The sequence below is a fragment of the Candidatus Uabimicrobium amorphum genome (assembly GCF_009002475.1).
Taxonomy (GTDB): domain Bacteria; phylum Planctomycetota; class Uabimicrobiia; order Uabimicrobiales; family Uabimicrobiaceae; genus Uabimicrobium; species Uabimicrobium amorphum.
The window spans coordinates 1,787,819-2,018,504 of the sequence record NZ_AP019860.1 but is presented as its reverse complement, the minus strand read 5'-3'; the positions used below and the strand labels follow the sequence as shown (position 1 = coordinate 2,018,504).

169 protein-coding genes, 8 tRNA genes, 1 other RNA gene and 2 pseudogenes (2 of these 180 cut by a window edge) are annotated in these 230,686 nt (G+C 39.9%); 93 read left to right on the top strand and 87 right to left on the bottom strand.

Annotation, left to right across the window (positions count from 1 at the left end):
- Positions 1 to 151, bottom strand: partial view of a hypothetical protein gene (locus UABAM_RS07180; protein WP_151967317.1) — the beginning only. It extends 1,661 nt beyond the left edge of the window; 151 of the gene's 1,812 nt are visible here — the first part of the coding sequence; its start codon is at positions 149 to 151; the stop codon falls past the left edge of the window.
- Between the two features lie 121 nt (positions 152 to 272).
- Complete coding sequence (locus UABAM_RS33345) at positions 273 to 443, bottom strand: hypothetical protein (RefSeq protein ID WP_173013173.1); 171 nt, start codon at positions 441 to 443, stop codon at positions 273 to 275.
- Positions 444 to 641: 198 nt separating this feature from the next.
- Here UABAM_RS33345 and UABAM_RS07175 point away from each other — a divergent pair, with 198 nt between their 5' ends.
- Positions 642 to 1,772, top strand: a complete 1,131-nt coding sequence (locus tag UABAM_RS07175; protein ID WP_151967316.1) for an STAS domain-containing protein — start codon at positions 642 to 644, stop codon at positions 1,770 to 1,772.
- A 53-nt stretch (positions 1,773 to 1,825) separates the two neighbouring features.
- Positions 1,826 to 2,674: an STAS domain-containing protein gene (locus UABAM_RS07170; protein ID WP_151967315.1), complete on the top strand. Its 849-nt coding sequence runs from the start codon at positions 1,826 to 1,828 to the stop codon at positions 2,672 to 2,674.
- Positions 2,675 to 2,739: 65 nt separating this feature from the next.
- On the opposite strand, the gene UABAM_RS07165 is transcribed toward UABAM_RS07170, so the two are convergent.
- Both UABAM_RS07165 and UABAM_RS07160 read right to left on the bottom strand, forming a co-directional pair.
- Entirely contained in the window at positions 2,740 to 4,953 is a 2,214-nt protein-coding gene (locus UABAM_RS07165) for a cytochrome c biogenesis protein (protein WP_151967314.1), read from the bottom strand.
- Positions 4,954 to 5,001: 48 nt separating this feature from the next.
- Entirely contained in the window at positions 5,002 to 6,162 is a 1,161-nt protein-coding gene (locus UABAM_RS07160) for a cytochrome c biogenesis protein ResB (RefSeq protein WP_151967313.1), read from the bottom strand.
- Between the two features lie 671 nt (positions 6,163 to 6,833).
- Here UABAM_RS07160 and UABAM_RS07155 point away from each other — a divergent pair.
- The 20 genes and pseudogenes from UABAM_RS07155 (at position 6,834) to UABAM_RS07060 (ending at position 28,627) form a co-directional block, all read left to right on the top strand.
- On the top strand, positions 6,834 to 8,618 hold the full coding sequence (locus UABAM_RS07155) for a multiheme c-type cytochrome (RefSeq protein WP_173013172.1): 1,785 nt from the start codon (positions 6,834 to 6,836) through the stop codon (positions 8,616 to 8,618).
- 112 nt (positions 8,619 to 8,730) lie between these two features.
- Positions 8,731 to 10,317 (top strand): hypothetical protein, encoded by a 1,587-nt coding sequence (locus UABAM_RS07150; protein WP_151967311.1) that lies wholly within the window; start codon positions 8,731 to 8,733, stop codon positions 10,315 to 10,317.
- Between the two features lie 229 nt (positions 10,318 to 10,546).
- A complete protein-coding gene (tadA, locus tag UABAM_RS07145; RefSeq protein WP_261343976.1) occupies positions 10,547 to 11,122 on the top strand; it encodes a tRNA adenosine(34) deaminase TadA in 576 nt (191 codons plus the stop codon).
- 4 nt (positions 11,123 to 11,126) lie between these two features.
- Positions 11,127 to 11,213: transfer RNA gene (locus tag UABAM_RS07140), tRNA-Ser, on the top strand.
- Between the two features lie 14 nt (positions 11,214 to 11,227).
- An RNA gene (gene ffs / locus UABAM_RS07135) (signal recognition particle sRNA large type) lies at positions 11,228 to 11,494 on the top strand.
- 31 nt (positions 11,495 to 11,525) lie between these two features.
- Positions 11,526 to 13,247: a DNA polymerase III subunit gamma/tau gene (gene dnaX / locus UABAM_RS07130; RefSeq protein WP_151967310.1), complete on the top strand. Its 1,722-nt coding sequence runs from the start codon at positions 11,526 to 11,528 to the stop codon at positions 13,245 to 13,247.
- 9 nt (positions 13,248 to 13,256) lie between these two features.
- Positions 13,257 to 13,574: a YbaB/EbfC family nucleoid-associated protein gene (locus UABAM_RS07125; protein WP_151967309.1), complete on the top strand. Its 318-nt coding sequence runs from the start codon at positions 13,257 to 13,259 to the stop codon at positions 13,572 to 13,574.
- A gap of 12 nt (positions 13,575 to 13,586) precedes the next feature.
- Entirely contained in the window at positions 13,587 to 15,050 is a 1,464-nt protein-coding gene (locus tag UABAM_RS07120) for an NfeD family protein (RefSeq protein WP_151967308.1), read from the top strand.
- A gap of 6 nt (positions 15,051 to 15,056) precedes the next feature.
- Positions 15,057 to 15,515, top strand: coding sequence for an NfeD family protein (locus UABAM_RS07115; RefSeq protein WP_151967307.1), 459 nt, complete (start codon positions 15,057 to 15,059; stop codon positions 15,513 to 15,515).
- Positions 15,516 to 15,551: 36 nt separating this feature from the next.
- The gene (floA, locus tag UABAM_RS07110) at positions 15,552 to 16,556 is read left to right on the top strand and encodes a flotillin-like protein FloA (protein WP_151967306.1); all 1,005 of its coding nucleotides are present in this window, start codon (positions 15,552 to 15,554) and stop codon (positions 16,554 to 16,556) included.
- A gap of 32 nt (positions 16,557 to 16,588) precedes the next feature.
- On the top strand, positions 16,589 to 17,098 hold the full coding sequence (locus UABAM_RS07105; protein ID WP_151967305.1) for a hypothetical protein: 510 nt from the start codon (positions 16,589 to 16,591) through the stop codon (positions 17,096 to 17,098).
- Between the two features lie 13 nt (positions 17,099 to 17,111).
- Positions 17,112 to 18,044 (top strand): annotated as a pseudogene (floA, locus tag UABAM_RS07100) (flotillin-like protein FloA); the annotation flags it as partial.
- A gap of 552 nt (positions 18,045 to 18,596) precedes the next feature.
- Complete coding sequence (gene pheS, locus UABAM_RS07095; protein WP_151967303.1) at positions 18,597 to 20,123, top strand: phenylalanine--tRNA ligase subunit alpha; 1,527 nt, start codon at positions 18,597 to 18,599, stop codon at positions 20,121 to 20,123.
- A complete protein-coding gene (gene pheT / locus UABAM_RS07090) occupies positions 20,114 to 21,907 on the top strand; it encodes a phenylalanine--tRNA ligase subunit beta (RefSeq protein WP_151967302.1) in 1,794 nt (597 codons plus the stop codon). Before pheS ends, pheT begins: the two co-directional genes overlap by 10 nt.
- Positions 21,908 to 22,017: 110 nt before the next feature.
- Complete coding sequence (locus UABAM_RS07085; RefSeq protein WP_151967301.1) at positions 22,018 to 23,229, top strand: MlaD family protein; 1,212 nt, start codon at positions 22,018 to 22,020, stop codon at positions 23,227 to 23,229.
- A 7-nt stretch (positions 23,230 to 23,236) separates the two neighbouring features.
- Positions 23,237 to 24,421 carry a cytochrome c family protein gene (locus UABAM_RS07080; protein ID WP_173013171.1) on the top strand — a complete coding sequence of 395 codons (1,185 nt, stop codon included), beginning with the start codon at positions 23,237 to 23,239 and terminating at the stop codon, positions 24,419 to 24,421.
- A gap of 9 nt (positions 24,422 to 24,430) precedes the next feature.
- On the top strand, positions 24,431 to 25,444 hold the full coding sequence (locus UABAM_RS07075; RefSeq protein WP_151967299.1) for a DUF1573 domain-containing protein: 1,014 nt from the start codon (positions 24,431 to 24,433) through the stop codon (positions 25,442 to 25,444).
- Positions 25,445 to 25,568: 124 nt separating this feature from the next.
- On the top strand, positions 25,569 to 26,462 hold the full coding sequence (locus UABAM_RS07070) for an alpha/beta hydrolase (RefSeq protein WP_151967298.1): 894 nt from the start codon (positions 25,569 to 25,571) through the stop codon (positions 26,460 to 26,462).
- Positions 26,463 to 26,730: 268 nt separating this feature from the next.
- Entirely contained in the window at positions 26,731 to 27,963 is a 1,233-nt protein-coding gene (locus UABAM_RS07065) for a hypothetical protein (RefSeq protein WP_151967297.1), read from the top strand.
- A gap of 1 nt (position 27,964) precedes the next feature.
- A complete protein-coding gene (locus UABAM_RS07060) occupies positions 27,965 to 28,627 on the top strand; it encodes a hypothetical protein (protein ID WP_151967296.1) in 663 nt (220 codons plus the stop codon).
- Between the two features lie 6 nt (positions 28,628 to 28,633).
- Here UABAM_RS07060 and UABAM_RS07055 read toward each other — a convergent pair whose 3' ends face one another.
- From UABAM_RS07055 to UABAM_RS07045, 3 genes are read right to left on the bottom strand one after another with little or no spacing between them, the layout of a single operon-like run.
- On the bottom strand, positions 28,634 to 29,266 hold the full coding sequence (locus UABAM_RS07055) for a lysophospholipid acyltransferase family protein (RefSeq protein ID WP_151967295.1): 633 nt from the start codon (positions 29,264 to 29,266) through the stop codon (positions 28,634 to 28,636).
- Positions 29,267 to 29,275: 9 nt separating this feature from the next.
- Complete coding sequence (locus UABAM_RS07050) at positions 29,276 to 30,223, bottom strand: phosphatidate cytidylyltransferase (RefSeq protein ID WP_151967294.1); 948 nt, start codon at positions 30,221 to 30,223, stop codon at positions 29,276 to 29,278.
- Complete coding sequence (locus UABAM_RS07045) at positions 30,223 to 30,819, bottom strand: CDP-alcohol phosphatidyltransferase family protein (RefSeq protein ID WP_151967293.1); 597 nt, start codon at positions 30,817 to 30,819, stop codon at positions 30,223 to 30,225. Before UABAM_RS07045 ends, UABAM_RS07050 begins: the two co-directional genes overlap by 1 nt.
- Before the next feature lie 119 nt (positions 30,820 to 30,938).
- Between UABAM_RS07045 and UABAM_RS07040 the strand changes: the two genes are divergently transcribed.
- A complete protein-coding gene (locus UABAM_RS07040; RefSeq protein ID WP_151967292.1) occupies positions 30,939 to 31,508 on the top strand; it encodes a TetR/AcrR family transcriptional regulator in 570 nt (189 codons plus the stop codon).
- A gap of 4 nt (positions 31,509 to 31,512) precedes the next feature.
- Here UABAM_RS07040 and UABAM_RS07035 read toward each other — a convergent pair whose 3' ends face one another.
- Together UABAM_RS07035 and UABAM_RS07030 are read right to left on the bottom strand one after the other, a co-directional pair.
- On the bottom strand, positions 31,513 to 32,757 hold the full coding sequence (locus UABAM_RS07035; RefSeq protein WP_151967291.1) for a DEAD/DEAH box helicase: 1,245 nt from the start codon (positions 32,755 to 32,757) through the stop codon (positions 31,513 to 31,515).
- Positions 32,758 to 33,154: 397 nt separating this feature from the next.
- The gene (locus UABAM_RS07030) at positions 33,155 to 33,589 is read right to left on the bottom strand and encodes an RrF2 family transcriptional regulator (RefSeq protein WP_151967290.1); all 435 of its coding nucleotides are present in this window, start codon (positions 33,587 to 33,589) and stop codon (positions 33,155 to 33,157) included.
- 242 nt (positions 33,590 to 33,831) lie between these two features.
- Between UABAM_RS07030 and sufB the strand changes: the two genes are divergently transcribed.
- Genes sufB through grxD form a run of 4 tightly spaced genes read left to right on the top strand, consistent with a single transcriptional unit; the run spans position 33,832 to position 37,640 of the window.
- Entirely contained in the window at positions 33,832 to 35,268 is a 1,437-nt protein-coding gene (gene sufB / locus UABAM_RS07025) for a Fe-S cluster assembly protein SufB (protein ID WP_151967289.1), read from the top strand.
- 4 nt (positions 35,269 to 35,272) lie between these two features.
- A complete protein-coding gene (gene sufC, locus UABAM_RS07020; protein ID WP_151967288.1) occupies positions 35,273 to 36,031 on the top strand; it encodes a Fe-S cluster assembly ATPase SufC in 759 nt (252 codons plus the stop codon).
- A gap of 10 nt (positions 36,032 to 36,041) precedes the next feature.
- The gene (gene sufD, locus UABAM_RS07015; RefSeq protein WP_151967287.1) at positions 36,042 to 37,310 is read left to right on the top strand and encodes a Fe-S cluster assembly protein SufD; all 1,269 of its coding nucleotides are present in this window, start codon (positions 36,042 to 36,044) and stop codon (positions 37,308 to 37,310) included.
- Between the two features lie 12 nt (positions 37,311 to 37,322).
- A complete protein-coding gene (gene grxD, locus UABAM_RS07010) occupies positions 37,323 to 37,640 on the top strand; it encodes a Grx4 family monothiol glutaredoxin (RefSeq protein ID WP_152021970.1) in 318 nt (105 codons plus the stop codon).
- Positions 37,641 to 37,844: 204 nt separating this feature from the next.
- On the opposite strand, the gene UABAM_RS07005 is transcribed toward grxD, so the two are convergent.
- The 6 genes from UABAM_RS07005 to UABAM_RS06980 are packed head-to-tail and all read right to left on the bottom strand — an operon-like array spanning position 37,845 to position 45,393.
- The gene (locus UABAM_RS07005) at positions 37,845 to 38,306 is read right to left on the bottom strand and encodes a YaiI/YqxD family protein (protein ID WP_151967286.1); all 462 of its coding nucleotides are present in this window, start codon (positions 38,304 to 38,306) and stop codon (positions 37,845 to 37,847) included.
- Between the two features lie 47 nt (positions 38,307 to 38,353).
- Positions 38,354 to 39,070 carry a metallophosphoesterase family protein gene (locus tag UABAM_RS07000; protein ID WP_151967285.1) on the bottom strand — a complete coding sequence of 239 codons (717 nt, stop codon included), beginning with the start codon at positions 39,068 to 39,070 and terminating at the stop codon, positions 38,354 to 38,356.
- A gap of 52 nt (positions 39,071 to 39,122) precedes the next feature.
- The gene (locus UABAM_RS06995; protein ID WP_151967284.1) at positions 39,123 to 40,556 is read right to left on the bottom strand and encodes an efflux transporter outer membrane subunit; all 1,434 of its coding nucleotides are present in this window, start codon (positions 40,554 to 40,556) and stop codon (positions 39,123 to 39,125) included.
- Between the two features lie 11 nt (positions 40,557 to 40,567).
- Entirely contained in the window at positions 40,568 to 43,627 is a 3,060-nt protein-coding gene (locus UABAM_RS06990) for an efflux RND transporter permease subunit (protein ID WP_151967283.1), read from the bottom strand.
- Positions 43,628 to 43,640: 13 nt separating this feature from the next.
- A complete protein-coding gene (locus UABAM_RS06985; protein WP_151967282.1) occupies positions 43,641 to 44,777 on the bottom strand; it encodes an efflux RND transporter periplasmic adaptor subunit in 1,137 nt (378 codons plus the stop codon).
- 19 nt (positions 44,778 to 44,796) lie between these two features.
- Entirely contained in the window at positions 44,797 to 45,393 is a 597-nt protein-coding gene (locus tag UABAM_RS06980) for a TetR/AcrR family transcriptional regulator (protein ID WP_151967281.1), read from the bottom strand.
- A 267-nt stretch (positions 45,394 to 45,660) separates the two neighbouring features.
- Between UABAM_RS06980 and UABAM_RS06975 the strand changes: the two genes are divergently transcribed.
- The 3 genes from UABAM_RS06975 to UABAM_RS06965 all read left to right on the top strand — a co-directional run bounded on the left by UABAM_RS06975 (position 45,661) and on the right by UABAM_RS06965 (position 49,989).
- Entirely contained in the window at positions 45,661 to 46,503 is an 843-nt protein-coding gene (locus tag UABAM_RS06975) for a hypothetical protein (RefSeq protein ID WP_151967280.1), read from the top strand.
- A gap of 82 nt (positions 46,504 to 46,585) precedes the next feature.
- Complete coding sequence (locus tag UABAM_RS06970) at positions 46,586 to 47,227, top strand: hypothetical protein (protein ID WP_151967279.1); 642 nt, start codon at positions 46,586 to 46,588, stop codon at positions 47,225 to 47,227.
- Positions 47,228 to 47,229: 2 nt separating this feature from the next.
- On the top strand, positions 47,230 to 49,989 hold the full coding sequence (locus tag UABAM_RS06965) for a HEAT repeat domain-containing protein (RefSeq protein ID WP_151967278.1): 2,760 nt from the start codon (positions 47,230 to 47,232) through the stop codon (positions 49,987 to 49,989).
- Positions 49,990 to 50,295: 306 nt separating this feature from the next.
- Here UABAM_RS06965 and UABAM_RS06960 read toward each other — a convergent pair whose 3' ends face one another.
- From UABAM_RS06960 to UABAM_RS06945, 4 genes are all read right to left on the bottom strand, one after another.
- Positions 50,296 to 50,901 carry a DUF6935 domain-containing protein gene (locus tag UABAM_RS06960; RefSeq protein WP_151967277.1) on the bottom strand — a complete coding sequence of 202 codons (606 nt, stop codon included), beginning with the start codon at positions 50,899 to 50,901 and terminating at the stop codon, positions 50,296 to 50,298.
- A gap of 68 nt (positions 50,902 to 50,969) precedes the next feature.
- Entirely contained in the window at positions 50,970 to 51,401 is a 432-nt protein-coding gene (locus tag UABAM_RS06955; RefSeq protein WP_151967276.1) for a hypothetical protein, read from the bottom strand.
- Positions 51,402 to 51,453: 52 nt separating this feature from the next.
- On the bottom strand, positions 51,454 to 52,740 hold the full coding sequence (locus UABAM_RS06950) for an IS4 family transposase (RefSeq protein WP_261344000.1): 1,287 nt from the start codon (positions 52,738 to 52,740) through the stop codon (positions 51,454 to 51,456).
- Between the two features lie 69 nt (positions 52,741 to 52,809).
- Entirely contained in the window at positions 52,810 to 55,560 is a 2,751-nt protein-coding gene (locus tag UABAM_RS06945) for a hypothetical protein (RefSeq protein ID WP_151967275.1), read from the bottom strand.
- Positions 55,561 to 55,676: 116 nt separating this feature from the next.
- On the opposite strand from UABAM_RS06945, the gene UABAM_RS06940 reads away from it, so the two are divergent.
- A complete protein-coding gene (locus tag UABAM_RS06940; protein ID WP_151967274.1) occupies positions 55,677 to 55,949 on the top strand; it encodes a hypothetical protein in 273 nt (90 codons plus the stop codon).
- Positions 55,950 to 55,967: 18 nt separating this feature from the next.
- Here the strand turns inward: UABAM_RS06940 and UABAM_RS06935 are convergent, their stop codons facing one another.
- The 3 genes from UABAM_RS06935 to ileS all read right to left on the bottom strand — a co-directional run bounded on the left by UABAM_RS06935 (position 55,968) and on the right by ileS (position 61,418).
- On the bottom strand, positions 55,968 to 57,737 hold the full coding sequence (locus tag UABAM_RS06935) for a serine/threonine protein kinase (protein ID WP_151967273.1): 1,770 nt from the start codon (positions 57,735 to 57,737) through the stop codon (positions 55,968 to 55,970).
- A 428-nt stretch (positions 57,738 to 58,165) separates the two neighbouring features.
- Positions 58,166 to 58,546, bottom strand: a complete 381-nt coding sequence (locus UABAM_RS06930; RefSeq protein WP_151967272.1) for an STAS domain-containing protein — start codon at positions 58,544 to 58,546, stop codon at positions 58,166 to 58,168.
- Between the two features lie 163 nt (positions 58,547 to 58,709).
- Entirely contained in the window at positions 58,710 to 61,418 is a 2,709-nt protein-coding gene (gene ileS / locus UABAM_RS06925) for an isoleucine--tRNA ligase (protein WP_151967271.1), read from the bottom strand.
- A 413-nt stretch (positions 61,419 to 61,831) separates the two neighbouring features.
- On the opposite strand from ileS, the gene UABAM_RS06920 reads away from it, so the two are divergent.
- The 4 genes and pseudogenes from UABAM_RS06920 to UABAM_RS06905 all read left to right on the top strand — a co-directional run.
- A complete protein-coding gene (locus UABAM_RS06920) occupies positions 61,832 to 63,595 on the top strand; it encodes an alkyl sulfatase dimerization domain-containing protein (protein WP_173013170.1) in 1,764 nt (587 codons plus the stop codon).
- Positions 63,596 to 63,601: 6 nt separating this feature from the next.
- Positions 63,602 to 64,372, top strand: coding sequence for an alpha/beta fold hydrolase (locus UABAM_RS06915; protein WP_151967269.1), 771 nt, complete (start codon positions 63,602 to 63,604; stop codon positions 64,370 to 64,372).
- Positions 64,373 to 64,381: 9 nt separating this feature from the next.
- Positions 64,382 to 65,419 (top strand): potassium channel family protein, encoded by a 1,038-nt coding sequence (locus UABAM_RS06910; RefSeq protein WP_151967268.1) that lies wholly within the window; start codon positions 64,382 to 64,384, stop codon positions 65,417 to 65,419.
- 283 nt (positions 65,420 to 65,702) lie between these two features.
- A pseudogene (locus UABAM_RS06905) lies at positions 65,703 to 66,911 on the top strand (IS4 family transposase); the annotation flags it as partial.
- A gap of 240 nt (positions 66,912 to 67,151) precedes the next feature.
- Here the strand turns inward: UABAM_RS06905 and hutF are convergent.
- The 5 genes from hutF to UABAM_RS06880 form a co-directional block, all read right to left on the bottom strand.
- Entirely contained in the window at positions 67,152 to 68,525 is a 1,374-nt protein-coding gene (gene hutF / locus UABAM_RS06900) for a formimidoylglutamate deiminase (protein WP_151967267.1), read from the bottom strand.
- On the bottom strand, positions 68,522 to 69,316 hold the full coding sequence (locus UABAM_RS06895) for an N-formylglutamate amidohydrolase (RefSeq protein WP_151967266.1): 795 nt from the start codon (positions 69,314 to 69,316) through the stop codon (positions 68,522 to 68,524). The genes hutF and UABAM_RS06895 overlap by 4 nt, the downstream gene beginning before the upstream one ends.
- Positions 69,317 to 69,327: 11 nt before the next feature.
- Positions 69,328 to 70,458 carry an MFS transporter gene (locus tag UABAM_RS06890; RefSeq protein WP_151967265.1) on the bottom strand — a complete coding sequence of 377 codons (1,131 nt, stop codon included), beginning with the start codon at positions 70,456 to 70,458 and terminating at the stop codon, positions 69,328 to 69,330.
- Between the two features lie 3 nt (positions 70,459 to 70,461).
- Entirely contained in the window at positions 70,462 to 71,037 is a 576-nt protein-coding gene (locus UABAM_RS06885) for a DedA family protein (RefSeq protein ID WP_151967264.1), read from the bottom strand.
- Between the two features lie 71 nt (positions 71,038 to 71,108).
- Positions 71,109 to 72,989, bottom strand: a complete 1,881-nt coding sequence (locus UABAM_RS06880) for an ABC-2 family transporter permease (RefSeq protein WP_151967263.1) — start codon at positions 72,987 to 72,989, stop codon at positions 71,109 to 71,111.
- 396 nt (positions 72,990 to 73,385) lie between these two features.
- On the opposite strand from UABAM_RS06880, the gene UABAM_RS06875 reads away from it, so the two are divergent.
- From UABAM_RS06875 to UABAM_RS06840, 8 genes are all read left to right on the top strand, one after another.
- Positions 73,386 to 73,459: transfer RNA gene (locus UABAM_RS06875), tRNA-Leu, on the top strand.
- A gap of 13 nt (positions 73,460 to 73,472) precedes the next feature.
- A tRNA-Leu gene (locus tag UABAM_RS06870) sits at positions 73,473 to 73,546 on the top strand.
- A gap of 9 nt (positions 73,547 to 73,555) precedes the next feature.
- Positions 73,556 to 73,641 (top strand) — tRNA-Tyr (locus UABAM_RS06865).
- A gap of 4 nt (positions 73,642 to 73,645) precedes the next feature.
- Positions 73,646 to 73,719 (top strand) — tRNA-Leu (locus UABAM_RS06860).
- A 13-nt stretch (positions 73,720 to 73,732) separates the two neighbouring features.
- Positions 73,733 to 73,806 (top strand) — tRNA-Leu (locus UABAM_RS06855).
- Positions 73,807 to 73,815: 9 nt separating this feature from the next.
- Positions 73,816 to 73,904, top strand: a tRNA-Tyr gene (locus UABAM_RS06850).
- Positions 73,905 to 73,907: 3 nt separating this feature from the next.
- Positions 73,908 to 73,981, top strand: a tRNA-Leu gene (locus UABAM_RS06845).
- Positions 73,982 to 73,993: 12 nt separating this feature from the next.
- The gene (locus tag UABAM_RS06840) at positions 73,994 to 74,548 is read left to right on the top strand and encodes an RNA polymerase sigma factor (RefSeq protein ID WP_151967262.1); all 555 of its coding nucleotides are present in this window, start codon (positions 73,994 to 73,996) and stop codon (positions 74,546 to 74,548) included.
- A gap of 42 nt (positions 74,549 to 74,590) precedes the next feature.
- Here the strand turns inward: UABAM_RS06840 and UABAM_RS06835 are convergent, their stop codons facing one another.
- Complete coding sequence (locus UABAM_RS06835) at positions 74,591 to 75,280, bottom strand: uroporphyrinogen-III synthase (RefSeq protein ID WP_151967261.1); 690 nt, start codon at positions 75,278 to 75,280, stop codon at positions 74,591 to 74,593.
- A gap of 105 nt (positions 75,281 to 75,385) precedes the next feature.
- Here UABAM_RS06835 and UABAM_RS06830 point away from each other — a divergent pair, with 105 nt between their 5' ends.
- Positions 75,386 to 75,706, top strand: a complete 321-nt coding sequence (locus UABAM_RS06830) for a hypothetical protein (RefSeq protein ID WP_151967260.1) — start codon at positions 75,386 to 75,388, stop codon at positions 75,704 to 75,706.
- A 167-nt stretch (positions 75,707 to 75,873) separates the two neighbouring features.
- Here UABAM_RS06830 and UABAM_RS06825 read toward each other — a convergent pair whose 3' ends face one another.
- From UABAM_RS06825 to UABAM_RS06785, 9 genes are all read right to left on the bottom strand, one after another.
- Positions 75,874 to 77,037, bottom strand: coding sequence for a 3-hydroxyacyl-CoA dehydrogenase NAD-binding domain-containing protein (locus tag UABAM_RS06825; protein WP_261343973.1), 1,164 nt, complete (start codon positions 77,035 to 77,037; stop codon positions 75,874 to 75,876).
- Between the two features lies 1 nt (position 77,038).
- Entirely contained in the window at positions 77,039 to 77,827 is a 789-nt protein-coding gene (locus tag UABAM_RS06820; RefSeq protein ID WP_151967259.1) for an enoyl-CoA hydratase-related protein, read from the bottom strand.
- A gap of 165 nt (positions 77,828 to 77,992) precedes the next feature.
- Positions 77,993 to 78,478, bottom strand: a complete 486-nt coding sequence (gene paaD / locus UABAM_RS06815) for a 1,2-phenylacetyl-CoA epoxidase subunit PaaD (RefSeq protein ID WP_151967258.1) — start codon at positions 78,476 to 78,478, stop codon at positions 77,993 to 77,995.
- A gap of 5 nt (positions 78,479 to 78,483) precedes the next feature.
- Complete coding sequence (gene paaC, locus UABAM_RS06810) at positions 78,484 to 79,266, bottom strand: 1,2-phenylacetyl-CoA epoxidase subunit PaaC (protein WP_151967257.1); 783 nt, start codon at positions 79,264 to 79,266, stop codon at positions 78,484 to 78,486.
- 9 nt (positions 79,267 to 79,275) lie between these two features.
- Complete coding sequence (gene paaB / locus UABAM_RS06805; protein WP_151967256.1) at positions 79,276 to 79,566, bottom strand: 1,2-phenylacetyl-CoA epoxidase subunit PaaB; 291 nt, start codon at positions 79,564 to 79,566, stop codon at positions 79,276 to 79,278.
- Positions 79,556 to 80,512 (bottom strand): 1,2-phenylacetyl-CoA epoxidase subunit PaaA, encoded by a 957-nt coding sequence (gene paaA, locus UABAM_RS06800; RefSeq protein WP_151967255.1) that lies wholly within the window; start codon positions 80,510 to 80,512, stop codon positions 79,556 to 79,558. The genes paaB and paaA overlap by 11 nt, the downstream gene beginning before the upstream one ends.
- Before the next feature lie 108 nt (positions 80,513 to 80,620).
- On the bottom strand, positions 80,621 to 82,966 hold the full coding sequence (locus tag UABAM_RS06795; RefSeq protein ID WP_151967254.1) for an outer membrane protein assembly factor BamB family protein: 2,346 nt from the start codon (positions 82,964 to 82,966) through the stop codon (positions 80,621 to 80,623).
- A 4-nt stretch (positions 82,967 to 82,970) separates the two neighbouring features.
- On the bottom strand, positions 82,971 to 83,432 hold the full coding sequence (locus UABAM_RS06790) for a hypothetical protein (protein WP_151967253.1): 462 nt from the start codon (positions 83,430 to 83,432) through the stop codon (positions 82,971 to 82,973).
- Positions 83,433 to 84,308: a hypothetical protein gene (locus UABAM_RS06785; protein WP_151967252.1), complete on the bottom strand. Its 876-nt coding sequence runs from the start codon at positions 84,306 to 84,308 to the stop codon at positions 83,433 to 83,435.
- Between the two features lie 308 nt (positions 84,309 to 84,616).
- Here UABAM_RS06785 and UABAM_RS06780 point away from each other — a divergent pair, with 308 nt between their 5' ends.
- The gene (locus UABAM_RS06780; protein ID WP_151967251.1) at positions 84,617 to 84,865 is read left to right on the top strand and encodes a zinc ribbon domain-containing protein; all 249 of its coding nucleotides are present in this window, start codon (positions 84,617 to 84,619) and stop codon (positions 84,863 to 84,865) included.
- 52 nt (positions 84,866 to 84,917) lie between these two features.
- Here UABAM_RS06780 and UABAM_RS06775 read toward each other — a convergent pair whose 3' ends face one another.
- A complete protein-coding gene (locus UABAM_RS06775) occupies positions 84,918 to 85,208 on the bottom strand; it encodes a hypothetical protein (RefSeq protein WP_151967250.1) in 291 nt (96 codons plus the stop codon).
- Positions 85,209 to 85,337: 129 nt separating this feature from the next.
- Between UABAM_RS06775 and UABAM_RS06770 the strand changes: the two genes are divergently transcribed.
- A complete protein-coding gene (locus UABAM_RS06770; RefSeq protein ID WP_151967249.1) occupies positions 85,338 to 86,444 on the top strand; it encodes a coiled-coil domain-containing protein in 1,107 nt (368 codons plus the stop codon).
- An 81-nt stretch (positions 86,445 to 86,525) separates the two neighbouring features.
- Positions 86,526 to 88,325, top strand: coding sequence for a purple acid phosphatase family protein (locus tag UABAM_RS06765; RefSeq protein WP_151967248.1), 1,800 nt, complete (start codon positions 86,526 to 86,528; stop codon positions 88,323 to 88,325).
- A gap of 422 nt (positions 88,326 to 88,747) precedes the next feature.
- On the opposite strand, the gene dprA is transcribed toward UABAM_RS06765, so the two are convergent.
- Positions 88,748 to 89,812, bottom strand: a complete 1,065-nt coding sequence (gene dprA, locus UABAM_RS06760; protein WP_151967247.1) for a DNA-processing protein DprA — start codon at positions 89,810 to 89,812, stop codon at positions 88,748 to 88,750.
- A gap of 179 nt (positions 89,813 to 89,991) precedes the next feature.
- Between dprA and UABAM_RS06755 the strand changes: the two genes are divergently transcribed.
- Positions 89,992 to 92,232, top strand: a complete 2,241-nt coding sequence (locus tag UABAM_RS06755; RefSeq protein ID WP_151967246.1) for a neutral/alkaline ceramidase — start codon at positions 89,992 to 89,994, stop codon at positions 92,230 to 92,232.
- 6 nt (positions 92,233 to 92,238) lie between these two features.
- Positions 92,239 to 93,420, top strand: a complete 1,182-nt coding sequence (locus tag UABAM_RS06750) for a M20 metallopeptidase family protein (protein ID WP_151967245.1) — start codon at positions 92,239 to 92,241, stop codon at positions 93,418 to 93,420.
- 174 nt (positions 93,421 to 93,594) lie between these two features.
- Here UABAM_RS06750 and UABAM_RS06745 read toward each other — a convergent pair whose 3' ends face one another.
- The 7 genes from UABAM_RS06745 to UABAM_RS06715 form a co-directional block, all read right to left on the bottom strand.
- Complete coding sequence (locus tag UABAM_RS06745; protein WP_151967244.1) at positions 93,595 to 95,502, bottom strand: HEAT repeat domain-containing protein; 1,908 nt, start codon at positions 95,500 to 95,502, stop codon at positions 93,595 to 93,597.
- On the bottom strand, positions 95,492 to 96,262 hold the full coding sequence (locus tag UABAM_RS06740; protein WP_151967243.1) for an anti-sigma factor family protein: 771 nt from the start codon (positions 96,260 to 96,262) through the stop codon (positions 95,492 to 95,494). The genes UABAM_RS06745 and UABAM_RS06740 overlap by 11 nt, the downstream gene beginning before the upstream one ends.
- Positions 96,263 to 96,273: 11 nt before the next feature.
- The gene (locus tag UABAM_RS06735) at positions 96,274 to 96,804 is read right to left on the bottom strand and encodes an RNA polymerase sigma factor (protein ID WP_151967242.1); all 531 of its coding nucleotides are present in this window, start codon (positions 96,802 to 96,804) and stop codon (positions 96,274 to 96,276) included.
- Positions 96,805 to 97,046: 242 nt separating this feature from the next.
- Positions 97,047 to 97,619, bottom strand: a complete 573-nt coding sequence (locus UABAM_RS06730; protein ID WP_151967241.1) for a WD40 domain-containing protein — start codon at positions 97,617 to 97,619, stop codon at positions 97,047 to 97,049.
- Positions 97,616 to 100,402, bottom strand: a complete 2,787-nt coding sequence (locus tag UABAM_RS06725; RefSeq protein ID WP_151967240.1) for a WD40 repeat domain-containing serine/threonine protein kinase — start codon at positions 100,400 to 100,402, stop codon at positions 97,616 to 97,618. Before UABAM_RS06725 ends, UABAM_RS06730 begins: the two co-directional genes overlap by 4 nt.
- A gap of 225 nt (positions 100,403 to 100,627) precedes the next feature.
- Positions 100,628 to 101,344, bottom strand: coding sequence for a PEP-CTERM sorting domain-containing protein (locus UABAM_RS06720; protein WP_151967239.1), 717 nt, complete (start codon positions 101,342 to 101,344; stop codon positions 100,628 to 100,630).
- A gap of 337 nt (positions 101,345 to 101,681) precedes the next feature.
- Positions 101,682 to 105,167, bottom strand: coding sequence for a WD40 domain-containing protein (locus UABAM_RS06715; RefSeq protein WP_151967238.1), 3,486 nt, complete (start codon positions 105,165 to 105,167; stop codon positions 101,682 to 101,684).
- 140 nt (positions 105,168 to 105,307) lie between these two features.
- Between UABAM_RS06715 and UABAM_RS06710 the strand changes: the two genes are divergently transcribed.
- Both UABAM_RS06710 and UABAM_RS06705 read left to right on the top strand, forming a co-directional pair.
- A complete protein-coding gene (locus UABAM_RS06710; RefSeq protein WP_151967237.1) occupies positions 105,308 to 107,512 on the top strand; it encodes a serine/threonine-protein kinase in 2,205 nt (734 codons plus the stop codon).
- A gap of 497 nt (positions 107,513 to 108,009) precedes the next feature.
- Positions 108,010 to 108,954, top strand: coding sequence for a bifunctional helix-turn-helix transcriptional regulator/GNAT family N-acetyltransferase (locus UABAM_RS06705; RefSeq protein WP_151967236.1), 945 nt, complete (start codon positions 108,010 to 108,012; stop codon positions 108,952 to 108,954).
- Positions 108,955 to 109,165: 211 nt separating this feature from the next.
- On the opposite strand, the gene UABAM_RS06700 is transcribed toward UABAM_RS06705, so the two are convergent.
- From UABAM_RS06700 to UABAM_RS06665, 8 genes are all read right to left on the bottom strand, one after another.
- Positions 109,166 to 111,430, bottom strand: coding sequence for a serine/threonine-protein kinase (locus UABAM_RS06700; protein WP_151967235.1), 2,265 nt, complete (start codon positions 111,428 to 111,430; stop codon positions 109,166 to 109,168).
- 187 nt (positions 111,431 to 111,617) lie between these two features.
- Positions 111,618 to 112,607 carry a hypothetical protein gene (locus tag UABAM_RS06695; protein WP_151967234.1) on the bottom strand — a complete coding sequence of 330 codons (990 nt, stop codon included), beginning with the start codon at positions 112,605 to 112,607 and terminating at the stop codon, positions 111,618 to 111,620.
- A gap of 103 nt (positions 112,608 to 112,710) precedes the next feature.
- Complete coding sequence (locus tag UABAM_RS06690) at positions 112,711 to 113,175, bottom strand: NUDIX domain-containing protein (protein ID WP_151967233.1); 465 nt, start codon at positions 113,173 to 113,175, stop codon at positions 112,711 to 112,713.
- Between the two features lie 14 nt (positions 113,176 to 113,189).
- Positions 113,190 to 114,143 carry a PH domain-containing protein gene (locus UABAM_RS06685; protein ID WP_151967232.1) on the bottom strand — a complete coding sequence of 318 codons (954 nt, stop codon included), beginning with the start codon at positions 114,141 to 114,143 and terminating at the stop codon, positions 113,190 to 113,192.
- A gap of 80 nt (positions 114,144 to 114,223) precedes the next feature.
- Entirely contained in the window at positions 114,224 to 114,688 is a 465-nt protein-coding gene (locus tag UABAM_RS06680; protein WP_151967231.1) for a hypothetical protein, read from the bottom strand.
- Positions 114,689 to 114,698: 10 nt separating this feature from the next.
- Positions 114,699 to 115,211, bottom strand: a complete 513-nt coding sequence (locus UABAM_RS06675) for a hypothetical protein (RefSeq protein ID WP_151967230.1) — start codon at positions 115,209 to 115,211, stop codon at positions 114,699 to 114,701.
- Positions 115,212 to 115,244: 33 nt separating this feature from the next.
- Positions 115,245 to 116,546: a phosphoglycerate kinase gene (gene pgk / locus UABAM_RS06670; RefSeq protein ID WP_151967229.1), complete on the bottom strand. Its 1,302-nt coding sequence runs from the start codon at positions 116,544 to 116,546 to the stop codon at positions 115,245 to 115,247.
- Positions 116,547 to 116,555: 9 nt separating this feature from the next.
- Entirely contained in the window at positions 116,556 to 118,247 is a 1,692-nt protein-coding gene (locus tag UABAM_RS06665; RefSeq protein ID WP_151967228.1) for a SpoIIE family protein phosphatase, read from the bottom strand.
- Positions 118,248 to 118,658: 411 nt separating this feature from the next.
- Between UABAM_RS06665 and UABAM_RS06660 the strand changes: the two genes are divergently transcribed.
- The gene (locus tag UABAM_RS06660) at positions 118,659 to 121,898 is read left to right on the top strand and encodes a protein kinase domain-containing protein (RefSeq protein WP_151967227.1); all 3,240 of its coding nucleotides are present in this window, start codon (positions 118,659 to 118,661) and stop codon (positions 121,896 to 121,898) included.
- The gene (gene rlmN, locus UABAM_RS06655; RefSeq protein WP_151967226.1) at positions 121,885 to 122,901 is read left to right on the top strand and encodes a 23S rRNA (adenine(2503)-C(2))-methyltransferase RlmN; all 1,017 of its coding nucleotides are present in this window, start codon (positions 121,885 to 121,887) and stop codon (positions 122,899 to 122,901) included. Before UABAM_RS06660 ends, rlmN begins: the two co-directional genes overlap by 14 nt.
- A 113-nt stretch (positions 122,902 to 123,014) precedes the next feature.
- Here the strand turns inward: rlmN and UABAM_RS06650 are convergent, their stop codons facing one another.
- From UABAM_RS06650 to UABAM_RS06620, 7 genes are all read right to left on the bottom strand, one after another.
- On the bottom strand, positions 123,015 to 123,944 hold the full coding sequence (locus UABAM_RS06650) for a hemopexin repeat-containing protein (RefSeq protein ID WP_173013169.1): 930 nt from the start codon (positions 123,942 to 123,944) through the stop codon (positions 123,015 to 123,017).
- A 13-nt stretch (positions 123,945 to 123,957) separates the two neighbouring features.
- Entirely contained in the window at positions 123,958 to 124,728 is a 771-nt protein-coding gene (locus UABAM_RS06645) for a TatD family hydrolase (protein WP_151967224.1), read from the bottom strand.
- A 5-nt stretch (positions 124,729 to 124,733) separates the two neighbouring features.
- A complete protein-coding gene (locus UABAM_RS06640) occupies positions 124,734 to 125,849 on the bottom strand; it encodes a hypothetical protein (protein ID WP_151967223.1) in 1,116 nt (371 codons plus the stop codon).
- Positions 125,850 to 125,854: 5 nt separating this feature from the next.
- A complete protein-coding gene (locus UABAM_RS06635) occupies positions 125,855 to 127,306 on the bottom strand; it encodes a serine/threonine protein kinase (protein ID WP_151967222.1) in 1,452 nt (483 codons plus the stop codon).
- A gap of 33 nt (positions 127,307 to 127,339) precedes the next feature.
- Complete coding sequence (locus UABAM_RS06630; protein ID WP_151967221.1) at positions 127,340 to 128,719, bottom strand: sigma-54-dependent transcriptional regulator; 1,380 nt, start codon at positions 128,717 to 128,719, stop codon at positions 127,340 to 127,342.
- A 274-nt stretch (positions 128,720 to 128,993) separates the two neighbouring features.
- Positions 128,994 to 130,205 carry a two-component system sensor histidine kinase NtrB gene (locus UABAM_RS06625; RefSeq protein WP_151967220.1) on the bottom strand — a complete coding sequence of 404 codons (1,212 nt, stop codon included), beginning with the start codon at positions 130,203 to 130,205 and terminating at the stop codon, positions 128,994 to 128,996.
- A 102-nt stretch (positions 130,206 to 130,307) separates the two neighbouring features.
- A complete protein-coding gene (locus UABAM_RS06620; RefSeq protein ID WP_151967219.1) occupies positions 130,308 to 130,763 on the bottom strand; it encodes a hypothetical protein in 456 nt (151 codons plus the stop codon).
- A 286-nt stretch (positions 130,764 to 131,049) separates the two neighbouring features.
- On the opposite strand from UABAM_RS06620, the gene UABAM_RS06615 reads away from it, so the two are divergent.
- From UABAM_RS06615 to UABAM_RS06605, 3 genes are all read left to right on the top strand, one after another.
- A complete protein-coding gene (locus UABAM_RS06615) occupies positions 131,050 to 135,543 on the top strand; it encodes a protein kinase domain-containing protein (RefSeq protein ID WP_151967218.1) in 4,494 nt (1,497 codons plus the stop codon).
- A gap of 25 nt (positions 135,544 to 135,568) precedes the next feature.
- Positions 135,569 to 136,420: a glutathione-dependent disulfide-bond oxidoreductase gene (gene yghU, locus UABAM_RS06610; protein ID WP_151967217.1), complete on the top strand. Its 852-nt coding sequence runs from the start codon at positions 135,569 to 135,571 to the stop codon at positions 136,418 to 136,420.
- A 249-nt stretch (positions 136,421 to 136,669) separates the two neighbouring features.
- Positions 136,670 to 136,954 carry a YciI family protein gene (locus UABAM_RS06605; RefSeq protein ID WP_151967216.1) on the top strand — a complete coding sequence of 95 codons (285 nt, stop codon included), beginning with the start codon at positions 136,670 to 136,672 and terminating at the stop codon, positions 136,952 to 136,954.
- A 239-nt stretch (positions 136,955 to 137,193) separates the two neighbouring features.
- On the opposite strand, the gene UABAM_RS06600 is transcribed toward UABAM_RS06605, so the two are convergent.
- The 4 genes from UABAM_RS06600 to UABAM_RS06585 form a co-directional block, all read right to left on the bottom strand.
- Positions 137,194 to 138,234, bottom strand: coding sequence for a glutamine synthetase beta-grasp domain-containing protein (locus UABAM_RS06600; RefSeq protein ID WP_151967215.1), 1,041 nt, complete (start codon positions 138,232 to 138,234; stop codon positions 137,194 to 137,196).
- Positions 138,235 to 138,484: 250 nt separating this feature from the next.
- Positions 138,485 to 139,183: a tetratricopeptide repeat protein gene (locus tag UABAM_RS06595; protein WP_151967214.1), complete on the bottom strand. Its 699-nt coding sequence runs from the start codon at positions 139,181 to 139,183 to the stop codon at positions 138,485 to 138,487.
- A 15-nt stretch (positions 139,184 to 139,198) separates the two neighbouring features.
- Complete coding sequence (locus UABAM_RS06590) at positions 139,199 to 139,312, bottom strand: 30S ribosomal protein THX (protein WP_151967213.1); 114 nt, start codon at positions 139,310 to 139,312, stop codon at positions 139,199 to 139,201.
- 235 nt (positions 139,313 to 139,547) lie between these two features.
- A complete protein-coding gene (locus tag UABAM_RS06585; protein ID WP_151967212.1) occupies positions 139,548 to 142,901 on the bottom strand; it encodes a protein kinase domain-containing protein in 3,354 nt (1,117 codons plus the stop codon).
- A gap of 177 nt (positions 142,902 to 143,078) precedes the next feature.
- Here UABAM_RS06585 and UABAM_RS06580 point away from each other — a divergent pair, with 177 nt between their 5' ends.
- The 5 genes from UABAM_RS06580 (at position 143,079) to UABAM_RS06560 (ending at position 146,907) form a co-directional block, all read left to right on the top strand.
- The gene (locus UABAM_RS06580; protein WP_151967211.1) at positions 143,079 to 143,600 is read left to right on the top strand and encodes an RNA polymerase sigma factor; all 522 of its coding nucleotides are present in this window, start codon (positions 143,079 to 143,081) and stop codon (positions 143,598 to 143,600) included.
- Complete coding sequence (locus tag UABAM_RS06575; protein ID WP_151967210.1) at positions 143,597 to 144,055, top strand: anti-sigma factor family protein; 459 nt, start codon at positions 143,597 to 143,599, stop codon at positions 144,053 to 144,055. Before UABAM_RS06580 ends, UABAM_RS06575 begins: the two co-directional genes overlap by 4 nt.
- Positions 144,056 to 144,066: 11 nt before the next feature.
- On the top strand, positions 144,067 to 144,858 hold the full coding sequence (locus UABAM_RS06570; protein WP_151967209.1) for a coiled-coil domain-containing protein: 792 nt from the start codon (positions 144,067 to 144,069) through the stop codon (positions 144,856 to 144,858).
- 79 nt (positions 144,859 to 144,937) lie between these two features.
- Positions 144,938 to 146,155 carry a cytochrome P450 gene (locus UABAM_RS06565; protein WP_151967208.1) on the top strand — a complete coding sequence of 406 codons (1,218 nt, stop codon included), beginning with the start codon at positions 144,938 to 144,940 and terminating at the stop codon, positions 146,153 to 146,155.
- Between the two features lie 68 nt (positions 146,156 to 146,223).
- On the top strand, positions 146,224 to 146,907 hold the full coding sequence (locus UABAM_RS06560; protein ID WP_151967207.1) for a hypothetical protein: 684 nt from the start codon (positions 146,224 to 146,226) through the stop codon (positions 146,905 to 146,907).
- 28 nt (positions 146,908 to 146,935) lie between these two features.
- On the opposite strand, the gene UABAM_RS06555 is transcribed toward UABAM_RS06560, so the two are convergent.
- Positions 146,936 to 147,796, bottom strand: coding sequence for a metallophosphoesterase family protein (locus UABAM_RS06555; protein ID WP_151967206.1), 861 nt, complete (start codon positions 147,794 to 147,796; stop codon positions 146,936 to 146,938).
- A gap of 96 nt (positions 147,797 to 147,892) precedes the next feature.
- Entirely contained in the window at positions 147,893 to 150,766 is a 2,874-nt protein-coding gene (locus UABAM_RS06550) for a tetratricopeptide repeat protein (RefSeq protein WP_151967205.1), read from the bottom strand.
- Between the two features lie 295 nt (positions 150,767 to 151,061).
- Between UABAM_RS06550 and UABAM_RS06545 the strand changes: the two genes are divergently transcribed.
- The 4 genes from UABAM_RS06545 to UABAM_RS06530 all read left to right on the top strand — a co-directional run bounded on the left by UABAM_RS06545 (position 151,062) and on the right by UABAM_RS06530 (position 157,184).
- Positions 151,062 to 154,277 (top strand): protein kinase domain-containing protein, encoded by a 3,216-nt coding sequence (locus UABAM_RS06545; RefSeq protein ID WP_151967204.1) that lies wholly within the window; start codon positions 151,062 to 151,064, stop codon positions 154,275 to 154,277.
- A gap of 122 nt (positions 154,278 to 154,399) precedes the next feature.
- Positions 154,400 to 154,987 (top strand): GspE/PulE/PilB domain-containing protein, encoded by a 588-nt coding sequence (locus UABAM_RS06540; RefSeq protein ID WP_151967203.1) that lies wholly within the window; start codon positions 154,400 to 154,402, stop codon positions 154,985 to 154,987.
- A 42-nt stretch (positions 154,988 to 155,029) separates the two neighbouring features.
- Positions 155,030 to 156,373, top strand: coding sequence for an HU family DNA-binding protein (locus UABAM_RS06535; protein WP_151967202.1), 1,344 nt, complete (start codon positions 155,030 to 155,032; stop codon positions 156,371 to 156,373).
- 139 nt (positions 156,374 to 156,512) lie between these two features.
- Positions 156,513 to 157,184 (top strand): metal-dependent transcriptional regulator, encoded by a 672-nt coding sequence (locus UABAM_RS06530; RefSeq protein ID WP_151967201.1) that lies wholly within the window; start codon positions 156,513 to 156,515, stop codon positions 157,182 to 157,184.
- A 109-nt stretch (positions 157,185 to 157,293) separates the two neighbouring features.
- Here the strand turns inward: UABAM_RS06530 and UABAM_RS06525 are convergent, their stop codons facing one another.
- On the bottom strand, positions 157,294 to 158,355 hold the full coding sequence (locus UABAM_RS06525) for a lysophospholipid acyltransferase family protein (RefSeq protein ID WP_151967200.1): 1,062 nt from the start codon (positions 158,353 to 158,355) through the stop codon (positions 157,294 to 157,296).
- A gap of 271 nt (positions 158,356 to 158,626) precedes the next feature.
- Here UABAM_RS06525 and UABAM_RS06520 point away from each other — a divergent pair, with 271 nt between their 5' ends.
- From UABAM_RS06520 to UABAM_RS06460, 13 genes are all read left to right on the top strand, one after another.
- Positions 158,627 to 159,022, top strand: coding sequence for a hypothetical protein (locus UABAM_RS06520; RefSeq protein WP_151967199.1), 396 nt, complete (start codon positions 158,627 to 158,629; stop codon positions 159,020 to 159,022).
- The gene (locus UABAM_RS06515) at positions 159,019 to 160,164 is read left to right on the top strand and encodes an NAD(P)/FAD-dependent oxidoreductase (protein ID WP_151967198.1); all 1,146 of its coding nucleotides are present in this window, start codon (positions 159,019 to 159,021) and stop codon (positions 160,162 to 160,164) included. Before UABAM_RS06520 ends, UABAM_RS06515 begins: the two co-directional genes overlap by 4 nt.
- Positions 160,165 to 160,216: 52 nt before the next feature.
- Entirely contained in the window at positions 160,217 to 162,469 is a 2,253-nt protein-coding gene (locus UABAM_RS06510) for an FHA domain-containing protein (protein WP_151967197.1), read from the top strand.
- A 3-nt stretch (positions 162,470 to 162,472) separates the two neighbouring features.
- Entirely contained in the window at positions 162,473 to 164,059 is a 1,587-nt protein-coding gene (locus UABAM_RS06505) for a hypothetical protein (protein ID WP_151967196.1), read from the top strand.
- A 3-nt stretch (positions 164,060 to 164,062) separates the two neighbouring features.
- Complete coding sequence (locus tag UABAM_RS06500; RefSeq protein WP_151967195.1) at positions 164,063 to 164,728, top strand: BUD32 family EKC/KEOPS complex subunit; 666 nt, start codon at positions 164,063 to 164,065, stop codon at positions 164,726 to 164,728.
- Between the two features lie 13 nt (positions 164,729 to 164,741).
- On the top strand, positions 164,742 to 165,980 hold the full coding sequence (locus tag UABAM_RS06495) for a BUD32 family EKC/KEOPS complex subunit (RefSeq protein ID WP_151967194.1): 1,239 nt from the start codon (positions 164,742 to 164,744) through the stop codon (positions 165,978 to 165,980).
- Between the two features lie 29 nt (positions 165,981 to 166,009).
- Complete coding sequence (locus tag UABAM_RS06490; RefSeq protein WP_151967193.1) at positions 166,010 to 166,573, top strand: cob(I)yrinic acid a,c-diamide adenosyltransferase; 564 nt, start codon at positions 166,010 to 166,012, stop codon at positions 166,571 to 166,573.
- The gene (locus UABAM_RS06485; RefSeq protein WP_151967192.1) at positions 166,570 to 166,953 is read left to right on the top strand and encodes an NFACT RNA binding domain-containing protein; all 384 of its coding nucleotides are present in this window, start codon (positions 166,570 to 166,572) and stop codon (positions 166,951 to 166,953) included. The genes UABAM_RS06490 and UABAM_RS06485 overlap by 4 nt, the downstream gene beginning before the upstream one ends.
- A 10-nt stretch (positions 166,954 to 166,963) precedes the next feature.
- Positions 166,964 to 170,779 (top strand): beta-propeller domain-containing protein, encoded by a 3,816-nt coding sequence (locus UABAM_RS06480; protein WP_151967191.1) that lies wholly within the window; start codon positions 166,964 to 166,966, stop codon positions 170,777 to 170,779.
- Between the two features lie 142 nt (positions 170,780 to 170,921).
- On the top strand, positions 170,922 to 171,578 hold the full coding sequence (locus tag UABAM_RS33900) for a type II secretion system protein (protein WP_151967190.1): 657 nt from the start codon (positions 170,922 to 170,924) through the stop codon (positions 171,576 to 171,578).
- A gap of 68 nt (positions 171,579 to 171,646) precedes the next feature.
- Positions 171,647 to 172,282, top strand: a complete 636-nt coding sequence (locus UABAM_RS06470; RefSeq protein WP_151967189.1) for a hypothetical protein — start codon at positions 171,647 to 171,649, stop codon at positions 172,280 to 172,282.
- 34 nt (positions 172,283 to 172,316) lie between these two features.
- On the top strand, positions 172,317 to 173,669 hold the full coding sequence (locus tag UABAM_RS06465; protein ID WP_151967188.1) for a sigma-54-dependent transcriptional regulator: 1,353 nt from the start codon (positions 172,317 to 172,319) through the stop codon (positions 173,667 to 173,669).
- 61 nt (positions 173,670 to 173,730) lie between these two features.
- Positions 173,731 to 174,033: an FHA domain-containing protein gene (locus UABAM_RS06460; protein WP_151967187.1), complete on the top strand. Its 303-nt coding sequence runs from the start codon at positions 173,731 to 173,733 to the stop codon at positions 174,031 to 174,033.
- Between the two features lie 195 nt (positions 174,034 to 174,228).
- Here the strand turns inward: UABAM_RS06460 and UABAM_RS06455 are convergent, their stop codons facing one another.
- Entirely contained in the window at positions 174,229 to 174,708 is a 480-nt protein-coding gene (locus tag UABAM_RS06455) for a hypothetical protein (RefSeq protein ID WP_151967186.1), read from the bottom strand.
- Between the two features lie 273 nt (positions 174,709 to 174,981).
- On the opposite strand from UABAM_RS06455, the gene UABAM_RS06450 reads away from it, so the two are divergent.
- The 4 genes from UABAM_RS06450 (at position 174,982) to UABAM_RS06435 (ending at position 181,451) form a co-directional block, all read left to right on the top strand.
- A complete protein-coding gene (locus tag UABAM_RS06450; protein WP_151967185.1) occupies positions 174,982 to 176,949 on the top strand; it encodes an ATP-dependent helicase in 1,968 nt (655 codons plus the stop codon).
- On the top strand, positions 176,942 to 177,763 hold the full coding sequence (locus tag UABAM_RS06445; protein ID WP_151967184.1) for an FHA domain-containing protein: 822 nt from the start codon (positions 176,942 to 176,944) through the stop codon (positions 177,761 to 177,763). Before UABAM_RS06450 ends, UABAM_RS06445 begins: the two co-directional genes overlap by 8 nt.
- 4 nt (positions 177,764 to 177,767) lie before the next feature.
- Positions 177,768 to 178,571 (top strand): rhomboid family intramembrane serine protease, encoded by an 804-nt coding sequence (locus UABAM_RS06440; RefSeq protein ID WP_151967183.1) that lies wholly within the window; start codon positions 177,768 to 177,770, stop codon positions 178,569 to 178,571.
- Positions 178,572 to 178,730: 159 nt separating this feature from the next.
- The gene (locus UABAM_RS06435; protein ID WP_151967182.1) at positions 178,731 to 181,451 is read left to right on the top strand and encodes a 2-oxoglutarate dehydrogenase E1 component; all 2,721 of its coding nucleotides are present in this window, start codon (positions 178,731 to 178,733) and stop codon (positions 181,449 to 181,451) included.
- A gap of 84 nt (positions 181,452 to 181,535) precedes the next feature.
- On the opposite strand, the gene UABAM_RS06430 is transcribed toward UABAM_RS06435, so the two are convergent.
- From UABAM_RS06430 to UABAM_RS06415, 4 genes are read right to left on the bottom strand one after another with little or no spacing between them, the layout of a single operon-like run.
- Positions 181,536 to 182,186, bottom strand: coding sequence for an NUDIX hydrolase (locus tag UABAM_RS06430; protein ID WP_151967181.1), 651 nt, complete (start codon positions 182,184 to 182,186; stop codon positions 181,536 to 181,538).
- Positions 182,187 to 182,188: 2 nt separating this feature from the next.
- Positions 182,189 to 185,104, bottom strand: coding sequence for a HEAT repeat domain-containing protein (locus UABAM_RS06425; RefSeq protein WP_151967180.1), 2,916 nt, complete (start codon positions 185,102 to 185,104; stop codon positions 182,189 to 182,191).
- Positions 185,097 to 186,116, bottom strand: coding sequence for an SO2930 family diheme c-type cytochrome (locus UABAM_RS06420; RefSeq protein WP_151967179.1), 1,020 nt, complete (start codon positions 186,114 to 186,116; stop codon positions 185,097 to 185,099). The genes UABAM_RS06425 and UABAM_RS06420 overlap by 8 nt, the downstream gene beginning before the upstream one ends.
- Positions 186,117 to 186,119: 3 nt before the next feature.
- On the bottom strand, positions 186,120 to 187,328 hold the full coding sequence (locus UABAM_RS06415) for a parallel beta-helix domain-containing protein (protein WP_173013167.1): 1,209 nt from the start codon (positions 187,326 to 187,328) through the stop codon (positions 186,120 to 186,122).
- Positions 187,329 to 187,735: 407 nt separating this feature from the next.
- Here UABAM_RS06415 and UABAM_RS06410 point away from each other — a divergent pair, with 407 nt between their 5' ends.
- From UABAM_RS06410 to UABAM_RS06380, 7 genes are read left to right on the top strand one after another with little or no spacing between them, the layout of a single operon-like run.
- Complete coding sequence (locus UABAM_RS06410) at positions 187,736 to 191,041, top strand: beta-alanine-activating enzyme beta-propeller domain-containing protein (RefSeq protein WP_151967177.1); 3,306 nt, start codon at positions 187,736 to 187,738, stop codon at positions 191,039 to 191,041.
- Between the two features lie 9 nt (positions 191,042 to 191,050).
- Positions 191,051 to 194,131 (top strand): serine/threonine protein kinase, encoded by a 3,081-nt coding sequence (locus tag UABAM_RS06405; RefSeq protein ID WP_151967176.1) that lies wholly within the window; start codon positions 191,051 to 191,053, stop codon positions 194,129 to 194,131.
- A 15-nt stretch (positions 194,132 to 194,146) separates the two neighbouring features.
- Complete coding sequence (locus UABAM_RS06400) at positions 194,147 to 197,092, top strand: serine/threonine protein kinase (protein ID WP_151967175.1); 2,946 nt, start codon at positions 194,147 to 194,149, stop codon at positions 197,090 to 197,092.
- Entirely contained in the window at positions 197,092 to 197,829 is a 738-nt protein-coding gene (locus tag UABAM_RS06395) for a metallophosphoesterase family protein (RefSeq protein WP_229759411.1), read from the top strand. Before UABAM_RS06400 ends, UABAM_RS06395 begins: the two co-directional genes overlap by 1 nt.
- Positions 197,829 to 198,737, top strand: coding sequence for an AAA family ATPase (locus tag UABAM_RS06390; protein WP_151967173.1), 909 nt, complete (start codon positions 197,829 to 197,831; stop codon positions 198,735 to 198,737). Before UABAM_RS06395 ends, UABAM_RS06390 begins: the two co-directional genes overlap by 1 nt.
- On the top strand, positions 198,730 to 199,809 hold the full coding sequence (locus UABAM_RS06385) for a vWA domain-containing protein (protein WP_151967172.1): 1,080 nt from the start codon (positions 198,730 to 198,732) through the stop codon (positions 199,807 to 199,809). Before UABAM_RS06390 ends, UABAM_RS06385 begins: the two co-directional genes overlap by 8 nt.
- Before the next feature lie 5 nt (positions 199,810 to 199,814).
- Positions 199,815 to 200,882 carry an XdhC family protein gene (locus tag UABAM_RS06380; protein ID WP_151967171.1) on the top strand — a complete coding sequence of 356 codons (1,068 nt, stop codon included), beginning with the start codon at positions 199,815 to 199,817 and terminating at the stop codon, positions 200,880 to 200,882.
- Between the two features lie 494 nt (positions 200,883 to 201,376).
- Here UABAM_RS06380 and UABAM_RS06375 read toward each other — a convergent pair whose 3' ends face one another.
- Together UABAM_RS06375 and uvrA are read right to left on the bottom strand one after the other, a co-directional pair.
- Positions 201,377 to 202,525, bottom strand: a complete 1,149-nt coding sequence (locus UABAM_RS06375) for a serine/threonine protein kinase (protein ID WP_151967170.1) — start codon at positions 202,523 to 202,525, stop codon at positions 201,377 to 201,379.
- Between the two features lie 12 nt (positions 202,526 to 202,537).
- Positions 202,538 to 207,850 (bottom strand): excinuclease ABC subunit UvrA, encoded by a 5,313-nt coding sequence (gene uvrA, locus UABAM_RS06370; protein WP_151967169.1) that lies wholly within the window; start codon positions 207,848 to 207,850, stop codon positions 202,538 to 202,540.
- 467 nt (positions 207,851 to 208,317) lie between these two features.
- Here uvrA and UABAM_RS06365 point away from each other — a divergent pair, with 467 nt between their 5' ends.
- Positions 208,318 to 209,001 carry a hypothetical protein gene (locus tag UABAM_RS06365; RefSeq protein WP_151967168.1) on the top strand — a complete coding sequence of 228 codons (684 nt, stop codon included), beginning with the start codon at positions 208,318 to 208,320 and terminating at the stop codon, positions 208,999 to 209,001.
- 188 nt (positions 209,002 to 209,189) lie between these two features.
- Entirely contained in the window at positions 209,190 to 210,134 is a 945-nt protein-coding gene (locus UABAM_RS06360) for a S8 family peptidase (protein ID WP_151967167.1), read from the top strand.
- A 154-nt stretch (positions 210,135 to 210,288) separates the two neighbouring features.
- Here UABAM_RS06360 and UABAM_RS06355 read toward each other — a convergent pair whose 3' ends face one another.
- The 8 genes from UABAM_RS06355 to UABAM_RS06320 form a co-directional block, all read right to left on the bottom strand.
- Positions 210,289 to 210,783 carry an arsenate reductase/protein-tyrosine-phosphatase family protein gene (locus UABAM_RS06355; RefSeq protein ID WP_173013166.1) on the bottom strand — a complete coding sequence of 165 codons (495 nt, stop codon included), beginning with the start codon at positions 210,781 to 210,783 and terminating at the stop codon, positions 210,289 to 210,291.
- Positions 210,776 to 211,324 carry a bifunctional pyr operon transcriptional regulator/uracil phosphoribosyltransferase PyrR gene (gene pyrR / locus UABAM_RS06350; protein WP_151967165.1) on the bottom strand — a complete coding sequence of 183 codons (549 nt, stop codon included), beginning with the start codon at positions 211,322 to 211,324 and terminating at the stop codon, positions 210,776 to 210,778. The genes UABAM_RS06355 and pyrR overlap by 8 nt, the downstream gene beginning before the upstream one ends.
- 25 nt (positions 211,325 to 211,349) lie before the next feature.
- Entirely contained in the window at positions 211,350 to 212,375 is a 1,026-nt protein-coding gene (locus UABAM_RS06345; RefSeq protein WP_173013165.1) for a Gfo/Idh/MocA family protein, read from the bottom strand.
- A gap of 19 nt (positions 212,376 to 212,394) precedes the next feature.
- A complete protein-coding gene (locus tag UABAM_RS06340; RefSeq protein WP_151967163.1) occupies positions 212,395 to 213,699 on the bottom strand; it encodes a hypothetical protein in 1,305 nt (434 codons plus the stop codon).
- A gap of 49 nt (positions 213,700 to 213,748) precedes the next feature.
- On the bottom strand, positions 213,749 to 217,135 hold the full coding sequence (locus tag UABAM_RS06335; protein ID WP_151967162.1) for a hypothetical protein: 3,387 nt from the start codon (positions 217,133 to 217,135) through the stop codon (positions 213,749 to 213,751).
- 71 nt (positions 217,136 to 217,206) lie between these two features.
- Positions 217,207 to 219,897: a dynamin family protein gene (locus tag UABAM_RS06330; RefSeq protein WP_151967161.1), complete on the bottom strand. Its 2,691-nt coding sequence runs from the start codon at positions 219,895 to 219,897 to the stop codon at positions 217,207 to 217,209.
- Between the two features lie 220 nt (positions 219,898 to 220,117).
- The gene (locus UABAM_RS06325) at positions 220,118 to 221,863 is read right to left on the bottom strand and encodes a DUF11 domain-containing protein (RefSeq protein WP_151967160.1); all 1,746 of its coding nucleotides are present in this window, start codon (positions 221,861 to 221,863) and stop codon (positions 220,118 to 220,120) included.
- Positions 221,864 to 221,986: 123 nt separating this feature from the next.
- A complete protein-coding gene (locus UABAM_RS06320; RefSeq protein ID WP_151967159.1) occupies positions 221,987 to 222,901 on the bottom strand; it encodes a hypothetical protein in 915 nt (304 codons plus the stop codon).
- Positions 222,902 to 223,206: 305 nt separating this feature from the next.
- On the opposite strand from UABAM_RS06320, the gene murJ reads away from it, so the two are divergent.
- Both murJ and UABAM_RS06310 read left to right on the top strand, forming a co-directional pair.
- Positions 223,207 to 224,754, top strand: a complete 1,548-nt coding sequence (gene murJ / locus UABAM_RS06315) for a murein biosynthesis integral membrane protein MurJ (protein WP_151967158.1) — start codon at positions 223,207 to 223,209, stop codon at positions 224,752 to 224,754.
- A 42-nt stretch (positions 224,755 to 224,796) separates the two neighbouring features.
- The gene (locus tag UABAM_RS06310) at positions 224,797 to 226,722 is read left to right on the top strand and encodes a TM2 domain-containing protein (protein WP_151967157.1); all 1,926 of its coding nucleotides are present in this window, start codon (positions 224,797 to 224,799) and stop codon (positions 226,720 to 226,722) included.
- 175 nt (positions 226,723 to 226,897) lie between these two features.
- On the opposite strand, the gene UABAM_RS06305 is transcribed toward UABAM_RS06310, so the two are convergent.
- The 4 genes in view from UABAM_RS06305 to UABAM_RS06290 are tightly spaced (at most 24 nt apart) and all read right to left on the bottom strand, a layout consistent with a single transcriptional unit that may run on beyond the window.
- The gene (locus tag UABAM_RS06305) at positions 226,898 to 227,356 is read right to left on the bottom strand and encodes a CBS domain-containing protein (protein ID WP_151967156.1); all 459 of its coding nucleotides are present in this window, start codon (positions 227,354 to 227,356) and stop codon (positions 226,898 to 226,900) included.
- Between the two features lie 24 nt (positions 227,357 to 227,380).
- Positions 227,381 to 229,441 (bottom strand): methyl-accepting chemotaxis protein, encoded by a 2,061-nt coding sequence (locus UABAM_RS06300; protein WP_151967155.1) that lies wholly within the window; start codon positions 229,439 to 229,441, stop codon positions 227,381 to 227,383.
- Between the two features lie 11 nt (positions 229,442 to 229,452).
- On the bottom strand, positions 229,453 to 230,439 hold the full coding sequence (locus tag UABAM_RS06295; RefSeq protein WP_151967154.1) for a calcium/sodium antiporter: 987 nt from the start codon (positions 230,437 to 230,439) through the stop codon (positions 229,453 to 229,455).
- A gap of 15 nt (positions 230,440 to 230,454) precedes the next feature.
- Positions 230,455 to 230,686 carry the final stretch of a hypothetical protein gene (locus tag UABAM_RS06290; RefSeq protein WP_151967153.1) on the bottom strand. It continues 398 nt past the right edge of the window, so the window shows 232 of its 630 coding nt (coding positions 399-630); its start codon lies beyond the right edge, outside the window; the stop codon is at positions 230,455 to 230,457.

The window sequence follows — 230,686 nt, the reverse complement described above, 5'->3', positions numbered from 1 at the left end:
TACAGCCGAGTAAATGACCAAGGCCACCACTTATAATAGATAGTAGTATTGCAACTGCAAAACTATATTCCTGTAATTGTAAAGCGAACCACAGAGCAAATACAGCTAAACACCCCATAAAAAAGCCAATGATGTGATTTTTCCCTTGCATTTCTTTCTCCGTAAGTTTTAGTTAATTAGCTCTTAAATTGCAAAGCCACAGAAACGCAAATAGTCCCACAAATATTTGCGTTTCCGTGGCCATTGATGTAAAAGTGTATGAAAGTGATTATTTAAGGTTTAAGAAAAAATTCAACAGGATGATATTTTTGTGCTGGAACGGTCTGTTGCAATGTTGCTTTTCTCGATAAGAGAATAAATTGATGTTCGCAAGTTTGTATCTGCTTTACAAAGTCCCACTCTTCTTGCGAAACAGGTTGAGGAATAGAAGGAGCATTCGACATTTCTTACCTTTCAAAATTTTTTCTTGACTTTTATTTTTTGTGCAATATACTTAGCTCTTAAAGTTTGAATATATTTTATATTTTTTATTAGAATAAATTCAAGTTAAATCTATAAAATTCGCATTCACTTCAATCACCCCAGTGTAATATAGTTTTTTAGTTGCATACAAATATCTTTGAAAGAGTTTAGGAGAACCAATGCCCGAACTACTCTTCCAATCAAAACAAGAAAAATTGCATGATGGTTCGCCTATCATCATCACGAAGATCCTCGGAGCCATTGATGGAACAACTGTTCGTCAATTTGAAGATAAGCTCATTGGTTTCTTTAATCAAGGCGTTAAGAATTTAATTTTGGTCTTCTCTGAAGTAAAATATATAAATAGTACTGGAATGGGACTCCTTGTAAAACTAGCTGATAAATTTCAGGAAGGTGGCGGGGATATAAAACTGGTAGGAGTTCCTGAAAAAGTAATAGCTCTTTTCGACATGCTAGGGTTACTGTCTCTATTTAAAATTTACGAGACAGATAAAGATGCCATACAATCTATTACAGCAGAATCTATGAGCTCTCCTGCGGGAAACAATGCCGCTGTAGCAGCAGCACCACCGCCACCACCGCCACCACCAGTTGCGCAACCTAGACCTGCGGCACCGGCACCACCACCACCGCCACCAGCACCAGCTCCGCCTGCAATGGCTCCACCTCCAAGTAACCAAATGGGAGGAATGGGCATGGGAATGGGCATGGGCGGAGGTATCGATTTGTCCTTTGGCGCTGAATCAGCAGTTGCTCCTCCACCAAAACAACAAGTACGTTTTCCACATGTTGCTCCTTGTGCTGTATGCCAAAGAAGTTTGGAATTTGCTGCAAAAGGTAATTACAAATGTCCATGTAACAGTAGTTATATAACAATTGATGAATTCGGTAATCAATCCGTTCATGCGAAAATGAATTCGTACGTTATAGACATGACATATCCATGTAACGCAGTTTATCGAAACCCTGTTATATTGGCGATTAGTTGTTTAGCACAACAAGTAGGCTTTTCGAATGTTTTTTGTGAAGAAGTAAAAGAAGCGCTAGAAAATGCAATCAATATTACCGCAGAGAAAAGCAATCCCCAAGCGAAAGAAAATTTCCACGTACTGGCAGTTGCCGATGCAAATGAAATGGTGATTGGTTTAAAATCGTTAAATCCATTCCTTGTACAAAACGGTCCAAAAGATCCAAGGCTTCCAGCTATTGCGAGAAAAGTTGATCGTCTAGAAGTATTCCCTCTGCCAACAAGAGGACAACTTCTTAAAATGACAAAAAAGAAAAAGTAATATTGTAGGAACTTCCTAAAATACAAGTGTTTTTATTTTAGGAAGTTTTTCACATGAAAAAAACAAACCTTCAATTTCATAGATTTTCTCTTTCGTCAGAGAAAAATATTGTATTTGTATTTGTGCTAGGGGCCATCAATAAGCACACTGTACAACCCATCCAACAATTCAGCTCCTCGCTTGAAGAAGAAGACTCCATTATTATTCTCGATTTGCAAGAAGTGCATTATATTGATAGCACAGGATTGGGAATACTTGCCACTTTTCAACAGCAATGTGAAGAAACAGATGTACAATTGAAAATGTGCCGCGTTTCGCAAAAAATACACCATTTATTTAAAATGTTGGGAATGACCTCGTGCTTCGCTATTTTTGATACCGAGGAAGATGTCTTTGCTGAATTAGAAAATAATGGTGTTTTGCGTGAGCCAGTAAAATACTACTTACAAAAAACGCAACAATTAAAAATACCAAAAAACAACGAGGCTCCTGAACCACAACCACAACCAAAATTAACCAAATCAGTCAAAGCAACTCCCAAAAAAACAGCGGCAAAATCTGAAGATGTGAAGACCGCCTTTTTGAAAGTAGTCTATGACAGCTCTTTGACGATAAAAAAAGAGTATGGAATAGAAATAAGTATGACAGATTGTCTCGAACGCAAATGGCAAATTGTACCACATATAAAAGGCTGTATTGTACAACCACCATTTTTTTATCTACATGATCGCTGTAAAAAAGTGTATTTTTCCATTGTTCCCATGGTGAAAAATACGAGCACTTTTTTAAATGTGGATGTATTTGGTGAGAAGCACCAACGGATTTCACGTCCCATTCGCATAATGACGTATGCACGTGAGAAGAACACGCTTGAATATACCACAGGACTGCAGGAAAAGTAGTTGTTGGATGGTCATCTCCGTTTCTGCAGAAACGGAGATGACATATTCGTGGATATGAATGAATATTAAGCTGTTGCCGCTTTCGGCGTTTTAGTTGACTTGCCACCTTGTTTTTTGTACCACAGTACCATTCCAAAGGCGATAAACAATAATTCAGCAACAGTGAATATTGCAAGTTTGTTAAATAGACCTTGTGTGAATCCATAGTTGTGTAGACCAACGCTGAGAAGGTTTACTCCCCACCATGCGGCAGCAACAACAATATTACCGAATACAGCACCAAGAGCTAGTCCCCAATCGCGAATGTAACCACCTAAACGCGCATGTAGTAGAATGACACTCCATAAGACGATGAGCATAGCACCGTTTTCTTTTGGATCCCAACCCCAGAATCGTCCCCATGACTGGTCGGCCCACAGTCCACCAAGAATCGTTCCAAGAAAAGCGATGATGGTTCCAAAACACAGAGTACCATATACGAGTTTGCCTACTTCTTTGGCCTGTTTTTGGTTGGTGTTTGGCATCAAGTGCATAAGAACATATATATGTCCAATGGCACCAGCGACCAAACACGCCGAATAGCCGATCACCATGCTTGTTACGTGGGTAGAAAGCCAGAAGTTGGAGTCAAGAACTGCCACAAGAACGGCCATGTTGTCACCATCCATGGCGTATTTTCCAGCAATGGCCATTAAAATATAGCCACTAATGGCCCCCGTGAATAAACTAATGGATTTACTTGCTCGGGAAAAATATTCCATAATCATTGCAATACCGACTCCGACCCACGATGCAAAAACAATAGATTCATACAGTGTGGATACAGGAGGACGTTCTTTTATGATCATCCGCAAAGTAATCCCCCACGAATGGCAAATGAATGCCACGATGAGAAAAAACAAAGAGACAAAAAACAGAGGTCTTTTTGCCCACCCTAACCAAGAAATTAGGCAGAAAATAGCACTGGCTAAATACAGCACTACACACCAGAAGAATAAGTCATAGCGATTATAAGACACTTCTAGTGATACTTTTTTTGTGGTTTTATCACTTAGCATCTTATTATTGAAATCTTTTACACCTTTTATTCCGTTGTTTATGTCTGAGATACTATTGTTGGAAAATCCATAGTGTATCATATTGAGACTACTCAAGCTATCTCGTCGTGTATCGTCTGGGTTACTTAATGTCGAGAGGAATACATACCATGGCGCTTTCCATTCCTGATCGACATCTTCTAGCACTTTCTCACCTTGTTGTGTGAGTTTGTATTTATGTTTTGCAACTTTTTTAATCACTTTTCCATTGAGATAATTGGAGATATATATTTTGAATTCTTTTTCCATATCTCGTGGTAACTCATCCTCACCCCCAGATTTTTTTACGGTTTCTAGAAAGTTTATGAGTCGTTGTGGTGGTGGAACCATGGTGAAACTTTCGCTGTACATTTTTTGGATATTTTTATTTTCTAAACTTTTGGTAATATCCATAATTTTTTGGCTGAGTTTCATTTTGTTAAATTTTGCGAAAATTTCCCCTGCAAAATAAAGATGATGCATAAATCGTGCAACAGACACACCGACTTGTTTTTCGTAAGGATAAGTAATAATCGATTGAATAATCTGTCGGTATTTAGGGGACATGTTCGGGTTTTCGACACGTACGGCATTCAGCTCGGATACGATGGTTGTGTAAAATGTATCTATACCTGCAAGATCCCTACGCTTTTTCCAAAAAGAAAGTGAGTTAATGAGCGATTGGTATTGAAATACATTGTTGCTCAAATGAATGATTTGATTTTGAAATATACTTCGTTTCTCTTGCTCTACACGCGCTGCTTGTGCCGCGTACTGATTGATTAAATCTATCTGAGTTTTCAGTACTTTGTAAGAGTAGCGATCGCGATCGGCTTTGTATTCGACTTTGATCGCTTCCATTACCCGAGGGTTCTCGATGAGAAAAATTTTATAATCCTCGGTTGTTCCTGCGAATATGGTTTCCGCTAGCCACTGAGCGGCCGATATCTTTTTCCCATTTACTTTAACGGAAGATTTTCCGGAAATTTGTGTTAAAAGTACACGGGCAAAAGAGTCGAAAGGCATAACGCGACCTTCTTTTTGGACTGGTATGGCTTTTAAATTGTCCCAATCAATACCCTTTTTGGCTAAAGCCGGGGTGCGATCTGTATCGTCCCATTGCTGTGTTGGCAAAATGACTGCAATGATCATGCACATACACAGCAAAAAATAAATATATGTAAGGCTTTTTGTTTCTTTCATGATGCAGCTCCAAAAATATCACTATATATCAAGATGTTAATTTGAATATTATTTTTTACCCTGCCTTTTGGCGAAGCGAAACATTTTCGGGGTAAAGTGAATAATCATACCCAATACTACAAGAAGACATGAAAAATAAGGCCACTCTTCGGCAGGGTTTTTCATTACCGCCAACGTAGAGTAATATTTTATAGTGTTACCCGCCTGGTCTTTTTCCTGGTTAAAAGAACTTTGATAGAACGTATAACCTTTGTGGCGTAGCGGACGGTTCATACTGATGAGTATTTCACGTTCACTGTTTTGTCCTGACCTGTCTTTTTCAGAAAGCGTTACTTTACTTTCATAGTGTTTTGGTGTTTGTGTTCCAGGGTACAATTCACGAGTAAACTTTAGCAGTTTTAAGGAAAATGGTACTGGAAATTTGCGTCTTTGGATGTAAATACTGTAATGAACTCCCTGATAATTGAAGTCAACGGGAACCCCTTGATACATATAGTATCTTCCAATGAGGTTTTTGCCGTTAAAAACAGAGGCGTAAACTCCAACACTATTCATTTCTGTTTCCAAAGACGGAGCAATTTTTCGTAAGACATATTCTTGGTTAGAAAATAAATTGTCTTTGTTGCGAATCGCATCGCAATTTTCGAAAAAATAGGCAATTTCGACATGAATCTTTTTGGAAGGCGCAAGTAAAGTAGCACCTTTAAATAAATACTCATTGGCGAAAGATTTCGTTTCTTCCCCTTCTGCAGAAGTTTCGGTTAAGACAATTTCATTGTCTGTGTAACTGACAAAATACGCTCTTTTTTCCTGTTCAGCAAACGTCATATGCCCATTAACGGAGTAAGCATATGTTAGGTAAGATCCTATGAGTAGGAGAAGTAATCCGATGTGACAAACAACCACGCCGAATGTACGCAAGCGCCAGCGAAACTTGAAGACAAAAGCGAGAATCAAGTTCACGAATAAAACTGCTAGTACGGTATATCCTCCGGGTAAAGGTAGGAAAAATACATACCCACCAGCTTTGAATAAAGTTATATTGAAATAGATAGATTCAAAATATATTTTTTGAGATTGATACAATCCAATGTATTTTTGATCAATTGTTCCGATGATAGTTATTACCATTAGAAAAAGTAAAGAAATAACCGTTAATCCGTGTGACGAAAGAAAATCAATACTCTTTGGAAGCTTTTTATTTTTCACTTTAGTTATCCTTTAGCTTCAAATGTTTTGTAATCATTTTGTATTATTTTAGACATTGAAAATGTGTCACGAACAAAAGTTCGTATATGGTTTTGTATAGTAATGATATAGAGTAGCGATACTGCAAAATAAAAGGGTAGAATTCAGTTCTATCTTAATTCTACATTGCAAATCATTATGATTTCTAACTATATGTTTTGTGTGTAAGAGAGAATATAATGGAGAGTGTTTTGTTTTGCAAGACTTTTTGCCTTAATTATACGGGTATTTGCAAATTTACACACTATTATTTGGAAAAATAATGCGAAATTACTAAATTAAGTTGGGGGAGAACGTAAAAAAATGCTTGACATCCTTTTCACTATAGCGTATCTTCTTCTATTGAATTCGATCTGTGTTTAATGATTGTAAATTTTAAGAACTATTTGCGTTATGTTTGTCGATATTGTAAGCTTAGAAATATCGATATGTTGTGATCATGTTATAATCATTTTGCATCTCTATAACATTACACATAAATCGAATATATTAAAACACATCAAACAGATTTCTGCATCACTACAGACGTAGTTTATATAATTGACTATGCCTTTCTTGAGTTATGCTTAGGAAGGAGGAAGGAACTATACTTTGATATAGTTCTCCCTAAATCTATGAGAGAAAATAAAATATTGAAAAAAATCTGGATGCTCGGGATTTGCCTTCTTGTCAGTTCAGTTCTTGTGGGATGTTATTCTGAGACCGCTTTAACAGATGACTCAGTGCCAACACCAACACCCACATCTCCACTACAAGAAAAGCTAACTGGTGATCCTCACGTTGAGGTATTCGAAGTTACACAATATCCTAGTGCAGCCAAATGTGCTCCTTGTCACGAACAAATTTATGATGAGTGGCGATCTTCTAACCACGCATACGCTGCGATTTCTCCTATGTTCCATAAGTTTGAGCAAAAACTTCACAGTTTAGCTCCGACAAAAGGTGCTTTCTGCGTTCGTTGTCACATGAGCGTTGGAACAACATTGGGTGAACCTCGCGATATGCCTTTGTGGAAACGTGCACAAGTTTCACGTGAAGGTGTAACATGTATAACATGCCACCGCATCACAGAATCATACGCACGTGGTTTCAATGGTATGCGTCGTATTACTCCTGGTGACATCCACCAACCTATCTACGGTACACGTACCGGTGAAGGTGTTAAGCACGTGGTTGAAAACAAGGAAAAATACAAAGTCGCAACCAACAAAAATGAAACAGGTGTTGCAATACACTTAAAAGGTATCAAGTTCGAACAATTAGATAAGTCCGAGTACTGTGCTTCTTGTCACCAAGTGGCAATTTACGCTGGTATTAAGCTAGAGGTTGTATACGAACAATACCTAAACTCACCTGCTCTTAAAAAGGGTATCACTTGCCAAGAGTGTCACATGGGTCTTGTTCCTGGAGAGCCAAAAGGCTATGCTAAAGGGCCTGTGGCTGTAGTTAACGGTATTCCTATCGAACCAGATGGAATTCATGCTAACCACGCATTCTATGGTCCAGGTTATCCAATTACTCACCCAGGTGTTTTCCCTCACCACAAAGAAGGTGAAAGATTCGATATGCAAACTTGGTTAAAGTTTGATTATCGTGCTGGTTGGGGAACAGAAGAGTTCGAAGAAAAATTGGAAAATGGTGACATCAAAGTTGATTTCCCACCTGAATGGCAAGAAATTGACGATCGTTTTGACGCTCGTGACATCGTAACCAGCAACATTGCTGAACTCGAAAAGAAGAGAGATCTTCGCCGTCGCGTTATGGAAAATGGTAGCCGTATTGACGGACCATTCTTCGAGTCAAGACCAACAACTGGAAAAACTTTCAATTTCAGTTACAAGATCACCAACATTGACTTAGGTCACAACCTACCTTCAGGTTCTCTAGGTGCGCAACCAGAACTTTGGTTCAACGTTGCTCTAATCGATCCTGATGGTGTCAACATTTGGGAATCTGGTTATTTGGATAGTTTAGGGGACATGTGCGATCTCCATTCTTACGATGTACGTGCTGGAAAGATCAAGCATGATGATCAACTATTCAACCTACAAACCAAGTTCTTGACAACAAATGTTAAAGGTACTGATCGCGAAATGTATCTGCCAGTAAACCTTGATGCAGATCAAAGACCGATCATTAGACCTAACAACTTCATGAACTCGTTGATGAACCACCCACCATTCGTAAGAATGGAAGGTCGTAGTTTACCACCTTTGGGCTACCGCTATGCTGAATACTCAGTTCCTTCTGAACTAATGAAGAAAAAAGGAACCTACCGTTTAGCGTCTCGTATGCGTAGTCGCGCGGAACCTATATATTTCATGAGATTCTGCGATGCAACTCCAGAGATGGAGCAAGCAATGAACGAATGGATGCTCGACATTCATCCTTACTCAGTCGAATTTGAAGTTGAGTAAGTAAAATAGAAACATCTGCGGCTCGTCCGCAGATGTTTTTTCAACGTTATTTTCTAACATAACAATCGCGTTCAATTTTATACAAGCTGCTAATAACTGAATAGGAATAGTAATGTTGGGTAACAAAAAAATAATCTATCTCTTGATTGGAGTTATACTCATTGCAGTATCTGCTCCACTGTTCGCTGACGGCGAAGAGATAACTCCCTATCGTCCTAAAGACGCTACAAAAGTAAAACACAGTAATAAAGCTTTCCGACCAGATCCAACTTATGAAGACAAACCTTATAGCGCGGAAAAACAACTTGTTATCTATGGTGGAAAAACGCCCTTCAGAGAGCCTCGTCCTCTACTAGAACTCAACCGTCCACTATACCCTTACGGTGAATTTCCAAAAACTGGTGTGTGGGATGGCGAAGATTGGCCGACAGTTGACCAAGCTTTATCGTTATTTTGGGGTGAAAAAAACCCAAGTATGTTTCATATCATGGTATTTGGTGACCTATTTACCGCGATCGCTTACAATGACAATGGTGTTAACGACCAGGCAGTGCTTGCATGGAATCTAAACCTAAACATTGATATCCAGCTAACATCTACAGAGCGTATACACATTTTCATGCAACCTTTGCAACAAGGTGGAGATTTTACTCGTTTTGATTTTGGTGGTGAAAACCACGCTTTTGAAGAGCGAATCGATCTCAACGTCGAAAACTTATTTTTCGAAGGTGACCTTGGAGTTATGATTCAAGGTTGGACTGGTAACGAGACCGGATTTAGTATGCCAATCGGTTTTGGTCTTATCAACCTTCTATTTCACAACGGTGTATGGCTTAATGAAGCATTCACCGGAGCTGCGTTAACAATACCAGCGCTTAACGTCCCTGCATTAGACATTTCTAATATGGACATCACTTTTTTCGCAGGTTTCGACCGTATCGATACAAATGCAATTGCTGCTGATGAAGATGCCGATATTTTCGGTTTCAACCTCTTCATGGAAACATGGAAGGGTTACTGGGAAATTGGGTACGCCTACACCCGCGACAGTAGTGAAAATGGTGATGGTAACAATAACTTTGCAGACTATCACAACATAATTGTTTCATTTTCCAAGCGTTATGGTGGTATTCTATCAAACAGTATCCGTGTAATTTGGAACTTCGGTCAAGATAGTGATCTTAATATCGGTGGTAATGGTCAAACTGCTGATGGTGTTCTTCTTCTAATAGAAAACTCTATCATTTCACCTTTACCTTCGACTCTTGTACCTTATTTCAACTTTTTTGCTGGATTTGATAGACCTCAATCTTTGGCAAATAACAACGGAAACCTATTCCAAACAGGTATCAACTTTGAAACAGATGGTTTGACAGGTTTTCCAAGACTAGACGATACAGGTCAAGATACATATGGTTTCGCACTAGGTATCGAATACCTATTTGCTCTTGATAAGCAAATTGTATTTGAATTTGCAACTGTCCAAGAGCTTGAAGGTGCAGAGCGCGCAGCTAACGCAAACAATGGTGGAGCACCATTCGAAGGTGCACAATATGCTTTCCAAATGCGTTTTCAACTTCCAGTTAACTGGGGAACAACATGGAACGCAACCATTTTCCGTGTAGATGCTATGTATGCTATACTACCTGAAGACGATGATCTAAGTGGTATCCGTCTAGAAGTAAGACAAAAATTCTAAGCGAATACATACTAACTTATTAGTAAGGGGGGTATAAATTTATTTTATGCCCCCCTTACTTTTGTTTAGGGGTGTTCTTTTGAACTAAAAACTAAATCGTTCTCTAAAACCTCTAAACTAAAATTCTAATTTATTCTAACTTAGGGTGTCATCCCTAACTTGATTAGGGATCCAGGCGCTTACTAGTTAAATTTGTTTTGTGGATTCCTGCTTTCGCAGGAATGACACTTTGGAGACGGCTTCAGAGTTATTTTGTTGTGAAATAATCTTTACATTTATTTTAAGTTTAACAAAATTTTCTATTGACTTTTTGCGTATGCATATCTACAATGCTACATCTAATGACGATTTAACACATAAAAAATATATGTCATTAGCTCTTGAAGAAGCAAAAACGGCTTTTGCAAAAGACGAGGTTCCGGTAGGGGCTGTGGTTGTCAAAAATCATGAAGTTGTTGGTCGTGGATACAACCAACGCGAAACCCTACAATGTCCAACTGCCCATGCTGAAATTCTTGCAGTAAATGATGCTGCACGAAATTTAAAGACATGGCGATTACATGACTGCACTGTTTATGTAACAATGGAGCCTTGCGCAATGTGTGCAGGAGCACTGGTTTTAAGTCGCATTGCCACAGTTGTTTTCTCTATAAGAGATCCAAAAGGTGGTGCTTGTGGAACAGTGTTTAATGTAACAAATGAGCCTAAATTAAATCACTCTATCGAAGTGATTGATGGAGTTTGTGCTGAAGAATCATTACATTTAGTACAGAGCTTCTTTCGAGAAAAGCGTAAGAAAAAATAATGTGGGAGGTGTCGCCTAGCGGCCTATGGCGCACGCTTGGAAAGCGTGTTAACGGGAAACTGTTTCGAGGGTTCGAATCCCTCCTCCTCCGTAATTAAAATTTTGTCGTGCTAAACGGGAAAGTAGCGGCGTCCTGTACCCTAAATCCGCTATATAGGGGTTGATGCCTTTATGAGGTTTCCAAGTGTTTGCGGGACCTTTAGCGGCAAGTGGTGTTTGAAGTATCTGGCGCCTGGAAATCTTAAACTTCCGAACCTGGTCAGGGGGTGAAACCAGCAGCCATAAGGATGTCCCTGAGGTGTTCTAGGAATTCCAGATATTAGCTAACTGCCAATAAAACTCACAAACCGGAAATCAAATAAAGGTGCACGACTCTCACTCAACCTTCCTCGGAATCTCCACAATGGATTATCTTGCATTTTCAAGAAAATATCGCCCGCAAAATTTTGATGAAGTGATCGGGCAACAGCATATAGCAACAACGCTAAAAAATGCTATTATCAACAACCGTGTTCATCATGCCTACTTATTCTGTGGTTCGCGCGGTGTAGGTAAGACGTCTACAGCTCGTATTTTTGCGAAAGCCTTGAATTGCCCAGAAGCAAAAGAGGGAATTTCTTGCAATAAATGCGTTGTTTGCCAAAGAATTGCCATCGGCGAAGATATGGATGTTTTAGAGGTGGATGGCGCTTCCAATCGCGGTATCGAAGAAATTCGCAATATCAAAAATGATGTCAAATACCTTCCTTCCCAAGGAAAATATAAGATATTTATTATTGATGAAGTTCACATGCTAACGCAAGCTGCTTTTAATGCCTTGTTGAAAACTTTGGAAGAACCTCCTACGCATGTAAAATTTATTTTTGCGACAACGCAAGTTTACTCTATTCCAGACACAATTCTCTCACGTTGTCAACGATTCGATTTTCGCAAAATTAAAATAGAAGACGTCGTTACGCGTTTGAAGCAAGTTGCCAAAAAAGAAAAAATCAAAATTAGTGAAGACGCTTTGTTACAAATTGCACAAATTGCCAAAGGTGCACTTCGTGACTCGCTTGTTTTGCTAGATCAGGTATACTCCTACAGTGGTGACAGTATTGACATCAAGGACCTAGAGAAAATACTGGGAAATGATAGTGAATACATCTTTACAACACTCCAAGCTCTTGCAGATAAAAATGTCGAGGACCTTCTTGAAGTTGTCGAAAAATTTAGCGAAGAGGGAGGAGATTTTTCGAACTTTATCGATCAACTTGCTCAGCAGCTAAGAGATTTGTTAGTTTTTTCGATGTCGGGAGACAAATTTATCAGTGGCACTGATTTTTACATTGAGCAATTGAAGAAGTTACAAAATAAATTTAGCCACGACTATATTTTCCAAGCAATGCAGCATATTATTACTAGCAAAGTGCACTTCCAGCGAGGTCTATTGGGACGTATTTTGCTGGAGACGTTGCTTCTTAAAATCATGAATATCGAATCGCTTCTTCCTCTTGAAGAGATGATTGAACACCTAACAGCACTAGAAAAAAAAAATAGCTCTTTTCCACAGTCGCCAGCGTTAAGCCAACAACCTCAGCCTCAACTGCCACCAAAGGCCAAACCTAAGGAAAAAAGCGCTTTAGACTTTTTTCAGCAGCCACGAAATCAAAAAAAAAATGATATAACGAATTCGTTGCAAACATTTTCCCCTGCAAAAACGTCCAATGTAGCGAGACAAACTAACAAAACACCTGAAGTTGCCGTTACAGAAGCAAAAACCCCCAAACAGCTGTTTTTATCACTGTTAGAAGAAAAAAAGCTTGGACGTAACATGATTAGTGTGTTGCGAGATGATGCGCAGATAACAATAAACAACAAAGTTTTGCTAATAAAAATAGACCATAAAATTACAATGGATATGTTGAAAAACAAAAAAAATTATCCTATTGTTATTGAGGCGGTAAAACAGGCCTATGGTAGTGAAGTTCAGGCAAGACTTGTCTACGAAGGGGAAAATCAACCACGCAAAAACCAAGAAAAACACAAAGCAATTGTCGAAAATGACCCAATTGTTTCCCTGTGTATGGAACTTTTTTCCGCAAGAGTGATAAAAATAGACGCTATTCACAAAAAACAACAGTAAGGAAAGCAAATGTTTGGTAATATGTTTGAGCAGATGCAAAAAGCACAGCAAGAGATGATGAAAATCCAAAGCGAATTGAAAAACAAAACTGTAGAAGCGAGCGTTGGCGGAGGTAAGGTTATAGCGACTGCCAACGGAAATCAGCAAATTGTCAAAGTGCACATTGATCCAGAGCTTATGGCCGAAGATCCCGAGTTTCTAGAAGATATGATCGTTGCTGCAGTGAACCAAGCTTTAGAAAAATCAAAAAATCTTTTCCAAAAGGAAATGAGTCAGCTGACAAACGGGCTGGATGTAAACAATATTATGAAAATGTTCCAAAAGTAATGGAAAAATAACATGAAAAACCTTTTTTTATTTTTGCTACTCACAGTGTTCGCTTTCTCACAAAACGATGCGCACACTGTTTACAATCTGAAGGTGCAAGAACCACTATCCAACAACTTAACAAAAGTTATCATTAATAAACTCAAAGCGGTAGATAAAGATAGTGCGAAAGTCATCATCCTGGAAATTAATTCTTCCGGAGGCAAAATTGAAGCTGCAAATATGATTTGCCGTGAGTTAGACGCTCTTGCAGAGAGCGGAGTACCTACCTACGCATACGTGACTCAGGCCCAAGGTGCTTCAGCGCTATTGGCCATTGCGTGTGAAAAAATTTATATGCAACCTGGAGCTACACTAGGTAATGTTGTACTTAAGACCACCTTTGGCGGTATCGACAAAGAAGGCATAAAAGTTGCTAAAGATTACTTTACCACTTACGCAAAGCGCCACCTATATCCCACGGCGTTAATGCAAAGTATGGTAGATCCAGATATGGAAGTACGTCAAATTAGCTATCGCGCACAGCCGTTGTTTAAAACTACGGAAGAATTGAATGAGATGCGTAGCGACCCCACAAAACCAAACAAGGAAATCCACGATAAAGGTATTGTTGTTAAGAGAGGGGCTGTTGCCATTTTTAGCGCCAAAGAATGTAAAGATTTTGGAATATGTCGTGAGATGTACACCACAAAAGCAAAACTACTTGATGCACTTAACTTAACTGAGTACAATGTAGAAAAAGTTTCAAACGTCAGTTCCGATACCTTAACACAATTGTTAACAAACAAATGGATACGCATCTTGTGTTTAACTCTCGGCTTTTTGGGAATACTCATTGAATTTTTATCTCCCGGTGTTGGAGTTCCTATCCTTGGTGGAATGTCGTTCTTGTTTTTATTTTTCATTGGTGGATCATATGCAGGGTTAGTTGAATCCTGGGAAATAGTGATTTTCATCTTTGGACTAGGATGTATTGCACTTGAAATTTTCGTGATGCCAGGTATGATTGTCATCGGTGTTGCTGGGGCCGCGATGTGCTTTGCAGGTGTTCTTTTATCGATGCAAACTTTTGTATATCCATCAACACAACAACAAGTTAGCATATTTATGGGTAACATGATGGCCATTACCATGAGCATTGGGGCAAACATTGCAATATTCTTTTCTATATCAAATCTGTTTCCCAACAAAAAACCTCTAGGCCCACTTTCCTTAGAAAAAGCAGATATAAGCAGTGAATACAACGAAGCTCTTGCTAAAAACCAAGAACTTGTTGGAAAAACAGGTAAAGTAATTGCAACTTTACGGCCTTCGGGAAGAATGGAAATGGACGGCGAATATTACGATGTGGTTACCCAGGGCGGTATGATTAACGCTGGAGAAACTGTATCTGTTTTGTTTGTTGAAGGAACTCGTATTATTGTTGAGAAAGCCGAAGCAGAGCAAGCACAAGATACAGAAAAAACAGAGGAATAGTAAAAAATGCAATTTGAAATTATATGCCTTATCTACATCGCCGGACTTGTGATCCTCTTTACAGAGGTGTTTGTTCCTGGTGGAATCGTAGGTGTGATAGGTAGCATTATTATTGTAAGTAGTATTTATTTCGCTTTTACAGATCTCGATAGTCCCATCTATGGATTTTCGCTTATTATTATATCGATTATTGTTATACCAATGATTATATCTTGGGGACTAAAGCGGGCAGTGCTCGATGATCAACAATCGGTAGAAGCTGGTTATGTTTCGTCGCAAGATGGCATTGAGGAGCTTCTTCACAAAGAGGGAGTCACTAGTAGTATGCTGCGCCCCGCAGGTATCGCAATCATAGAGAAGAAACGCTATGATGTAGTATCTGAGGGCAACGTTGTCGAAAAAGATACTCCAGTGAAAGTAGTGAAAGTAGAAGCAAACCAGATCTTTGTGCGCCCGATTAACTAAGGCGGAAAAATAAAAATATTTTTAAGGAATATTTAAATGACATCGGAAATACAATTTATTGTGTGGCCAGTCGTTGGTATATTTGGTCTTATTCTTTTCATCATCCTATTCAAATTCGGTTTTCTATGGATCCAAGCTTTTGCATCAGGTGCAAGAGTTTCTTGGATGTCTTTGATCGGGATGTGGTTTAGAAAGATAAATCCCAACGTGATTGTTGAAAGCCGTATCATGGTAGTAAAAGCCGGTCTAAACGTAGAAGCAAAACACTTAGAATCGCACTACCTGGCAGGCGGAAATGTACCAAATGTAATTAGAGCCTTGATTGCGGCTAACAAAGCAAACATTCCTCTACTATTTTCTAAAGCCGCGGCAATAGACCTCGCAGGTCGTGACGTACTCGATGCGGTACAAACTTCCGTAAACCCAAAAGTAATCGATTGCCCTGGTCGAAAGTCAAAAAAGAAAACAGTTGACGCTGTTGCAAAAGATGGTATCCAACTAAAAGCAAGAGCAAGAGTTACGGTAAGAGCAAACCTTGACCGTCTTGTGGGTGGGGCGACAGAGGAAACGATCATCGCACGTGTTGGTGAAGGTATCGTAACCACAATTGGTTCGGTGGAAAATTATACCAAAGTACTCGAAAATCCAGATATGATCTCTAAAAAAGTATTGGAAAAAGGTTTGGACTCTGGTACTGCTTTCGATATTCTTTCTATCGATATTGCTGACGTTGATGTTGGAGACAACATTGGTGCGAAACTACAAGCCGATCAAGCGGAAGCTGATAAGCGCGTAGCGCAAGCAAAAGCAGAGAAAAGACGTGCGATGGCTGTTGCGCACGAACAAGAAAAAATTGCAGAGATTCAAGAAAATCAGGCGAAAGTTATTATGGCAGAAGCCGAAATTCCTCAAGCAATTGCCGACTCCTTCAAACAAGGGAAGGTTGGACTCATGGATTACTACAAACTGCGTAATGTCATGGCCGACTCTAGTATGCGTAATGCTTTAGCTGGTGAAACTAACAGTGGTTTTAAAATATAACCTTGTAATCCTTTCATAAAAGGACCAATTTCATGGAAGATTTTTTAACTTTTCTGATAGTGTTGATCTTTTTTATTGGGCCAGCTCTACGAAAGCTATTTGAAGGACAGCAAGGAAATGTACCACGCAAAAACCGTTCTCGTGAAGAAGTCAAAAAATATTTAGAGAGAATGCGCGCTTTACAAGAACAATCGGCAGCTCTATATGAAGAGCCGGTTGTTGCTGAAGTAGAAGAAGAAAAAGCTTCTTGGCAAACAGAAAATCGCTTTTCCTCTTATGAGGAAAAAGAAAGTAATTTTGACAGAATTTCACAAGCGGTAGAGCAAGATGTTGTTCAACATGTGGCGGAACACATTGACAATATACATCCTTCAATGGAACAAGCCGTAGTAGAAGGAACTACAACCACTACTACGAGTACCAATAAAAAAGCAAGACTAGAAGAACTTATTCTAGAAAATAAGCGGTTCAATGATATTCAACGAGCCTTTGTGTTGTCGGAAATTTTCAATAAACCGAAATCGTTGACCCAGGATATTTGAGTGAGGAATTATAATGATACACTTTTTACTAAAGGCTAATAACGAAATATTAGTTACTATTGGTTTTGTTGTAGCCGCAGTTGTTATCTTAGTATTGGCTTTAATCCTACTGAACTTCGGAATGTTGTGGATACAAGCAGCCTCCTCCGGCGCTCCAGTATCCATACGTAGTTTAGTGGGAATGTGGTTGAGAAAAGTAAATCCGAAAACCATTGTGGATGCGCTAATTATGTCCGTGCAGTCTGAAATAAAAGATGTGAACATCAAAGATTTGGAAACACACTACCTTGCACGGGGAAATGTGCCAAACGTAATACGCGCACTTATTGCAGCGAATAGAGCGAATATTCCACTTTCGTTCCCAAAAGCAGCTGCTATTGATCTTGCTGGACGTGACGTACTCGAAGCGGTACAAACATCCGTAAATCCAAAGGTAATTGATTGCCCAAGTGAAGATGGACGTACCACTATTGCCGCGGTAGCAAAAGATGGAATTCAATTGAAAGCAAAAGCTCGCGTAACAGTGAGAGCAAACATCGATCGTTTGGTTGGTGGAGCCAAAGAAGAAACGATCATCGCTCGTGTTGGTGAAGGTATTGTTTCGGCGATTGGTTCTGCGGAAACCCATAAAAAAGTACTCGAAAATCCCGACTTGATTTCTCAGTATGTACTTGGTAAAGGTCTTGACTCTGGTACCGCATTTGAAATCCTGTCTATTGATATTGCAGACGTAGATGTTGGAGAAAACATTGGTGCGCAACTTCAAGCAGATCAAGCGGAAGCAGATCGTCGTGTAGCTCAAGCGAAAGCAGAAGAGAGAAGAGCAATGGCGATTGCACAAGAGCAAGAGATGAAAGCAAAAGTCAAAGAAAATCGTGCAAAGGTTGTTTTGGCACAAGCAGAAGTACCAAAGGCAATTGCCGAAGCATTCCGCAAAGGAAATATTTACTCTGCAAAGGGTTAATAGTTATCTTTTAGTGTTGGAAGTTTATCTTCCAACACTGCCTCTCCATTTCAGACCTCCACAAACATTGCGATTTGCCCACCGCATCATCATACATAACCACATTTCTAACGACGGTTATGCAAAAAACAGTAAAATATAATGACGGTTCTTGACAGTAAAATACAATTCTCTTATCATACACAACAAAAGACCTCCCCACGTCATAAATGACCGCTATCAACAGGTCGCTGTTGTTTTATTAAGATGAAACTACTTTTAATTTGCAGTTGCAAGTGTACAATTTGGTCGTGTAATATGTTGAAGTGTTATCACGTACGGTCAAAATTGCAAAATTACTTTGTTATGTAGTTCGAGAGAACCATCAACAGGTCGCTGTTGTTTTATTAAGATGAAACTACTTTTAACTTGCAGTTGCAAGTGTACAATTTGGTCGTGTAATATGTTGAAGTGTTATTACGTACGGTCAAAATTGCAAAACCAATTTGTTATGTAGTTCCAGAGAACAAAATTTTCAATATTGGAACAAGAAAAATGTCTACACAAATTACAAATGAGCAGTATAAATTGTTTTCACTTGTTGCTAATACAGACAAGATTACGATAAAGCAACTTTGTGAGGAAACACAGATCGAACAACCCATGGTTATGGGTACGATGACTTTTGCCGAAGGTGAAGGTTGGGTTCACATTGAAGAATACAAAAGATTAGAATTAGTACCTACTTCCGATGCACAGGAACTTCTCGCGAATGGCTTAGCCGAAAGAAAGTTTTTGACTATTTTGCAAGAAAGCAATAACAGTTTGGCCATGCAAGACGTTGCAAAACGCGCAAAAGAAAATGATCTCTCAATGGGAGACATTATGAAATGGGGAATGGCGCGCGGATGGTTTAAAAAGAATGGCCAGAATTTAGAGTTAACTGACTCGGGAATAGAAGCAATTTCTCAAGAAGCACATGATGAACGAGCATTAAAGCTCGCGATAGAAAAACAAAGTATATTCCTAGATGAACTAGGCAATGATTTTGACGCACAGTATGTCGAAAAACTTTTGCGCCGTCGTGGAGAACTTGCCAAACTAAAAGAGCGTACCGTTCGTTATATTAATATGACAGACAAAGGCAAGGAAGTATTTCCCACACTACAAGTAAAAGAAGAAGGGGCTACTCTTTTAACACCAGAAGATCTTGCAAGCGGTCGTTGGAAAGATATCACACTTCGCCCTTATGATATAACGGAAAAAGCTGACATAAAAGTACCTGTAAAATGCCATCCTCTACAAAAAATTATACAAGAAACACGTCGGACATTTTTGGAAATGGGCTTTATTGAGACAGTTTCTCCGCACTTAGACACGGGGTTGTGGGATTTTGATGCTCTCTTTCAGCCACAAGATCACCCTTCACGAGACATGCAAGATACATTTTATATGAAAAAACCGCAATATGGTTCACTACCAAATCAAGAATTGGTAGAACGTATCAGCAGCACTCATGAAAACGGAGGAAATACCGGATCTAGTGGTTGGGGTTACAAATGGGATAGCGAGGAAGCACGACGTATGGTATTGCGTACGCATACAACGGCCTCGTCGATTCGCTACCTTTCCGAAAATCCGAATCCACCGAGCAAAGTTTTTTGTGTTGGTAGAGTATTTCGTAATGAAACAATAAGCTTTAAACATTTACCAGAGTTTCACCAAGTAGACGGAATTGTTGTGGATAAAAATGCATCCTTGTGCTCTTTACTAGGAACTTTACAAGCGTTTTATCGTAAGATGGGTTTTGACAAAGTAAAATTTAAACCATCCTTTTTTCCGTACACCGAACCATCAGCGGAGGTGTTTGTTTGGATGGAACAAAAAAGTTGTTGGATCGAGCTGGGTGGCTCAGGAATTTTTCGTCCAGAAGTGACAATGCCTTTGGGGTGCAATGTTCCCGTAATGGCTTGGGGTTTGGGTTTAGAGAGATTAGCGATGTTGCGCTATGGTATATCTGATATTCGCACTCTTTATGGATCGGATTTAGATTGGTTACAGGAGGCTAAGTTGTGCCAGTAATAGGAATATCGGTAAAACAATTATCAGACTTATTAGGACAGTCTATTACTTCAGAAAAGCTGTCAGATACACTGGAGTACCTTGGGTGCGACGTTGACGGTATGGGAAAAACAATCGTTTATCGCTGCCCAAATTGCGGCTTTTTCATGGAAAAACAAGAACACGAAGAGGGTCCTAAACGCTGTACGCAGTGTGGTCATGAACAAGAGGAAATTTTTGCTTCTGTAGACGAAGAAGAAACCATTCGTCTCGATCTCTTACCTGCGCGACCAGACCTTTTTGATGCCGGAGGTCTTTCGCGTACTCTCAAAGGTTATTTAGGCATTGAGAAAGGGCTTGCTGAATTCGATTTAGCTCCTGCACAAGTCGATGTTTTTGTATCGGACGAGCTACAAAGAGAAGAAAGTTATCGACCATATATCGCATGCGCCATTGTTCGTATAGCTGCTGTTGACGCTAAATTGTTGCGTACCATAATGAAGTTGCAAGAAAATTTACATTGGGGAATTGGACGTGATCGCAAATTGGCATCAATAGGTATTTACGATTTAGATACCATCAAAGGACCAATCTATTACAAGGCCGTTGCTCCGGAGGAGTTAGAATTTTATCCCTTGGGTAATGCCGAAGAAAAAATGACGCCCAAACAAGTATTGGACAAACATCCCAAAGGCAAAGCGTATGCTCATTTGTTGGAAAATAGCAAAAAATATCCTTTACTGATTGATAGTAGTGGGCAAGTATTGTCCATGCCGCCTATTATCAATAGCGAAGAAACAAGAGTGAGAGAGGGTAGTACCAATTTGTTTATCGACGTGACAGGTCTTACACAAACAGATGTACACAAAAGTTTGAATACCCTAGTTAGTTCTCTTGTCGAATTAGGTGGAAGTGTTGAGTTGGTAAATTTAGTACATGGCGAGACAAAAACGACGACACCTGATTTAGCTTTGCGCAAAATTAGAATAAATGCAGAAAGAGCACGAAGATGGCTAGGCATTAATTTCACTATTCCAGAATTCAAAGAATTACTGGAAAAAATGCGTTTCCGTGTAGATGGACGCTTTCCTAATTATGAAATATACTATCCCGGATTTCGTACAGATATCAAACACGAAGTGGATATCTTCGAAGATCTGGGGATCGCATACGGCTATCACAACATTCAGCCGAAAATGGTGGAAACCTTAACCGTAGCACAAGCACGACCAGAAGAACTGATTAGTGAAAAAGCACGCCAAATTATGCTAGGTTTAGGTTATAACGAAATTATGTCGCTCATGCTGACAACCGAAGCGAATCACTTCACTAAATTTCAGCTAACTCCTGGTGAAGATCATGCTATTATTGAAAACCCAAAGTTAGTGGAACACAACATCGTTCGTTGCCACTTAATGACAGGACTTTTTGAAAGTTTTGTAAAGAACAAACGTAAGCCAATGCCTCAAAAGTACTTTGAGTTGGGGAACGTGGTACACGTGGGCAATGAAAAACACGATACCAATACTTGGGAAGAAAGACGTTTGTGTCTTGCCATCATCGGGCCTAGGGCCAGTTATGCGGAGATACGTTCTTATGTAGATGGAATTTTGTCTGAATTAGGTTGGACAGGTACTTACAGTCGAAGTTCACATCCTAGTTTTATTGAAGGACGTTGTGCTGAAGTGGAAATTGCGACAGGTAAAATCGTTTTAGGTGAAATCCATCCGCAGGTAATTGTAAATTTTGGTTTGGGGAACCCTATTGCTGTTGCTGAAATTCCATTGGCGGTTCTGTTTAAGTAATCATGTTAACTTGTAATTCCCATTGAAATAAATATAAGTAGTACAAGGCGGTCTTTGGCCGCCTTTACTTTTAAATATAACTCCAAGTTTTAGAAAAACGGGAGAGTAAAATGAGTACAACCAAACGCGATTTTATTGTAGGAATTGTATTTTTCGTTGGTTTTATTGTTGTGGGGCTTTTTACAATTATCATTAAAGATTTTACTATTCTACAGGGGCGTAGTGCAAAAATGGCGATCATTTTTGACCGTGTAGATGGTTTGGAAGTGGGGCATAAAGTTCTTGCTTCGGGTATGGAAGTGGGGACTGTTTCTGAACTAAAACTACAAGATGATGGACGTGTAAAGGTCGATATCAATTTAGTAGAACCACTCAATCTTTATGATGGTTACCACATTAAAGTGAAAGACGCGAGTGCTCTCGGAGGGAAGTTAATCGACATTGATGTGGGGGAATCCAGCGAAGAAGAGGAACTCAAACCTCTCGTTCAATTTCCGGCAATTGCAGCAAAGTCAGAAAAAGTACAAGAATTAGAAGGTAAAGCCAAGCACTCAATACTCGATAATCCAGAAATGGACGAGCTTATTTCCGAATTAAAAGAGGTGGCAAAAAGTTTAAAAAGCGATGGGACAATTGGTTTGCTAATAAGAGAAAGAAAAATCTACGATGATATTTCCGTCGCGGTAAAAAATTTACGCGATATTACCGAAAGTCTCAAAAAGGCCGAGGGAACTCTTGGGCGCTTGCTATACGACGATAAACTTTATCAACGGCTTGACCAAATTTCCCAGGATGTCGCAGCAATCACTAGCCGTGTACGTAAAGGTAAGGGAACAATTGGACGACTAATACGCGATGATGAATTATATTCAAGTATTAAAAATACTATGAAAAATGCCGATAAAATATCGCAAAATATGTATGAGCTTACGGAACGTATTCAACGCGGAGAAGGTACAATTGGCAAGTTGTTTATGGATGACAAATTATATTCCGAGTTAGAAAAGACATTGAGTGATGCGCGCACCATGATCAATAACGTAAATAATACGGTTGACGGCATTAACAACGGTAAAGGAACTCTGGGGGTTCTTATTAACGACGAACAAATGGCCGCAGATTTAAAGAATACAATTGCCAGTTTGCAAAAAGTAGCGACGCGTTTAGAGAAAGGCGAAGGGACCATTGGTAAGTTAATGGCAGATGATGCACTATATACCGAAATTCGCCAGTTAATCAAAAGTTTTTCTGATTCCATTGAGGATGCACGTGAACAAGTTCCCATTACAACATTTACCAATATTTTATTCCGTGCTTTTTGAGGGTACTATGCAAAAGTTTTTATTTATGAGCTGCGTTGCGCTGCTATTTTTGTGTGGATGCGTGCAAGAACAACAAGTAGATACCTTAAACATACTGTTTACGGGTGAGGCATCGGGTGAGCTTGAGCCTTGTGGTTGTACAGGAATGAAAACAGGCGGCATTGCACAGCGCAGTGGTTGGATTCGCCATTTTCGCGACAGCGGTGGCAAATGGGTGCTCATTGATGGTGGTTTTGCTACGAAAAAGAGTGGGCGGCAACAGAAAATGAAATTTACCACCTATCGCAAGATGTTAAAAGTAATGGAGTATGAATTTTCTTGTGTCACACAGCAAGAGCAGAACTTAGTGACAGTGCCCAAACCATATTTTGGTGACTTTAGGGGCAAAAAATTTGTCATTTTGCGTTTAGAAACCGAACAAGATAAACAACAAGCACAAACGATCTTGCAACAGAAATCCATTGATTTAGTGATCGTGATGGCAAGGGGAAAAACCTCTTCGCAGGTTTCTGAGGGGTTTCCTCAAGGAGATTTTTGGCGAATATTTTTAATTAATGATGCGCAAAATCCCATAACTCCTTTTACACCACAAGAAAAAACGATCGTTTTGAGTGCGGGGGATCGTGGACGTTACGCTGGTGTTTTGCGGTTTTCTTGGGAAAAAAACGTATTTAGTTGGAAACACGAGCACATCGCAATTACCAACGAACATGGTGCCGATGAGAAAGTTCTTAGTATCCTGACAAACTATAAAAATACCGTAAAAGAAGCGCGATTGTTGGATTTTGAAATAAAAAGAAGTACACCTATTGGCTATGTGGGAACAGATATGTGCAAATCTTGTCATAAAAAAGAGTTTCAATCGTGGTTGACAAAACAAGATCATTCGCATGCTTTTGCCACTTTGCAAAAGCAAAATTACCATCACGACCCTGAATGTGTGAAATGTCATGTGGTTGGTTATGAATTTGCGGAAGGCTTTCGCAACTGGGAAGAAAGTGACTATCTAATTAATGTTGGTTGCGAAAATTGTCATGGTCCTGGCGCAAGACATGCTTTCGACCCTAAACCAGGTTATGGAAAAACGACAGGGGAGATGACATGTACCGTATGTCACGATAAAGACCATAGTCCAAAATTTGACTACAACAAATACCGAGAAAAAATTCGCCATTGGCCTAAAAATGAATAGGAGATTTTTATGTTTAGATTTATCTTGGCATTATTTTTCGTTGCGTTAGTAACAGCTCAAGATGATTTGGTAATTTCTCCTGAGACGATTTCTTTAGGAAAAATACCAGATAATAAAAAAATCGATATGGTTTTTACCATAACAAACAATAGTAATTCTACAGTGGTGATTGAAAAAGTCGAGACTTCTTGTGGGTGCTCTTCTGCCTACCCTACACCATCAGAAGTTTCCCCTGCGGGAACTTCAAAAATAAAAGCAAATTTAGATCCACGAGGGAAAAAAGGTTATTCTTCTTGGCAAATTAAGGTATTTACAAACTCGGTGAACACACCTATTGTTTATGCCTCTTTCGATGCCGATGTTTTACAGACAGGAACCGTATCACATAAATTTCTGAGCTTCGGCGAATTCCGTCGCGAAACAACGCAAAAAAAACAATTGTGGATTTCTCCCGAAAACAATCCAGATTTTAAAATTATCGCAATCAAACAAAATATTTTTGATCAACAGGGCGAATATTTTGACATTGAAGTAAAAGATGATGTCTATGCGGGATTTTACCCCGGGAAACGCCCGGCAAAATGTATTGTGTTGACCACAAAAAAAGATATTCCCTATGGACGAATTGACGGCGAACTGAGCATCGAAACAAATATTCCCGGATATGAAAAGATCAAAGTGGCGATTTTGGCAAGAGTTGCAGGTGACATTGGGGTACGTCCAGATACAATTTCGTTTGGACTACTACGTGACGGCAAGCCCAAGACGCGACATGCTTTTATTTATCATCGCAACGGCGAATCTTTCACCATCAAAGCAATGCATTCTCCCTGGCCAGAGCTATCTATTACCAAAGAAGAAATGATCAAAAATCAATATTATAAAATCATTGTCGTGTGCAAACCTTCGAAAAATATGAAGGCAGGCGAAATGCGTGATCACATTGTGATTGAAACCTCAGATGAAAAACAAACAAAGATAAAAATACCCTTGCAAGGTTACGTGATGAGCGGAAAAAAATAAATGGGAATCGAGGTGGAAATGTAGGGGCGGACCTTGTGTCCGCCCGTTCCCTAAAATAAAGGTGGACCTACGTTTTCAAATATCGACCCCACGAATCACGAGTTTATTTCTAGGAGAAGTTCAAATGCGTTACAGAGTACTAATATTTGCACTTATTTTTTTAAGTTATGCTACTGCAGAAAAATATCCAGCAACTTTTACAAATGTATCTTATGGACCAGACGAACGCAATGTGATGGATGTATGGGTTATTGATTCTCCTACACCTACGCCAGTTCTAATTTACATGCATGGGGGGGGATTTGTGACAGGGGATAAAAAGTATGCGCAAACAGACCCTATTTTACGGCAATGTATGGAAAAAAAAATTGCGGTTGTTTCGATTAACTATCGTTTTGTCACTACCCATCCGTACCCGGCTCCAATGCTCGACGGAAAAAGAGCTTTGCAATTTGTGCGTCATAATGCAAAAAAATGGAATATAAACAAAGAGAAAGTGGCACTACTAGGTTACTCAGCAGGTGCTTTAATGGGGTTGTGGCTGGGATTAAAAAACGACATGGCGGATCCGATGAATGAAGATCCCGTATTACGTGAATCAACACGCGTTCAGATTGTCGTACCTAAACAAGCTCCGACTTCGACAGATCCTATTTGGATTTTACAAAATATTGGCGGAGACGAACGAGTATATCCTTCATTACTCGACTTTTACGGTATTGAGTCTTTTGATGAGATATACAAACCAGAAATACGCAAAATAGCCTACGACTCTTCACCAATTAACTTTGTGAGTAATGATGATCCGCCGGTAGTTATGTATTATCATGGAGACTTAACGACAACGCCTTTGGCAAAAGATACACCGATGAATACTTCTATCCACCATCCACAATTTGGGGTACTACTAAAGAAAAAAATGGATGCTTTGGGTTTGCTTAGCTATGTTCACTATCGTAGCGCAGGCAGTAAGAAGACGATTATTTCTTTTTTGAATGAAGTTTTTTATAAAAATTAGGTTTTATTTTACATAGCTACAAAAAAAAATTATACCATTTTACGTGGAATATATCGCTGTATTTAAACAATATAATCTGTATATAGTCTACATCTGGATTCGCCTAGAGCTTTTTTGCCGTTGCTATGTTAGAGGATTACAAGTGGCTCATTACCCTTCGTAAAGGGAAGGTTATTCACCACTCTAGTGAATTTTCGGTAGCGTTTCTTTACGTACAATTGTATAATATAATCTAAATAGAGTGCTTTATTACTTTTTGGGAGCCGCTATGAATAAAACGACAACATTAATAATAATTTTTTTAATTAGTAGCTGTTATGCCGACATTGTCCATTTGAAAAATGGACGATCCTTAGAGGGCAACGTCGTAAATAAAAGCGACAGTATTGTCCTGGAGACGGTACATGGCTATCTAGAAATTCCCAAAGATCAAATTCGAGAGATTGAAAACAGTAAAACAGTTTGGGAGATTTTTAACGAACGCAAAGCCAACCTCACCGAAGATGATGCTGAAGGATGGTTTGCGCTTTATTTGTGGGCAAAAAAACAACGTTTGTCACGAGAAGATCTTCTCATTGTTCTCGATCAAACAGTTCAAGCTGATCCGGCACACGAAGATGCCAAAAACGAAATACTACACTTACTTACTATTGATGAAGAGCGCGAAAAGAAGAGAGAACAAAAACGTCAGCTCAAAATAGAAAGAGAAAAAAAGCTACGCGAAGAACAGAAAATCAAAGAAGAGGAACAAAGAAAGCAACTAGAGGAACAGAGAAAAGTAAGCCTAGAAAGAAATCGCGTTCAATTTGGACTTTTGCCAATAGAGTACCAATACAACACCAAGACGTTGACCGACTTTGAAGACTTTATCGATGAATTGTACCTACAGCAGCATTCCTTTCCCGTGGAAAGATTTGCAAATCGCGGAGGACTCAATCTACTTTTTAGCTTCATATTCCGTAAAGCACAACAAGCAGGGTTTTCCGTAAATGATGCGCGTGCTTTGGCCAATAAGTATAAAAATATTGCGTCTGTGGGTGGAGATCGTGCGTTCCAAGTTTTTGACCGTACATTTTTTACCATTATTCGTTTGGAGACGCAGCGAAATCCGAATCGTCGAAGACCAGCGACAAATCGCTTTCAAATTATTAGAAATCGTGGGCTGTTCTTATTTGCTTTGCGGTTTGCCGCTAAAGTGGCAAGCGGTGGAAGTAGTGCTGATGGTGACTTCAATAGTGCCTATAGTTTTTTATTCTTCAAATTTAATAGGCGCACAGGACTTGGTTTACCAGAATATTTATCGTATCGTTTGGCAACAAAATGTGCGGCAATCATTGCTGCAGGTGGCGGGGTAATTCGTTTTCGTGATGCTTTTGGCTTTCATGTGCGGCAGTTTCGTACGAAGCGTCAGACGATTCGCAATGCTGTTATACCAGCCGTACGAGAAGCACTGAGCGAAGTGCAGCATCCACGTCGATTTTTTAGAAGAAGACGCAACTAGAATGTTTTCGCGTTCGAAAAACACCCACTATGTGGTGCGGCCAACAATTTTGGCCATATTCTTAGCCTTTAATTTACTACAATTGGGAATTTTTCTTGTCGCGCAAAATAGTTTCAATCTTGCGAGCATCAAACTCCATGAAATATCCGACGAGGAAATGGATGAAATCGAACAAGTCGAAAAAACCATTACCCACCTTCAAAGTGATTTTACGGTAGAAAAACTAACAAAGGATTTTCACAGCGCACATTTGATGCGCGACCGTAAAATACACTTTTTAGCTGCGTTGGTCTGCGGTTTACTTTTGATGATACTTGGTAGTATTTCGATCTTTTTTTTCGTAAAAAACTGGCGTATTTCTTTTCATGAATTACGCCGGTTGGACCCCCAGGTGAAAATTGTTTTCAAAGTAAGCTTTACCAGTAAGGTTGTTGGTTGGTGCACAACGATCGTTGGTAGTGTTATTGTGATCACATCGGCGTTGGCCTTACGTGAATTGATTTACTACCGCGATGAAGCATGGTTCACGGCCTTTATGAACTATGAATGTATGACTCACTTGGCAAGCCATTATCATTCTACCTTATTTTTAGGTATCATATGCCTATTTTGGGGAGTTGTCGCAACAATATTCCATTGGTGGAAACCGCATAAACAACTATAGTACCACTCATTCCCACTCCGGAAAATGCCCCTGTTTTTGCAAATCTTCAATGGATTTGCGCAGCGAATCCACAAATGACTGCTTTTCTCCATTCCACTTTAGCGCCTCTCCTATAAATACATCACAAAAAAACGGTACGGGAATAAAAGAACCTTTGGGTAATGTCTTGCCCAATCCGTGCATATAAACCGGGCAAATGGGCATTTGTGGATATTTTTGCGCAAGACGTGCAATACCTGACTTGAATTCCGCCATTTGTTCAGGTTTTCCTCGTGTGCCTTCGGGATATAGTATGAGAATTTGCTGTTTTTCAATAGCATCATAACATGGCTGTAAAAGGTCTTCGTCCTTCGTTGATCGAGTTCTTTTAATGGGGATTATTCCCAAAAAGTTTTTGCTCAACCAACTGAAAACGGGATTTGAACAAAAGTAATCGTACGCGGCAACAGGACGAACCTTGCGTAATAATTTTTGCGGAGCAAGCGTCATAAGTACCAAAGTATCCAAATGACTATTGTGATTTGCGACGATAATGGCTGGACCTTTTTTGGGAAAGCGCTCGTAATTGCGTACATTTAAACCTAGACCGATCAGAATAATTGGTTTTACGCATAAATAAAAAAATATGTGCTTTAACATTTTTGATTCCTAGAAATTGGGAAGCACAAAAGAGGTAAAATGAAAAAATAATGGCGCTGTGTAAGTTAGGCTGTCAAGGCGATCGAGGATACCACCATGTCCAGGAACAAGCTGGCTCGTGTCCTTGATTCCCAAATCTCTTTTTATCGCGGACATTGTTAAATCACCTAGAAAACCCGCAAGTGCGATAATTGCTCCAGCAATAATAGACTCTCTTACACTAAAAAAAGTCAAAAAAGGTGCGAGAAGCCATGCGAGGGCTATTGTGGTCGCGACACCTCCCAAAAAACCTTCCCATGTTTTATTTGGGCTTACCTTGGGAATGACCTTGTTACGGCCAAATGATTTTCCCCAGATAAACTGTGATACGTCGTTTAGCTGTGTTAATATGACCAAATAAAGTACTAACCCACCTCCTCCGGCATTGGGATTAAAGTCGTTGGGAAAAACGAGCATATATGCCATATGACCAATAGTAAAAGCGGTAATCATAAGTCCCCACTGTAACGTTCCAACGGCTTTCAAAAAACCACTGGTGTCACCAATAAGTACCATTTGCGCTGCGAGCCATAAAAACATATACACGGGAATAAATATAATAAACATATCGTACCAGCCCATCATAATCCAGCATGTTTGTATTGGTATGGCCATATACGCCCAAAATATTACGCGACGATCCACACGCCTTGTAGGAATGATCGATAGAAATTCTTTAAAGGCGAGAAAACTGACAAAAGCCATAAACCACAACGATATACTTTTGTCGAGCGTCATCGCCAAGGCAAAAACACTTGCCATAACCCACCACGATCGAATGCGCATTTGAAGTTCATTATAATCTTTTTGTGGACGCAATTTTTTTAGTAGAAACGTAATCAAATTGGCCACAATTAAGAGAGCAAAAATTCCCCCCATCATCCATAATATGTTTTGTGGTATTTTGGATAAATTCATTACTTACACTCCTTCAAGGCATAATATGCTCGATTAAAGATTGTCCATACTAAAAGTAGCACAATGACAATGAGAATACCGAAAATCCAATTTTGTGGGAGAAGCTCGAAAAATACAAGTATGGCAAGAAGACCGAACACAAATGCACGGTCACTTTTTCCCATTGGGCCATCGTAACGACGGCTGGCACCGATCTGCACAGCAACAACTCCCATCATTTCCGACATAACGGCTAAAATAACAATGGTGATGATGGTAAAAGACGAAAATCCACTGACCCAAATAAAAGGTAAGTACAAAGCCGTATCAGAGACAACATCGCCCATTTCGTTTAGTATGGCACCAAGTTTACTCTGCATATTGTGCTCACGAGCTAACATTCCGTCAATGGCATTGAGTGCCATGCGCACAAAAAGGAATATCGGTAGAATCATTAGACCCAAAGAAGGCCTCATGTACATAACAAAACCCACAGCACAAGAGAGTAGCATTGCAAGAACAGTAACTTGGTTTGCGGTAACACCTATACGCGCTAGACCCCGTGTAATAGGACGCAGTAGGTTTTGGAATTGTGACTTCAATTTATAAATGCTCATAATTTTCTCCCCAATATAAATAATGAATGAATATTTATTCATTTATACGTGATTATAGCATCTTTGTTTGTTAAAATGAATAAAAATATTTAGCAAAGGTGTTTTTGAGGAGGACAACAATGGCAAGGCCGATTATTAAAAAAGATATTATTATACGTGCGGCATTGGAAGTTTTTACAGAAAAAGGGGTGGACGGAACGACTATTCAAGATATCGCCAGCCGTGCAAATGCCGCTGGCGGTACATTGTATCGTTATTTCCGCAGTAAGGAAGAATTGGCGCAGAATATCTTTTTTGAAAATTTAGATATTTTTGTGTCGCAATTAGACAGTATTCTTACCGACGAAAAATGTATCCAAAAGCGTCTTCGGATTATGGTGGATACATTTTACGAGTTTTTTGAGAACGATCAGGTTCTGTTTTCTTATTTGCTATTATCAGAACATAATTTCGCAAAAAGAATGAAATGCGACCAGCGGACTCCTATTGATGTTATTATAAAAGTCATTGACGACGGCAAAGCTAACAAAGAGATTCCCGAACAAGAAAGTAGCGTTTCTGCCGCCTTTATCTACGGAGCTGTTGTCCGTGTAACATTTTTTAAAATTTATGGTCGCATTCAAAATGATATCCGCATTTATAAAGAGCGGATTGTTGCAGGTTGTTGGAATTTTCTGCAAATGAAATAGTTAATTATTTTTTGTTTTCACGCCTTCTTGGATTATACTGCGATTTTCCCTTTGCGTGGTTTTTGTTTTTTTGATTGTAATGTTTGTTTTTATTCTGATTTTTGCGATTTTTGTTTGCGTACGGTTTTGAATTTTCTGATCCCACATGGATCAGCTTCAATTTTGAAGAAATCATTTTTTCTAAATGTTTCAGACAAGATAAATCACTACGAGTAACAAAACTCGTTGCTAGGCCACTAGATGTCGCACGTGCTGTACGGCCAATGCGATGGATGTAATCTTCGGCACTACTTGGAAAATCGTAGTTGATTACATGCTCTATATTGGCAACATCAATACCGCGAGCAGCGATGTCTGTGGCAACCAAAATATTGTATTTGCCGTTGCGAAAACCTTCCATGGCCATCTCACGCTGTGATTGTTCGTAGTCACCATGTAAACGAGCTACATTTTTGTTCAGTGCCGAAATACGGCGAGCGAGCTGGTCTACTTTTCTTTTGGTTCGTGCGAAAATTAAAATTCGTTGAGATTTCTGACTCAAAAGGTCCATGAGAAGTAGTAACTTTTCGTCTTCATTAACGCGAAATAGTTTTTGTTCAGCGCGTGTCGCAGGAGTTACTCTTCCTATTTCTATGCGTTTAGGGCGATGCATGCTGCGCCTAACAAAATGTTCAATTTTTTTGGACATAGTTGCTGTGAACATCATCGTTTGGCGTTTTTTGGGTAATACATCTATGATTTGTTGGATTTGTGGTAAAAAACCCATGTCGTGCATGTGATCTGCTTCATCAATGGTTAGGATTTCAATTTTTGAAAGATCAACTGTGCGCGAAAAAATGTGGTCGATGAGTCGACCAGGTGTGGCAACAAGTATATTTGGCCATGAGCCTAAAGCTTTAGAGTCTTCTTTAATAGATGTGCCACCAACTAAAAGAGCGACGCGTGCACCGCTTGATTTTCCCAAATTTGTGATAGTCTGCGCAATCTGTTGCGCAAGTTCACGTGTTGGTGCAAGTACCAAAGCTGCCATGTCCATGTTATGAGCAACTTTTTGTATGATCGGCAATGCAAAGGCGGCCGTTTTGCCTGTACCCGTTTGTGCTAAACCGATAATATCTTTTCCGTCTAAAGCGGGCGGAATGCACTTTGCCTGTATTGAGGTAGGAGTCTTGAACCCCATTGCCGCAATATCTTTTAGAATGTTTTTCGTTAAATTGTAATTATTAAACGTTGTGTTTGTTTGTTTCAAAAGGACCTCTCTTATACAAAATATTTAGGATATAGTCACATCTTTCAATGAGGGTAGTCTCCTGCATAAATCTAAATCGGTTGTTTTCGAGTGGATGTACCCTGGATTTAAAATCAGGTTTATGGAAATTCTTGAACAATTTGGAGTTTTGCGTGAAAAAACTGACTTTAAATTTGCTTTGAGGTAATTTGCAAGATGTTTTGAGAAATGAAAGAACAAATTGAATTTAACGAGTGATCAAATTTTGAACAGAGGAAATGTGTTGTTTTCTAGATAAAAAATTTTTAATGATTATTTGAACCACAATTAAATTACAATTAAATTTTTTATATCTTAATTAATATTTGAAATATTTGCAAACAAAAAATCTTTTCAGTGGCACGGAGCTAAGGCTATCCTATATCTTTTCTGAGGTTTCACGTAGATAGTTCTTGTTCTGTAGATCTTGAAGAGTAATCGAACTAAAGAAACTACTGAGTTCGTCTTGCAACGATAACATACTACCCTTTATATTGCACTCAATGTTTTGTGGGCATTCGCAGTCACTACTATCTACACAGTCAACGATTTTCACTGGTTTGTGTGTGGCATTGATAATCTCAATAACACTTATATCATGTAGACATCTCGTCATTTTGAAACCACCTCTAACTCCCTGTATTGATTCTATGACGTTTTTTTGGGCAAGGGCATGTAGAACCTTGCGTAAAAGTTCTTTGGGGATCGAAAATTTCTCGGCAATTTCTCTTACAGAGCATACCTGTTTATTATTTTCCGACATATGCAAAAGTGCCATAATTGCATATTCCGTCTTCTTATTAAACTTTAACATGACAACATACTCTTAAATCTGGTGAAGTGCGGATAAATTTATTTATAATAAACTTGACTAATTTAGTCTCATTTAGATATAATATAACATATTAATATTTGCTTTTAAATAAAATTCTCTTGATTTTAAAAGCAAAATTCAGTAATAACTACTTTCACCAAAAAAATTTTACCATAAACGAGACCTTTTTAGTCCAGTTTAAAATTACAAAATAATACTAAAATTACAAAAAGAGATTTGATATGTCTAAACAGCAAATAGAAGAACTTGCTACAAGAGAATATAAGTACGGTTTTCATAGCGACATTGATACCGAAATAGCTCCTAAGGGGTTATCGGAAGATATCGTACGACTTATTTCGGAAAAAAAGCAAGAACCTGAGTGGATGTTAGAGTGGAGATTGAAAGCTTTCCGTCATTGGCAGACAATGACCGAGCCTACGTGGCCAAATGTAAAATATCCACCGATTGACTATCAAGAGGCGTACTACTATGCGGCTCCTAAACAACAAAAAGCATTAGAAAGCCTGGACGAACTTGATCCAAAAATTAAAGAGACGTTTGATAAACTGGGCATTCCGTTGTTAGAGCAAAAAAGACTTGCTGGAGTAGCTGTAGATGCGGTGATTGACAGCGTATCCGTTACCACAACTTTTAAGGAGCAGTTGGCGGAAAAAGGCATTATTTTTTGTTCTTTCTCTGAGGCATTGCAAGAGCATCCTGATTTGATCAAGAAATATATTGGTAGTGTCGTGCCTCATACAGACAACTATTTTGCGGCACTAAATTCTGCGGTATTTAGCGATGGATCTTTTTGTTACATTCCGAAGGGTGTAAGATGCCCCATGGATCTATCGACATATTTTCGCATCAACACTCCAAATACCGGACAGTTTGAACGCACCTTAATCATTGCGGAAGAAGGTAGTTATGTGAGCTATCTAGAAGGTTGTACCGCGCCACGTTTCGCAGACAATCAGTTACATGCTGCGGTAGTGGAAATTATTGCTCATGAAAGTGCTGAGGTAAAATACTCTACAGTACAAAACTGGTATCCTGGAGATGAAAATGGTGTTGGTGGAATATACAACTTTGTGACCAAGAGAGGAATTTGTCACCGAAGTGCAAAAATTTCATGGACACAAGTGGAAACTGGTTCGGCAATTACCTGGAAATACCCAAGTGTTATTCTCAAAGGAGATAACTCTGTCGGTGAATTTTACTCCGTGGCAGTTACCAATAATTACCAACAAGCGGATACCGGAACAAAGATGATTCATCTAGGAAAAAATACCAAGAGTACGATTGTTTCTAAAGGTATTTCGGCAGGGAAAAGTCATAATTCTTACCGTGGTTTAGTAAAAGTGGCTAAGTCGGCCGACAAGGCACGTAACTTTTCGCAGTGTGATTCTCTTCTCATCGGAGACCGTTGCGGTGCACATACGTTTCCATATTTAGAGATACACAACAAAGGTGCTAAGATCGAGCACGAAGCCACAACCTCAAAAGTTGGTGAAGATCAGTTATTTTATTGTGCCCAACGTGGAATTGAGATGGAGGACGCCATTGCCCTCATCGTAAATGGTTATTGTAAAGAAGTATTAGAAGAACTTCCTGTGGAATTTGCTTTGGAAGCGCAACAGCTTCTGAAAATTAGTTTAGAAGGTAGTGTAGGATAGAATTATGTTAAAAATTAAAAACTTGCATGTATCTGTAGAAGGTAACGAAATACTACGCGGATTAAATTTAGAAATTAACAAAGGCGAAGTACACGCGATTATGGGGCCAAATGGTTCGGGAAAAAGTACTTTAGCGAATGTACTTGCGGGAAAAGAAGATTACGAAGTAACCGCAGGCGAGATCATATATAAAGGAGAAGATTTACTAGAGATGTCAATAGAAGACCGTTCACGTGAAGGTATATTCATGGCGTTTCAATACCCTGTGGAAATTCCTGGGGTAAGTATGATCAATTTTCTAAAAACCGCTTTAAATGCAAATCGCGAGTACCACGAGCAAAAAAAGATGAGTGCCCGTGAAATTCTAAAACTAGTGCGTGAAAAAGCAAAACTCGTTGAGGTCGACGACGAATTTTTACGTCGCGCAGTAAACGAAGGTTTCTCTGGTGGTGAGAAAAAACGCAATGAAATTTTGCAAATGGCTGTCTTGGGATTCCAATTGGCGGTTCTGGATGAAACGGACTCTGGATTAGATATTGATGCCCTACGCATCGTTTCTGAGGGGATCAATCAATTGCGCGGCGAAGACAACGCTTTTGTAGTTGTTACTCACTACCAAAGATTGCTTGATCACATAGTTCCTGACTTTGTACACGTTTTGTACAATGGTGCTATTGTGAAATCAGGAGATAAAAACTTGGCATTGGAATTGGAAAAAGAAGGTTACGCTTGGATAAAAGAAGAGGCCGCCGCCGCTTCATAAGAGGGATACCATGAAAACAAAACAACATTTTATTTCCATTTTCGATGAGATGGCGAACGAAGATGCATTAAAAGATATTCGCAAACAAGCAATTGATACATTTTCGCAGTTGGAGTTCCCGACAAGACGCCATGAAGAATGGAAATACACAAATATAAACCCGATCATTCAAAAAAGTTACACCGTAGAAGAAAATTGTAGCGTTTCTCAAGAAACTATTGATGGATATATACTGGGAGAAACTCCTGGAAACATATTGGTATTTGTCAACGGGATATTTAATGAAGAACTCTCCCATATCGAAAATAGTGAAGAGATTATTGTATCTAATGTGAAAGGTGCGCTACAAAAGCACGGTGAAAAAGTCACTCAGTTTGTAGAAAACACGACAGACAAAGAACAAATATTCTCTGTACTAAATACCGCTCTCTTGCAAGATGGTGTTTTTATTCAAGTACCAAAAAACAAGGTAGTGGAAAAACCCATTTTTGTGGTCAATGTTTCTGATAGCGAGCAACAATTCATTCATAATGCCAAAAACATTATTGATGTCGGAGAAAATAGCCAAGTCAATATTGTGGAGACTTACCGCCATGGCAAAGACAGTGCGTATTTCAACAATATCACTACTGACGTATTTGTCGCCGCAAATGCTCATGTACAGCACGTACGTCTGCAAATGGAAAGCAAAAAAGCGTATCAAATCACTACTCTGAATATTCGTCAACAAAAAGACAGCACTTACACTTCGGTGAGCGTTGATCTGGGGGGAGCGATCGTACGAAATAATATCAATGTAGACTTACAAGACTCGAATATCGAATCGAATCTCTACGGCCTATATCTTGGAAAAGATGAACAGCTGATTGACAATCATACCTTTATCGATCATGCAAAACCTCATTGTAATAGTAATGAACTTTACAAAGGTATTTTAGATGATAAAGCACGCGGTGTGTTTAATGGCAAGGTACTGGTAAGGCAAGATGCGCAAAAGACCAACGCTTTTCAGTCAAATCAAAACATACTGTTAAGTGACAACGCTGGGGTTGATACCAAGCCGCAATTAGAAATATTCGCCGACGACGTAAAATGTAGCCACGGTGCGACTGTGGGAGAGCTAGACGAAGGTGCAATGTTCTACCTACGTGCCAGAGGCATTGGCGAAAAAGAAGCGCACTCTTTATTACGCCAAGCGTTTGTGGGGGAAGTATTGGAGTTTGTAAAACAAGATTCGCTACGCGAAAAACTAGAAGAAATAGTAATGAGTCACTTTTAGAAAGGGTGAATGATGAGTCGCGACGTACAACAAGAAATAAAAGAAACTGTGGAAAGCAATGAAGTTGTACTGTACATGAAAGGTACAGCTATGCAACCAATGTGCGGCTTTAGTGCACAAGCCGTAGCGATTTTAAAAGCTTGTGGAGTAACGAATTTTAAAGATATCAATGTACTAGATGACGATTTGGTTCGCCAAGGAATTAAAGATTTCAGTGATTGGAAAACTATTCCGCAATTGTACATCAAAGGCGAATTTGTCGGTGGATGTGATATCATGGGCGAAATGTACAAAAGCAACGAATTACAAGATATGCTGGGTAGCGCGTAAGTAAGAGTTTGTTTGCAACAAAAAAATGAAATAGATTTGAATGCGATGAATGCCATCTTTGTTTTCACAAAGATGGCATTTTTTTGTTCTTAGGTATAGAAATTCTCTGGTGTAGGGATATGCTAGTATTTGGTGCCCCCACAATCGGCTTCGCCGATTACTCCCCCACTGGGCCCCTGTGGGGCATCGCATACCAACGAATTCCTATTTATTTCGTTTCATTTTTTTATAAATTTTTTGAATGACTAGATCTAAACTTTGCAAAAAGCGCGAACGGTCTTTTTTTTGAAAAGGAGCGGGACCACGTGTCATCATACCCGCTTCACGTAGTTGAGCTTGTAAATCTCTTGTGGCAACGGCGTCTTTGATATTGTCGTCGTCAAAAATGCGTCCGCGATGACTAAGAGCATAGGCTCCTTTATCTAACGACCGCGAGGCAAGAGGAATATCGGCGGTGACAACAATATCGTTTTCTGCTACGTTATCAACAATCCAATCATCGGCCGCATCTAAGTCGTCGTTCACCATCACAAATTCTGCCCATGTGGTTTGTGGCGTTTTCATCCAAGTATTTGCGACAAGTACAACGTTTAATTTATAACGTTGGGCAACGCGATACACTTCCTGTTTTACGGGGCAACCATCTGCATCTATAAATATTCTCATGCTATTCTTCTCTAACTAGTAACGGTAATGGCAACTGTGTAAATGAATCAAACACCGCGTGATAAACGTTCCGCAAGTAATTCGTGAAAACCAACGCTGTGAATTTTTTGTTGTGTGGTATTGATATTATAGTGAACGCGAAGAATAGATACAATACCACGGATTTTGTCATAAATAACACCACAAGCACGCGGGTCTCGGTCTCTTGGATTTCCTACGCTTCCAACATCAATAAGATAGTGATGATCTGCGTCGATGTATAGTTGTTGTTTTCTGACGCAGTTTACCGGAAAACCAGCAAATACCAACGGGACATGGTTACAGCCCGTAAAAATAAGTGGCTTTTTTGTCATTGCTGTACGCGCATCGACGACTGTTTGTACGTAATCGAAATACTCGGGGTGTTGTGGGTGACCATGTGAAAATAGTATGTTGTCGACTGTGTGTTGTAAAGGCAAATCGTGTAAAAATTTCATATTCTCAGGTGTCAATTGCCTCTGGGTCCATAACATAGCTTCTTTTAAGATAACACTTCCCCAGTACGTCATCTCCAGGAGGCCGGCGGCGGTATAGTCGAGCATACCTGCTACGGTTATAAAATTTTGTTGCTGCAATAAATCTATGCATTCGTTGGGATTCGCCGCTTGTCCTACGATATTTCCCAAACAAATATATTCCGTCACATGGTGTTGCTGGAATGTTTCTATGACCGCGTGAAAAGCTTCTAAGTTGCCACAAATATTACTACAAATTCCGTAGCGCATTTTTTTCCTTTTTCATCATGGGTTACCATTTCATACCTAAATTTCCAAGTACCTATCGTGTACTCTTTGGCAAATACCATCCTCCCCCCAATGCTTTGTACAATATGACCAACTGTAAACAAAGGTTTGTTTCACTTCTGACAAGCTGACTTTCTATATTGAGTTGACTTCTTTGAACATCTAAAACTCTAAGGATGGGATCAATTCCTTTTTCAAACCTTTGTTGGGCAATGTCAACGGCAGAGTTCACGTCTTGTGCCGCCTGTACGAGATGATTGCGACGTACCTCCTCTTTGCTAAAATTATCTATCGCATTTTCCGTTTCTTCCAGTGCATTGAGAACAGTTTTTTGATAAGAGTATATTCTATTTTTTGTCGTGGCGTCGTTTTGGTCAATGCGCGCAAGCACTCGTTGAAGATTGAGTATTTTCCAGCTAATGGAAGGTCCAAAGTTGGTTTCTAATGCCCCGGCAGTGAGCCAACGACCGAAAGCTGTTGCGATAAAGCCAATAGAACCTTTTAAAGTTACCCTGGGAAAAAGATCCGAGTACGCTAAATTATATTCGGCAAAAGCCTGCATTAACTGTTGTTCTGCTTTTTGGATATCCGCTCGTCTGCGTAAAAGATCGGTGGGATTTCCCATGGCGATGCTCTGCGGTATGTCGGGCAGTCGCTTCTCTTCACGTAATCTTGTAAATAAAGAGGTGGGAATGTCACCGGTTAAAACACTGAGCCTGCGAATGGATCTCGCAATATTTGCTTCGATGGTTGGTATATTTGCTTCAATGAGTCGTAATTCTGATTTTGCTTGTTTGACATCTAAATCTATTCCTAGGCCACTTTCAAATAAATCTAAAGCTGTGGTGTAAATTTTGCTTTGGTTCTCCAGGTTGCGCTTGGCAATTTGCAAAAGATACTGCTCACCTCTCAATATAATGTAATTTCGTACTATTTCTGCGGTGATTGTCATGGAAATAAGTTCCAGGTCGGCAAGCGCTTGTTTGTTGATGGCCAACGCTCTTTTATTGTTTTGCGCTAGCCTTCCAAAAAGATCCACTTCCCAAAACGCATCTAAACCCACATCATAGAGATTTATGTCGAGTTCTTGCAAATCACCGAAAAACCCTTCTTCGCTGAGTTGTTGGCGTGTATAAGAGGAGCGTATATCCATAGTTGGTAACCCGGCTGTTCCCGCTTCTTCGACTATGGCGCGCGACTTGAGAAAGTTTGCCATGGCAATCTTGATGTCAAAATTGTTTTTGAAGCCCTTGTTCACTAGATATGTTAGATCATCGTCTTTGAATTGCGTCCACCATTTGGCCACTGGTTCACTTGTTCGAAATTTTTGCGATTTTGACGTCTCCATGGCAAATTGTTTTCCTAGTTTTTGCACCTGTGGCATGTGTGTCGTGGCACTTTGCTTTTCAATCGAACAACTTAATAATAAAGTCGCAACGACAAAAAGAGATATATTTTTGATTTTCATGTTGTGAACTCCTAGGTACGCACGCGAAAAAATAAACTAAACAAAACAGGCACTAAGCCAAGGGTAATCACTGTTCCCACCGTGAGTCCGAAAGCAATGACCACTGACATACTGTAAAACAACGGCGTCTTATTTAATATTAATGGCAACACTCCAAAAACCGTGGTTGTGGTAGAGATGACAATCGGACGAAAACGGCGTGTACAAGCTTGAAAAATCACTTCGTTGCTCAGTCCTTGTTGTGCGGCATCGATGTCGATACGGTCAATTAAGACAATGGCGTTGTTTACTATAATACCCGCTAATGCGTACAGTCCCAAGATGACCATAAATCCTATATTGGCCTTCATCACGATCAAACCTACTGCCGAACCAATAACAATAAAAGGTATGGTCAGAAAAATAATCGTCGCGCGACGGTAGGAATTAAATTGCGCAATGAGCAAAATGACAATCAGGCCTACACATAAAGGAACATTGGCATTGAGTGCTTGTTGCGATTCTAGAGAGTCTTGGACAACACCGTCAAATTCGATGGTATACGCTGGGGGAAGATCACGGACCAATCTCTGTAGTTTCGTTCGCAGCATTGGCACCATATCCTCAGCGGTCATTAACGTATTTTTCGCTTCGATAGTTACAGTACGAAATAGATCTTCACGAGCAATACGCGCATACCTATTTTCCAGTTTGATTTGCGCAATTTGCATTAGTGGAAAGCTTTTTTTGTACATTTCCGAGTAAACATACACATGCTTGATTTGCGAGGGCCGAAAGCGCTCTGTACTTTGTGCTCTCAGAACCACAGGGAAAATTTCATCTCCAGCGTAAAATTCACTGATATTTCGTCCTGACAAATAGGTCCTTAAAGTATTTGCGACATTCTGTGAGGTAATTCCTACGCGACGCGCTTTGCTTTGGTTTATCTCAATTTTAAATTGCACGATGCGATTTTCCCAATTGTGTTGTATATCTATTGACCCAGGTATATCGCGCAATATATCTTCTATTTCACTTGCTTTTTTGTATATGTAGTCTTTATCTGGCCCTTTAATTTGTACTTCTATCTTAGAGGAGTCAGAAGGGCCGAGAAACATTTTTGTTACCCGGGCGCTCAAGTTGGGAAATTCATCAAAAAACATTTTACGCAGTACATCAATCGTCACGTTTAGGTTTTTTAATTTATCGACGTTGATCATGACGAAGCCTTTGGAGTCTTCTGGATCTATGGGGTTTAAGGACAAAACAAAGCGTGGACCACCAAAACCAGCGTAGCTGGCGAAGGACTGAATGTGGGGAAATCGATTTTTTTCTTGGAGTTTTTGGTGGAGCAATTGTAAGGCACGTTCTGTTTCTCGAATAGAAGATCCCGCCGGAAGATCAAGGTAGATAAGAATTTGTGGCCTATTTGAATCGGGGAAAAAACGTACGGGTACTTTGCTCATCAAAAAAACGGAGGCAACCAGAGTTAGGAGCATACTAACTAAGAACGTAACGCGAAATCGCATAACGCCGCGCAGAATTTTTCCATATACATCGCCCAATTTTTCAAATACACTGTTCATCCATGACTCTAAGCCGCGATTTTTGGGTGTTGTGCGGATAAAATGATAGCATAGAAATGGGGTAATGACTAGCGATAAAAACCACGAGATGGTTAGAGAAAATAGGATGACCAACGAAATAGATCGTGTGTACTCATTCGACGCACTTTCCCCTAGCATAAGAGGCATAAAAACGAGAACTGTTGTTGCCGACGAAGTCAAAAGTGGTATGGCAAGGGTGCGTCCGATATTATATAGAATGTCGTCTTTACTTTCACCTTCTTCCAATCTTTTTTTGAAGTCCTCTGCAACCACAATCGCATTGTCGACAAGCAAACCAAGGGAAATAATGATGGTGGCAAGTGACATGCGCTCTAATGCCATTCCAGAGAACTTTAAACTAGCCAACGTAATCAAAATAGCTGCGGGGATGATGGAGCCGACAATGAGTCCCATGCGTAGTCCAAGAAACATAACCACCACTACGATAACCGTTACCAGTGTTTGTAGGACACTTTCGGTGACACCGTAAACCGCCTTTTCCACTTGATCTGCCTGGCGCGTAATAATTTCCAATTGATAACCGGCGGGAATGTCCCTGTTGAGATTTGCGAGCATTTTTTCCATTTTGGGGGAGAATTTCAGTAAATTAGAACGATCTCCTTGGTAAATGGCAAACACAATGGCTTGTTGTCCATTAAAATACGCTTTTTGTGTCGCCGGGTCGACAGTTCCTCTCTTGACTGTCGCAACGTCGCGAAGAGCAATGGACGCACCTTGTGGAGGGACAGATATCGGTGTCTGTTCGATGCTGGCAATATTTTGAAAATTACCTGTAGGGCGAATAGAAAAAGATCTTCCCAAAGTATCGATGACACCACCCAACTGAATGATGTTCTGCTCTTGCAGTTCTCTTATCAATGCGTTGGGGGCAATGCCTAACTGTGACAATTTGCTATTGGTAAATTCGATAAATATTCTCTCTTGTTGTACACCAAACAAATCGACTTTTTTGGTTCCCGGAACGGTGAGCATCATATCGCGTACGTGTTGAGCGATGCGAAATTTTTCTCCCATTTGCGTTTTAGAATCGGAAAGCAAAGCCACCGTTAGAATGGCCACATCATCAAAGTCGTCGTTGATAAAGGGTTTTGTTGTTCCCTGTGGCAAATATACGGTTGCTTGTTCAATTTCATGATGTAAGTCATCCCATATTTGCGAAAGATTAAAATACCGATCTTTGATGGTGACGTGAATAATGGATTTGCCTATAGTAGAAACAGACTCTATTTTTTTGACTTGTGAGAGTTTTTTTATGGCTTCTTCTAGTTTCTTGGTAATAAGTAGTTCTACTCTTTCCGCTGACATTCCCGGATATTCAGTGGTGACCACTGCTTCGCGCACCAATATTTTGGGATCTTCTTGGGCAGGCAAGGTAAAGTAACTCGTAAATCCAATCAACATTAAAATCAACGTAATCGCCACAGACACACGGCTATATTTATAACCTAAAGTAGATAAATTCATGGTGATGCCCCGTCTATTCGTTGTAAAGAATTTGCTGCTGCCCTAGTAGTCGTACTTTTTGACCGTGACGTAAGTAACTCAGGCCCGTACGGACAATACGCTGTCCTGTTTTTAGATTTCCTGTTACGAGGACTTCTTGGTCAAAAACCTCTTTGACCTCTACAGGGATTCTTTGTAGTTGTCCACCATACTTTTGTTTGCGAATGACAAGCAGGTAGTGCGATTGTTTTTCTCCTGCGGCAAAAGCAGTGATCGGAACGCGAAATAAATTGTTGGTGACTTTCGTTTGTGGAAAACGCAATGCAACTTGCGCCGACATCCCTGGTTTAATTTGATTTTCTTTTTGTGTTGCCAAGAGAGAAATTTGTACAGGAAACGCATTGGCATTTTCGGCTCGGGAGCCTATTTTACTGACGCGTCCCAAAAATAGCGTTTTACGGGTGATGGCTGGTATTATTACCCGAGCTTTTTGTCCTACTCTGATGTTATTGATGATGGTTTCAGGGGCTAATATCGCAACTTCTAAGCCACGGTCTTTTTGAATTTGCAGTACAGGTTCTCCCGCATTGAGATATTTAGGAGGGTCCATGTAACGTTTGGAAATAGACCCGTTGTAAGGGGCGCGAATGTGTGTATCATTCCAGTTTTCACGAGCTATTTCTAATCGTGCTTTGGCAATATCTATTCTTCGAATAGCGGTTTTGTACTTGGCAACGGCAATGTCATATTCTGATTTTGAAACGGAACCTCTATTTACTAAATCTTTTTTTCTTTTGTAGTCATCTTTAAATTCAATCAAGCTGGCTTTTGCTTCTAAATATTCATTCTGCCGCTGTTTGGCAGTGAGTCTGATGATCCTGTCATCTAGCTTGGCCAACAGGTCTCCTTTGCGGAATTTTTTTCCCAAATCAAAATATATTCCCGCCACCTTGCCGCTCATCTCAAAACTGACATCTGTTGTGTCAGCGGGTTGAACAACGCCTGACATTTTGCGCATGGAAGTGTTTTTTTGTTTTTGTAACTTTATCCAGGTAACGGTTTTTAAAAATTCATTTTTATAATCTACCTTTTGTTCGCAGGAACAACAAAACGTCACAACGAGGATGCATAAGCTGCTAAGTTCTAATAGTTTTCTAGTGTGTGTACGCATCACTATGTCCTTTTATTTTTCATGATTTTTTGAGATGAGATGTCATCTCTTCGACTACCTTAAAATACCCTGTTTTAAATTCGCTACTTGCAGGATCTTTGTCCGTAATAAATTTTACAAGAGAGGGTAAAACAATTGGGAAACTAATGAGCGCCATCAGGCCAATCAAATACAAATCTGGGGAAATTTCTTTCGAAAATAGACCATCTTTTTGCATTTCGTCAAAAAATGCCACCGCCCTTTTGAAATGATTGGTTTTATCTGTCTTTTCGTGAATGAGCTTGTCTAAATCGCTGAACTCTATCCATGAACTTAGCTTCAAGAATCCCTTTATTTCGTCACTATGCTCCATCCAGTGCTTTGCTTCTTCTCGTATGGAGTTATTCGGAGCTTTGTCTAGTATTTGGTCTAAGAGTAGAATTTGGTTTTGGAAAACAGCTTCAAAAAGTCCTTCCTTGCTTCCAAAGTAATGGTATATCATTCTCTTGTTAACACCAGCCTCGTCCTTAATTTTGTCAACACGAGCACCATCAAAACCATTCTCGCAAAATTCTTCTAAAGCCGCGCGGAGAATTTTGCGTTTGGTTTGTTGAGGATTTCTTTCGTTATTTGTCATCTATAGCACTCCATTATTTTTTAGATGAACCAAATGGTAACTAAAAGGTTACTTTAGTAACTATACGGTTACTTGTGGTGTTTTTCAACCTAATTTTGATTATTTTGCATAATATATGTCACATTTTTAGGCATGTTTTGGCGAAGACAAATAAAACTAGATCTTTGTTTTGATTTTTTGTTACGATGAATATTTATAGATAAATGTTGTAAAAGCGCTTAAAACGAAAGGAATTTCTCAACTCAGTTGAGAATACTTAAGTAAAGTATGAGAACTTACATTCGTCGTTTAAAGAATTGTGGTTTGCAAGGTGGTACTGTATCAGTGAGTGCCTTTAGAGGTGTTGTACCAACAAAACTTTTTTTATGCATTTGGCCAACAGATCCCAATATCAAAAATCGCGCTCGTTTTAGTGTACGTAGAGTAGATAACAATACACTGTTGGTATTGCATACCGTAAAATCACCGGCACAAAGTTGCGTTGTGAAATTTGATAAAACCGCCAATGTTTTTGACAACGATGGTTTTTTTTGGACAGCGGCCAAGGGACATAATTTTCAACTGCAAACCGCGGAAATTAATCACCGTGAAGTTTTATTTTGCGCGGATCATGTGAATAAAAACCGCTTTTTTTCAGATATGCTGCAAGTGATCAGCGCTAGTTACAGGAACGAGATAACACTCGTGGAGTATTTGCAAAAGACATTTGCCGTGCACGAAAAAAACACCTATGCCTTTGCTATTTATCTACAAGTGGAATTTAAGCGAGAAAAAATAGAATTTGGTAACAGTTGTGAGGAAGTATATCGCTTTCATTCGCCGCGTTCTATACTTGGGGACGTTAATATTAGTGCTTTGTTATATGAATATAGCAAAGATTATCGCCCACAAATGGTTTCTACGGCAGTAGATCCAAAAGTAATCGAAGAAACGCATAGTCGTGATGCGTTAGAGAGTTGCGAAACACGCCATAGTGTACGCGATGTCTTAAAGACTTGTATTGCCAATTTCTTACATGAAAAACAGTCAACAAAACTCAATGACGATGATTACACTTGCTTGGTAGAAGATATACTCGAAAATTTATCTAAAGTTTATGATGAAAATTAAAAAAATTTTACAGCCTGGTTGTGACCACTTTTATACAAAACTGCAATTTTTTTCGCTATGCGAGAATTGGCAGGACTACTCTATGTCCGTTGTAGAGCGCCAGTTACTGAGCGAAGCTTTTGCTGTGGTGAAACGCCAACACCCTTTTTTATATTACCACACGTTGTACCACATGTTAAGTTGCCCTTTTTGTGTCGACAAACAGCACAAACTTTTGGCAGATAAAAGTCATGAGTGTTTGTGGTACCTTGCCGAGAAGCACCCCGGGGAGTATTTGCATGTTGTTAGAGAAGTACAAAACCAAGAAGACATGCGCGCAAATTATTTTCGCGTTTTCTACAACAAACTCATTGTCGGAAAACAAGGGCGAATTCTGTTTTTATGGAAACAGGGGCAAGAACAACAACAGCAAATTTGCGAACGGCGTGCGGCGGGCACTAGGGACAATTTACCGCCAAACATGTCTGTGCCTCACCAATTTATCAACGGCAAAGATATGTCGTTGCATTTCGAATGGGACCCGGTGACACAGGATTTAAACATGAGTTTACGTGGTGGTTCCGTGAAACTACGCCTTGGTATCGAAATACATGTATTTTTCTTCGATGGCGAAAAACAAGTTTTTTACGGTAGAGATATCGCCATGGGGGGCATGTGGGAAATCGTGGCCGATAAAGCAAAGAATATTTGCCGCCTTGACTTTGTCTACAACAAAGAGGAATAGTTATGGATTTTCGCATCGGTTTTCCCATTGATGCTGGGGAGAAAGATTTGTCTTTTGTCACGATAACACGCGTCGTTGTGGCAAATTCACACTTTTGTACAGGAGGACAAGGTTCTGGACTACGTGAAAACTCTGGAGCGGCCTACGTATTTCGCCGCGCATTACCAGAGATCCAACAGAAGTGTCGCTACGAATTTACGCCAATTCCTATGCCAAATAGCAAAACAAGACCTGATAATCTTTGCGATGTTGGCTACTCTGATTCTGCGGCATGTGCCCTAGCAATTACACAGTACCACCGACAAGGCAGATCTTACGAAGTACCGCTGTTGTTGATTTCCTGCGCTTTTGTTGCACAACCACAACAGTATGGTTTAAAAAAGATCATGTTGGAAAAAGTAACGGGAAACGATCGAGAAGAAGCACGTGAATCTTTACTCAATAAGTGGCACGCGGCATGTAAAAACAACGCACGGGCATTGGTTCTTCATTGTGACGACGCACAAATCTTGAGTGAAGCGTTGTCAACAAAGAGCATTTCCGTCGCAGAAGTAAATTTTAATGAGGCGTCTGCTGTACCACATCTCGTTTCTTGTGAAACACATCAGTGGTCATTGCTATTGACAAAATTAACAAAACCCCGTTCTCCTTTTGTAAAATGGCGGACCATTTTGGTGCTTATATTTGTTTTGACGACATTGCTGTTCTACGGGAGCACATTTTCAGCGAATTCTTTGCAAAAATCTATCGTGGAAATAGCACAAACCGTTACTATGGCAGATGTATATAAAGAAGGAAAAGGCAAAAGCCGGCAGCGTATACGTCGTTATGTATCGGATTCGAATATACCGCTTGCCAACTATCGGCCGACATTGTTGGAAAATTTAAATCATGAAGATTGGCGTGTGCGCATTGTTAGCGTGTACTTAATCGGTGAAATGCAAGAGAAAAGGTTTGCCGAGGAGCGACTACTACAGTTTTTAGTGGAGGATACTTTTGTTGGTTTTGTGGCAAGTAGTATTCTCAACGAATTACAACCACATCTACGCAATGTCTTGCCTCTTCTCGACAAACTCGACAATAGCAATCAACGCTTCATTCTTGAAGTGATGAAAAATACAACTTTTGAAACGGATATCGCGACGTATTTGGCGTTAGAAAAATATCTCCGTCATGACAATCGCAGTGTTGTTGCCACAGTATTGCATTTGTTGAAACACTTTCCCACCCTTCCTGATGCAGCGATTCCCTTACTATTCGCAAAATTACAATCGTCAAGCATCAATGTCTCTAATCTGGGCATGCTGTGCCTGATGCTCTCTCCTAACAGCACCACCCATGTTATTGCGGAGTTAAAAAATAACCGCAAAAACAGAAGGGCGTTACTAAAAATTCTACACAACAAACCACGACAAGAAATCGATATCAAAACGATGGAGTATTTGCTGCATTCTTTTGCGATAGATAAGCTTCAATTCAAAAATATGAAAAGAGATATTTTTCTCAAAGTACCACCTAGGCAATTTTTGCCATTGTTGTTACGAAATTTACAAACAACAAACAATCGTTATGTCAAACAGGGAATTATGCACATACTTTCCTATGTAAATGATGTACCACGTTTGCCAAAACTAGTGCCTACTATTGCAAAATTATTAACACACCACGATATAAACGTGACAACTTACCAAATACTTATTCGATGTATCGAAAAGGTCGGTGTTGAAGCCACAACAAAAGTACGACCAATACTTTTGCAGCTATTAACGCGAAAAGGGGATGTCCTGTACGATCGAGTGCGTCGTGAAATTTTGGGATGTCTGGCAAAAATGGGGCGTGTACCACAATCTACTTTAGATTACACGTTGTTGCTACTAAAAGACGCGCATTTTTATCATCAGCAGATTATAGATTTGTGGCGTGTAAATGCATCACCGCAGTTGGTGCGTTCCCTGGAGCAAATTTTACCTCACTTACTTACGAACGAACAAGCCGTTGTTATCTTAGCTTTAGGAGAAATGAAAGAGGGAAGTAAGACATTACAATCTTTGGTACAAGGGAGTGTATCGTCTTATATAAAAATTTTAGCCATGGAGGCCTTGGCAAAGATAGATGGTGGGTTAAACAAAGAATATAAAGAATTACTTATCAAGATGGTGGAAGATAAAAATCCTAAGACACAATATGTATGCTTAAGGATATTGCAGCGCCTACATATGAAACAAGCGTTACCCCTCGTACAAAGTTTGCAACAACATCGCAATGCGCATGTTCGCGCACAGGCTTACATTACATTGGCGAAGATTACGAATGATACACAACCTCTACTTACTGCGTTTGATGACGCTTCTGATGTGGTGAGATATGCTGTGCTCGAAGAGTTGGCGATGAATGGCAATGCCCTAGCGTTTTTACGCGATATTTTGCAGAAATTCGACAAACCACAAGACATTTTACCGATGATTTTACAGAGCGGTAATTATTCACTTTCTCATATCGAACTTTTAGTACGTAGTGATGAAGAATTAAAAGAGATCGCCATCAATGCCTTGCCTAAATTTGTGGAAAAATCCTTGCCGTTTATTGAAAATCTTCTTAAAGAAGAACAATCTATGGATATTCTTCGTGCCATAGTGAAAGTTCTAAAAAATGTAAGTTCGCCCCGGTCTTGTAAGTTGCTACAAATCATTTTAGAGAAAGAGCCTAGTTTAGAGTTAGAAGCCGAAGTAAGAAGAGCACTACGTGAAATGAAATGTGAATAGTTGCGGTTGTGGAAGGTTGTTTTGGAATAGGTATTCTTTTTGCGATTGATGCCCTCACCATCGCCTTGTAGATTTCAGCTGCGCTGAAAGCAACAAGTCTCATGCCTCTCCCACGGGAGAGGCGTAACGCGTCTGAATTTGTTTCCATTTGTTTTCTTTGATGCATATCACCGGTACAATATAAGGTAAAAAGTTTCTTACATCACTACTTTTGACCCGCAACTCAAGTGAATTTAGTTTTTAACAAAAGAGACTACTGAAACCTGATTTTCGATGGTGAGGGCACCCATCTGAAAACGACTTTGCTTACTTTTTCACTCCAAGAGTTAAACTACTCCACTCTTTTACCTTCCAAGTTCCATTGTGTGGTTTTACGGTGACCGGGCGAGGATTGTCCGCGCCATTACAGTATACATATACCTTCAAAGCACCTTTTTCAAGTCTGCTATATGGGTTTTTAAAGGTTTCTACAACAAAAGGAGGCGTTGCGGTGTATTGGGGTTTGGTGGTTCCTTTAAAATAACTTTGCAGCATGTAACGTTTACCTTTAAGACGATCTCTTAATCGCTGTAGATCCATATTACCCAATTGCATACCATCGACGCCTTTGTCTCCCGCTTGCAGTAAATCGGGATGAGAAATGACTGACATGGCCTTTTGCCCAAAATCTTGATCTTCTGCATAAATCCACATTGCGAGAATTGTCATGGCAACAGCACCTTCGGGGGTGTTGTTTTGCTGACATAGGGCGGAATATTCAACGATATTTTGTGGAACACTTGCGATAGAAACTTCAGGTAAATCCGTTTTGGATGGTTTTTGCTGCAACCGTGGTTTTTCATTGAAGCGTGGCCTGTTCATCAGATCACAACCACAAAAGAATATGAGTAGAACACAAACAGTAATTTTCATAACGCTCTCCTAAAAAAAGCTACGTAGAATAGCTTTGCACAAAGCTATTCTACGTATTGTTTTGCGAATTAGTTTAGGGGAATTCGCAGTGGTTTTTTGCCACCTTCGATGCCATCAACTGTTACTGTTACGTACACAACTGGATCTGGCGAAACCGAACTTATTCTCAAACGCGCTGTATAATTATTTCCTTGCCCTTTTTTGACAAATTGACCATTACTTCTCTTTTCGTACCAGGTAATTTTTCCTTTAGGTACTGTGGCCTTTATTTTTACTTGCATACTGCGCGAACTAAATCCACTAGGTCTTTTGAGCGGTTTTATCGGGGCAATTTGCAAGCCGCTGTTTGGGTCAAAGTTTTTGTTGGCGTTCCAGTGCGCTACGTAATTTGACTCAATCGGAGCTGCAACTAAGTCATTGGCATTAATTCCCGCATGATCAAAAAGACCGGCGAAGTAAATGTCATCACCTGCGACAAAGTGACGAATGTCGGAAGACACAACCTGCGATCTCCCCCTACGTAGTAGCCCAAGCCCATTGACTTAAGAAAATCTAGTAAGTAGGTTTTCGTTTTCTTTTATAGTAATTAACTTGTTTTCGAGGAGATTTAACTCGGGGTCGAGGGCGATCTTTTCGAATGCAAGTAGGAGAAGAAAGAAAAAGTTGAGTAAGTTTTTCAAAAAGTAAATCAGAGTCATTTTCAAAAAGTAAATCAAGAGCGTAGTTTTTAATGGTATTAAAAGAAACGGATTTATTGACCTGCTGAGGATACTTATTGCTAGAAGTTTTCTGATCAAGAATATCTTGAGCATCTTCAATAAGAATAGATTCAAGACCACTAATGTAAATAGTAGCATAGAAATCTTGTTGAACAGATAGAGTAGTTTTGCCAGTGAAATTCTCAAGGTCAAGACGGTTTTTAATGCGATCAAAGAAAGTTTCTATACCCCATCTAAACCAATAAAGCTCTTTAAAATCATCAGTGGGGTACAATTGTTCATCCACTAAGGAAGAAACAAGGACTTCAACATCACCTGTATCAAGCATAACACGAACAAAACGTACAGAAATTTTCGATGGTAGAGACTGGTCATTAACTAATTTCTTTTTATCGTCAGGAGGTTCAATAGTTGTAATACAGCTCTCAATTTTCTGCTTAAACATTTTGTTTGCTTGATAGAAAGAATTAACAGGACATCTAACTACAAAATTGATACCTTTTTTACATAAATGTGCTAACAGGGTATATGAACAATAACCTCTGTCGAAGAGAATGAGATCATTTTCATTTGCATGTTGAAAGTGTTTGTAAGCAAATAGCTCTTCATCTTTTTTACAGTGTCCTATTTCGCTATCAATTGCGATTTCGTTTAGTAGATCATAAAGTACTGACACTGTTGCAAATGCGTGTGATCCTTCTACACTTATGTTTTTATTTTTATATCTTATTGTGCCAAAATGTTCTTCTATCTCTTTTTCATTTGGAAGTCTTACTTTTGATCCGTCTATTGCACATAGACGAAAACCTTTGTATTTTCTGTAGTCTTCATCTTCATACAATGTTTCAACTACTGCTTGCTTATTTAACTCTATAAAGGCTGTATAATTCAGCTTTTTCCTTGCTTTTGTATATGCTCCTGAGGTTACCGTTGTAAAATTTGTAAGCAAGTCTTTTACGAATTCGTTTAGCCTATTTTGTATTGATTTTATGCTTTTACGTATCATGAATACCATTAATCTTGAAAAAGGTAGTTTTCTTTCTCTTGTAAAGTCTTTTTCGTTTTTACGATGCATTTTTTTGAAACGCTCTGACTCTAATAGTTCTTTACTTTTATCTATTACTCTTTTTTTTCATAATCTCTTCTTTTACTGTTTTAAATTATTTTATACTATATACTTACGCTTAAGTCAATGGGCTTGACGTAGTAGCCCTCCACCAAATGGCTTGAGTTCCCCTGTTTGTATATCGAGAACTGCAGCTCCATGAAGTGGCTGCCAGGCATTGTCAAAATGAAATCCCCCGGATAACAATAGCTGATGATCGTCGATGAAGGTCATCTGGAAAATGTCTCGTGAAACGCCACCTACTTTTGTGCAGGAAACCCAGGTGTTGCTCTTGGCGTCTAGCTTGGCGATTCCAAAAGTCTCATGACGTTTGTTGACTGGTAAACGGTTATCTACAACGGCAAGTGTTCCTCCGACATAGAGATTGCCCGACTTATCCATGGTCATACAACGAATTCTTGGAAAACCCGACATTAAAAAACCGCGATATAACTCTGGTTTTGCGACTAGACCAGGCAAGCCGTTGGGATAGTGTTTCTTATCCAAAGGACTCAAACCGATAAAAGTACCTTGACCAACAGGTCCCCAATCTTTGGCTTTGTAATTCCACTTGGCGATGTTATACAACATGCGTTTATTTGTCGAAATACGACCATAGTAGTTAAAGGTTCCACCAATATATATGTCTGACGGAGAAACGCTTTCATCTATATAGATGGAATCGATAATTAGAGTCGGTTTCGCTGGCATCTCTGCCATCAGCATGCGTCCCATGGGATGATACACACCGTTTTTGTCGATACGAATGACTTGACCAACAGCTTTCGGTGAAGAATAGTTTGTGTTTTCCAAACCACCGCGCGAGCCAACTAAGTATAAGTCTCCGGTTTTGCTATCCCAGGCGATATCGTTTACGGGACTACCGCGATTAGGGTCGGAGTTGCCAAAAACTTCTGTGCCGTTTTGGGTCTTTCCGGTTAACGGACTCCATTTGCCTTTTACTATATCATATATTGCAATACCTGCATAGTTGTTAATCGAACCGTATACCCATAACTTATCGTTTTTGAGTTTCATCCCCTTTGGTGGGCTACCCACACCTTGGATATCTTTTCCTTTTTGCGAAGCGATCGCTTTCCAACCTTGGGTCGAATGCTGCCATACATACCAATATACACCGCGTACCGCTTCCCACCTTCCACAGAAATACAGCGTATCTTTGTGCTTAACTACCCCGGTGATGTTCGGAGCTCCTGTGCCATCGTCCATGCCTGTTTTCGCAGACATTTGTGAATTCTTGCCGCGTGCACGTGGCGGCTTGGGAAAAGCTCGTGACCAATGTTCGTTTCCACTAGACCATGTTGTCGTTGGCATTTTAAACGCTTGGGACTTTTTGGCTTTTGTCGAAAGTTTTACCGGGTTTTTATCAAAATCGATCGTTTCGTTCCACCGTGCAATGTACCACGATTCGAATTTTTTGTCGTTGCGATTGCGTCCGGTTCTTTTTGCTCCAATGTAATTAAAGTCTCCCACAAAATAAACGTCATTTCCATTTACTGTCAAACGGCACTCTGGCATAGATCTACCCGCCAAGCCGCTGCCGAGTTGTTGCCAACTATTGTTTGCAGGATCATAACTAATGGCCATGTGTGCAGGATCGCCATTTTGAAAACCTTTGATTTTTGGACCACCAAATGCTCCGGCGAAGTATATTTTTCCATTACTTGCTTTGGCAATGCTATAAACTTCACGACCCATACCACCTTTGGCGGTGGGGTCTATCCACATCTGCTTATCATTGTCCCACTTGGCAATTCCTTTAAACTTCTTTTTTCCTGCTTTGCCTTGCGAGAAAGCACCACTAATCCAGATGTCCTTACCATCGACTAAAAAATCAAGTACACGAACCGAATCAAAGTATTTAAAATCAGCAGCGCGTTGCAAAATCATTTCCTTGGCTCGTGGCCCAAATTTTCGGGCGATTTTGCGTGGGTATGTTGTCCATCCTTTACCTTCTTGGTAATGGGCAAAACCAGTAGAGTACTTCGCAGTACTATCTTTTAAAACCGGGTTTAGTCCATTGCCCGCAGTGTAGTGAAACTTTCCCCCTACGTATATCGTTGAAGGCGAAGTGCTGGTATCGACAAAGATTTTGTAAATGGCAGGCTTACTACCTCCGACACCAGGAAGTACAGGCTCTAGTGAATTTGTGTCAAAATTGTAGCGGTGGATTTGTGATGAAATCGGCATTTTGCGCGAGGCCTTTCCCTTAATACCTGCAAAAGTTCCACCGATGTAAAGATCGTTACCTTGTGAATCATACGCCAAGCAGTACACTGCTCCAGCACCAGCATTTCCGTTGTATTGAAAGTTACCAAGAGGTTGCCATTTGTTGGCAGAAGGCTCGTTAGGATCATAGATCGCCACAGCTCCTACGCGATGATACATCACACCACCAGGGTTGTCGATACGTGTAAATTCACCACCGACCACTAAGCGCCCATCGGGTAACCACAAGAAGTCATTTATTTTTCCATCAGGCCCAACGCCACCTTGTGCTGTGTGAAAATGGCAAATGGCTTCATATCCGTAATCAGGAGACCACGACCATAGGTACCAGTAATGGTTGAGTTGACGCTTACTGATGTCCCAGCCACTTACACCATTTTCCCAAGCGCCGGACATGTACAGTTTGCCATCATGCCATTTCGTTTTGCGAAAAATGGGTTTGTTGGTCGCATCTGACATTCCTGTAGACGGCAACATTTTATTCGAAGATTTTGGTTTGGTAAATTGTTTTGACCAGTGTTTGTCATCACTATAGGCAACAGCGCATAGAGCAATGATGAACGAGAGTAGTATATGTTTTTTCATAATAAAGTCCTTTCTATTTACTAGAGGTTTCTCAACTGAGTTGAGAAAAAAAATTTTCGTGGTAGTATGTGAAGGTCTTTATTTTGTTTTAGCGGTTTTTCAGCGGAGAGCTAGCGATGGGAATGTTGCTTTTGGAAATGATGATTATGGAAATGGAAGATGAACTAGGTATTTCTTTGATTGAGTATGTTGATGACGAGGTGTCCGTGAGGGAACTTTGCCAGCAAATTAAAACATGCACGGCTCTATCTGAAGAGGATGCATGGACTTTTGTGTGCGAAATCGTGGAAAAGTTTAGCGGGATAAATGGGGATAGTGTATCGCAGGAGCAAGTGACAGAGGATATGATCATTGATCGGCATTGTGTTGTTCAATGTTATAAAAAGTAGCGCCGCGGCGCTACCTTTTTATTTTAATGTCTTTTTGATTTGGTCATAGTCTTCTTTTGATAATAACTGACTGACCTGTAGTTTGGCCATTTCTTGCCAACTGCTTTCATTGGCTAATTTGGCAGCGGTATAAAGTTTAGCCCAGGCTTGTGCTTCGAGTTGTTTATAGCGATATAAGGGCGTATTTTCATATGCCGTACGATATTTGTGTGTGCAGTCGAGAACAACCTCTTTAACACGTAAAAATTTTTGCTTGTTGTCTAACACATTTTGTTCTTTGTTTTTTTGCGGCATTTGACTTTTTTGTGGCTTCGCGGCTGGTGTAGGTTGCTCTTCATCATCATTTGCTTTGTCTTCGTTACTTTCTATATAGGCACCTGCGCTTGCATCACTCTCGATAAAATTATCTTGCTTTTCTTGTGGTAAATCAGACGCGACGTTTTTACCAGAGGAAGATTCGATCTTTTTGGCCGACGTTTCTTTGATGATCTTCTTGTTCAGTTTACGCTTCAGGTCTTTCGACTGCAAAAAGGAATATTGTTGCTCTAACGCGGCCAACTGCTCCAAGGCCATGGAAGCACTATTTTCGCTGCGTTTTTTGTGCTGATAGTGGCTCCAAAAAGCGAAAAAAGCAATAAACAGTATACTGGTAAAGACGACAAGGGAAATTTCTTTTCGGTAGCGCAAAGCAGTATTTTTTGCTTTATCCCACAGTGTATATTTGCAGGCACTGACTTGGCGGTGGTCTAAGAAACGTTGAATGTCTTGTGACAATTCTTTAACGTTTTGATAGCGATTTTCCGCGGCAAACGCCATCGTTTTTTTTAGTATGGCGCGTAACTCGCGTGGAATAGTTCCAAAGAGACCTTTTTTGGGAATTTCACTTTGTTTTCCCTGCGAAACCGTAGCTAAAATTTGCGCTGGGCTGTTTCCTTTAACACATCTTTCACCAGTGAGCATTTCGTATAGTATGGTTCCCAAAGCGTAAATATCGGAACGATGGTCAATGTTGTCTATTTCACCACGCGCTTGTTCAGGGGACATATAAAGAGGAGTTCCGGCAATTTGCCCAGTAATTGTTTGAAATCCACCTTCGCGGCGTAGAGTCGTAACCGGATCGTCGCTAAAGACTTCTGTTCCCTGGCCAACAACTTTGGCCAATCCCCAGTCCATTACCATTACTTCACCAAAATTACCGATCATAATGTTCGCCGGTTTTAAGTCGCGATGTATCACACTTTTCGAATGTGCATAGTCAATCGCATCACATATTCCTTGGAAAATGCGAAACATTTTGCCTTGTGTCCACTCATGGTCCGAATTTTTTGTGATGTGTTGTATAAGTTGATGGAGGGATTTACCTTTGACGTATTTCATGGTGAAATACAAATTGTTGCCATCTAAACCCATTTCGTGAATAGGAACAATGTTTGGATGTTCAAGTTGTCCGGTAATTTGACCTTCTTCAAAAAATCGCTGTAGGGTTTCTGGTGATTTTTGGTTTTCGCTAAGTAACATCTTACTCGCAACTACTCGTTGGATATCACGGTCTTTCCACAATAAAATTCGTCCCATTCCTCCGCGGTTGATCTCGTGAATGACATCGTATTTTCCACCCATGACAGGCCGTGGCTCTTTCCCGGGTGGTCCTATGGTACTATCGTCCATTGGCAAGGTAATTTTTGTGTCAAGGTTTAGTGTTTTCGCTATACTACAAACTTGGGTATCCGCCGAGGACACAACTTCGGTGTTGTTCATATCTATTTGTGTTTGGTCGTTATCTGACATCGCAATCTCCTTTTGACATTTTGGCTACTGAGTAGTTAGTGTTATATGATAAGAAAAAGTTCCTTATTTTTACAAATTTATTTGAGGAGAATATGGAAAAACGTTGTTTGTACAGTAGAGATACTGCGAAGCGGCGTGTGGTATACCTTAGTTCTTTCAGTTTACCAGGATTGTTTGTTGAGAGAATATAAAAGCTCTTGTCGCTTTTATAAATAAACATTATGACATAAATCATGTGAAGACAAATATGGAGGATAAGTTATCATATGTTCTTGAGCGGGAGAAGGATAGAAAACAAATATCATATTTATGTGAATATAGGAGTAAGAATCTATGCGGAATATAAGGGCTTTGCGTTGTTAAGGACAGACGCGGGTCTGCCCTCAATTGTGACAAAACTTAATTGGGATGATATCGATGACTTCTGACTACCCCGCGGTATCACTAATAGCTTCATCTACAGTTTTGTACAGTTTAAAAAGGTCTAAAACACCAACCATTTCAATCAATTTTACGCGTCTTTCATCCAAGTTGACAAATTTTACGCGACCTCCTTTTTTTTGTAAATAGCTGCCAAGGGTTGTCAACATTGCCATATAAGAACTATTCATAAATGCTAAATCGCGAAAATTGAATATGATTTCTCGTGTACCTTCATCAATGCGTCGTATGAGTTCTTGCTCGTATAGAGAAACTGAAATTTCTTCTCTGTCAGAAAAAACCAACGTTCCCCCTGGAGTAGCACTAGGAGCTTCTAAAACAAGAGAAGTATCATCTCCTTCTCTAACTTGTGTAATTGTGTTTTGCATTTCATTTACCTTCGCAATATTTCTATTAATTTTGATTAGGGCATGTCCTCAATGAAAATTCATTGGTGACAGGACCTAGCAATACGACTGAATTATAGCAGTAAATAGTAGTTTTTATCAACACAATACTTATGTTGATTTCGATAAGTATTGTGCTGTAAATTTATTCGGTATGTAAATGGAGTACATCAATGCAACGTTGACATAAATCACCGCTGTCTTTTTCTATAGAAAAGTATTGCCAACAACGTTGACATTTTTTTCCTGCAAACACCATGACACTCATATCTCCGTCACTACAGCTGACGCGAGCTACCGGAAGCAGCTGTGTAAGTATTTTGCAATACTCTGTAGACACTTGGCCTCCGGCATTCACATGAGCTTCTGCGAAAGTCTTTATAAGACCTCTATTTTTACTATCTTCTAGTTTCTTTAGTATATCTGTTCGCAGTTGTAGAAGATTTTTCCACTGTTGTTGCAAAGCGGCATCACAATAATCTGCGTTGACATTGCAAAACTTACTCAGGTGTATGCTGTGTTCATCGCAATCTTTGCGCACATGTTGCCATATTTCTTCTGCGGTAAAACTCAACACCGGTGCGATCCACGGTAGTGTAGTTCGTAAAAGTTCACGCAGTACAAACTGTGCTTGTCTTCGTTGTGATGAGTTGGCAGATTCACTGTATAAGGTATCTTTGCGCACATCGAAATACAAAGAACTCAATTCGTTACTGAAAAAATTTTGTACTAGTTGAAATACCGTGTGGTATTCGTATCGTGCATACGCTTCGCGCACTTCACCATTCAGGGTGTGAAGGCGCGTGAGTATATATTTTTCCAACTGCGGAAGGTCGCAAAATTTGTGTATTTGTTGGTCGTCATCATACAAGTTTCCCAGCAAGTAACGATACGTATTACGTATTTTTCTATAATATGTCTGCACTTGTTGCAACTTGTCTGGTGAAAATTCTACATCGTCGCGAAAGTTTTCCGAGGCTACCCATAAGCGCAGTAAATCAGCACCATACTTTTCTATTAAGTCTTTGGGAAAAAGTGCTCCACGCGACTTTGATACCTTTTGCTTTTCGCGATTTTTTGTGCGCGGTTCAACGACATACCCATGTGTTGCTACGGCTTTGTATGGTGCAGATTTATTTCCGGCTACGGCCAATACCAAAGAGCTTTGGAACCAACCGCGGAATTGGTCGCTTCCTTCCAAGTATAAATCTGCTGGATATTTTAAATCTTGGCGTTTAAGGACGATATCTTGCGTCGTTCCCGCATCAAACCACACATCTAGTACATCGTTCTCTTTGGTAAAATTTTGTGCGCCACAGCAACGGTAATCTTTGGGCATTAGGTCTTCTACCGGTTTTGTAAACCACACATCGCACGTTTCCTGGGAAAAAAGTTTGACCACATGTTGCATCACCACATCATCTCGTACCTGGGTGTCGCATTCATTGCAATAAAATACGGCGATCGGTACTCCCCACGCTCTCTGACGCGATACACACCAATCCGGTCTTTTTTGCAACATGTTGACGATACGCTTCTTCCCCCACTGCGGTATCCATTGTGTTTTCGTGGCTTCTTCTATGCAACGTTCGCGAAGTTTGTCGTAGTCCATAGACACAAACCATTGTGGGGTGGCACGTACGATTACCGGGGAATGGCACCGCCAGCAATATGGATATTCGTGTTGTTGGTCATGTTGTTGTACCAATGTGTTGCTTTGTTGCAAGGTTTCTACAACTAAATCGTTTACCTCCCATACTTTTTTCCCGTGAAATTGTGGCACTTCGTCCGTAAAGTATCCATAGTCGTCTACGGGGCATAGTACCGGAAGTTGGTATTCCTTGCCTACGGCAAAGTCTTCTTCTCCATGCCCCGGAGCGGTGTGTATGCAACCTGTTCCTTGCGAAAGGTTCACATGCTCGCCTAAAACTACCGGAACATTTCGCGATAAAAAAGGATGTTGGCACAGAGCGTTTTGCAAATCCTTTCCCGAGAATGTGGCAACTACCTCTGCGTTTTCGATGTTACTTTTATCGCAAAAATCATTGCGCAAATCACTTGCGGTGACAAGGTACTCGTCGTGTTGTGCCAATACACAATATTGATAATCTGCATGTAGACATACGGCAGTATTTGCCGGAAGAGTCCATGGAGTTGTTGTCCACACTACAAGCGATACTTCTTTTATCGGCACATTGTGTTTGGTACAAAAAACTTCACTATCGACTAGCGAAAAACGCACATACACCGCGCGTGAGGTGTGGTTTTTGTACTCTAGTTCTGCTTGCGCAAGAGCAGTGTGACATTCCACACACCAATGAACAGGCTTTTTCCCTTTGGTGAGTGCGCCACTTTTTACCAAGGAAAACATTTTTTGTGCGGTCAGTGCTTCGAAATCAGGATTCATCGTTAGGTACGGTGCGTCCCAATCGGCAACGACGCCCAATCTTTTGAATTCTTGCATTTGCAAGTTGACGTACTGTTGGGCGTGTTCACGACAAGCTTTGCGCAGTTGTGCAGTGTTTCCCTTGACTTTTTTGAGCACTTGCAATTCGATGGGAAGACCATGGCAATCCCATCCGGGTACGAAAGGCGCGTCGTAGCCTTCCATGTTTTTTGCTTTTACCGTGATATCTTTTAGCACCTTGTTGAGAGTTGTTCCTATGTGTACATGACCGTTGGCATATGGTGGTCCATCATGCAGAACAAATTTAGGCTGCCCTGCACGTTTGGCGCGTAAGGATGGATACAACTGTTTCCACAGTTGTAATATTTCCAACTCACGTTTTGCCAAATTTGCCTTCATTGGAAAGCTTGTTTTTGGTAAATTAAGAGTGTGAGAGTAGTTAGTCATAATTATCTCCGAACAAAACCATTGCAGTGGTTTTTTTGAATAAATAAAAAAAGCCCTCGAATTTTCGAGGGCTTATTTTGTAAATGTAGATAAAAAAAGCCCATCGCTATCGATGGGCCATTTGGAAATAGTTTATGGAGTTAAATAGAATTTGACCATCGAATAGGCATAACGATACCAATAATGGTAATAATTATGTCTACGCGAAGGTTAGAAAGTCTCATTTTTTTCTCCATAAATCAAAAAGATCTTGTAGTGTAAATATGTTGTTTTATGTATTCTCGGTTTAAGTGTAATATGCGATTGGGAAAATTGCAAATTTATTTTGTGTCGGGCGTATCATCCATTAAAATTTATGAAGCGTTACATTTGTATTGACGGGTTGTGATATTTTGTTGTTGATGGGATCAAGTATGAAACCAAAAAAAATCTACTATGTATTGATAACTATTTTCACTGTGCTAGTAATTTGTTGGGGAATTTTCAAGTATATTACGTATGTTCCCTCTACAAAGTTGGATAGCGAACGCGTTATTGTTTTGCCGAAGCAATTGGAGCATCAAACCAATAAAATTATTGCACAACCACGTGTGGAAAAAATAACCGAGAATGTTTTTGTGGCGCTGAGTTATGATTTGGCGAATGTGATCTTGATTCGCACAGATGCAGGCAATGTAATTGTCGACACGGCATCATGTCCCAAACGTGCGCATGAAATTAAAAAAGCTTTGCAATCACATATGCACGAAAAAACAGCGGCGGTGATTTACACCCATAGCCATGTCGACCACATGGGGGGAGCTAGCGCCTGGGTACAAAAAGACACACAAGTTTGGGCAACGGAAGCATTCGCTGAACATGTATTTAAGCAGTATGGTTTATTTACTCCTACAGAAAGGCAGCGTGGATGGCGGCAGTTTGGCCGTCACGTAACAAAAAAAGATTTGCCGACATCGTCTATTGGTAAACGCCTTGACCTGGAGGCGGTATTACAAAATGGAACGCGTATTCCTTCGCATACGTTTAGCGACAAGCATATTTTGCACATTGGCTCAGAAGAAATTCATCTTGTCGAAGCGCATGGGGAAACGCATGATCAGTTGTTTGTATGGTTACCACGGCAAAAAGTACTGATGGCGGGGGACAACTATTATCACGCTTTTCCCAATTTGTATACCATTCGCGGTACAAACCCACGCCCCATCGCTGAATGGATTAAAAGCTTAGATAAGATGCGAAGTTATGATCCTGATTATCTCATCCCTTCTCATACACAGCCGGTTATTGGTAAAGATAAAATACGTAAGTGTTTGCGTGATTATCGCGATGCCATTCAGTGGATTCGCGACGAAGTGGTGCGTCGTGCCAATCGCGGAGAGAGCTTGGCAAAAATGACAGATGAAATTGCCTTGCCAGGACATTTAGCACAAGCAGAAAATTTACGTGAATTGTATGGACAAATTGACTGGTCGGTTCGTGCAATTTATACAAATGAACTTGGCTGGTTCGATGGCAATAGTGATGCTCTGTATCCGTTGCCGCAAAAAGAGCTTGTGCGACGCGAAATCAAATTAATGGGAGGTGAAGAAAAGGTTCTCTCGGAAGCTAAAAAAGCGTATACTTCAGGTGAAATAAAGTGGGCAATTCATTTGTTAGCAAAGCTACGAGACTACGGGTGGCAGTTACCAAAAGTAAAAAAAGAACTGGCGGCATGTTATGCAAAACTAGGACGGCAAATATTCAACACCAATGGGCGCGCTTATCTACTAGAGAGAGCCTATGAGCTTCATAATGGTGAGGTAGCTCCGCCTTTGTCACAGCTGGACGATACACTCATTGCCCAGGTACCCTTAACGGTAATTTTTCGCATTATGTGCTCGCGAATAATACCGGAAAAATCCATAAATACTCATGAAACGGTCTTGTTTCATATGAGTGACACGCAAGAGAAATTTTTTATCACTATCCGCCGTGGTATTGCGGAGCTGGTAATGAACCATGCGCTTCCTAATACGCCTTCTCCAGTAGCAACAGTTTACACCGACTCGATGACATGGAAAAAGCTGGCATTGAATAAACAGCAAGCAGCAACCGCGATCCGTGAGGGAAAGTTAAAAATCGAAGGTAAGATTGCATTTTTAAAATTTCTCAAAAAATTTGATCGTAGACAAGGATAATGCAAAGTGGAGCTTTCAATAAAATACTGGGGAAATCCAGATAAACCTCTTTTGGTTTTACTTCATGGTTTTTTAGGATGTGCCGAGGATTGGGATATTTTTATTCCGCAGCTACCGAATTTTTATTGTGCGGCGGTAGATTTACCTGGGCATGGCGCGTCTACATTTAATGAAAGTTCGCGTTTGACGAACTTTGCTAGTGTCGCTGACACAATTGTCAAGCAATTGGGAAGGCGTTCGTTCTTTTTATTGGGGTATTCTATGGGAGGGCGCATTGCTTTAGATATTATGCGACGCTACCCAAAACAAGTTCCCAAACTTATTTGTATTAGTGGTTCGCCTGGTTTTGAAGACCCAATGTTAGCGCATGCGCGCTATGAAAAAGATAAAAAGTTACTTGCGAATTGTGAGAAACAAGCTTTTTTACATAAGTGGTATCGACAAAATTTATTTTATGGAATTCCCGAAGATGATAAGTACGCACAACTTTTTGCACGACGTCTTTGTGGAAATTTTGTTGAAATGCAAAAAGGACTCGATATCATGAGCGTAGGGAAACAACCGAATATGTGGCCATGGTTAAAATGTACTCAGCAATCTATTCTTTATATCTGTGGGAGAATGGACACCAAGTATTTCGCTGTTGCCCAGCGTTTGCAAAAAGAAACATCTGTAAAAATATCTATTTTTGAAGAGTGTAGTCACATGCCGCACTTTCAAAAACCGCTAATCTTTGCACAACTAGTAAACAACTATTACGCGCATTCCAAAACATAGGGAAACCTTATGTCTAATATAAAGAAAAAGATTTTGACGATTATATTTTTGTTAACAACGACGATTATATTTGGCTCTATTGGTTACTATTTAATTTGTGGTGGACAAGAGGAATTTATCGATTGTGTCTACATGACCGTTGTTACTTTGACAACTGTAGGTTATGGGGAAATTATCGATGTAAGTAATAACGTGTGGGCAAAAGTGTACACAATGTTTTTGATGCTGTTTGGCATAGGAGTTTTAGGATATTGCATCAGTTTGACAACAGCTTTTCTAGTGGAAGGAGAGCTTATTCAATTATTAAAGGAACGGCGTATGAAAAAAATTATGTCAGATATGCGTGATCATTACATTGTGTGTGGAAGTGGTCCTATTGCCTTGCATGTAGTTCAAGAGTTGATAAAAACTGGCGTGCCTACCGTTGTCATCGCAGACGATGCCGAAGACTTTGTGGCAGAATTTTCGGAAAATCGCGTTTTTTGGTTAAACGGAGACCCTTCAGATGATGAACTGTTGTTGGAGGCCAATATTGAGAACGCCAAGGGCATTGTGGTGACTTCGTCGTCCGACAAAGATAATTTGTACATCACGGTTTCGGTGAGGCAGATTAACCCTGATATTCGCGTCGTGGTGCAAACATCTTGTCTCAAGATGAAGGAAAAACTACAGCGCGTAGGGGCCAATGCCATTATTTGTACAAATGCCATCGGTGGACTCCGTATGGCTTCGGAAATGATTCGTCCTTCGGTGGTGAGTTTTCTCGACAAAATGCTGCGTCATTCCAAGGGAACAATGCGTATAGAAGAGGTACCCGTAGATTCTAGCTCCGCTTTGATCGGCAAAACAATCGCCAATTCAAATTTTAAAGAGAAGTTCAATTTGCTCATTTTGGCTATCATGCATCGCGATGGCGAAATTTACTACAATCCCGCATCAAGTACGGTAATTGAAGAAGGCGATACACTCATTGTGATGGGCGTAAGAGAAAAAGTGAATCAAACGCGAAGGTTAACCAAGGAAGAATTGCAGCGTTATTCGCAGTAGATAGATGCTATTATGCGATGCCCCCACAGGGCAACGTCATTTAGTTAAGGTAAATGTAGTATTTTCAGTAGCTAGAGAAGTGAAGTGATGATATATCCCTTGCAAATGCTACATTTATAGTTTGTAATAAATAAATGAACGAACGAAAGATAGGATGAAAATATGAGGTTAACATGAAAAACTTACTAGTAGTATCAACAATGAAAAGTGTAAGATCAGAACTAAGCAAAAAAGAAATAGTGGAACGATACAAAACTAAAAAAAACACTTTACACGTTGCCGGAAAATAACATTTGCAGGATTAGCAACAATGATACTGCTAGGAGCTAAAATGAGCCTCAGCAACAAAATAAGAACATTTTTCAAGAAAATCAAAGCGCTTGATAAAATAATTAGTCCAGGAGGACTACACCAAGCAAGGAACAAGCTAGATCCGAAGCTATATAAGCATCTCCAAAATACAATATTAAAAACTTTTTATGAAGAAGCGAAAGATGAAAATAAAAAATGGAAAAATAATCAGATCTATGCTGTAGATGTAAGTACAATCAATTTACCAAAATCAGAGGAAACTTTGGCATTTTTTAGTGTCCAAAGTAATCAAAGCCCAACTGAGAGAGTCCAAGGCTATGGAAGTTTTTTATACGATGTTTTAAACGAACTTCCTATTAACCAAGAACTTGAAGCAAAACAATCTGAGATAAAGTTTGTCTTTGATTCTCACTGTGACTACTACGATAAAAATACAATCGTTCTCTATGATAGAGCATATGCCAGTAATGCGTTAGTAGCTTTACATAAATCTTTAAGTGTTCCTTGCGTTATAAGATGTTCAACTTCCAGTTCTTTCTCAATTGTTAGCGAATTTCTAAAAAGTGACTCTTTCGACTCTGTTTACAAACTAGTCATTCCTAAAGAAAAACGAATTGAGTGGAAAAAATATAATTTACCATCATCTGTAAATGTTAGGTTAATAAAAGTTATTCTTTCGACAGGAGAGGTTGAAGTTCTTCTTACTACTTTACTTGATCAAGAACTTTATCCTCTTGATGACTTTGCTTGGCTATACCACCAACGTTGGAAAATAGAAACCTATTTTGATCGTCTCAAAAATCAGTTAGATGTTGAGCGTTTTTCTTCTGGTTTTTTATTACATATTGAGCAAGACTTTTATGCTCGTGTTTTTATGAGTGCTCTTGAATCCATCGTTATTAAAAGTGAACAACAAATTCTTGACCAAGAATGCGATAAAAAAAATACTAAATATCGATATCGTATCAATAAGTCTATTTCGTATGCCGAACTTCACGATGAAGTTATTGCTCTTCTTTATGATGAAAGTATTCCTATTGAAGAAGCATATGCTGAAATAAGAGTTCTCTTTCGTTTGTCTCCTTCTCCAATAAGGCCTGATAACAATGCGCCTCGTGTTAAGAAGTCTGCTAGCTATCAGCTTTGGCATCAGAAATATAGGAAAAAAACAGGACACTGAAAGTTCCTGTTTATCAAGGCTACATCTCTATATCTTAGATCTAGCCTTGATAAATACTTGTTTTTTACTAACTAAATGACGTTGCCCCACAGGGGAGCCAAATACATCTTACGCGTACAGAAGAGACGACATTTTGTATGCGGTCCGAACCAAAGTTGCGTCCTTTCAATACTTTTTGAACTACGTAAACTCCCCCTGTGGGGGCATCGCATACCAGTATATTTCTATACTTGAACCTACCTATCTATTTTTCAACTTAGTAATTGTATCGCAAAAGTCACTGACAATTTGCTCATGTTTTGCGTGACGTTGATTTTGTATAACCCAAGATCCATTCACCATTGTGCCGCGAATGGCCGAAACGTCACATGAGTATACCACGGTAGCCAAAAAACGTTGCAGAGAGGTTGTGGCGAGTAGAGGATGGCTATGATCCATAACCACAGCATTGAGCGGTTGTCCCACGGCAAAAAACTCTTGTTGCAAATTTCCCATGGCCTTGCGTCCACTGAGAACACTTTCCATAAAAGCTTGTTCCCCACTATCTTCACCGTCTTTACGGCATAGAATATTGCGTTTTTCAAAATGCAAACGCTGCCCATAGTCCAGTATACGCAACTCCTCCATGGGATTTAGACCGACATGGCTATCGGTACCAATACTCCAATGTCCTCCTTGTTGCCAAAAATCACGTAGGGAAAATAATCCATCGCCTAAGTTACCTTCTGTCGAAGGGCAAAGAACAACGTGCGCTTTGGTTTCACATAAACGCGAAACTTCGTTTGCATCCAAATGCGTGGCATGGACAAGATGATACGTTTCGTCGAGATTTACATTATTGAGGAGCCATTCTACCGGACGTTGTTTTGTGTAAGCAATGCATGAGTCGACCTCTTTTTGCTGCTCTGCTATGTGTATGTGTCGTGGAATATTGGTCGCTGTTTGTGCAAATAGAGCGATGATGTCTTCTGCATGTACGGCACGTAGCGAGTGGACTCCAACGCCAATACTTGCGCCATCATAGTTGGTGCACGCTTCGCGACTTTTTTCGTAAAGTTTCAAATAATCATCCACTGTTGACGAGATAAAACGGCGTTGACCATCTTTTGCCGCAACGCCAAAGTCCCCCATTTGATAAAAAATAGGCACTAAAGTAATGTCAATTCCCACTTCTTTGGCCGCAGCAATTAACTGTGTACCCATTTCGGCTAGATTGTCATACGCCGTTCCATCTGTATTGTGGTGCACATAGTGAAATTCGGTAACCGCCGTGTAACCATGGCGTAACATTTCACTGTAGAGCATGGTGGCAATTGCGCGGATATCTTGCGGACTCACATTGAGTGCTAAGCGGTACATCGCTTCGCGCCAGCTCCAAAAATCGTCGGATTGTGCGCCTACAGGTAAGTGCTCTGCCGTACCGGCCATTGCGTATTGGAATGCATGTGAATGAGCATTTTGGTAACCAGGAAGAGCAACGCCTTTTACCTCTTCGTATGAATTTTCGCTATTTTCGGCTATTTCTTGTATCACTCCGCTATTGTCAACGGTTATATAGGCGGGTTGTAGCCAACGATCGTTTTGTAGTAAAGCATCAAATTTCCAGGTTTTCATTTTTGTATTTCTTCCAACAAATTGCTAAACATTTTTTGTAAAAGTTGACGCATTTTCGCGGCGCGTTTCTCGTCATAACATAGTTCGTCGTCATCCATGTAGTTTATTTTTGTCATTTCTAGTTGCAAGGCATGTGTACCAGCATCGGGGTTACCAAAACTGCGTGTCAGAGTACCTCCTTTGAAAGGATCGTTGTGTTGTACCGTGTAACCAGAATCTTTCAATACACGGAGAACTGTATTTATCAAACTAGATTTTGCGGTTTTGCCATCTTGGTTTCCGAGAATTAAGTCGGGGAATGGATCTTTGCGAATTGTCGTGACGACACGACGAATAGAGTGCGCGTCAAAAAAGAGCACTTGGGAAAATTCATTGTGCAAATCCTCTAATAGTTCGCGAATTTTGTTGTGGTACGGCCAGTAATATTCCTGTAAACGCCGCGCAATTTCATTTTCATCGGGTATTTGATCGCGGTACAAGCTTTCGCCCAAGAAGTTTTTTGTTGGTGTCAGTTCGGTAATAATACGTCCGTCGTTGTATAAGGCTGCTCCCTTGGGATCGCGATTTAGGTCAATCACCCAGCGACTATATTTGGCGCATATCATGGTGATGCCCATTTGCGGAGCAAAGTCATATAGTTTGTCCACAAACCAATCGGTATCATCAATGCATTGCAGTTGCTTGGGGCAGTACGTGTCGCGTATATCATCAGGTATTTGCGTGCCACAGTGTGGTACGCTGACAACAACGGGAACTCTATTTCCTTGTGGATTTATGATCGTAAAAGGCATGTCATTTCTTTCTATGAAACACTACTTTCTTTTAAAAATAGACTTTGTATCAATGACAACAGTGAAATTACCGCGGAACACAAAAATACATAAAAACCTTTTCCACTACTGTCCAGCATTATTCCGCATAAAAATGTACCGATAAAACCACCCAGGGAAAATGTTGTTATGTAAAATATGTTTTGTCCGCTCGTTAACATATCGCGCGGCACAATGGTTTGTAAGTACATAATACTGATGGTGAAAAATGTACCAAAGGTAAATCCTTGTAATACTTGTAGGCCAGCAAACCACCAGGTGTTGAGAGAATAACCCATACATGCCCATCTAAGGGCAGAGGTTGTGGCGATAACCATAAACCATATTTTATACGAGGGGATTTTTTTGAACCATTCGCTAACACGTGCCATGCAAAATATCTCACAAGATATTCCGGTGCAAATCGCAACTCCTGTTAAGTAATATGGAAGTCCGAGAAGATCGCGATGCACGTCCAGGCATAGATTGTACGATATATGTGCACACCAGTGGAGAAGCGAAAAGAGTAAAAATGGCAAAATACCCGGTATTTTTAATAGCTCAACAACAAGAAGTTTTTTTGCCGTGTGATGAGATTTTTCGCGATTTTCTTCGTGGATAAATATAAGTCCCACACTGTACAGCATTGCTAGGGCACTGATATACAGAAGTGGCGAATAACCACTGGGAATGACAAACGGTGTAATGAATACAATTCCTCCATAGCCCACAGAACCCCATAGGCGTATACCACCATAGCGCTCGATCGGATAATTGGTGATGGCAATTGTATCGAGAAGAGCTGGCATTGCGGTCATGAAAAAACCCAAGGACCAAAATAGTATGGCAACGACCCACACCTCGCGAATCATTGCCAGCGAAAAATAAAGTAGTACAATGCACAGTGAGCACACACGCAGCAACAAAGCACTTCGCCGTGTGTAGTCGGCAAGTTGTCCCCAAATGACATGGGAAAAAACGCCTAAAAGCATGTTTCCTGCGAACATTACCGAAATATTCTTACCGGTAAAACCGTGATATTTTATGTAATAGTTAGGTAAATAAGTTGTTTGAACGCCTATAATCGCAAAAAAGATAAAATAAGAAAAAGCGGTTGTCTTCAAGTTTTATAATTCCTTTTCTTTCCTTATTCTACGGATGTTGTAAAAGTGGATGAGCCAAATAATGGATGCTACGAAAATGACAGACAAGAACACCCATTTTTGGTATTCATATACACTATGTACAACCAACTCAATTGTTTTTCCAAAATAAAACGAAGCGATTCCCATAGAGACCGCCCAAAAAGAGGCACCGATAAAATTCATCGTGACAACATATGCGGTCGACAAGTGACTCGCTCCGATCACAAAGGGGGTTACGGTACGAAAACCATAAAAAAAGCGAAAACTAATTAGCACTAAGTGTTTATGCTTTTCCAGTAGTTCGTTTACTTTGTCGGCGGGAACTTTCCAATTCGGGCGTTTTTCAATAAAGGGTTTGCCGTATATTCTTCCTAGAATAAAAAAGGTTTGGTCTCCTGCGATTCCTCCCAGAAAAGACACGGCAATAACCAACGACAAGTCTAAATACCCTTGGTATGCGGCTATTCCCGCAAGAATAATCGTCGTTTCCCCTTCGACAAAAGTTCCAATAAACAAAATGATATAACCGTATTGTAAAATCAATTGTTCTAGAGTCATGTTTCACCTTAGGTTTTGAGTTAAGGTTATCGTCGTTATCACTGTTGTGATTGTGAAGTTTCGCTATATCATTACATCGGCCATTTTAGTATGTCGGAAATAAAAAATTGCTGTGGATAGTAAAACGCTAAATTACATGTAATAATCACCGCAATGATCAATAAAAGAACAAGGACATTTGCAAAAGAAAATTTTGCATATATGGGACCAAAATCTTTATCGAAATAATATTGCATAATGGGCCGCAATAGTCGCATCGCCATCCACAGACTGAGTAAAATCCATGGTATGTATAATAAGTAAGTGTTACGATCTGTTGTTGTGAACATGAAAAAGCCAAATATCATGACCAAAACGATGTTCAACATAATCGATAAAAAGCGACCGCGGCGATTGAATAAGGAAAAAGCAACGGTTGTATTCCAAATAGCAATGACACCTAAAAAAGCGCTGATATAGCGAGTGGAATATTCATTTAGTTCAGGTATTTGTTGCGCCCAGAAAACGCCTGTGTATGGTAAAAAAGCCAACACCATCGCACATAGAGCACTAAAGAGGTGAAGAAAAGATGTTTGTTTAATTTTCTTGTCATAATCAGGTAATTTTTTTACCTTTTTGATTTCCTGTGAGGGAATGAGTAAATCTTCGAGTTCTTTACGTTGTCCACCACTGTGTTTATTTAATTGTGCTTCTTCATACATCACTTTTCCAGTGAGGACTTTGTGCAACTTTTTTGAGAATTCATTGTCTGTTAAACACGGGCGTATTTTTTTGTGTTTAAAGTGATGGATTTTGTCCTCATCAATTTTTACAATACCAAAAGAAGCCGGACGATGATAAAAAGATGTCGATTGTGAGGACAAAAGTTCTCCGGTTACCAAAACGTTGTAGTAAGGTGTTTTCATTTTGCCAAGTATTTTTTGTAAAATGGGCAAGATAGCCTCTACTTTTAGATTCTTACGCATGTCAATAAACACTTTGTCTTTTTCGCGATCGGTTAAAAAACGCTCTACCTTGGCAACATCGCGAAAATGAAAATCGGCATCGGGATTTTTTTCGTAGTATTCGATGACTTCGCTAACCACTTGCCGCGATTTTTCTTTTTTGATACGACTCTTGCGTTGTTGAAGTATATCTAAGAGCGCCTCTTTCTTGCCTTTATCTAAGCGATACGGAAAACGAAAAATTCCTTTCCATTTCGACTGTCTTTTTTCCATAATCGAACATATTTCGGAAAATATAACAGGGTCTACCTCGCCGAGAAAAAAGTATGGCCTATCTTCGTAATGTTCGATAAATCGTGTAATAATCTTGCGCCCTTGCATTTCGAGTACTTGCTTGTTGATTTGAATATTACAACGGATTCCATTTTTCTTTTGCGCTTCTTTTTCTGAGCCAAATACCATTTCGCAATTGTCGTTGGGAACCAAAAACTTTGTGGGCAGTTTGTGCGAGGCCGATTCCTTGGATAGATTTATTTTTTTATGATCGAGAATAACGCGCAGTGCTGTATGAAAATACAACAGAATTTTTTTGCTGACACTACGATTTGTGATTTTATCCGCTTTGTTAAGGATTTTGTTTTTGGGAATCTTTGGGGGCTTCGGTTTTTTTGGTGACTTTTTCTTTATTTGGTCACTGCGGTAGCGCGAAGTTAAACGTCCGATGAAAGATTTACTATGTTTATCTACTTCAGGAGATTTGACTTCCCCCATAAATGTTGCAAAGTCATCATCATCAAGTTCCGGAGTTTCAATAACGAGAGATTCACTAAAGCTTTTGGCTCCGCTGATAAATGTTTCCTCGGAACTATCGTCTGTGTCGGGAGCTTTTATATTAATGGGACGCACAATAACTTCCACCTCGTCTCCCGGAGAGAAAGGAAGATTTTTTAGAGTAATGTTATTATTTTTGTCGATTTTTACAGTGACAGTGTGACGTTTATCAGCCATCCACATTCTCCGAATATATGGTTTGGTAAAAGTATCTACTTCTTTGTAGAAAGAATAGTGTAACACGAATTTTTAGGAATAAAAAATTTTTTTCAAAGATATTGAACAATGCGACAGTCTAATACTGTAAACAAACAAAAATACAAATGTTTATTGTAAAATGAAACTGTGTTGGTTTAATGTAAACTTCAAGTGATTATTATTGATATAAAATTATCTGCCAAGGAAAGAAACATGAAAAATTATTTACTGCTCAACTACTTATACCTGTACTTATATATCCTTCGGAAGGGAAGGCGTGGAGATGGTTTGTCATGAAAAATAAACTTACCTAAAGCCCTGAACTTCTAATATCAAGGAGTTCAGGGCTTTTTTTTTGCAAAATTTTTAACGTGAACTGGTGTGCCCAAATTGGTAAAGGGACTTGACTTAAAATCAAGGATTTGTGGGTTCGAATCCCACCACCAGTATTTGTAACCGTAAACTGGTGTGCCCAAATTGGTAAAGGGACTTGGCTAAGAACCAAGGATTTGTGGGTTCGACTCCCACCATCAGTATGACAAATCGGAGGGATGCCCGAGTGGCCAAAGGGAGTAGACTGTAAATCTACCGATCGTGATGATCTACGAAGGTTCGAATCCTTCTCTCTCCATTGAACTGGTGTGCCCAAATTGGTATAGGGACTTGACTTAAAATCAAGTATTTGTGGGTTCGAATCCCACCACCAGTATTTGTAACCGTAAACTGGTGTGCCCAAACTGGTAAAGGGACTTGATTCAAAATCAAGGGTTTGTGGGTTCGACTCCCACCATCAGTATGACAAATCGGAGGGATGCCCGAGTGGCCAAAGGGAGTAGACTGTAAATCTACCGATCGTGATGATCTACGAAGGTTCGAATCCTTCTCTCTCCACCATGAGCTGGTGTGCCCAAACTGGTAAAGGGACTTGGCTTAGGACCAAGGGTTTGTGGGTTCGACTCCCACCACCAGTATTAAGTGACTATATGTATAGTTTTAGTATTCACTTTTTTGGAATGGTAAGAAAAATGACGGCAAAAGAAGAGAAAGGCTTTTTTGATGAAGACGAGATGCAAACCTGTATGGTCAAAATAAAAGCAACGATTCGACGAATGGTTGCCAATGAAATAGACGCTGAAGATCTAACACAAGAAGTGTTTATGAAGGCGTGGAAAAATGCAGCTTGTTTTCAGGAAAAATCCAATATATACACGTGGTTGTACAAAATTGCAATAAATACAACATACACGTTTTTGTCGAAGAACAAAAACAGAAAAGTTCATGCGTGTTCGCAACTACCTGAGCGCGTAGATCTTTCTCCTTCGGCACTCGAAAAAATGATTCATGAGGAAGAAATGCACAGTGGTATTGACAAATACCTAGAAACACTGTCTCCTAAACTCAAATCAGCCATTGTTCTTACTATTTTATATGAAATGGATACGGGGGATGTTGCCAAGATAGAAGGTTGCTCGGAAGCGACTGTTTACTGGCGCGTCCACCAGGCAAAAAAGCAAATTAAACTAAAGCTAGCACAATAATTGTCTCCTGCACGGTACTTTGTTATACTGTGCAGGATTTTTTTATGGTATGTGGCGAATCAAGTCTTGTATGTCAGGGCATAGGCATTGGTAATGTACTTTACCTCCGTGCTCGCGTATTGCATTGCTTGTCGTGGGGCCGATGGACATCAAGCGAGACGCAACATTTTGCAAGTCTTGTGCGGCGATCGAGTATAGAAATCCCTTCACTGTCGACGGGGAAGTGAAAAGCACATATTCATTTTCGTTGTTTTGCCAATGTTTTTGCAGCACGTCGTTTTTTCGTAATGTATTTTGATACACACAACTCGTGAGAAAAGGCCAGTTGTTTTCCGTTAGCCAATCGCTAAATTCCTTGCGACCTTTGTTTCCCTGGATTACCACTGTAGTAAATGGCTTTTCTTGGCGTTCAAATAGTTTGATCATTCCCAACGCATTCTGCTCTTCAGGCGTAAACACCGATACCGTATCCCAAATATCGCGAATACAATTACACGTTGTTTTTCCCACGGCATAAACGATTGCATGCGGTGGAAGCGCAAAGTGTTTACGAAAACCAATCACTCCGTGTCTACTGAAAAATACATATCTACATTCTTGCGCCATCATTTGCTGGAGCTTTTCCTGGTTTGTCGGCGGAGAGTATTCGATGGCTATTGTAGGTGTCCACAGTAAATGGAGATCGCTTTGCGGTGGTTTTTTGCTTCCCGTATAGAAAATTCTGCGTTGCATGTGCTTTCCTCAGCAAAATATTGCTTTTTTTGGGCAAAGTCGTTATAATAGATTCTCGTGTCGTTACAATGTTTATAAATTTTCATTTATAGAGAGGGGGCAAGTATGCGAGTTGTCAGAAAAAAAACGAGAAAAAGCTCTTCGCAAAGCAAAGGAAATGTTTGGGGTAGTCCTTCTTCCCGCTATATAGGTAACAACACTAAACCCACGGCAAAACCCCTACGTCCAGGACGTCGCGTAAAGTCTCTTACCGGACCTGTTCATCCTGGATTTGAAAAATCCGCGAGTACGTACAATAAGTATAGGTCTGCGACAAAAACCGTTTCTCGACCGCGTTTGACGCTACAAAAAGTAGATCACAGTAGCGATTTGTATAGCAATCGCAAATCGTCTTCGCGCCCTATTCGCAAACGTCGTTCGCGTTAAAGGATATTCTCAGTATCTTTAATCCGAGCCAGTGTCATTCCCGCGTAAGCGGGAAACCAGCAATATGAAGTTGACTTGTCAACGCTGGATCCCTGATCAAGTCAGGGATGACAACCTAAGTTGGTGTTTTGACAGGCTCGGAAACGGGCTCGGAAAAGAATGACACCTTAATCAAAATTCTGATTATTTTTTACCATTCTACGCAGTAGAGGACTTGGGCGATAACGATCTTCGCCATACTCTTCATAGAGATTTTGTAGATAATCGAGAACTTTTTCTAGTCCCATCTCTTGCGCCCATGCAATAGGACCCTTGGGATAGTTGACACCCTTGGTCATCGCTAAATCAATATCCGCTGCAGAGGCTATTTGCAAAAAGACCGCATCCACTGCCTCATTGATAATCATACATACCACGCGCATCATTATCTGTTCCGCAAGTTCTTTGTCTTGCTTCGCTTCAGGTTTTTGCGCATTTTCTGCATAGCTGTAATAGCCATGTCCACTTTTGCGTCCGTAACGTCTAGCTTCTACAAGGCGTTGTTGTGTAAAAGAAGGTTTATAGCGCTGGTCGTAGAAAAAAGCGGCAAACACCGAACACGTCACTTTATAGTTGACATCATTGCCAATAAGATCCATGAGTTCAAAAGGCCCCATGCGAAAACCATACTCTTTGAGCGCCCAATCGATGGTGGCTACGTCAGCAACTCCTTCTTCGAGAATGCGTATCGATTCTCCATAAAATGGACGTGCAATACGGTTGACGATAAATCCCGGAGTATCTTTGGCGATTACAACAGTTTTTCCCCACGAGTCGATGATTTGCTTGGCGTTTTGCAATGTTTGTTCATCTGTGGCAAGACCAGGAACAATTTCTACTAGCGGCATGAGAGGTGCTGGGTTGAAGAAGTGAATTCCCAGCACGCGGCTATCTTTCTTGCATCCTGAAGCAACAGCGGTTACAGATAACGAGGAGGTATTCGTTGCTAGAATACAGTCTTCACTGACGATGTTTTCTAATTTTTCAAAGACTTGTTGTTTGACGTTGAGATCTTCGACGATGGCTTCAATAATCAGTTTACTATTGCTTAAAGATTCGAAGTCTGTGGTGTAAGTCGTTCGTGAAATACTCGCCTGCATTTCCTCGGTGGTCATGCGCTTTTTTTCCACAAGACGCGTAAAGATTTTTTGTAATTTTTTACTCGCATTCACCAGCGCTTCTTCGTTGTTATCAACAATGATGACGTCATGTCCTTGTGTCGCAGCTATTTGTGCAATACCATTTCCCATCGTTCCGCTGCCAAGAACCCCTATTTGAATTTTCTCTGCCACACTAATTCCCCATAAATTTTGGTTTACGTTTTTCTAAGAACGCCTGAACACCTTCTTTGTAATCTTGTGTTTGTCCGGCAAGAGTTTGTAACTCTTTTTCTGCATTTAATTGTGCTTCTAGATCATTGACTAAGCTTCTATTCATAGCTTGTTTAATATAACCGAGACCCTTGGTAGGTTGCGTCGCTAAATATCTAGCTGTTTCCGTGGCCTCTTCGAGTAGACAATCATTTTCTACCACGCGGTAAATCATACCCATATCCAGGGCTTGTTGCGCACTGATCTTGTCACCGAGAAGCATCAAGGCACTTGCACGTCCAAACCCGATTAAACGTGGAAGAAAAAACGATCCGGCGGTGTCAGGTACTAGACCTATTTTGCAAAAGGATTGAATGAATGAGGCACGATCGGAAGCAAAAACAATATCACAGGCAAGTGCTAAATTGGCTCCCGCACCTGCCGCAACGCCGTTTACGGCACACACAACGGGCTTTGGGGTGTTGCGAATTCCGCGAACAATGGGGTTGTACATTTGTTCGACAAAATCTCCGAGTATTTTTTCCTCTTCCGGGTTTTTGGTGGCTTCTGCCAAGTCTTGGCCTGCACAAAAGGCCCGTCCGCCTCCTGTAAGAAGGGCACAGCGTACTTCACTGTTATCGTTAACGTCGCGAAGGATTTCTTGTAATTCGCGTGCCATTTCCATGTGAAAACTATTGAGAACGTCTGGTCGATTGAGAGTAATAATTGCAACGTTATCTTCTACTACATAGGTTATGTGTTGATATTGCATTGAATTATCTTTCTATTAGGGCGTTTTATCAATTAAAGTTTGTTTAATATGAAGATTAATGATGATATGCCCTAGGTATGAGACCCCGTTCATGACCCAAATTATTTTGGTTTTGTGATAATTTCAGGATCGGGAACGGGGTCGGGATCGGAACGTTTTTTGTCTCTATATACATTTAAAATATTCGAAGGGTTGTTGACATCCATTACAGAAATGTAGGGCTTTACACAATGTCGAGCCGAATTCACTTGTTTTTTTGGTGTCTTCGCTACCACAATACGGGCATGTAACGACCCTTTTGTCGCTAAGTAGACTCAACAACTCATTTGTTTGTACTTTGTGGGGAGGAGCAATACCGCTTTCCTTTAGTTTCTCGCGAGTTTCTTCTGTCATCCAATCGGTTGTCCATGGTGGTGACAAAACAGACTTGATGGTGAAATCTTCAATGTTATTTTCGCGTAGTTTTTGTGCGATACTATCGTTGATTTCCTTCATTGCCGGACAACCTGAATACGTTGGAGTGATCACCACTTCTACGTGGTGATCGTTTACCAAAACATCGCGAACAATACCCATTCCGGTGATGGTTACCAGAGGTATTTCCGGATCTTTTACTTCGGCAAGCATTTGCCATATTTCCTCAGAGGTCATTTTTACTACCATACGGCACCAGGATGAGATCTAGGTAAAATTTGCATTTCCGCCAACATATGTCCAAGGTACTCCGTGTGTTTTCCCTCGCGACCATTGTGGTACAAATATGTTTTCTCCTCAGGTATGGTCAATGTCGCTTCTTTGATCACCTGGGAGACAATTTCTAGCCATTCACTATGATACTTACTCATATCACTAATAATATTTTGCTCTATGAGTGTTTTATCTGTCGCAGTATGAGTGAACAACTCGTCCGTGTAGCGCCAAAGTTCATTGAGGGATTTTTGAATACGTTCGTGGCTTTCTTCTGTGCCATCTCCGAGACGCAGTACCCATTCGCTGCTATGGCGGACATGATACTTAATTTCTTTGATACTTTTTTGCGCAATGCTTTTTAAATCGTCAAAACTACTTTCGCGCAAATTTTTAAAAACGATATACAGATATGTTGAAACCAAAAATTGGCGCATAATTGTATATCCAAAATCTCCACGCGGTAACTCTGCGATTGTGGCATTGCGAAAGTCGACGGCATCGCGAAGATAAGCTAGGTCATCTTCATTGCGATTTTTGCCTTCGACTTCACCGGCTAGTTTTAGAAAATTAGCCGATTGCCCCACACAATCCAAAGCCAAATTGGCTAAAGCAATGTCTTCTTCAAGCATGGGCCCATGACCACACCACTCGGAGAGACGATGCCCTAAAACTAAATTGCTATCGCCTAAAAATAGCAGGTATCCAAAGAGAGCTTCGCGTGTAGAGTCTTTAAGTTCTTCCAGTTTCATAAGAATGCCTTATAAGTTTTTAACAGCTTTGGGAACCCTGTAAAAATTTGGGTGACGATACGCTTTGTCATCAGAAGGGTCGAAAAACGGAGCTTCGTCATCCGAACCAGAAGCATAAATGGTTTCTAGTGGAACAACCCATATACTCCCGTTTCCACCACGTCTTGCATATACATCACGTGCATTTTGCAAGGCAATTTCGGCATCCGCAGCGTGCACATTGCCGACATGTTGGTGAGGACCACCGTTTTTTTGTTGCATAAATACTTCCCATACGGGAAGTTGTTCGTTATCCGACATTTAAGAATTTCTCCACTTTCTTTCCTTGTTTCTTTTTCGCGTAGGCAACAGAAGCTTCGCGGACCCAAGAACCATTTTCATGAGCATCGTTGCGCGCCTTCATTCTATCTTTGTTACATGGCCCATGGCCTTTGATTACCGCGTAGAATTCTTCCCAGTTGATTTCGCCAAATTCCCAATTTTTTGTCTCTTCATTGTACTTCAAATTAGGATCAGGTATTTCTAAGCCGATTGTGCGTGCTTGTGGTACTGTGATATTGACAAAGTGTTGGCGTAGTTCGTCATTGGTTTTCTTTTTCACTTTCCACTTAAGCAATGTGGCACTGTTTGGGGAATCGCTGTCATGAGGTCCAAACATCATGAGGGTTGGCCACCAGAATCGATTTAGGGCATCTTGCGCCATTTTTTTCTGTTCTTCGGTGCCTTTCATGAGAGTGCATACAATTTCATAGCCTTGCTTTTTATGGAAATTTTCCTCCGCACATATACGTAGCATCGCTCGCGAATATGGTCCGTAAGAACATTTGGCCAACATAGTCTGGTTGACAATGGCAGCACCATCCACCAACCAACCGATGATTCCAATGTCTGCCCAAGTGAGTGTGGGGTAATTAAAAATACTGGAGTACTTTGCTTTACCGATGAGAAGTTGATGGACAAGATCTTCGCGTGAAGCTCCTAGCGTTTCCGCTGCACTGTAGATATATAGACCGTGTCCGGCTTCATCTTGGACTTTAGCAAGAAGAGCCATTTTTCTGCGTAAGTTAGGTGCACGGGTAATCCAATTTCCTTCAGGTAGCATTCCCACTACTTCCGAATGTGCATGTTGTGACATCATGCGAATGAGTTGATTGCGATACTTTTCTGGCATCCAATCTTTCGGCTCGATTTTGGTACCTTCTTCTATACGCTTGTCAAATTCAGCATTACGAGTTGATTCATCCATGCTTGACTCCTTACAATAATAGTTTAAGGTGTGCAATTGTCAAATAAGCTGCACACCTTAATTTTACTGGAAATAGCGTTTTTTTGCAATAGAATTTACACTAGTAAACTACTGTTTATCGCCTTTTCCCAAGAAATGTTTGAGTATTTTTCCATTTTCATTGCGCCAATTTTCCCAGCTAAATCCACCGGGAAAAACATGTGAAATACTATGGTTATTGGTTTTGGCGATGGCTGCGGCCACATTTTTTCCACTATCAATAAGGCTCCAGCCGTCGTTAGGGCTACGTAGGTCGTATTTTCCCCAACTGATATAGAATTTGAGCGGTTCTTTGATTTCTGCAATAAGAGAACTTAGTTCTTGTTCTTCCTTTGTCAAATAGAATGCCGAGACACTTGCGGCTCCCGAAAAAACTTGTGGATTTTGCATGGTGGCATACAGCGATACAGTTGCTCCGTTGACAAAACCAATATTGAAACGCGGTGAGCCTTTTATACTATAGGTTTTTTCTAAGAAAGGAATCCACTCCTCAACAAGCATTTTTATGTATTGATTGCGTGGAGCTTCCAAAGAGTATTCTCTTCCGTGTTTTTGCGGGATAAAGACAGCAATTGCGGCAGGCAGGCCTTTAGAGATAAGGTAATCAAGCGTATCTTGCCATTTGCCACTTTCCAATACCGATTTTCCATCGTGAATAAACAATACCGGATAAGATTTTTTTGCATCGTATTCATGAGGGACATACACGGTTATTTCGCGTTTGTCTTTATTTTCTTTACTTTCGTAGGTGTGTTTTTCTAGTTTACCTTTTTTGTCAGAGCCTTCTAAGTCGGAAGCTGGTTTCCATTTTGGCATCTTTGCTGCGGAAAACTTTCCGAAATAATTTTGTCCGATATTTTTATTTAGCGGATCGACAACAATTTCATCGTAATTTTTTAGGAAGCGATAGTTGACACAAGCGTCTTCCTCAATGTAAGACGAGTAGTAGAAAAAGTTTGTATCAGGAATTCGTTGCATGGGATGGTCAATGCGAAATCCAATAACATCACCTTCTAAGCCTATATCATGCGCTTCGCCTCGGTACACAAAATGAATGGAGTTTTTTTCCATAATAGGAAATTGTTTTTGTTCCTTCATAAAGGCATCGATCAGCTCTTTTTTGTTAGGAGAATTGCGCACTTTTTCGACGAAGTCGTTGAACTGAGATTCTACCTTTGGGTAGACAATTTGTGACTTATTCTGCTCTGTAGACGCTTTGTCGCTAATAGAAATACATGCCATTTCGCCTAAACTACGCACGTAAATTTTGTTATGGGCAAAACTTGGTGGGGACCATACTAAGTCTTTGAATAACTTAAGACTATGTAGATCTGTGTATTTTCCAGAGGCATCATTTGCTAAGTGTAGATGCCCATTTTTGGTCACAACCACGAAATGATTGTTCACCACCAGTAAAAAACCATCACCTGGCTGACGTGATCGCCATACTTTTTTACCGTTTTTCGCATTGATGCAACCAAAAAAACGACCACTGTAGCCGTAAATTCTCTCGCCGACGACAACAGGTGGACAAAAAGATTTTTTTAGGCTTCTGGTTTTCCAAACTTCCTTTACTGGTTTGTCTTTCTCTCCGGTAAGCTCTAGTAAGATTCCTTGGTTTCCACTATATTGAATGTAGATTTGCCATGGATTTTTGCTCACAACGGTTGGCATGGTAGACCAGTTGCCACCGTTGTGTTCATAACGCCATACTTCCTCACCACTTTCCGGAAGAATACAATACAAATGTTTGTCCCCTCCGCACAGTAAGTAGTTTTTGTTGTCCATGGTAATCATCGTCGGACATTGGTAGTTTACAGAATCACTTCCCATTGTCCAAACAAGCTCACCATTTTGCTTGTGGAAAGCGGATATGGTTCCTTTTTCTGCCCCCGCTTGTACAATGACTAAATTTTCAGATACAATGGGAGAAGTTCCAAAACCATAGAAGGGTACGTTTGCTTTGTGCTCTGTAGGTAGATTTTTTTTCCACAATAGAGAGCCATCGGTGAGATTAAGGCATAGCAGTTCTCCTTTTGCTCCCAAGGCAAAGACTTTTTCTTGATCTACAACAGGTGTAGAAATAGGACCATCGTGAGAACCATCATGCCCAACGTAGGTATCACCAATGGTATATTGCCATACATTTTCGCCACTATGAGCATTGCAAGCAATGACATAATCTTTTTTGGAATCAGAATACATGGTGACGGCATAGTTACCCCAAACAGAGATACTGGAATAACCAGAGCCGAGATTGCGTTTCCACAATGTTTTTAATGTATATGATTTATCGTTTTGTAGTAGCGTATTTTCCATAACTGCGGCGTTAAATTGTTGTCCGCGCCATTGTGGCCAATCGCTTTGTGCAAAAGTGAAAACAATACAAATGCTAAATAAAAAAAATCGCTTCATAAAGTTAATTTCCTAAAGAGGGAAAAATGATATTTCCTCCGCGAACGGGAACATGCCGAATAGCACCTCCCGTGTTTGCTGTCCAACACAGTAAGTAAATTAGTGCAACAATCATAAACAAAATTACATAGCGATGTAAAGAAGATGGTTTTTCTTGTTGCACATATTGTGCAATGGCACTGAGGGAAATCATACCCAATACGATCATTGCCATAAAGGAAATCTTGCCTAGCATAGCATGTGGGTCAACGTATTTTTTTTCAAGGTCGACTTGTGCCTCGTAGGCAAGAGGTCCAGAAATATAGGCAAAAACAGCAAATATCGCACAGCAGATAGCAAAGCTGTAGCTTATTTTATATAGGATTTCTTGTTTGGTAATATGTGCACAAACGAGTAGGGCAAAAGTGAAGAATAGCCCTACTACAGGAACGTGTACCACAATGAGATGCCAATGTACAGCGTTCATCTATTTACCTGTTTTAATGGCTTTTGCCGGGTCCATACCCGCATCCACTTTGCTGTAGTCTAATTCACTACCATGAATGCTGTGAGGAATTACATAAACGGCTGTCATTACGATGGCGGCCAAAATAACGGCAATGCGCGACATAAGTTCTTTGGATTTCGCTTTGAGACCGACAACGGAGATCGCTGCTAGCCACGCCACCCACATGATAAGCATCTTGTTGTCTGTCCAGTCACCTCCCCAAGGAAAGCCTGTCCAGTACTCACCAAATGCATATTTCTGTACAATAGGACCAAGGATCATCCCACCTATTGTCATCGATACAAATGAAAACCATACGAAAGCACGCATGCTGTCTGGCGCAAACAACGCACCTAGTGCTGCGCGCATACCGACTAACATAGCAAAAAACATCAAAAGAATGTGCGGAATCAGTATGTATTCAGGAACCGGGTCCTTAAAACGTATGATGATGTTTTCCTCTTTATTTTGCGGAATGCGTATTTTTGTATCACCGGCTTTCATCATAAGGTAGTATTCTAACTTTCCTGCGGCCGGTTGTTTCGGTAAAAATGCCACAAAATTTTCTTGCTTTTTTTCCATCAAAACTTGAGTGAATTCATCTTGCGTTTTAAATCTTTTGTAGAAAAGAGATGGCGCGTATTCTCCTGCCTTGAGTTCAACAACCGCATCTTCTTGACTATCTCCACTGCGAATTAATTTGTGATAATACTCTGTGTCACCTATCTTATAGCTTCCGCGATAAGGGTATGTTGGCCCAGTTCTTTTTTGGTAAGAAAAGGCAGAAAGCATAATGACGATGGAGAAAACCCACAACACAATTTTCTTTCCTTTACCAGAAGCATTTTCCGACATGACGACTCCTTATGTTAAAAAAATTCGTTTTTTATATTTTACAAATCATTGAAATGTGTGTCATATATTGTACAATATTCGTAGTGCTTTTTGGCAAATTATAAATTTTTATTTCACTTTTTTCTACTATTTTCTTTACGCGCAGCTTAGGTTGTAGAGGAAAATCTACATTTTTCGCCAAAATTAGCCTTTGCTGTTTATCGTGGCATCTTCTATAATTATATAAATATCGTAGCTTTGTTAAGGTATAGTCATCAATTCGCAATATTTTATAGCACGAATGATTGTTTATATTTAGGAAGAAATTTATGCCTTTATACGAATATTACTGTGAAGAAAATGAAAAAACAATTGAGGTCAGACATGGAATGTCTGAAACTGTAGACACTTGGAAAAAACTGTGTGATTTGGCTAGTATGGAACTAGGCGAGACTCCTGGAGAAGCGGTAGTAAAACGCGTAATTAGCGGTGGTATGTCGTTGCCAAGGAGAAAAGTTGGTGAAGCAAAGGCTCCTGCTGTGTCAGGTGGGCATACAGGCGGATGTAGTTGTTGTTAATTCTAGGCGCGCAGTACGTCTAGAATTAACATGTGGATGAGTATGATTGTAATTATTCAGCTTTATGGAACATTCTCTTTAAAAAAGAAAAGAAACTTTTGAATTTTTCCACAAATTCGCCATCGTGTTTTTTGTTGACAACCACATTGGATACGTCAATACCTGTTTTCGGCGGATTGTCACTTTTTTCGTTTTTGTATTCTGGATAACGATCATCCATCTTAAAGCGCCCAGTAGATTTTACTTTGTGATTTGGAGCAATTTTCTTTTTGAAACGCAACAAAAAATTTTCCAGTTTTTGGTAATATGCTACCGATTTTGTGTCATTTACTCCCCCTGTCATAGCACCTTCCTCCCTTGTTGGTAGAGTTTGAGAAAGCTAGTTTGTAATATTCTCCATAGTAGCAAAATGAAGGTGAGTTGTCAATTAGGTTTTGCCAAGGTTTTAGAGAATAACTCGAAAGGATTGGGCATGAAAAAACTATTACTTACCCTTTGTCTAATAAATATAATATTCGCCGAACAAAATTTAGTCGAAATCATCAATAAATACTATGAACAGTTAAATCAACACGCGAAACGTTCTGCTAAAATTTCATCATTAACCGAAGCATATGAAAAATTTTCACGCCTTCCGGCTTTGCAAGATTTTTTGACATATGAAGGTGTGAACTCCACTAGTTTAGAAATTGCAAACTCACGTAAGATTACCAATAAGCAAATGGGGTTCTTCTATCCTGCAAAAATGTACGACAATCACCGCGAACTCATTTATGCAATCAATCCTTTGCGCCGTTCGCAGGTGAAAGCGAAATTGACCAATGTTCGTTCAGGGTTATCTCGCGAAATAGCCAGTAAAAATATTCAACAAAAAGCATTGAATACTTTAGATAAAACAATTGCGAAGTTATCAAAAACAAAACGCAAGGCTGAATCAAGGCTACAGCAGGTGGAAGAAGCGATTGAGGCGCTAGAAGATAGAGTAAGTGATGCACGCTCTGATATCGATTCGCGCAGATCTTCTGTGGGAGGTAGTGCCGATGAAGAATTACGTCTTATTGCCATTATACGCCGTTTGGACGGACAAATTGTTCGCGAAGTTAATGACGCAACACGTATATCGTTAATCAATAGAAGAAATTCCTTTGAACGCCAACGCCGGGGTATTATTGCGGAAAGAGATCAGTTTGTTCGCGATGTAAGAAGACTAGAACGCCAAATCGCATCTGATTTGCGACAGTTAGACTCACTAAAACGCGAAAGGCCGCGGCTGGAAAGAAAAGCACAGGAAGCCTCTCCTGAGTTGGGAAGTTTAGAAGACAAACGCGAAGAAATCAAAAATAATATAAATGAAATCGAGGAAAAACTAGCGCCACTCAAGAAATTAGAAAATGAAGAACAACAAATTTCTCAAGTAATCAAAGAATACCAAGAATGGTGGAGACGCGCAAAACATCGTCCTAAGTATCACTTCTTATTGGCACTTTATGCCATTGACAAGCTCCCAAAAGAAAATATTCAAATACGAATAAAGAAAAATTTTGCACTTGGGGGCATTGTTGAGGTGTATTTCCGGTAGTGAGTGGTGTATTAAAATAAGTTATGATGATAGAAGCCCTGTATAGAAAATGCAGGGCTTTTTTCTTTAGGAAGCTATTGTATGCAAAATTACTTTTTTGTTTTAATTCTCTTTTTATTTGTTGTGCAAAATACCCATTGCCACAATGGAGAATCTGTGCACGATGCTCTTACCAATATCAAAGAGCGCATGTTAAAAGAGTTGTCTGTAGAGGAAATATTAAATTTAAATGCCAGAAAAGTGCGTAAATTTTTGAGTGACAAAGAAGCACATGTCTTAGGCCATAAGTTAGTACAATTCCACGTGAATGTACCTGTCGATGTTTACATTTTACGAGATCAACGTCTAAAGACGGTGAATGTGTCGCATACGAAACCCTATTGGCTTGGCGAAAGGAATTTTACACTGACACCACTTGACGCAAAAGTCGATGGCCGCGATTTTGATGTATGGGTAAAGTCTTTTCCGGCAGGGAAAATTGAATTAGGGGTCAACTCCGTCGAAAGGAAAGTGGACCAATATCTTATCGCTTTAAAACCACAAAACGCAGGTGACAAAATTCAGGTAAAAGATTTGTACCCTGGGCAATGCCGTGTGACTACTCTGCAAAAAAGTGCACTGGCTTATGTTGACGACAATGATGACTTTGTCGAAGAAATTCCTCAGGCTCTAAATGGACTGACTCTTATTCAGGCATCGAAATCTTGGAGAAAAGTGGGGCGCTTGGTAAATGTCTTTAGTAAGACACACTTCCCTTCCACAGAAAAACCAGATCAAATTGTACTCACTTGGAGTGACGATCCCAAAACGACACAGACAATTCAGTGGCGCACAAATACCAAAGTAAGTAAAGGTGTTGTCGCTTACTGGAAAAAAGACACCGAGAAAATTATTCATACTCCCGCAAAAACAAACACCCTAACCACGAAATATATTGTCAATGATCCTGTTTGTTTGCGGCATACGGCGACGTTAAAGAATTTGCAGCCAGATACAACGTATATGTACAAAGTGGGAAATGGTAACGAGAGCAATTGGAGTGGTGTCGCACAATTTACAACAGCCCCGAGCAAAGTGAAGCCGTTCTCGTTCGTATACATGGGCGATGCGCAAAATGGGTTAGATTTTTGGGGGAAATTGTTAAAAAAAGCTTTTGAAGAACGGCCAGACGCCGACTTTTATATTATGGCCGGTGACCTGATCAATCGCGGTGATGAACGTTGGGACTGGGACCATTTTTTCTTCAACTGCAAAAATATCTATGATCGCAAAACGTTGGTTCCGGCGATTGGTAATCACGAAGACTATGGAAATAGTGGACCGTGGCTGTATTTACAATTATTTACCCTATTTGAAAACGGCCCGCAAACCATAGAAAAAGAACGCGCTTATTCATTTACGTATAGCAATACGCTATTTATTGTGCTAGATACCAACGTAGATCCTGAAACGCAAGTGGCGTGGTTGGAGGAGCAACTAAAGACAAGCAACGCCACCTGGAAAATCGTTGTATACCACCACCCCGCGTATTCCTCTGCGATAGGGCGCGATAACAAAAAAATACGCAATCTGTGGACGCCTCTATTTGATAAATATCACGTAGATATGGCCCTGCAAGGTCATGACCATTCTTATTTACGGACGTACCCCATGTTTGCTGAAAAGAGAGTCAAAACCGCGAAAGACGGCACGTACTATGTGGTCTCTGTTTCGGGGGTAAAGATGTATCGACAGTCTCCTGAGTTGTACTACAGGGAAGTGGGCTTTATGGACACATCTACATACCAAGTCTTAGATATCGAGGTAGATGAACATCGTTTATTGTACCGCGCACGAGATATCAACGGTAAGTTATTGGACGAAATTGAAATTAGGAAGTAGTTTTCGGGATTGGTGTGGGATTCGTTTTCCGATTGGTGCCCTCACCATCAAACAGCAGATTTCCGCTGCGCGGAAATATAATGTTTTCATACCTCTCCTACAGGGAGAGGTGTAATGCTTCTCTTTTGTTAAAAACAAAATTCGCTTGAGTTGCGAGACAAAAGTAGTGATGTAATACACTCTTTGATTGATGTTGTACCTGTGATAGCACTAAAGAAAACGAATGGAAACAACTCAGACGTGTTACGCCTCTCCCGTGGGAGAGGCATGCGGCTTGTTGCTTTCAGCGAAGCTGAAATCTACAAAGCCGATGGTGAGGGCACCAATCGGAAAACGAATCCCTCATCCGAAGAACACCAATATGAAAATGAACCTTACCCGAAGGGCACCAATATAAAAGCGAATCCCCATCCCACCAAGCCCTAATTATCACAACAAACAATACCGCGACTGCGGTAGTAGTGAAAGTGGCTACACACCACAATTCCCTCGATGCGCATTTCCATCAACTCTGACATCACTTTGTCTATAGGTAACTGCGTGGTGTTGCTAATGTCGTCGATACTTTGTGGCGTATCACTGAGCACGTTCCATATTTTATATTGAATCTTGCTCAAATGTATTTGTTGTACATCATTTGTCATTTGCCACTGTGGATATTCCTCTAAGACATCTTCCACACTTGTCACTAGTTTTGCGCCACTTTGTATCAGTTTGTGTCCACCCAAGTATTGATCATCGCCTATCATCCCAGGAACAACAAAAATGTCGCGACCATTTTCCACTCCGATGTTGGCGGTGATAAGTGCCCCACTTTTCTGTGGGGCTTCAATAACAATAATACCTGCTACTAGGCCCGCGACAATGCGATTGCGTTCGGGAAAGTGGTGCGCTAGAGCCGGTGCTTGCGGAGCGTACTCGGAGATGCAAGCACCGTTTTCACTAATTGTATTTGCCAAATATCGATGGTGCGAAGGGTAAATACGTTCGATTCCACTACCTAACACAGCGACTGTTCGCCCTCTAGTAACGGCACCGTTATGTGCTGCGGCATCTATACCCGTGGCTAGGCCGGATATAATTACAATACCGCGACTTGATAACTCTTCGGCAAATATTCGCGCTTGTTTTTTGCCGTATGCCGACGCTTTGCGTGTTCCGACGATGGCGATCGCATTGCCCATAGGAATTTCACCGTGCACGTATAACAACAATGGGGGATCCATCGTATTTCGCAATTGTGACGGATAGTTTTTGTCTTCTAATGTGATAATGGCATAAGGTGACTTTTCGTACTGCTCCGCAAATCGATCCCACGATAAAGAACGGACTTTTTGCCATAGTTCTCGACTAAGAATTTTTTGTACAGCATCGTAATCTAAAGAAATGAGCTTTTTATGGTGGTTTACCAGCGACAACAAGCGCATTATTTTCCTGCGCCCAATGCCATTTATCGTAGATAATCCCATAATCATAACAGCGTCCATGGTCACTCCTACAAGTGAAAATATTCTTGCGAAAAACTGGTTATTGGTTATGATATCTTACTAGAGCACACGACAAAACAACTGAGGTCGAATGAAAAATGTGCAAAAAACATAATGGCCGTCTCCAAAACCATTTTGTTTTGTAGTTCCAGAGACTCTTTGTCATTGGGGAGGTAAAGATGACAAAATTTTTAAGCATTATCTGTGCCATCGTTATGATGGCACAAATGGTGAGTGCCGACCACTTTGAAGTAGGTATGGGTATTCATGATGTTACAGGTCCCGCTGCGGAAGTGGGAATGATGGGATATGCAAATGTTGATCAGCAAACAAGCGGTATTCATCATCGTTTGTGGGCGCGAGCTTTCGTGATCCAAGACGTGAACGGCAAGCGCGTTGTGTTTGTCAATGTCGACGTCGCTATGATCATGCAAGCGGTGAAGATGAAGGTTGTCGAAAAGCTGCAAAAAACTTATGGCAACATGTACACCAACGACAATGTGATGCTTGTCGCCACACACACTCATAGTGGTCCGGGTGGCTTTTCACACTATGCACTTTACAACATTACCATTCTTGGTTTTTCGAAAAAGAATTTTGATACCGTTGTATATGGTATTTGTAAAGCAATCGAAAAAGCCCATGACAATGTTGCACCAGCAAAAATAAAAATAGCACGTGGTAATTTGGAAAATACGGTGATCAACCGTTCGATCGAAGCTTACAATGCCAACATCGATGCCAATTTACACGAGCCATATGATAAGTCCATGACATTACTGCGTTTTGAACGCCCCGATGGTCGTGAAATGGGTTTACTGAGTTGGTTTGCTGTTCATGCCACTTCCATGGGAAACCAAAACAAACTCATCAATGGCGACAACAAAGGTTGGGCGCAAAGAAAATTTGATGTGAAAAAAGACAGCGACTATCGTACAAAAGACACATTTATTTCCATATTTGCCAACTCTACATTGGGGGACGTGAGTCCAAATATACATGGTGGAGAAAATGGTGGTGGAATTAACGACTTCGCCAGTACGCACATTTCAGGAGAAAAACAATTCGAAGCCGCTTGGGATTTGTATCACAATGCCACAGAAGAGTTGGCGACAAATTCTCTTGACTACAGCCATAACTTTGCGGACTATTCCAAAATGACAGTGGCCCCTGAATTTACCGATGGCAAAGAACGCAAAACAGGTTATGCCGCTCTAGGTATTGCTTTTGCTGCGGGTGCTGAAGATGGTCCAAGTAAGATTCCTTATATTAAAGAGGGGGATTTGAAAGGTCATTATGATGAAGTTCATGGTCTAAAACCCATTTTTCTTGAAACGGGAAAAATGAAGCCTTATCCATGGACACCTGAGGTTTTACCTGTACAGATGTTTGTTCTGGGCAAAGTAGCCATTCTTGCTGTTCCTGGTGAATTCACCACTCATGCTGGACGTCGTGTACAAGACACTGTTCGACCTCTTTTACAACAACGCGGTGTAGAGCACATCATTATTACAGGACCTGCCAATACATATGCCGGATATGTCACCACACGTGAAGAATACAATGAGCAACACTACGAAGGTGCTTCCACACACTTCGGGCAATGGACCCTAGCGGCGTTTCGCCAACAATTTAAGGTACTCGCCGAAGCCATTACTTCTGGCAAAGGTGCACCTAAAGGTCCTTCTCCGAGAGATCTTACAGGCAAGCAAATTGAAATTCAACCAGGGGTTATTTTCGATACACCACCTCTTCTTGGCGAGTTTGGCGATGTGAAAAAAGATGCACCACAGCAAGTAGAGCGTCTATCTGTTCTAAAAGTCAAATTTTGGGGTGCGCATCCGAAAAATGCACCACGCGATTTTCCGACATTCCTTACCATACAACGTAAAAGCGATGAGGGTTGGGAAGATGTTCGTTACGATTATGATTTAGATACCGCTTTTATGTGGAAGCGTTCGGGAATTTCGGCTTCGGAAATTACCGTTATGTGGGATATTCCTGGAGATATGCCGCAAGGAACGTATCGCATTTTACACAGCGGCTATTATAAAAATGGTCTCAGTGGTGAAATTAAATCATACTCTGGAGAAAGTCGCGAGTTTACATTGCAGCCGAGCACAAAATTACGCATCAGTAATTGTAATGTTTCCGCAACAGGTGTCACATTTCGCATGAAGTACCCGAAAGCGACTAAAGATGATTTACATCATCGTCAAGAGTATGTCGATAACGGACAAATTCAATTTACCATAAATGGTACCAAGAAATTATTTGTCGCCAAAGCGGTAAAAGGCCAAAAAGGTGTGTTCCGCACTACATTACCGATTAAAGACAAAATTGATTTCCTAACCGTTGATGAAGGAATGGCTACCGATTCTTTTGGTAACCACAACGAACGATTTGAATGGAGCAGATAACCAGTCATGAAACAAAAAATATGGGAATTATGTGAAAAAAACTACCAAGATATTGTTAAAATTCGCCGCGATATTCACATGTACCCCGAGGTAGAGTTTGATTTACCTCGCACTGCAAGTGTTATTGTTAAAGAACTGGAAAAACTTCCTCTACAAATACGTACAGGCATAGCACAACACGGAATCGTCGCAGATTTAGAAATTAAAAATGCGCAGCGCCGTGTTGCGCTACGTGCGGATATGGATGCCCTTCCTATTCAAGAAATGAACGATGTTCCCTACAAATCCACCATAGATGGTAAGGCGCATATGTGTGGTCACGACGCTCACTGCGCGATGTTGATTGGGGCTGCACGAATTTTGTGCGAGATGCGTGAAAATTTACCATGCAACGTGCGCTTTATCTTTCAACCCTGTGAGGAAAAATACCCCGGAGGTGCTTCGCGCATGATCGCCGAAGGCGCTTTGGAGGGGGTTGATGAAATATACGGTTTGCACGTATGGCCCATTGCCGAAGTGGGGACGATGGCAATCACTCCTGGAGCTTTTATGGGACAACCCGATGATTTCACAATTGAAATTATGGGAACAGGCAGCCATGCTGCAACACCACATTATTCGGTAGATCCTATCGTGATTGCGTGTCAGTATGTGACGATGCTGCAATCCATCGTCGCGCGCAATATCAATCCTTTCGATGCCGCTGTGATTAGCGTCACGCAAATTAATAGCGGTTCTGCTTTTAACATTATTCCCACAAGTGCGGTAATTAAAGGTACGGCGCGTACTCTAGATCCAAATGTACAAAGCATTATTCGCACTCAAATGGAAAAAATGCTACGCGGTATCACCGAATCACACGGTGCCACATACCGATTTGACTACCAAGAAGGTTACCCGGTTACCTATAACCACGAGGAGTGTGTCGTAAAGGCATTGCGTGCCGCGGAAAGTGCTGTGACGAAAGAAAACATCCACTATCCATATACATCGTTTCTTGGTGGGGAAGATTTTACGTACTATACGCGAGAAATACCTGGGTGTTTTATCGCTCTAGGATCGGGAAATACGGCAGATAACGTCGGAACAAAGGCGTGGCATCACCCGGAGTTTGACATCGATGAGAGCTGCATGAAATACGGTATGGCTCTTCACGCGAACTTGGTGGCTCAATTTGGTGAAGTGTAGGTATATACTGGTGTGCGATGCCCCCACAATCGGCTTCGCCGATTACTCCCCACAGGGGGAGTTTACGTATAGCACTTTGTGAGAGAAAAAACGCAACTTTGGTTCGGGTTAATACGTACAGGTATATGCTGGTGTGCGATGCGCACCGATGTAGGGGCATCGCACACCTAGCATCTATTTCTCAATCATTATTTTTTTGAAAAAATGAAACACCTCTTTGTTGTTTTTCTCCAAGAATACCTTAAACGCCGCTTCTCCCTCCTCCAGCATTTCGCAATCCACGTACACATTTTTGGTGCTATTTGGAGCAAGACTGATGTCGGGCCATAAAAAAATGCGTGGTCCAGCACCGCGATTATTCGGATTTATATTTTTAGGAAACGTTACATTAAGATCAAAATTCTCGATCGTTTTGTCGGTTTTGTTGTGTAGTGAAACACTGCAACGAAAATTTTCGTTTACGACATACTTTGTTTTATTGATCGCGAACTTTATATCTATCCCCATTGGATTTTGCGCGGCAAGTACCTCTTTGTATAACGTTTGCCCGATGACTTCGACTGCTTTTGTCTGTTGCTGAACGTACTTTTCATCAATTAGGACTACCTTAAGGGCACCTTCACCGGGAAAATTTCCGGTTAAGTGTATTGTTTTTTGGTAAATCTGCTCCGCTTGTAACTCGAGAATTTCATATTCTGTATAACTACCGTTGCGTTTTTTGCCTTCGCGACAATGAAACGGTAATATAATGTGCAATTGTAGATTTTTTTTCGTTTCGCTACGCAAGTTCTTTACTGCGATACGGTAGGTTGCCGTATCGTGCATTTGCATACTTCGCTCACCAATGATTTCCATCGCAAAATCTTTTCGATTTTGTTGCGGAGCTTTTGAAACAACAATGGGGTGCGTGTAGTGTTTTTTGTTATTTGTCGCACTGTTTGTTGAGATGCTTATTTTTTGCTTTCCTGGTAATACTGGAACCACCGTAAATGAGTAGGTCCGCGGTGTCTTGGCGGCCAAACTACCAATTTCCCAACGTGTCTCTGTACTTGTTCTGCCGCGAAAATAGAGGTTGTTTGGCAGGTTAATACGCACCAATACATCATGAGCCACATCAGGGCCTTGATTTTCTATCACGAGCTTGTATTTATAGGCATTACCTGTTTTAAGTTGCTTTTCCCCCACGAAAGTGGTGGTCAGTTTGTAATTTCCCAACTGTGATTTGATGTAATCTTGTAAACGTTGTTGTTCTTCCCATATTATTTTTTGTTGCTTTTGTTGTACTTGAGCAATGATGTCGATGGCTTTTTGTCGCACTTGTTTATTTTGATGAGATGCCAGTTCTAAGATTACCGGAATTGCTCCGCTTCCCAAAAGAAAAAGCTTCTCAAATGCCGCTTCTCGCTCTTTTCTTTGTACACTTTGTGCTTTTTCTATCGTTGTTTTTATTTTGTCGCAAATATTTGTGTACTGGGAAATATTATTGAGCGCCCACATCGCTTCGCGCTGCACATGAACATTTTCATCGCGACTCAATTTCGCGATATGGGTTAAGAACTTTTGTGCTTTTCTTCCCATGTAGACAAAGCTACGTGCTGCGACTTCGCGATCTGTGGGGTCGTGACTTTTCATTAGGCCAAGAATAACTTCCTGTTCTTGGAGTTCCGCCAATGCCATCGCTGCGGCATGACGCACATGATGACTGGGGTCTTTGGCCAATTTTTTTAGATGTTCTGTTGTACGCGGGGTTTTGATTCCCAGGTTACCAAACGCCAACGCTGTCCACTTTTTGACGCCTTCACTGGGATTATTTTCCAAGCGAATGATGAGAGCGTTGATGACTTTATCATTTACAATGCCGAGTTCAGAAATGGCTTTGGTGGCCGCAATACGATTCTTTACAAATATGTCTGTAGTCTGTTCTAGTAAAGTTGCTAGTTTTTGTGGCGCATTCTGTGGTGTTTTGTGTAAAACGCGTTCCATTTCGCGGCGAACATTCCATGGTACAATGGTGTTGTCATAGAAGTACTCTGCGCATAAAAATGTACTGAAAAATATAAATATGAGCCATTTAATTTTCATATGGGTCTCCAATCATAATCACCGGTTGTTCTTTATTGTTTTCAGCAGACAAGTACTTATATTTTTGAATGACTTGTCTAGCGACGGGTCTAAGAATATCTTTTAAAGGTAAAGACAAGTAAATTTCTTTGGCTAAATGGAGCCCCATTGCTACGTAAGGTGAATGGAGATTTGCATTTGTTTCAATACTTTGCGCCAATTCACATAATTGCGATAAAGCATGTAGAGCTTTGTTTTCTTTGTAGTATGATATCACCGCCAATTGATAGGAGGCCGCATCAAAAACCTGGCTATCTTCGGTACGATTTCGCGCCTCGACAAAAAGATATTTTGCTTTTGTCGGACTTTGCATCTTGCAAGAGATTCCTTCTCGTAGCAGTTTCCAAGGGTTTTCTTTTAGGGAATATTGTGTCAGTGTTGCTAGAGGTTGTTCATGAGACACATGTTTTGGCGACACGAAAAAATAGGTAATGGTAGCGCCTACGATTCCTGCAGTAATGATCAGTATGGCCGCCGCGACTTTCCTGTATATACCACTGCGATTTGGACGGACTTTGCGCATTACATTACCCACAAAGTGAGAAGAGTCGAATGGATAGTTAGGTTTACGATACAGATCTTCTAGTTGCGAGAAAGTAGTTTGTACTTCCGTACAGTGATCGCACTGTTGTAAGTGCTGTTGTAGTTTCTCTGCGTCATCAGGAGAAATTTCACCATCAATTAGAAGAGAAAGCGACTTTTGGTATTCTTCGCAATTCATAGTTGTATTCCTTACTTTAATATACTGCGTAGTTTGCTCGATAAAGCTTTACGGGCGCGAAAAATGAGTGCTCCCACAGATGTTTCCGAACATCCAAGTATTTCACCCATTTCTTCATAGGAGTAGTCTCCGTACGTTTTTAATAAAAATGCCTGCTTTTGTTTCTCTGGAAGTTGCTGCGCTGCCGATGACAAAATTTCCTGTAATTCTTTGCCTTCACAAATTTCGTCGGGAAATTTTTCCGTACTAGCGACATCAGCCTCAAGAGAAGTGCTCTTGCGTACATTTTTTTTGCGCGAAAAACTGATACACTCATTGATTACCAAGCGGTAGAGGAATTTTTGAAATTTTCCTTGCTTTTTGTAACGCGGTAAAAAATTGTATAGCTTTACAAAAGTATCTTGCGCAACGTCTTCTGCGTCCTGCGGGTTTTTTAGAAATTGATATGCGACACCAAGCACAAAACGATGATGCTTTTCCACAAGTTTGGCAAAGGCATCTTCATCGCCCAAGACCGCCAATTCAATCAACCAATCATCCATAAAAGAACCTTCAAATAGTCATAAGAAATTTACAGGCAAAATTGATTGCCTTGTAAAACAGAACGCACGACTCGAAAAAAAATTACGCTGTTTTTATTTTTTTTGTAAAAGTATTTTCAGATAGCCCGTCCCGCTTGCGAGCCCGAGCCCGAATTTTTTGGTTTGAGTTTTGATTTACTTTGTGGATATCGTTTACGTATTGAGGTATGCCAGTGTGCGATGCCCAGACGATGGTAAATACATCACTTTTGGTGCATTTTCAAAATATTCTCTACAAGCTTTATAAATTGTAGTGGCCATAATTGTTGCGATTCGTTGCGGAATAATGCTTGGTTTTCCGTCACCTTTTTTTCAAATTGCGTCGCGGAGAAAAAATGGGATTGGTCAAATATTTGGACACCGTCTTTGTTGGGTACGTATATCTTTTCCCAGTTTGGGCTGAAGGAGGTGGCTTCGGAGCTATCATAACTAAGATGTAATGGAATTCCCTCATTGTGTCGATAGTATTCACTGCGATTTATATTGTAGAGTAGGATTTGGTTTTTCATAAAAACCGCTAGATAGTTTCCATTAGGAGAGAATGTAAGTTGGGAAACTTTACGGTGGCATTTTTTACGCAATATGCTTTGGAAGTTGCCATCAAATCTTCTCACAAGAAGTTGCCCCTGGTCATCAACAGTGGCGATGATGGGGGTGTCACCTTTATTGTGTATAGCCATTTTTACTATGATGCCTTGTAATTTGACTTCCGACTCTACCGCACTTACGGTACGGCCATTTTGCCTTTTTATTAATCCAAGGCAACCATTTTTCATACCCACCACTGTATATGAACCCTTGTTACGCAATTCGCGAATATCATGCGAAAAGCTATGTATTTTTTTGATACGCCTTTTTGTATGTTATAGGTGTATATGTCTTTACCAAAGTTATAAAGCAACGTTTTGTCGTGATCGGCAAAAGCAACGCTCTCGACCTGATTTTCTTTCGATTTATGGGGAATATGTATTCTTTTTGATTTTGATATATCCGTAGTGTCGAATAATGTGAGAAGGCTATTTTTACGTAACTCAATGAGTTGTTTTCCATCAGAGCTGACAACGATTTCGAAAACTCTCGGTTGTATTAATTTGATGTTTTCAGAAAAAGTATAGGTATCATTGTTTTTTTTCCACACAAAAAATCCAACATGATGTGGTAGCACTACGACGTCTCCGCGTGAGTTACCGACGATGGGATAACGAAGCCATGATTCTTTGGATTTGAAAAAAGCCGCTGCGGATTTTTCGATAAAATTTTGTGTTTTCGCGTTGATACTTAGATTATGTCGCGGAGGAAACACATATTCATCGTAACTTGTCGTGGTCAGGACGGCCAGTGTATCTTGATTTTTTGTGGATAATTGTAAATCGAGTAACGGCTTATCGTAAAGCAGTGAAAGTTTTGCCGCAAAGTTTGTGGGGCTGTGCAAGCTGACATGATTATCAATACTACTTACAGCAATAAAATGTGGATGATCACTATTGATATGCGTAATGTGGCTTTTGTGGGCATTGTAAAAACGAATATTGGTGTCTATCTTTCCATCTTTACTTTCCTCAGAGCGAAATAACAGGATTTCCCCCTTTTCACTATTGCGACTACCAATAATAAACTGTTGATCATAATCCATTTGTAGGTGATGTAGTGATTGATAAAATCCCGAGTTTACTTTTGTAAACTTTTTGTTATCGATATTAAATTTGAGAATACCAACACGGCTAAAAACAAAAATGTTCTTTTCGTTGGCGGAAAAAATCGCATAGGTTTTATCAATAGAATAGTTCGAATTTTCTCTGTGTATGACTTTTCGGGTGGCAATATTGTAAAGGATGGTCTCTCCTCCAAAAAGTAAAAATAAAAAGTTACCTTTGGGAGAAAAACATATGCGCGACTTTTGTCTTCCTGGTTTTTTGAATGTATGAATAAGTTTAGATGTGCGATAATTGTATAAATAAATTTCACCACGACTATCATCTTGAAATGCGACAAAACGATTATTTTTGCAAAAGATGATTTGTTGCGAACTTGTGGTCTTGTCGTGAAAAAAGTACTTTTTTCGATTCTTTACTGAGTAAAGATTGACGTTGTTGTCTTCGTGAATGAATGTTTGCCCGTCGTGAGAAAAAAGATCAAAGTCATATTTACTTTTTGAGATGGGCAAAGATAAAAGACTGTTTTGTATATGGAAAAACGGGATATTGTTGTCGTTTTTCCAGCAATATAGTTTGTCAGGCGTCATAGAGATAATGTGTTGTAGGTCGCTAGCTATGTATCCCTTATAGAGTTCGGGAACGTCTACACGTAATGTCTTTTTTCGTGGCAAGTGCAACATTACGCTAAATTTAAAAAAGTCCAGTTGTGCTTGTAAATTCCAGATGTCGTTTTGTTGAAGTTGCGCAATCGCTTCCATAAGCGCTTGTTTTTTGGCTGAGTCGTTGCTTGCATGGAAGAACTCTTTTTGCATTACTTGGTATTCTTGTTTTACCTTACCAAGGTAGTGGAAAAGCGCTATATTGTTTTCGCACTCTTTGCGATGGTAACGCAAGTTACGTACGAAGCTATTTAACTTGACAGTACTACTTTCGACAAGTGCTTGGTGTCGTTTCTGTGAAATAAACATCAGGCTTGCGGTTAGAAATACCGAGATGACAGACAAAGCAGATAATATGACAAATAATGCTTTGTTCTTGTATCCCCAGGCTTTTAGCTTTTGCAATGTTGATGGTGGTCGTGTACGGATGGGCTTGTTGTCGATAATCGCTTGTATTTCACGTTTTAAAAAATCAACGCTGGCGATTCGCTCGGCGGGTGACTTCTTTAAGCACTTGAGACATACAATTTCAATATCTTTATCTTTGATCGCAAAATTGAGACGCGAGGGTGGAATGATGTCATTGGTGGTGATTTGAAACAAAATTTCAAATAGATTTTCCCCATCAAAGGGAACATGATTGGTCAGCATTTGATAGAGAATGACGCCCAGAGAATAGATGTCACCCTTTTCTCCAACCTCTTTTCCCTTTGCGATCTCGGGAGCCATGTATTTGGGAGTTCCTAACATTTGCCCCGTTTCGGTAATACCGGTATCGTGAACGGTGTGCTTTGCTAAACCAAAATCGAGAATAATCGGCTCACCGTGTTTGTCAATCACAATGTTACCAGGCTTTAAATCGCGATGGACAATGTTGTTCTGGTGTGCATATGCCACCCCATCGCAAATTTTGTAAAACAGTAACAACGATTCACGGTAGGACATATTGCCAATCTTCTCTGTAAGCGGCACACCTTCAATGTACTCCATGGTAAAAAAGATTCGCGGCGCGTTGCCAATTTCATATATTTTGATGATGTTGTTGTGATTGAGGCGCGCAACAGCACGTGCTTCGCGGATGAAACGTTCTATTGCACGTTTGTCGTTTTGCAACAATACTTTGAGCGCACATCGCCGCTTTAACTCTCTATCTTCGGCAAGATATACAACCCCCATTCCTCCGCGACCGAGTTCTTTAAGGAGGCTGTACTTACCAAATACGGTACCATTTTTTGTATGATTCATGAGACAACCTGTTTGTTTATTGACGAAATTTTTTTGTTACTTCGCAGTTGGGTAAATATTTCTTAGTTTTTTGAATACTATTGGAGCCAACGTTTGCATGATAGAAGAACATTGATTGTAGATGATGTGAATTTTGGCGGGAACAATCGTGTATTTGGTAGACGAAACTAATAGGAGATACCAAATTTTTTGATGTCTCCTATTAGATGGGCATTATGAGGTCTTTTAATTCGTACTTTCTTTCGCATACACTGCTTTCTTATTTTTGTAAAACCAAGCACCTACTGCCAATACAAATAGCAGTATGTATGTCGATGGTTCTGGCACAGCGGTACCCACGACGACGTCGTCAATGACAAAGTTGTCTGCCGCATTTCCTGGGGCATCTATGTGTGTTAATGTGACAGAGTTAAACGGATTACTATCGGTAACGCCAAAAAAAACGTGTAGCCCATTACCCCCGGTAAAGGTTGATCCTGTGATGGTATCCGTAACCTGACCAGTTCCTCCATTAGGAAAAAAGGCTGTTGCGTCGAGAAAAGTAATGCCTGTGTTCGTAGTTAATCGAAAGGTTCCTGGAGCATCAAACATGTCTCCGATGGAGAGTCCAAAAGAATTTACTTCTTCTGAAAATGTAAAGGTAATAATTCTTGTTGAATTGTCATTACGATTTACTCCTCCCTGCAAAGCTCCACTTGCGGGGGCTGTTCCGAAACCGTTTCCTCTAATATTGTTTAGCGCATTGATATTCACTGATTGAGAAGAGTTTGGGTCATTGAATGTAGGTAAATTACCAGATTCAAAATCGATGGTGAAGGTTTGTTGATCGGATATTTCATTTGAAAATCCAACAAAGTCGTCAATAAAGATAATCTCAGCAAAAACTGCTTGGGGTAAGACAAACAGAAGCATCGAAATACATAGTATTTTTGGTATTTTCATATGTTATCTTTCAAAATCTAGATTTGATGTTGAGATTATATCAGGCGTGTGATGAATTAGAAAATTTGTTTCGTTCTCGTGTCATCCTTGCGAAAGCAGGGATCCAAGTTAACAAATAAAAATACCAAAAATAAGAAGAAATATTTTTAGAAATAAGAATTCTTTATTTTTTACAGCTTTCTAATTTTATTCGTGGATCCCGCATCAAGTGCGGGATGACACCTAGCGTGTGTTTTAAAATCTGTATATTTCATTAATTGATGACAGCCCCTAATTATATTTTCATTGTACAAAGAGTTAAGTGAATAAGCAATCGAAATGTCAGTTCTTACAAATTCTATTCGCTAGCGAAACTTTCCTTCATAATCTCAAAAAGGTACAAATACGCCTGCGAATGGCCACTCAAGTAACCAGATTCTAGGCATACTGCGTGACTAAGTGGAGCCGGAAAGTAGCTCATTTTTCCCTCGTCGCACATCACAAGAGTGCTTTGTGGTTCTTCTTGTACCGCGTGAGTACCACTGACTACCGTACACGATTTCCATTTTTGAAATAGTTGTTTGTTGCTTTGGAATTCGAGTTGCTCTTCGCGTCGTTGTTTTTCCCAGAGCCAAACAGTAATGTCCGTATCTAGTGTAGCGAGTTGTTCGTCATCAATCCAAACCGCGTCGAAGGTTTGGGGGGCTGTGCGCAGAGTACAAAATATTTTGGCCTTCTCTACGTCCCAAATTTGCACGTGACCGTTTTCTAGCACAGAAGCGACATGCGTTCCCTTGGGATGCCAGGCGATGGTTCTAATTTTGGTGTGTTGTTCTTCAAAGGGAATGGTGAATTGCGCCACTTTGGGATTCCACAAACGAATTAAGTGGTCGTCGCCGCCGGAAATTAAATCATTGTTCGCTGTCCAGGCAACGCAGCCGATTTTCCCATCCGCGCCTTCTAAACAAGAGAGTTGCTCTCCGCTTTCGATATCCCAAATACGTATGGTCTTGTCCTGGGAAGCAGAAGCCAAAACGTTTTTTTGCGGATGCCATTGTACGTCGTTCACGACATTGGTGTGGTTGCGAAAAGTGGCGGTGCATTTTTCTTTGGTAAAATCCCAAATACGTACCTCATTGTCATGTGCTCCAGAAGCCAAGTACAAGCCATCATGACTCCAAGACACGGAAAAAATTCGTTCGCTGTGACCACGAAGAACCGCAACACATTGTTGTTCTTGCCACTTCCATATATTGATATTGCGGTCTTTTGACGCAGAGGCGATCAAATCATCATCCGGATGCCAATCGACACAGAAAACGCCACCTTTGTGTCCCTCTAAAGTCGCAATGATTTCTTTTTTGTCCAAGCTCCATACGCGTACCTGACCGTCGCGAGAACCACTGGCAATATAGGAACCATCGTGACTCCATTTTACGGAACTCACACTACCGGTGTGGTCCCAATTATGGATCTCTTCTCCTGTTTGTGCATTCCATATTTTGACACAACCATCTTCGGCTGCCGAAGCGAGGTAATTTCCTTGTGGATGCCAGTTCACACTATTTACTTGGTGGCGATGTTTTAAGGTAAATAGGCATATTTCTGTTTTGAGATCCCAAATTTTTACGCTGTGATCTTGTCCGGCAGAGGCGGCTTTGTGTTTGTGTATGTGAATTTGTTGAATGGGTTTACTGTGACCGCGCAAAGTACTCATGATCGCCGAGTCCATCCTCTGGGGCAACGGGCGCAAACTGCGCAACCATAACTTTCGCGGTGTTATTTCGCGACGCCATTTCTCGGCGAGTTTGTACATTTTTTCTACAGAGGAAATTTCTAGTTGATAGCGTTGCGCCAATTCGGGACAGTCATGCCAATAACAGCGATTCCACAAACAATGAAAAATACTCTGTGGTTGTTGTTGTAGGAGGTGAAAGTCTATTTCTAAAGCCTTGTACATTAGACGTATGGTGTTTCTATCTACGCAAATATCAGGAGAAATTTCTACACGACAATTTTCGGGAACGGCAACAACTTGATTGTCCAGTGCTAAACGGAAATCTTCGCGTAAGCCCTGTATGAGGTTACGTTGACCTTTACCCTCTAGGAACACGATGGAGGTGAGTAGTTTTAGCAATTCGGAGTATTGCTCGCTCCACTGAAGTTGATAAGGAAGTTCATCTAATGAGCGTACATAATCAAGTCCTTTGTGAGAAAAATAGGTTGCCAATTCTTCATGCATACCACGCATTTTTTGTTTGCCAATGCGTGCTTTTATCGTACGCTCAAACTCAGGGTGGAAAAAGTTTAGAAAGCCACTGCGGGTAATAATAAAGTTACTCAATGATTTACTAATAGGCAAAAGCAAGTCATCACCTATTTTTAGAATGTCTTGTAGTTCTTTTTCCAAAACACCGGTTCTACCTGCGGCAATAAACCCCAGGTACTTTTCAAAAAACTCTTTTGCCGAAACACCGACACCCGTCTTGTCAAATTTTTGCTGATATTTCTCTTCTAGGCGATTCAATATTTGATGAAATAAAGCATCGACAGTCATGGCCAACTGCGCTACCGAAGTTCCCGAAGCGCGCAATTCATCAAGTCCCACTTTTAGATAAAGAGGGTTACCCGCACAATTTTTTTGTAGTATTTCGCGATCTTGTTCATTGTATTGTAATTGGTGTTCCTTCATGTAGTTGTCAATGATTTGAGCAATATCGCGCTCATGTAAAACTTCCAAGTGTTTTGTTTGTACAAATGGGTAGGTGTTAAGAACCTCTAGAGTGTCCACTGGTCTTGTGGTGACTACGACGCGGATATTCTGTGGTAAATTGCGTGGTAGCCAGAAAAGAGAGCGACCGTCTTCTTCTACCTCGTCAATACCATCGATAATGAGGAGTAGTTGCTTGTCATAGTTTTCCAGCGCTTCTTGCAGTTGGTTGCGCAGAGATTTTATTTCACTTTCCGGTTCTTCAGTAATGATTTGGTTGCTGTGTAGTTGGTCAACTAGAGACAATAGAATTTCTTTCACTTCGCGTGCCCCACCATCTATACTTAAAAAATGCGCGATACGCACCATGTTTTTTTGCTCATCGATGTGGCGCATAAACTTACCCATTAGAGCCGACTTCCCCGTTCCAGCGACCGCGTTTACCACGAGATAGTTGGCACGTTCTTCGCCGACCGCAAAGTTGCACAAATCTTCAATATCTTTTTGGCGACCCACGAAGCCTTTGAGTTTTTCCTCTATAAATTCATCTAGTGCTTCTAAACGACTGAGTTGTTCTGCGGTAACAATAACGTCAGGTGGAAACTGAGCGTCGACAGTTTCGGTGAATTTTTGTTCGATGCACTGCATGAGTTGTTCTAAACTATCACACTCAAAGATCGTCTCTTTTTTGCTGCGCAAGAATTCCTTGAGTTTTTCCATGGCCTTGATGTCTTCCTCGTTTTCGTCTTCGATATCTTGAAATGAAGTGAAACAAAAAAAACGGTTTTCGCGGGGGATCGTCGCCAGAGCTTCTTTGATCTCCATTTCGGTCATCGAAATATTGATGGTATTTTCTTTTCCATCGGCGCGGTAGGGAGGACGCCATCCATAGCGATTTCCCAAAATCCCGATAAAATAGTCGCACTGGCGTACCATGCGTATACACCACTCGACAATCGGTTCATCCGAATGGCGATCGCGCCAGCGCAAATCATAAGGGCGTATGGTCAATGATCTTTTGAGGATCGTACGTTCGATGGTTTCAAAAATATTCGCCAAGCGATCACGGGTGAGTTCTAGATCTTTAAAGGTAGAAGACAGAAACACCTTGAGTATTTTCCAGTTCGTTTTCATAAATTTTCCCCAACATAACCACGGAAATAGATAGTTACAAAGATACTAGCACGCAATTTGTGTCTTGTAAAAGAGATTTTTTACCGTAAAATAAAAAGTCAATATTTACTATCGCTGCTACCTATTTTAGAAAGAACCCTGTGAAATCTCCACAACAAGATTCAGATAAAACAACGCGTTTTGATGTGAAAAAAGGCTTCTATGCCCGTGAGCAGGATGCCTATTCTTCTTTAAACAAAGGAAGTTATTTTGGTCGCTATTTGATCAATCGCGAACTCGGGCGTGGTGGTATGGGAATTGTGTACGAAGCCTACGATCCGCAAATGCAAAGAGTCATTGCATTGAAAGTCATTATGAACAAAGATTTGGGAGACAGAGAACGCTTTCTAAAAGAATCGCAAGCCGTTGCGCAATTAAACCACGCGAATATCGTCAGATTTTATGAATTTGGCGATTTTCCACAACTGCATTTCACGATGGAATACATTCATGGTTTACCTCTGTCAAATTTGATTAAAGACCGACGCATGAAGCCAAATTTTTTAGTGACGATTTTGCGGCAAATCTGCCAGGCATGTGAACACGCACATCGTAGTGGAATCTTACACCGCGACATAAAACCTGCCAATGTTATTGTCACAAAAGAAGGGCAGGCAAAGTTACTCGACTTCGGACTGGCAAAAAATATTCATGCCCAAGACGATTTGACAAATACAGGAGAGGCGCTGGGAACTGCTTATTATATGGCACCTGAACAGTTGCAAGGTAACCCCAACAAGCGCAGTGATATTTATTCATTTGGGGCAACGCTTTATGAAGCGTTGACGTGGCGCACGGTGTACCAAGGAACTACTAACATAAATATTATTGTACAGATCTTAGAAAAACCTCCTATTCCTCCCCATCAGTTGAATCCCGAAGTTTGTCCTTATCTCGAAGCCATTTGTCTTAAGGCTCTTTCGCGTAATCCAGCGCGGCGCTACGAAAGCTTCCGGCAATTAGACCAGGAATTAAAGAATTACCAACACAAACGTCCGATACTCGCGCGAAAATACACCAAATGGGACACATTATCCACCATGATCAAACAACATATGTTGTTATTTAGTTTTCTTGCCATTTTCATCACAACGGTCTTTGGATTTAGTGTATTTTTAGTGATTGCATATGAAAAATTGGAAAGTAAAGAAGCGCAACTACAAACGACGAATCAAGAGTTGAAGCACTTGAATCGCGCGATGATCGAAGCGCTGGATTATGCGCGTCATAGTGAAGATCACCACGAGTTGTTTTTCGATATGCATTTCTTGAAACCACTCAAGAGAATTTTCCAACAATCTTCACAGTTAAAAACCGCAAAAGAATATGAATTTCTCCGCGGACTAGTGCTTGGACAGACCGGAGACAAAGAAGATATTCGCCAAGCGATTATTGACTACAATAATGTGATTGCGAAAGACCCTGGGTCACCGCTTAGTTACTATAATCGCGCTCTACTATACGAAAAGACAAAAGAGTACCCCAAGGCTCTGGATGACTACAACACCTCTATCCGTCTTAATTCTGGATATGCACGCGCATTCTACAATCGCGGTAGAATACACGAAGAGCTAGAAGACCATAACGCAGCGATTGCTGATTATACAAAGGCTCTGGCTTTGAATCCGCGTTTTTATCAGGCGCATCACAATCGCGGTAGATTGTATATGGTTGCTAAAGACTATGCACAAGCAGCGAGTGATTTAAAAAAGGCGATCGCTCTCAATGGCGAGTATCATCGTGCGTATGCAACACAAGGTGAGTTACTCGAAAGGCAAGGTAAATTAGACGCGTCCATAAAAAGCTATTCTACGGCAATTAGTATCAAACCGAGTATTTATTATTATTACATCAATCGTGGTTATGTATACCGACTACAAAAACAACTGTCTTTCGCACTTCGCGATTACCAACACGCTATGCGCATTGAGCCAGACAATTACCTGGCTTATACCGCGACGGGTGTCATATATCAAATGAAAAACAATAGTGCAAAAGCGGTGCATTACTACACAAAAGCTTTAAAATTGAATTCACGCGATGCCAACACGCGTTTATCACGAGGTATTCTTTTTCAATTGGCGGGAAAAATGGATAAGGCGCTGAGTGATTACAGCAGAGCTTTGCGCGACGATCCCCAAAATGCCGAAGGCTATTATTTACGTGGGGGATTGTACATACAAAAAACTAAATTCAGGCAAGCATTGAGCGATTGGAAAAGCGCTGTAAAATTGGGGCATGTGGAATCGGCGAGATTGCGCAAAGAAATACCCCAGTTGGAAGAGGCGATCCGTCAGCAAAAGTAGGTTAGGATTCGTTTAAGATTAGGGGTTCTTTCTTCGGATTGGTGCCCTCACCATCGACTTGTAGATTTCAGCTTCGTTGAAAGCAACAAGTCTCATGCCTCTCCCACGGGAGAGGCGTAACACGTCTAAATTTGCTTCCATTTGTGTTATGTTGTGCTGCCGCATACACCGCCGTATTGTATAAAGATAGTAACGCTGCACCTAGCATCCCGCAACTCAAGTGAATTTTGTTTTTTACAAAAGAGACGCATTACGCCTCTCCCTGTGGGAGAGGCATGAGAATTAAGGCTTTTAGCGAAGCTAAAACCTTAAATTCGATGGTGAGGGCACCAATATGAAAACGAATTCCATCCCTTAATTCACCAGCAAATATCAACCTTCCAAAAATTATTCAATTTTTTCTTGACTAACTCTGTAGTATATTATGTAATTAGTTACGTAATATACTAATTTAATTTGCAGAAGCACTGATACCACGCACATAAAGGTGAATAAAAATGGACATAATGAATGAACTACATGTACTTGCTTTAGGGAGTCGTTTAAAGAGATTAAGTGACTGCATTATGCAAGATGTTACCACTATCTATAAAAAACAGAATGTAGATTTTGAACCGCGGTGGTTCACTTGCTTTTATACTTTGTATCATTATTCACCGATTGCCGTTACGGAGATCTCAAAGAAATTGGGGGTGAGTCATGTTGCGGTCAATCATATGTTGAAAGGTTTGCAGAAAAAAGATCTTATCTGCTCACAAACGGGCAAAAAAGACAAGCGCAAACGCATGATATCCCTGACGGAAAAAGGAAAACAGCTATACCCTAAATTACAACCCATATGGCGAAATTTAGAGAGCAGTGTTCATAAGTATATTATGGAAATTGAATACGATGTCATTGATGTTTTAAAAAGAATGGAGGAAAGCATGGCCCAGAAAGGTTTAGTGGAAAGATTTTGCGAAGAGGAAAAGCAAAGTCAGCTTGATTCAGTAAATATAATCGATTACAAAGCGCAGCACAAAGATTATTTCCGTGATATAAATCTGCGTTGGATTGAAAAGTACTTCCATGTGGAAGATCTCGATTATCAGGTTCTTACCAATCCTGAAACAGAAATACTTAAATGTGGAGGCCACATCTTCATGGCAGAATACAACGGTGAAATCGTCGGAACATGTGCGCTGTTAAAAGAAAGTGAAGATTGTTTTGAATTGGCCAAAATGGGAGTTGATGAAAAGGCTCAGGGAAAGCAAATCGGAAAAAAACTTGCGCTTGCGGCAATAGATCGCGCAAGAGAGTTAGGAGCAAAAGCGGTGGTGCTCGAAACAAACTCCAAGTTAATTCCCGCAACAAATCTCTATCGTCGTTTGGGTTTTGTGATGGATATGAACAAGCAAGGACACTACCAACGCGGTGATGTTATGATGCGTTTAGAGTTATAGATGACCGTACCCAACAGCTCGCTGTTGTTTTATTAAAATGAAACTACTTCAACTTGCTGTTGGGATTGTACAACTTGGTCGTAGAAAGTGTTGTACAGTTATCACTTACGGTCAGAATTGCAAAGCCATTTTGTTTTGTAGTTGCAGAGAACAAAGTGGAATCAATTCCACTTTACCGCATCATAAACAGTAGTGTCATTGTACAAAGTCTTTATTTTTTTGCGCGTAAAAGTACAGAAACAATAGACACTAGGACCATTTGCGAAATGAAAGTGCTAAATATTTTGTTGGGTGGTAAGTTTGGGGAGAAATATAAAATTGTTACTCCTAGGGAAGCCAACACAAGCACCTGCGCTGCGAAAGCTTCTTTCCATGTGTATGGTATTAATATGTTAATGAGAGCTATCCATAACACAGGTGGAAAAATACCAACAGCGGGAAAATCATCAGGGAAATTTGCTAAAAATATGCCAATAAAAAGTAAAAAGCACCCTGTAATCTGAAAAATAATACTAATGCGTATGTTGGCAGTAAAACTCAATTTACTGCGGTAAAAACAATAGCAAAATGTCCCAAAAAAAAGGGCGATGGATATGCGTAATTCGGTGGGCACCTGATTTAAAATGATATCGCTCATTGCTTCATCTTCAAAGGGCATCAGCACGAATTTTATGACGAGAACGCACAGGAAAAACAAACTTAACTTGAAAAGTTTTTGCGCGATATCAAGTCCTTTTTTAAGACTCTTGGCATTTTGTATTTCATCGTATAGTTTGGTTTTTTTGGTATTTGTATCATGTAATTTTTGCAAAAGAGTTTCGGCTAAGTTAAATTCTTCTCTGTTCATCGCCGCACGGGCATGCTGCAAACACGCCTGTTCTCTTCCTTTTTGTGCTACGGTATTTTCACTCCATAGCTTTAACGCCTGTTGAAAATCAAAGTATGCTTCTGTAAACACATCATAGGCATTTGCATCTGTTATTTTACACTGCGAAATGTTTTTCTGTGCCTGCTCTGTGAGCAAAATACTTTTACTGTGCTGTAAGTAGTCTTCAATATCCTTTTGCAAAGAAAGCACATTTGGGTAACGTTTTTTTGGAGACGGATCTAATGCCTTTCGACATATCTCCACGAGTTTTCGTGGAGCTGTTTCCGGAAATTCGGGAATCTTGCCCTCTCCTGCGGAACAGAAAGTCAAAAAAATAGTCTTTGCGCGATGTGGAGCGTGCCCAGTCAAAATTTCGTATAAGATAGACCCTAGTAGGTACACATCTGTCCACGGTCCAATTTCGCTTCCTTTGCCGTTTGCCAACTCAGGAGAGAAGTAAATAGGTGTTCCCATCGGAGTGGTTACTTCGTCTTTGTGTGGAGCAACAGATGATTTTATCATACTTACGGAAACTCCCCAGTCCATCACTGTTATTTCCCCAAATTGCCCTATCATGATGTTTTCAGGTTTCAAATCACAATGGATAATTTCTTTGCTATGTGCAAAAGCAATGGCATTGCATACCTGGAGTAAAATTTGTAAATTCTTTTCGACGTTATACTCCTGTATGATTTTTGCCCAAGAGGTTCCTTTGATGAGTTTCATTGCAAGGTGTATTTCGTCGTTTTGTTGTTCAAGGTCATACACGGGAACAATATTTGGGTGGTCAAGGTAAGCGGTGGTCATGGATTCCGATAGAAACATATTTTTTTTATCTTGTTTGTTTTTGAGAGTTGCAATGAGTTTTTTAATGGCAATTTCACGTTGAAGGTTGTTTTGATAGCCCTTGAATATAACGCCCATACCTCCACGCGCGATTTCTGTATCGCAAGAAAATCGCGGTTTGTTTAGATGACCAGGTACCACTGTTTGGTCATTGTGAAAGGTTGTTCTATCTTCATTGTTATCTGAAAAGAAATTTACATCAATAGAGCGCTTGCCTTTGTGAGTTAATGACGGGTTTTTCACATCATCTGCATAAGATTTCCATAACTGTTGTAAATCATCTGCTTGTGCACAGATCGTTTCATTGTTACTCATTGCTTGGTCTTCGACAGAATGTTCTACAATAACTGTCGGTGAATATTGATCCAATTGTGAAGAATCCGTGATTGTGATGGAACTTGACAGCGTGTTTTTTATCGTCTCGGCGTTGAGGTCCACTTGCTTGTTGCGTAAAACGTTGCGGGCTTGTGATATGTCATTAAAAAAAATTTTGTGTGTATAACAACCATGGATTTTAAATATATTGATGAGATGTTCGTCAACGCTTACGATCGAGAGGTTGTCACAACAGCTATTTGTCATTGTTGCAAAAACTTTTAGCGCACCTGGGCTAATGTGTACGACATTTTGCATGTCAAGTACTACGGCAAAATAGTTTTCTATGGTTAGTAATTTATGTAGATACGTGTTGATAATGAGTTCGTTGAGACTACTTTCGGTAAAAGTAACGATGAGAATACCATGTTCTGTTGTAACTTGCATTTTCTGTCCTACACTAACTTTGTTTTGCTGTGAATAACGTTATAAACAAACCGCATAAGTTTTGTTGGGATAAGAATAGTATTGGTGTGGCTAAATAGGCAATGTTGACGCCCATTGAGGATAATTTTCGTATCCTTATGGGCGATTTTATTCAGTAAAATAGTTTTTCTATGTTGTTTTTAAAAAACTATTTTCCATCTGGAGTGAATAGGCGGTAGTAAATTTGTGCTTTTACCCACCAAGGTTTGGGAGCATTTTTGCGTACTTTACACCGCAGTGCAAATTGTACTAATCCCGCCGCTTTGTTGATGGCTGTTGGATTTTGTGAGTTGCAGTATACCTCACCGGAAATGACAGATTCACTATAGCCATCGCCTTTTCCACCTACGGTGTAACGCGTCATATGGCATCCTGTGGCGCTTTGATCCGAGATATAAATGGTGACAATTCTCTCTGCTAAAGTACCATAACTAGTTCCACTAAATTGAATTGGTTGCTCAAATTGCGTTTCGCCTCCCCAGCCACTGATATGTACAGGGAAATCCTCTGTGGAATCTGTAACGAGTTGCAAGAAAATGCGTCCTTGCAGTATGTTACTTTTTTGTAGGGCATCTGCAATAGAGCTTGCTTCTACCTTGGCACTTTGAAGTACCATAGCATCATCACCAATACGTGATACGTGCCAGGTGCGTTGCAGACTTTCCGATTTGACTTGTGCGTAGCGAATATCAAAGTTGTCATACGCAAACTTTTGTTCTTTTTGTGCCCCGTTTCTTACGGTAAACTGCTGTTGTTGACGGTCATAGCCAACGATGGTATATTCTGCTGCAGAGTCCGCGTGGTGTACATAAACTTGTAGGTGATAACCTTTTGCGAGAAGTGCTTCGAGTAAACGAACGTTGTTTGTACTCGAAAAAGAAGAAAAATTTCCATTGAAGTTGCTACGGTCATCATTAAAAATAGCTGGCAACATAGCTTTGTTCATGTTGGCACTGTAATTGTAAGCTTTTGTTTCTGTACTGCTATCATGTTCATATGTGATGTAAGACGTATCTCCCAGGTATTCTTGCCACACATCCATTTGTGGGAAATTCTTTACACTAAAATGAACTTTAGGAAGTTGATCAGCAAAAAGCGAAGACAATAATACCAACAACACTAAATAAACTCTGGTCATATAAGTACCCCTTAAAATTGGACTTATCATTTTGATTTTGGCATATTATAGCAAGTTAATAATTATCATGGTATGATTTTTTGTTACTTGTAACAATTTGAATTTAATGTTGTTGTAAAAACTCGTCGATAACAACATCTAAAGAGGCAAAAAATTTGCTGGTGTCTTTACTCCACTTGCAAAGTTGTTCTCGCGTTACAATTTCGCCAAGCCCCTCTAAAACAACCTGTGGTCTAACAATTTGCTTTGCTAACTCTTCGAAGACCTCGTCAGTTAAAAAGCACGTGAACACAGTGATTTCGTAGGTATTAGCAAACTGGTTGCCATGTAGACGAAAATTACGCCATAATTTGGGTGTTATTTTGATGTTGTCTAAAACGAGTTCTTCGGCGAGCTCTCGGGCAATGGTTGTCTCGCTATCTTCGTCATCATCGCAAGCACCGCCAAAAAGAGAAATACAACCACGGCACTCTTTTAACGGATATGTATCGTCTTTGCGTTGTATAAAAAATTTTGAACAACTGTTGTTGGTGATAATGATCGCAGCACCGTTGTGTATTTTTTGCATTGCAAGTTCCCGAATTATTGGTTGTATTCTTCCTTCATAGACTCAAGCTGTTTTTCCATTTCGGCGATCTTGCGCCGTCTGGTGTGTCCGTATTCGCGTTGTTCCATTTCTTTTAACATAATTTTTTTTGTTTCTTCGGGGTCGGCGACTCCGTAAAGAGAGTAAAAACTGGGAGCTCGCGGAATGGTAACACTGCGTCCACCGCCAACGGAAACGGTCATCGTGGGTCCCATCGGAAGTTTTCCTTCGATTCCCATCGCCGCAAAAGCATGGTCACTTCCTGTCCCCATGCCCGAAGCAGATATGGGAATAATGGTACCGAAGTCGAAGATGCGCCCCAAGACACCTTGTTGGATAATCATATCGTCTACTTTGCTGTACATCGTGTCACGTTGTTTGACGCTGATAAACCCAAAGTGTACGAGAATACGTCGGTTTGTTAGATAGTATTTGTGGCTTTTACGATAGCTATTACTTGTGCACAAACCAATAAACCCTACGATCATCAACATGTGATTGGCGAGTTCCTTTTCAGCGAACAGTTGTTCCGAGGCAATGGGAAGTGGAAAGTAACTGTAGATAAAAGCGGCTACGGAGTGTATGTAGTAGGAGCTGTAGATAAATCCTTTTATACTTGCGGCAATTTGATGATGATGATAGGTAAAAACACCGCCTAGGATAGAAAGCAATAGGCCTAAACCTAACCATGACCAATTGATGCGATAAAAGGACAAGATTAACGATGGAAGCAATAAGCAGCCAGCCCATACACAGAAAAAAAGCTGCGTAGAAAATTTTTCTCCCAAAGGAAGATAGTAAATCCATTCTTCGACATGTCCGCGCATTGCAATAAAAGCAATCCCTACGCATGCAATATACAACCAATTGAGATAGATATGTAGCATGGACAGAGGATGTGGGCATGTCATTTTGAGTATTTTTTCGTTTTCGAGTAGTGAAATAGACATAACATTTCCCAGAAAATTTACGCAAACAGCCCTTGTAATTCGTCTACAAGGGCTGTTTGTGAGTATGATTTAGTATTTGTTTATGAATTGCGCTCTTTGATCCGCGATATGTTCTTTACATTTTCGAGTGCCACATTACGGATATCTTTGAGGTAACCTTCGTTGAATTCATCGTCATCGGGATCAATCTGTTTCGCGAGCGCTTGGGCGTCTTTGAAATCTTTTTGGATATCTAGTGCTGCTTGTAAACTGTATTTTTCAATAGACCGAGCTAAATCTGTCAACAAGCGCGTTTCTAAATCCATCAAACTTTTGGTAGAATGTAGTCTCAAACGTTCTATTTCGCGATCCGCTTTTACATCGATTAATCGTAGTACGTAGTCTTGCGCTTTTTTACTAACTTCTACTTTGTACTTTTTTTTGTTTTTCCACGGTATTTCTTTTTCTCCTTTGGTAATTTGTCTACCCAAACTCTCAAAGAAGTCTCTTTCAGAAAGAGAAAGGTCTTTTCCCGTGCATTGGATTGATAAACTATTACTACTCATAGCAACTCCTTTACAGTCCATATTTTCTGCGAATTTTTTGATACAAACCGTCTAACAATTGTTCTCGAAACTTTATTTGTTCTAGACTCATTTTTGCTTCGCTTAGTATCGTTTGTTGCTCTTGAGCTAACTCGCGCATCTGCATTTCTTCTTCTAGTTTACTGCGAATGGCTTCCTTTTTCTTACCCTCATCAAAATCCTTCATCTTTTGTAGGTTGGCTTGGATAAGTTTTTCTAGCTCCTCTTCTTTGATTCCTTTTTCAATCAGTTCGCGAAAGAAACCCAAAGTCGCGGAGTTGTTTCCGAGAAGCGCAACATATTGTCCTAAAATTTCGTAGTTGCGCCTACGACGTTCAATTTCTTTTTTTCGTAACCACCATCGAATCAAATAAAATGGAAAGAATATCGTTCGAAACAAAAATTTAGCAACAATGTTGTCTCCGCGCTTGGCGATGGTAATAGGCACCATTATAAAGAAAAATATTGCCAACAATATAAGCAACTGTGTTGTTTCACTAAACATGGCGAAAGCCTTTGCTTTTCTGTGAAAAAATGTCTAACTAGCCTTATAACTTTTTTCTAGTGCCGCAATACCGGGCAAATCATTTCCCGCAAGTATCTGGATGAGAGCTCCTCCAGAAAGGCTGACATAGCTTAATTCACTGGGTAGTGTATCAAACTTACTGAGCATTTGTCCTGTATCTCCACCACCCATAACCGAAAAGATTTGTTTATTCTCTTTCAGTAACTGCAAAACTTCTTGTGAACCTTTTGCGAAAAGTGGATTGATATCAAATGCGCCAATGGGTCCTTTCCAGTAAGCCATGTTGCTTTCCTGCAATACTTGTTTGTACTTAAGGATGGTTTTTTCTCCTATGTCAAGTACTGCACCTTTTTCTCGTGCTTCTTGTGGAATTTCATCAATAGCGTATTCCACGCGTTTTCCATCAATTAAGTATGCCACATCTTCGGGCATTACAAAAACATCGGGATGTTTTTCCATGAGTTTTTGTAAAGTTTCTTGATAGTCTAAGGTCGATTTTCCTTTGGAATCTTTTTTCTCTAAGGGAACGCGACTTGGTTGCCCTAAGTCGTAGCCATTTATTATTAAGCAAATAGAGGAAAACAATCCGCCAGGAAGAATTTTACTCACACTTTTGTTTTCTAAAGCACTTTCCATGAGCTGAAAATAGTCTTGTATTTTCGCTCCACCAAATATAAACGTAACACGTCCATCACCTGTTTGATTTTGTGCCAATAATTCTTTGATTTTCGCAGCGCCTTTTAACTCTTTTTCGACGGCAAGACCTGCCATATTGGGAACTTTCGAAAAACCAACAATGGACATATGTGCGCGGTGTGCCACGGAAAACCCATCGAGTACATAGTGACTAACACCACTATCGAGTAAGTCCAGTACGAATTTTTGCTGTGCGAAATCGTCTATACTCATTTTTGCTGTTTCATTTTTCAGAAAACGCAAGTTTTCTAAAACAAGTATTTCACCTGATTGTAGATTTTTAATTGTGTCTCTGGCTGCGTTGTTTAAACCTTCGTATTCGCTATCGTAAGTATTACCCGGGCATATCATTTTCGGCACACTGGGATTTTGTTTTTGCAGCATAGAAAACAATGGGCCAAGAGATACAAAACTAGTTTCGCCACTGCGGCCGTTGTGAGCACCGACCACCACTGCCGCACCATAGCCTGTCAGTTTATTAATTGTCTGCAAAGCTTGCTCTATTCGTGATGTTAACGGCATCTCTCCGTTTTCGAGAGTGGTGTTGGTGTCCACGCGTACAAATACTTTTTGGTTTTGTAACTTATCTTTGAAATCTTCTATCGTATGAAACTGCATTTTATTGTTCTACTTTCTCTTAATAGCAACCATCGTAATGTCATCACTTTGTTCGCCATCTTCGATAAACTCGAAGATATCGTTGTATATGTTGTTGAGAATTTTATCTACGGAAAGTTTGGCATAGTCTACGGTGAGCTCTACCATTCGTTCTAGACCGAACATTTTACTGGAATCGTTATTCTTCATCGATTCCGTAGTTCCATCTGTGAACAGAATAATGACATCCCCCTTGTCAATGGTGAGTTTTTGTTCTTTTAAGTGGGTGCTCACTAGGGAGTGCTTCAAACCGAGAACAACACCTCCGGCTTTAGACACTGTGCATTTACCTTCTTTGGCAACGTAATGGATAATGTGTTCGTGCCCTGCAGATGTAAATTTAAAATATTTGTTTTTGGAATCCCAAAGCATCAGAAGAAGACTCATGAATCGTCCTGTCCCTTTGATATCCTTCTCCAGTAAACGGGATAATTGATCCATAATTTCTTTTGTAGAGCTGTAAAATGGGTTAAGAGCACGGATAAAGGAACGCACTTCACTCATGATAAGACCCGCAGCAACCCCTTTTCCTGCAACGTCTCCTACGCTTACAAAAATATCATCGGTTACTTTGTCCGGTGGAATTTCGCGGTAGAAATAGTCAAAGTAGTCCCCGCCGATTTCTTTTGCACTCTGCATGAGACCATATAGTTCAATGTCGTCGCTTTGTGGACGTTCTTTGGGAAGTAGACTGCGTTGTATTTTTGTCCCAATGATGAGTTCTTGCTCGTGGGCCTTTTGTTTTTCTTTTTCTTGTTGTCTCTGTATATTTTCGAAGGCAGAAGCCACTTGTGTGACAAATAACTCCAGCATTTCCGTTCCTTCGCTTTGTGAAGATAGGTCGTCTATAAATAAGATTCCCAGCGGATTTTCTGCCAAAGAAATGGTCAATAAACAACCTTTATCCCACATGGAGGGGGTTGTCAAAACTTTAATGACTTGTGCTTTTTCTTCTTCGGTCTTTACATTGAATTTACCGCTACCTTCTTTGAAACTCATCTGTCCTTCTTGACGCATGGCAAGAAACGCATGGTTACTGCCCGCAATTTCGCATGCTTCCCTAACAGTGGTGGCACACAACTCTTCATATGTTTGTGTATGGAACAACGAAGGGGTAATAAACAAAACACGCTGTACGTTATTTTGTTGTTTTTTGATCTTTTCCATCGTACGTAGCTGTTCGCGGCGTAGGTTCCATGCCACAACTAAGTTACATGCAGTTTGCATCAATTCTTCTTCGCTAAAAGGCTTCTTGATGTACAACCACTCATCTTGAGATTCGAAAGAATTTCTAACTGCTGCTGAAACATCTATGCTAGTCTCATCTGTAACAATCGCGCACAACAATGAAGGGAAAATTCGTTTAATTTCTTCGATGGTATTGATTCCATCCATTTCGCCTTTCATACCTACGTCGAAAAATCCCACAGCAAGATCTTGTGCATTTGTTTTGGCTTCTAAGGCAGTTCTTATTGCCGCTTTACCTGACATTGCAGGGTATACCGCATAGTTTTGATCTTGTGATGCAGAGCTCCACTTTGTTGTTATAGATGGTCCGAGTTGATTGGCAGAATTAGAAAGTACCTTTTTGTATAATTTTAAAGTTTCCTCTTCGGCATCAACGCAAATTACATTCATGTTCCAGGTATATTCACTGTTCACACCACATTCTCCTGATAAGGTTTCTATATTATGATTTTATGATAGCACAACACGTAGGTAATTGCTAGTACAAATATGATGTGTTCTACGAGTAAACAATCCCGATCCTGATCCCGATCCCGATCCCGAAATACAAAGATTTTTCCATCTTTGCGCTCAAGTAAAAAAAATTCGGGCTCGGGCTCGGGCTCGGGTTCGGGCTCGGATTCAAATGACAATATTTCATATGTGTGGCTTACATAGTGTATGTTAACTACCAAATTCGTTGCGGCAACCGTACCAAACTTTACGCAATGATATTTTATTAATTACTTTAAATACTTTAAGATACAGGATATAATGATGATACGGGTTGGATTTCTAGCTCTGTGAAAAATTAGGAGTGTTTATAGGCTTAAATTAGGATGTTGTATGGAAAAAACTTTTAATCGACTGGCAGCTCTAAGAAAAAAACGCGATAAACTCGTCAGCACGCGTTCCTGGGAAAAAGCCCTAAAGGTTGTTGATGAGATGATTAAACTATACCCATCACCTTCCTCTTTCACAAGAAAAGGAATGTTACTCGTTAAGTTAAATAGATACCGAGACGCGATTGCCAGTTTTAAACAAGCACTAAAAATAGACTCTGATTATCAGCGAGCACGAGAAATTCTAGTGAAACTATCCGCAAAAATGGATGAGACATGTATTGAAGCATATCACAACTTGTTAGAATCTCAGGTCGATGATAAAAAATTTCAAACGTCTGATGTTAGCGTCACGATGCTTGACCTAAAACCAAGTGCTGAAAGTTCGATCATTCCGTTAGTGGACATTTATGATACGGAAATTATTGAAATAACTCCTCTTTCACGACCCCACATACGTAAAACCAATGCTTTAGAGCAAAAGACCCATAAAAAATTTGGCCCATACGAAATCATTGAAGTGATTGGCGTCGGTGGAATGGGGAAGGTCTACAAAGCATTTCATCCTGAATTAGAGAGAGAAGTCGCTATTAAAGTGATGCATGCTGATGTGGAATCTCCCAAACAGCGAAAACGATTTTTTATCGAAGCGAAATTAATGGCCAAACTCCACCATCCAAGTATTGCTTCCGTATACGATGTGGGAACCATCGAAAAACAAAATTATATTGTGATGGACTACATCAAAGGACACTCCTTAAGAACCTTAAACATCGAAAAAGCGCTTTCATTTCGCAAGTCAATTGAAATTATTCGCCAAGTAGCACTTGCGATAGACTATGCCCATAATAACGGTATCATTCATCGCGACTTAAAACCAGCGAATATCATGTTAGACGAGGATACGAAACTTCCGGTTATCATGGATTTTGGACTTGCAAAAGACTTGCACCCCTCTGGAGAAGTGACAAAAAGTGGGGAAATTCTCGGAACACCTCGCTACATGGCTCCCGAACAAGCAGAAGGAAAGCAAAGCCTTATTGGACCGCCCACAGATATCTATGCTTTGGGGACGGTGATGTATGAGCTTCTTGCCGGTGAGCCTGCTGTACCTGGAAATGATCCTGCAGGAATCATTTACAATATTTTGTATCTTGAAGTCGTACCGCCACGGAAAAAAAATCCCAAATTGTCAATGGGGATCGAGGCGATATGCTTAAAATGCTTGGAGAAAAATCCTAAACATCGTTATCAAACGGGTAAAGCGCTTGCGGAAGATATCGAGCGACTTCTCAACGGCGAAATGGTCGAAGCACGCCTTGGTTTTCGGCAGCGCCTAAATCGCAAAATAAAAGCGCATAAAAACGCCGTGGTACTCACGAGCGTATTTCTGTTGTCCTTGGTTATTTTATCCGTTTCTATTTTTAGCGTGCGCATAATTCAAAATCAAAACTATGTAGATAGTTTGCGGCAACGTTCCCAAGAAAATATCCGTAAAGTTGTCAATGCAAAAAATTTAAAAGACAAATTTGCCAACTCTGAGTATGATGCTGCGGCACGTAAACAGTTAGAACATGAAGTAGAAGAGTCGATCAAACACTATATGAAGTCACGTTTGCTGCTGGAGAAGGCGTTGATTATCTCCCCTGACAACAGCGATTTAAAGACGGAATTATATGAAATTGAGAGAGAAATAGGTCTCCTTGCTTTACTTGGCAAAAATTACATCCTTAGCGAACTGTCTTTTCGTCGTTGTGAAATTCTATCAGACAAAGAAGAAGCGAAAGTGTTGGTTTCTATTGTCAACAACTACAAAGACCAACAACGTAAACGTGATATTCGACGTCTACGCGAAATTATGCAAGAGATTAGCAGCAGTCCTCCCGCCGCGGGAATGTTATACGAATACATAATTGAGATCACACGCATGAGTAAAAGTTATATCGTGCGTATATTGATTCCGTATTTGAAATATGGCAACAAATGGCAAAAAGCCATTGCCATCGAGTCTTTGGGGAAAATAGGGGACAAGTATACTAAATACAAAGGTTTGGATGTTGTTGAGTCCTTAATGCTACAACTAAAAGAAGATAACCTCAATGATGAAGAGGCTGAAAAAGTGATCTGGGCACTAGGACGTTTACGCGATGCGCGTTCTAACAAAGTTGTGGGCGAATTTCGCGCTAAGATGGGGCAGCATAGCGTTTTTTGGAATAAAACAGTGATTCCCTATGCGTGGATTCCTATGGGAGAGGTAAATTCGCAAACAGCGCAGGGTTACTTCGAGCGCGGTAAGGGGTGGTATCTTAAAGGAAATCTCCGCAATGCGATTGCCGATTTTTCAAAGGCCATAGATTTGGACTCTAAGTTCGTGCAAGCCTACAATGGTCGAGGGATATGCTATAACAACAATGGGGATGTTGACAAAGCGATTGTCGATTACACAAAGGCGATCTCTATCGATGCGAACTATGTGAAGGCGTATAGTAATCGTGGTGTTTGTTTTCAAACAAAAAAAGAATTTGCGAAGGCCATCGCCGACTACACACAAGCCATCACCATTGAACCTAAGTTTCATTTTGCATATGCGAATCGCGCAGAATGTTATAAGATACAAGTGAAAATTGATAAGGCCATCGCTGACTTTTCAAAAGCGATTAAAATGAGTCCCCCGAATGAATATTATTACACAAGTCGTGGAGATTGTTACGCCGATATCAAAAATTGGAGCAAGGCTCTCGCAGACCACGCTACGGCGGTGCAAATCAATGACAAGTATGCGCCGGCTTATAGTAACCGCGCACGTTGTTATGTAGAACTTAAAGAGTTTAGCAAAGCGATACAAGACTACTCTCTGGCAATACAACTTACACCGCAAAATGAACAATTATATTTGCAAAGGGCTCTTTGCTATCAAAAGATAAGTGATCATGTAAATGCGATAAACGATTGCTCTATCGCGATGCAGATCAATAATCAAAATTACATAAGTTATCTGTATCGTGGCGACAGTTATAAACACATAAGTAATTTTGACAAGGCCATGGAAGACTATAATACGGCCATTGGAATACAATCGTCTTTTTCTGGTTATTTGAAACGAGCCATCCTCTATGGTGAGCTTCAACAATACGACATGGCCGTAGATGATTTGCGAAAATGCTTGACATTCGAAGATGCCAACGAAAAACAAAAACAACAACTAAAAAAATACTTTGCAAAATTTAGCCATGACTCAAAATAAAAAAAGCCTATATGATTTTACATTTGCAGCGCTTGCAGAACATTTGGATAGTACATACTACGCGCGGATTGTTTTTGAACAAATTTATGAAAAAAGGATATCTTGTATTTCGCAAATATCCATGAAAAACAAAAAAGAGCGTCTAAATAACTTTGATCTTGATTTACCCGAAGTGCACTCTATTATCCACAGTGAAGACGGGCGTACGCGAAAATATATTTTGCGACTCCATGATGGAAAACTCATTGAGAGTGTGTGGATGAATTACCACGGACGCTACACTGTTTGTGTAAGCACCCAAGTAGGATGTGCAATGGGATGTGTATTTTGCGCAACAGGGCACATGGGATTTAAGCGTCATCTTTCTGTGGGAGAAATTGTTTCCCAGATAATGCTATTGGAAAAAATAGAAAAACACAAAATCCGTAATATAGTTTTCATGGGTATGGGAGAACCACTGCATAATTTCGATGCCACCATGGATGCGATCGATATATTTACTGATTTTCGCGCATTGGCCATTGCACGTCGTCACATCACTTTGAGCACCGTTGGCGTTGTACCACAAATACGCAAGCTCATAGAACACCCTTTATGCGTAAACTTAGCCGTTAGCTTGCATGGCGCAAGTGATACAAAGCGCAATCGCTTGGTTCCCATTGGCAAAAGATGGGATTTGGATGAATTGATGAATGTTTGTCGTGAATACACCGAACGCAAGAAAAAACGCATTTTCTTTGAATGGACAGTGATCCGCGAAGAAAACGATCGCAGCGAAGATGCGCATGATTTAGGAAAGCTTTTACAAGGGATTCGCGCTCACGTAAATCTGATTCCACTAAACCCCATCAAAGATTATGCGGGAACTCCAGGCGAAGATTCGCGAATACAAAGTTTCCGTCGCATATTAGATTCTTACCAAATTCCCAACACCATCCGCCAAAAAAGAGGTATCGATGTGGCGGCAGGATGTGGACAACTTCAGACAGAGAAGAATGTTTAGTGTCTAAGACATAAAAAAATCGTCCACACTTCATGTAAAGTGCGAGCGATTTTTCGAAAATTATTTCGAGGGTATTTCGTTTTGAATACCCCATTTCTCAACCCGCATGTATTCTAGAAGTCAAGACCCTTCCAGCTACTTATTGGCCAAGGACCTTCTGTCTTGTAAGTTTTTTGATTGTAACGCATAAACTCAGATCCTTTGAAGAAATAAATATAGCCATTGTTCCAAGTGACACCGGCATCGATACCATTTGCCCAAAGTCCGCTCCAATTACCAGCAATGGGTTTTGGGGCACTCGATTTGTAGGTTTTCATGCTGTAGGAAAGATACTGACTGCCTTTGAAAAAGTATATGTTATCTCCCCAACGCACAGCGGCATCAATACCACTACTCCACAAACCACTCCAATTACTAGCGATGTTATTCTTTTTACCTAGTTTGTACGTCTTCATATCGTAAGTGCGATAATGACGACCTTTGAAAAAGTAAATTTTGTTATTGTTGAATTCGATCGCTGCGTCGACATCGCTCCATAAACCGTTCCAATTTGCGGCAATAGCCTTTGCTGCGGATGCCTGATTTCCTTGCTTGACGTACTTGTTGCCTTTAAAGAAATAATAAGAGCCGCGTGATTGCCATGAACAAATAGCATTGATTCCCTGCTGTGGTGGAGTTACGGGGGGGACAGGTTGTATTTCTACAGGTTGCTCTACAGCATGTTTGTCATTAAGGCGTTTTTCTAATTCTAAAACGCGCAACTCTAAATATTCAAGTCGTTCTAACTGCTTTTCTAATATTTTAACTTTGTCTTCTAGCGTTTTTATTTTGTAGATCATTTCAAAAGTAGTGTCTTGTGAGAACAACACCGTAGTACAAAAAAGAACGATGAGCATAGTTCTAAACATGCGAAGGACTCCTAAGAGGTTTGTGGATTCCAAAACTACGAACGTTTTGGATAAATCGTAGTCGTAACCGTAGCGGTAAACGTAGTCGTAACCATAGCCGTAGTCGTCACGGTGACGATTACGGACTACTGTCACGATAGTTCTTACACTAGGATAGTGAAAACAGTTTCTTGCTATTGCTCCAGACTTGCTCACATAATTGCTCCGTTGACACTCCGTACATCTCTGCCAAATACTCATAAATTTTGACGATGTATGCGGATTGGTTGGTTTTGCCGCGATATGGTGGTGGCGCTAAGTATGGCGAATCGGTTTCTACTAGTAGTTGTTCGAGGGGAACTTGTTTGAATATATCACGAAGAGGTTGAGATTTTTTGAAGGTAACAATGCCTGAAGCGGAAATATAAAAACCTTGTTCTATGGCCCATTTGGCCAGTTGTTCTCCGGAAGTATAACAGTGCAACATCACACCAGGAACTTTTCCGACATAGTTTTGTAGAATTTCCTTTGCTTCTTCGTCGGCATCGCGTAAATGAAGAACAACGCTTTTTTGTAATTCGCAGGCAATTTCCATATGGCGTATAAAAGAATTCCGCTGTTGTTCCTTTCCCGATAAATTGTAGTGAAAATCGAGTCCAGTTTCTCCAATGGCGACCAATTGATCTTTATGATCGTATAAAAACTTCTCGTGCTCTGCGCAGAATTTATCTGCTCCGTGCGGTGTAACTCCGGCAATAAACGACAGATTTTGTTGTCTCGCAGGATCTTGCATGACTTGACGTGCAATGTCAAGGTCTGTTTCCAAACAAAACACATTGAGTATTCTGTCAACATTATGCTGATGCCAACCAGCGACTTGCTCTTCATAACCGAGAGCATTCTCCGCAAAAACATGAGCGTGGCAATCTATGTACTTCATTCGTATTACCTCTTAATAGCTTTGTTAAATTTAGTTTGTAATGGTTTTAAAGTAGAATCCAGCTGTTCTTTATCGATGAGTTGGTAACGTAACATTGTTTGTAAACTTATTTTGTATTCGTTTATGATGGCATTCGCCAAATACAACTGTCGTTTTTTTAGGGCTTTTTCTAAAAATGTGTTCAATAGTTGTAGTTGTTCTTTTCTTAATTTTTCATCGCGGGGAAATTGGAGGGTGGTTTTTTGATACCATTTTAGAATCTCCCAGTGTGTTTTCGTAGTATTGCCATTTTCACGTTGCACTTCAGCGACAAGCATCTTTATTTGTTGTGGCATGACAGGCTTTTGGTCACTAGGCCATAAGAAATATATAAGCGGTATTGCTAGGACAATGGTGATCATCACTGCCAATGAGAAACGCTGTGGTCGACTGACGGCTTCAAATTCCGCAGTACTAGCGGCTAAATCTTTGCAAACCTCTTGGGTATAATTGATTTCGTTTTTGTACATGGCAATTGTATCTTCTTGGGGAGATACATTCTCTTGCATATCTTGTGTGGGCTCGTAGTGAATTTTTTGTGTATCATCTTTACTTGAGTTGTCGGCAATAATCGTCGCATCTTTTTTTACTGACGGCTCTATTGGTGCCACCTCTTCTATTTTTTCGTTATCTTCGATGGTGAAATCCAACCCAAATAGATTGGTATCGTCTGTGAGAAAACCGTCCTTGAGAAAAGCGGCGTATATTTCGGACGGTAGTTGTATTTTTTTTGACAATATGTTGTGGTATGCGCGATCTACTATTTTTTGACAAAGGAGATTTTTTTGCACGGCGATCATCGCTCCGCTAATGGCTTTTTTTTGCTTGCCTTGCTGAATTAAATCATCGATGATGACCAAGAATAGTTTTTTGTCAAGAAGACCGTGACGTACAAATAAGCTCGTGATAGAGTTTTCAATGTAAATGCGCCACATGTTTTTCCATTCGTTTTTTTTGACATTTCCTTGGAGCCGCGAATATTCAAATCCTTTACTTTGATCTAAAAGATCATCCACTTCACTCTTTTTTACATATTTAAGCGTGATTCCTAGTTTTACTAAATGAAGATAATGAGCTTTCATAAGAGTTAGCCTTGAAAAAAATGTAGAAACTTTTGCGATAGACTTTGCCATAAATTTAGTTGTTGTTTTTCAACGACAATGTCGTGTAGCCAGTTATGTAGGTCATTAGCAAGTAGAGCACCGCTTTGATAGCGCTTGTTTTTGTTTTTGGCAATCGCTTTCATTACGATGGTATCTAAACTTTGTGGTACTCTTGGGTTCTCTTTACTGGGCGGCGTTGGTGTCGATGTAGGAATGGCGCGCAAAATAGTCGCGCTATTTCCGGTAAATGCGCGCTTAAATACCAACATTTCGTAAAGAGTAATTCCCAACGAATAGATATCGGTACGATAGTCTATGTCGTGGTGCGCTGATATTTGCTCTGGTGACATATAAGGCAATGTTCCTACATGATGAGATATTTCCGGTTGGTGGCGAAAAACGCGTTTGTAAATTTTTTTATAGCGAATAGAAATATCGCGTGCGATACCAAAATCAATCAACACACAACTACCTTCGTTGCGTATCAAAATGTTTTCCGGTTTTATGTCGCGATGCACAACTTTGTGCGAATGAATGTAGTCCAAAGCAAGGGAAAGTTGTATGGCGTAGCGAACCGATTGTTCTATCGTGATTGCCTTTTCCTTAATGAAAAAAGAGAGTGGTTTACCGTGAATACACTCCATTGCGTAAAAATAAATGTCGGTCTTTTTACCCTTTTCGCGGCCAACATCATATATTTGAATGATATTTGGGTGGCGTAATTTTTGTAAAATACGCGTTTCTCTGGCAAAGTTGTTGGCGTGGTCGTATTTTAAAGCGAGATTCGCGGGAAGCACCTTGATGGCCACCGCTTTTTGCATGAAATCATCTCTTGCCAAAAAAACCTTGCCCATTCCCCCTCGTGATATTTCTTTTTCGATGGTGTAGCGTCCAAGGCGTACTTCTTTGCTGAGTTTTCGTCCTACCTTGTGTAACTTGTCAACATGCACATCAAAAACATTACGCAACTCATTGATAAACAAGTTTAACTGTTGGTCGTCGTCAAATTCTCCCAGAAATAAAAAACTTTGCTTACGTAGCTTTAAGTATACACGATGGTACATGTTACCTTTTAACTTAGTGAGCGCTTTGGACATATCCGTAGCAATGCGTATGCACTCTACTTCGGCAAAGTAGTATTTGCGTGATGCGAGAAAGTAAAAATAGCGAAAAGTGCCTGAATCAAAATTAATGATTACTTTGCGCGGCTTTTTGAAATAATTTATCGTTATGTAGATGCCTAGGATAAAAAAAATGTAGTACAAATTTAAAACCACATCGGCGACTTCATTGGGAATAATAGGCCAAAAATAATGCTGGATGCGCAAAATAAAATCGCAACACGTAACCATGGCAATCGTTTTTATCCAAAAGTGCAGCTCTCTTGGTGTACGAATGCGTATTGTAAATTGACGATCAGTTATTTGCCATTCCATCGCTAGGTGACAACTTTGCTGTGATGATAGCAATTATTCTGTTTCATCGCTTTTCTTTTCGTTTTTGTAAGGTAAATCGTATTCATCAATTTTTCTGTACAAGGTGCGAATACCAATGCCAAGAATTTTCGCCGTTTTTGTTTTGTTTCCGCCTGTTTTTATGAGTGTGCAACGTATCAATTCTTTTTCCACTTCTTTTAGGGACGAACTTCCCACTTGTATTGTGACAACATCACCTTTTATTTTCGTATTTTGAATTTCTTTGGAAAAATGTTCTGGTTCAAGAGTATTTCCTTCACACATGACAATCGCACTCTCTACAGCGCGTTCCAGCTCACGTATATTTCCTGGCCAGTCATAACTGTTTAAGAGATTGAGTGCTTCTTCGGAAATGTGGTCCACTTTTTTGTTGTTTTCTTCGCTGTGATAACGAATGAAATGTTGAACAAGAGGGGGAATGTCTTCGCGATGTTCTCGTAAAGGTGGCAGCTCTATTTGTAGAACTTTTAGACGATAATACAAATCTTCACGAAATTGACCGTCGCGAACTTTTTGTTCGAGATTGACATGGGTAGCCGCAATAAAACGAATGTCGACTTTATGAGTTTTATTAGCTCCTAACCGCTGGAATTCACGTTGCTCTATAACGCGTAGTAACTTTACTTGTATGTTAAGGGGGATTTCTCCTAATTCATCGAGAAAAAAAGTTCCTGCGTCGGCCTCGGCAAGTCGCCCGTCACGATCTTCAAATGCCGTAGAGTGCGCTCCTTTATCGTGGCCAAATAGCTCGTCTTCAATAAGGGTATCGGGAAATGCGGTAAGGTTTACGGTCACCAAGTTACCGTTGCGATTACTCAAACGATGTAAGGCACGTGCCACAAGTTCTTTTCCTGTCCCTGTTTCTCCGGTGATAAGAACTGTTGCCCTGGAAGGAGCGACCTTGATGATTGTTTCAAAAACTTCCTGCATTTTTTCCCCGCTACCAATCATTCCTTCGAAAGAATTGGTCCGTTTCACTTCACTTAATAGTTTTTTCCGGTCTTCTTGAATGTTTTTGGTTTGCAGCGAAGCCGGAATAATTTTTTTGAGTATAGAAAGATCAAGTGGTTTTTCTAGAAAGTCAATGGCTCCCAATTTTACAGCTTTTACCGCTTTTTCCACACTTCCAAAAGCTGTCATCATCACTACGGAAACCTGGGGATGTTCTTTTTGTATGCGTTCAAGAACTTCGATACCATTGATCCCTGGTAATTGGATATCTGATAATACAAGGTCTACATCTTTACTTTTTAGTTTTTTTAGTCCTTCTTGGCCATTACCTGCCTGTAAGACTTTATATCCCCATTTTTCAATTGCTCGCGACAAGGCCATACGGGCACCCTTGTCATCTTCTATAATTAGAATACTACTCATGGAAACCTCTAAAAATTCTATGTAATTTCATATTTATTTGTAAATGATTCGAGTGGTGCGGACGAAAATCGTTCGTTTTATTAGGTATGCTTAATCGTTGTGTAGACTAGGGCGTGTCATCAATTAACCTTCATTCACTATTGAGACCTTGTAAATACTAGCGTCGTTGCTCCTTATTTAAATAACCTAGCTATGATGCATGCGGAGCGCCTAGCTAGAATTTACAATGACTTTGATATTAAATAAACTTTAATTGATGACACGCCCTAAATTGTTATTTTTTGACAACAGGAATATATATACTAAAACACGCACCTTGGTCTAGATTATTTTCAGCGACAATTCTTCCCTCGTGACGTTCTATAATGCGGTTGGCAATTGGCAAACCTAAACCGGTTCCCTCTTCTTTGGTGGTAAAAAATAAATCGAACAATTGTGATTTATTTTCCATTTGCAAACTAGGTCCATTGTCTTTTATTTCTATTAAAATATACTCATCAACACTCAATGTCGAAACCTCAAGAATACCACCTTCTTCTTTTTGCATTTCTTGTATGGCATTGAGAGCAATGTTATACACCGCCTGAGAAATTTGGTCAGGGTCTACAAAGCTCTTGGAAACCCGTCCTAGGTTAGAGATAATTTCAACACCTGACTGGCGGGCCTCCTCTCTCAAGAGAGAAAGAACACGGCGAATCACGTCATTAATGTCCGCTTCGACAAATGTGGGTTCTGGTGGCCGCGAAAAACTCAAGAAATTCTTGATGATTTTATTTAATCTATTGATTTCATACAATACATTGTCGATGATTTCGAGAGTTTCTGTTTGCGAGTTTGATGACTCCATATCTTCTTTTATGAGTTGAATATTGAGAGATATTGAGTTAAGAGGATTGCGTATTTCATGAGCAATACTTGCTCCAAGATTCGCCAGAGAAGTTGTGCGTGCATTACGCACGAGTTGATTTTCCATGTATATTTTATCTGTTGCATCGATCATTGTCATGATGCAACCTATGATTTCACCGTTGTTATTTTTAAACGGAGAAAATTGTAAATCAAAATAGCGTATTTTCTGCGATTTGGTTTCAAGTGGATAGCGGGAAAATTCGTGAGTTTTTCCTTTTTTGATGACATCCGTGGATATCATATCTGCGAGAATTTGACCGCGAAATTCTTCCTGGAATCTTGGAAATAACTCCTTGAGTGGTTGTCCCATTGCCTGTTCTTTCTGAGCAAACTGGGATTCTATTCGCGAATTCCAAATGATAATTTTTTCTTGGGTATCGGTTACGGCGATGTTGTGGTTTATACTCTCGGCGAATAGTTTGATGACATCATATTCTTCGTGTTTTTTCGAGTTAGTTGTGCTCTTTGGCTTCGTTGTACTTTTCGACTTAGTACTTTTCGGTTTGGTTGTACTTTTCGATTTCGTACTTTTCGACTTCGTTGCGCTTTTCGACTTCGTTGTTTTTTTGGCCGCCATAGTATTGCCTGTAAAATATCACAAATAGAGTGATCTTAATTGTAATAGCTTTTCATTGGAGCTAAGACTACAATTAAGATCGTTTGTTTTTATAAAGATACTCTAGTCCAACCATAAATACCAAGCATCTAATGCATCATCGCGAAAAGTTAATGTATATTTCATATTGCGATAGTTGTTAAACTCAACATAAGTCCATCGAACCTCTTTGATACCTTCGTACATATTTGTTTCTTTATCATTTGGAAAACCAAGGGCTTGTGCGACTTCATTTGTCGACATGCTTGTTGATAGAGTATCATTGAGTTCTTTTTTGCGGATAATGCCTTCCGCTTGCAAAAAACGTTGTTTTTGTAGATCTGTATTTAGTTTAAAAAATCGCGCTCTTTGACTATCTTCCATGAGCAGCAAATATTCGTCGTATTCACTATTTGGAGCGTCGGTACCCGGGTATACGATTTTTTCATCTACATTGGGTTTTACTTCAGGTGTTTTTTGCGAACAGCCAGCTGCAAGCATTACAGTTGCTGATATAAGTAAGATAATTGCTTTTTTCACACTAAATTCCTTATGCTAAGGTTCACAAAACTTGTGAGAATTTAAACTTACCTTAATAGTTAGCTAGACGCTAGACAGAATTACACATTTATCGCTTCTGTGTTTTTGCAAAAGCAATACGTGAAAACCTAACCAACAATTAGGGTAAACTTACCTTGTTTTATTATAGCGATTATTCTGGGTAAATAAAGCGTCTTTTTATATTTTTCAATAAGCGCAAACGATTTTGTGTTAAAATTTTGCGCTATTTTATTTCTTTGGTACAATATAGCTGGAGGACTTTTGAATGAAACTCAAAAAAATCAAACAGCTAAAATCTCAATTCAACGAAAAAATCGCCAAAAAAAATTGGGAAGAAGCACTGTCCATTCTGGATAAGATGATTGCAACGACCTCATCATTTCACTACAAAAGAGGTGCTTTGCTACTAAAGTTGAAAAAATACGAAGAGGCAAAACAGTGTGCCGAAGAAGTTCTTGCCGCCCATCCTCAAAATCAAGATGCGTTACGACTTTTCGAAAAATGCAATGAAAAGCTGCAAGAACAAGCTGATACCGAAAAAATAGATGATCAACAAAATTCTGTCGCGAGTAATGACGCCGATGTTTTTATGACAAACGAAACGTTCATTCTCGACGGGAGCGAACAAGATAGCGAAGACAAAGAAGAGTTTGCTTCTAATGTCACTATGCAAATGCCTGGAACAAGCGAAAACCAGAAAAAAATGCACCAGGAAAAAACGCAAGTTATCCAACAAATGAAAAGAGAAAAGTCTTTTGATCGCTATCGAATTATAGAAGAGCTAGGGCGTGGAGGTATGGGGCTTGTCTACAAGGTGTATGACCCGCAAACGGATCGTGTTGTCGCCCTAAAGGTTTTGCTCTCCGGTAGCTTTTCTCATGAGAAACACGTACAACGTTTTATGCGTGAAATTAAGACCACTGCAAATTTACGGCATGCCAACATTGTTACTTTGTACGAAACGGGTTTTTTTGACAATCACCATTATTTTACGATGGAGTATATCGAAGGAGCCTCCTTGCGTTCTTTCCTGAAGAGCGAGGATTATTCGCAGTCGGCCATACTTGAAATTATCATAAAAGTGGCGCGTGCTATTGATTTTGCGCACAGCAAAGGAGTCATTCACCGCGATTTAAAACCTGAGAATATCATGATTTGTCCCAACAACGAACCAAAGGTGATGGACTTTGGCCTCGCAAAAAGTTTGGAGAGTCAAGATAATGTTTCGATGACCAACGAAATATTGGGTACACCTGCTTACATGTCTCCTGAGCAAGGTGAAAGTAGCCACGTCACTGCGGCAACGGATGTTTATTCTCTGGGAATTATTCTCTATGAGGCACTTTGTGGGCGCGTACCATTTCGTGGCAAAACACTCGCAAGTATTTTACAACAAATATTCAATGATGACCCCATTGCGCCGCGCGCTCTCAATGCAGAAATATCAAAAGAACTCGAAGCAATATGCTTTAAAGCCATAGACAAAAAAGCACATAGGCGTTATCATTCGGCACAACTATTGGCAAAAGATTTAGAAAACTATCTGACGCATCGCCCAATTATTGCTCGTCCTCCAGGTCATGTAGCACTTCTGAAAAAGTTTTGCCGACGTCATCCACTTTTGATCACCGCTTTGTTGAGTACTATTTTTGTTTTGAGTTTCTGGGGTTACTACGTTTTGCTGCAATGGCGACAAAGCGAAATTGAGCGCCGCGAAGCCATTTTGCAAAATGCCAACATTATGATGTCCAAAGCCAGGGAAGCATCGATCTCCGAGTCATGGCGTAAATGTGGTGTTTTGTCAGGAAAAGCTTTGAGTATTGTACAGGACCTAGGCAGTAAGAAGGCGAAAATTATTCAAGAACAAGCTTACAGTCATGTGCGCACCGCTTTGTTTCGTTACGGACTTTTATGGGAATCGCGAGATTTTGCGATTGCCGCCAATAAGTTAGCGTTCAATAGTGATGAATCGGTACTTGCCACAGCCTTGGAAAGCGGGGACATTGATCTTTGGGGAACGAACGGTCATAAATTACTCTCCATTAGCGGTCACTTTGGAGGAGTAACAAGCATTGTTTTTGCGAAAAAAGATATTCTGATCTCTGCCTCTCAAGACAACACAATTCGTCTGTGGGATAGTGGCAATGGTAAATTAATTCGCGTTTTGCGTGGCCACAAGCGCACCATTACCGATATTGAGTTGTCCGCCAATAATGAATGGTTGGTTTCGAGTTCTGAGGATGGTTCTATTTGCTTTTGGGAAATGGCAACAGGCAAGTTACTCAAGAAAATAACCGCGCACAAATCGGCGGTAACGGACATTGATTTTTGGGGAGATAAAACACTTGCTTCCTGCGGAAAAGATCGTTGTATTTATTTTTGGGATGTGAATTCTTTTCAGCGCAAGGAAAAGTTTATTTATCACGAAGACATTGTGACAGACATTGCGTTTTTCGGGGAAACTCTCATTTCGGCCTCTCGCGACAAAAAGATAAAGTTTTACGATGTGAATCGCCAAAAAGAGCTCAAAACGATAACGAACGATTACATTGTGAATGATATATCTGTTAGTGGCGCAAAAAAAATTGCCGCACTTGCGGGAAATGATGGCAAAGTTTATGTCCTTGATTTAGTGAACTATGAAATACGTCATACTTTTGCGCGGCACCTCGGTGCAATTACGGACGTGCACTTCAATCGCGACGGCAAAACATTGGTTTCCGCTTCGGAAGATAAAACTGTTCGTCTATGGGATCTCGAAAAACGTCAACAAATAAGTGAAGTTAAAGGTCACGTACATTATGTTTACTCGGTAGCTTTTCATCCGCAACAAAAATTTGTCGCTTCCGCTTCGCATGACAAGACGATACGTTTGTGGGACACCACCACAGGAGAACATCAAGGTGTATTTGTTGGCCACGACGCGGAAGTGAATTGCATCACCTTTAGCCCAGATGGCAAGACGTTGGCCTCTGCTTCTTTTGATAAAACCATAAAATTATGGGACTTGGAGAAACACAATGTTTTGCATACCTTTTTAGGGCACGAAGAGGCGGTTCTATCTGTGCAATATAGTAAAAGTGGTCGTTATTTGCTCTCTGCATCCGAAGACATGACAGCGAAACTTTGGGATGTAAAAACGCGCAAGCTACTTCGTACTTTTTCAGGTCATGAGCACATCGTTACCAAAGCCATCTTTAGCGATGATGAACGCTTTATCGTTTCGGGATCGTATGACAAAACCGTTAAATTGTGGGAACTGAAGACGGGTAAAGTACTCAAAACGTTTCGTGGACACAGCAATATTGTGTTTGGAGTTGCTCTTAGCCTTGACAACAAGAGAATTGCATCGAGTTCAGAAGATACGGTAATAAAAATATGGGACATTGCTTCCGGAAAGCAAATGGAAGAGCTAAAAGGGCACGAAGATATTGTGTACGATGTATGTTTTCATCCACAAAAAAATGTCTTAATTTCCGCCTCGGAAGACAAAACGATTCGGATATGGGATCTCGATGCGTATCGTGAGATGAAAGAGTTACGCGGCCACCGCGATATCGTGGTTGATATCGAAGTTTCGAGAGATGGAGAGCTTTTGGTGTCGTGTTCCGAAGACCGCACGTTGCGTTTGTGGAGCATGGATCTTCCACAACTACAACGCAAGTTACGCTTGCACAAAGAAGAAGTCTACTCGGCTATTTTTAGCAAAGACGGCAAAAATTTGATATCCGCCGGCGGGGATAGTCGTGTATGTATATACAACACCGAAAAAAATACGCGTAGATATCTTTCCGGGCATAGCGACCGTGTAAAAACAGCTATTTTTAACGATAAAAATGACAAAATAATTTCGTGCTCCTCGGACAAAACGATACGTGTGTGGGACATCGCTTCGGGGAAGGTGGAATTCGTGATGGAAGGGCACGAAGAGGAAGTATATAACATTGCGATGAGTCCTGATAACCGTACTTTAGCAAGCGTATCTGCCGATCACACTTTGCGCTTGTGGGATATCACGACAGGAAAATGCCTAAAGGTTTTATACGGACATACTGATTTTGTCTATGCGGTAGCGATTGCCGCGGACGGTAAAACAATCGCAACGTTTGCTCACGACAAAGTCATTGGTATATGGGATGCGGAACAACAAACACCGGTAAAAAAATTGCGCGGTCACCTAGCTCCAGGATACTGGTTAGAATTCAATCCTTCGGGTACTCTACTCGCCTCGGCATCCATTGACCAAACCATTCGCTTGTGGGATGTCAAAAAAGGCGTACAGGTGAATCAATTTAACACAAATTCTAGCGCCGGTTCTGCGACTTTCAGTCCCGATGAACAATTCTTAGTGACGTCGTCCTATAGCGGGCATATTTTTTTGTGGGAAATAAAAACTTCTACTCTCAAACGTAAAATTAAAGCGCACAATGGTCCGATTTATTGGTTAGACTTTTCGCCAGATGGAAAAACTCTTGCTTCGGCTTCCGAAGATGGTTCTATTCGTATGTGGCCGATTAACTTTTCCTCTCATCACAATTTGCAAAAATTACAGTTGCCCATTTGGGTCAAAACCAATATGCAGAATATTCCGTTAAAAAGCCAATCGCCCTTTAATTTTCGTTTAGATGTGGCGGGAAGTTTAATTGAGTATTTTTTAAGAGAAGATCCACAAAAAATTACTGAAATCCTATTTGGTCTACGCATCACAAAAGATTCAACGATAACAGAGGTGGAAGCCACTCGTTATATGTTTCGTTAACACTTAATCAAAGAAAGGCAACAACATGTCAGAAACCAATGAATATCAACCGCCAAAAGTTTGGGAATGGAAAAAAGGTAGTGGGGGAAAATTTGCCAACATCAACCGTCCTATTGCCGGAGCCACACATGAAAAAGATTTGCCCGTAGGCAAACATCCCTTTCAATTATATTCATTAGCAACGCCAAATGGACAGAAAGTCACCATTATGCTCGAAGAACTATTAGAGCTTGGCGAATCCAACGCGGAGTACGACGCATATCTGATTCATATCGGTGAAGGTGATCAATTTTCTAGTGGTTTTGTCGCCGCAAATCCCAATTCTAAAATTCCGGCATTAATGGACCACTCCACTTCCCCCGTAACACGTGTATTTGAGTCAGGTTCTATACTTATGTATCTAGCGGAAAAATTTGGACACTTTATACCCAAAACTCCTGCAGGGCGCACCGAGTGTCTGAATTGGTTATTTTGGCAAATGGGATCTGCTCCCTATTTAGGAGGTGGCTTCGGGCATTTTTATAACTACGCTCCGATGAAAATAGAGTATTGCATTGATCGATTTGCGATGGAGGTAAAACGCCAATTGGATGTACTAGATCGTCATTTAGCCGATAATGCTTACATGGCGGGGGAGGAATATTCTATTGCCGATATGGCAATCTGGCCGTGGTATGGGGGCCTTGTGCTCGGAAAATTATACGATGCTGCCGAATTTCTTGATGTGAAGTCATATAAAAATGTCGTGCGCTGGACAGAGGAAATTGAAAAACGTCCCGCGGTGCAACGTGGAAGAAGAGTGAATCGCGTGTGGGGGCCTGAGGAAGAACAAATGGCGGAACGCCACGATGCCAGCGATTTTGAGTCAAAAGGTTAGAAAAATCGTTCACGCCTAGGATTTAATGCATAAAAATCCATGTCATTCAAACTTATGTCATTCCCGCGTAAGCGGGAAACCAGCAATGTAAAGTGGACTTGTAAACGCTGGATCCCTGCTTTTGCAGGGATGACACGATAGCAATGTCATTCCCGCGTAAGCGGGAAACCAGCAATGTAAAGTGGACTTGTAAACGCTGGATCCCTGCTTTTGCAGGGATGACACCATAAAGGAAATAGAAAAAACAAAATGGCATATTTAATCATGTACAAACCAACAAGAGATAATTTTATCAACACAATGAGTGAACAAGAGCAGCAAATTTTAGGGCAGCACTTTTCTTACTTACAAAACTTACTTGCCGAAAAAAAACTGTTACTGGCAGGGCCTTGTGAAGATGGCTCTCTAGGAATTGCAATAGTGGAAGTTGAATCCGAAGTACAGGCAATGGAAATCATGCAAAACGACCCTTGTGTTCAAAACAAAGTGTTTTGTGGTGAAGTAAAACCGTTTCGCGTTTCTTTGCGTTCTTAATTTATGCACTTTTGTCTTTTAGTCTGGCACCAAAAGAAAACTGAGGAAGAACAAATGGTTGAATACCAAGATGCTAGTGATTTTGATGTTAAGAGTTAAATGAAAGATTCATCATGAGTGATTTCTCCTGTTTGGCTTATGAAGCCAAACAGGGAGTACCGATAGGTACTATTATCGATAATGAATCTCAAATAAAGCAAAGGTGCCATGTCGGATACACGACACCTTTGCATAAAGAATTACAAGTTACATACTGTTTGAACTAAACGTTGCGACACCTGATAAGGGTCTGCGTTGGCACTGGGGCGACGATCTTCAAAGTAACCATGGCCTTTGGCTTTTACATGAAGAGGAATGCGAATCGAGGCTCCACGGTCAGACACACCGGATTTAAATTCTGTGATATGACAAGTTTCGTGTAATCCTGTCAAACGTTCCTCTAAACCATATCCATAAACTTCGATGTGTTCCATGTGTTTTTCTTCTAGAGATTTAATTGCCTGGTGAATAAATTCTAAACCACCTTGTTCACGGGTTTCTTTTACCGAAAAATTGGTGTGCATCCCCGCTCCATTCCAGTCGCCTTTTACTGGCTTGGCGTCAAAGGAAACACTTACATTTTCGTCTTCGGCAATGCGATGAATTAGCCACCTTGCCAACCATACATGGTCAGAAATAGTTAAGGGGTCAACAGACTCTCCTTCTATTCCGCGATAGCCTATTTGGAATTCCCATTGCCCAGGCATTACCTCCGCATTGATACCGTAAATACAAATTCCAGCCGCAATACAAGCGTCTGCATGGCGCTCCACTATTTTTCTGCCAAAAGCAGTTTCCGAACCGACACTACAATAAAAAGGTCCCTGTGGCTTTGGATATCCTTTTTGTGGCCATCCAAGGGGAGTACCATGGCCACTAAAAAATGTGTATTCTTGTTCAAAACCAACCCACGGTTCGTGGTTTTGGCCACCTGCATCCAATACTTTTCTTAGCTTAGCACGCGTGTTGCTTTCGTGTGGATTTCCTTGTTCATCAAAGACTTCGCATAACACGAGGTAATGGCCTTGCCCACGAAGCGGATCATTGATAAAGTGTACGGGTTTTAAAACGAGATCTGAAGCGTGGCCTTGTGCTTGGTATGTTGATGAACCATCATATCCCCATTCGGGAAATGAATCAAGTTTCGCTTCTTCCATGTAGGGAAGAATGCGTGTTTTACAACGTAAAGCCGCAGGTGTCGCACCATCAAGCCAAATGTACTCAGATTTTGTAAATTTCACTTTTTTTCTCCATTTTGAATTGTATTCATAACCTAAATTTTATTGATAAATAAGTATTGGTTTGGCACTAACGATTTGTTTGATGAATTCTGCAAGTACTGTATCTGAATATTAAAATATAAATACATAAACGACGTGGTTGTTTATGTAAAATTAGTGAGAGTGATAGCTATGAGGTGTTCACAGAAGTGAATGAGATACATATTTGCTATATGAATTTTTATTTTGAGAAACTACAACGATCGCGATTTTATATATCAAAGGAAAATAGACTTTGCGCAAATTTTTCTATCTTTTCGCGCTCGGTGTCGTTTTTATCGAAAGATAAAGACACATTGTTGTCTATGGCAATAGGAATCAATTGGAAATAAACTACTTTTCCCAAAGGATACCCCGCGTTTTCCTTTGCATATTTAGGATCTGTACAACAAAAAATTAAATTGTCAAAAATAACAGGCTGGTTGTTATTTAGGTGGGTATATACGATTGCCGGTACTTTAAAGTGATCGGCAATTTCAACTAATTTTTCATATTTTTGCGTTTGGTAACAAAAATTTTTGTAGTCTTCGACGCCGTAGTTGAGCAATTCTTTATCTTCTTGCTTTTGCAACAGGCGCCATAGGTATTCGAAATGTTCCTGGGCTTTCTCTTGATTTTTTAAAGCCCAGTAACTCATCCCAATGTTATTGTAAAGCTGTGCACGCAAAACATTATCTTCTACGTTTTCAAAAACTAAAATGTTCAGCGCCTTTTTGGCTGATTCGATACAACTTTTGTAATCCCCCACATCAAATTGGCGCCCGCTAATGTGTGTAAGTACTTCGCATACTCCCATATCAAAGGGACCAGATTGCGCTTCAACCAATCGCAACAATTTTTGGAATTTCTGTAACGATTCGTGAGGATTTTGCGTATTTTGTGCTTCTGCATATAATTGTTGTATCAACATATATTACTCTTTACTTTACTTTGCTTCAGCTTTTTTGTTTTTTGCTTTGTTCTTGTTCTTTAGACGGAATTTTCCAAAACTTCCTGCGGCAACTTTGCCACGACGTGTTCTACGATCACCACGACCCATAATTGACTTCCTAAAAATAAAAATTGAAATACGGGCTTTTGCCCTTTTTCGGAACTACATAACAAAATGGTTTGTAATTTTGACGTAACACGGCTGTTTTTATCAGTAGTTTCATCAAAATAAAATAACTGTTTGCTGTTGTACAGTTATCGATAAGCATAAGAAGCTAATAAGATATGGTAATCACAATGCTTTGTCAATTATTTTTTTGCGCTAAAGTATATTTTGTGAGAGTTTATTTTTTATAAAGATTTTTTATTTCTTCGGCGGTGAGAACGCGATTGTAAATACGCAACTCGTCCATTTTCCCGCGGAATACAAATGGTTTTGGTTGGCTATCAGTGAAGCCAATGTGTAAATCATTGAGCGACGTAGCGATTTTTCCATAGAAGTTTACAGAACTTTTCCATTTCCCGTCCAGGTAAAATTTTGCTTTACTCCCATTGTATGTCACGGTAAGCATGTACCATTTTTTATTGGGTACGCGAAATTGCAGAGGGGATAAGTGATGGGGAGAAAAACACCATAGCTGTAGTTTCGGTGTTTGTGAAGACACCATAAAGCGATAAGAGGAGCGTTCTTTGGGGGCAAATTTACTTAAAATGGGACGCAATGGTTCTAATCCTGCATGGTATAACCAAACACAGAATGTAAATTTTTGTGTGAGCGGCATTTTTTCTTTTAGTGTTAAAAAACTTTTGCCGTCAAAATTGGCACATTTACCTTTGACACCTCCCGGGGAAATAGATACATTTCCTTTGTTGTGCACCAAATTTTTAAAAGGAGAGTGATCTTTACAGTCATTGTCAAAAGGTAAATAGGCGACCAAATGCGATGTAGGCAATTTTGGTGAGGGTTTTCGTTGTAACACAATGTTGTCCAAGCCAAAACGGTAATCCCTTGATCGTGGATTTTTTCCAACACAGTGAATGATAAACAAGTTTTTTCCTTTGCGCAGTTTATGTAAGCCTAAGTCTTGTGCCTGTGATCTATGATAACCGTTTTCTTTCGCATATAAATCAATAGTTGAAGTATCCTCTAAGAATTGATAGTCATTAATCGTAACTTTGTACTTACCGTAGTGTTTATTTAAGGTAAAGTAAGCCTGTATGTTGTACTCTCCCTCTTGCGGTGCAATAAAGGAGAACGCGATGCGTTGGCCTTTGTTATCGTTGTGCCATCTCAGATGTTGACCGTTACTCCAACTTCCCCAGTAATTCATATCCTCTATGTATTTTGATGCGACTAAAAAATGTTCGCCTTCAATAGATTGCTCATTTATTTCTGTAATGCGGTATTTATCTAAAAATTTAGGAAGGCTCCTCTTTTCTATTTTGTAGCGCGAGGGTATATAGAGCGTTTGGCGGTTTAGTATAGGTAAAAAATTAATATGGTTTAATTTTTTTGGCGATAGCATCTGGTAGTGCACCATTTGTTTTCCCGATTTGTAATCCAATACGAACATGGAGGCGGTTTTATTGACGACAAAGATGCCGCTGTTTTTTGCATGCTCTATTAGTATAGGAGCGTGTTGTACTCTACGTTGTTCTAAAGGAGAGTTTTTATGAGGTATAACCGTTTGCCATTTGATTTTCCCGTCCGTAATTTGCATCGCATGTATTTCGCTGAAGTAATTTTTATTCCGCTGTATACGACACTGTGCTAGCCAGTACACCATATCGTTGTACAGAACAGGTCCCTTTGCGAATAACCTTTGTATTTTAAAATTAGATTGTGAAGGAATAGACCATAATTTTTTACCTTTTAAATCAGTACAGTAGGCCTCTGTTGTAGAGTGATAAAAAATTTTGTCATTGTGAATGGCAGGGGTACATGCCACTTTTGTTTTTGTCTCCCATAAATTACGACCACTCTTTGGCGACAATGCATAAAGTGAGTTTGTGTCGCCAATGTACAATACCTCTTGATAAATCGCTGGTGAAGTCATGGAGTTTCCGCTAAATTGCCACATTGTTTTTCCACTGTGCATGTCTAAAGCATAACAATTTGTTTGATCGCTTACGTAGACAATGCCTTGGTAAAATATTGGCGAATCAAATCGCGCAGCCTTATTTAGTTGTATACTCCAATGGGGTTTGGGAAATTGGTTTTGTATGTCTATACAGTGAAATTCGCCGTTTTTTGTTCCTACATAGATAAAGTTCTCCACAATCAGCGGAAAAGATGCTACAGGTGAAGAAAGAGCGTCTTGCCATGCAATTTTTAGGTTTTTGTTGCGCGCAACAAGGCTATATTGTTTTTGATAGCTGCTACCATAATATAGGGTATCTTTTGTTAAGTTTAATGAGGAAATAGTTCCGGCTTTGGACTTGTCCGTTTGTATTTGGCTATTTCCGTCTGTTGTGAAATAAACACCAGTGCGCGCAATATCTCCGCGAAATACGTATGGATTTGTCGGTGAGATGACTTGTGGAGACTTTTTTGGAGGTGCCAACTCTGGAGATAACACTTTTTGTTTTTTGTCGGTGACCATGACAGGTTTATAACTTGTCGCGAAAAACCAAGTCGTTAGCAAAACAACTCCCAAAAAAACAAAAGCGAATTTTTTCATGGTCATCACTTGTTTTTGTTTTTGAGCAGCAACACCTTTCCCCTGCAAAAAACCATCTAAATCACTAGCGAGTTCCTCAGCACTTTGGTAACGATTCTCCTTTTCTTTTGCCATTGCTTTTAAACAGATGCTTTGCAGTTTTTGCGGAATGCGCTTTTTGGACTTGGCTGTGAACTTCACTGGTTCTTGGGTAAGTTGAAAAATGACGTTTATCGAAGAGCCGGTGAATGGTGGTGCACCTGTTAAGAGATAAAATAGAATAGCTCCCAGAGAATAAATATCGCTGCGATGGTCAATGGCATTTCCACGCCCCAGAGCTTGCTCTGGTGGCATGTATTGAAGTGTGCCAAGAACTTCGTTGCTTTTTGACAATTTTTTATCATCGTGGTTTACTTTTGCCAAGCCAAAATCCATAATGATGGGTTTATTTCCATCGAGCATGATATTCGATGGCTTTAAATCGCGGTGAATGACCCCCTGATTATGTGCGTATTGAATGGCTTTGCAAACTTCGATCATAATCGTGATAATTTTACGTGTAGAAAGAGGTCTTTCTTTGAGCGTTTTTCCAGTGATGTATTCCATCGTAAAATAAGGTTGGCCACTGCCATCCACTCCAAGGTCAATTACGCTGAGAATGTTGGGATGTTTTAGAGAGGCCATTGTTCTCGCTTCGCGCAAAAAACGCTGGATGTCGTAGTTGCTCTCTGGTGAAATTGTTTTCAGGGCCACGATACGTTGTAGTTGCTGATCGTTCACTTTATAAACAGAGCCCATGCCTCCTTGGCCAATTTTGCCTAAGATTGTATAACGTTCTAAACGCAAAGGACAAATCGAAGATTGTATGTCGCTGTGAACGGTAGCAATTTGTTCAAGGGTCAGTAGTTGATTTTTCTGTAAGTAGTCCTGTAGAGTACTTTTATGTTGTTGGGCCAAATAGTGGTTTAAAATTTGTTTATTAATAAAGCCTTTGTTGAGAGCATATTGGGCAAATAATTTATCTTGATCTGACAACATTTAGATAGCCTTTATAGTAGAGCGTAAACACCCTAATTTCACGGAGCAAGTTTTTAACGCGCAAGTACATTTTAGCAATAAAAATGAAAATTTTAAATTTTTTGCACAATAAAAATGAAATAAGGACGTTGTATATCTCAAAGTGTTTAATCAAATTCGAGTTTGTGCGAGTGAAAAATGAATATAGATGGTTTGCGAAACGGTAATGAGCGGGCAATTAATGTCTTCGTCGAAACATACCAAAAGAAGGTCTTTCACTTTTTGTGGAAATACATTGGAAATTTTCACGATACGGAAGATTTAGTTCAAGATACCCTGTTGCGTGTTATCAATAATATGCATTTGTTTCGAGAACAAGATTTTTTTGGTGCATGGGTTTACAAAATTGCCAGCAATATCGCGAAAGACTACTTGCGTAAAAAAAGGCGCCGTGACAATAAGTTACGTGATGTGATTTTTAAACGCGTACACCGCGAAGATCCTTGTAGTGAATTACTAAATCGCGAAGTCCATAGTAAGGTTATTACATCCATTCAAGCGTTACCTGTAGAACAGCGCGAAGTGTTTTTGATGCGCCAAGAGGCGGGGTTAACTTTCAAAGAAATTGCACAAATTTTGGATATACCCATCAACACCGCTTTAGGTCGAATGCATTATGCTGTAGAGAAGTTGCGTAAGGAATTGGAAGGAGTCATATGATGCATTGCTGTCATGAACAAGTTTACTTATATTTTTACAACGAATTAGAATGTGATCGCGAATTTCTTGTGCATCTAGCGAATTGCCCTTCTTGTCAAGAGCGTTTAGATTTTTTGCAAAAAATGTCGCAGGTAATGGATTTTGACGATATGCCACAACCTAAGATAGTCTTGCCGCACAGAAGAACTTACCGTTGGATATTAGCCGCCGCTGCAGCACTGCTTATTGGGATTTTGTCTTTATTTTCTTTGGAAGAAAAATTACCGCAAAAAAAATTGCCACAAAATTTTGTTGCCGAAGAAATGGGGTGGGATAGTCTTGACGCGGACATCGACAAGTTACGTCGGGGAATTAAGCGTTTGTCGCGACGTAGTTATGTTACCAGTCTTTATAAAACTCGTTACTCGAAGATGAAGCGTAAAATTACAAAATTAAAAAACAGTAGAATATGGTAAGGAGTACACCTATGTTTAGAATTTTTCTTATTTTTGCATTAATCTTAACAACATCATTTGTTTTTTGTGATGACGACGATCCCATCGAAGAATTGGGAGACGAAGTACGCGAATTGCTCGAAAGCATTGAAGAATCAGATGAAGTTAGCGAAAATTGGCACAAAGAGGTTCGCGAAAGAGCTGAAGAAATTCAGCGTAACCTACAAGAAATTCTACGCGATGCCTTTCGCGAAAGATTAGAAGACGAAGTTGAGGAATTGCAAGAACGTATCGAGGAAGAGGAAGAAGAAGAGAACGAGGAAGAAGTACGCGAACTTCGTGGTAGAATAAAAAAAATACAAGCGGCCTTGGAAGGCGATCACCACAAAAAGCTACGCAGCTTTATTAAAGAGTACCTTCCTGAAATGGCAACCATACTCCAACGATTGCAAAAAGAAAATCCTGAAGAGTTTGAAGAAACAATAGATAATTTGTACGAAGATATGGAAGAGTTGGAAGAATTAAAACGAGAAAACCCTGATATGTTTGCGTTGGCAGTTCGCGCACAGCGCCACTCAATACGCAGTGAGATTCTTGCCGACCGTTACAGAGAGACAAAAGATGAAGCGTTGAAAAAACAATTATTGGAATCACTCAATATTGTTTTTGATACCAAGATTGCGATGCAAAAACACGAAATGCAGCATTTAGTAAGAGAGCTGCAAGAATTAAAGGAAAGACTCACCAGAAAAGTAACCAACAAAGGTAAAATTATCCAACAACGTTTCGAAGAAATGACCGGACAAACAGATTTCGATTGGTAAAAGTCTTTTATCTTTTGCAGTACTTTTAAAATTTGTGCTAAGATGGCATAACTAAAATCATACAATTAAGGAAGTTGTTATGCCATCTTTCGACTATAACCCATTTGATCCACAAACATTAGAAAACCCCTACCCTTGTTATGCGAAGCTTCGTGCAGGTGAAAGTGTGTACTGGAGTGACTTTTTCAATGCGTGGCTATGCGTCCACTATGACGAAGTACGCACCCTATATAGACACAATGATCTATCTTCAAAACGCGTAGGGGCTATCGTTGCACGCATTCCCGATTATTCCCCAGGTGACATGTCGCATTTTGTCGACTCCTTATCACTGTGGCTCCTTTTTTGTGATCCCCCACAACATACGCGAATTCGTTCGCTAGTGAGCAAAGCTTTTTCCCCAAAATTTGTTCAAGGTATGCATCAGCGCGTGCAAAAAATCGTCGATGAGTTGTTCGAGTCGTTTTTAGAAAAAAAACATTGTGATTTTATTGCAGAATTTGCTTACCCATTACCGGTGATTGTTATTGCCGACATGCTGGGTCTACCACGCGAAGATCGTGATTGGTTAAAAGAAAAATCAAATAGCATTGCCAGTATATTAGGGTCGCCCAAAACAACAAAAGAAGTGGCAAAAAATGCCAATGATTCTGTAAAAGAATTGAACGATTATTTCCGTGATGTGATTGAAGAGCGTCGCAAAAAACCCCAGGAAGATCTGATCAGTACTTTCGTGGGATGTGAAGGAGAAGTTTTACAAACAGGTGAAATCTTAGCCACATGTGGGGTTTTGCTATTTGGTGGTCATGAAACAACCACCAATTTGCTAGGGAACGGCCTGTACACATTGATGAACCATCGTGATGAATGGCATAAACTACAGAAAAATGTGAAGTTGTTACCGACCGCTATTGAAGAAATGTTGCGTTTTGAAAGTCCGGTGCAATGGAATACACGCGTTGCTACGCAAGAAATAGAAATAGCGGGTAAGACTATCTCTCCTGGGCAAACTGTCATTATGTTGATAGGTTCGGCCAATCGTGACGAGAGAGTTTTTGTTGAAGCAGATAAATTTGACATTGAGCGCAAGGAGAATAAACATCTCGCTTTTGGTTACGGCGCACATTTTTGCATTGGTTCCGCATTGTCGCGGTTAGAAGCGAACATTGCTTTTACCACATTGTTGCGCAAAATCAACAATATCGAATTGAGTACGGAAAAAGTTGACTGGAGAAAAGATCTGGCTTTTCGCGGTTTACAAAAATTTCCAATACAGTTCGAGTTGACGTCAAATTAGAAAAAACAAGCCCGCTCCCGAGCTCGGGCTTGTTTTTATAGTAACCTAGTTTTATATAAGGATGTCATATGCAGACTCATTTTACGTTACATGATATACAACACGGAGCCATCGAAGAGATATTTGCGTTGGTATTTCGCTGCGATTTCTCGACGCCAGGTTTTTGCATAATCGATTTGGGAAAAGAGATAGATGCAAAGCAGCTAAAAAAAGCGATGATGGAAATCAAAAAGAATTTCAATGATTTATATTACCATCGTTTCGGTAAGTACCTTTACTATTTGTCGATGGATCGTACTTCGCGTCAATTCACCACGAAGTTTCATTTAGAGGCGACAATGGACCAAGAGTCTATATTGATGTTAGGTTATGAGCCAAGTGTTATAAAAAGCGCACTACACGTTGGCGACTACTCAAAGTATATTTATGATCATCAACTCGATGCGCAAACTTCGATGAAAAACCTTTTGCAAATCTTTGGTCAAAATCCTTGTGCCGAAAACTATATTACCAAGTTAAACATTCAGCACCAGCACTTCCAAATCATCGTGTTAAATAACAGCTTTTTTCCTGAGAAAGTTGATGGACGTCACATGTTAGGTGTCATGCATAAAGGTGTGGTTCCGCATCCATTAAAAGAAGAAACGCGCATTATCAATGCGATTGCGTTGGGAATCACAAACGAAAGTTGTGAGGAAATACAAACCGAAAAGAACTTTATGGCCATGGAAGACTTTACACCTATACATTGATTCTCTGTAGAGCTGCGTAATAAGACGGTTATTTTCCTTTTGCAAGGCGATCAATTGTGCGTTTCTTGATTCCTTCACTAACCGGTAGTTGAGAAACTTTTTCTTGGGTTTTTGTGAAATCGTAGACAACGCGTATAAATTCGATACTGGTATCATCGTAAATGGCATAAGCTGCACGTGGATCACCGTCGCGTGGTTGCCCAACACTACCGGGATTTATATACGCATGTTTGTCCGCCAAGTCTTCGATGCGCATTTTACCTTGCGGAACAAAAAATATGGTGTTCGGACCAATGAAAGTCATTTCTTTGTTCCATGTACCTTCTATATCGAAGATGAGCTTGTTTCTGTAGTATGTGAGTACTGTCGGAACATGTGTGTGACCAAAAAAACCGTGTTGCGTGGTAAATGCGGACATAAATTCGAGTAAGCGACTGTCTAACTGATCATTGTATATAATATAAAACCCCTCGTACCCGGGCCAAATATATTGTTTTGTTGGAGAATGTGCCGCCGCGTGTACGAATGTTTTTCCATTGTATATCTTTAAGGCATATTCGGGGTAATTTTCTACGGTGATCGGAGCGATAAATTCGGTCCAAGAGCTACTGTTTTGCAGTTGTTGCTCCGTCCACTTTAACATCGCTTTGACATCTCCCCCTGTATAGTCATCGTCCGCGGCAACTATTTCTTGTTCATGATTACCAATCAACATTACATTGGCAACTTCGCAAACTTTTTCCCAGCATTCTTTGGGATCAGGACCATAACCAATAATATCTCCTAGCACCAGTATTTCATCAACGTTGCGTTTTTCTACATCGGCAAGAACTGCTTGTAGAGCTTCGATATTAGCATGGATGTCTGAAAGTAAGGCATAACGAGGCATCGGTTGACTCCTTGGTTGGGAAAGTGCAAAAAATAAGAATAAAATAGCAACCGTAGAATGGTTGCTATTTTGTCATCAATTAAGTATTTTACTTATCTATTTGGGAAAGGGAACACCGCGTTTTTGATAATCGTTCACTAGTTGTTGTGCACGTTCTTTTTGCCCTAGCGCTTCGTAAAACCAGTAACTTTCCAAAAGAACAGGTATACTTACGGGACTCAATGTGGCATTTATTTCTTGTAATGCTTGTAATTGCGAGCTTTTGAAATTTTGCAACATAGCCTCTTTTTGTTGGTTCGCAGAAGAAAGCAATGTCCAGTGAAGTATCTTTGTTGATTTCGGAAATTCTTGAGAGCTTTCTTTGAGTAGTTTGACGGCTTTTACAAAATTTTTGTTTGCTAAGATGAGCGATTTGAGTTGTGGATAATTGCGTAAAGCCACAGCAATTAGGTGTTGATGTGCTACCTGCTTGTCGTATTTGGCAACATTACTTTTGTAGTCTTTGTTTTTAAGCATCGCGACATGTGTTTGTAGTAGGTGACAATTAATGAGGTTCTGTCTTGTTGCTTGTGAAGGAGCGTTTGTGTAGATTTGTTCGGCCAACTTTTGCAAATCTTGATGGTTCACCGCGACACCACATTGTACCAGTAGTAATGAATAGTATATGTAGTTGGATTTTGCCAAAGCAATTGTCATCGGATTTTTCGAGTTTGCCAAGGTCTTGTAGTGATCAACCTGTTGTTGAAATACACTGGCATATGGAGCTAAGCCAACGCCACTGTATGCATTTTGTGGTAAATACTTTTTGATACTACGCAACTGTGTTAACAAACCGTGCATACCTTCGTGGTCTTTTAGCAAATAGTACATTTTTGCAGCAGTGGAGTATGTATCTATGCTCTCTGGCGAAAGTATCATACTCTTTTTCATATAAGACATTGCTTTTACAAAGGTCGGATTTTTCTTGAGTTTTTTCAGGATTTGTTGCTTGGATTTTCGATCGCGATAAAAAAACTGGAGTATACGGCTTGTGAGCTGCTCTTGAAAATTTTTAAAGTCTACCTTAGGACCTGTCACATCGCAAAAAGACTTTATCATCATATACAAGTAAGCATTGCGAATGATGATACTGCTGTTAGGACTTAAAGAAACAGCCTCTTCGAGTAATCTAGCGGTGTTATTGATGTGCTTTACATTTCCATCGAGGCCGAAGAGAGAATAGTGTACCAACGCTTCGTTGTTGAGTGTTGTTGAGTTTTTGTGCTGCTTTTGGTAGGAAGAAATGGCCTTTAGCAAGTATTTTTTTGCATTCTCGTTGTCACCTTCGGCAAGAGCCTTGTCGCCCAGTACACTGTTGAGAGACGCTGAATTGTGTGGGCTTGTCAAATCTGTTTTTTTCAACCACTCAATCTTTTCTTCGGTGTTTACCGCAGATACTGCGCAAATCTCGGCTGCACTCTTTTTGTCAGCGTCTAAAGTGGATTTTTCGTAAGCCTCTTTCGCTAATTTTAGCGCTTCGTCACCATCTCCTAACTCGCGATATATTTTAGCTAATTGCAAGGACTTGGTGGCATTTCCCGCATTTTGTTTTAAAAATTCCGCGAACTGCTTTTTTCCCTGCTCTTTTTTCCCCATCCAGTAGTAAACTTGTCCCAGAGTTAACTGGTAGCGGTCACTTGAACCGGCAGCACTTTGGATGGAAAGAAATAGTTTTTCCACATCTTGTAACTTTTTCGCGCGTACGCTTTCTTGTTTTTCTGTGCGGGCAAGATACAGTTTTACCATTCCAAGGTCCATGGCTACGTGAACAATTTGTACTGCGTCACGATACTCTTCTAATTTTGCTTGGACTTTGGGATCTTTTTTCAAATGTTTTTGGAAAAAAATTTGGAATTTCTTGCGCAATTCTTCTTGTGGGGTTGTCCTGTCGTAGCGATATTGATAATTGAAAAGCGATAGAGCTTGGTCTTGAGAAGCGCGCCATACATTGTTGTACTCTTGTTCGATTCTCTTTAAATCGTCAATTCCGCGATTTACATAGGGGACAAGTAGTGCATCTGACTGTTCAAGTTTTCCTTTTTGTGCGTAAATCTGACCTAGGATTCTCGCCCCTTCGTACTTCACTAATTTTTTTCCGTGAGGTGCTAAAATTTTCTCACAGTCTTCCCAGCGCTTTTGTTGTTCATATATCACCGCAAGTTCAGATGCATATTTTGTTTCTTGCGGATGTTTGCTCACAATGGCTTCTAACAACTGTAGTTTTAACTTGGGATCGCTTTGTTTTTTTTTCGCAAGGTCATTGGCGCGCTTGTAGAGTTTGTAACTCGTTAGAGGTTCGCTTTGCGCGTTTGTTGTCACAAGCTTGGACAGTTGAGTACTGAGTGCTTCGTCACAACCTTTGAAGTAATTCTTTTTAAAAACATCGAGAATATTTTCGACATTGTTGAGAGGTTGTTTGTCGAGATTTGCCACGAAGTCATTTAGTTCTTGTCTGCCTGTTTGTGCATATGAAGTATAACTCTTGGCAACGGCAATGTAGCGATCTACTGCAGCGGTGGTGTTGCCTTCTTCCATGTACGCTTGCGCCTTTGCTAAATTCTGTTTGGCGCGATACTCCGGCGAGTTAACATAATCAGCCCATGCGGCAAAGGAAATAAGTCCTACAATACTCGAAAGTAGCAAATAGTTCCAACCTTTTGCGAAACCCGATAGTGGTTCGCGACCTAAAAAGTGCCACCCACCATTTTGTGCATCACAAACGCGATAGGCGCGAATAGCGATTATCGGTATGAAAAATATTGCAAGACAATACGTTTTCAGGTAGGCTCCTGTCTGTGCGTGATAATCTCTTTTACCATATACATTGGTTCCAATACCGTTGACCATGTACATCGAAGGTGCTTTTTTGATTGGTTGTAGGTTAGGGAAAACATCTTGTATATTTATTGATTCGTTTTGTTCATTTTCCAAAAATCAGCTCCTTAAATTACCCAGTAATTCGTCAAATAAATTTCTATTCTATTTGTAAACAAGAAGTTTGACGAAGATGTCATTAAGTATTACAGTCATCATTTGAGTACTCTTCCCCATTTATGGGAAAGTTGTGCAGATAGTGTTCTAAAAAATAATTGTAGTAAACTTAATTGATGACACACTTAAAAAATAGTAGAATCTAAACGTAATATACGTACCATTTTCTACAAGATGCTGTAAGTATATACTATTTTTTTTATAAATGCTTTAAATTTTTAATTCGCGAGTTGCTATGGACTTTGATAGTTTTTTTGAAAAATATTATGGTGAAAAAATAGATAGTGTTGTCATGGAAGATTGTAAAAAACGCCAAGTCTATCTACGCCAACAAAATCGTCATATTTCTTTGGTGAACATTCTTTTGAAGATGAATGTGGTTTCTGAGCAGCAAATACAAATTATTCAAGAAAAATACCAAAGTTATGTAGAACGGATGCAGAAGCAGCCAACAAATCAGTCTCTAATCAGTGATATTAGTAATAAGGTGCGCGGAAAAAGTTCTTTGGGATTAAATTTTGGGAACTACAAAATCATACAAGAACTTGGTCGCGGTGGTATGGGGGCTGTATATAGAGTGCATGATCCTAAACTCAATCGCGAGGTGGCGTTGAAAGTTATGCTTACACAAGATGAGCAACATCTTTTGCGATTTACCCAAGAGGCACAGACGATCGCCCGTTTAGATCACCCTAATATTATTCGTATATTTGAAGTAGGGGATAAACCACAGCACTATTTTACCATGGAATACATTTGTGGAATATCCCTGCACAAATATATTGTCGATCACGACCTCGATGAGAAAAAAATTGCCACGATGTTCTTAAAAGTAGCGCAAGCTCTTAGCGTTGCTCATCGGCAAAAAATTATTCATCGCGATTTAAAACCCGAAAATATTATGCTAACCCAAAAAAATGAACCTAAAGTAATGGATTTTGGCTTAGCAAAGATAAAGCACAATACCGCATCGCTATCAAAAAATTTTGTAGGAACACCGGCATATGCATCTCCTGAACAAATACAAGAGGGGCAGATAGATTCGCGTACGGATATATATTCCCTAGGAGCAACACTCTATGAGGCATTGACCAAACGCCGTGTATTCCAAGGACAAAACACGGTAAATATCATGTACCAAGCCATCAATAAAGATCCGATAGCTCCGCGCGTTCTGAATCCAGAAATTTCCGTGGATTTAGAAGCCATTTGTCTTAAGTGTTTGCAAAAATCTCCGAAGAAGCGCTACTTCAACATGGAGAAACTCGCCCAAGACCTACAAAACTTTTTAGACAATCGTCCGATTAGCGCTAAGCCCCCTTCTGCTTTACAAAAAGTAAATAAATTTGTGCAACGCAATTTGCTTTTAACGACAATCGTTGGGATTGCTGCTCTTATTATTAGTAGTCTATTTGTTTATTTTTCGATCAAGTTAGCCACAAAACAAGGTGAGTTGCAGCGCCAAGAGGCGATGCTGGATGTTCAAAGAGAAGTTTTGCAAACAAAAGAGACGTCTTTACAGCGCGAAAAAAAGAGATCTCGTGAAGGTTTCTACCCCTATGTCATCGCACTAAGTGATGTTTACATTCAGAAGAATAACATTGCGATTGCAAATAAGTTGATTAATTCCGAAGAATACTGTCCTGAGTATTTGCGCGGTTGGGAATGGTATTGGATTGCCTCACAAGTAAAAAATGAAGTCCTCAATGTGCATCATGGTATGTCGCTAAAGCATTTTGCCTTTACTCCAAGTAAAAAACATCTATTTACCTTTACAAGAAAAAAAATAATCCAGTGGAATCCCACAACATTAAAATCCATCAAGACAATAAAAACCGAAGCGGACTATGGGGTTATTGACAAAAAAGAAGAATTTGTTCTTACCGCAAAAAAAAGTAAACTTTCGTTATGGAGTATTCGCAGTGGCTCAAAGATTCGCGACAAACAACTCGAAAAAGAAATTTATTACCTAGATATTAACTATCGCAATAATATTGTTGCGGTTGCGATGATTGAACGGATACAGTTTCTTTCTTTTCCACAGTTAGAATTTCTTTATGAAATAGAAGAAAAATCGCAAAGTACAGATCGCTTAGATTTTCATCCATCTAAAAATGTCGTTGCATATACAGGCAAATACGGTTACATCCACCGCTTTGACTTTGATCGTAAAAAACGTTTGCCCAAATTGCATCATCCCGGCTACCTACGTACTTGTAAATACAATGAGAACGGTAATTGGCTTGTTTCGGCGGGAGATGGCCCCGAAATTCGTTTGTGGAATACAAAGCAGCATAAGTTGATAAAGAAATACGAGTATAGTTCGTGGGTCGGTCCGCACAAAAAGATTTTGCATTTAGGGCATTCTGGAATTATTCGCGATTGTTCTTTTTCCTCCGACGATCGTTTTTTGATTTCGGCAGGAGATGACAAAACTTTGAAACTATGGGATATTCGAACAGGAGAAATGTTGCAGACCTTCCGTGGGCACATTAGTCCAGTACTCGTTTGTGATTTTACACGAGATGACCGCTATGTTCTTTCTACAGGGAATGACGGGCGTTTAAAGAAGTGGGATACGCAAAAGTTTTTACCACACTATAAAAAAATACCGGCAAGTATTCACAATCTCGACGTGTTTGGCAATCTACTCATGTATGTGGCGGAAGATAGATTTATATATGTTCGCGATATTTTTAGTGGGGAACTTTTATTTCGCAAGCCGTGTATCAATCGGCCGCGATTTGGTAAATTTATTACGCAAAAAGGCAAACAAAAATTTGTCATTGGTGATAAAAAAGGCAATATCTCTGTCTACGATTTTAAATCGCGACGATTAGAAAAGAAAATCTACATCCGCGAAGAAATACTCGATATGAAAATAGATTCTCAACATCAAAAACTCTTAGCTCTCGGACGCGATCGTCGGACAATTTTGTACCGTTTGGATGACTTTTCTGTACTACATGATTTTCCGGGAAAAAAATTTGCATGTGCAACATTTAGTCATGATGGAAAGTGGTTGTTTGCAGCATATAAAAAAGCATGCTATGTTTTCTCCACAACAACTTTTGAGTACTCAAAAATTGAAATTCCTGTAGGACGTTCTATCAGTCGCCTTACCACAAACTATGACGACAGTATATTGGCCGTTGGTATGACAAATTACTATATATACCTTTTCGACTTGAGGACGCGTAAACAACTGACTATTCTTAACGGTCATGATGGTTCAATACTGGATATTGCTTTTAATCGTGCGGGAGACCGGATTGTTTCTGCTTCTGAGGACTGCACGATACGCATGTGGAATACGACAGGAGATCAACTTATCGTTTTGAATGCACACACTGGTTATGTCACCGCTTGTAAGTTTTTTAACGAAGATGATTCTCTAGTGTCGTCGGGGATGGATGGACGTATCGTTTTTTGGGAAAATAATCGTAGGTAACATTCGTAGTTAATAGTTGACAGTTTTTGCGAACTGTGATAGCATATTCGAAAGGCTTATTTTGAAAACATTAGAGCGTAATCACAACACGCTCACAACATCTATATTTTGGCGGCACAATCATGGATAGAACGAAATTAGGAAATTCATTAGTCAATGCAAAAAAGATAACTAAAGAAGCTCTCAAAACTGCTCTTTCAATGCATGACAAAATAGGTGGCGACTTTGCCCCCTTACTAGTCAAATTAGGGTACATATCCGACAAGGAACTCACCACAACTCTTGCAAAGCTAGAAGGCGTTCATAGTATTGACATCTCCTCTTTGGTGATACCAGCAATACTTGTACGCGAGATCCCACGTAGTGTAATAGAGCAACACAATGTGATGCCTATTAGTAAAAAAGACGGTCAGATCACCTTAGCAATTGCAGACGTAAACAACTTTGAAGCTATTGAGTCTATACAATTTCTGACAAATTGTCGCGTAGAACCTGTGCTAGCTTCCAAAGAAGCTATTCGCAAAGCGATTATCCAATTTTACAACTCCGAAGAAAACAGGGATTTTACTTCTTCTGAAGGAGTTGCTTCATATCTAAACAGCACAGATGACAAATTCAGAACCCTACAGAAGGCCGTTATTGAACTACTATTGGAAAAGAAAATCATAACCGAGTCAGAGTTAACCAAAAAAATAGACAGAATAAAATAGACAGATATAAAATAGCATGTCAGAGGGAGGGAGTGGGCATAAATGGATATCATTGTCAAAAAAGACATACTTGACGAATTACAATCACAAGGTTTTTGTCATAGCTCAGAAGAGGCGGAGAATTTATTAGCTTCTGTTAAAAACAACATTGCTGAGGGGATATTAAAAAACAAAAGTGTTGATATAGCGGAATTCGGGTGTTTCTATATCGGAAAAAACCCTTCCAAAGAGCCTCTTAGTATGGAAGATTTGATTGATAATGTTGTAAGTGATGTCGGTATCACAAAAGTAAGAGCTAAAAACGCCGTATCCAATTTATTCCATTTTGTGAAGGATTGCATTCTTAAGGGATTAGAAATCCAATTGATTGATTTTGCTTCTTTTCGACTCGTCGAAAAAAAGGCACAAATTATAAAAAATCCACGTACCGGGCGAAAAACAATAGTTCCCACAAGAAAAGTACTCAAGTTCCAGCCAGAAAAAGCTCTGATCAAAAAAGTGAAAAAAAATGTCAAATTCGAGCCGGAAAAAGTCTTTGATGAGTACATTGCACGCCTTAGAACAGCAGCCGTCTTACTAGTTCTTCCCCAAAGAGATTTTTTTGTAAAAACCCTCGAATATCATTTTGACAAGGCTGGTTGGAAAACTTACATGGCACAAACCGTTGAAGAAGCGGAAAGCCTAGTTAACGAAGGTCATACGTATTTGGTGATTCTTGATACAGCCATTGAAAATCACCAATCACTATGCGAATCAATCAAATGTCGTAAACATGGTCGCTTGATCCCCCTAATTACATTGTTTCCCAAAAGTGCAGAGCTTACACAACCGTCAAACGTACGCATTTGCGGCGACGAGCAAATTGTACAACCATTTGAAATTCGTCATCTTCTCACTACTTCAGATACAGTACTGCGTAGATCTACAGAAGAAGAGGCAATATTTGATCAAGAAGTGCTCTTACAATTCTCAAGTAATGACGAACATATAGACAAAGCGAATAAACTAGCGCAAAAACTCTTTACGATTTCGGGACTTTCACAAGAAGAGCAAATTACCATGGCGGCAGCATTTCGCGAAGCTGTAGGAAACGGTGCGCAACATGGAAATAAACACAAAACTGATGCAATGATGGAAGTTCTATATATCCTAGACAAGAAAAAAATTACCATCGTGGTGACAGATAGCGGACCTGGTTTTGATTGGCAAAATTATCTTAACCTCGGGAAACAAGGTGATGCCGTTGGCCGAGCACGAGAAAGGTTCCAAGAAGGAAAATTAGGTGGTTTAGGTATCATGTTGATGCTCAAATGCGTGGATAAAGTAGAGTATAACGACAAAGGTAATGTTCTCACCTTGACGAAGCACTTAAATAAATCATCATAGTTTGTTCCACAATATAAGCGTGTCATTATGATCTTTCCTATTTTGTGAAAGCCAATAATGGTGCGCCTATTTTTATATCTCTATACATCTTTGACAAAACCCCAACCTTTTCCTATCAACAACGATAAAGCAGAGAGTAATGAATAAAAATAGTTCTTTTATAAGAGAATCCTACGGCGATTATTTGAAAGCAATCTATATTTTGGCGCTAGACGAAACACCCGTATCGACTTCATCCTTAGCCAAAGAAATGAAAGTTTCGAATGCATCCGCCTCGGATATGATAAGGCGTCTGAGCAAGGAAAACTATGCGGATCATTTGCCATACAAAGGTGTTTCTCTTACAACAAAAGGGGAAAAAATAGCATTGAGCCTTTTACGAAGGCATCGTTTGTGGGAAGTATTTTTAAAAAATACGTTAAAAATACCCTCCGAAAACGTTCATCAGTATGCTGAGTTGTTGGAGCATGTTACGGATGATTCACTCGAAGAATATTTAGATGCCTTCCTTGGTTACCCAGAAAAAGATCCACATGGTTGTCCGATTCCGAGGAAAGATGGTACTGTCGCTAGCATTCCTCAATGTCGACTAAGTGAATTAAAAGAGGGTCAGCAAGCTGAAATTATACAATTTCGTGAGGAAGAGCCGTCACTATTAAAGTATTTGTATGATGTGGGAATCGAGCTAGGAACTAACGTAAAAATCGAAAAGAAAATAAGTTACGATAATTCCCTACAGCTACAAATAGATGGTAAGTCCATTTGTTTGGGGGAAAAAATCACAACAACATTGATTGTAAAACTGTTGTAATCTTTGCGTAAATTGCAAAAACCGTAATTACGCTTATGGACATTGTAAATGAGATACCGCACTTATGTACATAAACGTAATTACGAAAAGTGAGCCAATGCAAAGTTCGCTATTCTGTTACAGCGGTTGCATATTCTGTAGACTCATCTTCACTCTTTGCCTGTTCTTCCTCTTTGTTTTTCGTAGCATCTTCCTGTACTTCTTGTTGTGAAACGCTTTTTGTTTCACTTTCTTGCAACACATCTTGTTTGACATTCTCTTCTGCTGAATTTTTATCTACCACAGGCGGAATCGGTATGTAATCGACTAAACGGTACTTCGCTTCCCATTTTGTGTATAGTTTTTGAACGTACTGCGCGTACTCTTGTGCATTTTCAAAACCTTCCGGATAGATGGGGTTGAACACATAGCAGTGTGCATTTTTATTGACGGCTTTAATTAAATTTAGTAAGTGTCTCACAAGTCCGTAATCCCCCCATTCAAAACAATTTTCTGCTTCGTATTGCAAATAAACCGGGAGAATAGGAATATTTGTATCCATGGAAATTTCAAAGGCACCATACTTGAATGGGCGTAAGTGCTTTCCGAAGCATCCGCCTTCTGGATAGATGAGAACATTCTTTCCTTGTTTCGTGGCTTTGCGACATGCCTCTTTAGAAGCTTGTCTGGACCCCTTATCGCTACGTGTTACAAAAATTGTTCCTGCAGATTCAGCAATTTTTCCCAACAAAAACCATTTTCGGACATCGTCTTTTGCTAAAGGGAATACGGGAAATATAGCATTTAACAATAATATGTCATAACCTGATGGATGATTAGAAATTAATATGTATTGCTTAGGTAATTTTGATTGAAACTTTTCGTGAATATGAGGACTGCGTCCTATCAAATGGATAAAACTCGAACATACCAAGCGGAACAAACGACGAATAAAATATTTGTTTATAGATTTTGGTAGAAGGGCACATACAAAGGTAATACTTGTAATAATAATCACATCCAATAAACAAAAAATAAAACGCAAAATTTTAAAGAGTAGGTAGAACATCGTCAATACCATTTCTATATAAACAAGGAATTGTGTTTTGTGCATATAACAAGTGGTGACATAAACATTAGCAAAGAACATACCAATTTGCGTAGTTGCGTCATAAAATGGGTGAATTGACATACAAAGTGCTAGAAAAATTGTAATTTGTTACTTAATTAGTGCAATAAAAATATTGCACGCATTTTTTTTTATGCATCTTATAAGGAGGTTTTGATCCTTTTTTTATGGTATTTGGTGCAAGAAAATCACCACTTGCGCGGAATAAGTCACGTACGAATTTTAAATACGTATAGTACTTACTTTCACCTAGCACTCTCAACGTGTTTTGTTATAATAGTAGCAATGAAATACTAAATATTCTCGACATCAGTCTCATCGTGAAAGGACCACCGTGAGTAATGAACAAGTAAAACAAAGTAAATCCATGGTATATTTTGAAGGAGCAGGGTGTTTCCTTTTTTTTATCACTCTAATCGTCGGATTTTTCTTTCTAGCGATGAAAACCTACAAAATGTATTCTGAAAATGAGCAGACGATATCACAAAAAAAGCAAAATGAGAACTTGGATAAAGAGGAGGGGGAAAAAACCTCTTCACGGAAGCAAATCGAAGAAAAACAGGGTGATGATAAGGTATTTGAAAATTTTGTACGTCTTGTTCAAAGTGCACAAACAGAAGATAGAGTTAATGAAATTGTCGATAACTTCAGTCGCATTCCATTAAATCGTTATGATCGAGAACGTATGATACAATTTGCAGAATCACGCATTGAAGAGTTGCGCAAATGAAAGAAAGTAGAGCGCAAATGAAAGAAAGTAGAGTAGATACTCTTATCATCGGTGGTGGAATTATTGGATTGTCTTGCGCTCTGGAAGAATTGCGTAGAAATAAGTCTGTGTGCTTGATCGATCGTAGTTCTATTGGTAAAAATAATGCTTCGTGGGCCGCAGCTGGAACTATGGTTGTCAGAGATGTTAAAAAGTTTTTTTCCCCACTGCGTAGAATGTATGTACAATCCGTACAGATGATGCCAGAGTGGTTAGATTTTATCAGTAAAAACTCGCAGATAGAGATTCCTTTCATAAAAGGCGGGTGTTACTATGTTTACGATTTTGGAAGACCAGAAGGTGAGAGTGAATACAAAATCTTATTTTCACAAGTAAACAGAGAACTGGCGAGTGATTACACGGAGATGACGCGCCCGCCTTTTTTAGAAAATTACCTGCCGGATACATGCAAGACCGTATACTTTCCCAATGAATATTATCTCGATAATCGCGCTCTGCTAAAAGCCATCATCAAAACGTGTGACAACTTAGGGTTAAGTACCCGTGAAGAACAGATTGAAGGTGTGGAGGATCAGGGAGAAAGAATTAAGATTACATTGCGCAATGAAAATATTTACGCTCAGCACTGTGTGATTACGGCCGGTGCTTGGTGCGGAGAACTATTAAAATATTTCAACTATGCGCTGGATATTATTCCTGTAAAAGGACAAATGGTGACTATTCCGAAATTTTACGATTCACCTGCAATGGTCTTCTTTCATCGCGACCTTTACATGGTTCCAAGACAAAATCAATTACTTTTAGGATCCACCCAAGAACGGCGTGTTTGGGAAGAAGGATTTAACGATTTTGGGGAACAATATTTACGAAATACTTTACACAAGTACATGGCAAATGTAAAATTTGAAGCGATCCAAAAATGGGCGGGAATTCGTTCTATTATCAAAGACAGATATCCGGTGATGGGATTTATCAACGAGAATAAATCTGTTATTATTTCTACAGCGCATTATAAGGTGGGTTTTGCCGTGGCCCCGCTTTGTGCAACATGTATGTCACAGCTTATCGCCAACGAAGAACCTGCATTTGATCTGAGTGCCTTTAACCCTCAGCGCGAAAAAGCATTATATCCGACATCTTAATTCCACTTTGTATTGGGTTAAGTAATATTCTGACAATAAAATAGGAGATGAGATGGCTCAACTACACATAGATGGCAAAGACACTGCCTTTGAAGTAAAAGAGAAGCCTATTATTATCGGACGCTCTTCAAAGAGTGATATTACGATGAGCGATAACCATTTTTCACGCCATCATTTTGAAATAGGGAAAAATGAAGATGGTTATTATGTGAAAGACTTAAATTCATTTAACGGGACACTATTAAACGACAAGAAAATCACCCAACATCTCATTAAAGATAGTGATATTATTACCGTAGGAAAAACGCGTTTTATTTTTACTTGCAAGGAAGAAGAGTCTTCCTCTGTCTCTCCGGGGGCTTTCGTTCTTGTGGGGAAACCTGGTAAATGGCGGCAAAAAATACCACTTAAAACGGGTGTAAATACTCTAGGGCGCAAAAAACACAATGATATTTGTCTCAGTGACGATCAAGTATCTTCGGCTCACGCAGAAATACATGTGGATAGTACAGGGTATAAACTTCAGGATCTCGGAAGTCGCAACGGAACTATTGTGAACAGTAAACGAATTCAACCAAATAAAATGTATAGGATTCACCACGGAGACACGTTGCAATTGGGAACCAACTTTTGCCTTTTACAAGTTCCTAAAGCGAAGAAAAAAACAAAAACGGTAAGAAAAACGCAGGCATTAATGCCTATCGTCTTTAGTGTATTGTTTGTATCGTTGTTTGCCATTGTGTACTTTTTACAGCGTAATTTACAAGACAATTCATTTATTCCGGGGAACTTAATCGATAACTTCTCGTTTGAAGAAAATAGCAGTTGGAATTACAAAAGCGCTACACGTGTAGAAGGAAAAGCAAAAACAGGGAAGTACCTTTTGCGCTTGAATCAAGCAGAAGAGATAAAGTACTGGGACTCTATTGCCATCGAGTACGGAAAACATTATCTTGTGAGTTGTTGGTTGCGTTACCAAAATATTTCTGGGCAAATTGCGGTGAAAATATCCTGGAAATGCGAAAACGAAGCTTCTTATACCATCGAAACATACACCCCCTTTGTTAGTGGCACTGCAAACAATTGGGAAGAGTTGTCCAAGACAATGGTCCCACCACAGTATGCAAAAAGTTTTCAAGTGAGCATTATTGGCCATGGAGAGGTTAGCAACGTCGAGGTGGATCACTTTACGATCATTGCTATTGACGAAACAGCACAGGATGTGCAACAAAATGTAGTAGAAAATGTTTATCGCAAGATACAGATGGAGCCTACGGGTAACGTAAATGCATACCGCAAAAATAAATTCGTATTTGGTTCGGCAAATTTTAAAATTTGGCAAGGCGACAAAATTGTCCTGGATCAGACATTTTGTGGAGGCAAAACATCTAACCAGCAAGGTCAGCTCATTTGGGAACACAAAAACATACATGTTTCTTACCAAATTGTTGAAGACGGTATTGAAATATCTTATACTTTTCCACAAGAATTTCGCGATAGCGAAATCGAATGTTCTTTTCTCATTTCTACGGCCTACACGTCCGAAATGCAGGTGATTAAAAATACAGAAGTATTTCTCGCCAATATTGATAACTTTTCGCAACAAGCAGGTGTTAGACAAATTGTATGGCAAGAACAGCAGCTTGGGTTTATATATTCTCACTCAGGTGTGGCTTCCATCGAAAATACAGCAAACTCTTTGGTGTTGGCACAACGCTTTAAAGATATACCGCAACAAAAGTTGAGTATAAAAGTAAAAACCAATTATGAGAAAGATCGCGAAAAATTACTAGAGTTGAAGAAACTAGCCGAACAAGACAAAGAAAGAGGATTACTTGGTAAAGCGTACGCGCATTATCAAAAGATGTTAGGGAATTTTTTCGTTTACGAATATAAAATTTCGCCACAAAATGAGATCGAACGTCTTGTTAAGTTTTTTGAAAAAGACCAAGAGCAAGCTCAACTTCTTCTAGAAAAAGCACAGTTTTTTAAACAGCACTCCAAATACGAAAGATGCATTGCCTTTTGTCAAAATATATACACTAAATGGCAAGGAGTAGATATGATTACGGAACTCGACAAGATTATGGATTCTGCGAAAAACGAGCAGCGCAATTTACATCTACAACAAACACAACAACAAATCGAAGTTCTTGTCGCACGTGCAGAAAATTTTGCGACGAGCCAACAAGAAAACTTGGCCATTTTGAGTTACCGTCGCGCGTTGGCACTTGCTCAAGATTCTAAGTTGCAAAATGACCTAAATAACAAAATTAATAAATTAAAACAAGTTGCGGGGGAATAATTCATGGCGGAAAATTTAGGAGTTGGCATACAAGTATCTGAAAACTGTTTGCGTATTGCCAAAATCAAAACCTCCGACAAAAGCACCTCTTTGCTAAATGCTTGTGAATTCGAATTACCCATTTCACAAAATGACAAGTTTTCAGAGGAAACAGCAACGAAGTTCTGCGATTTTTTGCAAGGACAAAACGTAAAGATATCCAGTGCTGTTATCGGTATTTCTGGGGAAAATGTAAACATCCGTTATGTAAAAATTCCTCCCGGCTGCCCCGTAGATCGGATTCAACATTTGGTTGAAATGGATGTAGAGCAAATTTCAGAAAAATCGCGAACCAGTCTAAGTTATGATTTTACAGTGGCCACGATACCACAAAAAGCTCCTGTGGCAATTGTCGTAATGGTGCGCAACAGCTTTCTGGATTTGCTTAGCGATTTTTTTAAGAAAGCAAAAGTCAAAATAGATTTTTTTGTCCCCTGCGCTTTCGGTCTATATCAATTTTTTCTGAAATATCACGATATCCAACCACAAAAAAAATACTGTTTAGTTGATGTTGACCGACATAACTTGAACTTAGCCGTGCTAGATTTTAATGAATTGTGGTTTATGCGCAATTTGAATATAAATGATGGTCAAGATGCCTCTTTTGAAACCAAAGATGACTATAAATTAGTAGAAATCGACCTGACAAGCGACGATAGCGAAGAGGAAATAGAGGAAACGGTGAGTACCCCTTCTCCTATTTCAGGACGAGCTGTTCCTGATCTTATCGATGCCTCCATCAAATTTGCCGCACTACAAACCAGTGTCAATTTGCAAGTAGATCAGCTATTTCTTTCTGGAGAGAGAAGTCGTGAACGTTCGCTTCGTGAGTCCGTTTTGAAAAAAATAGGGTGCCCTGTGGTGCATTTAAGCGTGAAGGCCTTAGAAACCCACAATTTGCCAGGGGCGAGTGGGCCCTTCTTCCAAAAATTTTCGCATAATTTTTTCGTACCCATTGGTATCGCGAAAATTCACGCCAACAAAAAAGACTCTATTATCCAAATTGTTAGCGAACGCAAAAAAACCATTGAAAAATTAATACGCGAAAAGCTGTTTGTCTATACCTCGGTGGCCTTAACGCTAATTTTTGTCTGTTTTTCTATCATCTATGTTGTTACCACGAGAAATTATTATGAAAATATTTACCAGAACATGGAGAAGAGATATAAAGGCTATCAACAGCGCGAGCAGAAGATAAAAACAACATTGAAGCAAAATGCAGTTCTTCGCGATCAATTTTCTTTGCTGCATAGCTACGTGAATAGTAATAAACATTTTTTTGAAATGATGGACTTTCTTCACTCGCAATTACCAGAGAGCATGTACCTAACAGAACTAGATTTTAATACTTCTTATGCCTCACCTACAACAGTAAGGATTAGCGGAGTGATTGAGGAATCTTTTATTGATGTTTACACTATTCTTGATGACTTTAGGTCAAAGTTAAAGAAAATACCGATAGTAACGGAAATTAAAGATAAAGATCCGCGTTTGAATGAGGAAGAAGGCAAACTATCTTTTGAAATAGAAATCAGAGTAACGGGAAAGTAAAGCATGGAAATACAGCAAGTCACACATGATGATTACCTCAAACTGATAGATGGAAAAACAAGTATTCAGCGTAGCCGTGGTGGCGGAATTGTCTTTGTGGAACCACATCAAATCATAAAAGTTTTTTCGCGAAAAAAAAACGGACTTTACTTTTTCCGTTTTCTGGAAAACGCAGAAAAACTTGAGAAAATGCAAATGCCGATTATGAAAGTAAAAGGTGCGTATCAAGTGGATTCCACAGATTTGTTTTATACGATTTATGAACCTTTGGAAGGAGACACGCTGCGCAATTACTTTGTCAAAAATCCGGATGATCTTTCTAAAATACATGACCTAGCATTGTTTTTTGCACGTGTTCACGATTTGGGAATATACTTTCGCGCAATACATTTTAACAATGTCATTGTTCTTCCGGAAGGAGGGTTCGGCCTCATAGATTTTGGAAACATGATTATTCATCGCCGGCGACTGAACACGTGGTATCGCGCACGCAATTTCCGTGTTTTTACCCAACCAAATTATACGGTTGATTTTGCCAAAATGAATGAGTATGGCCTACCCTTATTTATGGAAGAATATGTTGCCGCTAGCAATTACTCTTTTTTGCAAAAGAAAGCTTTTTACATGTGGCTAAGTATGTATTGTCGTAAATTCAATGAATTTTTGTAGATGAAATAAACAAATGTCACATACTATTTATTTGCAGGACAACACCTTTTGTTGCGAAAAAATTCTACGCGAGGTACCGGGAAATAGGGTCATATACAGTGGCAAATGGCAAGAGCAGGACGTCATTGTCAAAAAATTTCTAGGTCGAAAAGGCAAAAGAAGAATGCGCAGAGAGGTGAAAGGACTTGTTGGTTTAAACAAACGCAATATACGCGGACCACGTATCCTTTTTTATGGAAAAAATAGTGTGGGAGATTGGTGTATCGTTACCGAATATATTGCCCATGGAAAAAATATGAAAGATTTATGGGGCATGACACAATCTCTAGACGAAAAAGAAAAACTTTTACAACTTGTCATTGCCACGATCGCCGAGCATCACCATAAAAAAGTACTACAAAGAGATCTACATCTGGGAAATTTTTTACTGGCAAAAAACAAAGTTTTTACACTAGATCCCGCACAGATAAAATTTGGATTTACAAAACTAAATCGCGGTGCATGCCTTTACAATTTAGCCATTCTTGCAGCAGCGCATCAGCAATTTTCTGCTGAGTATTTCTTGGAAAACTACACAAAACATCGCCAGTGGTGTTTACGGAAAAAAGAAAGCGCAAATTTTTCGCAACAAGTGCGAAAAATTTCTTCCATACGCGTCCAAAAAATTTTGAAAAAATACTTACGTAAGAACACTCGCCACCATCACATACAAACCTCACACGTAGAGGCAATTGTCGATAAGAGTCTTTGCAAAGACGAGGAAGTTCTTCCTCTTATTAAGGAGATAAAATCTTTTTGTCATACACAACAAAATAGCCACCTCATGAATTTTCGAGACCGATGTGTTACTGTCACACGTTATATAGATGACCGCAAGGCGAAAAGAAGCTGGTGCAATGCTCATCATCTACAAATTCTCGGCTTTTATCTACCCGATCCAATGGCATATATCAAAGACTTAGATTGCAGTTTTACACTTTCTCAAAGTGTTTCGTTTAAAAAAATTAGCGACTTGGAGAAAGAGCAATCCCAAGATAACATGCATAAAAGTGCCATGAATCAAGTAATGGATTTTATTGCACAAATGAAAAAAAACCAAATTATCCACAATGATTTATTTAATAGTTTAGCGCTTGCCAATGACCATGTTTTTTTGCTAAATACCGAAGAAGTGGTGTTTTGTCAAAAAAATTATGATGATATGTATCAGCAAATGGTTGAAAATTTTCACCAACAAATTGGCGGCGTATAGTATTTTTCATTTTTTGAAAGAAGAACGATATGCCAAAAATAACTAGAGTATACACGCGCAAAGGCGACGATGGAACGACATCTCTCGGTGGAGGTCAGCGTGTGGATAAGGACTCGCTGCGCATTGAGACATACGGTACTGTAGATGAACTTAACTCTTTTATCGGACTTGCCATCAGCACTACCACTGTAGATGTGAATAAAACGCGGCTTCGCGAAATTCAAAATGAGTTATTTCATCTTGGTTGTGATCTATGTATTTTAGAAGAAGACAAAGAGAAAATGCCTGTCCCAGGGATTGATCAAAAGCATACCGACAAACTAGAAAAATGGATGGACGAAATGAATGAAGAACTTCCTGCCTTACAGAATTTTATTCTCCCTGGAGGAACCTTGGCAGCGTCATATCTTCATGTTGCGCGTACTGTCTGTAGACGTGGCGAACGCCATTTAGCACAACTACACCGTGAAGAGCCTGTCGGAGAAAATACTTTGCAGTATATGAACCGTTTATCGGATTTATTGTTTGTTATGAGCCGTTATGAAAATCAGAAAAACAATATAGAGGAACCTTATTGGGATAGTAAGGCATGAGTTTAGAAGAACATCGTGTTGACGAAATGGATATAGACGATTACAAGTTGTACATAGGACGTGATGCGGTAAGTAATGATTACTTAAGTTTGAGATTTGCACGTGCAAATGATTATTGGTTTCACGTCAAAGGAATGCCCAGTGCACATGTCATATTGGCATGTCACGACAAGCGTCCTGAAAAAAGCACTATAAAAAAAGTAGCGGCAATTACCGCATATCACTCTAAACAAAAAAATGCTGGTAAGGTGGCGGTGATATATACCATGGCAAAGTACGTCAGTAAAAGTCGCGGTGCGAAACCAGGAAGTGTCATTTGCAAAAAAGAGAACACTATCATGGTCAAAGCCGCCGCACCTGAGTCTTTTCTCCAAATTTAGGAACAATATCATGCATATTTGGACGACCCTTAAGATTTTTATAAGTTCTACTTTTCGGGACCTCGAACTAGAACGCGACCGCTTGGCGTTGATATTTCAAAAGCTACAAAAACAAGTTTTTGAACGGCGTCTACATATCATCCCCTATGATTTACGATGGCGAGAAGACCATCATGATGACTTGGTTCGTTGGTGTATCAATATGGTGATGGAGTGTCAATACTTTGTGGGCATACTCGGGTATCGTTATGGATGGCGACCACCAAAAGATTTTGATGGCGCAGAGAATAGCGATCACATATCAATTACCGAAATGGAAATAAGGAAAGCACTGGAAGTAATACCAAAAAATCGCCGTTTTTTTTGCTTTGGAGATTTAAGTCAATACGATGATTCTGTGAGGGGAATGGAAAATGAGCAAGACCAACATTCTCTACAATCATTGAAAATAGAGTTGCAAGAGAAAGGTGAAAAAGTTTTTGTTTACCACAACACCGAGGAACTCCTAGAAATTATTGCGACCAATATCGAAAAGATCATTGATTGTGAGTATCCACCAGGAGTGAAGGCAGATTTGCAATCCTATAGTAAAAAAGATGCTTTAAGCGAAATTATTGAAGAAAAGCGCCGCGGTTTTGTCGGGCAACAACAGCATTTAGCACATATGGCAAAATTTTGTCGGCAAAACACCGCGCCAAATACGTTGGCAATTGAAGCTGTCGCAGGAACGGGGAAGTCGGCATTACTTGCAGAGTTTATTTACAAATGGCAAGACACTCCTATCATCGCACATTACATGAGTATGGCGGGGGAAAGTCGTTCGGTACGCGGCATTGTCAATAGTTTGGCGGAACAATTACAGCAGTACGGCTTTATTGAAAATTTGCAAAATTCCGATTTGAAAATTCTTGAGCAAGTGCATGAAGTGTTACAGACGACAGAACGTTCATTGGTGGTTGCTATCGATGGATTTGACGAAATGGATGACGAGGGGCATAATTTACGTTGGTTACCCAAGAATTTCAGTCAAAACGTACGCTTGATTCTGACAACACGTCCCACATCCATATGGCCAAAGATACAGGAACATTTAACACCTGAGATTTTATCTCTACCACCTCTAGATGAAGAAAGTATTCGTCTTATCATTCGTCAGCAGCAAAATAAGTTGTCGGTAGACGAAGAAAACTTGTTGATAAAAAGAGCATGCGGGAGTCCTCTTTTTCTTAAGGTGGCGTTAGATGAAATGAGTGCCGGTGGTATCGCCGTTGGTCAGTTGGCAGAAACCGTAGAATCTTTATTCCATCAAATTCTCGACCGATTGCAAAACGCCTATGGCAAGCAAATCATCACCTGCTACTTGGGACTCATCGCTTCTAGTCGCAATGGTCTCGCAGAGGTGGAAATTCGCGAAATTATGTTGCGCGATTTTCGCGAAGAGTTTGCCGATGATTTCTTGGTTGTTTTGCAAAATAACTTGGCGAATTTTGTGATCCCACGTGAAAAGCTATTGACTTTTTTCCACCCAGAGTTTGAACGTTCAGTGAAAATGTGGTTAGGAAGAAACAATTTACGTAATAGCCATTTGCGCCTAGCGGCTTTTTTTCGCGAGCAAGGGTTTGGTTATGAACGTAGTCTGACAGAGATCGCCTATCAGACGCAATGGGGCGAAGACTATACCAGTCTTTTGCAACTATTTTCCGATATTGACTTTCTCGAAAAAAAATGTTGTGCAAATATGTTAAGTGATTTGCGCAATGATATCGAATTTGCCACGACAGCCGTTGCCGTACCGCTTCCTGCAGATCTTTGTATCGATTTGGCTCCGGGAGTTTCTGTGAAACGAGACAGTTTACAGCTCATGGGCAGTATTATCGACTTAGAATTACATTTTTTGATTCGCCACCCACAGTGTTTGATTCAATCATTGTGGAACCACGGCTATTGGTATGATGCTCCACAAGCAAGTTCTTACTATGCGGAGAAAAAATCTATTTCCTCACCTCACTTTTACAAATTTGTTGATTACTTACGGCAACAAAAAGAATCGCGCGGTGGGTGGAAGTGGTTGCAAAGTTTGTCACCTCTTCCGGAGACATTAAATGCCGCGACGATTAAAATACTACGTGGACATGAAGACATTGCAACGAGCGTTGCAATGAACGCCAAACAGAATATTATCGTTTCGGGGTCATGGGATCGTTCCGTGCGTGTTTGGGATAGCGAATCCGGTCGTTGTTTTATGACCTTAAAAGGCCATAGCCACTATATCTCGGGCATATCCTTCTGTCACCCACACCAAGTAGTGACTTCTTCGGGAGATAGCACTTTGCGAATATGGGATATTCAAAAAGGTGATTGTATTCGAACTCTCGAAGGACATACCGACGAAATCGCTTGTGTGAGTAGTAACGAAGACGGAAATCTGATCGTGTCCGGTAGCAAAGATAAAACCGTACGTGTTTGGAGCCGCAAGAGTGGAGAATGTCTACATGTGTTGAACGGGCACACCAAAACTGTGAATGGTGTTTGTCTCAGCGATGATGAAAGTATCATTGCTTCGGCTTCTTGGGACCATACGATACGCATTTGGAATGCCAAAAGTGGGGAGTGCATCAATGTGCTCAAAGGTCACAGTCGCGATGTGAAAAGTGTTTGTATGGACAAAGACAAACGCTTACTGTTTTCCGCCTCGCGCGACTACAGTGTTCGTATATGGGATTTGCAATCAGGAGAATGTTTACGCACACTACCGCACAAAAGTATTGTATTTGTCGTTTCGTGTAGCAGTGATGGACGCTACGTCGCGACAAGTGTTTTTGGAACGATCCGCGTTTGGGATGTGCAAAGTGGAGAATGTATCAAAAAATTTGAAGGTCACGAAAGTGCAATCTTTGGCCTACAAATGACGGGTGATGCGCAACGTATCATTTCTGCTTCGAGTGACAAAACCATTCGTTTGTGGAACGCCAACAGCGAGTCACAAATTTCTTTTCCTATTGGGCATGAGGATGTGGTGTTGACCACTTCGTTTAGTCACTGTAACAAAAATTTAGTTACCTCGTCAAAAGACACCTATTTGCATATATGGGATGTCGCATCTGGACGTAAAGTAAGAACTATTTCAACTGAAGAGTACACGCGTTTTGCTCACTATACACCCGATGATCGCTACGTCTATTACGGCGGAAGTTCCAAAGACATTTCTTTTTACGATTTAGAACAAGATACGCGCGCTTTTAAACTAACAGGTCATGAAAAAGTGGTTATGTGTGCAAAGGTGAGTAGTGATGGTCGGTTTTTAGCCAGCGGGGATCGTGGCCACAACGTGCATCTTTGGGACATTGCGCAGCAAAAGTGCCTGCAGAAATGGAAAGAACACCAGCACGATGTACGCAGTATAGATATTAGCTCTGACAATCGCTACGTTGCTTCAGGAGCGGAAGATCGGACCATTCAGATTTGGGATATTCAACAACAAAAGTTAGTGGCGACACTTGTGGGACATTCTAGCGGGGTTACAAGCGTTGCCTTTGTGGGAAATCAACTTGTTTCTGCTTCGCGTGATAACACCATCCGCTTTTGGGATTATATGAACGCCCAATGTGTTAAAATTGTGGAAGGAAACTGCAACGTAGAGCAATTTCTTGTCGCAAAAGATTTTTATGTGGCCACTCAAGATTTAGAGACGACTTGCCAAACAAAACAACAAGAAAGTATTGCTTTTTTTCCGTCACTGATACGCAATGCGTTCTTTTCCCCTGAAGGATACATTTGTGGTTACGGAGGAACCTATACTTACTTCTTGAAATTACAAACTTCCTAAGAAAAAAAATTTTTTTTAGGCGAGAAAAAAAATTGCTTTTTTTATTCGAGTAAATATAATAGGTATATATATAACCTTTATATTGTAAACATATTTTTTTCCACATTTTGCGAAAAAAAATGTGGATTGATAGGAGACATACATGAAAAAAAGAGGATTTACTCTAATAGAACTATTAGTTGTAATAGCTATTATTGGTATCCTGGCTGCTATGTTATTACCAGCTCTTAGCCAGGTAAGTGAAAAAGCTAAGCAATCTAAGTGTAAAGCTAACTTAAGCCAATTGGGTAAAGCATTCAACCTATTCCTACTAGATATTGGACGTCAAGTTCGCTATCCTACCGGAGCTGGATCTGTTGAAGGTTCTGACCCTAACGGTTCTGCATTCATATTCGAACTATACTCTGAAAAAATTCTTATCGAACCAGAAGTATATCTATGTCCATCTACTCCAGACATCAACTCTACAGATCCTAACGATCCGTCTAAAGCTGGTGACGAAATGGTAATTGCTAAAATTACTCCTACAGCTGATTACAGCACCGCTGATACCACAACAGTTATTAGTTATGGTGGACGTATCAATGTAGACCAAAACAAATATCCTGGTATTTTCCGTCCTACAGAAGAAACCACAACTACTCCAATCGCAGCTGACGACTGGAATGATGGTTTCGTTGAAAATCACGAAAACGGACAAGTTATGCAATTCCTATTCCTAGATGCGCACGTTGATCACTTAAGAAGAGCGGCTGCAGACTGGGGAGCTGAACTTATTACAGACCCTCTTGCTAACTAGGCTGTATTAGACTAAACAAGAAAAATGCCAGGAATATTCCTGGCATTTTTTATTTCAGGAGAAAATAAGTGCTACTTAGATTTTTATTGTGCAGTATTTTTATTATGGGCTGTCAACAAATACCAAAGGAAAAAATCACTCTTTCCGCCACAGAGCCTGAACTTGACAAAATTTATCATGTGAGATCCAACAACGTACCTGCAGGATATGCTCATGAGTATTCGTGGCGAAATAAAAAAAATATAGCGCGAAATCATTACTTTGTTTTTGACCTACGCGGTGAATTAGTTGGTTATGTCGGTGATGATGGACGTACAAAAAAATACAATGAAGACCGCGAAGTTGCGATGGGAAATTATGATTTCAACACTGCGTTGCAACGTATCTTTGATACCAATAATATTACCTACAGCATCAGTGATAAAGCTCCTGAGAAAAAGAGAAAGCTTACCATTCGTAAAGGCAGAGGTAAGAGTACACTAAAGCGTGAAAAAGACGATGAGTCTGAAGACGACGAGTACGAAGACGACAGTTACGAAGACGATGAGTATGGCGATGATAGCTATGAAGACGATAGTTACGAAAACGAAGATGATAGTGATAGCGAAGAAGACACTTACGAAGATGAAGAAGACGATGGTGACGATGAAGGTGACGATGACTATGACGACGAAGGTGATGACTACGACGACGACGAATTTTAAATAACTTGCTCTTCTAGTCTTGTGGAATAAAAAAATGACAAACATTTTAATAGTTGATGACGATCAGGGAATTCGCAACACGTTAGAAATGGTTCTTTTGTACGAGGACTATCACGTAGATAAAGCCGCGAATGGTAAAGACGCTCTGAAATTTTTAAAGAAAAAGTCCGATATAGATGTTGCTCTTGTAGATATTAAAATGCCTGGTATGGACGGCTTGGAATTACTAGAGATAATAAAAAAAGACTTCGGAGACATCGAAGTCATTGTCATTTCTGGAAATGCGGAAATCCCGATTGCCGTAGATGCGACAAAAAAAGGAGCGTTTGACTTTCTTGCTAAACCTCTTGATCAAGATCGCGTCCTCATTACCATCCGCAATGCTTTGAAGAAGAAAAAATTATCTAGGCAGTGTAAAGAATTATCCGAAATTGTCAATGATGACCCACAAATTTTGGGAAATAGCAAGGCGATCCTTGATATACTCGATACTGTAGAACGTGTTGCCCCCACAGAAGCCAAAGTACTCATTACAGGAGAAAATGGTACAGGTAAAGAACTAATCGCGCAAGCAATTCACTATCAATCGGTGAGGAAAGAAGCTTCTTTTGTCGAAGTGAATTGCGCAGCCATACCAGAAAGCTTGATTGAAAGCGAATTATTTGGCCATGAGAAGGGCGCCTTCACTCATGCTCATGAAAAGCGCAAGGGAAAATTTGAGCTTGCCAACAAAGGGAGTTTATTTCTCGATGAGATAGGGGATATGAGTTTAACCGCGCAAGCAAAAGTGCTCAGAGTGTTAGAAGAGGGAAAGATTACACGCGTAGGTGGTAGTACCCAAATCGATGTTGATGTACGCGTGATCGCAGCTACGAATAAAAACTTAGCTGAGGAGAGCATTGAGGGGACTTTTCGTCAAGACTTATACTATCGACTAAATGTAGTTCCGATACATTTACCTCCCCTTAGAGAAAGGTTAAGTGACATACCACTTATTGCCAATTTTTTTCTTGACCGTTTCGTAAAAAAATATAAACTACCCGCCAAAACATTGGAAGAAAGCGCTATTAAAAGCCTACAGTCGTATTCATGGCCTGGAAATATTCGTGAACTGCGTAACCTAATTGAACGCGCTGTAATCCTTGCAAAATCAAGCTCTATTACCAAAAAAGATATTAATTTATACACAAACGACACATCTTCTAATGATTCAATGTTCAATTCGGAAACATTCGAAGATTTCAAAAAAGTATCAGAAAAAGCCTTTTTGTCGCAAAAGCTAGAAGAAACAAATTGGAATGTCAAAAAAACAGCTGAAATTTTGAAGATGCAACGCAGTAATTTGTATAAAAAAATGGAAAAGTATAATCTAAACAAACCCAATTAGAACATTGCCTAAAACGATGAAAAGGTAATGTTGTGTTCTAAAGTTCGAAAAAGGATGCTGTATGAAAATTGGAAAACTCAAGGTAATTAAAGGGGAAGGCGAAGGTCTATCCTGTGTGATTAAAGATGGCGATGAAGCTTCTATCGGACGAAATTTAGAATGTTCTATTCCAATCCCAGATATAAAAATGTCGCGAATCCACTGTATTGTCCGTAATGTTGGTGGTGCTTTTGAAATTCTCGATAACAATAGTCAGAATGGTACTAGTGTAAACGGGGCAGTTATTTCATTTCGCGAAGATTTGCAATTGGGAGATATCATCCAAATTGGTGATACACAAATCGAATTTTCTTGGGAAGAGTAACCCCACAAGTTCCACAGAACCGTGCCGAACAACTCGCTATTGTTTTATTAAAATCAAACTACTTCAACTTGCTGTTGGAATTGTACAATTTGGTCGTATAAAGTGTTGTACAGTTATTACTTACGGTCAAAATTTAAAAGCCACTTTGTTTTGTAGCTCCAGAACATCGGAACTTCCAAGAGGAAGTTCCAAAGTTTACTTTGAATATGCCTCTAACTTTGACAAGAAATGTTTATACTCGTCCGTAGAAATTTTTTGATCGGCAAACATTGCGTTTATATCGCCACGTAGTTCGGCAAAGATTTCTTGCCACTTTTTTGTCGCGTTTTCGCTATAGTTCTTTACTAGACTTTGTAATGCTGTTAAAACTTCTTTTTTTCTTTGATCAAGTATGCGCTTTTTTGCTTGTGCTTCATCAAAGTCAGCTGTGCCTTTTTTACCTTCATATACAACTTTATACTCTTGATCATCTTCAATGTTGTAGTGTTTCTCTGAAGTTAAAGTGCTCGATAGTTGGGTAGAATAAAAGTTCAAGGCATACACAGTAACCGTCTTTTTTTTCCAATAAAAAAGCCCAGTGCAGATTAGAATAATAACTACGAAGAAAATAAAGATTTTCATTAGAAAGCTCAAAAAGCCTTTTTTCTTTTTCTTTTCATTTGATGGTGTTTCCATCTGATTACTTCCATAAAAGTTGAATTCGCTTTGCCCATAATTTTTTTTTATGTTAGCTATTTTTCCGTTGATTGTCAATAGTAGCATATTTTTTTGCGAAGTTATTTTGTATTAAATTGACATACGAAAGCACAACACTCAAATTCTAGGTTTAGATGCTAATTGTAAAGAGCGTGCTTGTTGCATAATTAGCCTGTGTGATGAGTTCGATGTGGGCTCGGAGATAGGCTAAAATAAGAATGAATAACCCTGATTTTTTTACACAAAGAAGGGATGATGGGGCAAGAAATTAAGGCCAAATTTTGCATTGGTCTTCCCGTCGCCAAGTCAATGAACTTTCTACAAGGATTAAATAAACCACAGTATGAAGCTGTAAACCACGATGAAGGACCGCTACTCATTTTAGCAGGACCAGGGAGTGGAAAAACACGCGTCATTACACATCGTATCGCACGACTTGTTTCTACAAAAATATACTCTTCCCAGATCCTCGCTTTAACATTTACCAATAAAGCAGCTAAGGAAATGGTAAAGCGTGTAGAAACCATCACCAATTACAAAATTGGTTGGATCACAACATTTCATTCCTTTTGTTCGCGAATACTACGCAAAGAATGCGAAGCCATCGATTACAAACCTGACTTCACCATTTACGATGCAGACGATCAAAAAAAAATTATCAAACAAGTACTTACGGAACTAGATATAGATTTATCTATCGGTGTCAGTAAGTATCAATATGCGATCGGTCGTTATAAAAACCACGGCAAATCTCCCGAAGTGATTCTTGCGTCGCGAAATTATTGGGATCGACTCATCGGTAAAGTTTATAAAACATACCAAGAAATGCTTCAACGTAACAATGCTTTTGATTTTGACGATTTGCTATTAAAAACACTCGAACTATTTCAAAAAAACGAAGACGTCCTCGAATTTTATCAAAATAAATTTCAATATCTGCTAATAGATGAGTTTCAGGATACCAACGAGCCACAATACCAAATTGCAAAATTGTTGGCACAAGAGCACAAAAATATCTGTGCAACAGGCGATCCAGATCAATCTATTTACTCATGGCGTGGGGCAAATATTCAGAATATTCTAAATTTTGAAAAAGATTTCCCTGACGCCAAAGTGATCAAACTCGAACAAAATTACCGTAGCACACGTACGATTTTGAAAGTAGCGGATAGCTTAATTTCCAATAACATATTTCGCAAAGCAAAAGACTTATGGACAGAGAATGACGAGGGCCAACCCGTCAAGTTTGTCCGTGCCGATGATGAAAAGCACGAAGCCGAAATTGTTCGCCGTCAAATTCAGCAATTGCGAGGCGAACACAACTTATCTGATATGGTTGTTTTCTATCGAACAAACGCACAAAGTCGTATTATCGAAACCGAACTTGTTGAGGCGAATATTCCCTACACAATTGTTGGTGGTCTAGAGTTTTACAAAAGAGCGGAAGTAAAAGATGTGTTGGCATATCTTAAATTTTTTGCAAATCCCGTTGACGAAATTTCTTTATTTCGCATAATAAATAATCCACCACGAGGGATTAGCAAAAAGTGCATTAAGTGCTTGATTGAGATTGCTCGCGAAAATGACATTAGTATATTTGAAGTTATGGAAGCCGAAGCTTTATGGACACGCATGACAACACGTCAACAAAACTCGCTGCGTAAATTTATGACGATCGTGCGTAATGTACAAGAAAAAATAGATGTACCTATTTCGCAATTTATCGAAATTGTTGTTGATGAAACAGGTTACATGAAGCATATTAAAAAAAATGATGAAAAAAAAGAAGAGGAACGCCAGGCAAATATTTTAGAACTTTTAGCATCGGCAAAAGAGTATGAAAAGATCCATAAAGATGCTAATTTATCTAACTTTTTGCAACACATTTCTTTGTTAACTGATAACGAAAAAGAAAATCAGGATGTTGACTCTCTGACACTTATGACGTTGCATGCCGCAAAGGGTTTGGAATTTCCTATTGTATTTATTATTGGTGTTGCGGAAGGAATCTGCCCGCATAGTCGCAGTGAAACACAAAACGAGATAGAAGAAGAACGGCGCCTTCTGTTTGTGGGAATTACCAGAGCAAAAAAAATGCTCACCATCAGTTATAGTCGCATTTCCTCACGAGGAGATACATATGGTTTTCGTAACTCTCCTTCGCGCTTTTTGAAAGAAATTCCCGTGGATCTGATTGAAAGAGATAACCGATATGACTAATGCACAATTAATCATTTTAGAAGGAATGCAGCATCAACTTAATCAAGTTTTTTTGCTTCCGTATGGTCAAATGCGTTTAGTTGGGCGCTCAAGTATTTGTCACTTTCGTGTAGATGATCCACTTTGTTCTTCTCTGCATTTTATGATAACAAGCGAGAAAAATTCTTTTTATGTCACGGATTTACTCTCTGCAAATGGAGTATTTGTTGATAATGAGCTAATTGAACACTGTGAGTTGCAGCCACAACAAAAAATCAAAATAGGACGAATGCTTTTAGAGTTTTCTTTTCACGAAGAGGAAGAAGACGATAAGGACTACTTAACAGGAGAAGAACCAGCCCTACTACAACCACTCAGGGAAGACTCTTCAGCGGTTTCTGCAAACAATGATCCAAAAATTATACCTCTTGGACGCAAGATCAAAGTTACAAAAGAGTTGAGCATTTTACGCTTGGCAATACGCCACAAATTAATATCTCATCAACATATTACGCAGTTACTTGCGGCAGGACAATCTATTATTCCTGGTCTTATTCAAGAAAATCTCATCTCACAAGAAAAAATAGATGAACTTCTCCGTGAACACCGGTACAATAAAATTTTACACAAAGATACTGTACTTGGTAAATTAGCGATATACTACGACTTTGTCTCAGACAAAGAAATAGAGGAATGTCTTCTCTTACAAAAAAACAAATATGAACAGCACAAAAAAATACCGCGCCTCAGTGAGATGATGGTAGAAAAAAAGTATATATCTGTACAACAGAACAATAAATTAGTCAAAATATTAGCACAGCAACGCTACGGATAATCCTATGAGAAAAATTGGTAAGTTACAAAATCAAAAAGACGCACAAACTTTAAGCAATTATCTGATAAGTCAAGATATTGAAAATGTGATTAAAAATTCACAGGACGAATATGTCATATGGGTACACGATGAAGATAAGTTAGAAACAGCAAAAAATATATGCAACGAATTTACGCAAAACCCTGATGATGGTAAATATGCGAATGTAATCGTTAAAAAGCCGGCAAAAAAGAAACGCGCGAAAAAAGTTACTTTAGTTTTAGGCCCCCAATATCCCTTTTTGACGCAACTATTTATTGTTGTATGCATCATCGTTACAGGACTCTTCCACTCCCCTGCACTGCGGGAAATTATTGCACCACATGTACTAATACTGCACAATCCTTTCCTTAGTCACCACTGGACTATTATTACACCTATCTTTGTTCACTTCGATTTATTACATTTAGTTTTCAATATGTTAGCGCTCAATTTCCTAGGTTCTCTCATCGAAGGTAAACATGGATCTATTTTTTATTTGACACAAATAGTTGTAATTGCAACTATATCTAATATGGCAGAATTTATGATAAGTCCTAGCATTTTTGGCGGTATGTCCGGAGTTCTCTACGGTCAATTTGGTTACCTATGGATTCGCGATCGACTCGACAAAACCTGGGACATTCATTTAGGGGAGAATGTCGTAAAACTAGCGATTGTGTGGTTTTTTCTATGCTGGTTTGTCATTCCTGGTATAGCTAATTATGCGCACAGCGCGGGTTTGCTGTGCGGTATGTTATGGGGTTATCTCGCCGCCCGCGAATCTTAACCATTTTCAAGATTCATACAAAGAGTGTTTGTACAAGAGTATATGGAATATTTTTACTCCCAGAAAGGAGATGCGAGGTAAAAAGAATCGGGTTCGTGTTTATCATCACAGTGTTGAAAACGATTCCTCCCAAATGTAGGGTACCCTCGTGACAAACTGATGAAAAATTTCTCGTTCGTTATGCAAGCCCATCCAGAATACATTGAGTCACTATATCAACAATATTTGCAAAATCCTGATAGCGTAGATAGCGATTGGCAAGCTTTTTTTCATGGGTATGATCTTGGCGCTAGTCGTGAAGCAGGGCCTGAACAAAGTTCGCAGATCAACAAAGAAATTATGGTGATTAATCTAATCAACGAATATCGCAAACGCGGGCATTTTTTTACGCGTACAAATCCCGTGCGCGAAAGACGTAAATATACACCTACTTTAGATCTCGAAAATTTTGGTCTTTCTAAAAGTGACTTGAATACCAAATTTGAAGCTGGACACCAGATAGGTTTGGGTTCTTCTACACTACAAGAAATTCTCGATCATCTCAACCAAACATATTGTAACTCTATCGGTGCGGAATATATGTTTGTTCGAAGCCCTGAGCGCATTAAATGGTTACAGGAAAAAATGGAAAAATCGCGAAATACTCCGCAGTTTTCCCTGGCAGATAAAAAACATATTTTAGCGAAATTAACCAACGCTGTTGTTTTCGAAAACTTTTTGCACACTAAATATATCGGGCAGAAACGATTTTCTCTCTCGGGAGTAGAGTCTGTGATCCCTGGATTAGATACAATCATTGAAAAGGGCGCAGAGCTGGGAGTGGATGAATTCGTTATTGGTATGGCGCACCGTGGTCGTCTGAATGTTCTCGCCAATATACTGCAAAAAAGTTACGATGAAATGTTTGCTGAATTTGAAGGTAACGCTTTTGTTGAGGCGGTATTTGCAGGAGATGTAAAGTATCACCTCGGTTATTCAAGTGATGTAAAGACACGCTTAGATAAAAATGTCCACTTGAATTTAATCCCAAATCCTTCACACCTTGAAGCGGTAGGACCTGTTACCCAGGGAGTCGTGAGAGCAAAAATTGACAAACGCTATAACGGAGACGCGAGTAAAATAGTACCTATTTTAATTCACGGAGATGCCGCGATTGCAGGTCAGGGAATTGTGTACGAAGTAAGCCAAATGTCCACTCTTCCAGGATACCACTCTGGAGGTACGATTCACGTTGTGCTCAACAATCAAGTTGGTTTCACGACCAATTACATTGAAGGGCGTTCGAGTACATATTGCACCGACATAGCAAAAGTGACTCTTTCTCCTGTTTTCCACGTAAATGCTGATGATGTAGAAGCGGTTGTTTTTGCCATTCAATTAGCAATGGAATATCGCCAAACTTTTCGTACGGATGTGTATATAGATCTTCTTGGTTATCGTAGATATGGTCACAACGAAGCGGATGAACCGCGTTTTACACAACCCAAATTATACAAAACCATCGCCAAACATCCCGATCCATGTAATATTTACGTCGAGAAGCTACTGAAAGACAAAACATTCACTTCCGACGAGATGAAGGATGTTGAAGTGAGTTATCGAGAGATGCTACAACAAAAACTCGATGTCGTCAGGCGTGAGGGAGCTAAATCAACTTATACTTCTTTTAAAGGCGATTGGACGGGATATCGACGCCCTAACAGCGATGACTTTCATGACTCTCCGGAAACAGGAGTTCCTCTAAAAAGTCTACGCAAGATGGGAACAAACATATTGACAATTCCCGATGATTTCCAAGTAATTCCCAAAATAAGAAGAATTTACAATACGCAAAAAGAGCTGTTGCTGAAAGAGGGAAAATGCGATTGGTCCATCGCCGAGTATTTAGCATATGCTTCACTACTTACCCAGGGTTTTTCTGTGCGTCTTAGTGGACAGGACAGTAAACGCGGTACTTTCGCGCATCGTCACAGTGTTATTTTACGCGAAGACACGGAAGAACAGTATATACCGCTAAACAATATTGCTCTGGATCAGGCACCGTTTTTTGTATACAACTCCCCACTGTCGGAATACGGCGTTATGGGTTTTGAATTTGGCTATTCAAGCGCCAATCCAAAAACTTTAACTATTTGGGAAGCACAATTTGGTGATTTCGTAAACGGTGCGCAAATCATTATCGATCAATTTCTATCGTGCTCCGAAACGAAGTGGAAGCGTAACTGCGGCCTTGTTTTGTATTTGCCACACGGTTACGAGGGGCAAGGACCAGAACACTCCTCTGCACGTATGGAGCGTTTCTTAGAGTTATGCGCTTATAACAATATGCAGGTCGTAAATTGCACAAGCGCTGCCAATTTTTTCCATTTATTACGCCGCCATATGCTTTTTCCGTTTCGTATGCCTCTGGTTGTTTTTACTCCAAAAAGCTTGCTGCGTCATCCGATGTGCCAAAGTCCTTTAGAGGAACTGGCAACTGGAAAGTTCCATATGGTAATAGATGATAATGTTGCTGATGTGAAAAAGGTAAAGAGAATATTATTGTGTAACGGTAAGGTATCATATGACCTTATTAAACATCAACAAGACAACAATATCTCCGATGTTGCGATTTTGCGCGTAGAACAGTTGTATCCTTTTCCAAAGAAGACATTGCAAACATTGTTTGCTCAATATAAAAACGCGAAGGAATATGTGTGGGTTCAAGAGGAGCCTAAAAATATGGGAGCATGGTCATTTATTTTACGTACTTGGCCATTCGACAATCAAATTAAGGTCGTCTCGCGACATGAACTCGCTGCACCAGCAACAGGTTCCAATAAACAACACCAAATAGAACAAAAGCAACTTGTGGAAAATGCTTTTGGTAAGTTGTCGTAGTTTTTTAGCTTGTGTTTTGTTAGTGTACAATGCCCTATCGTCGGCGATTAGCCGATTGTGGGGCATCGTATGCTAGTATCTTTTCTACAACGACATCAACTTCGCGTCACGGTTGACAATATCACAAAATTCACTCAACATCATCGCTGTTGCTCCCCACACAATCCGCTGCTGTACCTCAAAACACGGTACTTTAATTGGTATTTTCACTCTACTCACGTTTACTTTAGTTTTTTTTATTGTCTCTGGAGCAAAGAGTTCTTTTAGTGGTACTTGTACGACTTCCGCTACTTCGTGCGGATCTGGGGAAAAACTAGGTTTGTTTTCCATATATCCAATGTAAGGTGCTACTACGTAACGGCTCGGAGGAATATACACTTTGGTCATTTGCCCTATGATATTAATTTCATGGCGACAAATTCCCAATTCTTCTTCGGTTTCGCGTAAGGCCGTGTGTTGTAAATCAATGTCCTGTGGTTCTTTTCCACCGCCAGGTAAGGCCATTTGCGCACTGTGTACCCCCTTGTATGTGGAGCGCTGGATTAAAAGAGTGTGAATGCTACCTTCGTTTTCGTAGAGTAACAACATGACCGCACTTAGGCGTACATTTTTTTTGCGTTTTAGTGCCTCTTCCGCCGTCATCCTCAGACATGACGACATCTTGCGATGAGCGTCAACACCTGGTAAATCTTGTGATAACTGTTTTTTTAATTTCTTTGTAAATTCTCTTAGCACAATCAATCTCTTTCTTGTTTCAATACAAAGGAAATCGCTTGGCGAATTTGCCAGTTTTTATCTTTGAGCAGTTTGACAAGTTCACGACGGACTTTGGTTTCCTTTGGGGCTATTTTTCCCAGAGCGTATATCGCATTGCTTCGTACGCGAACAGAGGAGTCACTGCGCAATATTTTTAATATTTCATCTACAGCACTATAAGCTTGTGGTCCAAGGTCTTTCAAGGTAATGAGTGCATGGATACGTAGCTCTACGAAAGGCTTTCGCAAAGCGGTGGTGAGACCTAACACTGTTGTTTGCCCACCTATTTTTGCCAATGTTTCACTCACGGCGTTTCTTACAGGCCACGAAGAATCCCCCAACAAAGGCAATAATACAGGTACGGCAATTTCTGCTTTTTTGCCCATGGCTCCGATGGCTTGGGCAGCAAGTTCGCGAACTTGCCAATCTTCGTAGCGTAAGAATACCGACAACATTGGAATTGCGAAAGCGCCTTGTGGGCCTATATCGCGAATCGCTTTTATCATCTCTTTGCGCGCATCTCCAGAACTGTTTTCTAGAGCAGAAACAATAAACGGCAACGCTTTATGGGCACTTTGTCCCATTTTGCCTAGTGCCGCAGCAATAATTTCGCGATGGAGCATTTCTTTGTTTTTGAGAAATGGCACAATATAGCGAATGGCTTTTTCTCCCATTTCGGCAATGGCATTTACAACAACACTACGCAGTTTCTTTGGTGATTGTTGCGCTTCGTAAAGAAATTTTGGAATATACACGGCCCCTAGTTCTCCCATTTTTCCGATCGCCAGTATTGCGGCACGTTTGAGGCGAAGATCTTCGCTACTGAGATATTTTTGTAAAGCCATCATAATATCTTTTATTTGCACTTTGATACTTACCAATGCAAACATGATATTTTCTTTTAGGGCTTTATCGTTTGTTTGGTGAAGAGTTGTAATAAGTTGTGGAACCGCTTGGGCCGCGTCTTGTCCCATATTTCCCAATGCGATGACCGAAAAAGCTTGTGCAATACGGTCTCCGTTTGCGAGAACGTCCATGAGTTTTGCCACTGCGGGTTTGCCAATTTGGCTCAAGCACCGCGCCGCTTTTTTTCGCAAATGCCATTGTTCTTTTTGCAAAACAGTGGCCAAATTATTTACCGTTTGTGGGGCATCCCGTGCTATTTTTTCAATAGCGACGAGCGCTTCTTCGCGTAGGCTAGGAAGAAGAAGAGCATCATTTAGAATAGAGACCCCTTCTTTGACCTGTCCTAGGGCAATGACAATACTTTTTTTTATTTGTGCGTCGGGTGTTGATTTGTATATTTCCACCAACGAAGGTGCCAAAGATTTATCTTGGAGGCGTCCAATAACGGAGATGGAATACAGTACCACATATTTGTTGTTGTGGCGCACTGTTTGTGCAAGAAGCGGGATCACCGCTGGACCGATGAGTACCAAAGTATCTGCTGCCGCTTTGCGCACCTGCCACTTTTTTTCTGCGAGGAGTGGTATTAGGTCATTTGCCGCTTTAGGACCTATTTTTCCCAATACTTCGACAAACTGTTGTTTATTTTTGGATTGTTTTAGAAGTTTGATCAGTATGGGAATTGCTTGCTGAGTATCTTCATGTTCGATGCGTCCAAGTGCTTCTGCGGCATAAAATTGAACGCTTTTCTGTGGTTTATTTAATAATTCAATGAGCGTTGGAATACTGTCTCTACCTATTTGTCCGAGTGCATAGGCCGCATGAGAGCGAAGTCTGGGCTTATGGATGATGATGTCACGCAAAATAGATACGGCTTTTTTTCCCATTTTTCCTAGAGCGATGGCCGCGTAAGTTTGTACTTCACTTTCTATGTCTTCCAATAAAGATAATAGCACAGGCATTGCCGCTGTCGCGGCTTTTTCTCCTATTTTACCAATAGCGTTTGCGGTGTGCATACGCACGCGAACACTTCCATCGGTGGCGATGGGGATAAGGTCGTCGAGAAAAACCAGGGCTTCATTTTCTAAATTTCCGATACTATCAATGGCAGCTATTTTTATATTGGTGTTGCTATCTTGTAAAAAGGGCAACAATTCTTTGGTCATTTTCACGCTACGTATTTTACCGATCGCTTTTATTGCCAGCTTTTGCATCTTTTTGTTGCGTAAGCTGCGCACCAATATTTTGTTGATTTTGACCGAAGTGATTTTCATGTCGCTGATGCTTTGTAAAATAGCCTTGCGCAAGACTAGTGAATCTTTCGCAAAAATTTTTGCTAGAGGAGGCAAGAACATTTCATTTGCCGGTTTTATCGCCCCACAAGTTTTGACAGCGAGAATTTGCACTTGTAGATTTTCATCGAACAATCTTTGTAATACTTCCTGTTGCGCTTTATTGGCACCTATTTTCCCCAGAGCTTCTAGAGCGGCAAAACGAACTTGCCACTCATTGTCGTTGAGTTTGTTGAGAATAAACGAGTGCGTATCAAGAGATCTAATTTCGCCTAATATGAAAAGAATATGGCAGCGAACTTTTGTGGACTCATGGTCTATATTTTTTAAAAGTTGTCCAACAGCGCCGTCCTTCATTGCGATAAGGGCTTTACGCACCAACAATACTGTTTTTTTGTCTTTCGATGACAGTAATTTTATGAGTTCATAGCCAGCAGGTTTTGCTACAGCTCCCAAACGTGCGAAAGTTTCCAAAGTTTTTTGCGCTACTTTACTTTGCGGCTTTTTTAGCAGACTAATCATCATGGGAATTGCTGGCGCCGCATGTTCTCCTAAATGTCCAAGAGAATGAAGCGCTGCAATCTTGCTTTGTTCATCTGGAGACTTTAATTGTTTGGTCAGTTTACGCACATGTTTATCAAATTCGTTTTGCCCAATAACGTTGACTACCAACAGTAGAAACAATATCCATTTACTCATCTTTGGTCTCTTTCATGTTTTCGATCCATTGCGTAATGAGAAGAACGCCTTCTTCGTGAACGACACCTCTCCCCAGCTCTGGCATAGCAATTTTAGGATCTGTGGATTGCATACGGTACAATAAAATGGACTTCTGTGGCTTACCAGGAAAAATATCATAACTGAGTCCACCGGTGCCATGGCCGGCGGCAACGGGAGATTTATATATTCCCAATAAGGAACGATCGAGATTTTCACTGCGTAAATCCAGCCCGGCATTACTCGCTGGTCCATGGAGGTTATGGCAGTGAGCACAGTTGATATCGAGATAAGCACGAGCTCTGTCGTTAATATCTGCATTTTCATCATTCCATACGGCTATTTGCGGGATATCTTGAGCAGGGACTTTTTTTAGATGTCCCATTTTTTGCCATTGTTGTAGCTGTCCGGACGTATTTAAATGTTTCGCCTGTGGACCAATGGGCTGAATTTTATCGTTTTTGAAGTGGCAACCCTTACAATCATTTACATTAGGGACAACATAGTTATTTGTGCGACGTTGTCCATTTTTGTCGATCCACGAAACATCAAAAATATCTCCCACTAGCTCTAAGTATGCTTCATCTTGAGCACTATTCCAAATATAAGGGTAGGCTTTCCATCCTTGTTTGGTGTTAACCAGTAGACGCGTTTCCAGTATTTTTTCTCTGCGCTTGTTGTTTGTCATATCGTGCGCAAGCGAAAATGTTTTGATAAGAATGCTTCCTTGTGGAAAAGATAAAATATCGCTAGGACGATATTCTATCGCAGAGTTAGGTGGCAAATAGATGAAACGCTTTTTGTTGGTGTAGTCCGAAAACAACGGTGTATTTAGCTCGTAGGGTATTACTCCACTTTGGGGAATTTGTTCACGGATTTTTCCCATAAAGAAACCATAGTCGGACAATTTGTTGTGTGGAGAGAACTCTTTTGTGTGTGGTTCCTGCGAACAACCAAGTACAAACAAAAATATAAAAATAAATACACGATACATCAATCAGAATCCCTTCACGCGAACAGGAGGAAGAGCGGGCATTTTACCGCGGTGTACTTTTATATCTGTGCTGACTTTTGGTTTGCCCTCTGGGAGCCCGCGCAAGTTAAAATTTCCAAAAGTGGCGTGGCCATTGTTTTCAATGAAGATTCCTATACTTCGCGGTAGTTTACCATTCGGATACTTTTGGATGTTTACCATACCATCCCAAAGAATATCGGGCATCCTTGAAAAAAGTGGTGCAATAAGTTCTGCCAATGTTCCGGAAGGCTTTGTTCCGCCACCGAAAATTTTGTTGTGGTGGACAAATATGGCTTGAGGGAAAGGGTCGTAAGCCTCATCTTTCCATTTTTTATTGAGAACGAAGTAACTGACGATGGCAATGCTTACCGTATTGTGACCTTGAATTTGATTCTCGAAAATCTCCACGTAATCGTTGGCCATCACCATTACCCCTGTTCCCGGCGAAACATTTGCAACTACGGTACCTTTTGCTGCGAAGTTTTTGTGGTTGTTGTTTTGTAAATCGTTATGAAAAACACGTACGCGACTCCCTCCTTGCACAGGCAAATTTGGCAAATCAAAGACCAAAATGCCTCCGGTGTTGTTGTGTACTTTGTTTTTGTAAACATCAGCTTTTGTTGAGTTTTCGATTTCGATACCCGCGACATTTTCGACAACGTGATTGTTGGTCACAATAATATTTTTTGATTGACCAACGTAAATACCGGCATCAGATGCTCCCCGTACAAAACAGTTTTTAATAACGATATTTTCACACTCTACAGGATACAATCCGTAAGCACCATTGCTTTCCTTAACTTCTCCTAACCACTCTACGCGAATGGAGTCAATGTGAATATCTTTGGCACCTTTTATTTTTAGAGCATCGCCAACCGAATCCTCAATAGCCAAATTGCGTATTTTAAACTTGCCCTTGGTGACGAGAAAACCTTCGGCACCTACTTTTTGTTTTTTAAAGGATAAAATAGTTTTTTTCGGGCCTTGACCTGTAATTGTTATATTTTCTACATCAAGTGTTAAACGTTTGGAAAATTCATACACACCCTCTTGTAATTGAACCTCTGTACCAGGCTGAACGGTAATTAAGGCTTTTTGTAAATCTTTTCCTGCTCCAGGGGGAACAGAAATCGTTACTTTTTCGCTACACCCTACGATGATGAATGCTATTACCCATAAAAATCGTTTCATGTGTCCTCCAAGCCTATCGAAATAAATTTGGTGAAAATAAATCTCAGTAAATCCTGTCTTTGCAACACGTGTGTGGAAATGAGTTACTAAAAATATTGACAAGTATATGAGAATTTTTTGGGAATGTGCAATAATTTTTTTTGCTTCGCGGTTTTCCATTTACAAAAACGGGAAATTTTGCTAAGATTGTACTCTTACACTCTAAGAATGTTGTCATTTGTTTAACTGAAGTTTTTTGGGGTTTGACACGTTACTTGTTCATTGTATTTCTTGTATTGAGACCCCCCTGCGATCTAAGTGACAAATTCTTAATTGGTAACTTCAAAAAACATCCGCCGTTTTGAAGACCAAAGACCTCGCAAAATCATTTTTAACTGCCTTTTGTTACAATATATGTGGGAAAAAATATGGCTACTGCAAAGGATAAAGAATTTGCAAGGGTAACAGCAGCGCTTGGTTTTATAAAACAAACGCACCTCCAAAGCTTGTGGAAACAATACGAAAAACAAAATTACTACCAACGAAATCTTTCATTTGCACAATGGTTAGTTCAAAACAAGTTTTTATCTTTAGCACAAGTAGCAACTATTGAGCACCAAATCATTAAAAAAGCGAAAATGTCCGAAACATCAGACAGTGATGATATCGATCACGAAATAAAGTCTGTCCTGGAAGATGAAGAATACTATGTCAGAAGTGATCGTGTACAGACAATAGATAATATCAATTTCGATGATATGCCTGCTGTTGCAAGCACAGTATACGACGAAGAACCAAACCCTATTCCTAAGACCTTCTCTACGAATTCAAACGAAATTCCGAACACTCTTGTGGGAAAATTACCCCCCATTACCAATGAATCTTCGGGAAATATACCACAAACGTTGTTTGAAGGAAATGCACCCGTAAAGAACGAATCTTCGGGGAATATACCGCAAACGTTGTTTGAAGGAAATGCACCCGTAAAGAACGAGTCTTCCGGGAATATACCGCAAACGTTGTTTGAAGGAAATGCACCTGTAAAAAACAGTTCTTCGAGCAATATTCCTCAGACATTATTCGAGGGAAATTCACCGCTTAGTACAAATTCTTCGAAAAATATCCCACAAACGTTGTTTGAAGGAAATTCACCCGGGATTAAGGTTCCATCTACTTTATATGATAATGATGCTGAACTCCCGCAGATTCAGCATGACAGGCTTTTTGACAACCCTTTTCCTCTCCCCAACGATATGCTTCCGGAGACGCAAGTTGCGGGAGCTAGTAACAAACTTGAAGAGTCCGAAGTGGAGTTAGTACATTCAGAGTTCTCTGCGGAAGCCGTGGCGATAAAACCGGGGAAGAAATTTGGCCGTTATGACATCATTGGCGAAATTGGACGTGGCGGAATGGGGAAAGTTTACAAAGTCTACGATGCGAGTACAAAAAAAATCCTTGCCCTAAAAGTTCTTCTTTCCACAGAGGAACGAGAAACCGAGAGAATGGGGCGTTTTCTTCGCGAAGCATTTTTATCCTCAAAATTTGACCATCCTAATATTGTCGCAGTTCATGACATTGGTAATGAAGAAGGCAATATATTTTTTACGATGGATTTTATCGAAGGGAAAACTCTTGATCAAGTTATCAAGGAACGTAGCTTAACGCGCAGACAAATTGTGGAACTGATGATTAAAGTGACACAAGCGGTTGCTCATGCCCATGGTAAAAAGATTATACACCGCGATTTAAAACCCGAAAACATCATTATTGACAAAAATAAAGAACCCAAAGTGATGGACTTTGGATTGGCAAAAATTATCAATGAAGATAGCAAACTTTCCAAAAGTGGTATGATTATTGGTACAGTGCACTACATGCCTCCTGAACAAGCCGATGGATTGGTCAAAGAATTGGATGAACGCAGTGATACTTACGCCCTGGGGGCAATTCTCTACGAGTTAATTACAAATCGAACACCTTTTACGGGCTCATCTTTTTCAGAAGTGATTGATCAAATCCTCTATCAAAATCCCCCACCACCTTCCAAGGTGGCAAAAAGGGTTCCCAAAGATTTAGAAAAAATATGTCTGAAAGCAATTGAAAAAGAAAAAGAAGATCGCTATCAATCAGCAAATGACTTGGTGAAAGACCTTACGGCGTTTTCTCGGGGACATAAAGTTAACATTAAAAATTCTTTTTGGCCAAAAATAGCGCGTAATGTAAAGAAAAATCTTCGCAGTCGAAGAACAAAGTTTCTCGCAGCATTCGTATCTCTGTTTGCGATATGTGTGTTCTTATTGATATCCGTATTCCAAAGTAAGGAAGAATATCTCACACAGCAAGATATTTCATTTTCCCTTGTAAATAGCAAGAAAAATGAACAAAGTACATTTTCTGTGGGAGAGAATATATATTTACTGGTACGTTGGCTACCCGAAAAACAAGTAAAACAGCACCAAGTTTACCTTGAGTTTTACGGAAAAGAATTAGAATCATATCAATCAAATTATACACAACAGCAAACGGTAAATGAGCTGTTGACCAATGTCAAGGTACTAGTGGAAACACCCGGTAAATATGAACTTGTATCTAAAATAAGTATTGGGAAATTGCAAAAAGAGCAAATTTTATCCTTTTCACTAAAACCATTGAAAGCTCCTGTAAAAGAAAACGTCAAAACTGTGATGTTCCGCGAGAATTTACAGCGCACAGGAATCATGGAAAATGTATCGAAAACGTCATTTACAAAGCTATATCGAAGCTTTGCAATACCAGGAGGTGTATGGGCAGCCCCTATCGAAGATTCTGGTAAGCTATACCTCGCAACAGATGTGGGAAGTGTATATGCGTATGATTACATCAAAAACCAGCAACTCTGGACGTTTAAGATAAAAGAAAAATTAAAGGGAAAACGAAATATCTATCGCTCTCCTACAATTGCCGGTAAATTTTTGTATTTCGGAAGTGAAAATGGAAAATTTTACGCCTTAAATAAAAATACGGGTAGCACCATTTGGGAGTTTAAAACCCAAGGGGTTATCAGATCATCTGCCATCATCAATGAACACCATTGTTATTTTGGAAGCGGTGATGGAAAATTATACTGTCTAAACCGCTTTAGTGGTGAGTTGATTTGGTCATACAGTGCAAAAGGTCCTATCGCCTCCTCTCCCGCATTTGATAAGGGCACTATCTATGTGGGGGATTACGCTTCTTTTCTCCATGCTGTTGACTGCGAGTTTGGACGAAACATATGGAGTCATAAAACCTCGGACAAAATCACCTCTCCACCAACTGTCGTTGGAGATCGCGTTTATTTTGCCAATAGTGCAGGAGTTATTTCTGCCATTCAAGCAACAACAGGTATCATAGAGTGGACGTACAAAGGAAAAAGCCCAATTATTTTTGCTGCGCCTACCGTTATAAATGACACGCTATTTTGCGGTAGTTACAGTGGCTTACATATCATAAATGTTCTTTCGGGTAAAAAGATACGTTTTCTGCGTACAAAACACCGAATTTATAGCTCTCCTATCGCAACAAAAAGTGGTATCGTTTACTGTACTAGTGACGAGGGGCGAATCTATGTTTTAGATGTGAACAATTTGAAAAAAACATTTATTTCGGTTCCCGAAAATAATAGAGCAAAAGCTATGCTTAGCGCATCGCCTACAATTCGCAATGGTTATTTGTTTGTAGCATCCACCAAAGGACATATCTTTATTTTTAAATAGGCGCAGAACATGTTGATAAACGGTAGATACGAAATTATACAAAAGCTGGGAAGTGGGGCTTCTAGCGAAGTATTTCTTGCGAAAGACATCACTTCACAAAAACCAGTTGCGGTAAAAAAAATAACTTTAAAAGACGACAAAGAAATGGTGCTGTTGCGCTTACAAAGAGAGTATGCCCTATTATCTGAAATTCGCCACCCAAATATACTATGTGCCTATGATCATTTCATGGAACAAGACAGTTTTTTTATGATAACGGAGTACGTAAAGGGATGTACTCTAGAGGAGCTTATTGTAAAATATAAACGTTCCTTGTCTTTTTATGATCGTTTAGTTGTAGCCATCCAGTTAACGAGATCTCTCGAAGTCATCAATGCTCTAGGTATTGTGCACCGTGACATTAAACCACCGAATATCATGTTGGACTCTGTGCACCGTTTGGTAAAAATTCTTGACTTGGGAACAGGAAAAAAATTAGAAACTCCAGGAGAAGAGAACACCAGGGTTACAAAAGCGGGAACTGTTGTGGGAACACCTTCTTACATGAGTCCCGAGCAAATAAAGTCGGAAATATATGACAATACAGATGTGTTTTCTTGTGCCATAACACTATATCAATTTTTTTCGTGGTCAGAACAATCTCCCTTTGAGCGTAAAAATCTTTTGGCAACACTCAATGCAATCGCCAATGAAACCTTACCTCCTCTTCACGAAGTGGTTCACACCACAAATAACGAAGAACAACAAATTTATCTCATGATTAGCGATAGTTTGGCCCAAGGTCTTATTAAAGACCCTGAACAAAGAATTGACATCCACAGTTTCGCAGAGCAATTTGAAAAAATACTCGAAAAATACAATATGCTACGCATGCTGGCTTCCGGTGTTCATGGACACACCTGGGAACCTGTTCAGGCGTTGAGCAATCAAGAACGTGAAAAATTAGAAAATCTGCGCCAAAAATATGGGGGAGACAAAGGTATACGTCGTAGAAAGGCTAGTGCGAGACGTGGGACAAAGACCCCCAAAGTTCAAAAAGCCGCAGGTACACAAAAAGTATCGAGTGCAAGAGTCCACAATAAACGATTGCCAGCAAACATTACATCGACACAACGGATTGCCAAACAAAAAGCGCTGGCAAGAAAAAGCAAACAACAACAAGATTTAATGTATTCTATTTTTTTTGTTGCTGTCTTTGCCGCATTGCTATGGGCAGTTTTCTACTATGTCGTTCTAGATCAGGGACCACAGGAAAATAAAAAAGTCACCGATGCAAATACCAATACAAATACCAACACCACCACTTCTAAAGATGCGGAGGAAAAACATACATATCGAGATTCTGCGATAGAAGATTTGCTTGCGTTCGCAAAAGGTCATGAATATCGGAAGGCTCTGCAATCTTTTGAAAATATGTACCGCTCCGAGGAAAAGTGCGCTGTAAAGAGTGATGAGCCATTTTATAAACTTGTTATGTATTTGTGTAATGGTGATTATGAAAATGCTCTGGCAACAACGGCACAAGTTTTAGCGAAAGACTATCATGGGTTTGGTCTATATCTCAGCGTTCGTACTTTTGCTCTTAGTGGCGAAGTTCTTTTAGGCACTTGGTATAGTGACATTTTTGTGGGGCAACATGGCGATTTCTACGAGTCCATCAAAGATCCAGCGATCGCCATCTCTTTACACCAAGAAGAGGCATACAACAAATGGAAAAAATGGCGTGGCTCTGAAAAGGAGAAAGAACTCTACCTGCAATACATGATCGCACAGATTTTGCGCAAACAGCCTTCCAAAGTTAATTGGACCGCTGTACGTAAGCATATGAAAAATGAAGTTTTCAAAGAGATATGTGAAGTCCTATACTACGCCCAGCAACTAAATATAAGCTATGAAAAACGCTATGAAAATTTGGAAAAAATAGCCAAAAAACGCATCATGCGTAAAAGACATTTCCCTTTGTACATGCTGTTAATGATCAACAAAAACGCAACACAGCAACAAGAAATTTTGCAAAAAATGCCATCGTATCCCAATTTTTGCCCTGTGGAAATTTTAACGAAGCCAAGCGTGGAAACTTCGAACGATATCATACGTCAATATACCAGTTCTGAAAACTCTGAAATCATTAAAAGATCTTTGTATTGCTCTATTGTGAATAAGCGTTACTATGATAAAATAGATTCGTTAATTGAGTTTTTTCCCGAGTGGCCTGAGGGTTACGTTTTAAAGTCTGGTACTGCGCCATCATTAAGAACATTGAGTGGATTTGTTAGCATAAACTTAGGAAAGTTAACCGCCAAAACGCAACAAATATATACACGTAGTGTGGGAAAGTTACGTCTTAAGGAATCGGTTGTTTTTTATTGGAATTTACGACGTATTAAAACTATTCACCAGCGTATGTCAGGAGTGCTAAATAGTCGATTGTCTGTTGTCATTAATCAAGTAGATGAATTGATTTCCATATTGGAAGAGGCACAGCCTAAATTAAGAAAGCAACGGAGTCCTTATTTCTATATTGAAGATAAAAATTGGAAAAAAGCGGTACGATTTATACGCCGAGAAGATTCACAAAATCGTCTTTTTTATCGGGCGGTTTATGAGGTCGAGCGAGTTCATCACAGCTCATCGAAAAAGAAGCAAGAAGCTCAGGACTTAAAAATTTTGAAACGCGCGCAAGAATTTTTTGACAGAACACAAACAAAGAAAAGTGTATGGCGAAATCATGGCTTGTTTTTAGTTGAGTATATAAATTTGATGATGGCGTTCCATAAAAAAAATTGTATGGCACATTTTCGACATCCACAACACAAAATATTGCGCAACATATGGTTTGAATATATTTATACACGCCTCATGAATGAAATGGCAATTCAACAAAAAGACAGTCAAAAGTTTTTCTTACAAAAAGAACGAGGAATAACCCTCGCCTATATCCAGAGAGCTAAGCAGTTTAAGAAAACGTTGCAATTTGAGAAAATGCGTCAAGACTTGGATATTGCCGCATTTCTATATCCACTCTTCCATTACAATCATCCTATTGACAGACAAAACATCGAGCAGTTCTTAAAAAATAGACAAAAGTAATAAATAGGTGAACGAATGATCGTTGGTGATTACAAATTACTCAAGCTCTTAGGGCGTGGGGGTGTTGGACGTGTATTTCTAGCACAAAGTCAAGCAAATCGACGATATTATGCGATTAAAGAAACCTATCACAGCGACCGCGATAGCAACGCTAGGTTTCGCCGTGAATACAATTTTTTGTCTGCGATCGACCATCCCAACATCGTCAAAGCATACGATTTTTTGACGCTGAAAGATAAAAGCTTCATGGTTATGGAGTATGTCCAAGGCGTTTCCCTTACCGATTTTATCAAAGACAATACTAAATTACCGACAAAAGATCTATTAGCGATTGCGATACAAGTAGCGCGTTCTGTAGAAGTCGTGAATGCGGCGGGTATTGTCCACCGCGATATAAAACCAGATAACATCATGATTGATAGTGAGAAGCACCTTGTAAAGATACTCGACCTTGGGATGGGTAAGCACCTCGATGCTTTTTGTGACAGTCAAAAGTTGACAAAAGCTGGGGCTGTAGTGGGGACTCTTGATTATATGAGTCCCGAGCAAATGAACGGTCAATTATATGAAAATAGTGATGTATTTTCTGTCGCAGCAACCTTGTATCAGCTATTTAGTTGGCAAAGTCGCTCTATTTTTGCGAGTGAAAGTATGTTGCATACCATGAATAATATCGCCAATAAACGTGTCCCGCCATTTGCAACAAGTAACTTAAAACGCAATGAAATTGCCACATATAAAAGTATCCATGCTATTTTGAAAAAAGCTCTGCGCAAGGATTTAACCAAGCGCACCGAAAGTTGTCGCGAGCTTGCACAGCAATTGAATAATGTTTATTTACAAACAAGAGGTCGAAGTACATGGAAACCTTCTAGTCATTTAGATCGACAATCTATTTTGTCTTTAGAAAAAATCAAACAGAGTTATATCGGATCGGAGCAATTACCTAGTCGTACAAATCGTTTTAAAAAGCGAAAGAAGCACAACTTTTTGCCGTTAGCTTTTGGAGTTGGCCTTGCGTTATTGGTATTGACGATGGTGATGATGATACCAAGAGGAAAGCGCGACAAAAAAATTACGTTTGGCGAACTATTGAGACAAATGCAGTTGTGCGAGAAAAAACAGGATTTTAAAAAATTATGTAAACTTATCGACCAATTGGACACGATCAACGACGCGCATTTCTTCCATCAGTATAAACCACAAAACGACAAAGAGAAATTTATACGACGATTTTATAATAAAAATTGGGAGCAAAAAACATTAGATTTAGGTGCGAAACTACTGCGAAACGAGAAGAATGTACTGAATTTGTTGTACAACGTACGACTGTTTGTGTGTAAAGCCGAATACGCTTTGGCAACATGGTATTCGGGGATCGTGTCTAGAGACTACCCCAAGTTTTTTGAAATGGTTCGTTGCCCTGCTTTTAAAATAGCGATACGTAATTATCATAAAGCGTTTTATTTATTGCGCTCTTGGGACGTTGCGCAAAGACTTACCATGGAAAAAGAGTGCTGTCAGTTTTTTCTCGACGTCACACATTTGAAGTTATACGCCGGAAAAAATTTGGGGCGTTGGGATGAATACGAACTTCCGCGTACTATACGTAATAGTTTCTTTACAGCGGTATACAATTGTATAAAAACCGATTTTAACGACCAACGAGCGAATCAGAAGAAACGCAATAGATTTCTTATCGTGCAAAAAGCAGCAAATCAAATTCCCAATCACAAATCCATACACCATATCGTACACCGTATTGCGGCACTTCAGGTAGAGTTACAACAAAATTTCATATCCATAAAAAAAAATTTACAGCCCTTTATCGAAAAGTATCCTGATTTTCTACCGTCAAAAATACTTGTTTACGATATTCTGACAAAACATGAAAAACCAAAAATCCTACATGATCGTGGCAATTATGAAGAAACAAAGGGAACGGTTTACCAATGCATTCTTGCGTATCTAAACTCGAAAGACCTAGAGAAACAAAAAGCATACATCAATTTTCTTTTTGAACATTTCCCTAAATGGGATTTCAGCTATTTTTATAAGGCAGGTATTGAACCTCCGTTCCAATCGGCAATGACTTTTTTTCGTGGATTACAAATTAGCTATCGCATTTTTGGCCGGGTCAAAATAAATTGGGCACTTTTCAATCGCGAACAAAGATTTCACTTTGTACTTGAGATGAAATGGTTTGTGCATGTGCTGCGTGAATATAGTACACAGCCAATCATTAGGTACCGCCCGTTCTTAAAAAACTTAGAGCAATCACAAAAGCAGTTGCAAAATTCGATGCGAAAAATGTATTCTCAAGACAAAGAGCTACTTGATTTTTTGCTGTACAACAAGCAAATCAATAACTATCAAAGGATTTTGAACTCCGGTATTCGCAAAATTCACAAACATGTGGTGCGCCACGCGATTATGTCAAATCAATATAACGTAGCTTTGGATATGCTACACAAAGAAAAAGATGCTTTTCTTGAAAGTGTGGCATTGATACATAAGTATCGCAAAACTGGGGCTCAGGAACTGTTACCGCGTATAGCTCAGTTATTGAAGTCTTGTGCCGAAAAAGATCCTAATATCCCAAACCACATAATATTTACCTTGCACGGTTACGAAATTGTCGAAGAATTTATACAACAACAACGTTACGAAGAGGCCAGAGAAATATACAGGCTTTGTTCGAATCATTTCTATATTTCAACAAAAGAACGCTTACTTTACGCACAAAAAATTCAAAGCAAACTAGATAGCAATGCGTTGTCTCATAGTCAATATGCCGAAGAAAATAATGCATTGTTACAAAAGTATATGGATAAAAAAGCCTATGCCAAAGTAAAAAAATTAGCAAGCTATAACAAATATACCATTCAACTGCACAATGTATCGGCAGAGGAACTGGCAAAATTTAATAATATACTTCAAGTTTTACAGGATAAAAAGTGATGAAGTTCGAAGTCAAAAAACGTGAAAAAATAGAAGTACCTTGTGTTTTAGATGCCAAGTTAAATCCGGTCAAAGGTAAAGATTTCATTGAATATGTTGAGGTGATTGCGGATATTTCTCATCCGGTGGTCATTACCAGTGACTTACACCATAATGCTGTGGAACTTGTTGATGTTATTGCGGAAAAAGTACAAAGAGCGCAAGATTTTATTTTTTTAAGCGCAGGGGATATGGCAGGTACAGGTATTCTCGGGAGTAATGGTGATCCCACACGGGCGATGGAAAGAGCAAGCAGTCATTTTAAAAAAGTATTTTTTGTGAATGGTAACCATGACGAAGTGTCGGATATTTTGCAAGGTAAACGCAATACCGATGGCAGTCATTGTCATGTCCACAATCGTGTACAAACAATAGATGAACTAGGTGTGATTGCAGGAGTCGATGGTATTATTTCCCGCAAAAAGTTGTTGCATCGTATGCCGAAAAAAGATTATGTTCGCATATTACAAAGTGTGGTGGCTAGTTCTCCTGAGTGGCTGCTAACGCACGAAATTCCGCAAATTCCCGAAATTATCAACAAGTCTTCTGGTGACTTTGATTTACGGGAAATTGTGAAAAAGTCCGAGGTTCGCTTTCATATTTTTGGACATCGCAGTTTTAAAAACTTTTATGGCACGTTGGGGAAAACAACCTTTATTAATGTGGATAGTCGGGTAGTTTGTATGAGAAGAGAATAATGCAGGAAATACAACAAAAATTTTGTCAAGAAGGCTATATCGGCAACCGCAGTATTTATACTTCGGTCTTTCTAGCACAAAAATTGCAAAAGCCTTTACTTATTGAAGGCCCTCCTGGAGTTGGTAAGACAGAAATCGCCAAAGTTCTCGCCAAAATTCACCACACGCAGTTAATTCGTTTACAATGCTATGAGGGACTAGATAGTTATAATGCTTTGTACGATTGGAATTATCAAAAACAACTTTTGTACTTAAAGGCAAATAGCGATGTAAATGAAGAGCGTCTTTACAGCGAAGATTTTTTACTAAAGAGGCCTTTACTCCATGCCATTACAAGTAGCAAAAACGTCGTTTTGTTAATTGACGAAATTGATCGTGCAGATGAGGAATTTGAAAGTTTTTTACTGGAGATTTTATCGGATTGGCAAATTTCGATACCTGAAACGGGGACAGTTACCGCACAGCACATTCCATACACGATTCTAACAAGTAATCGCAAAAGACCATTGTCGAACGCTCTACGTCGTCGATGCCTTTATCTGTGGATTGATTATCCTTCTTTCGACAAAGAGTTAGAGATTTTGCAAACACATGTCCCACAAATCAATACCAAACTAGCAGGTGAAATTTGTGGATTTGTTCAGGCGATTCGCGACATGTCATTGGCAAAGAGACCAGGGGTTGCGGAAACGATCGACTGGGCGATGTCACTGACACTGTTAAATGCATCACACCTTGAACCGCAGATTGTCGATGAGTTGTTGGGAGTTGTTTTCAAAAACAATAGTGATATTGAGCAAGTGAAATCCGTTCTACCAGATTTAATGGAGCAAATTGCAAAAACACGAGAACACAAAGAGCCACTACAAAAGTTAAGAACTCTGATGGCCATTGCAACAAATGAATAACTTTAATAAACATCTAACACAGTTTTTCCATTACCTAAAACAGCAAGGCTTAGCGGTTTCTATCGCCGAGGAAATAGATGCATGTCATGCCGTGATGCACATTGATATTCTCAATCGTCAAACTTTTTATGACGCTTTACGCACCTGTGTCGCGAAGACATATGAACATCAACAAATTTTTCGCCAAGCGTTTTATGAATATTGGTATTCAGGTGTTGTAAGACAAGAGGGGCTTGCAAATAGTTCTTCAGGAGAAAAAGGCAAAGGCCATTCGCAAAAAGGCGAAGAGGCAACGCATCAAAAATCACAAAAGAATGGTGCGCGTATGCAATCGATGTTTAGTTATAGTCCTCTTCATAGCATAAAACACAAACAACATTTTTTACCAGTTGCTGATAAAAGTTTGCAAAGAACTATTGAACAAATCGCCTGGCAATTAGCAAGCAGTTTGGACCGCAACTACAGACGTTCGAAGAACAAGCGTTTTGATTTGCGCAACACAATACGCAAAAATCGTAAGTATCATCCGGATATTCTACATCTGCATTTTTGTGCAAAGAAAAAACGCAAACTTAAGTTAATCGTGTTATGCGATACCAGCCATTCGATGAAGGACTATAATTATTTTTTTCTACAGTTCATTTTTGCTTTTGCTAGGCGCTACAAAGAAGTAAAATCATTTCTATTCAATACACAACTGTATGATATAACACCGCAAACGCAACAACAGAACGTACGCAATGTATTGCTAAGCGTATCGCAAAGTGGAACGCGTATCGGAGAATCGCTGCGCGCTTTTTTCACCAAGTATCGTCACTTAATAAGCAAATCAACATATATTGTGATTGTAAGCGACGGCTGGGACCGTGGGGATGTCAATTTAATGGAACACTCTATGGAAAAATTACAGCACTATAGCAAAGGTATTATTTGGCTAAATCCATGGAGTGCAACTCCTGGCTTTGAACCAACGACAAGGTGTATGAAAGTCGCAAAACCATACATTGAAGTTCTGTCGTCTGTCCATGATCTTGATAGTTTAAAGAAATTTTCTCGTCTACTATGTAGGTAAAAAAAATGAAAGAAATCCACGACATTATCGGCAAAATACGCAAAATACAACAACGCGCGGTATTGGCAACTGTTGTTCATATAAAAGGCTCTACATACCGTCGTCCTGGAGCGCGTATGCTCGTTACGGAATCACAGGAATTAGTAGGAGCTATCAGCGGTGGTTGTTTAGAGGAAGACGTAAGGAAAAAGTCACAGCAAGTTTTAGAAGAAAACCATGTACAGTTGGTCACATACGATATGATGTCCGATGACGATATTGTTTGGGGATTGGGACTAGGATGCAATGGTGTTGTGCAAGTTCTTTTGGAACCAGTAATGGCAAATGAGGTTCCTCGTGAACTTCAATTCGTCGAAGATTGTTATCAAAATGAAAAAGCAGGGTTTATCGCAATGATTTTCGAAGCACAGCGCCAAGAACTTGTTGGACGTAAATACATCTATGGCGAAGACGATGATATTTGGCAAAAAATACAAAAAGCCAAACCACAGATTTTTGAACAAAATAAAAATAGTGTTGTGGAGATTGAAATAGACAATGTCGCATGCAAGGTTTTAGTAGAAAGCATTATGCCGACAACTGTTGTGGTTTTTGGGGCCGGTTTTGACGCCGTTCCTGTCGTTGAATTTTGCAAAAATTTAGGATGGAAAGTGATTATTTGCGATCCGCGTGAAACATACCTAAACGCCGAACGCTTTCCCCGAGCAGATAAACGTATTGTCGCGCACCCAAAAGTAGTAGATCAACATCTAAAATTACAGCCACATCACTTTGTCATCGTCATGACTCACAATTACCACAATGACCTACAAGTCCTCAAACAACTGCAAAGTACTCCGGTTTCGTACATTGGAATGCTAGGCCCAAAAACGAGAACCCAGCGTATCATTGATGAAATACAGGAAAAAGCACAACAACAGGTAGATTCCACCAATATTTTTGGTCCGATAGGCCTAGACATAGGCAGCGAAACTCCCGAAGAAATTGCGACGGCAATTATCGCGGAAATTCTAGCGGTGAAGAATCAACGTAATGGTGGATACTTGCGACAATATGAGGGGTCGATACATTAGGGGTCTTTCTCCGGATTGGTGCCCTCACCATCGAATTAGCAGTCACAGCTGCGCTGTAAGCTGCTATTCTCATACCTCTCCCACAGGGAGAGGTGTAATGCTTCTCTTTTGTAAAAAACAAAATTCTCTTGATTTGCGGGACAATAGTTTTGATGCAATCAACTGTTTGACTAATGTTGATTTGTGATATGCACCGAAGAAAACGAATGGAAACAAATTCAGACGTGTTATGCCTCTCCCACAGGGAGAGGCATGAGAATTAAGGCTTTTAGCGGAGCTAAAACCTTAAATTCGATGGTGAGGGCACCAATCCGAAGAAAGAACTCCGAATCTTATATCAACCCAAAAATTACGATGGTGAGGGCACCAATCCGGAGAAAGAATCCCTAATCTTAAATCAACCCAAAAAATTACGATGGTGAGGGCACTAATCCGGAGAAAGAATCCCCAATCTTAAATCAACCCAAAAAATTATGAATGCGCGTCAAATAGAGTTACCCCATAATTTTCTCTACCGCTTTGCCTAAATTTTCCACTTTTTGATAGCGCTGTTGTTTTTTCTTTGCCAGTGCTTTCATACACACGTCAGAAAGTTTCTGTGAGACGCTTTCGTTGATCTCGTTCGGAGGAATGGGAGGAATTTCTATCACTTGTTTTAGCATTTGATAGACAGGACCTGGTCGAAAAGGTAGTTCATAGGTGAGCATATTGTAAAGAATAACACCTAATGAGTAGATATCGGTACGGTGGTCTAGTTCTTCGCTTTGTCCCATTGCTTGCTCGGGAGACATATGGGTAATTGTACCGACGATTACACCTGCCGCTGTCAAACGTTGCGTATCATCTGTCGGCTTCGCTAGACCAAAGTCCATTATTTTGGGTTGTCCTTGTCTATTGACCATAATATTTTCTGGTTTCAAATCGCGATGTATCATGTTTTTTTCATGGGCATGTTGCATCGCATAGCACAACTTGACGAATATTTGCAATAGAGATTTCATGGGAAGTTGCTTGTTTTTGATAATGGTGTGTAGTTCTAGTCCATCGATAAATTCCATGGTGAAATAGTGCTGATCTTCTAGTTTTCCAATGTCGTACACCTTGACAATATTGGGATGTGTGAGTTGCATCGCAAGCTTTGCTTCGCGTAAAAAACGTTGCTGTTTCTCTTGCATGCCGTCCAAGGCGCGAGGAAGTATTTTTAGAGCGAGATGTGTCGATAACCGAGGTTCGTATACTTTGTACACTTCGCCCATACCACCGCGCCCTACAAATTCCAAAGGAGAATAGTGTCCAAAACTTGTTTTGACCTCTTGTTTCTTTGGTTTCATTTGTTTTGTGGCGCGTTTTAGTGGTGAGGTTTTGTTATTGGGATCTTGGAGAACAAATACGTGGTTGCATGCTCTACAAGGTAACCTCTTGCCGTAGACTTCTTTTCCTCCACGAACGGGTATCTGGCGTTTGCATTTGGGGCAAGTGAACTGTAATAACGATGGTGTACGACAAAGATTATCGCGGCGCAAATGAAAAATATTTCCACACTGCTTACATTTTAATGCTTTTCCCAGAGGATTGGCGCTTTTTTTTATATGCACTCTATTTGGACAATTCGTACACTGAAAAGTCAACATTTCACTCGACATTTCTTCATCCCTTTACAAGTTTTGCAAATGCTGTTTTAGGCACAAACCAGTATGGCTATTTTTTTGCTTTGCTAGATTTTGTGGCTTGCCGCAAAAAACGATATTTCCACCTTGTTCCCCACCTTCGGGACCGAGGTCGATAATCCAATCTGCAGTAGCAATAACATCGAGATTGTGTTCAATCACCACAACGGTATTGCCCGCATCGACAAGATTTTGCAATACAGAAATAAGCTTTTCTACATCAGCAAAGTGTAAACCCGTTGTTGGTTCGTCTAACAAGTACAAAGTTCGCGTTTTACCTCTAGAGGATAACTCTGCGGCCAATTTCATTCTTTGTGCTTCACCACCCGAAAGAGTGGTGACTGGTTGTCCTAACTTCATATACCCAAGACCTACATCATACAACACTTGAAGTTTTTTTGCAATAACGCGATGCGATTCAAAAAAATCCAATGCTTCTTTGATGTCCATATCCAAAACTTGAGATATATTTTTTCCTTTGTAGAGAACACTGAGAGTTTCTTCGAGGTAACGCTGTCCTTTACAGGCTTCACATGTGATCGATACATCGGATAAAAAATGCATGTGCACAACTATAGATCCTTTTCCTTCACAAGCTTCACACCTTCCTCCTGGGCGATTAAAAGAAAATCGCGAAGCCGTAAAGCCTCGTGTTTTGGCTCCAGGTAACTGCGCGTAAAACTTACGTATATGGTTAAAGATACCAGAATACGTCGCTGGATTTGATTTGGGAGAGCGCCCGATCGGTGATTGGTCAATTACGGTAAACGCATCAATGTTGTTTAGACCAGATATTTGCCCAAAGCCATCACTTTTTTTTCCTTTGATTGTATTGTCTTTCCAGCCATATTCCAGAGCTCTTTGAATGACATCGACTACCAATGTCGATTTTCCGCTACCAGAGACACCTGTTACCACGGACAGTCTTTCGACAGGTATATCTACGTCTATATTTTGTAAATTGTGCTGCGAAGCTTTTTTTATGCTCAAGTGGCTTTTGGCAGCCTTGCGTTTTTTCGGAGCGATGGCAATATTTTGTTGTAAATATTTCCCTGTAAGAGACTTTTCATCCTTCATCAATTTTTTCATTGTTCCGGTGGCGACGACTTCTCCACCTAAATGTCCTGCTCCTGGTCCCATATCGATAATATGATGTGCGTTCTGCATACACTGTTTATCGTGTTCGACCATCACCACTGTATTGCCTATTGAAACTAGTTTCTTTAATGTAGTAAGAAGTCGTGTTGTGTCGCGTGGGTGCAGACCGATGGTTGGTTCGTCGAGAATGTATAATACGCCAACAAGTGAGTTGCCAATTTGCGAAGCGAGACGTATTCTTTGGGCTTCACCACCAGAAAGTGTATTTGCACGACGACTAAGCGTTAGATACTCTAAACCAACGTCAACTAGAAACTTTAGGCGATTTTGAATTTCTTTGAGAACATCCTTGGCAATAATGGCTTGGGTTTTTGTTAACTTTACGTTGCGAATGAATTTTTGCGCATCAGAAATCTTCAACTCGCAAAAGTCGTATATCGATTTCTCGCCAACGTAAACAGCCAGGCTGCGAGCATTCAGTCTTTTACCATTACACTCAATGCATACTTCGCTAACGTCGTCGTAGTATCCCAGTCCATCACAATCTGCGCATCCACCCAAATAGTGGTTGAAGGAAAAGTAGCGGGGGTGCAGTTCATCAAACTGATAGTAGTCACAGGGAATACATGCTGGTATGGTGCTGTAGGGTTGCAGTGATGTATCTTCGCTATAGAAAAATGCAATGTTCTCCCCAAGGTGAAAAGCCGTTTCCATGGCTTCGGCGATACGATTTTGTGCATTTTTCTTGACGTGAATACGATCGATAATTAAATGGATCGGAACGCGTTTGTCGGTAGGGAATTTTTCATCGAGTCGGTAAACCGTACCACCAATTAATATTCGCGAAAAACCTTTTTCTATCAAAGACTTTTTATAGTCCTTCAAATGTGAAGGACTACTTAATCGATAATATTTGTTAGCACTGGGCATGTACAGTGGTGCGAGAATCATTCCTTTGTGCCCTTGCCAGTTTTTTACAATGTGGGCGGCACTTGTACTTGAAGTATATGATTGCAGTTTTTGATTGCACTCCGGGCAATGAGCCACTCCCACTCGCGAATACAAAATACGCAAGTAATCGTATATTTCTGTCATTGTCGCCACGGTAGAGCGCGGGTTACGCGAAGCGTTTTTTTGATCTATGGCGATGGCCGGAGCTAACCCTTCTATGGAATCGACAAATCCATGGTCGAGTCTACCGAGAAAGCGACGTGCGTACGTAGAGAGTGATTCAAGGAAAGCGCGTTGTCCTTCGGCAAATAGCGTGTCAAAAACCAGTGATGTTTTTCCACTTCCCGAAACGCCTGTGACAACGGTCATTTGGTCTTTGGGAAAGCAAACATCGATATTTTTAAGATTGTTTTTCATCGCGCCAAATATTTTTATGTCTCTTGGTTTTACTTTACTGCGTGGTTTTTGCCGTTGTGGTTGTGGATGGAGAAAGCCCTTAAGAGCTTGGCCCGTGTAAGATTTTTTGCAACGCATAACCTTTTCTGGGGTGCCTGCAACAACTATTTCACCACCGCCTTCACCGCCTTCCGGTCCTAGGTCGATAATATAATCTGCGACTTTGATGATATCAAGGTTATGCTCTATGACAACGACAGAATTTCCCTTTTCTACCAGCTTTTGAATCGCCGATAAAAGATTTTGAATGTCAAAAAAATGTAGCCCCGTTGTTGGCTCGTCAAGTATGTATAGCGTTTTGCCTGTATCAGTACGCCGTAGTTCACGTACGAGTTTTATACGCTGTGCTTCGCCACCAGATAATGTCGGTGAGGGTTGTCCTAACTTGAGGTATCCTAGACCTACTTCACATAAAATGCTCAATGTTTTGTATATTTTCGGTTGGTTTTCGAAAAAAGTAGTCGCTTCGGAAATAGGCATTTCCAAAATATCATATATATTTTTATCGTTATATTTTACCTGGAGTGTTTCGTTGTTAAAGCGATGCCCTTCGCAAAATTCACATTCAATGAATACATTTGATAAAAATTGCATCTCTATTTCTTTTACTCCAGCACCTTTGCATTCTTCGCATCTTCCGCCAGCGACGTTAAAAGAAAACCGTCCTGATTGATAACCACGCATTTTGGATTCTGGCAACATGCTGAATAAATTGCGAATTTCATCAAACACTTTGGTATATGTAGCTGGGTTACTACGCGGCGTTCTACCGATCGGGGATTGGTCGACTTCGATTACTTTATCAATGTGCTTTATTCCGTTAATTCTTTTGTGTTTTCCCGGAGTTTTGCTACTTCCATGTATGTGATATGCGAGCGCTTTTTTGAGAATATCGTCTATCAGTGTCGACTTTCCACTCCCGGAAACTCCGGTAACAATACACAACACTTCGAGGGGAATTTCTACATCAATATTTTTTAAATTGTGTTCGCTGGCATTGACAATCTTGAGCCATTTTTTTGTGGTGGCTCTGCGTTTTTTCGGGACAGGTATGCTTTGTGCCTTTGTGAGAAATTGACCGGTGATGGAATCTTTATTTGCTTTGATATCGCGAACCCTACCTTGGGCGACGAGTTGTCCACCACCACTACCTGCACCTGGGCCAATGTCTATGATATGGTCACTGTAGTTCATTGTCTCTTCATCGTGTTCGATGACAACGAGGGAGTTTCCGGCGTTACGCAATTGTTTTAAAGCTTGGAGTAATTGCACATTGTCTCGCGGATGAAGCCCAATCGAGGGTTCGTCAAGAATGTATAGAACACCTTGCAAACCAGAACCCAGTTGCCTTGCGAGTCGTATCCGCTGCATTTCTCCACCGGATAGAGTATTTGCTGTACGCTGTAAGGTCAGATAACCTAATCCGACTTGATGTAGAAATGCTAGGCGCAATTTTAGCTCTTTAAAAATCTCTTTACCCACAAGTGTCTCTGTTTGACGCAATTTTATTTCGCGTAAAAATTGTTGTAAATCACTTACTGTCATCGTCACAAGATCGAAGATGTTTTTGTCGCGAAATAAGATAGATAAAGCTTCACGACGCAAACGACTTCCCGCACATTCTTTGCAAGTCGTTGCGCGAATAAAGCGTCGCAGCTGATATAAATTCCACTTGTCATAGACTTTTTTCATGATGGGAATTACACCTGGAAAATGTAATTTCTTTTTTATATGTACTCCCCACAGAACCTCTTCTTTAAAAGAATCAGGGAGTTTTTTCCAGGTTTTTTTCAAAGATACTTTGCGAATTTTAGCCAGTTTTTTGATTTCATCTATACCATAGCTGGAGAATAATATCTGGCCATCTTGTTTTACGCATTTAAGTGCACCATCTGTGATGGTGACATTTTCGTCAGGAATAATGAGGCTTTCCTCAAAGGTTTCTTGTATACCCTTACCGCCACATTGCGAACATGCTCCTTGTGCATTGTTAAATGAAAACAAGCGTGGTTCCATTTCTGGTATACTAATTCCACAACTAGGACATGACAGATGCACAGAGTGCACTTGGTGTACGTCGTCTTCGCTGTAAACAGCCATGATGCCACCAGTGATGTTGATCGCTTGCTCGATGCCTTCGTGAACACGTCCTCGTTCTCTTTCGCTTACTTTTATGCGGTCAATAACTAGTTCTAGTGTGTGTTTTTCGTAGCGTTTTAATTTAATCTCTTCATCCAGGCGATATATTTTGCCATCGATACGTATGCGTATAAAGCCATCGGTTTTCCATTTTTGTAATTCTTTGCGATATTCTCCCTTGCGATCGATAAACATCGGGGCAAGTATATATATTTTTTTTTGGTCAAAATGTTTTAAAAGATGCCGCGAAATTTGGTCGGGCGTTTGGGTGACAATTTTTTTTGCGCAAGAAGGACAGTGGGGTTCACCGAGACGAGCAAACAATAAACGCAAATGATCGTATATTTCTGTAATAGTACCTACAGTGGAACGTGCACTTCGCCCGCGTCTTTTTTGATCGATACAAATGGTTGGGGACAGACCTTCAATTTGATCAACTTTCGGTTTTTGCATTTGTCCTAGGAACTGACGTGCGTATGGGGAAAGCGATTCAATAAATCTTCGTTGTCCTTCTTTGAATAGAGTATCGTGAACCAGTGATGATTTTCCTGAGCCAGAAACACCTGTTACGACGGTCATAGTGTATCGTGGAAAGGAGACACTTACATTTTGTAAGTTGTGTTCCCGAGCACCTGTTATTTCGATGTTTTCTTGCATTTTTCGCACTCCACTATAGTTTAATATTTTCATGTATACGGATTTTGTACGAAATTTTACAATAAACTTCCAGTATAAAATGTATAAAATGAACAAAAATTGACATTAGCGGTAAAAAATACTAAAATACCTTAAATGCATCTAAGGTATTTTCTGCTAATTCTCACTGAATTTGGTGGTGAGTATCATACACGGTGGCAATGTAATTACGATTTGAGCCCGAGCCCGTTTGCGAGCCCGAGCCCGAAATATTGTATTTTCGGAAGCGGGTTCAGGCTCGCAAGCGGGCTTAAAAGCGTCTAACTTGGTAAACAAAAGTTTATAAATCACTACAAAAATAATAGCTACCAATTTGAAATATAACATAGATAAACCATCAAATCTGTTAGAGTCAGATTAAAAAAAATATTTTAGAGTTTTACCGTTTCAATCTTATCTTATCTATTTTTAGAAAGGTGATAAGGAATATGTCCGACACAAAAGGTAGTGCTAGTTCAACACCGGCACGAAAATTACGTCATACAGTAGTTCCCTTACCTAAAATTGTTTTTTTCTATCCTTTAATGATCGTATGCATCATATGCGCAATTATGGAGGCTTCAGCTAGAAGTGGAAGTAGTGCGGAAAGCAGCACCATTGCCGGTACACTATTTATCATTGTCTTTTTGGTGAACATTCTCATTATTGCCTTTGATTTTCCCGGTGTAAAAGCAATGGCACTAGCAATGGTCATTATCGCAACAATCTTTGCTTTGTTGTGGGCGAATAGTAAATGGGAAATCATTGCCCCAATGAAGAAAGTTTTTGATATATTGTTTCAGCAGGTTCATGCGTCGACGATGTTCTACTGTATGATATCGGCAATCCTCTTTTTGATGGTTGTTGCAGGAATTTTAGCCAACTTCTTATGGAACCGTTGGGTAATCGAATCAACACGTATTTTCCACAAACACGGTTTGTTTGGTGATGTAAGAGAATATCCTGTAATCGACTTACAAGTACAAAAATCGATTGACGATGTTTTTGAATATGCACTCCTATTATCGGGAACATTGACATTTTCCGTTCCAAATGCACCAACCATACGCTTAGAAAACGTTCCATTTATCAACCGCGTAGAGAAAAAAATACAGACTATTGTTCGCAAGTAGTAGGTATTTGTGTTTGAATATTGGTGAGGTGTTTCTACGAAACCCTCATCATGTTCTCTCTTTTAGCTTCAACTTATCCAAAATCCTTTTGTTCCCTCCACTTCCTTATAATTAGGATAATCTTTCCATATTAAAATTTTGGAGAAACAAAACCATTGTGGATAGTTTTGAGTAGGAAGGTTATACAAATGACAACAATAAAATTAGAAGTGAATGAAGTCAAATGGGCTGGAGATAAAAAAGACCAAGTCATCGACTGGGGAATTAAAGCTCTAAATGTATACGACGTGTGGAAGGAAAGCAAGGGAGAAGGCGTTAAAGTTGCCATTTTAGATACTGGTTGCATTAAACACCCTGACTTGACCGACAATCTCAAAGGCGGAGCAAATTTTACCTCGGATGACATAAATGACTATGAAGACCGTGCAGGGCATGGTACTCACGTGGCAGGAATTGTTGCGGCGACAGACAATGCATTTGGAGTAGTTGGTGTTGCACCAAAAGCACACGTTTACGCTGTGAAAGTTTTGGGCGACAACGGTTCTGGTAGTTATGAAATGATTGCCAAGGGAATCGATTGGGCCATCGAAAATGACATGGATATCATTTCTATGTCTTTGGGAAGTAATTACGATAGTCCTGTCCTTCACGAAGCTGTAAAACGCGCGTATGCCAAAAATATAACTGTAGTTGCTGCCGCAGGTAATGACGGTGATACATACGAAGATAATGATATTGATTATCCTGGAAGATACGAAGAAGTTATTTGCGTGGGAGCAATCGACAAGCATTTAGAGCGTAGTTGGTTTTCCTCAGATGGTAACGAATTAGATATTGCGGCCCCAGGGCAGGATATTTATTCAACTCACCTGAATAATCAGTATGCTATTTTGTCTGGTACAAGTATGGCAACACCATTTATCACAGGTGTTCTAGCACTTCTCATCGCAAAACACAAGAATAGTGATAGCAACAATACACCGATCGACACACCTGAACGCGTTCGCGAGCACTTGCTGCGTACAGCAGACGATGCAGGGATTGTGGGACGCGATAGATTCTATGGATATGGAATTGTAAATCCAAAGAGATTGCTAGAAAATGTAGATGTTTCACAGCTTTACATTGGCTAGAGAGTGTCACAAATGAAAGCGTCACTCTAAAAACTTGTGATCGTCAACGTAGCCGTAATCGTCACCGTGACCGTGACCGTAATCGTCACCGTGACCTAGCCGTAATCATAAATCACGATTACGGCTACGATCACTTTTCATTTCTTTGTAATATTTACTCAGGAAGATCGTCGTTCTTTAAGCGCTCGATAAATTTCATCGTCGCTTCCTTGAGTAGCTTTAATACAGGTTCTACCACCAAAGAATTTTGCCCCATCGGATCGGGTATATCATCCCCGCAACGCACTTTTCCCAAACCGCCTAAGTCATAAACGGCATCTTTGTCCAAAAATTCACTTAGTAAGTATGGTCTTCTTTTTGGTAAGTAAATACTCAAACCTTTTAGGTGCGTTTGGGTCATTGCGAGAATATAATCGCACTGCTGTACATTTTCTCCGGTAACTCCTTGTGACTTATGAGGTTCTAAACGCACACCAAATCTAGGAGCAAGGGCCACACACACTTCGTATGCTGGTTGTTTGTATATTCCGAGTAGTCCCGCAGAAAATACATGGTAGTTGTTGTCAAGTTCCTTTTTCAGCACGTATTCAACAAAAGGAGAACGACAAATGTTACCCGAACATACAACGCATATATTAATTTTACTCATCGTTTTCCACTTCCATAATGAGAACCTTGTCTTCGCCATCTATTTCCTCTAGCATAACTTTTATGTGTTCACTGCGTCTTGTAGGTACTAATTTTCCGGCATAATCTGGACGAATAGGAAAGCGGCGATGACCGCGATCTACCAATACAGCTAATGTGATTTTATTGGGCAGTCCTTTTTGCATAATTTCATTAATTGCCGTGAGAACGGTGCGTCCAGAGTAGATCACATCATCAATGAGAACAATATCTTTATTACTTAGATCTTCTGTCGGACAATCAAATTCTTTGAAGATAGGTTGTTCGGCGACTTGTGTTAAATCTTCTTGATAAAAAGATATATCTATCGTTGCTAGGTTGGTATTGGCATTTCCTAAATTGTTTATTTTTGTTAGAAGGCGCTTGGCCAATGGAACTCCACGACGATGAATGCCGACAAGTAGTATTTCTTGTGATTGCTCTACAATCTCCGCAGCGAGTCTATTCAACACTTGATTGATTTCGACACCATCCATAATCGTTGTTTTTTCTTTTAATTGCATAAGTAATTTCTTTAAAACTAGACTATTAAGCGCGCAAATTTTGACGTATCAATTGCAGGTTACTATTTATATCATCACATATCATTGTTGCGATACGCAACGCCTCTGCTCCATCTTCACCACTGACAGCAGGTTCTTTATCTTCCAATATACATGACACAAAACTTTGCAATTCTTTGAGTAACGGCTCATGTGCTTTCATCGATATTTTTTCTTTTTTCAATATTTTCTGGAAAAAGAATTCTTCAAAAGGAATGCCTAAAAAACTCTTGGGAGGTCCTTGTTGATAATTTAACTTTACTAAATCGACCTCTGCAGGTTTATGGTAGATCGTTCCTTTCATCGACTGGTAGTCGAGAGATACATAGCTATCGGGGCAGAACATGCGTATTTTGCGCTGAGATTTAAATGAGGCGCGACTTACGTTTACATTCGCGACACATCCATTTTCAAATTGTATTCTTGCGTTTGCCAGATCTTCATTTTTCCCCAGGAGATTTACCCCAATGGCATCTACTTTTTTGACTTTGGAATTGACGAACGAGCGAATAATATCTATGTCGTGTATCATCAAGTCAAGGGTAACTCCAATGTCTCCTGAGCGAAAACGAAAAGGACTTAGTCGCACAGCTTCCATATAAATAGGGTTTAGTTTTCTTTTTGATATTTCCATTACAATGGGGTTAAATCTTTCTATGTGACCCACTTGTAGTTTAACTTTGTTTTTTTGTGCTAGTTCCACTAAGTGTTCTGCGTGTTTTAGGTCGTTGGTAATAGGTTTTTCCACTAAAACATGTATGCCGTTTTCTATGAAGGTACGGCAAATTTCATAGTGTGATATCGTTGGGGTTACCACCGAAATAGCATCTACTTTTCCTATGAGATCATTGTAGTCGCTGAGTGCTGTTGTTTTGTGTTTTTGTGCAATGCTGTTCCTAATCTTTTCGTTGGTGTCAACAACGGCAACCAACTCGACGTTTGGTAATTCATGGTAAATTCGTGCGTGCGCTTTACCAAGATGCCCAACGCCGATTACTGCTACTTTTAACAATTTTAACTCCTGGCTTATTCTAAGTTGCGATAACTCTTCCTTTTAGCATACGCGAAGTTGACTGGACGTTGACAATAATTGCTGGACGTAGTTCTCGAATAACTGTTCCAGGGGAAATACCTTTTTTCGGAGAAAGGATCATATTTCCAATGTATTTGTTCACCGATGCCAAGGTATCACTTCCGCACGAAAAGTCGCGGATATTAAATTTTACGATGCGTCGTAATGTTGTTCGCCATGCTTGTACTCTATTGCGTAAACGATCAAAGTACGAATGACCACTTGGACGATCGTCATCATGGAAAATAGACCAAAAACATTCTTCAACACGCCAGTAGTCGGTGGCAAGGCGATAGATCGTTTCGTCTTTTTTATTGATTGTGGCACGTAGCACATCAGCACGGCGCTTTAGTTCTGCTAGGACGGCACTGCGCGAATCGCGAATGTGCTCTACTTTGTTTTTATTTACACCTTCAATCGCCGCGGAAACATCGCGTTGCATCTGCACATGTTTTATGAGTAAATCCATTTCGCCGAAGATACCGCGCCAGTGACTTGGTAAGTCTTTATTGACATGGTTGGCGGGGTAGTCTGCATCAACAGGTAAGATGCACAGGCATGTCGGTTGCAGGAGAGTCTCTCCTTTGTAATCAATCCCGGGGCATACTAGCTCCGAGGTTCTCTCCGTGATACGATTGCGGCATGTATAAATGACCTCGCCGACAAGATCAGAAATCGGACCAAATTCAGAGTTGATGAAGTAGTCGATTTCCGCAAACAGATCTTTGATATTCGACCAAAAATCATCTAACTTTTCGAGATGCGCGCTGTTATCTCCTGGATTGCACTTAATGTTGGCGCGTACCGCGGCAACAGATTTTACAAAATGAACCACTTGATCAGACTTCTCTGGGTCAATATTTGGTAGTTTTAACCACCCATCATTTGCCTTGTTCCAACTGGTTACTTTGGCGCGAATTTTTCCACGAGGAGTGTCTAAATCTTCTTCTGGTATCGACATTTTAGATTCAGATGAGACAAAAGTGGTTGATTTTTCATCGTCTAGGTCCACATCTATGCTGCTATCGGCAAATTCTTCTTCCCATTCTTCATCGGCATCTAGAGATGCATTGGCAGACAACATTTGATCGAGAGTTGCACGTAAGTCTTGCGCTGCCTGTTTTTCTTTGGGAGCACTTTGATCAAACATGTTGCAAGCTTCTCGTAAAGATTTTAAGATTGCATATACCAAGGCCCCTTTTTCTGCCTCTGGGGTATTGACTAATATGTTCAAAAGATTTTGTAAAGATGATTTAGATGTCACGGATAACTCCTCAAAGTGAATGACGGACGTTACCAAGTCCATTAGTAAGTTAATGTTGCCCACAAAAAGGATCAAACTGAGAGTCTATTTTTTGCGGAAGATAATCAATGTCGCCCCAAATTCTAATGTCGTATTTAAATGAATACAACAATATAACTTTTCCTGTTTCATCGCAACAAAGATGAACTTCATCTACTTCGCGATCTGGTAGATGAAAATGTGCTATCAATTGTGGTTCTTTATTATGTATACTTTTACCTTCTATGTAAAAGTCATACATCTCCCGCACAGCTAGCGGCTTACTAATAACACATTTTTTCTTTTCGCCATTTGGATACTCTATAGTATCTATCATTTCTTGTCCTTTTTCAAGGACTGCTTTACGTTTAAATAACTCTTGACTACTGATATCGTGTGTTAAATGAATTACAGCTCTGTCATCTATAGCAATAATTTCGTTTATTGAAGGACTTTCAGGCTCGGGGATAATATAGTTTTGTGCCACGATATTTTTTGGACCACGCGGAATAAAAAAACCGCGAACGAATAGTTCCGCATCTGCTTCGAAGCCAACAAGATAGTGTTCGCGAAATTTTCGAAAATCAGAAAAATCGTGTTCCATCGCTACCGCTTCTGCATCAATAAGTCCGAGATACAGCGGGCTAGCACCTTCAAAGTCTACGCGATAAATCCATAATTTTTCTTGAACAGGTCGTAAGTTGTCCATGTCTGTCCGCGCAACTGGTTTGTTGTCGATGTAAGAACGTTTATTGAGTTCTTGTCCATAGTCAAACATGACAACCATGGCAACCAGCGAGTCATATACTAAACGACATGCTAAGTGGGTGAATAAATTTTCGACAACTAGTTCGATTTGATCGTAACCGTTACGAAGCATTTGTCTGGTTTTTTCGCTTGTGGGATCCAAACGCATAGATTCCAGATAACGACCAACACACGCTCCCATCGCCACCGATGTTTTTGCTAGTTCTTGGTCGAAAAAAACGTTGGCAATATTGAAATTGAAAACGCCTTCGGATTGTCGAAATATATTCTTGGTTTCTTCTTGTACTATTTTTAAATTGCACGACAAACCCGAAAGTATTAAACGGTCCACTTTATCGTTTATATTTTCTACTTTCAAGCGTGCTTTGGCCAAATTCATTGCTAAGTGTAGTGAGTCACTTACCGGTCCTTTGGCAAATTTACATAGCTCTTCTTGGGTGACTTCAATGGTGAATTCTGCGGCGTCTATGTTGCAGTTTTCTAACCATGGATGTAAAAAGATCACCATATTGTATAGTTGTAAGCTATCAAGCATAATTTTGGCGGGCCATTCATGACCAAGACTACTTCCAGGGTGTGTTGAACTAGGTGTACCGAGGTTCTTCTTTGCTTCTTCGGTCATGTGCCATAGGGTAAAAAATGTCGATGTTCTTTCGCGTTCCGTTTTATAGCGTGTGGGGATTACAATATCGATAATGGTTTCGTTCAACACTTCATATTGCTTTATATTCTCTTGTGGAGCGTATGTCCAATCCAGTAAACTTTGAGGCCTGTAACTGTCATTTTCCATGAAACGCACATCTAAATCTGCGAGAAGTGATGACATTTTTGTTCCTGGCGGAGGATCTATCTGTTTCTCGGCGATAATGGATAAAACTTTATCGGCCACTTTTGTTTTGAGTAGGCGAAATAGCCATAAGGTGATTAGGTCTCCACCTATAAACGAATGTCCAGTAGATCCCAATAGACGCGGAGTAATGCGAAAATAACTTCCACCACCCGTGGCGGTCTTATCCATTGGTTCAAATATAGGAAGCTCTTCATAGATAAGTTGGATAAGAGCAATGTCGGTTGTACCACCCCCTAAGTCGTATAATAATATGTTTTGATACGGGCGATTGTGCCGATCAACGCGACAGCGTGACATCAAACCTTCCATACCACAAACAGGGTCAGCACAGACTTCGTGCCAGACGTAATACAGCAGTGAGGCAGAACCTTCGTCAAAACGGGTGTCCACATCATGAATGTCTAACTCATATAATAAATCCCGAAGTTTACGACGCAAAGAAGCCGGATATGTTGTCGGAAAAGTTGCAACTATTGTATGTGCGGCGTCTGCATAAGAGAACTGGTCTTTGTTTGCACGCTTTTGAATGTCGTTTATTGCACGTTGTAAAAGTTTACGATACGCTAAAAGACAAAGGGTGTCGGCGTTAAATGATGTTGGCGTACCGGCCGCTTCACTTGGAAAAAGGTCGATGTACTCATCGCGTCCAAAATATCTTTTGACGGAAAGAGCGAATTGACGAATGTCGTCATTACCTAAAGTGGCGCTACGCATTAATAGACTCACACGCACACCCATCTCAATTTCGGTGTCGTAATTGATACGGTTCGTATCTTGAGGAGCTGAAATTATTTGCAATGTACTCGGTATGGGTTTGGCACCGGCATTGGCATCTAATTCTAGTATAAAGTAGCGTTGCGATTGTAGTGTTTTTGAGTAGATAACTTTTTCTAAGCCATGCAATAACTCATAGGATATTTTTTGCAACAACTGCGGGTCTAGGTCTGGATTTACCAGGGCAATAATGACATTGTGAATATACTCCTGGTATGTGGCTAAATCTGTTTTTTCTAATTCTTCCCATATATCTATTGATAAACTACCACAGGGGGGAAGTTCCATATTGCTAGTTTGCCGCGAAAGTTTTTCGATAAAGGTATCTGCTTCATTGGGGGTTATCATCGATAAGTGTTCGATTAACCAGTTGTTTACCCAGGTACTTAGTGCAGACCACTGTTCGCGACTTAAATCTTTGCCGATTTCTTCGGCGGCAAAATGGGGATCTCGAACCACAATAACCGAATTTGTTGTTCCAAAATCTACAGAAATAATGCCTGAATATGGCAAAGTTTGCTTTGCCTCTAAATCTTGTTCCTGGACCTCATTAAAAAATGGGTCGTCAGAAAAGTCCTCTTCGACAAGAAAGTTGTTGCTTTTTTCCCATTCGATATCATCAGGTAGTATTTCTACAATCAGAACTTGGCGCGCTTTTATTTGAAAACTGTGATCATCACTCGTTCTCTGAATTTTTACGGCCAATTGGATTTCAAAAGGATTATATCCCTGGAGTACCGAGTCATCACTTAATTGCTTCATTGGTACGACAATTTCTAGGTGATCGCTTTTGTACTCTATATCAAAGTTAGCTATATCAAGAACCTGAATGAGCACATTTCTGGCAATACCACGAAGATGTGGCGCTTCGCTGTGCCAACTGCGCGGGAATGCAAACTTGATGGTAATTTCACTTTTTTTTATATGTTCCGCTGAAAGTAAAACATACCTAAGATGACCCTTGTGTTTAATCGGATCTATCGTTACATATTCTTGAACAGGGTGAAATGTAATTTGTTTGGACATTTTTATACCTAACAAAATAAGGCTTCCATTTGGAAGCCTTATTTTATGAATTTATAAAAAAGAGAAGTATTTTACCACTCTTCGAATTCTTCCTCATCAATGATTTCACCTGCATCTTGAGTTGGTTCCTCTGCTGCAGTATCTTCTTGAGGTTCATCTTGTGGCTCATCCATTGCAGTAGTTGCTGCGGCGACTGTTGCGGCTGTAGCAGCTGCTGCTGTTGCTCCCGCCATGGATTCCCCTGGCGGTTCATCTGGGATATCTTGTTGCTTAGATGGGACAAATCCCTTTACAGGCGCGGAATGCTTTGTCTTGTAATCATCGACAGCACTTCTCACTACTTGTCCTACATTTTCCCATGTGCTTCCTGGCTCCATTGTAGCAACTTCTCCCAAGAAATCTGGGTTGTTTAAGCTGCTGCGTACGAGAGGCAAGATCTCTGCACGTAGAACTTCGTTGCAGAAGAAATCTTGGAAGTTGTTTTCTGAAGCAGCTACAAGACGTGAAAGTCTGTCGCGATATGTCTTCATCAACTGTACTTGAATACGGATGATAAGAGCTAGGTTCCAATGACAAGGCTTGCTGCCGTCATATGGATAAGACATCGTGCGCAGTGCTTCTACTTCATCTTCGATTCTCTCTCTTGTTAGAGAAACTAGACCATCTTCACCTTCTGCTAATTCAGAAGGGTTCCAAACGTCTAGTAGAGGAAGAGCTTCTTCCATTTGCGGAAGACGTGAGCAGTCTACCATTCCCTGTAGGTGATCAATCGCTGCTCTGTAATCTGGATGATTTTCAAATCTTTGTAGACTGTAGCGGATGGCTTCGTCAATACACTCTAGAGTGTAGTTGGTAAGCTCTTCCGCAGTATTTTGGAAGCGTTCATCAAACGCACTAAATTCTGTGGGTACTTCTGCTCCACTCTTCTTTAAGTGCTTGTAACGTCCAAAACTTCTTTGCGGTTTGGAAGATCTTTGCGGTTTACTGGTCAAACTCTGATTTAAAATAGCAAACCACTCTGGCCAACAAGTAACACTTGCCGCAATTTCTGATTCGATTAGGTCCCAAAGAGTAACATCTTCGTCTTTCACGCGCATTTTTAGTTTTTTGTAGTCACTCGGTCCACTTGGAAGTGTGTCGGCAACCGCTAATTCTAAGACGCGATAAAATTCTTGGGCAGAAAAACTTACCTCTGCATTGACGCCTTTGTCAACACCGGAACTGGAAGGTGCAACTTCATCTAGAATTTTTTGTGCATTGCGGATTTCACGCATGGCATCTTCTTTGATGAGTTTTTCACCGCGGTCCATTGTAAACTTAACAAGGTCACTTCTCAAGGAAGGTACACCTGCAGCGTCGAGATAGCGCTCTAAACCCGTCTTCATGATGTTCATGTCGTTTGTATTACTGCGTGATTTATTCACTTGTCCAATAATACTATTGAAATCTTCTTGAGATCTCTTGTATAGAGTGTATGCCGCTTGACGTTTGTTGTCGTTGAACCACTTTGTGTTTCCAAAGTTCCAACTTGGGCGTTTTGACTTTTCTTCAAATAAGTAGCAAAGCGCAGAGCATACGTATAGGTTTGGTTTTCCACCAGCAGTATTGATCGCATTTTTGGCTGGTACTAAGATACTTTGGAAACCAACTGTTGTTCCTTGTTCCGGAGTAGAGTAGTATTCACTTGCCGTTTTTCCCGTGGGTAGAGGATGGAACTCGTCGAAACGGTTTACAGCAACTAGTGTTCTTTCACTAGTGAGTTTTCCCACTCTTTGGAAAAGAGTTGCCATAACGGAAGCACCTGATGTACCAGGGTTTGAACCGTTAAATACCAAAAGTACAGCGTGCGCGTGTTCTATTTCGGATACACATAAATATTCGTCGCGCGCGTTACTACTTTCTGCACCCAATCCTGGGAAGTCCAAAAAGGCAATCGTGTTATGATCTTCTGGATTTGCTACACCAAAAGGAGCACACCACGCATCAACATCAACTTCTACACGACGAATCACAGGGAATACTGCGCGTACGTTTGTCGATGTAATTTTGTCGATTCCACCGCCTTTGGCTTTGTCTTGACGCTGCTTCATTTCCTGATGAATAGCTTGTATACCTTTATTCAAGTCAGGACGAGAATCAAGAGTTAGTACTTTGTTGATCAAGTCCATTGGTAGAGTTACACTCATACGCTCTTCGCGATCAACGATTTCGCGCCATGCTTTTATCGCAACGACAAACTCTAGCGCGGAAATTAGAGCATATTTTGGAGTAACAGAGCGGACTTCTCCGTACTTTCGCAAAATAAATTGTTCTAGTTGATCTAAGTTGCGCATAGTGACTTCGGCAGGGACGCCTTCTAAACTATGAGCTCGCAGGTTTTTAACAAAGTAATTCAATACTTTTTCAATTTCAAATTGATTGAAGAAGTTTACCGCTGCGCTGCGAATAGATGGTGCTCTTTCTTCGCGAATTAAGTGCACGCGTGCTTCTAATACGTTTCCTGTTGTTGGTTTTAATAAACATGGAAATAAATCGGTTGTGTCTAGTAGTGAGTTTAACAATAATGTTTTACCACTGTTGAACTCTCCAACAACTGCGATACGTAAAGGAGCATCAGCTAACTCTTCCCCCCTTTTTAGGGATTCTCTTGCTTCATTCAATTTGCTTTGAATACTTTCAGGAGGACCAGCATTTATCCACTGTACAGCAGCGGTGTCTAGACGCTGGGCAATTTCTTTTATTTCAGCAAGACTGGCTTTCATAATAGTTTTAGGCTAAAAAGCCCTACTCCTTTCTCTCAATGGAGTTTGGATTCTAAACTAACGTTTAGAAATTGACAAACAAATAGCAAATCTAAGATGTCAACAATTCTAAATATTGATAGAGGCTTATTGAATATTAAATCCTGGCACACCCAAAAGACCATCGTCAGGATTTTTGGGTTGCCAGGACAGTTTGAGGATTACACCTCTATAAATTTACTTATTCGTACGTTGATGTTGGTTCTTCAACAATAAGTGTTCTTGCAAATTGGTCATAACGTAAGCTTGTACGGTTTAACAACTGACCTTTTGCGGAAACGCGTACTGTTACATTGAAAATTACCTTGTCACCAGAAGAAAGCAAAGGTAGTTTTGCAAAAATAACTTTTTGTCCTTCTGTAGTGAAGGCGATAGGCTTTTTGCTGTATGGATCTTCAGCTGATGCACTTACAAACTCTGTGAGTTCAGGTATTTCATTCTCAAGAATAACACCTGTTGCGTCTTCAAAACCTTCGTTACGTACTTCGATGGTATAGGTTGTTGTGTCTCCCACAGCTACGGGGTCGTCAGAATCATATTTAGAGATGTGCATCGCCGCTTGACCTTTTACGATCGTTGTGGCGTCATCTTTTACGGTGATTCCTTCAGCACATGTAACCTCTGCGTTATCAGTAAAATTACCTGAGCGTAGTGGAATTACTGTAACTGTACGAGTTTCTGCTGCTCCTGGAGCCATTGTTCCCATGTTCCAAGTAACAGTGTGATTTGCTTCATCATACTGTCCTTCGTTACTGGCTTCTTCGAATCTTACACCTTCAGGTAAAGTATCGACGAGAACACATTCTGTAGCAGCTACGGTGGAGCTTGTGTTACGTACAACTATCGTGTGTACCATTGGCTTACTATTTTTTAGTTGATACGGACCTGTTTTTTGAATGGTCAAAGAGGCTGTTGGTGGTAATCCACACTGGCATCCTTCGCCATTGTCAATAACAATTGTCGAAATGATCTCTTCTAATTTGCCGTTACCTGTCATTTTCACAGAAAATTCTTTGGTAACTGTTTGTTGTGGAGCAATGTCTCCAAGATCAAACTCTAGTTCTCTTTGCGCAGGGTCTTTTACATATTCAAACTCTGGAGGCAAAGAAAGAATCAACTTTGCGCCTGTACCAACGCCATCACCTGAGTTTAGTACATTACATACAACAACTGCTGTGTCGCCGACAACAACAGTCTCAGGATCGATACAAACTACACATCTAAGTTTTGGACGTTTACGTTTACAAGTTACTGTAAAATAAACTTCACCTTCTGCTCCTGGAGGAACAGGGCCTTCAATTAGCCATGTAATTTTTTCTGCACGATCTTCAAAGCTACGATCAATGTAAATGTCACCGATGAATGGCTCAGTACCAACAGAGTCTTCAAGATATTCGACGTTGTCGGGAACTAGGTCGGTGATTTTAATGTTGTAAGCGTCATCACCACCGTCATTGGTGTACTTAATACGGAAGGTAAGTTGATCGTTACAGCAAAGTACGTCCTGGTCCGTTGATTTTTCCAAACGAATCTTTGGCGGACTTTTTGGAACAAAAACTTCTGTTTTTGTTTGCACTTCTGGTTTTTCTGCTGTGGCCACAAACAATTGATTTTGATATGTGGTAACAGCTACTGTAGTTGGTATTAAACTGTCTTGGGGAAGTATCAAAGGGACATCTGTTTCTAAAGCCACATCAGGTTCCTCGCAATCTTCCTGAATGGGAACACTAACTTTGTTTGAAGCAATGTTCCAAGCTTTCCCTTTTTCATCTGTGTATGTCGCTTCTGTAATACCAGGACCACCATTTTCAACGAATTGTTCAGAACCCTCTGCTCTTTCGGGAAGAACAGATATTTCTGTTTGTTGTTGATTACAACCAGAGACTATAATTGCAAATAAAACGAGGAATAGGGCAAGTTTTTTCATATTTACTCCTCATATGAATGAATACTTTAATATTCAATAAGTAATTCTATAAATTATGAATTTAAATTAGCATTTTTTTTGCTAAATGTCAATATTTCAGAGCGACGTATCGCAATACGACATTTACTCAGAGGTTTGTCTTAAATTTAGAACGCCGATAACTGTTCCGTATTTACTTCCCTCTTCTACAGGATCCTGTTCGGTTTGGATCGGAACAATGACATTGCGTTTACCTAGATGTTTTTCGTCTGGAACGCTAATGGCAATTTTGGCCTCTCCACCATTTCTTTTTAGAACTTCCTGGGTATTACTATCTAAATCCACCCACACAGGAGCCAGGTTTGTATATTCGGTGCCTTTGAATATTTCAAGTTGACCTTTTACGTTTACAAGACCTTCATCCAAAGATAGCTTGATGTTTTGTTTACTATTTGCCGGAAAAGTTAGGTTGTAAGGTGTATATTTATCATTGACACTTGAAATACTTCCTTCGCGAAAATGGAATTCTACTCCATTACTTTTTTTTTTTCTACTTCCCAACACTATCTGGACCAATTCAGCTCCAGTTTCTTCACTATCTTCAGGAACTACCTCGGAAGCAACAAGACGTCCATAGCCATTTATCCATATATCTTCATATACTAAGTCGTTTCTTGGACTAATCAGAATAGCTTTGTCTGTTCTAAAATCCGATGCCTTTTCGCTATAATCAAAAACTTTGATTGTACCGTGAATTACGTGTTCTTCACCATGAGAGGATTTAAACGTAATAGAAATGTCATTTGTTGAGTTTTTAGGATACTCTTTGATAATTCTTTCTTGTTCTACAGCAAAAGGATCGTCCACTTTTTTTGCTCTGACACCATCAACGGCAATCACTGGACTTTCAAAAGCAATGCGAATGATATTTTCCGCAGAAACTTTTGGACCCTTTTCAACTTTTTTGTAGACTATTCTTGGTTTTGTATCTTTTTTGGTTGTTTTGCAACCAACAATCATACATATACTTAAAGTTATCAACAAAAGGAGATTCTTCATGAATCGCTCACTAATATTAAAACGATTTTTAATTTACAATCACAACGCAAAATAACTGGGGATTAGGGTGTGTTATCAACAATATTTAGGATTCGTCTTATAGTTGATGACATTCCCCACAAAATGACTTTTGTAAATTCTCGTTTATTTTGCATTGTTTATAACAAAAAAATTTGAAAATAAATTTATCTAATGATAAAGAATTCGCCTTGTGCTGTCAACACTTAAGTTAATACAATGAACGAAAAATTGCCATGTTCGGATTCTACTCACTCTAACAGATTTATCGCAGAAAAAAACAACTTATGAAAACAGAAACTCAAAAAAGTGACAAAAATCGCCAGGTGAAAAATGTGAGTATTATTAGTTTTTTCACCCTAGTATCCCGTATTTTAGGATTATTACGCGATATTCTTTTGGCGGCGACATTTGGAGCAACCGCCATACTGGATGCTTTTGTTTTGGGATTTACCATTCCCAATTTTTTTCGCAAACTCTTAGGTGAGGGACTGTTTGCGGCTATTTTTACTCCCATGTTTCAGCGAAAAAGCAAGGAAGTCGGCAACGAAAAAGCAAAAATCTTTGCCGGAGTTGTTTTTGCGCGTTTATTTTTTTTTACCGCAGTAAGTAGTTTTATTCTGGCGGCTTTGTCGTTGCTTTGTAGTTTTTTACCTATGGTAAGCCACGAAGCAAAACTGGTTCTCCATCTAATTTGCATTATGCTTCCCTATGCTATTTTTATTTGTAGTACTGCTTTTTTTTCCGCGATATTACACGCAGTAAATCACTTCGTCGTACCGGCTTTATCTCCTATTATTCTTAACGTTGTGTGGATTGGTGTACTTCTTTTTTTTATGGTAAACAACGTAGACCTTATGTCCGCTGTGTATATCATGTCTGTATCTATCGTTGTTACAGGTGTGTTACAAATGATGGTGCAGTTGCCGGCAATGAAAAGCAATAATGTGTTACCGAAATTCACTATGAATTTTCGCAAAAACGATGTGCCTTTCTCGACTTTTCTCGAAGGTAGCGTTGGGGTAATGGTAGTACAAATGAATGTTCTTTTAGACCGTTTGATTGCTTGGGTGTTCATTACGCAGGAGGGAGCGGTTACTGTTTTATATATGGCAAACCGTTTTGTGCAGTTCCCACTAGCCCTAATCGGCATTTCGATCGCTACGGTAGCTTTTCCTAAATTTACCGCTGAAATTATTCAAAAAGATATGCAGGGCTTACAGCGTTCTATATCACGTGCTCTGGCAGCGACACTGCTTTTGTCACTACCGGCAACGATAGGTCTGTTCTTATTGTCGCCAGAGCTTATGGCAGTTTTTTATGGATCTTTTTCTACGAAAAATATTTTTCGTACCGCGAACGTATTGTGTATTTATAGCGTTGCGGTGTGGATTTTTTGTCTACAGCAAGTCGTTTATAAAGTCTTTTATTCCTTCGGCGACTCGAAAACTCCTATGAAAATTTCTTGTATTTCGGTAACAGTAAATGTAGTATTAAATTTTTTGCTGGTGAATTACTTTTCAGAGCTTGGGCTAGCTGCGGCCACAGTTGTTAGTGCGGTTATTGCTCTGTTTTTAGCTGTTCATTATTTAAAAAGAAAACTACAATTTTCTGTTATTCCCAACAAATTGTTCATACTAAAAGTTGTTTTTTCCACATTTGTTATGGGATTTTTTGTGTATAGTTGCAGGGAAAAAAATATAGAAAACCTTGGGATATGGCATAGTGCGAATATCTTGTCTTGTATAGCAATGGCTACTATGCTTTATTTTTTTGTATTTGGAGTATGCAATTTTTTTCAGAGAGTTTTTCTGAGGAATGTAAATAATACGTAGTGTATTTTTAATTCCCCTCGAATTGCGATAGAAAGGTATCAAATGGCGAAGATAGATGATGATAAATTATTAAAAATTTTGCTGAAGGAAGGTGTAATAGAGCAAGAGGATGCAGAAGCATGTAGAGTCTATCAAGAAAGACATTTAAAGCAAAGAGGTAGCGAGGTTTCTTTAACCGATACTCTAAAAAAATTAGATATTTTGTCTACCGCAAAATTGGACAGTTTTATTAGAGCTCTAGAGAGTAGTTCCGTTCGCGATACGACACCTGTGTTTACTTCAGAGGGGAAAGTCGATATTGAAGAAAAGGAGCGACCAAAAATTGCTCGTGCGGCTTTGTCGGCTAAAAAAGGCAAAAAGTTTACCATTCGCCAGGAAATAGCAGAAGTAACAAACCAAGTAGAGGCGCCACAGCCAGCTGCGGCCCCAAAGAAAAGTAAGCCGACATCTCTTTTTGCTGTTAACCAAGAAAAACAAATATCAACAGAGCCCAAAGGGCCATTGAAACCAGTTGTTAAACCACCTCAAAAACAACCTGTTAAACAACCAGAGCCACCTGCTGTAGAAGAGGCAGCTCAAGTTCGCGAATCCGAAGGTGCTGCTTTGCAAATGACAACGGCATATTTACTGCTCATTTTTTTAGGGTTTTTGGGCGTGCACCGTTATTATCTACGTAAAGATCGTTCGGCAATTTTATATAGCCTAACCTTTGGATTTTTGTTTGTAGGTGTCGTTGTTGATTTATTTATCTTGCCATGGCTTGTTATCCAGGCACGCAAAGAGGGAGTTGCTGATAGTAGTCTCGAAAAAATTAACAAATATACATATAGCCAGGAAATCGATCATCCTCACTGGAGTAATTTCGAAAGTGGAATGGATAAGTTCAAATCTTTTATAGAATACAACGTGCAACTTATCGCAGTTCTTACAATACCAATACTATTAACAGTACTTGCTCTTGTGACATCAGAGAATTGGATTATATGGGTAATGGCCGGAACTATGAGTGCATTGTTGCTTCATGCGTATCATGATGAAATTTTATCTTCGTCTATATTTACGTATATTCCATTCTTTTCTTTTATGAACAATACGTGTTTTAAACTAAAATCTTTGTACTTTAACAAAAAGCCATTGCCAACAATTGCTTACATACTTTATCCCATATGGGCACCTTTTTCGATGATCAAAAGTATTAAAAAGAAAGAGGAACTGGTTCTTTTTTCTGGAATTATTGCCACAAATATTTCTGTTTTTGTCGGATATCTCGTTTATCAAACGTATGGATTGTCAACGGAACAACTGCAAGTATTTTTGAAATCACAAATAGGCGTTTACTTAATAGTTCTTGTGGTCACTATTGGTTTATTGACAACCTTTATCACTGCAATATGCCGTTGGGATATTCAAGGAAAACAAAAGGTGGCACAAATTGGTTCGGGATGGGGTGTCATTGTTTCTGTTTTTGCAATACTCACCGTGATGGGAGTGTTGTATGAAGGAAAATATCAGTTTTATCACAAAGAAAAAGCGAAGTTGCAAATGCGTCTTGCTTCGACAGAGTTTCGTGCGGAAATAGAACAACTTTGCAAAAGTTATTTGCGTTATATTGCTGCAAACCCAAAGTTGTCCGATGCGCAAAAACAACAGACACTTCGTCATTTCTTGGGTGGAATTGTATCGTCTGGAGAGTTGCAACTCTTTAGTGTCCATTCTCATCAGGCGAGTGATATCTCTACGTTGACATGGATTGATTCCCCGATTAAGGCCATTGTCGCCATTGACCAGCATCGTGTTCTTATACACAAGATGGAACTAACAACGTCTGTATATCGAGATAAAATGAATGGGAGTTCCGTTCAACCGACCAATTCTCTATCAAGTATTCACGATAGAATATTTGGTAAATTTACCAAAGAGCCAGGCTTGATTGGTGATATGCCCGAGGACAAAAAAGATAAAAAATAGATATTTACGTGTAAAAGTACATAAGCCTTTTGGTGGCGTACTTTAAAATTACGAAAAAAATAATACGGAAACATAGAAGAATAACAATTATTGAGCCCGGGCTCAAAAAAAAAGAGACGACATTTGTCGTCTCTTTTTTTTATTTACATGTAAAAGTACTCATAATGAAGATTTATTACAACAAACCAATATTACTTTCTTGCTCGTAATCGCCACTGATGGGATTATACACCTTGCGACCTTTTAATTTCATGATGGCGCGTAACAGATCTTTGCGGGTAATTTGTCCAACCAACCGGTCATGATCCACAACTAGTAGGCGACGAAAACTGTTTTTTAGAAATGTGTCTGCTGCAACAAAAATATCCGTTTCTGGTGATATGGTTTTGACATCTCTTGTCATATAAGCGGATACCGTTCTACCCGGAAGATTATCGTAGACTTCGCCTATTAAGGTTAATAAGCAATCTTTCTCAGACAAAATTCCCACTAGATTTCCTCTTTTGTCGACAACTGCGGCACTATTTATTCCGCGAGTAATCAGCACGTCAATTGCATTGTAAACATCCATATCAGGGTCAAGAGTGAATAGTTTTTTCTCCATAAATTCTTTAGTTTTTGGTATGTAAGCCATATTGTTTCTCCCAACAAAATTGAATTAGAGTTCTATACTTTTTAAATTATGCGCTACAAGTTCGATTTGATTGGTTAAATTAGAACTTTCTGCTGCAATCCTTTCCAAATCTTGCTGTAGATATGCACATGAGAACTGTGTGTCTTGTGTCTCGTTTGTTAAATTGTCGAGGTAAATTAACAAACGCCGCTTTAGTTCCACAATCTTTTCTTGTGTTTTGCTTATTTTTTCGATTTGCTTTTCAATATTTTTCGATTTTTCTTCAATATGTTCAAAGTTAGCATTATTACGACTAACAATTTTTTGTGCGTCATCGATTTTTTCGCTGGCATTTTCCAATACATCTGCATTTTTGAGCGCTAATTTGCGAATTTCATCGGCGACGGACGAAAAAGGTGAATTGTCTTCCCTTGCTGCACGAATAGAAGCATTTAGTGACACTATATGGGTTTCTTTGGCTACATTTTCTAAAATTAGTATCGTATTTTTTATTTGTTTTAGTGCATCATCAACATTGTGTAAATTTTTTCCAAAGTTGCGCATTTTGTGTAGATTCTCTTTTAGTTTTTGATCAATCTCCACAAAAAAATCTCGGATGTGTTGTGCTTTTTCTTTGTCTTCAACGAAGTCTTTGTTGAAGGATCGTACTTTGTGATGGAAATTTGTCGTGAGTTCTATATTTGTCGCACATTTTTTTAGCACTTTTCCTCCACGCCTCCCCACTTGGTTCACCTGTTGGTGAATAGAACTCAATTCGCTGGTGAGTCTTTGCGTGAGACGTGAAGCATCTTGCTTTTTGCTGTGTTTGTTCACATAAATAAACCCTAATAAACCACCAAATATCAGGGCAAAACACACGAGAATACCATTTTCCAATTCACGTATTTGTTCAAAAGGTTCGCTGTAATTCTGTTCTGCGATTACGACCCACTGTAAATCAGGATCGTTGAGATTTGCGTGAGCAACAATTGCTTCTTGCCCATAGTAATTGGTTGTTGTATCGCAGCCTGTTTCTTCTGCAAAATAGTAATCCGTATTTTGTAATAGTACGGTAGTTTTGGTTGCTGTCATGCGCGGTAATGTGTCTCTTGTCGCAGCATTTGTTTGCATGGCAACAAATTCTTGTGGTTTTTCTACAAACATACGTGAGTTACTGCGCATTTTATTATCGCGTCCAATAACATATGTTTCAATGGTATTTCCCCAACCAGCTCTCTTCCATAGTTTTGTGTCTGCCATAACTTGGTTAAAACTATGGTAGTAAACTTTGGCAACTAAGACTCCAATTTTTTCGTCCCCTTTGTAAATAGGAGATGCGATAAAACTCGTTGCTTTACCAAAAGCGGGTACATAAGTGACTAAATCCGTTACTTTTGTGAAGTTAGGGTCTAGAGACGATCGTGCATCTTCATAGGCATATGCTACAGCGGAATCTTGAAATGGCCCCGTAGATAAAGAGGTGGCAAAATCAATTTGTTTTGCCAAGCTGTAAACGATATTTTGTTTCTTCAAATCTATGAGTAGTACATCCGCTATTTGATTTCGTTGCGAATAGTTTTTGAATTTATCATGATATTTTTTATGTGCGTTCGACCATGGCGACGCATCTTGTGCCTGGAGTAATTTATGTTTTTCTCCGAAAGCATGCGGATTTGAAATAATATAATTTTGTTGTAAAAGCAAACTAGAGTTTGGAAGATTTATTAGCTGCGAAATTATGTCTTGCCTTGGTAAAGTTGAGGCTTTCTTCTTCAAAAGTGAAGTAAAAGTATCTTGGTAGAAATTTTGAGCTTTTACCTTTGCCGCTTTGGTATCAACTTCGTCAAAATCATAAAAACTTTGCGAAAAATCTTGCATTGCGGTAACAACAAATGGAGTTTTGGCTAAATTTTGCACTTGTTTGCGCATAGAGGTTAAAGTATCCTCTAAACGTTGTGCTTGAAGATCCCTAATCGCAATTAATTGTTTATAGCTCTGCTTTTCTATTGAACTGCGTATTCCAGCGATGCTCAAATACAGAGTAAATGACAAAATTACAAATAAACACGCTAATATAATTGGATGACTTAGTTTTTTATTTTGCACGCTTTATCTCTCTAAATTACGTTAAATAGTTTTCCCATAAATAACGCATAACACAATAACAGAGCAGCCCCCTCCATACGCGTCACTTTATTATCCATCATGATTACTAAAAACAAAATATAGGAAAATATCAAATACGGCAAACCAAGGGTAATTACGGAAGCAGGTACGATGAGTTTTCCTCCGGCAAAGATTCCTGGTATGCCAACAACGGCAAAAATATTGAACACATTTGACCCGGCAACGTTACCAAAAGCTATATCAAACTGTTTTTTGCGCACAGCGGCAATCGAAACCATGAGTTCCGGTAGACTCGTACCTATGGCTACAGCGCTACTAGCAATAATGTCTTTGGCTACTTTTATGATTTCAGAAATTTTGATAACACACTCAACTGTATAGCTCGCTCCAAAATATATTCCAAGGGAACCCAGTACTAAAAAGACCGGTACTTTTGTTGGTAAAGACTGATTTGTCTTTTTCTTTTTGCTTTTGTCTTTTTTGGCGACATCGTCGCTACTTGCTTGACGGTCTGTAATAAAAAACCATATGTAGATAAAATAGCCAGCCAGCAAAAGAAGAGATTCTCCGATAGTCACATAGTTGTTGGCAGCGCTTTGCCCAAGAGGTAGAACCACAAAACAAAACATTCCTCCTGAAACAAAAAAGATCGGTAAATCGCTGTAAAATATGTTCCAACTTATATTCATGCTGTTGGTAAACAGAGAAGCAATTCCCAATATCAGTAATATGTTTGCGATATTTGAACCGATTACTCCCCCCAGAACAATTTCTGAAGAATTTTCAGATACGGCGATTAACGAAGTAATGAGTTCTGGTAAACTAGTGCCCAATGCAACGATCGTAACCCCAATGACAAAAGGAGGAATGGCTAGCCATTTGCCGATTTGTTCCGCAGAATCAATAAACAAGTCTGACGATTTTATTAGTACGTAAAGTGAAACGATAAGAAAAAGTGTGAGTAAAAGTAAATCCATTATGTGTTCCTTGGTCTAGTATACAAATTCATTAATTGCGCGCTTGGCAGGGTTTATTTGATCCCAACGGATTTTTATTTTTTTTATCTTACTGGCCCATGGTTCGACTTGATTTAGTTTATGACTATACTTGGCATAGAATATATCGATGATCTCCCCGCAATCCTTAAATTGTCCGCAGTCAATCGCGGAAGACATCTCATAAAAATAAAACTCTGGGATCTTTTCAGGCATAAAGCAACCAAAA

What these genes read in the sequence shown, in the direction of transcription:
- UABAM_RS33345 (WP_173013173.1), bottom strand. Translation starts at nt 443, where the DNA reads ATGTCGAATGCTCCTTCTATTCCTCAACCTGTTTCGCAAGAAGAGTGG.
- UABAM_RS07175 (WP_151967316.1), top strand. Translation starts at nt 642, where the DNA reads ATGCCCGAACTACTCTTCCAATCAAAACAAGAAAAATTGCATGATGGT.
- UABAM_RS07170 (WP_151967315.1), top strand. Translation starts at nt 1,826, where the DNA reads ATGAAAAAAACAAACCTTCAATTTCATAGATTTTCTCTTTCGTCAGAG.
- UABAM_RS07165 (WP_151967314.1), bottom strand. Translation starts at nt 4,953, where the DNA reads ATGAAAGAAACAAAAAGCCTTACATATATTTATTTTTTGCTGTGTATG.
- UABAM_RS07150 (WP_151967311.1), top strand. Translation starts at nt 8,731, where the DNA reads ATGTTGGGTAACAAAAAAATAATCTATCTCTTGATTGGAGTTATACTC.
- dnaX (WP_151967310.1), top strand. Translation starts at nt 11,526, where the DNA reads ATGGATTATCTTGCATTTTCAAGAAAATATCGCCCGCAAAATTTTGAT.
- UABAM_RS07125 (WP_151967309.1), top strand. Translation starts at nt 13,257, where the DNA reads ATGTTTGGTAATATGTTTGAGCAGATGCAAAAAGCACAGCAAGAGATG.
- UABAM_RS07120 (WP_151967308.1), top strand. Translation starts at nt 13,587, where the DNA reads ATGAAAAACCTTTTTTTATTTTTGCTACTCACAGTGTTCGCTTTCTCA.
- UABAM_RS07115 (WP_151967307.1), top strand. Translation starts at nt 15,057, where the DNA reads ATGCAATTTGAAATTATATGCCTTATCTACATCGCCGGACTTGTGATC.
- floA (WP_151967306.1), top strand. Translation starts at nt 15,552, where the DNA reads ATGACATCGGAAATACAATTTATTGTGTGGCCAGTCGTTGGTATATTT.
- UABAM_RS07105 (WP_151967305.1), top strand. Translation starts at nt 16,589, where the DNA reads ATGGAAGATTTTTTAACTTTTCTGATAGTGTTGATCTTTTTTATTGGG.
- pheS (WP_151967303.1), top strand. Translation starts at nt 18,597, where the DNA reads ATGTCTACACAAATTACAAATGAGCAGTATAAATTGTTTTCACTTGTT.
- UABAM_RS07085 (WP_151967301.1), top strand. Translation starts at nt 22,018, where the DNA reads ATGAGTACAACCAAACGCGATTTTATTGTAGGAATTGTATTTTTCGTT.
- UABAM_RS07080 (WP_173013171.1), top strand. Translation starts at nt 23,237, where the DNA reads ATGCAAAAGTTTTTATTTATGAGCTGCGTTGCGCTGCTATTTTTGTGT.
- UABAM_RS07075 (WP_151967299.1), top strand. Translation starts at nt 24,431, where the DNA reads ATGTTTAGATTTATCTTGGCATTATTTTTCGTTGCGTTAGTAACAGCT.
- UABAM_RS07070 (WP_151967298.1), top strand. Translation starts at nt 25,569, where the DNA reads ATGCGTTACAGAGTACTAATATTTGCACTTATTTTTTTAAGTTATGCT.
- UABAM_RS07065 (WP_151967297.1), top strand. Translation starts at nt 26,731, where the DNA reads ATGAATAAAACGACAACATTAATAATAATTTTTTTAATTAGTAGCTGT.
- UABAM_RS07060 (WP_151967296.1), top strand. Translation starts at nt 27,965, where the DNA reads ATGTTTTCGCGTTCGAAAAACACCCACTATGTGGTGCGGCCAACAATT.
- UABAM_RS07055 (WP_151967295.1), bottom strand. Translation starts at nt 29,266, where the DNA reads ATGTTAAAGCACATATTTTTTTATTTATGCGTAAAACCAATTATTCTG.
- UABAM_RS07050 (WP_151967294.1), bottom strand. Translation starts at nt 30,223, where the DNA reads ATGAATTTATCCAAAATACCACAAAACATATTATGGATGATGGGGGGA.
- UABAM_RS07045 (WP_151967293.1), bottom strand. Translation starts at nt 30,819, where the DNA reads ATGAGCATTTATAAATTGAAGTCACAATTCCAAAACCTACTGCGTCCT.
- UABAM_RS07040 (WP_151967292.1), top strand. Translation starts at nt 30,939, where the DNA reads ATGGCAAGGCCGATTATTAAAAAAGATATTATTATACGTGCGGCATTG.
- UABAM_RS07030 (WP_151967290.1), bottom strand. Translation starts at nt 33,589, where the DNA reads ATGTTAAAGTTTAATAAGAAGACGGAATATGCAATTATGGCACTTTTG.
- sufB (WP_151967289.1), top strand. Translation starts at nt 33,832, where the DNA reads ATGTCTAAACAGCAAATAGAAGAACTTGCTACAAGAGAATATAAGTAC.
- sufC (WP_151967288.1), top strand. Translation starts at nt 35,273, where the DNA reads ATGTTAAAAATTAAAAACTTGCATGTATCTGTAGAAGGTAACGAAATA.
- sufD (WP_151967287.1), top strand. Translation starts at nt 36,042, where the DNA reads ATGAAAACAAAACAACATTTTATTTCCATTTTCGATGAGATGGCGAAC.
- grxD (WP_152021970.1), top strand. Translation starts at nt 37,323, where the DNA reads ATGAGTCGCGACGTACAACAAGAAATAAAAGAAACTGTGGAAAGCAAT.
- UABAM_RS07005 (WP_151967286.1), bottom strand. Translation starts at nt 38,306, where the DNA reads ATGAGAATATTTATAGATGCAGATGGTTGCCCCGTAAAACAGGAAGTG.
- UABAM_RS07000 (WP_151967285.1), bottom strand. Translation starts at nt 39,070, where the DNA reads ATGCGCTACGGAATTTGTAGTAATATTTGTGGCAACTTAGAAGCTTTT.
- UABAM_RS06995 (WP_151967284.1), bottom strand. Translation starts at nt 40,556, where the DNA reads ATGAAAATCAAAAATATATCTCTTTTTGTCGTTGCGACTTTATTATTA.
- UABAM_RS06990 (WP_151967283.1), bottom strand. Translation starts at nt 43,627, where the DNA reads ATGAATTTATCTACTTTAGGTTATAAATATAGCCGTGTGTCTGTGGCG.
- UABAM_RS06985 (WP_151967282.1), bottom strand. Translation starts at nt 44,777, where the DNA reads ATGCGTACACACACTAGAAAACTATTAGAACTTAGCAGCTTATGCATC.
- UABAM_RS06980 (WP_151967281.1), bottom strand. Translation starts at nt 45,393, where the DNA reads ATGACAAATAACGAAAGAAATCCTCAACAAACCAAACGCAAAATTCTC.
- UABAM_RS06975 (WP_151967280.1), top strand. Translation starts at nt 45,661, where the DNA reads ATGAGAACTTACATTCGTCGTTTAAAGAATTGTGGTTTGCAAGGTGGT.
- UABAM_RS06970 (WP_151967279.1), top strand. Translation starts at nt 46,586, where the DNA reads ATGTCCGTTGTAGAGCGCCAGTTACTGAGCGAAGCTTTTGCTGTGGTG.
- UABAM_RS06965 (WP_151967278.1), top strand. Translation starts at nt 47,230, where the DNA reads ATGGATTTTCGCATCGGTTTTCCCATTGATGCTGGGGAGAAAGATTTG.
- UABAM_RS06960 (WP_151967277.1), bottom strand. Translation starts at nt 50,901, where the DNA reads ATGAAAATTACTGTTTGTGTTCTACTCATATTCTTTTGTGGTTGTGAT.
- UABAM_RS06945 (WP_151967275.1), bottom strand. Translation starts at nt 55,560, where the DNA reads ATGAAAAAACATATACTACTCTCGTTCATCATTGCTCTATGCGCTGTT.
- UABAM_RS06940 (WP_151967274.1), top strand. Translation starts at nt 55,677, where the DNA reads ATGGGAATGTTGCTTTTGGAAATGATGATTATGGAAATGGAAGATGAA.
- UABAM_RS06935 (WP_151967273.1), bottom strand. Translation starts at nt 57,737, where the DNA reads ATGTCAGATAACGACCAAACACAAATAGATATGAACAACACCGAAGTT.
- UABAM_RS06930 (WP_151967272.1), bottom strand. Translation starts at nt 58,546, where the DNA reads ATGCAAAACACAATTACACAAGTTAGAGAAGGAGATGATACTTCTCTT.
- ileS (WP_151967271.1), bottom strand. Translation starts at nt 61,418, where the DNA reads ATGACTAACTACTCTCACACTCTTAATTTACCAAAAACAAGCTTTCCA.
- UABAM_RS06920 (WP_173013170.1), top strand. Translation starts at nt 61,832, where the DNA reads ATGAAACCAAAAAAAATCTACTATGTATTGATAACTATTTTCACTGTG.
- UABAM_RS06910 (WP_151967268.1), top strand. Translation starts at nt 64,382, where the DNA reads ATGTCTAATATAAAGAAAAAGATTTTGACGATTATATTTTTGTTAACA.
- hutF (WP_151967267.1), bottom strand. Translation starts at nt 68,525, where the DNA reads ATGAAAACCTGGAAATTTGATGCTTTACTACAAAACGATCGTTGGCTA.
- UABAM_RS06895 (WP_151967266.1), bottom strand. Translation starts at nt 69,316, where the DNA reads ATGCCTTTTACGATCATAAATCCACAAGGAAATAGAGTTCCCGTTGTT.
- UABAM_RS06885 (WP_151967264.1), bottom strand. Translation starts at nt 71,037, where the DNA reads ATGACTCTAGAACAATTGATTTTACAATACGGTTATATCATTTTGTTT.
- UABAM_RS06880 (WP_151967263.1), bottom strand. Translation starts at nt 72,989, where the DNA reads ATGGCTGATAAACGTCACACTGTCACTGTAAAAATCGACAAAAATAAT.
- UABAM_RS06840 (WP_151967262.1), top strand. Translation starts at nt 73,994, where the DNA reads ATGTATAGTTTTAGTATTCACTTTTTTGGAATGGTAAGAAAAATGACG.
- UABAM_RS06835 (WP_151967261.1), bottom strand. Translation starts at nt 75,280, where the DNA reads ATGCAACGCAGAATTTTCTATACGGGAAGCAAAAAACCACCGCAAAGC.
- UABAM_RS06830 (WP_151967260.1), top strand. Translation starts at nt 75,386, where the DNA reads ATGCGAGTTGTCAGAAAAAAAACGAGAAAAAGCTCTTCGCAAAGCAAA.
- UABAM_RS06820 (WP_151967259.1), bottom strand. Translation starts at nt 77,827, where the DNA reads ATGCAATATCAACACATAACCTATGTAGTAGAAGATAACGTTGCAATT.
- paaD (WP_151967258.1), bottom strand. Translation starts at nt 78,478, where the DNA reads ATGACCTCTGAGGAAATATGGCAAATGCTTGCCGAAGTAAAAGATCCG.
- paaC (WP_151967257.1), bottom strand. Translation starts at nt 79,266, where the DNA reads ATGAAACTGGAAGAACTTAAAGACTCTACACGCGAAGCTCTCTTTGGA.
- paaB (WP_151967256.1), bottom strand. Translation starts at nt 79,566, where the DNA reads ATGTCGGATAACGAACAACTTCCCGTATGGGAAGTATTTATGCAACAA.
- paaA (WP_151967255.1), bottom strand. Translation starts at nt 80,512, where the DNA reads ATGGATGAATCAACTCGTAATGCTGAATTTGACAAGCGTATAGAAGAA.
- UABAM_RS06795 (WP_151967254.1), bottom strand. Translation starts at nt 82,966, where the DNA reads ATGAAGCGATTTTTTTTATTTAGCATTTGTATTGTTTTCACTTTTGCA.
- UABAM_RS06790 (WP_151967253.1), bottom strand. Translation starts at nt 83,432, where the DNA reads ATGAACGCTGTACATTGGCATCTCATTGTGGTACACGTTCCTGTAGTA.
- UABAM_RS06785 (WP_151967252.1), bottom strand. Translation starts at nt 84,308, where the DNA reads ATGTCGGAAAATGCTTCTGGTAAAGGAAAGAAAATTGTGTTGTGGGTT.
- UABAM_RS06780 (WP_151967251.1), top strand. Translation starts at nt 84,617, where the DNA reads ATGCCTTTATACGAATATTACTGTGAAGAAAATGAAAAAACAATTGAG.
- UABAM_RS06775 (WP_151967250.1), bottom strand. Translation starts at nt 85,208, where the DNA reads ATGACAGGGGGAGTAAATGACACAAAATCGGTAGCATATTACCAAAAA.
- UABAM_RS06770 (WP_151967249.1), top strand. Translation starts at nt 85,338, where the DNA reads ATGAAAAAACTATTACTTACCCTTTGTCTAATAAATATAATATTCGCC.
- UABAM_RS06765 (WP_151967248.1), top strand. Translation starts at nt 86,526, where the DNA reads ATGCAAAATTACTTTTTTGTTTTAATTCTCTTTTTATTTGTTGTGCAA.
- dprA (WP_151967247.1), bottom strand. Translation starts at nt 89,812, where the DNA reads ATGGACGCTGTTATGATTATGGGATTATCTACGATAAATGGCATTGGG.
- UABAM_RS06755 (WP_151967246.1), top strand. Translation starts at nt 89,992, where the DNA reads ATGACAAAATTTTTAAGCATTATCTGTGCCATCGTTATGATGGCACAA.
- UABAM_RS06750 (WP_151967245.1), top strand. Translation starts at nt 92,239, where the DNA reads ATGAAACAAAAAATATGGGAATTATGTGAAAAAAACTACCAAGATATT.
- UABAM_RS06745 (WP_151967244.1), bottom strand. Translation starts at nt 95,502, where the DNA reads ATGAAAATTAAATGGCTCATATTTATATTTTTCAGTACATTTTTATGC.
- UABAM_RS06740 (WP_151967243.1), bottom strand. Translation starts at nt 96,262, where the DNA reads ATGAATTGCGAAGAATACCAAAAGTCGCTTTCTCTTCTAATTGATGGT.
- UABAM_RS06735 (WP_151967242.1), bottom strand. Translation starts at nt 96,804, where the DNA reads ATGGATGATTGGTTGATTGAATTGGCGGTCTTGGGCGATGAAGATGCC.
- UABAM_RS06730 (WP_151967241.1), bottom strand. Translation starts at nt 97,619, where the DNA reads ATGAAAAATGGTTGCCTTGGATTAATAAAAAGGCAAAATGGCCGTACC.
- UABAM_RS06725 (WP_151967240.1), bottom strand. Translation starts at nt 100,402, where the DNA reads ATGAATCATACAAAAAATGGTACCGTATTTGGTAAGTACAGCCTCCTT.
- UABAM_RS06720 (WP_151967239.1), bottom strand. Translation starts at nt 101,344, where the DNA reads ATGAAAATACCAAAAATACTATGTATTTCGATGCTTCTGTTTGTCTTA.
- UABAM_RS06715 (WP_151967238.1), bottom strand. Translation starts at nt 105,167, where the DNA reads ATGAAAACGAACTGGAAAATACTCAAGGTGTTTCTGTCTTCTACCTTT.
- UABAM_RS06705 (WP_151967236.1), top strand. Translation starts at nt 108,010, where the DNA reads ATGGACATAATGAATGAACTACATGTACTTGCTTTAGGGAGTCGTTTA.
- UABAM_RS06700 (WP_151967235.1), bottom strand. Translation starts at nt 111,430, where the DNA reads ATGCAAGTTACAACAGAACATGGTATTCTCATCGTTACTTTTACCGAA.
- UABAM_RS06695 (WP_151967234.1), bottom strand. Translation starts at nt 112,607, where the DNA reads ATGACCAGAGTTTATTTAGTGTTGTTGGTATTATTGTCTTCGCTTTTT.
- UABAM_RS06690 (WP_151967233.1), bottom strand. Translation starts at nt 113,175, where the DNA reads ATGCAAAAAATACACAACGGTGCTGCGATCATTATCACCAACAACAGT.
- UABAM_RS06685 (WP_151967232.1), bottom strand. Translation starts at nt 114,143, where the DNA reads ATGTCTATTTCACTACTCGAAAACGAAAAAATACTCAAAATGACATGC.
- UABAM_RS06680 (WP_151967231.1), bottom strand. Translation starts at nt 114,688, where the DNA reads ATGAGTAGTAATAGTTTATCAATCCAATGCACGGGAAAAGACCTTTCT.
- UABAM_RS06675 (WP_151967230.1), bottom strand. Translation starts at nt 115,211, where the DNA reads ATGTTTAGTGAAACAACACAGTTGCTTATATTGTTGGCAATATTTTTC.
- pgk (WP_151967229.1), bottom strand. Translation starts at nt 116,546, where the DNA reads ATGCAGTTTCATACGATAGAAGATTTCAAAGATAAGTTACAAAACCAA.
- UABAM_RS06660 (WP_151967227.1), top strand. Translation starts at nt 118,659, where the DNA reads ATGGAAAAAACTTTTAATCGACTGGCAGCTCTAAGAAAAAAACGCGAT.
- rlmN (WP_151967226.1), top strand. Translation starts at nt 121,885, where the DNA reads ATGACTCAAAATAAAAAAAGCCTATATGATTTTACATTTGCAGCGCTT.
- UABAM_RS06645 (WP_151967224.1), bottom strand. Translation starts at nt 124,728, where the DNA reads ATGAAGTACATAGATTGCCACGCTCATGTTTTTGCGGAGAATGCTCTC.
- UABAM_RS06640 (WP_151967223.1), bottom strand. Translation starts at nt 125,849, where the DNA reads ATGAAAGCTCATTATCTTCATTTAGTAAAACTAGGAATCACGCTTAAA.
- UABAM_RS06635 (WP_151967222.1), bottom strand. Translation starts at nt 127,306, where the DNA reads ATGGAATGGCAAATAACTGATCGTCAATTTACAATACGCATTCGTACA.
- UABAM_RS06630 (WP_151967221.1), bottom strand. Translation starts at nt 128,719, where the DNA reads ATGAGTAGTATTCTAATTATAGAAGATGACAAGGGTGCCCGTATGGCC.
- UABAM_RS06625 (WP_151967220.1), bottom strand. Translation starts at nt 130,205, where the DNA reads ATGGCGGCCAAAAAAACAACGAAGTCGAAAAGCGCAACGAAGTCGAAA.
- UABAM_RS06615 (WP_151967218.1), top strand. Translation starts at nt 131,050, where the DNA reads ATGAAACTCAAAAAAATCAAACAGCTAAAATCTCAATTCAACGAAAAA.
- yghU (WP_151967217.1), top strand. Translation starts at nt 135,569, where the DNA reads ATGTCAGAAACCAATGAATATCAACCGCCAAAAGTTTGGGAATGGAAA.
- UABAM_RS06605 (WP_151967216.1), top strand. Translation starts at nt 136,670, where the DNA reads ATGGCATATTTAATCATGTACAAACCAACAAGAGATAATTTTATCAAC.
- UABAM_RS06595 (WP_151967214.1), bottom strand. Translation starts at nt 139,183, where the DNA reads ATGTTGATACAACAATTATATGCAGAAGCACAAAATACGCAAAATCCT.
- UABAM_RS06590 (WP_151967213.1), bottom strand. Translation starts at nt 139,312, where the DNA reads ATGGGTCGTGGTGATCGTAGAACACGTCGTGGCAAAGTTGCCGCAGGA.
- UABAM_RS06585 (WP_151967212.1), bottom strand. Translation starts at nt 142,901, where the DNA reads ATGTTGTCAGATCAAGATAAATTATTTGCCCAATATGCTCTCAACAAA.
- UABAM_RS06580 (WP_151967211.1), top strand. Translation starts at nt 143,079, where the DNA reads ATGAATATAGATGGTTTGCGAAACGGTAATGAGCGGGCAATTAATGTC.
- UABAM_RS06575 (WP_151967210.1), top strand. Translation starts at nt 143,597, where the DNA reads ATGATGCATTGCTGTCATGAACAAGTTTACTTATATTTTTACAACGAA.
- UABAM_RS06570 (WP_151967209.1), top strand. Translation starts at nt 144,067, where the DNA reads ATGTTTAGAATTTTTCTTATTTTTGCATTAATCTTAACAACATCATTT.
- UABAM_RS06565 (WP_151967208.1), top strand. Translation starts at nt 144,938, where the DNA reads ATGCCATCTTTCGACTATAACCCATTTGATCCACAAACATTAGAAAAC.
- UABAM_RS06560 (WP_151967207.1), top strand. Translation starts at nt 146,224, where the DNA reads ATGCAGACTCATTTTACGTTACATGATATACAACACGGAGCCATCGAA.
- UABAM_RS06555 (WP_151967206.1), bottom strand. Translation starts at nt 147,796, where the DNA reads ATGCCTCGTTATGCCTTACTTTCAGACATCCATGCTAATATCGAAGCT.
- UABAM_RS06545 (WP_151967204.1), top strand. Translation starts at nt 151,062, where the DNA reads ATGGACTTTGATAGTTTTTTTGAAAAATATTATGGTGAAAAAATAGAT.
- UABAM_RS06540 (WP_151967203.1), top strand. Translation starts at nt 154,400, where the DNA reads ATGGATAGAACGAAATTAGGAAATTCATTAGTCAATGCAAAAAAGATA.
- UABAM_RS06535 (WP_151967202.1), top strand. Translation starts at nt 155,030, where the DNA reads ATGGATATCATTGTCAAAAAAGACATACTTGACGAATTACAATCACAA.
- UABAM_RS06530 (WP_151967201.1), top strand. Translation starts at nt 156,513, where the DNA reads ATGAATAAAAATAGTTCTTTTATAAGAGAATCCTACGGCGATTATTTG.
- UABAM_RS06525 (WP_151967200.1), bottom strand. Translation starts at nt 158,355, where the DNA reads ATGTCAATTCACCCATTTTATGACGCAACTACGCAAATTGGTATGTTC.
- UABAM_RS06515 (WP_151967198.1), top strand. Translation starts at nt 159,019, where the DNA reads ATGAAAGAAAGTAGAGCGCAAATGAAAGAAAGTAGAGTAGATACTCTT.
- UABAM_RS06510 (WP_151967197.1), top strand. Translation starts at nt 160,217, where the DNA reads ATGGCTCAACTACACATAGATGGCAAAGACACTGCCTTTGAAGTAAAA.
- UABAM_RS06505 (WP_151967196.1), top strand. Translation starts at nt 162,473, where the DNA reads ATGGCGGAAAATTTAGGAGTTGGCATACAAGTATCTGAAAACTGTTTG.
- UABAM_RS06500 (WP_151967195.1), top strand. Translation starts at nt 164,063, where the DNA reads ATGGAAATACAGCAAGTCACACATGATGATTACCTCAAACTGATAGAT.
- UABAM_RS06495 (WP_151967194.1), top strand. Translation starts at nt 164,742, where the DNA reads ATGTCACATACTATTTATTTGCAGGACAACACCTTTTGTTGCGAAAAA.
- UABAM_RS06490 (WP_151967193.1), top strand. Translation starts at nt 166,010, where the DNA reads ATGCCAAAAATAACTAGAGTATACACGCGCAAAGGCGACGATGGAACG.
- UABAM_RS06485 (WP_151967192.1), top strand. Translation starts at nt 166,570, where the DNA reads ATGAGTTTAGAAGAACATCGTGTTGACGAAATGGATATAGACGATTAC.
- UABAM_RS06480 (WP_151967191.1), top strand. Translation starts at nt 166,964, where the DNA reads ATGCATATTTGGACGACCCTTAAGATTTTTATAAGTTCTACTTTTCGG.
- UABAM_RS33900 (WP_151967190.1), top strand. Translation starts at nt 170,922, where the DNA reads ATGAAAAAAAGAGGATTTACTCTAATAGAACTATTAGTTGTAATAGCT.
- UABAM_RS06465 (WP_151967188.1), top strand. Translation starts at nt 172,317, where the DNA reads ATGACAAACATTTTAATAGTTGATGACGATCAGGGAATTCGCAACACG.
- UABAM_RS06460 (WP_151967187.1), top strand. Translation starts at nt 173,731, where the DNA reads ATGAAAATTGGAAAACTCAAGGTAATTAAAGGGGAAGGCGAAGGTCTA.
- UABAM_RS06455 (WP_151967186.1), bottom strand. Translation starts at nt 174,708, where the DNA reads ATGGAAACACCATCAAATGAAAAGAAAAAGAAAAAAGGCTTTTTGAGC.
- UABAM_RS06450 (WP_151967185.1), top strand. Translation starts at nt 174,982, where the DNA reads ATGATGGGGCAAGAAATTAAGGCCAAATTTTGCATTGGTCTTCCCGTC.
- UABAM_RS06445 (WP_151967184.1), top strand. Translation starts at nt 176,942, where the DNA reads ATGACTAATGCACAATTAATCATTTTAGAAGGAATGCAGCATCAACTT.
- UABAM_RS06440 (WP_151967183.1), top strand. Translation starts at nt 177,768, where the DNA reads ATGAGAAAAATTGGTAAGTTACAAAATCAAAAAGACGCACAAACTTTA.
- UABAM_RS06435 (WP_151967182.1), top strand. Translation starts at nt 178,731, where the DNA reads ATGAAAAATTTCTCGTTCGTTATGCAAGCCCATCCAGAATACATTGAG.
- UABAM_RS06425 (WP_151967180.1), bottom strand. Translation starts at nt 185,104, where the DNA reads ATGAGTAAATGGATATTGTTTCTACTGTTGGTAGTCAACGTTATTGGG.
- UABAM_RS06420 (WP_151967179.1), bottom strand. Translation starts at nt 186,116, where the DNA reads ATGTATCGTGTATTTATTTTTATATTTTTGTTTGTACTTGGTTGTTCG.
- UABAM_RS06415 (WP_173013167.1), bottom strand. Translation starts at nt 187,328, where the DNA reads ATGAAACGATTTTTATGGGTAATAGCATTCATCATCGTAGGGTGTAGC.
- UABAM_RS06410 (WP_151967177.1), top strand. Translation starts at nt 187,736, where the DNA reads ATGGCTACTGCAAAGGATAAAGAATTTGCAAGGGTAACAGCAGCGCTT.
- UABAM_RS06405 (WP_151967176.1), top strand. Translation starts at nt 191,051, where the DNA reads ATGTTGATAAACGGTAGATACGAAATTATACAAAAGCTGGGAAGTGGG.
- UABAM_RS06400 (WP_151967175.1), top strand. Translation starts at nt 194,147, where the DNA reads ATGATCGTTGGTGATTACAAATTACTCAAGCTCTTAGGGCGTGGGGGT.
- UABAM_RS06395 (WP_229759411.1), top strand. Translation starts at nt 197,092, where the DNA reads ATGAAGTTCGAAGTCAAAAAACGTGAAAAAATAGAAGTACCTTGTGTT.
- UABAM_RS06390 (WP_151967173.1), top strand. Translation starts at nt 197,829, where the DNA reads ATGCAGGAAATACAACAAAAATTTTGTCAAGAAGGCTATATCGGCAAC.
- UABAM_RS06385 (WP_151967172.1), top strand. Translation starts at nt 198,730, where the DNA reads ATGAATAACTTTAATAAACATCTAACACAGTTTTTCCATTACCTAAAA.
- UABAM_RS06380 (WP_151967171.1), top strand. Translation starts at nt 199,815, where the DNA reads ATGAAAGAAATCCACGACATTATCGGCAAAATACGCAAAATACAACAA.
- UABAM_RS06375 (WP_151967170.1), bottom strand. Translation starts at nt 202,525, where the DNA reads ATGTCGAGTGAAATGTTGACTTTTCAGTGTACGAATTGTCCAAATAGA.
- uvrA (WP_151967169.1), bottom strand. Translation starts at nt 207,850, where the DNA reads ATGCAAGAAAACATCGAAATAACAGGTGCTCGGGAACACAACTTACAA.
- UABAM_RS06365 (WP_151967168.1), top strand. Translation starts at nt 208,318, where the DNA reads ATGTCCGACACAAAAGGTAGTGCTAGTTCAACACCGGCACGAAAATTA.
- UABAM_RS06360 (WP_151967167.1), top strand. Translation starts at nt 209,190, where the DNA reads ATGACAACAATAAAATTAGAAGTGAATGAAGTCAAATGGGCTGGAGAT.
- UABAM_RS06355 (WP_173013166.1), bottom strand. Translation starts at nt 210,783, where the DNA reads ATGAGTAAAATTAATATATGCGTTGTATGTTCGGGTAACATTTGTCGT.
- pyrR (WP_151967165.1), bottom strand. Translation starts at nt 211,324, where the DNA reads ATGCAATTAAAAGAAAAAACAACGATTATGGATGGTGTCGAAATCAAT.
- UABAM_RS06335 (WP_151967162.1), bottom strand. Translation starts at nt 217,135, where the DNA reads ATGTCCAAACAAATTACATTTCACCCTGTTCAAGAATATGTAACGATA.
- UABAM_RS06330 (WP_151967161.1), bottom strand. Translation starts at nt 219,897, where the DNA reads ATGAAAGCCAGTCTTGCTGAAATAAAAGAAATTGCCCAGCGTCTAGAC.
- UABAM_RS06325 (WP_151967160.1), bottom strand. Translation starts at nt 221,863, where the DNA reads ATGAAAAAACTTGCCCTATTCCTCGTTTTATTTGCAATTATAGTCTCT.
- UABAM_RS06320 (WP_151967159.1), bottom strand. Translation starts at nt 222,901, where the DNA reads ATGAAGAATCTCCTTTTGTTGATAACTTTAAGTATATGTATGATTGTT.
- murJ (WP_151967158.1), top strand. Translation starts at nt 223,207, where the DNA reads ATGAAAACAGAAACTCAAAAAAGTGACAAAAATCGCCAGGTGAAAAAT.
- UABAM_RS06310 (WP_151967157.1), top strand. Translation starts at nt 224,797, where the DNA reads ATGGCGAAGATAGATGATGATAAATTATTAAAAATTTTGCTGAAGGAA.
- UABAM_RS06305 (WP_151967156.1), bottom strand. Translation starts at nt 227,356, where the DNA reads ATGGCTTACATACCAAAAACTAAAGAATTTATGGAGAAAAAACTATTC.
- UABAM_RS06295 (WP_151967154.1), bottom strand. Translation starts at nt 230,439, where the DNA reads ATGGATTTACTTTTACTCACACTTTTTCTTATCGTTTCACTTTACGTA.